Genomic DNA, 190095 nt, shown 5'->3' with positions numbered 1-190095 from the left:
TCCGCATTTCCTCATGCAACCGACAGACTCGTTACCAAGAATGCCGTTTCGGATGGAGATCATCTTTGCGTCTAGATGAGTAGCATTAGCTACACTGTAAGAAAGCGACTTCTTGTCGCACCATAAGTTTGATTATAGGAAGTAGACTTTTCAAGCTATTACCTTGTTATAAACGTTCGTAAAACTACATGTATTTTAAAGAACGTTCGTAAACTGTTTTCGAATTTAAACGAACGCTGAGAATAATAATTTTTTTATACAAACTAATCGTTCGTAAAGGTATTCTTTTGCGAACGATATATTAAATTCTATTACAAGACGTTAAAGTAATTATCATAGCAAATAAAATACATGTACGGACATATAAAAACGGATTAACCCCAACTCTACATGTAGAGTTGGGGTTAATCCACCCATTTCTGTTCCTGGATCAGCGTAGCCGTTTCTCACATCAAAAACGGCTACCTTTTTGGTGATCGATGCCAGATTTATACCCGAGATGATTGATTTTTAATCTACCCGATTCATACTTTATCTCCCGTAATAAATTCTTCGACTCGATCTCTTTTGGTGTACATGTCGTACCAAATGTCGGCGATTTTGTCTTGAACTCCCGAATTCGGCTGCATCCAGATTCCAATCGAAATGTGCCCTGCATAAATACCTTTGTCCTTTAATTCACTATTCAAATTGAAGATATAATTACGAAGACCGGAAACTGCAATTCCGACATTGCCCATCATTGGTACTGGATTGACTGCGGCTCCACCTGTCGTAAATAACAGAGCTCCACTTTGTTTATCCAACATATCCGGAAGCACTTCTCGAATGCTCGATATCGCACCTAAAACGTTGAATTGAAATTGGTATAGCGCATTTTCTTCTGTTACATCTAATGCGTTTGTTACTGTATCGATACTTGGAGTTGGACTGTATTCAACCACGTCAATAAATCCGTATTTCTCTTTGATCGTTGCGAAAGCTAAACTAATTTGGTCTTTATTTAATATATCAGCTTGAAATGATGCTGCTTCAATGCCTAATTGTTCTAGTTCAATAACCAGTTGATTCAACTTTTCTTCATTACGGGCTATAAGCGCTACACGAAATCCGTTTTTTCCGAACTTCTTCGCAATAGACATTCCTAATCCTGGTCCTGCCCCAACAATTACAATATTTTTCATAATATAATTCCCTCCATAACTTCTTAGCTAATTCTTTTTTCTAAGAGAGTTCATTTGTTACGATAGGTACTACTTTATTTATTAAGAACCAATCGCATTTTCAATCTTTTGGGTGTGATTCTGAATGATCACAACAATTTACTTGATCGAAAACCTTCCACAAAAACATGTGTTATTTAAGCAACGCGCGTTGTATAATTGATGATAAGATGAAAAAGAACTATTAACAACCACCAAAATGGCTAATATGTTGTTTACACAACACTTCTATTGAATTGTCGTTTTTAAACACCATTGTGTAGCCTAAAAAGGAGAAGAAAAAACTGATTATGCAAAAAAAAGATCCGAGAATACTTCGTACAAGACAATTGATTGTAGACTCTTTTATCTCGTTAGCTAGTGAAAAAGATTTCAACAATATAACGGTACGTGATATCACTGAAAAGGCTACTATTAACCGCGCTACATTTTATGCGCACTTTGACGATAAATTTGATTTATTACATTCCACTATCACGAATACTTTTACAGACAAATTGAAAAAAGGACTGAATGGTCACGAGGGATTCAATGAAGAAGTCATTGCAAATGTTTTTCTAGCCATGTGTGATCACCATAAAGAGTTAAGTGACTTATGTCCTAAAGGTTACAATTCTTTAGGAACTATTATAGAAAGTAAAATTAAAGAAGAGTTACAAAAGCTAATAGCTGATCTTGTGCTAAAAGGCACTAAAAATACTATTGTATTAGAGGACAAACAATTGGTAACGACCCTATCTACTATACTGAGTTGGAGTATATACGGAGCTACATACTCATGGAATAAGGATGGAAGACCTATTTCACCAGAAGAGCTAGTGACTAAGACCCTACCTATATTTAAAAATGGCATGAGTAAGTATTTCTTTTAATGAAACTTATGTTAAATATCAATTCTTTTTGGGGTTCAGTCTCCATATAGACTATATTTTACCGTACAAGCATATGAATAAAAGGTGCACTTTTTATACATTCTTTCACTAATCGCTTACTGAAAAAACGTTGGTCTATCAAGGATGTATAAAAAGCTGCATACTCCGGAAAAAGAACCCTCGGCGGAACCGTTCTGCGACAAGGGTTCTTTTTTGTGTTGTCTTCCGGAAATAGTGATTATGTTAACTAGAAATGTATAGAATATTCAAGTTTTCTAACTCAGTTTTGATATATAATTAAAAGAGAATAAACCTGTCATTTAGTCTATTTAGATGGCGAAATATAAAGCTTGTAAAGGGAAATGTAGAGATGATTGCAAATAATAAATGGTTTTTAGCTAAATATGAACCTGTATCCAACGTGGGGGCTTATAAGTGGGACTACAAATTTGATAATAACATTGAGGCAATGCGACTAATAAATAGATATCTAATTAACAAAAATAAGCTATTCTCGTTTTTGAATAATAAAGGTCACTATTTTTATATTTTGAAGCCTATTGAGGGCCACAGTAAAATACAAAAACTGTTATGCGAAAGAAACCTTCAAAAGAAGGGATTTAAAGAGTTAAACTATTCTTATGTGAAAGACGAAAAGGATTACACACCTTTTGTATCAGAAGAGATTCGAACTATTAAATACTTTTATAAAAACTTAACTAAGTATGATGAGGAACAATTCACTCTTGATCTATTTAACGAAAGTTCGGATACAGTTATTTTATTTTCTGAAGAAGATATTTCTAATAATTTAATGGTCAATTATTTAAAAAATGAGGAATTACAACTTTGGAGAAATAAAGAAGCAGATGGAATACTTAATTTTTTAAGCGAGAAAAGGATAGGCTTAGTATATAAACATGGCTATTTTTTTCATGAAGAAGCTACTGTACGACCAGAATTAGAAGAAATGGTATTTATATGTTACGTTCCTTGGAGGTTAACTTAATTAATAAAAGTAAAAGCTGAAAGACCAACTATTGGGCTCTTTCAGCTTTTTGGTTCCTGTAATATGGATTATGGTAACTAAAAATGCACGGTATATACACTAATAAATTACCTCTAAATACCTTTTATGGTAAAATTAATTAGAAAGGAAGAGAAATAATAAAGCAATATTATCTAGTTTATATAACTTCTAATGTTGTTTAGGAAAGAGGAAATAAACTTGTTTAAAAGCTTGTCATCTGTTACATACCTTTTTTTATTTATATTTTTTACATTTCTTTTTTTGCACGAATTTCTTTTTATGCCATTTATATTTAATTTTTCAATTTTAGAATATATACATCTAGAGTGGCTAGGGTTTTGGTCCATGTTTTTAGCGATAACTTTTCTTGGATTATTCCTACGAAAAGCTTACAACTTAAACACCAAAAAGACTTTGCTAATAATAGGAGGCTCAATTTTATTAGTATTTGTGATTCTTTTAATTTTACTGTTATCAGTAGCCGGACAGTTATAAAAAGTTGCTTACAACATTAAAAATATGTATAGAATACATGATTTCTAGATTAGTAATTATTTTAACTGGAATTTTATTTCCTGATGGAGGAGTGGATTAGTATGTCTGATAAAGAGAAAGAGGAATCGGAAATTGAAAAGCCTAGCCTAGATAGAGCAGGGATAAGATCTTATATGGGTAACCCAGAGAAATTCGAGTTCTCGCTTTATGGAGTCTTAATGGCCTGTGTGCCTTTAATTATAGTCGGAATTTTTATTTGGTATAACTGGTAAAGAGCTTGGATCAATTGATCCAAGCTCTTTATTGCTGCCCATAAAAAAACATTATGTAAACTGATTTTGTATATTCTATTCACTTTTCACATTGGAATTTATTAAAAAAAAAGAGAAAGAACAACATAACATTTTCTTCCTGTGATAGCATCAATTTAAGTGAATTCATAAATAAATTAGGGAGAGATCACAATGACAATTCGTTTAGTGAAAGGATCAGATTATTATATAATATCTCCGTTAATTAACGATTGGTGGAATGGAAGACAAATGTCTGACTTGTTGCCAAAGCTTTTTTTTGATCATTTTAAAAATACTAGCTTTATTGTTGAAGAAGAAGGTAAAATCATAGGTTTTTTAATTGGATTCTTATCTCAATCCTACTCGAATGAAGCATATATTCACTTTGTTGGAATCGATCCGGAGTACAGGGGAAAAGGTATTGGGAAACAATTATATAATCAATTTTTCGATGTAATTAAACAAAATGGCCGCAATATTGTTCGCTGTGTGACTTCTCCTGTGAATAAAGCTTCAATTGCTTATCATACTAAAATGGGTTTTGAAATTGAACAGGGGAATAAACCAAATCAAGATAAGATTCTATTTGTAAAGTACTTGAATTAATTCAAGTACTTTTTCTACGGATAACTGTGACTATGTAAACTAGCAATGCACATCATATATATGCTTTCTTTGCATTTTTTTATTAATAATATAGACTTATTTTAATAAATGAAGAAAAGTTGGGGAGTGTTTAAGTGAATCCACTGTTATTAGATTTCCCTACGAAGTTTTATACTGAAAGGCTCTTTATAAGACTGCCTCTTCCTGGGGATGGAAAAGTTGTATCTCAAGCAATAAATGAATCTATTGAAGAATTAAAACCATGGCTGCCTTTTGCTAAAAATAAGCAAACCGTAGAAGAAGCAGAAATAAGTATTCGAAAATCTCATACAGAGTTTTTACAAAGAGAAGACTTAAGGCTTTTAATTTTTCTCAAAGAGACGGGTGACTTCGTTGGATCTTCTGGTTTACATCGTATAAATTGGAATGTTCCTAAATTTGAAATTGGTTACTGGATTAATTCTCGCTTTAGTAAGAAAGGATACATGACTGAAGCTGTTGAAGGAATTATGAATTTTGCTCTAAAAGAATTAGGGGCCAAAAGGTTAGAAATTAAATGTGACTCAAGTAATATTAAAAGTCGTGCTATACCTGAAAGACTAGGGTTTAGGCTAGAAGGTATTTTAGAAAATGATGATGTATCAGCTACTGGGTTAGACTTGAGAGACACCTGTATTTATGCAAAGGTTCTAAAACCTAATCAGATTTAATGTATACAGTTTTAAAGGTAAGCTTAATAAGCCTCTACTTCTAGAAGAGGCTTTATTTTTATATTTAGATTTCCGATAAAATGTTTTATGTTAACAGTTATAAAATCAAAAAAGGGGTACCGTTAGTTCTTAAAAGAAAAGAGCCAATGGTATCCCGTTCTTAAGAACAGCATATCACGCTTATTTTTAGATTCTTTATAAAAGTTATCTTTTCATAAGTATTTCTTAAGAATTGTTAAGGTTTTTCCTCGTATCGTATTAAGATTTTAGCATTAAACTACTGTTTATAACCTATCACCTGAAGAAACGAGGAGAAATAGATGAATGCCATGCATTTCATTCAAGAATATATGAGACACCCGCGTGCAGTTGGAGCTATTATGCCGAGCTCTAAATCATTAGCTAAGAAAATGATGAAGCCTATACCATTTGAGGAAATAACGTGTATCATTGAATATGGTCCAGGAACAGGCGTATTTACAGAAGAAATTGTTCAAAATAAACGGAAAGACACCATTTTCTTAGCGATAGAAGCCAATGAAACATTCTATAACATATTAGAGAAGAAATATGGACATATCGAGAATGTGTACATTATTCATGACTCTGCTGAGAATATAAGTGACTATTTAAAACAATATGGCATTGAAAAAGTAGACTATATCGTATCTGGATTGCCTTTTACAAGCTTACCTGGAACTATTTCTACACAGATTTTAAATGAGACAGGATCTTTGCTGGGACCAGAAGGCAAGTTCATTACATTCCAGTATTCAAAAGTAAAACGCTCTTTCTTTGAATCCTTTTTTACTACGATTCAGTATGAAAAAGTGTATAGAAATGTTCCACCAGCTTATGTATTCGTATGTAATAACTAATCCTACTCCTTTTCTCTAGTTTATATTGAATTTAAGAATAGAAAGAGTGAAGAAACATGTCAGAAAGAACCATCCTTATTGTCGACGATGAAGCTGAAATTAGAAATATTATGTCCATTTATTTAAAAAATGAAGGATATCAAGTAGTAGATGTACCGGATGCTGCAACAGCTATGGATATGTTAAAAAAACAAAAAATTGACCTGATTATTCTAGATGTGATGATGCCAGGGATGAATGGGATAGATACTTGCTTGAAAATCAGAGAAGAATATACCATGCCCATTATTTTTTTATCAGCTAAATCAGAAGACATGGATAAAATTCATGGTCTGGCCAGTGGAGCAGAAGACTATGTTACAAAGCCCTTTAACCCATTAGAACTGATGGCGCGTGTAAAATCTCAACTTCGTCGATACTATATGCCCCCTGAAAGAGAGGTTTCTTCCAACTTCTTAGAAAAGGGAGACTTAAAAGTAGATGGAAGAACAAATGAAGTGTTTGTAAGAGATCGGGAGGTGCGTCTAACTCCTAAAGAATTTCAAATTCTCTCTTTGTTACTTCAGCATCAAGGACAAGTATTTAGTATTCAACAGATTTATGAAACTGTATGGAAAGAACCCTTTTATAAGTCGGATAATACGATTATGGTCCATATGACAAAAATCAGAGACAAGATAGAAGAGAATCCTAAAAAACCAATCTATATTCAGACAGTATGGGGCGTAGGCTATAAAGCATGAAAACAAAAAATAATGCAGATAAGATTGGACGCCCATCAGTCAATTTGAACACAAAGTTATTCCTTATCTTTATTCTCTCCTTGGTCATATCTATTTTTAGCTTTTTTCTTTTTATCTTTATCAATCCTCAATTTGGGGATATTCGTAACCAACAAATAGAGCAACAAAAAGAGGAAGAGACCATTAGAAAGCTCCTTGCCCAACTCACTCATTCCTTGGAAGAGAAGCGCATGAGCTTAGATGATATAGATAACATTGCTTCAATGCTAAATCCTATAACGGATGCTCATCCTAATTTAGGGTTCTTAGTAGCAAATGCCAAAGGAGACGTTCTTTTTCATTCAAATAACCAAAAGATAAAAAATACCAATATACAATATTTACTTAAGCAAAAGCTTGCAGATGAACCCACGGGCAATGAATCATTTAATACACATTATTCTTCTTTTATATCGCTCCTTTCCCTTCAAGGTGATATCGGATACCTCATTATTGAAGGGCCTTCTTTTGATCCTATTTTTAGTCCGAATAGATATATTTATCAAGTCTATATGGGACTTGGAGGTAGTGTGCTCATCTTCTTTGTCTTGTTTCTATTATGGACAAGGCCTATTACACGGTATATTAAGCAGATTGAAGAGGGAATCAACAGGATTGTGAACAAAGATTGGACGTATTCCATTCCCGTGAAAGGTAAAAATGAACTGTCATTCTTAGCTAAAAACATCAATTGGATGACTCAACAAATGCGGAAAAGGTTTGAAAAAGAACGTAAAGTTGAACAAGCAAAAAATGAATTAATTACGAATCTCTCGCATGATTTACGAACTCCATTGACCTCTATTATTGGATATCTAACACTCTTGAAAGATAAACAGTATAAAAATAGTGAGGAGCTGGAAAGATACATTCAGACTACCTACGGCATTTCATTCAAATTGAAAAATTTATTGGATGAACTATTCGAATATACAAAGTTGTCTTTACCTGACGTAGACATGCAATTTCAAGAAGTTGACTTAGGTGGAGTCCTATATCAGCTTGTAGGAGAGTATACCCCTATGTTTGAAAATCGTGGGCTTTCCGTAAAAGTAGAGATTCCTGATGAGGCTGTTTTTATCTCCATAGATATTGAGAAAATGATTCGCGTTTTCGATAATTTACTTTCGAATGCTGAAAAATACAGTCATGAAAGTGGAGATATTGAGATAGTCCTCTATACTAACGAAAAACAAGTCATTGCACGTATTTCTAATACAACTGATCAAATTGCTTCTGAGGAATTAAGCCATCTGTTTGATAAGTTTTATCGAATGGATAAAGCACGTTCTAGCGAAGTGGCAGGATCGGGCATTGGTCTTTCCATTGCCAAACGAATTGTTGAACTTCATCAAGGAGAAATATGGGCAGAAAGTGAGAAAGAAAAGATAACGATGTATGTTGCGTTGCCTTTTCCTCATGATAAAGAAAAGAAAGAGATTATTTATGAAGATTTATGAACTAATTAGATTAGCAGTAGAAATTATGTTTACACTAATTTCTGATGATGTTCTCATGCTAACTTTTTATGAAAAAACACCTTCAAGTGATTACCAGGTAATCACTCGAAGGTGTTTTCTATTATTTTATCAAAACCGTTGTATTCGCCGGAATCACAAGCTGATTTTTGACTTTCTTAGCACCTTTTTCACTAGCAAAAATCAATTTACCTTTCGCTGCTACAGATACTTTTACAGGTTGATTTGAAATATTGTGATACACACTAATGGAGTTGCCTTTATATGTGCGGCTATAAGCAACAACTTCTTTACTGTCTACTGAAATAGATTGAAGCGTTCCTTTTACTAACTCTTCATGCTGCTGGCGCACGCGAATCATTTCACGGTAATGATTTAACAAAGAGTCCTTTTGTTTGGTTTGTGCTTCTACAGACACACCGTTGCCGCCTTTATTGTATACAGGTGTTTCCCAGCTAGTTTGTCCAAGTCCGTTTCCTTCGTACCAGCGGAACGGTTCACGGATTAACTCATCAGGCTTTTCACCAGTCATGCCAATTTCTTCACCGTAATAAATATACGGATTTCCAGGAAGCGTAAGTAATATAGAAGCAGCTGATTTTGCTTTGTTCACATCGCCGCTCAGCTCACTCATGACGCGATTTTGGTCATGGTTGGTTAAGAAAATTCCGTCAATTTTATTTGGATTATATGATTTGAACAGCTCATCCGTTGCCGCTGCTGCAGTGGCGATTCCTTGATCATTCCCTGCTTTTACAGAGCTGACAATTTTTCCTGCTAAATCAAAGTTAAATAGGGAATCAAGCGATTGATAATAAGGAGCTACTACTTCCGGCTGATCCCATACTTCACCCGTTAGATATACGTTAGGGTTTTCTTTTTTCATTGCATCTCTAAACTCATTCCACCACAGGAGATTTTTCTTAGCGCCTTCAGGCGTTTGACCTTTAAAGATATGAAGGGCAGCATCTAAGCGGAAGCCGTCAACGCCTTGCTTTAGCCAAAAGTTTCCGACGTTAATCATTTCTTTTCTTACTTCAGGGTTATCGTAATTTAAGTCAGGCATTCCTTCCCAGAACGTTCCGTAAAAATACTCTCCGTTTGGAGCTTTATGCCATACTTGCTGTCCCCAAGATCCTTTTTCATTCAAATCGGTATTTTTATCAGCCCAAATATAGTAATCTCTGTACTTGCTGTTTTTATCTTTTAATGCAGCTTGAAACCAAGGGTGTTCGCTGCTCGTATGATTCACAACAAGGTCCATAATGACTTTTACGTCTCGTTTGTCTGCTTCTTTCATCAGCTTGCGAAAATCTTGCAGATTTCCGTACTGCGGATCAATGTTATAATAGTCCGTTACATCATATTTATGATAGCTAGGAGAAGGGTTAACTGGCATCATCCAAATCCCGTTTACTTGAAGATCATTCTTTGTATGAGAATTTCCGTCATTTAAATAGTCCAGCTTTTGTGTAAGACCTTTTAAATCACCATGTCCATCTTTATTTGCATCGTAAAAAGAGTTTACATACACCTCATAAAAGACACCGTTTTTATCTGCAGCTGGAGCTTTACCTTTATGTACGGTTTCGGCGTGAACGCCTGTTGATAAGCTAGCAGCCAGCGGCAGTGTTAGAGCTAAAGCTGTCCATTTTTTACCTTTCATCGTTTCATCCCCTTTTTTGCAATCGTTTGCATAAATTGACTACAATTGAAATATAGCACCTATTTGAAAACGATTACAACGAAAATTTCATTTTGATTATTTTGAACTAGTAATTTTTCTGACAACCTGTTTGTTTACTGCGTCTAATGACATTGAGCGGCTGCGTTATATTAAGGCAATAGATAGAAGATAGCAATAAAATAAGGGATTATTATCCAAGTGAAAATAATGACTATGTCAAATATTCTGACAATGTTGTTGTTCAATTCATCATCTCGTGCTAAAATCCAAATATAACTGAAAAACGGTACTGCGGTTCCGAAAAACGGAACTTAAAGTATTGATGCAGATAATAAAGCTTGAATTTTATTTACTATCTGCAAATGATTACGCTTACATTAAAGGGGTTAAGGGGGAAGAATGCATTGAGTAAAGTAGATTTAAACTGTGATTTAGGGGAAAGCTTTGGTGCTTATCGTATTGGCAATGATGAATCCATTTTAGAGCACGTGACGTCTGTGAACGTAGCCTGTGGATTTCATGCAGGGGATCCGAGCGTCATGAGAAAAACGGTAAAATTGGCCGCTGAAAAAAAAGTGCAAATTGGGGCTCATCCTGGTCTGCAGGACCTTATTGGTTTTGGTCGCAGAAACATGAATATTTCACCTCAGGAAGCCTACGATATTGTGGTCTATCAAATTGGGGCATTAAACGGTTTTTTGCAAGCAGAAGGGCTATCGATGCAGCATGTAAAACCTCACGGTGCACTATATAACATGGCTGCTAAAAACAAAGCGTTGTCTGAAGCAATAGCAAAAGCTGTTTACAACGTAAATCCTGAGCTGATTTTGTTTGGGTTATCTGGAAGTGAGCTGATTCAAGCAGGTAACAAAATTGGTTTAAAAACGGCTAACGAAGTATTTGCAGACCGTACCTATCAGTTAGACGGTTCTCTCACTGCTCGCACAGAACCAAATGCTTTAATTGAAAATGATGACGAAGCTGTTTCTCAAGTTATTACAATGGTGAAAGAAGGGAAGGTAAAATCTCAGCAGGGCAAGGATGTAGAATTGCAGGCAGATACGATTTGCATCCATGGAGACGGAGCTCACGCACTTGAATTTGCCCGTCATGTCAACCGTTCTTTACGAGCATCAGAAGTGGTAGTTAAGGCTATTTCAAAATAAAAACTACATATAATCAGGAGGAAGATGATATTGGAGCCAATTAAAAAATCAACACCTCAGCAAAAGCTTTCGGCTGCGCCTAAAGTAAACTGGACGTTAATGCTTGGAGCCGCTTTTTTAATGGCCACATCGGCTATTGGACCAGGATTTTTAACTCAAACTACCGTATTTACACAAAATTTAGCTGCAAGCTTCGGATTCGTTATTTTAATTTCAATTATTCTTGATATCTTTGCTCAAACCAACGTATGGAGAATTATTGCCGTTTCTGAAAAACGAGGACAAGAAATCGCCAACATGGTATTTCCGGGATTAGGGTACGTGCTCGCTATTTTAATTGTTATTGGCGGACTTGCTTTCAATATTGGAAATATTGCCGGTGCCGGGCTTGGATTAAATGCGATTACGGGTATTTCTCCAACAGCCGGAGCTGCAATTAGTGCAGTTATTGCCGTGCTAATCTTCGTTGTAAAAGAAGCGGGAAAAGCAATGGATCGCTTCACGCAAATTGCTGGTTTTGTCATGATTGGGCTGATGCTATATGTAGCTGCTACCACTTCACCTCCCGTTGGAGAAGCTGTAGTGAAAACTTTTGCTCCTGACAAAATTGACATTATTGCAATCGTTACGCTTGTTGGAGGAACAGTCGGTGGTTATATCACCTTTGCTGGTGGACATCGTCTTTTAGATGCCGGCGTAAAAGGTATCGATTCTTTACCTCAAGTAACCAAAAGTTCTGTAACAGGAATTCTCATCACTTCTGTTATGCGAATCGCTTTGTTTTTAGCTGTACTTGGCGTTGTGTCTAAAGGTTTACAAATTGATCCAGCCAATCCTCCGGCATCCGTGTTTCAGCTCGCAGCAGGAAACGTCGGTTATAAAATCTTTGGTATTGTTATGTGGTCTGCCGCTATTACGTCTGTAGTGGGAGCTGCTTATACATCTGTTTCGTTTATTCAAACGTTTAGTGAAAAACTTAATAAAAACTCAAACTGGATTATTATTGGATTTATTATTATTTCAACTCTGTCGTTTGTCTTAATTGGAAAACCTGTAAAAGTTCTTCTTTTAGTTGGAGCAATCAATGGATTAATTTTGCCAATCGCTCTAGGAACATTACTAATCGCTGCGTACAAAAAAAGCATTGTTGGCGAGTATAAACATCCTTTATGGCTTACCATTTCTGGTGTACTTGTCGTTATTGTAATGGCTTTAATGGGCGGCTATACGTTAATGGATCAACTTCCTCAATTATTTAAATAAAACAATGTGCCCGCACGTAAGTTGTGTGCGGGCAATGATGGGAGATGGAAACATGACAACCCTTTCACAACTAACTCCAGCTGAACTTCGTCAGCAAATCCGTAACAATCAGCTTATTCAACCAACAGCAGGCATGGCAAACGGCTATGCTCAAGCTAATTTAGCTATTTTACCAAAGCAACAAGCTTTTGACTTTCTATTGTTCTGTCAGCGTAACCCTAAATCGTGTCCTCTTTTAGATGTCACAGACGTTGGATCTCCGGTGCCAAAATTTGCGGCTCCATCTGGAGATATTCGTACAGACATTCCAAAGTATCGAATCTATGAAAATGGGGAACTAGTAAAAGAAGTAACTGATATTACAGACTATTGGACAGAGGATATGGTAGCTTTTCTTATCGGCTGCAGCTTTACATTTGAGTACGCGCTTTTAAACAACGATATACCTGTTCGTCACATTGAAGAAAATTGTAATGTTTCTATGTATAAAACAAATATTCCATGCGCTGAAGCAGGAATATTTCACGGCTCAACGGTGGTTAGTATGCGTCCAATTCCTCAGCAAGATGTAGTACGGGCAGCCCAAGTAACTTCACGTTTTCCAGCTGTGCACGGGGGGCCTGTTCACATTGGAGATCCGGCTGCAATAGGGATCCAAGACCTGCACTCTCCGGATTTTGGTGATGCTGTTTCGATTAAGGAAGGGGAAGTGCCCGTATTTTGGGCTTGTGGTGTAACTCCTCAAGCAGTAGCAATGGCAACAAAACCTTCTATTATGATTACACATGCTCCGGGGCATATGTTTATCACAGATATTCGAGATGAAAAACTAGGTGTTTTATAAAAGAAAGAGGTGTAGATATGAATCAAACCGTAACAAAAGCGTCGGCTGTTATTTCTCCGCTTGGCGACTCAGCGCTTGTTATAACGTTTGGAGATAGCATTCAGTACGACATTCATAAACAAATTAAAACGTGTAAAGATTCGATAGAATTAAATCCTTTCCCTGGATTTGTTGAATGCGTGCCGGCATTTACAAATCTTACAATTTTCTACAACCCTCTTGAAGTTGTAGCAGCCGTGGGAAAAAAGCAGAAGAAGGAATTTGTTTCTCCTTTTGAAGTAGTGTCTTCTATCATTCAAAGTAAACTAGAAAACGAACAGACAGAAAAAGAATTAGACCATCGTACGGTCTCCATTCCAGTTTGCTACGGAGGAGAGTATGGACCTGACCTTGAATATGTCGCTCGTCACCATAACTTAACACCTGAAGAGGTAATAAGTATTCATTCTGAAGGCGAATACTTAGCGTACATGATTGGATTTGCTCCTGGATTTCCATTTCTCGGAGGGTTATCTGAAAAGATTGCTACTCCTCGCCGGTCGTCTCCTCGCACCTCTATTCCTGCCGGCTCGGTTGGTATTGCGGGAATGCAAACAGGAGTGTACCCTATTTCCACTCCCGGAGGATGGCAGTTAATTGGTCAAACGCCCGTTAAATTGTTTTTGCCGGAGCAAAATCCTCCAAGTTTGCTGCAGGCTGGAGATATTGTGAAATTCGAACCTATCTCTAAAGAAGAGTATCAAGAAATGAAAGCAAAGGAGGAGGGGAAATGAGTATGCGAGTAAGTAAAGCCGGCTTATTAACGAGCATTCAAGATTTAGGAAGAAGAGGATTTCAGCAGCACGGTGTGATTGTAAGCGGAGCAATGGACTCTTATTCCCTCCGAATTGCTAATTTACTAGTTGGTAACGATGAAAAAGAAGCGGGACTTGAAGTTACGCTAATGGGGCCTACCCTTGAAATAGAAAGCGATTGTTTAGTAGCGATCACAGGGGGAGATTTAACTCCTTCGGTCAACGGAAAGCCAGTACCTATGTGGAAACCTTTATTTATTCCAAAAGGAAGCACTTTAGCATTTGGTCCTTGTAGAACCGGTTGTCGTTCCTATCTATCTGTAGCTGGAGGATTTTCTATTGATGAAGTGTTAAATAGTAAAAGCACGTATTTGAGAGGCGAAATTGGTGGCTATAAAGGAAGAGCATTACAAACAGAGGACGTTTTACCTCTATCTGTTCCTGCTGCTTCAAAGCCTGCTTTTCTTTCAAATGAACTGATAAACGGAGTATATACTTCTTCATGGTCCGTAAATTATAAAGAATTTGTTCATTTTACAAAGAAACCAAGTGTCCGTGTTATGAATGGCAGTCAATTTGATTTATTTACAGCGGAAAGCAAAAGTCATTTTATGAAAGAGCCCTTTAAAGTATCAAATCAATCAGATCGAATGGGCTATCGAATGGATGGACCTTCTCTTCAGCTTCAAGAAAAAAAAGAGCTATTGTCTGAAGCCGTCTCACAAGGTTCTGTTCAAGTCCCGCCAGATGGAAATCCCATTATCCTGTTAGCAGACCGTCAAACTACAGGAGGATATCCTAAAATCGCTCAAGTCATCACAGCAGATTTACCGCTTTTAGCTCAAGTAAAACCTGGAGAATCCATTTACTTTTCTCATATTTCGCTTCATGAAGCAGAAAAAATCTATTTAGAAAAAGAACAGCTGCTTCAAGAATTGAAGATTGCTATTAACCTTGCGTCAACTAAATAACACAAAACGGGAGTGACAAGAAATGATAAACGTACGTGAATTGCAAGAAGTTGTTTCATTAATGAATGAATCTGGTATTCAAAAGCTCCATATTGAACACGAAGGAACAAAAGTTGTCATTGATAAAGCAGGAATTCCTTTAGAAGACACAGCTGTTACAGAAGTAAAAACAGTGGAAGTAAAAGCCGCTGCCGCTGAGCAAGCGCCTCAAGATTCTATGTCTGTAAACGCAGCAGAGAATCTTGAAAAGCAAATTTTATCACCAATGGTTGGAACCTTTTACGCTAAGCCAGAAGCAGATGCCGATCCTTTTGTTCAAGTAGGACAAACAATTGAACGTAAAGATGTTGTATGTGTAATTGAAGCGATGAAGCTGTTTAACGAAGTAGATGCAGGAATGGAAGGAGAAGTGCTTGAAATTCTTGTGAAGGACGGAGATGTTGTTGAGTTTGGACAGCCTCTATTTACCGTAAAATCATACTAAAGTATACATACTGTCAGGAGGAGCCACTATGTTCAAAAAAGTGTTAATCGCAAACCGCGGTGAGATTGCAGTTCGGATCATTCGAGCTTGTAAAGAGATGGGTATTGCAACCGTGGCGGTTTATTCAGAAGCAGACAAAGATGCACTTCACGTGAAGCTAGCAGATGAGTCATTTTGTATTGGCAAAACGTCTTCTAAAGAAAGCTACTTAAACATTCGTAATTTGCTTACCGTAGCGCAAGTAACCAAGGCAGACGCTATTCATCCCGGCTATGGATTTTTAGCTGAAAATGCTGATTTTGCTGAGATGTGTGAATCCTATGATATTACCTTTATTGGTCCAAAAGCGGAAGCCATCCGTAAAATGGGAGCAAAAGCTGTAGCACGAGATACAATGAAACAAGCAGGCGTGCCTATTGTACCTGGAACAGAAGGGCTGATTAAAGATAGCAGCTCAGCTATTCCAGTAGCACGAGAAATAGGCTATCCAATCATTGTGAAAGCTACAGCGGGCGGGGGTGGAAAAGGAATGCGTTTAGCTCATAGCGAAGAAGAGCTAGAAAAAGCAATTCGTCAAGCTCAGCATGAAGCAGAAACAGCCTTTGGAAACGGCGGCGTATATCTTGAAAAGTACCTAGAAGAGCCAAAACACATCGAAATTCAAATCATTGCTGATGAAGAAGGGAGTGTGGTTCATTTAGGGGAACGAGATTGTTCGATTCAACGCCGTCATCAAAAATTGGTAGAAGAAGCTCCATCTCCTGCGGTAGACGAAAACCTTCGTGCTAAAATGGGCAAAGCGGCAGTCTCGGCAGCTAAAGCAGTTGATTATACAGGTGTCGGAACAGTTGAGTTTCTGTTAGACAAGCACGGGCATTTTTACTTTATGGAAATGAACACGCGAATTCAAGTTGAACACCCTGTTACAGAACTTGTAACAAACATTGACTTAATTAAAGAACAAATTTCAGTAGCGGCAGGCTACCCGCTATCATTTACTCAGCAGGATATTCACTTAAAGGGATGGGCAATTGAATGTCGGATCAATGCAGAAAATCCGGCTAAAAACTTTATGCCTTCTCCTGGAAAAGTCGAGATGTATTTACCTCCTGGCGGCTACGGAGTTCGTGTAGACAGCGCCGTTTACCCAGGCTATGAAATTTCCCCCTTTTATGATTCAATGGTGGCGAAATTAATTGTAACGGGGAAAGATCGAAATGAAGCGATTCAACGAATGAAACGCGCGCTCGAAGAATTTATTATTATAGGCATTCATACAACCATTCCTTTTCATTTAGAATTACTGAACCATCCTTCTTTTAAAGAAGGGGATTTTACAACCAAATTTCTAGAAAGTAACCCTATTTCAATTAAAGAACTAGAAACGGTGTAAGAAAGGAAAGTGCTCTTATAAGGGAGTGCTTTCCTTTTTTTCTTCATGTATAATAAAAAGAACATATGATTAGCTAGTAAGCTATACGTCTATCAAATACATGTATTCGCACAAATAAGGGAGAAGGTTTTATGCAAGCTAACAATAAAACAGTCGTTAAATCCATGCAGGTTCTCACGCTTTTTATCAAGCACCCTAAGCTTACCTTCACAGAAATGATGGAATATTCAGGCGTTCCAAAAACTTCTTTGCACCGGATGGTTGGTTCGCTTGAAGAAATGGGATTTTTAACAAAAGATGAGCAAGGATACTATTCGCTAGGACTTTTATTCTTGCAATTTGGTCAGCTAGTGGCTAATCGCTTAGATATTAGAAATATCGCAAAGCCTGTAATGGAAACGCTCCGAGACGAAGTAGAAGAAGCGGTTAATTTAATTGTACGAGATGGGAATGAAGCTATGTATATTGAAAAAGTAGATACGCTTCATCCAGTGCGCCTCTATACATCAATTGGAAGGCGTTCACCTCTTTATGCAGGAGCTTGTTCACGCATTATCTTGGCGCATTTACCCGAAAAAGAACAAGAGGAGTATATTACTCAAACGGAGCTAAATCCAATAGGTATTGGAACAATTACAGATCAAAAGAAACTAAGAAATGTATTAAAAGAAGCAAAAGAAAAAGGGTATACCATTAGCACCTCTGAATTAGAAAACTTTACAACATCCGTGAGCGCCCCGATTGTAAATCATCAAAATGAAGTAGTTGCAGGCATTAGCGTAGCGGGAATTGAAGCGAGATTTCAAGGGGACAGACTGCCGTTCATTATTCAAAAAGTAACAGAAGCGGCGAGCCTAATTTCTGAAAAACTCGGTTATCAAGGATCATTAAAGTAGCATACATAGAAAAATGGAGGTAGACCATTGAAACGATTAGAAGGTAAAACAGTCGCACTCGTAGGTCAGCGTAAAGTAGGAGAAATCAGCAAAATTGTTGAAAACCTTGGCGGGACCCCGCTTGTACGACCTGCACAAGGAACAATCTTTTTAGATGACACACACTTAGAAGCAGATATTAAAGAACTGGTAAAAGGAAATTATGATTGGTTTATTTTTACAACAGGCGTCGGGACGGAAATTTTATATAAAACAGCAGATAAGCTAGGACTGGCGGATGAATTTCTTTCTTCTTTACAAGCAGCCAATATTGCTGCGCGCGGGTATAAAACCGTAAATATGTTAAAAAAACTCGGTGTTACTCCAACCGTTCGAGATGATGATGGAAGTACAGCGGGACTAGTCAGGGCGCTTCATTCGTTTTCTTTTGAAGGAAAGCATGTAGCGCTTCAGCTTCACGGAGATCCTGCACCAAAATTGATTGATTTTCTTTCGAATCAAAAAGCCCAATTTAAAGAGATTTTACCGTATCAGCATATTCCTCCAAAAGCAGAAGTCATGGAACAGCTTATAAACGAATTAATAAGCGGGAAAGTTGATGCAGTTAATTTCACAAGTGCTCCCCAAGCCCGATTTTTATTTTCGTTTGCAAGAGAACACGGACAAGCCGATCATATTCGAGAACTCTTTAAAAGCTCTGTAGTAGCTGTATCCGTGGGAAAAGTAACCGCTGCTGCTTTAAAAGAAGAAGGAGTAGATCGTATTGTTATTCCTGATCAAGAAAGAATGGGAAGTGCAATTGTAGCTTTAGAACATTATTATCAGCAGCATGATTAACAAAAGACCTTCTCGCCTCACCGCGAGAAGGTCTTTTGTATGACTTCATCCAAACGTTGTCGAATATTGTTTGATAATTACCTATCACCCTTTTTTTAAACACGTGCAAACGACAGATAAACATAGATTTGTTACTATTTTAGAAAATCATTTTCAAATATTGTAAAAATAGTAGAAAAAGGTAAAAAACAGACGTGGATGTTAAAAAATTGTTACGTTCTTTTTAGCAATAACTTATATCCAACCATCTTAAAAAATCTTGATTGACTATTTTATCATGTTAAAAACAGTGCTGTGTAAAGCCCAGTGGATTATTTGTTTTAATAGGGATATAAAGGTATATTTTTGCAGGTGAAAGATGAATGTATACACAAGCGTTAAATGTTACATTACTGAAATACAATTGTAATATTGTTATTCTTTTTTTGAACGTTTATCGTGGTATAATTTTCGTAGATTTTCATTAGCATATTTAGCTATTTATCGACAAATACAGTGAACTTTACATAAATTGTCAGACTTTTATACATATTGATACATAATTAGAAATTACTAGTTTAACAGAGCGAGAAAGCGGAGGAATTCATATTGAAAAAGAAAATGCTTTTACTTAACACAACGGTTTTATTAGGCTTGGGAGGAGTTTTATCAACTCCAGCGTATGCCTCTACCATTCAGGATATGGAATCACAAAAATCTCAAATTCAAAATCAGCGTCAAGATGTGCAATCTAACATCAAAGCAGCTTCTGATGAATTAACACGCCTTCAAGCAGAGCAAGATCAAATGAAAGCACAGCTTGAGCGCTTAACAATAGCAGAAGAAGAAAACAATAAAAAAGCCCAAAAAACAGAAGCCGATATTAAAGAAACGTCTAAACAAGTAGAGCAGCTGGAAAAAGAAATTAAGCTGCTTCAAGAAAAACTTGAAAAGCGAAACGATATTTTAAAAGATCGTGCACGTTCTCTGCAAGAAAGCGGCGGTAACGTAGAGTATTTACAAGTTCTACTTGGTTCTTCAAGCTTCAGTGATTTTGTAGACCGCGCGTTAGCTGTTTCAACTATTGTAGATGCAGACCGTGGTATTTTAAAAGAAACTAAAAATATGCAAGACGAATTAAAAACAAAACAAGCTGATGTTAAATCTAAGCTTGCTAGCTTAGAAGACATGAAGGCAGAACTGGATGAAATGACTGTCCAGCTAGCAGCTCAAAAGAAACAAAAAGATGCACTGGCAAAAGAACTAAAAGATAAAGAAGCAAAAAATGAAGAACTAAAAGCTTCTCTACAAGCAAAAGACAGCTCTCTTGCAAATGAACAGTCTACGCTTGAACAAAATATTAAAGATCAAAAAGCTGCAGAAGAAGCAGCAAGAAAAGCAGCTGAACAAGCGGCTAAAGAGGCAGCTAAGAAAGCAGCCGAACAAGCTCAAAAAGCAGCGGCTGCGCCAGCTGAAAAAGCCGATTCATCTTCTGCTAAGGCAGAAGCACCAAAAGCAAGCAGCAATGATGTGGCACCTACAAGCGCTCCGGCTCCAAAAGCTAGCAATGTTGTAACAGTAGGAAACCGCTGGATTGGAAACTCTGCTTACGTATTTGGCGGAGGACGCAGCCAGTCTGATATTAGCCACGGTTTATTTGACTGCTCGTCATTTGTACACTGGGCATATTCTCAAGTAGGCGTTAACCTTGGACCTCTTGGATCTGTAAGTACAGAGACGTTAAAGCATGCTGGAACACAAGTGTCTTCTAGTCAAATGCAGCCTGGCGATCTTGTTTTCTTCGATACATATAAAAAAGACGGCCACGTTGGCATTTATGTAGGAGGCGGCAAGTTCATTGGTGCTCAAAGCTCAACAGGTGTTGCAATTGCAAACATGAGCAGCGGCTACTGGAAACAAAAATTCAACGGACGCGTAGTTCGTATTTAATAGGGTATAGTAAAAAGAAAACATCCAATTTGGATGTTTTCTTTTTACATTGTAAGGAGCGTATGACTATGAACTCTATTTTTGATCATATACAGCCCAACTTAGATATTTTATTTGTCGGTTTTAATCCAAGCATCCGTTCCGGTGAAACGGGTCATCATTTTGCTAATCCAACCAATCGTTTCTGGACGATTCTTCATAAAGCAGGTTTAACAGATCGTAAATACCATCCCGAGGAAGATCACTCGTTGTTACAGCTAGGATACGGTTTAACAAATATTGTAGAGCGTCCTACAAAGGCAGCTGATGAGATTACAAAAGAAGAATATGCGGAAGGCAGAGAAATCTTAAAGAAAAAAATCGCTACATACACGCCTAAAATCGTTTGTTTTGTTGGAAAAGGCGTTTATCAGCAGTACAGCAGACGCAAGCAAGTAAAGTGGGGCAAACAAGAGGAATCGATGGTATCAGGAATAATGGATTTTGTTGCCCCGTCTTCAAGCGGACTCGTTCGGATGAAAGTAGATGAAGTAGTGGCTATTTACGCAGAGCTTCCGAAGCTGCTGCGTACATTAAAATAGAGAAAGCCCTAGGGCTTTCTCTATTTTGCAAATGTAATATCAATTTGAATAATTTCTGATCGGCTTCCGATTCGAAGCGGAGGACCCCAAAAGCCAAATCCTGAAGAGACAATGGTATGCAGTTGATTAGTTTGCTTGTAGCCCCAATCAATTTCAAATAACCGCTTTGTGATCAAATGATTAGGTGCCATTTGTCCTCTGTGAGTATGACCGCATAGAAGTAAATCTACGCCCGCTTGTTCCGCTTCTTTTAAAGAAAGCGGCTGATGATCCATCGCGATGACCGGAAGAGAACGATCCGTTTCACTCGCTAAATCGAAAAAGCTATCTCGGTTTTTATCCGTCTTATCTTTTCTTCCGATTAAGTACAAGCTATCACCTATGTTTAAGACTTCATCCATTAAAATAGGAATGTTCATTTCTTTCATTCTTTCCACAAACTGAGGGATCTTCCCGCCGTAATACTCATGGTTTCCCAAAATTCCATATGTGCCTAAAGGCGCTTTGAGCTGCTTCATCATATAATCCATTTCTTTTTTAAAGAATACGTGGGGATCATCGTCAATAATATCTCCAGGAAGTAAAATAAGATCTGGCTGTATCTTTTGTACATGAGTAATTAACCTCTGCAAATGTTTTTTGCCGGACAATGTGCCAAAGTGCATATCAGATGCTACAGCAATGCGAAGGTTTTTCCGATTCGTCTTTTTAGCAAGCGAAATCGTGTATTTTCTTACCACAGGACTGTAAGCATTATACGTACCGTAAGCAAAAATGAATAAAAAAGCGGCAATTATGAAAAATCCAATTGAATCGATAGCTGTAGAAAGCGAAGCGCCTAGAAGAGTAAGGATATAGACGGCTAGATTACTTATAGGAAGCAAAAGAACCGAATATTGAATAAATCCTAACCAGTACGATCCCACAATTTTAAATATGCTCACTTGTTGAAACGCACGACTGATGATAAAGGAATAAGCAAAAAAGACAACGATCACCGTAAGAATCCATTTGTTTTCCACTTCAAACATTGTGTGAAGCCACATCCAAGCGTTCCATCCGATGTACAGAACGAATAAATTATATAAAATAACAACTAAAATAGATCTTACTAACACACTTACTTTCATAAGCTAACCTCTTTTCTTTCATCCGTAATTCCACTATAGCTCATTTTTATTGCTTCAACAAAATTTTATCTCTTCTTCTCATCAATAAAATTTTTGCTTGTCACACAAACGAAAAAACACACCTATAAAACAAGGTGTGTTTTTTGTATTAATGATGGTGATGCGCGTGGTGAAGGCTGCTAATCACAAATTCAGGCTCTGGAACGTGGAAATATTGAATCCATACGCCTTCTAAAAATTTCTCGCGTTTATCTAAAACGATATCGATATCTTTATCTGTTTTTATGATTTCATCATGTTCAGTCGGCGTATCGAATTTCCAATCATAATGCGCGTGATCACCGTGGTCGATAGTTACATATACACGAATCATTTTTCCTTGACCTTCTGGGCTAGCCAATGCATTTTTTAACACTTTTGCTGCGTTTCGATTAATTTTTACTTCCATTTCGAAAACTCCATTCTGTAACTTAGTATGTAAAGTATTTTCGCAAACTTAAACGAAAAAGAGAAATTTTTTGCCTCACGCTCCGTGTAAAGTTGCTTCATTCCACCGTAATACGCTAAACTACACCATATTGAATGAAAAAGGAGCGTATCATGAATGAAGATTGTTATTTTAGGTGATACTCATATTCCAAAAAGAGCGAAACATTTTCCAAAAAGACTCCTAGCCGAACTGAAAACAGCTGATGCTATTATTCATACGGGAGATTTTCAAACGATAGATGTCTACAATGACCTGGGTGCGTTTGCTCCTGTACACGCTGTAATTGGAAATGTAGACAGTGAAGAGCTTCAGGAAGTACTTCCATCTTCATTACTTCTTCCATTTGGCGATGTTACGATTGGCGTAGTCCACGGTCATGGCAAAGGAAAAACGACTGACAAACGTGCACTTTTGGCATTTGAACATGAACAAGTAGACGCAGTGATTTTTGGTCATTCTCACATTCCTCTTCATAAACAAATTGGTGATATTACGTTGTTTAATCCAGGTTCCGCTACTGACAAACGGAGGGAAAAGCAATTTTCGTTTGGACTTCTGTACATACAAAAAAACACGCTGCGTTTTGAACATGTTTTTTATGATTCTAAAGACTAAAACAAGAGAGGACTCTTGTTTTAGCATTTTTACGTTGTATGGTCTAAATGAGCAATATATTCGTGAAGCTTATTTTCTTCGTAATCATTTAAGTCATGCATCGGAATAACCTGCTGAGTTTGAGGATCCGTTCCTCTTACTTCCGCAATTTTTACTCCTTCTTTATAGATATTAAAAATATCTTTTTCTTCTCCGCGCTGAACCTTTTCTGTTTCAAACATTGAAAAAGATTTGCTGTTCTTACTTTCTTCCATTAAAATCACCTACTTTTTTTATCGTACTCTTATCTTTTCACTCCCATTGTTAATTATGTATACACTCGATGACTAAAGGAATATGAAGTCTTGCCGATAGAAAGAAAGTGCACGATCACTTTTAACTACGGGGAGAGAGGCTACATAGCATGGAGAGAGTAAGAAAAAAAAGGTCCCTTAATAACTTTAAGATAAAGCTGGGGCTAGCATTTGCAGCGATCTTATTAGTGCCATCTGTTACGATAGGTGTATCAGCTTACATAACAGCGAAACATGAAATTGAAAACCAAATTATTAACACAGCACAGCAAAATGTACAGTCCATTAATTCGGTGATTGACGATACCATTGGACCAAAAATTCATGATGTAGAGTTTTTTGCATCAGTGGTAAACAACGAGCGCTACAATGAAAAAGATATGGCTACTTTAAGCAAAGATTTTAACTTATATGCTCCGCTTCATCCAGAAGTCGTCAGCATTTTCACAGGAAATCAGCAGGGGAAGTTTATTCAAGCGCCTAAAAAAGTGATACAAGCAGGCTATGATCCTAGAAAACGAGACTGGTACAAGCTAGCCATGCAAAACAAAGGGAAAACAGTTGTCACTGAACCTTATCCATCAGCCTCTACAGGTCAGACCGTTATTACTGTAGCGAAAACAGCGGCGGATGGCACAGGGGTTATTGCTTTAAATTTAGATATAAGCCGCATCAATAAAGCTGTCAGCAAAGTAAAAATTGGAGAAAAAGGATATCCATTTCTTTTGGATGGAGAAAGAAAATATATTGTTCATCCTACGGAAAAAGCAGGTACAAAAGCGACAGATTCCCTTTTTGACAAGCTTTATGCAAAGAGCTCAGGGTCTTTTGAATATACCTTTAACGGGGATGAAAAAAAGATGGTCTTTACGACAAATAAAACAACAAAGTGGAAAGTTGCAGGCACTATGTATTCATCAGAAGTGAATGAAGCAGCACAGCCTATCTTTTACAAAACACTATTTATTATTGTATCTTGTCTGATAATCGGGAGTCTCACTATTTTTGTGGTGCTGCAATCAATTATTAAACCCCTCAAACAGCTTAAGAGTCAGGCTCTGAGCGTTAGTGAAGGAGATCTGACAACAGCGATTACCGTCAATTCAAAGGATGAAATCGGCGAGTTAGGGTATGCTTTTAGTCAGATGCAAAACAATCTTCGCACATTAATTCAAAATGTTGAAATGAGTGCAGAACAAGTGGCTGCTTCTTCAGAAGAGCTAACGGCCAGCTCACAGCAAACGAGCGCTGCGACTGAACAAGTATCGGTTGCGATACAAGAAGTGGCTTCTAGCGCGGAAAAACAAACGGCTGTTATTGACCAAAATGCAGCTTCTTTAGATGAGATTGTACAAGGAGTTTATACAATTGCTCAGCGTACAGAAACCGTTTCTCAGCTTTCAAATCACACGACGTCTGAAGCTGTAGAAGGCGGGAAGGCTGTAAAAGAAACGGTCGAACAAATGGAATCCATTTCTCGATCCGTCGAGCTATCTAATACAACGATTCGTACTTTGTTTCAACGTTCAAAAGAAGTTGGGACCATTTTAGAAGTAATCAGCGGCATTGCTGCTCAAACAAATTTACTAGCCTTAAATGCTGCAATCGAAGCGGCACGAGCCGGAGAACATGGAAAAGGGTTTTCCGTTGTAGCAGCGGAAGTGAGAAAGCTGGCAGAACAATCACAAGTATTCGCATCTCAAATTTCGGAGCTTATTCAAGCGATTCAACAAGATACTCAGGAGTCTGTCCATACAATGGAGCAAGTAACAAATAAAGTGGAAGAAGGACTAACGATTTCACAAACAGCTATTCAAAAGTTTGAACAAATTCTAAGCAGTATGAATGAAACGGCTCCGCAAGTAGAAGAAGTGGCTGCGACTGCTCAGCAAATTTCAGCAGCCGTTGAAGAAGTAGCGCGCGCAGCGGGTGAAATGGCGATACTTGCTAAAGGAAATGCAGCTACATCTGAAGAAGTGGCTGCATCTACTGAAGAACAGCTCGCTTCAATGGAAGAAATCGCTGTTTCTGCACAATCTTTGTCTCAAATGGCAGAACAATTAACAGCGCTCATCAGCAAATTTAATTTGTAAACTTTCGTCAAATCGTCATAGACCTCTTTTATATTGGAAAAAGTAGAACATACACACATGAAAGAGGTGACAGTATCTGATGGAGCAAACAAAAATGACCTTTGAGCCAGCTTCAATTAACGACGATATGCATGCGAAGCTTAAACAGTTAGAAGAGCAGTTTCAACAAACGTTAGGAAAAAGAGTGGCTTTAGTTGCATACGAAGCTGAAAAATAAAGAAACAAAAAAGAAAAGACCTGGTGTCTTTTCTTTTTTTTATTTCAATAAGGTTAACATACATTAAATTACAAGTTTTTTTCATATGCTTTCTCAAAATAACACTAATATAGTGTAAAATTACACTATATTAGTGTTATTTCACTTTTTGTATGGTATAATTTCACAGAAGTAAAGAAAGGAGCTTACAGTTTAGAATGAGGAAAAACGTGTTGTTAGGAACTTTTTTATCTTTTTATCTAGTAGGTTCATATGCCTCCTATCATATTTATAAACAGCAGCAAACCCGTCCTGTAACGGAGGATGTTGCACATCTTCTTCCTACAAAAGTTAAAGAAATAAAGCATGGGACCACTGAAAAACAGCTGAAAAATTGGGTGAAAACTGCTTCACAGCATCATGAAAAAATAGCGATTTCAGGGATGCAGCACAGCCAAGGAGGGCAGACGTACTATCCTAATGCTATTTTACTTGATATGAAGCAGTACAATAAAATTATAGATTACAAGCCCCGCCAAAAAGAAATTACAGTTCAAAGCGGGACAACATGGAATGACATTCAGCAATATATACATAAAGACTGTCTTGCTCTTCAGGTTATGCAGTCACAAAATATTTTTACCGTTGGAGGTTCTATTAGCGTGAACGTACACGGCAGAGATATTCGATACGGCTCTTTAATGGATACGGTCAAATCTATGCGTCTCCTGCAGGGGGACGGATCTATTATCGAAATTAGCCGGACAAAACACCCTGAGCTGTTTTCTTTAGTAAACGGAGGCTACGGGTTATTTGGGGTCATTTTAGATGTTACGCTTCGTTTAACGGACGATGAATGGTACGAAGATGAAATTATTCGCTTAGATTATAGACAGTATACAGCTTATTTTAAAAACTACGTACAGCATAACCCTGACGTTCGTATGCATATGGCGCGTATTTCTGTTTCTCCTAATCAATTGCTAACAGATATGTACGTCACAAACTATCGCTTATCTTCTCAAAATACTTCTACTGCAAACGAACCGCTCAAGACAGAAAAAATAGTGGCACTTCCTAAATTTATGCTAGGGCTGTCTCGGTATAGCGACTGGGGCAAAGATATGCTGTGGGAAACACAAAAGGCTTATTTCTTAAAACAAAATGGAAGGCTTGAAACAAGAAATAATGTTATGCGTTCTGAAAGTGATTTTATGGAATATGAAAGTGCTAGCCAGACGGAAATTTTACAAGAATACTTTGTTCCAGTTGATGAATTTGCTTCTTACATCGATGATTTACGTCAAGTGTTATCAACTGAGGAATTAAATTTATTGAACATTACTGTTCGCTATGTAGAGAAAGATAATAAAGCCGTCATGTCTTATGCAAAAGGCGATATGTTTGCTCTCGTTTTACTTATTAACCAAAAAAAGGATCACCAAGGCATCTCTGATACACAAAGAGTTGTCCGGAAAATGGTGGATGTGACGCTGCAGCATCAGGGAAGCTATTATTTGCCTTACTACGGCTACCCAAGCAAGAAGCAGTTAGAAGAGGCTTACCCTCATACAACCGCCTTTTTTAATTTGAAAAGAAAATATGATCGGAACGAAACGTTTGTTAATTTATTTTATAAGGAGTATGGAAAATGACGTACAAACAACTCTTACATTCACAAAGCCTTATGATTACCGCAAGCAGTATTGTGTTTCCTTTTTACCTTTTACTGCTTCGAAATCTTGGCGATAGCTATTCACAATTTGGCTTAGCTTACGGAATTTTTGCTTTAACCGCAGCTTTGAGTCATCCGTTGATCGGTTCATGGAGTGACAGAGTAGGAGAAAAGCGCTTGCTTCTTTTATATACGTTTGGGATGGCCGTTGTTATGCTTGTGATTCCCGTTTTAACAACGATCACGCAGGTGTATATCATTCAAATTATAATGGGTCTGCTTGGAGCTCTTCAAAAAACAGCAGAAAAAATAGCGTTATCTAGGCAGACAGATCGTGCTCACACAGGAAAACAAGTAGGACACTATCATTTATGGACCTCTATATGGGCAGCCTTGGCCGTTATTGCAACAGGGTATATCATTGATTTTCTGACAATCGGAAGTCTTTTTTACATCACTTCGTTTATGTACGTAGCAGCAGGGGTATTAATATGGCAAAAACCAAAAACAATCGAGCTTGAACGCCACCATTCGCTGTAAAGCATATATGGACAGGTCACCTGAATTTTTTAGTTCGTACAGTAAGATACTATAAAAAATTTATGTTCTCCCGATATAAGTACTGAAAGGAGAAACGTTTATGCAAGGTATAAGTATATCAGGGCAAGATGCATGGTCTTCTATTATAGTATCGTTCGCTATTTTCATCATTATATGGGGTCTGATTCCAGGCTTGACTATAAAGTATGTATGTAAAAGTCAAACACTAGGTATAGCAAGTTTTTTTGTTGGTATTGCCTATGGGGTTAAAGCAGGTCATTTCCTTATTTAAATACGAATTGGTGTAAGTAAGGAAGCTTGGACCACTATTAGCTAAGTGGTAATGCCTTTTGTTTCCTGTTATTTTTTTAGAGCAATTCTCCATAATAACAGTTAAAGAGGTGAATCCGATGACCGATAACAACGTTGGGTTTGGAGTTAGCGGAGGCGAAGAGACTAGAAAAAAATCTACTGTTTCTAGTGAAGCTCCTATATCTAGTGATGTACAACAAAACCAAAAACAAGATAACTACGAAAAGCTTAGCCATCAACTAAATTCATTATCTGATGATGAATTTAGAGCAGATCGTGATGAAGATTAAGGGTTACCTATCAAAAAAGACTATTTAAATTAAATAAAGTATTATGAAAGTAAACTAAGTGGATTCCATGACTTTAACGTGATAGCATTAACTACTGGTACAAACATACCACTTGACTATTTTGACATGCTATTTTGTCAAAGTTCTTAGTTATTTCTTTGATAACTGAGAATTCATTTGTAACCTTTGAGTAGAGATATAAAGGTAATCCTTCACTTTAATAAGTGGAGGATTTTTTTTATCATTTCGTAATGATTTTGCGATTGTTTGGATTAACGGGGATAAAACAGATACATTGTATACAATGTAAACGTCGTCATGTATAATGTAACTTATTCTTAGTTGAAAACTTGAATGAGCAGGATAGACATACTCGAGATAAGCGGAGGCATACACCAGTGTCTAAGAAAATACATGATTTTAATGATATTATCCGAAAGCTGCGCAAAAAACTTTTTGGAAAAGGTCCAGAACGAATTCATACTGTATTTGTTCAAAATATGGCTATTTCAACTTTGTACGGCAACTTAACGCCAGCTGAAAAATTTATCGCGAGAACAACCGAAGGTAAAGAGACGGTACATATGGCAAGAACAAAGCTTATTCAAAACCTTTATGCTTCATCTCCTCCAGAGGGGCTTGAAGACTTGTTAGGAGCTAAGCTGGAGTACTTATTTTCTGATATCAAAGTGGAAGAAGATATTGCTGTTTCTGTGTTTGTGTTTGAAACTAATATTCAGTAGAACAACGCAAAATACATAATTTAATTAAATGAAAGAGAAGTAGGATCTGCTTGTTTTTTATTTGATTTTATTATAAATAATGATGACTGATATACTGTAAAGAAAGTGCAGGATTATTAGGCAGCATTCAAAAACCTTGTGTAAAAGGTGTTTTTGAGTGCTGCCTTTTTTAATTAAGGAGGAGTTTTATGGCATTTCACAAGCCGGATAAAATGTTAAACATCGCTTTAGAATCGGGGGTTTCAAAGACGAAGTTATCCCTTTCTTCTATTCTTATGCTTGGGTTTCTAGGAGGCGCGTTTATTGCGCTTGGTTTTTTACTAGATGTGCGCGTCATTGGTAATTTACCAGCTGAATGGGGAAGTTTATCAAATCTTTTAGGAGGAGCCGTCTTTCCTGTAGGTCTTATGCTGGTCGTACTTGGGGGAGCAGAGCTCATTACGGGGAATATGATGTCTGTCTCCATTGCCCTGTATGCAAGAAAAGTTTCGCTTCGCCACTTGCTTCATAACTGGTTTTGGGTCACGCTTGCTAACTTTTTAGGAGCCGTATTTATTGCGTATTTCTTTGGACATATTGTCGGGTTAACAGAAACGGGGCCTTTTTTAGATAAAACGGTAGCAATTGCTCAAGCTAAAATTGATGACTCATTTTTTAAAACGCTTATTTCTGCTGTGGGCTGTAACTGGCTTGTATGTTTAGCTATTTGGCTTTCATACGGCGCTGATGACGTTACGGGTAAAATTCTTGGTATTTGGTTTCCGATTATGGCTTTTGTTGCGATTGGCTTTCAGCACGTTGTAGCGAATATGTTTATTATTCCCGCCGCTATTTTTGCAGGTCACTTTACATGGATTGATTTTATTGCAAATATTATCCCTACCTTTATTGGAAATATGATAGGAGGAGCTGTATTTGTAGGCCTTATTTATTTTTCTTCTTATCAACAGAAACAAAAAGAACAATTAAAAAAAGCTTCTTAAGCGGTTTTATCAGTTGTCATTAATAAAAGCAGTCTCTTAGTAAAGAGGCTGCTTTTTTGATAGCAAAAGGTGAAAAAATGTATTTTTAACAATTTATGTATGATAACATATAAAACAATTAGAATATGGTGCCATGAACATTTGAATTCGCACTATTATTTTCATAATAATATTATAGTTAACTAGATGTTGATTAATACATTCGGAAGGTAGAGAAAGAACTATTGAATATCTAGTATTACTTACTGGTTTATATGATCCGTATGCAAATCATATTTAATAACGTATTAAAGGAGAGTGAAGAAATTGAAGTTCGTGTTTGCTGTTTTATTGATTATATTTGGCAGCATTTTAGTTGGATTGACTAGTAACAGTCTAGGCGCGACAAGTAATAACATCATGCATTTAGCTGGAATTGGGTGCCTTATAGCCGCTATTTTTATAGTAAAAGGCAAAAAAGATACTAAACGCCGTACAAAAAGGGAATGCGATGTTTAATCACGCATTCTTTTTTGATGTAAGCAGTTCTAGGCCTTTGTCGTCCACTTTTTCTTACGATTATTATAAAATAGAAAGTAACAGCTATACATACAGCAGTAAGGTGGTATTTAACAATGAAACAATCTAACAAAACAATCGGTATTGCAGCGCATGTCGATGCAGGAAAGACAACGTTTTCCGAACAGCTTCTTTATCATACCAAAAGTATTAAACAACGAGGAAGAGTTGACCACAAAGATTCCTTTCTTGATACCCATACGATTGAAAAAGAACGAGGAATTACGGTATTTGCCGATCAAGGAACTTTTTCATATAACGGTTCTACTTACTATTTAATTGATACGCCGGGCCACGTCGATTTTTCACCTGAAATGGAACGTTCTATTCAAGTGATGGACTATGCCATTGTTATCTTAAGTGCAGTAGAAGGAGTCGAAGGCCATACAGAAACGGTTTGGCAGCTGCTTCAAAAACATCGTGTGCCCGTATTCTTTTTCATCAATAAAATCGATCGTGTAGGAGCAGATCCTGAACGTGTTATAAACGATATTAAACATAACTTAACCCCCGATGTTTTTGACATAACGTCAGAGCTTATAGATGGCTCGTTAAGTGAGGAACTTATTGAATTTATAGCTGAAAAAGATGAAGAGCTTTTAGATGCATTTATGGAAGGCAAGAATGATCAAGCCTATTGGAGAGCGGCTATGCAAAAGCTTATTCAAACCAATCAGCTTTTCCCGTGTGCTTGTGGCTCAGCTTTACAAGATATCGGCATTGAAAGTTTTTTAGAGAAGCTCGATTTGCTAACAGAAACTCGCTACTCGAAGGAAGAAGCATTTTCAGGTCGTGTATATAAAATTCGGCACGATGAAAACAGCATGCGCATCACGTTTATCAAAGCTCTAAGCGGGACAATGCAGGTGCGTGATGAAGTGGCTTATGAAAAAAACGGAGAGCTATATGAAGAAAAAATCACTCAAATTCGTGCTTATAACGGAAGTACATTTAAAAACGCAAATGAAGGTTCAGCCGGCGAACTTTTTGCGGTTACAGGGTTGTCTTCAGCATCGATTGGAGACGGTCTTGGAACATTAAAAGAAAGCCGCTCCTACGAACTTTTGCCTACGTTAAAATCAAAAGTTGTTTTTGAGCCTTCTGTTCATCCAAAAGAAGGAATTAAACTTTTTCAATTATTAGATGCTGAAGACCCTTCTTTACATGTGACGTGGGAAGAAAGGACTCAAGAGCTTCATATTCATGTGATGGGAGCAATTCAGCTAGAAGTCCTCGAAAAACTGATAAAAGAACGTTTTAATATAAACGTACAGTTTGAAGAACCAGAGATTTTGTACAAAGAATCCATTCAAAATATAGTGATGGGCTACGGGCATTTTGAACCGTTGAAACACTATGCAGAAGTTCATTTGAAAATAGAAGCAGCGGAACGAAACAGCGGAATTACTTTTGAAAATGCTTGTCACGCCGACGATTTATCCGTTGGGTATCAAAATCTAGTCCGTCAGCATATATTTGAAAAGCCGCATCATGGTTTGCTGACAGGTTCACCTATTACTGATATAAAAGTGACATTATGTACTGGACGAGCTCACAACAAGCATACAAGCGGAGGAGATTTTAGAGAAGCAACGTACCGTGCACTGCGACAAGGGTTAGAAAAAGCCAAAAATATTGTGCTAGAACCGTATTATGATTTCAAAATTAAAGTAGATATTGATCAAATGGGGCGGGTATTAGCTGATGTTCAAAGCGCACACGGCCGCTTTGATTCTCCTCAAACAACCGAAAACAAAGCGATTATTACAGGAAAAGTTCCTGTGGCTACTTTTATGAACTACGGTTCGACGCTAGCATCTTTTACGCACGGAAAAGGGGCGATGTCTCTATTATTCGGAGGGTATGAACACTGTCATAATGAAGAAGAAGTTATTGAACGAATCCGCTACAATAAAGAGGCAGATCCCGAATACAGCTCATCATCCGTCTTTTGTGCAAAAGGACAAGGCTATACGGTTTCTTGGAAAGAAGCAGAGCAAAAAATGCACTGTTTATAACAAGCACTGTAGCAATCGCTACAGTGCTTTCTTCATAGTAATCTTTCAACAGCTGTTTTCTCCATACATTTACAATAAAAACCACATTATAGTATAGTTTACTTATATTTCTATAAATGAGGTGATGGAAGCATGGATACTACTGTTAAAACAACTAAAAGCGGGATAATAGGTGGAATTCTCGGAGGAATTTCACTTTTATATGTCATTATTAATACTTTATTGATTCTTAACTTTTTTACAGGACTAATTTTTGCTGAAAAACTTCAAGGTCTGCCTATTGTAGCTCCTATCTTTTTAGTTCCGCTCATGATTGTTCCTGCAATTATTGGTTTTTTTATAAAAAAAGACAAGATCTGTCTATGGGCGATTATTTTAAATATCATCTTGTTTCTTGTACCAATTGGCTACCACGTCATCGGTACGTTAGTATTCGGCCCTTAATTAAAAAACGAACAAACTTCAATATAAAGTTTGTTCGTTTTTTTATATCACATAACCACTATTGAGCCGGAGCAGTAGCTGTACTGCTGTTTTCGTCTTTCACCATCATCCTTACGCCTTGTACAACCGCAATTCCTTCCCATTTATCAAGATCAGGTTCAAGAAATTCTAAAGCAAACGTGTGAGGACGTAATGACAGAAACGAAGAAAGTGTGCGGACTTGAATAATAGGGACACCGGAACGCAGAACGTCGAATTTGCGATCCGTTATATTACCCGTAATTTCATATGTATCGCCATCGTTTCTGATATAAAGGTACTTCTTTTTAAAAAAAGTAAATTTTCGTTGAATCATGCCAACTTCATTTCCATGGTGATCTGAAATGATCAGCTTTGGCATAAGGGCGAACATTTTAGATTTACCTGTAAATACGATCTCTTCATTTTTTAAAATCTCAAATTTATTAGCAATAGATAACTTATATGCGACATTTCCAATCACGTCTTGTGATTCATTATAAATAGGAGATTCGCCTAACTCGAAAAACTTGTCTTGTAAGATAATTCCTCGTTTCTCCATTTAAAAACCTCCTTTTACAATATATTACCATATTTTACACCTTTTTAGTTTGGTAAGACCATTTTCATGGGTATTATTAAATAAAGTTCGTCCTTACGTGCTACAAATAATGAAAAGAATGAAAATAGTCTTCAAAGCTCATAATGTGTAAAGGAGACCTTGCTTGTTATAACACCAGGTGAACGTAAAGCAGTTTGTTAGATATTCAAAGTGTACTATACATAAGGAGATGATACTTTATGCCTCAATGGCATCCGCATCGCGAACAAAAAAATTTACCTGATGAATTTCCTGTTAATCCGCTTTTTTCTCGACAAGGAGAAGTGACAATTCCAAGGCTGCGTATTGGTGATCAAGGTATGCTTCCCGAAACAGCTTATCAAATCATTCATGATGAAATTGCTTTAGACGGAAATGCCCGTTTAAATTTAGCTACGTTTGTTACTACTTGGATGGAGCCTGATGCAAAGCGTTTGTACGGAGAGTCTTTTGATAAAAATATGATTGATAAAGACGAGTATCCGCAGACAGCGGCTATTGAAGAGAGATGTGTACGTATTTTAGCGGACCTTTGGAATTCACCTAATCCTGATACAACGATGGGCGTTTCTACTACAGGTTCATCTGAAGCTTGTATGCTTGGTGGACTGGCGTTAAAAAGACGCTGGCAGAAACTGCGTAAAAGTAAAGGGCTATCAACAGACCGGCCGAACATTGTATTTAGTTCATCCGTTCAAGTGGTGTGGGAGAAGTTCGCAAACTATTGGGACGTAGAGCCTCGTTATGTGAACATTAATGCAGATCATCCTTATTTAGATCCAGAAGGCGTCATTAATGCGGTTGACGAAAATACAATTGGTGTCGTACCGATTCTTGGAGTGACGTATACAGGAGTTTACGAACCAATTGCTGCTATCGCAAAAGCATTGGATGAGTTACAGGAGAAAACAGGGTTAGATATTCCTATCCACGTAGACGCTGCTTCTGGAGGTTTTATCGCTCCGTTTCTTCAACCAGACCTTATCTGGGATTTCCGCTTGCCGCGAGTAAAGTCCATTAACGTATCGGGACACAAGTACGGTTTAGTCTATCCTGGCTTAGGATGGGTGATTTGGAGAGAAAAAGAAGACTTGCCTGAAGATCTTATTTTTCGCGTTTCTTATTTAGGAGGCAACATGCCAACTTTTGCGCTCAACTTCTCTAGACCAGGAGCACAAGTTCTTTTGCAGTATTACAATTTCTTGCGTTTAGGTAAAGATGGCTATTATGCCGTGCAAAAAACCTCACAAGAAAACGCGCTGTTTCTCAGCAAAGAAATTGGAGAAATGGAAGCATTCGAAATTATCGCCGATGGTTCAGATATCCCAGTGCTTGCTTGGAAGCTAGAAGAAGGATACACGCCAAACTGGACTCTTTATGACTTGTCTAGACAATTACGCACGTATGGATGGCAAGTGCCTGCTTATCCGCTCCCTGCAGACATGGAAGAAATCACAATCATGCGCATTGTTGTTAGAAATGGATTTTCAAGAGACCTTGCTCATTTATTTATGGTTAATTTCAAACAAGCCGTTGAATTTCTCAACTCGTTGGATAGACCTGTTCTTAAAGACACGAAATACGACAATGGATTTCATCATTAACATCGATTACGAAAACACAAAGCCGTGTTCTGAAAAAGGTATATGGCTTTGTGTTTTTTATGCATAAAAAGATAATCTTTTCAAAAAAATCCCATAAATTAAACAAGAAAATATTCTTATATTTTCTTAATTTTGGTATAATAACCCCTAAGGTTTTATAGTCCTTTAGAATTATATAAAACCTAAAAAAAGATAAAAAAAGGGGATAATAGTCTATGAAAATGTTGAAAGTTGCTTTTGGTATTCCATTATTAGCTATATTGCTAGCAGCCTGTAGTGAGGAGTCCAGTGAAACTGTATCGCAAAAAGAAGAGCCTACAGAGAAATCAACAGCGGTTCATACGAAAGAAAATGGTAATAAAACGGCTGTAAAAGAATCATCGCCGAATACATTACAAACAAAAGCATCCACAATTAAAAAAGCTGTTAATTCTAAAGAAGCTGATCGTGATTACTTATTAAACGTAATGAATGGTTATCAGTACATCCAAGTAGGTGACAATCAATATATTTACTATGGCATTAATCAAGAGCAAAATGTTTTTTGTATGATGGAAGTTAATTTTGACGCGAGTGGTGATTATGTAGAAAACATCAATTTTGTTGATAATGCTTCAGAAGAACAAATTGCTTTGCTTCAAAACCAAATACAAGAACAACAAAAGCAATTATCAGACCTTGAACAGCAGCAAATGGAAAAAGAATTAGATGATTACTATGCGAAGCTAGAAGAAGACCGACAAAAAGAAGAAGAGGCGCAGGCCAAGGCTGATGCAGAAGCTGAAGCTCAGGCAGAAGCAGATCGTAAAGCGGAAGAAGAACGTTTAGCAGAAGAAGAGAAGAAACAGAAGGAGGAAGAGGAAGCTCAGGCAAAAGCGGATGAGGAAGAAGCTGATGCTGATTCAGAAGATGAGGCCCAAACGGCGGAATTAGAATCAGAACCAGAGGAAGAAGAAGATACAGAAGCAACTGCAGAAGAGGAGCCAGCCGAACAAACAGTTTCCCAAGAGCAAGCTATCCAGCTAGTTCGTGATCAGCAAGGCATATCTGAAGATTCAATTCTTCTTGTAGAATACGATCACCTTGACGACTCAGGAAACTATATTATCCATGTTTATGAAAGCGTTGTGGATAATGAAGAAACAGGAGAAGGGCATACAGCTACACAGGGTTGGTATCAAGTAAGTCCTAGTGATGGGTCCATTACTGATGTTACGGTAGATGGTTACTAATACTGTAGTAGGTTTTTAGATGATAGATGAATACCTTTAAAATTAAATTACAAATGAGGGATAATTTATGAGTGAGTTAAAAAATATAGTAATCAAACCTTTACACGGAATTCCAAATGACCAAAATACGTATCATTTTATGCAAGAGACAATTACGATATTAGCTTCAGGAGAAGATACTAATGGTGCCTTTTCAGTTGTTCACCTTGTAGAACCTCCCAAAATGGGGCCTCCTTTGCATGTCCACGAAAATGAAGATGAAACTTTTTATATAAAAAAAGGGAGATTTATATTTTTTGTAGGTGATGAAATCCTTGAGGTAAATGAAAACGAGTACGTTTTTGCTCCTAAAGGAATTCCACATCGATTTGAGGCCGGAATTGACGGTGGAGAAATGATTGTCACAGCATCACCAGCTAAATTTGACAGCTTTGTAAAAGAATTAGGCTTACAAGTTCCAAAAGATTCTGGGCTACCAGATTTCCAAGGTCCAACTCCAGAGCAGATGCAACAATTAGTTAATGTTGCGGAAAAATATAATTATAAATTCATCTTAGAATAAGCTTATATGCAAGTGAATTTCAGTTGATTTTCCTTTATATAAAAAATAGATGCGAAGTCTAAAAACACCTGATCCAACCTATAAAGCAAACGAAACAAAGGTAGGTACGAACTTAAGTAGTTCGCTGCATTGAAGTCAATCATCCAATGAATAAGAAGGTGAGGAACTTGTTATGAAGATGAAACGCTTACTGGCACTTCCGTTTTTAACACTAGGATTTTTGGCAGGCTGTGGGGAAGGTGCACAAACATCTCAAGAAAATCAATCAAATACTGCAAAAAAAGAAATTACGTCATCGGACCAAACAGAGAGAGAGAAAGTTAAAAAAGAAGAAACAACCAACAATAAAACTAATTCAACTCATGTAGCGGAGCAGTCTCCAACGTATAAACAAGAGACACCTTCATCAAAAGAAGGAAACACTCCTGCAGGTAATGCCCGTGGGTCCGCAACAGAACACCCTAAAAGTAATTCAGTAGAAAAGGAACAATCAAAGGGCGATCATTCTTCTTCAGAATCCTCCCTACAAGGAGAAGACAAGACTGTTCCCTCTGAAGAAGAAGCACCATTGTGGGAAGATTCAGCAGCTATCGCGAAACATGCAGAAGAGGAGCAAGAACGAACTAGAAAAGCGGAAGAAAAAAGTGAACGTGATCGTGCCGAAGATGAAGAAAAGTCTATTGCCGAAGATGGGTTATTCATTAAAGTAACACCCGTCATGGTAGAAGAAGAAAAAGCAGCGGCTTATCTTATTCCAAAATTACCTACTGAAACACAGAAAAAAGTGGAAGAGGAAAAGAAGGAAAACCCTTCTGGATTTAGTAGAACTTTATGGAAGTGTTCACAAGTTCGGTACGCGCTAGATAATGGTATGCAGGAAGTGGATGATTCAGGTTTTTGCGGATTAACGAAATAATTAAAAATAGCACATGGTGTTCTGGTTACACCATGTGCTATTTTTCACTTAATGTTCAATCAGTTTGTATTCTTAATGAATCACCATTGTTTACTTACAAAAGAAATAAATTTGGGCAATTTGATAAAATTCATGACTACGATTAGGAAACATACCTTAGTGAGTGAAGCCTTGAAACTAGTAACTTGAAAAGTTTGTATGACAAGCGGATGGAGGGGAAGAAGTTGTTCTTTTTTTTCGCTTCTACATTAAATCAACTACTATCACACTGATTCATAGCTACTTTAAACTTGGGATGCAAAATTGTAAAGTTCTAGGATAAACCATAAGGCATTACTTAATTACATATAAAATGATACGTACTGGCGTATTCAGGCGATTGCGATTAAGTGAGCGGCCATTTTAACCATTTCTAAGATATAATCCATAGCTTGTACATAATTTAATTCATTTGACCTTAAGCGCGTCATTCAGTAGATTCTTAAGAGTTCTGTTTACAACCCGAAAATTAAAATCATTAGAGCGAAACCAACTGACTTGAAAGAGAACTTACACACTCTAAGGGAAAATCTAAGGGAAAAGCAAAAAATGATATGTATTCTAAGGATCTAAGAGCAAGGGAGACCTCAACGGTTTTATTTCTTTTTCTAGTTTACATAATATATATTCTAGGAACCAACAGGTAAAACACAAATTCTGTCTCATTATAAAAGTAAACTTATGATAGTGAGACAGAATTCAAAAATGAGATAAGGTTTATATTTATATCAATCGACTCACTAAACTAATTATCCATAAGATTTGTTCTAATTGAACAATTATAGATATAATTTTATGGAAATACATATGAATTTCACCAGTTTAGTTTTAGGATTGATCAGCTCGGTTTATGTTTAGATTATATTTAGAGATTTTGAAAAATGAATGAGTTTACTTATAGAAATTAAATTTTACACTCATTCATTTTTTCTCATCGTATTCTCAATGAACCCTTTGCAAAACGATGAAATCTGTTTGCGTTTAATATTTTAAGGATTTATTTGCTACTGAACGTATATTTTTCATTCAGTACATATGTTTGCATTAAATGGATTTTTATTCATTGATAAAAGTCAAAACCTCGCATTTTCTGTAATAAAATACATTGGTTAGTATTTTTATTCCGTAAGATTCTGTGTTAAAATCACAACAAACCCCTTTCTTATCAGCTTTTTAGTGATTTTAGTTGTAGTTTCCTTTTTCATCGGGTATAATATTAAACAAATAGATGACGGTATAAATTGGATGTCATTATCCAGTTTTAAAGGAGCGATACTCATGAACATTACAATTTATTATGGAAATCATGAAGATAAAACAATTCATACAATGGATTGTCACGTAGATATCGATTTAGATGATGAAGATATGGTAGCTTTAATAGAAGCTCGTTAATGAATATATAAAAGGCTGTGGATGCTTTTCATCTGCAGCCTTTTATTTTTTGCTCCCCCTCTTCTTTTCCATCTTTTAATGACCGCTACGTTTTAAGATCATTAGCTACTTTTATTATAAAATTTCAAATTCTCCGTTAACTTCTCTTTACTTTTCGACACATTTTTTGTATCATTGAATAAGAACGTATGTTCGTTTTATTTTTATCGTATTGATGATCACAAGGAGTGTTTTTGAATGACGGTACGAAAAAGAAAAAGAAAGAAGCTCCCTCCTACCCTATCCAACACTGGCTTTATTGGAGCAACGTTTGCTGATACAGATGAATTAGCGCGTAACGAATATCACTTCCCTCGTAAACAAATGAAAATCACCCATCATGTTTTAGATGCTTTGCTTCAAGGGGCAACGCACTTATTTCAACAGCATAAAGTTGAAGCCGCTATCTCATGCGTGTATCTTCCTAAGTACAAGAAGATTGGTTTAGTCCTTTCTAAACAGCCTTTTGGCCGCAATGAAGGCATTGGGTATTTTATTAATTACTTAAAGGAAATCGGACATATTGAGTGGGATGAAAAAACGAAAGACTACGAAATACATAATACGAGTTTTATCGGCGTGGTATTTGCAGACCTAGAAAAAATTGCTAAGTTCACTTTCGATTTTGAGCTGGAATTGCTGTCAAAGTTCGTCAAAGACTTAATTATTCCCGCTAAAGAGCTGTTCTTGCAGCATAATGTAAAAGCGTATCTCTCAGGCGTTGAAAATGAAGACCAGCATAAAGTAGGGTTTGTTTTATCCATCAAGCCTTATGATGAACGTAAGGAAGCAGACTTATATTTTGTGGAGTATTTAAAAGAACGTGGTTTATACGAAGAGGACGAGTCTGAAGAAGAGCTAGTACCTATTCATACAAAATGGAGCTTATTTAAATAACATACGTTATACCCGCTGTCTTAATAAGATAAGCGGGTCTTTTTTTGCTTTTTTACTAAAACCCAAAACAAATTAGTAGCAAGTACTAATAGTTAGTAATATAATAATAGTAATGATAAAAAATCATTGATATCTATAATATAAGGAGTCGTTTTTATGATTCAACTAAAAGATTTAGTTCCAGGTGAACATTACAACTTAACAGAGGAAATTGAAAAACATGCATCCGATCAGCTTGCGCTAAAGTGGCAGGACGCTGACGGTGTGCGTGAGGAAATTACATATAACGAGCTGTTAGCAAAAGCAAATAAGGTGGCAAACGGGTTAACAGAGCTAGGATTAACAAAAGGCGATCATGTTTTGGTTATTGCACCTCGCCTTATTGAATCGTATGCTATTTACTTAGCATGCTTAAAAGCAGGTATTATTGTAATTCCTTCTTCAGAACTATTACGCGCAAAAGATATCCTATATCGTTTACATCAGGCTGAAGCAAAAGCGATTATTTCTTACCATCCTTTCTGCAATGAGATCGATAAGATTGAAAACTTCCCTACTTCTCTACAACATAAAATTACGTTTGGTGCTGATGTTACGTCATGGACGCGCTTAGAGTCACTTACGGCGGATGCATCAGAACAGTTCCAAGCAGCTAAAACAACTAAAGATGATACGGCATTCCTTCCTTATACATCTGGTACAACAGGACAGCCAAAAGGCGTTGTTCATACTCATGGATGGGCTTATGCTCACCTTCGTATCGCTGCTGCTGAATGGTTAGATATTAAAAAAGGCGATACGGTCTGGGCAACAGCAGGTCCTGGTTGGCAAAAATGGATTTGGACTCCGTTTTTATCTGTACTTGGACAAGGTGCAACAGGCGTTATCTATAACGGACGTTTTGAACCTAAAAAGTTTTTAGAAATTTTACAGTATGAAAAAGTCAACGTACTGTGCTGCACGCCAACAGAGTATCGCTTTATGGCTAAAATTGATGAGCTTGAACGTTTTGACCTGTCTCACCTTCATAGTGCTGTATCTGCCGGCGAACCGCTAAATGAAGAAGTGATTAATGTGTTTAAAAAATATTTTAATATCCAAGTACGCGATGGATATGGTCAAACGGAGAATACTCTTTTAATCGGTACATTAAAAGGTGTAAAAACAAAGATTGGTTCAATGGGTAAACCGATGCTTGAAGGATTTGTAGAAATCATTGATGAAGACGGGGAACCTTGTGAGCCTGGAGAAGTTGGAGACATTGCCGTTCGTAGAGACCTCCCTTCCCTTTTCAAACATTATTATAAAGATATGGAGCGCACTGAGAAAACGTATAAAGGAAACTACTATTTAACAGGTGACCGCGCTTCTAAAGATGAAGAGAACTATTACTGGTTCCAAGGACGCGGAGATGATATTATTATCAGTTCTGGCTATACAATTGGGCCATTTGAAGTTGAAGATGCGTTAATTAAGCATCCAGCGGTGAAAGAATGTGCCGTTGTAGCTAGCCCAGATGCTGATCGCGGCCATGTTGTAAAAGCGTATGTTGTTCTTGTCGATCATGCAAAAACAACAGATGCAGGGTTTATTAAAGAGCTGCAAAATCACGTAAAGGCTCTAACTGCCCCTTACAAGTATCCTCGCGTAATTGAATTTATTGATGAATTGCCAAAAACTAATTCAGGTAAAATTCGACGTGTGGAACTTCGTGAACGCGAGCAACAAAAAGCATAATAAATGAAAAAAAGACGTATCTGTTTAGGATACGTCTTTTTTTATTAGATAGCACGCTGTGAAGTACGAACATCTACCGTTAAAACACCGGTATTTACGTTTGCATATGCTTTAATGATGACAGGGTAATCTTTGTTGTTTGTGAACTTAAAATCAGGTCCTCCCCACGATACGGTTGCATCTCTTCCTGCAGGTACATAACCTACATGTTTTGAATGGTGAGACCTAGCTGTCACTTGAAGACCAGCGCCGTCAATCGCATTAAATAGCGTAGAAGATGTTTGGCAGATCCCTCCGCCAATTCCCATCACCAGCTGTTTGTTGATAATTTCAGGAGCAGGCTGATAGCCTCTTTCTGCTGTGCGCTCCCCAACTGTTTGATTATAAGAAAATGAATCTCCTGGACCTAATACAACGTTATTAATTGCTTCTGCTGATAGCTGAACATTTCTGTTTCGACTTGTATCACTTGGACGAAAACGGGTAGAATACGAAGCTAGCGATACATCAGCGATCCCTTTAGCAGATGCTGCTGTGACGTTTGGAGCGGTTTCATAAATCGGAACCTTGACATCCAATTGTTTCGTATTTAAGTTCTGCAGATTTTCAACAAGCTCTGCTTCTTTTAAAATGATTTGTTTGGATCCGCCAGTTAACGCTCCATTTGCGTCCATCTTTATGTTTTGCATAGGCGTATCAATTCCTTTTGCCATCTCAGACGCTAACTGTTTAATTTCTTGATCATACACGTCTTTATCCTTGTAATGGACTGGTTTGAATTCTTTCATTACTTGTCCTGTGCGGGAATCTTTTAACTGATACGTCAGGTCTTCAACTTTAAGGACTGGCTTTTTCTTTTTCTCAGCCTTTTTTTCTGCTTTTTTAGCCGCTTGTTTTTGTTCTACTGCAGCTGTTTGCTTTGCAGAATGATTTGTATACACGCTGTACGCAATAAACGCACTAACAATTGTCGCGCCAAGTAAAAGCGCCCCTAAGACTTTCTTCATGTAATTGAATCCCCCCATATCTCGGCTTTACCTCAATATGTTTTTTCTATAAAAATATGTATACATTCATTTTATACAAACATCGTCCCAACGACGATATGTCAAAGTGAATAATCACCATTTTTTATATTTTTTTCTTTGTTCAACACATGAGGTAAAGCGGAATGATGTTCATAGACCCCATTTTTTCTTATGAACTCAATAGAAAACAAATGTTGTATGCGTTTCCTGTTATTACTATTCTTATATATAATAGCACGAAAACAAGGATTTTTTAACGAATTATGGTAATTATTTTAAAATTTTTCTGACAATTTTCGCGGTGTTGTTCATTTTTCTATGGGCATTATACATGGTATAATGGTAAAAATGGAATTTGTTTTATGAGGAGGATTTACGCTTGACTGAACGTTATAGCAAAGAAGAGATTAGTCATCAGCTAGAAAGTATAGATCATGTAAAAGAAGCTCTTTTAAAATATAAAAACACCGTAATCGGTGAGAAATATGATTTGCTTCCCTACCATTTAACTTCAACAAAAGAGGCAATCTTAAAGACCATTCACGATAAAAAAAGCTGTATTGTTAGCGATATCACAAAAGTACTTGGGCTCTCACCTGGTGCTATCACCATTGTATTAAATCAATTAGAAGATGATGAGCTTGTGAATCGTATATATAAAAAGCAAAACCGCCGAAGCGTGTGGGTAGAGTTGACGGAAAAAGGCGAAAAAGTTGTCGAAATATTGCAAGCTACTCGTGTCGATTTTTGGTCAGATTTACTTTCACACTTATCAGAAGAAGAAAGAGATCAATACTTTCACATTATGAAAAAAATATCTCAAAAATTACAGCAATAAATATAAAAAAAGCGGCTATAAAGGCCGCTTTTTTTATTATGCGTGTGCTAAGGCTTGTTTTTTCACTTCGTTTTTCAACACTTTTCCTACGCTGTTTTTAGGAAGTGATGAAACAAATACAACAGTTGGCACTTTATATGGTGCTAATCGTTCTTTACAGAAGTTCACTACATCTTCTTCAGTTAAAGCAGATGCTTGTTGTTTAACAACAAATGCATATGGAACTTCGCCGTACACATCATCAGGCATGCCGACAACTGTCGCTTCTAACACACCATCTGCTGCTAGGACAACTTCTTCTACTTGATCTGGGTAGATGTTGTCTCCTCCATATACAATTACATCTTTATAGCGTCCTTCAATGTAAAGAAATCCGTCTTCATCTAATCGACCTGCATCGCCCATCGCTAACCAGCCATCTTGTAAGACAGCGTTTGTTGCTTCTTCGTTTTGCCAGTAGCCTTTAAACAGATAAGGGCTTCGTACAAGTACTTCACCTTTTTCTCCAGTTGAAACTTCTTGACGTGTTTCGGGGTCTACAATTTTAACTTCCACATGTGGAGCAGGTTTTCCAGCAGAGCTTACTTTCTTCCATCCCATTTGAGGATGCCATGAACTGATAATCCAAGCTTCTGTGCTTCCATACCCTTGAGCTAAAATCATTCCGTTACGATCATATTGTTCAATTAAAGACTCTGATACTTTTGTTCCGCCTGACACAGCAAGTTTTAGAGGAAAATCATAGTGATCTCCTTTTTCAAGCTCTTCTACAATGTACTTTAATGCCGGTGGTAGTGCAAACAGCATTTTAATGTTTTCTTTTTCAATTACCTCAATTACTTTAGCTGGATCTGTTTCTTCAGAACATACCATTGTGTTTCCTGTGTTAATGCACATAAATAAAATGCTCATCGAACTCATGTGAAAGAATGGATGAACAAACAAATAACGCATGCTTTTATCAATATTTGCACGTTCTTCCTGTCCGCCAGAATTTAAAAAGGCACTTACTGATCCGTGTGCAATCATACATCCTTTTGACTTACCTGTTGTACCTGATGTGAACATCATCAATGCTAGATCTTCAGGAAGTACTTCAGGAAGTACTTCTGGTGTGTTTGTGTTATACGCTGAGAATTGAGTTGTAAATTCTTTTGCATCCTCAATTTTTAACGTAAAGCTAAGTTCATCCGTTTGTTCCGCTTTTTCTAATACAGACGTAAATTCATTGTGGTGGATAATCGCTTTTAACTGTCCGCTCGTAATAATGCTATCAAGCTCATAAGGTGTCATGCTTTTACTTAATGGAACAACGACTGCTCCCACTTGTAAAATCCCCATTGTAACGACTGGGTAAGCAATGCTTGTATGAGCTAAAATACCAATACGATCTCCTTTTTGAATTCCTTTCTCTAAGAAGTAATGAGACAATTGATTTACTTTTTCATGAAATTCATTAAATGTATAACGTTCATTATGTTCAACTAGTGCTTCATGTTGAGGAGAAATCTCTGCACGTTCTGCGACTAAGTATTGTAATGTGTTCATTTTATCCTCTCCTTTGTCCGCTCGGACTAAATATTTCGTTCATGAATATTTTAATGACTAAAACATAATAACAAAAAATTTTTCCGAAGTAAAAGTTTAAAATTATCAAAATGTGTTTATATAGGTTGTATCGGGAAATGTTAAAAGAGATACTGTTTTTAAGAAGTGTTGTATTACCAAGGGTTTGAGAAAATTTTACAAAATTTAAATAGTTCAGACACTGGGTTTAATGAACTATTTTTTTCCTTTTTTTGTTTTTAAATTAGTTTTTATTTCTTGTTTTTCATTTTTTTAATATATTTTCTTACTTTCCCCTTATTCACCGGATTTTGAGCTCATTTATTGAATGGAAACGGTGAATATGAAACAATAATATATAAGCATTTGGATTTGAAAGGAGCAAATTTAGACATGAAAGTTCTCGTAATTGGTGCGAATGGTCAAGTAGGCAAACATATTGTAAACATTTTGAATGAAAGTGATGTGCACACTGTACGTGCGATGGTTCGTAAAGAAGAACAAGCAAAAGAACTTGAGGCAAGAGGTATCGAAACGGCTTTTGCAAGCTTAGAAGGCACTGTACATGAAATTAAGGAAGTGATGAAAGGCTGTGACGCCGTTATCTTTAGCGCAGGATCAGGCGGGAATACAGGCCATGATAAGACACTTTTAATTGATTTAGATGGTGCGGTAAAAGCGATGGAAGCCGCAGAAGATTTAGGTATTAAACGATTTGTGATGGTAAGCGCACTTCAAGCACATCACCGTGAAAACTGGAATACTTCACTAATTCCTTACTATGTAGCCAAACATTATGCAGATAAAATCTTAGAAGCAAGCGGATTAACATATACAATTGTTCGACCAGGCGGATTGTTAAATGAACCAGGAACAGGACGTGTAGATGCTGGAGAGAACAAAGAGCGCGGATCAATTCCTCGTGAAGATGTAGCGCGTGTTGTAGTAGAAACATTAAGTGAAGATCATACATTCGGACGTTCTTTTGATTTAGTTTCAGGCGATACGCCTATCACAGAAGCTATTCAATCTATTTAATATAAAAAAAGCAGCGAATACGTATTCGCTGCTTTTTATTTATCATTTAATACATGTACTAAATGATAAATCACTTTTGCTGTCAGTCCCCATATGACTCGATCTTCATAGTAATAAAAATGTTCTTCCATCTCTCTTGTTTGCCAATTATAATTTTCACCACCAATAATCGCGTCATAAGGAAAATTATGTTCGGGTTCTACTCTGAAATGGATATTGTGTATATCAGGTTCGGTACGCTGAAAAAAAGAAAGAGGCACGGTAAATACTTCTGCTACTTCCGAAGGATTCGGTCGAAGTTCAAGCGACTCATCAATAAAACCTACATAAGGATAAATGATTGTTCCGAATTGAGAAACAATATAATCTAAAGCTTGTACGTGCTGAATAGATTGGGGCGTAATACCTAACTCCTCGGATGTTTCACGGATAGCCGTTTCTTTTTCGTCTGCATCCGTCTTCTCGACACGCCCTCCTGGAAAACAAATTTCTCCGGGCTGTCTTCGTAAATCGAGCGCTCTTACCTCAAATAAAACATGTAGTTCCCCTTGTTTTTCAATAAGCGGAACAAGAATGCCGAAGCGGGAGAACTGCTCCATCCCAAGGATTGTCGGCATCCGGTTTTTTAACTTAGCTATAATGCGGGATGCATCCATACGTCCACTTCCTTTCACAAAATGAATTATCAAAAGAATAGCGAGTTATAAGCTGCGATGTCAACTAACCTGCAAAAGAAAGCTGTTATCTTTATTATATGAAGAGATGTATCGAATTGACACTACAATTGATAAAAATATATAGCATGAATATAAATAAAAACAGATAGCACCGGCTACCTGTCTTTTTGTCTTGTTTTTAACAACCCATAAATAAGTAAAAAGAATGCCACCACACTGATGAGCAATCCTCCTACTTGCTTATCAGTGAGTCCAAAACGAAGCTGAAGCCAAAAGATAACCAAGCAAATCAAAATGACGCTGGTAGCTAAATAAAAGTAAATGCTGTAGAAAAACGGATTCGTTCTTTTCCGTTTGTAGACAAGTAGTGAGATGCCTATATACGTACCCAATAGTGTGAGTAATACAACAACTTCCGTTAATGTTCTCACCGCATTCTCCCCTCTCCCTTTTTTCTTCTATACCCCGTTTCTTCTTTTATCAAAAGGTAAAAAGGTATTCATAAAAAACCGCTCTTACGACATACGGAGGTTTTCTCGCTACGCTTTATCCTGAATTATTTGCTTTTTTACATTGGTCGTTTTCATCTTGCTAACATCAGCTGTTTTTTTTACAAAGGCGTTTGTACTATACATCAAGAGCAAAGGTAATGACCGCTTCACATGCTAACTCGCTGTCTACAAATGCTTTGCCTTTTCCTCTTACAATCTTTCCGCGCTGCTTGAGAATCTCAAATTCTAAGCGAAGTGTATCTCCTGGCCTTACTTGACGCTTAAAACGGCATTCATCTATCCCTGCCAAAAAAGCAAGTCTTCCTTTTTGTTGATCATCCGCAGCCATAGCAAATCCACCAAGCTGAGCAAGAGCCTCGACAATAAGTACCCCTGGCATCACCATATAGTCCGGAAAGTGACCTTGGAAAAAAGGTTCATTTGCTGTTACTTGTTTAATTCCTATCGCAAGCTTTCCTTCTTCTTGCTCTAAGATGCGATCAACAAGTAAAAAAGGATAGCGGTGTTGAATGGTATGTTTTATTTGTTTTATATCTTTCATATGTATCGCTCCTTTTTCTTATAATAAGGGGTCCTTGCCGTCAAATGCAGGAAACGTATCTGGATGAAGAAGCGGCGCGAGTTTTTTTAATCCTAACAGCAACCGAGGTGAAGGCCGACAATACAGCCATTCTTCTAGTACATATACACGATGTTCTTTTATGGCAGACATGTCAGACCAGTTCGGTCTCTTGTGTAAAATCGTTGGATTCACTTTGTTTGTCTGTACGCCCACCCAAGCCAAACACACATGAAGTGGATTTCGTTTGAGCACTTCTTCCCAATCACTCTGTACATTTGCTTCTTTATGATCAGCAAATATATTTTCTCCTCCCGCTAACTCACTAATTTCAGTCAGCCAATTTGCTTTGCCAGGAGTAAAGACAGGTTTTGGCCACCATTCCCAGTATACAGTGGCTTTTTCGTCAATTTGATTTGCAATCCCTTTATATGTAGAAAGAAACTGATCATAACGCTTTAACAGTTCAGCTGCTTTTGTTTCAATGTTTAATCGCTGACCTAAATCCTGTAGATTTTGACGGATATCTTCTAGCGAATTAGGATTATATACGACATAAGGAAGCTTTCGCTTTTTTAGTTCTTCAATATTTCGCTCCATTCCAGGAACGCTTAGTGATGCTAGGACTAAATCGGGTTTAGCTTCTTCCACCGCATCCATATTAATAGATAAATCGGGACCTAAACGCGGCAGACCTCCAATAGACTGCGGCCAATCGGAATAATCATCTATTGCTACGAGCAAATGCTCACATTTTAAATACGCTATTAGTTCTGTATTGCTTGGACAAAGCGAAACAATTCGCATAGTTCCCCTCCTGCATTCATTTCTTTTTTTCTATTATACAATAGATCCAAATATAAAAAGCAGAGACTTTCACTGAAGTCCCTGCTTGTGGCGCTCTCTCTTATCCGCCCATCGCGTGATAAAAGAAGTAAAAGAAACCCAAACAGCCAAGTGAACTAATGCTTGTAGTTAAAATGCCGATTGAAAGCAACACCTGTCCGTCTTTTTTTTGTTTGTATCGCAGCATATAATAAAAAGCTAAACAAGTGCCAAGAAGTAAATAAATAGCCCATATGTAAGGTAGATTCTTTAGCTGAAAGATGTATCCTTGATTAAATAATAAACAGTAAATAAAAAAAAGATTTACGATAAAAAATATAGGAAGTACACTTTTCTTCATCTATTAAACCCTCTTCTATTCTTTATTTTCTGCTATAGTTGCCCTGTTTTGATTTCTCAGCTCATCACGTATTTCACGTAAATATTGATTTCTCTCTTTCATTTGCTTTAACACTATAACGATAACAGCTATAATTCCAGCAATGATTCCTATATAAAGAACTCCAAACACTAAGATAGGTACTATACCCCAAAGCTCCATCTCATTCCTCCTATTTTTTGGTTATTACATTATTTTACCGTATTTTGTAAGGATGTCACGTCTTTTATCCATGAAAAAGGGAGTTTGAATATACATTCAAACTCCCTAAAGAGATAATAAAAAATAATATTTATTATAGCGCTTTGCTTTTGACACTCGCTCCCGTTCCGAAGAACTTATCAAAAATTTGATAAAGAGCAGACAGGCCAACTAACCAATAAATCGTTGTTACTAACCAATCCCAAGAGCCAAATAGCTCTTCTACTACATTCACGCCTAATGCTACAGCTAACCAATTTAAACCGCCTAAAATCACAAGAAGAGTCGTTAAACCTGAAAGAAATTTCACGTTGTCACCTCCTTGCGAACTGCATTAGGAAAAGCAGCTCATGTTACATCTTATGCGCTGTATAGATTAGTATATGCATAGGCGCTATGTAAAATAGTTATAAAGAATATGTGATTTATTCTTTTTTATTTCCTTATTGTGCAGCTGCTGCTTTCCCAATTTGCTTAATCGTTTCTACATGCATCGCTTCGTGATAGAAACTGAATAAAAACGTTTCGCCAACTGTTGTAAAGTTGATACCCGCTTTATTTGTAAAAGGTGTGATTAACTGCTTATCAAACTGCCCCGGCATGAACTCTTTAATACGATGTGCTTGGTCTTTCAACACATTCGCAATTTCTTCAAGAGATGGAGCAGCCTCGTTCCAATCAGCAGGTTTTGTTCCGGCACCAAAAAAGCTTTCATAACTCTCTGGCGTTTGCATCGGTTCACCAGCTAAGCCAAACACAAGCTTTTCTTGAATAAAAGCAATGTGTCCAAGATTCCAGCGGATATTGTTATTGAATCCTTTTGGTGTGATGTCCGCTGCCTCTTCTGTTGTTTTTTCGAGGATATTGATCGTAATTCCTCTTACAACGTCCATATGTTTTAAAATCATGTTTTCCATCGTCTAATCTCTCCTTACGTTGTCGTATTAGATAAACTATTCAATGTCTATTGTGCACAAATTACCCCTTAAATGCCACTCATAACATTTAAAGCGTAAAATAAAAGAAAATCCAAAAGAAAATCCCCCTATATAAAAACTAGGGGGATGTTTTAAGCAGAAGACTTTAAATTTGAGACAGGTCCTTTGTTTGGCTTCGGTTTTAGCTGACCAAGCTTATTTTTCAGATAATCTTTTAATGCGCCGCGTTTTCTCTTGCGTCTTTTATCACGATTTTTAATAGTAATCTCCTCCTTTCCTTTTAGTTTTAAGACCTGCGTATTAAATGGATTCTTCTTTTATACATAAAATCCTTTTGAATTCTCAAATTTACCTTCATGTAATTCTTTCCTTTTTACAAAAAAAGACCAAAGTACCAAAACTTTGATCATTCAAGCTACATACGTAATCGATCCAATAGTGGAAATAATAGCGCTGTTTCTGTCGTACCAAACAACAGGTTCGTATCTAACCGCAAAATAACTGAGGTGAGCGGTGTGAAGCCTAACAATTTCATCTGACAGGTAAGCTGATTGCTTTGCGTCGTCTTTTCTCTTTAAATTTAACACTTCAATAATTCTTTCCCGCGTCGTAATTCCAATTCCATGACCAAAATATAGAGTTTCATCTAATACAATGGTGTTTTCACCTTTCCACTGGGGAGTATCAGGGTTATAATCAGGGTTTTTAAAATACGCACAGTCTCCGGGCAAGTAGTCAGATCCTTTATAACCATGGAGCTCAAGATCTTCATCGTATTGCCAATCGTGTAAGTAAAGATCAGCAAAAAGTCTGTTAAAGTTTGCTTTTCCAATATTATTTAATACAGCTTTGTAAAAGATGATGATAACAGCCGTCGCGCACTCAAATGCGTATTCGTGTCCGTTGTAAAAAATATCATCGATGGCCTGATGAGGAGAAACGGTAGGCAGTAGCTGAAACCCTCCGTTATCGGTTCGTTTCCAATACTTTTCGTTGCACCTAGAACGTGCAAATGTAGCAAACCTAGCGCCGCTTTTGCGCAGCAACACAGACGATTCAATAATTTGTAATTTAACAGATACATCAAAATCAAGCTTGTCAAATGTAGCATACTCATACACTTCCCTATAGGCATCCATTTGTTTTAAAATGTCTGCTTTTTCTTTTGTTAACGAACTATTATTTAAATCGCTTATTTTCACAATTTGTTGGTTAACTTTAATCATAGACGTTCTCTCCTTTACAGAAAATGATATCAATCACCTTCTCTAACAGGATATTGATAAAAAATTATTTTGTGTATCTTCATTTATTTAAAATCATGAAGATTAGGAAAAACGATGAAAAAAGTAAGTTAACCGCTAATTTTTTCATTTGTTCCTTTTTGTCCTTTTGTCACCTTTTTAAATATAAAGCGAGCAACTAACAAGTACAGTGGTAACACAATAATGACGGCAATAACATTTAAAATCCAAGGTATTGTCCCCATAAAAACGTTTGAAGATGCTTTATCATACCAGCTCACAATAATTATTAAAAAGACAACACTGGATATAAAAGTACTTATATATCCCTTCTTATAGTTTGTACTTCTCACAGCAACAACAAAGCCAATTACCAATGAAATGCCTGCTGCCATTAAGACAAAAATCAAAAATAAGTTTGCTACCTTTTGAACGTCCATTACTTCCCTCTTTCTTATAAAATTTTCACTCCAGAATCTTCGTTACGTCACTTATAAAAAAAGTAAATTTAAGTACTTTAAACTCCCTAAAACAATTAACGGCTTTTTCTAGATATAATTCCTGCAGTATTTTGATTAGCCGCTTCATTTTGTTTTTGATTGAAAGTTACTATTAAATTGTATATGAAAATCAACAAACCACATCCGACTATAACCCAGCGCATAATTCCTTGGAACGCAGAATTAAAAACGTTTGCTAAAGCTATTACAAGTCCTATTGACATGTTAAGATAATTCCAAAACAAGTAAATCGCTCCTCCTTAACCATTGCTTCTTCTTTTCTTAGTCCTTAATATAAATTCGTAGATGAACCAATAAATTAGAGGAAACAAAACAATAACGAGAAATCCGTTTTCAGCTGGTACATATTTGTAGATTAATAGCATAATAATTGCAAACACAAGGTAAGCTATCCAAAACCCTTTATCTCTTTTACGCACAATTAACACCTTCCTCTGAACGAGCACCTCGCATAACGTCTAACGTATTTTCTATATACACAACCGAATTCTTTCTTAAAAGTATATTATTAGCGGATGCCATACCAAGATAAGCCTAATTTTTAAGTCTAGGCTTATCTTGGTACTACCTATTTAGCAAGAAATACTTCTTCATTCACATTTTCAAAAAACGACTTTAACCTAGAAAAGTCTTCCTTGTTTCCCCGTGTAGAGAAAACTTCTTGCTCACTATGAACAACAACCATCGTAAGAGTTGATTTGAAAATTGTAAGGATTTGCTTTCCTGTTTTTATTTCTCTAATTTTATTAAATGGGATATGTAATACAATAGGTAGCTTAGAGAAAACTTCTCCGTAAAAAAGTAGGCTTTTTTCTGTATAAGCTAAAACACCTCGAATAGGTACAGAATTCCCATTTGGTACACCTACAAGTCCCGAAAACCCACTTTCACATTCATAGCAAGTTAAAATAGATTCTCTAATTTCTTCGTCGCTATCTATCTTTTCTTTAAACTCTTTAGTTGCTCTCTCTTTTAAACTCATACTATCCCCCCTATAGAAATTACTTCTTTTTAACCTACACCTAACTGAATTTTATAATAATTACACTTTTTTGTAAATTTCAGGTATCTGCCACCTAATTAATCTTTCTAGTTAAAAATAATTCATACAAAAAGGTGCTTGGATATTTAAATATCTAAGCACCTTTTTGTTAATCCCCCCAAACTCCAAAAACTTTATAGGAAGGATACGTTTTTGGAGATACAGGAGGTTTACTAAACGCGTAATCTTCTTCAATTTTTATATTAACAAATTATCATATTTTTATTTTACTTTTTTTCTAAATATGTTTTAATTATACACTAGTAACATCTTAATTTGATGCGTAAGAACTCTATCAGTTAAACCTGGTTATTTGTGTAACTACGCTCTTATAATTAAGAGAAAGGAAAATGCTAATGGCTTTCGTTAAAAAAATAAACATCTCGTCCGAAGCTAAATCAATGGGTATAGACTTCTATGTACCTTTTTTAATTATTTTAATTGCAATACTTTATACGTGCTTTTCCCCTGATCTAGAAAGTCTTCAATATATATCAAGAATAATAGAATTTGTTGTATGTCCTATAGCCGCTTGGTGGTCTGTATACTTATTTTTAGATCACTCTGGTGATAAAGATAAAACAGCTGAGTTAACACCTAACTCCTCGAGACCTATTTTGTCTTACGGCCTTATTAGAGTGACATCTTTCTTTCTTATTTTTCTTGCTGCATTTTTTGTATTGCTACTTGTTATTACATTAAGGTACCCGTATCCTTACATATCATTATTTAATTTAACTATTATTTATGTCCCTCAAACTGTGTTGTACTGTTACTTAGGATTTTTCCTTATGGTATTATCACGAAACATCGTTATTCCGCTATTGATTTTATTAACATATATAGCGGTCAAGTACTGGACTACAGGAGAGATTCCGCTATATAACGTAATGTCATTCTCTATAGATATGCAGTTGTATCCAAGGATTATCCCATTAGCTGTAAAGAATATTGCATTAGCTCTTGCTTTAGCGATTGCAGGACATTTCATTTTGGTCAGACGAAAGAAGATATAAATATTAGTATATACTAAAAAAGCTGAGCTCCTATTTACACTAGGTCTCAGCTTTTTTATTTCTTTTTGGGCTTCTTCTTGTTTTGTATTTTTGGTAATTGATTCTTTTGAGGTACATCCCATTAAACTAAAAGCAACAGTTAGAACAGCTGCTCCTGCTGCTATCTTCCTTGAATTCTTCATTGTGAAGCTCCATTTCTTTGTTGTTTAACTTTTACATACTGAACAACTATATCACATAAATGGATTATTTTAACTATTTATATTAAGATTAAAATTAAAGAAATTAATAAAATGGGGGTTTGTATGAAAAAGTTATATTCTGCATTACTCGCGCCTCTACTGTCAGCCAGTATACTAACGGGTTGTTCAGAAATGAACGTAGACGGCAAAAAAGACGGAGAATTTTATTCGAGTGAAGATGAAGCTTTTGAAAATGCAAAAAAAGAGTCTACAGGAATACAAGATATTATCGGTGAAAGTAAATATGTAGATAACGAAAAGATTGTTATCTATACAATTAAAGAAAAATCAAATGTAGGTGTAGGAACAGCTACATTAACTCAAAAGGATCAAAAAATCCGTTGGTATTTTAATGGGAATCCAGCTATTATCAAACAATCAAAGGGAAATACAGATATCACTAGTGAAATAACGACTCCAAAAGGTGTAAAGTACGATTTTTATGCCGGTACCCCAACAAAATCAAATATGACAATTGAAACCCGTACCGATACTGAAGTAGTCCCTCATATTGATAAAGAATATGATATTTATTATTACCTCTCCCCTGTTCCAAGAAATTAAGCAGCAATTTTTTTTTTACTAGTCGCAACTAAGGGGGACATTATATATGAAAGTGTGTATAAAATTATCTCTATTTACGTTTATTATCGTTGGATTACTAGGGTGTATAGGCGAGGAATATGACTTCTCTCCCCCTACGGTTACATTATCGGCCAATGATGTTGTGGATGTTGAACTGAAAGAAACTAATGTAGATTGGCGCGGCGAAGAAGGAAAACAGTACAGAAAGGAAACAAATACAAGGAATGGTATAAATAGAGCTAAAAAGCAGCAACAGCTAGCTGTTGCCCCTGAAACACCAGGAAATTTAAGGTTTGACAGCAAAGATTTTCTTGTTAATGACATTAGTTCTTATATAATCAGCACTAGTAATGCGAAGCAAGATATTAGAATAAACGAACAAGATAGAACTTTTACGTTCCCAAGGAAAAAAGGGAATTATGTTTATGTGCTAGAACTTCAAACTGATAGAGGCTACGCACAATATGTAGGGAACGTTGTTGTTAAATAAATAACATAGAAATTAATAAACCCCAACCTCTACAAAGAGATTGGGGTTTATTAATATTATAGTATTCTACTATATTTACATGAGAGGTCACTTATTATCATTAGTAAGCTCTATAGAAAGATCTTGTCCAGATATTTTTCGACTTACGTATGAGAATAAAAAAGTGCTAACTACAAGCATTGATACTACTACAGAAAGAATTGTTTTATAATCTATAACAAACTTCCCTGGATCCATTAATAGCAGAATTAATGTCACTAGAAGTCCCATTACAATTCCACATATTACTCCAATCGTAATATATAAATTCACCTGTGAAAGAATGACTTTACGAATAGATTTTGGCGTCATGCCCATCGCGCGTAAAACAGCAAATTCTTTTCGTTTTGAATAAATATTATTTGCCAATGAATTAAATACTCCTACCATGGTAGAAACAACCAATGTGGCAATAACAACTATAAAAATTCCCCAGCGCTGATAAAACATTTCGTTTGCTTCTTTAACAGATTGATCATAGCTGCTTACCTTTAATTCGGGATACTGGCTTTTTAAACCTTCAATTTCTTTTACAGCGGCCTTTACATCCGTAGCATCTATGTATAGGCGGTAAAAATCCACATCTTTAAACTTGTTGTTTTTCCAATCTAAAAATGCTTCATTATTGTCAAGAAGATGATTAGGTATAGCTGTTACGACATAATCTCCTTTAGGTATTATATGCCCCTCTATAATTGATCCATCTTGATTTTTAGCATACATACCTAAATGGAGTACCTGACCTACTTTTAAATTATGAATTTCAGCAAATTTTTCAGACACTATTATACTATTCTCTTTATTACTTCCTTTTACATACGAGAAGTGCTCTAGAAGTCCTTGCTTCTGCAATCTTTTCAAGTCAACAACATTATAACGAATATCCGCAACCTTTTTTGACTTTAAAATCTCTCCTAAGCCCTGATTACTCATGTTACTAACGCTTTTTACGTTAGGTAATTGTTCAGCCTTTCTAGTTAGTTCTTCTACATCTATTTTTGAATCATCAAGGCGAGTTTCCACAATAATGGGCATTACATATTCTTTTTTTAAGTAGGTTAGTCCATTAATTTGTATGGTTCTAAATGTAATTGATCCAAATACAGTAATGATCATTAATCCGCATATTATTAAGATAATCATTGTGTTTTTTTTAACTTGGGGAATTAGGTTTTTTATCGCAATATAAAATTCTTTGCCAAATATTTTTTGTCCATATGGTAAAAACCATTTTAATACTTTAGTCACTATGACAGGAAAGATTAGTATAAAGGCAAGCAAAACTAAAATAACTGTAATTAGCAACATCCCAGGTCCGTATGTGCCTCTTGTAGGAAATACCTGGCTTCCTATAACTAAAAATAAGGACAGTGCTAATAGTACCTTAAAAACTACTATTCTTGTCTTGGAAAAACCATAGTTAATTTTCTCGTTCTTCTGCATTGTTTTTAGCGGCAATACTTTTGTACTTCGATAAGCTGGAACGAGTAAAAAGAGTTGAATAATAACAAACATTACAACTGTAAGGATAATGGCAGTACCTACGTTAAAGTCAGTTGGAAAGAAAGATATTTTCGACACTTTTCCTAACCAGCTATATAAGTACCTTTGACTGCAAAAGGTTAGCAAAAATCCTACACCTGTACCTAGGGTGTTTATAACGGTGCTTTGAAGTATGATAATCTTGCTAATCTGTTTAGCACTGGCTCCTATTGAACGCATAATGGCGAACTGATTCCTCATCTTGTAAAGCAAAAGCTCAAAGTTTGAAATAAGAATAAGAGACGTGATAATTAACACCAATGCCGATAAAACAATAATAAATGTATGTAAGGATTGTAAATTATTTTGCACGCCTACATCTTGTTCAGCTATATCAATACGTAAGTCCTTGTTATATGATTTGATATGATTGGCCAACTTTAAGGCGCTCTCGTTTTTGTGTGCCTTTATTAATAAATAAGTCGCTTCTGCGCTGCTTTTTTCTTTTGCTTGAATATAGCGTTTTACATTCTTTTGATTAAGTATCAGCATATCCGGTGCTACTCCATTAGCGGATAAATCCTTTACCGTTTCCGCTAATGTGTATGTTCTGTTTTCAATAAGGACTTTATCTCCAATTTTTATATTTAAATCTTGGGCTAAGCTCTTATTCATTGCCACAGAGCTACTATTTAGAGGTTTGGAAAAGTGGTATCGACTTTTAGCTAAGTAATCATTTTCAACACCTACTGTATAGATAGAGACATGTAGTTGATTTAGGTTTAAATGAGCAATAGATACTTTTGATACCTTATCTACCATTTTATCCTGGTGAATTTCTTCAACTAAATCTGATGTCAAAATTTTGCCTTGATTCATCTCAAACCCTACGGACAAATCCATCTCACCGTAAGTTTGTTTTAATTGACTTTTTAATGTGTCCTGCGCATTAAAAGAGAATAAAACCATACTAAGTACAAGCATCGTAGAAATAGCTATACTTACAATAGACGAAAACACTATAAATTTATTGGACTTAAATAAACGAAAAGCTAAACCTCGTAGTGTTTTCATATCTTAGGACTCTCGGCTTTTGTAATCAGCTTAAACTTCTCTAGTATATGATCCAAATCACTATTTCCACTACAGATATACGTATCGACAATAGAGCCATCATGAAAGAATAGAACGCGATCTGCATAAGTAGCTACATTAGGGTCGTGAGTAACAAGAAGTATGCTTTGGCTAAGTTCGTTTTTTGTGGTTACCAGTGTGTCTAGTATGCCTTCGGAAGTATTAAAATCAAGGTTACCTGTAGGTTCATCTGCCAGAATAATAGGTGGGTCAGTTATAATAGCCCTTCCTATAGCTACGCGCTGCTGTTGTCCACCTGACAGTTGTACAGGGCGGTGTTTTTTCCAAGCTGTTAAGCCCAAGAGCTCAACAACGTTATTTACTTTTAAATCAATTACGTCCGATGTAAGTCCCTTTAAAACTAGCGGAAGAGCTATGTTTTCTTCTACAGATAAATCTTTTAATAAGTGGAATGATTGAAAGATAAATCCAATGTTATCTCGTCTGTACGCTGAAGCTTGAGGTTCTTGGAACATATCTTTTGAAAGCATTCCGTTTAATTTAATCGTTCCACTAGTTGGCTCATCAAGTGCTCCTAAAATGTTCAGCAGTGTGCTTTTTCCTGAACCACTTGTTCCCATAACAGCAACCATTTCACCTACCCCTAACTGAAAGGATATATCATTTAGTGCAGTAACTTCATAGCCCTCTCCTTTATAAACTTTAGTTAAATTCTTCACTTCTAAAATATGTTGATTCTTCACGTCTTCACCTCGAAGTAAGTTTCTTTTTTTGTAGTAGCAAAGGTAGTTCACGCTTTTATTACATCTACCTCGTAAATCCCCACTATATCTAGTACGTTTCAAAACAGGAATAGTTTTACATTTTGTGAAAAAAAAGAAAAATTTTTAGTTATTTATAAGAAACACAAAAAAAGAGAAGTTTATGAGATAAGCTGCTACATTCAAACAAAAACAGTGTTGTATTTGACTCTGTTTTCTTGCTTAAATTCACTTGAACTCACATAAAACATTTCCACTTTTACCCTTATGTCTTGTAGTCCCACACGTAAACAATTATACTTATTTTAGTAAATATTCATAAAAAAGGAAGGGAAGAAACATCATGCCGCCAAATCCATCACACCATCCTATTATTCTATTTGATGGTGTTTGCAATCTTTGCAACGGATGGGTACAGTTTGTTATCAAACGAGATTCACGTGCTCTATTTCGTTTTGCGTCGCTTCAATCTGATACTGCGGGAACCTTGCTGCGTAAGCATAACTATGAGCACCCACCACTTCACTCGGTCATTCTTCTTATGAACGGGAATCTTTACACAGAGTCTACGGCTATCCTACATATTGTCCGCCAGCTTCGAGGACCCATTCAACTAATGGCGTGTTTCCAAGTGGTTCCCGCGTTCATTCGAAACCTGTTCTATCGTTTCATTGCACGTAATCGGTATAAGTGGTTTGGAAAACAAACGTCATGTATGTTGCCAACCCCTGAAGCCAAAATGCGATTTTTGGACTAAGCATACAAATGGAGGAAAACAATGCGTTTATCAACAAAAGAGAAATTTCGTTTAAGTATTCTTGCGACCCTAAGGTGGACCATGGCTATTACGTTTCTTATTTATGGAATGGCCAAAATCTACCCAGGACAATTTATAACAGGCGATTTCGTGTTTGATTCAACAAAAGATTCTGCGATGAAACTGGCGTGGTATTTCTTTGGGTATTCTGACTTCTACAACTATTTTATTGCTGCTGGCGAATTATTAGCTGCGTTGTTATTGGTGATTCCGCGTACCGCGACACTAGGGAACATTATTTTTCTCCCCATTATTGCCAACATCACCGTCCTTAACTATTGTTTCAACATTCCTGCCAAAGTGGTGTGTGTTCCGCTTCTTGCGATGAGTTTGCTATTAGTATTGATGGAATACTCAAAGTTAAAAGGCATCTTCTTTGTCAACACTGCTACCCCAACGCAGAAAGTAGACGTTCAATCATCCGAAAGGAAGGTGACCGTTAAATGATTGTCTTTCTTTTGCCGCCCATTATCTTCGGTTTGGCGTGTACTTATTATTTTGGTCTTCACAAAGAAGACTGAACACAGACAACTCCTTTTTTGTTCTGACTAGTATTTACGGAAACCAGGGAAGTTCGCGATAAGATACTAAAAAGAACTGCTGCAGGTAAACCCATAAAAGTGCAAATTGATGCCGCTGCATGTTGGCATTAAATTTCTTTATGCCACTTTTCAAAAACAATAAAAAAGGCAGCAGCTCAACTTATGAGCTGCTGCCTTTTATTTATAGAAACACAGAAATAACCTTTTAACGATACCAAATTGTTTTATCTTGATACGGAATACGTTTTGATGAAGCTTCTTTATTAGGATGTCCGACGTAAATTAAGCCTAGGAGCTTATCGCCGTCTTCTAGAGATAAAAAGTCATTCAGTTCTGACTGATAGACAATATCACCCGTTCTCCAAATTGTAGCCAAACCTTGTTCTTCCGCTACTAATAGCATATTTTGTATGCTTGCCGCTACGGCAGAGATTTCTTCAATTTCAGGCACTTTTCCTGAAGGACTTACTGCTACAGCAATAATGACAGGAGCGCGAAGCGGTCCTTTTTTTGCTTTTGTTGTTTTTTTCAACGCTTCTTCTTCACTTAAGTGAGCAGTTTTTTGCTTCATAATACGTTCCATTTCGTCTCCTAAACGAACGCGTGAATCCCCCGTAAACACTCGGAATTTCCAAGGCTCTGTCTTTTTATGGTTAGGAGCCCAAGTGCCTGCTTCTAACATAAGGTTGATAGCATCTTCTGATACGTCTTTGTCTTGCATAGCCCCAATCGTTCTTCTAGCTTTAATAATATCTAATACGCTCATGCTTTCTGTCTCCTTTTCTACATTCAATTTATTAGTATAGGTATGTATATATCTTATATATAGAATAATTGAAAATCATTCTCACTGTCAATTGTTTTGCCATCATTCGGGTTGCGATAAATAAATATGCCAATTTTTTAAGCATGTTTGTTTTTTTTAGCAGTTTTTCTTTTAATTATTTGGCAGTTCCGGCAAATAAAAAACGATTTGGAACATGTAGTCCAAATCGTTTTTTTATCTTATACCCAGCCGCGGAAACGAGAAGCTTCAGCTGATTTTTTGATTCCTGCCATGTAAGCAGCAAGTCTCATGTCTACGTCATTTTCTTGAGCGATTTGATAAATCGTTTCAAATGAATCCACCATTACCTTGCGTAATTTGTAAGCTACTTCCTCTTCAGACCAGTAGTAGCCTTGATTATTTTGCACCCATTCGAAGTATGAAACCGTTACGCCTCCAGCACTTGCTAAAATATCTGGCACTAAAAGCACGCCTTTTTCATCTAAAATGCGCGTGGCTTCAAGCGTAGTCGGTCCGTTCGCCGCTTCGACTACAATAGAGGCTTTAATGCGATGAGCGTTACGAACCGTAATTTGATTAGAAATGGCTGCGGGTACTAAAATATCACATTCTTTTTCTAATAGTTCTTCGTTTGTCATCACATTGGTAAATAAATTCGTTACGGTACCAAAACTGTCGCGTCGATCAAGGAGGTAATCAATATCAAGACCAAGCGGATCATAAAGAGCGCCGTATGCGTCTGAAATGCCAATTACTTTTGCACCTGCATCATGCATGAACTTGGCAAGAAAACTGCCGGCGTTTCCGAAGCCTTGAATAATAATCCGCGCTTCTTGCAAGTTAAGGTTTTTCTTTTTAACGGCTTCTTCAATACAAATGGTTACGCCTTTAGCCGTTGCAGTTTCACGTCCTTGAGATCCTCCGAGTACGATAGGTTTTCCAGTAATAAAACCAGGAGAATCGAACTCGCGCAGTCGACTATATTCATCCATCATCCACGCCATAATTTGAGAGTTTGTATAGACATCCGGTGCAGGAATATCTTTAGTAGGTCCAACTATTTGACTGATGGCTCTTACATAGCCGCGGCTTAGGCGCTCTAGTTCACCAAACGACATATTTCTTGGATCACATACAATTCCGCCTTTACCGCCGCCGTACGGAAGGTCGACAATTCCGCATTTTAAACTCATCCAAATAGATAATGCTTTTACTTCTTCTTCATTCACTTCAGGATGAAAACGCACGCCTCCTTTAGTAGGTCCGACAGCATCATTATGCTGAGAGCGGTAGCCGGTAAATACTTTTACCGCTCCATTATCCATTTTAACTGGAATACGAACCGTCATCATGCGCAGCGGTTCTTTCAGCAAATGATACATTTCTTCACCATAGCCTAGCTTTTGAAGCGCTTCTTGAATAACGGTTTGAGTAGATAAAAATAAATTAAGTGATTCCTGTTCTTGCTGCTGTTCTTTTTTTAATTCACTAGCTGTTTTTGTAATGGACATTCTGTTCACCCCATATTAATCATTGAAATTTCTCAATGATTTAATATGCAATTCCTGTGCCAATTTCGGCGGTTTTACAACGCTTTTATTTTATAAATAATCTGCATTAGCACGCCTTATATTCCCTGCATAGGCTGATATTAGTATATACTTAAAGAAATAAGACAAACTATTTATACTGAAAAGGAGGAAAGTGCTATGTTACATGAAAGAAAAGAACAAGAGCGAAACAATCACTATATAGAATGCTGTTCCATCTGTGGAGAAAGGCTAACATCTTTTCAAGAAAAAGAAATCTTCACATGCGACAGCTGTTTTGAACAAAAAGTCAACGATGTGCTTTCTGAGCTGTAATCAGCTACTCTATTTTTTAGAAACAGGTGTCACAATATTAAAGTTTGGATCAATAGAATCCTGACAAGACAAAAAGAAATCCCATTTTGATTTATCTCCTTGAACAAATATGACCGAGCTATAAGAGTGATCATTTGTAGTTGTTAGCCGGTATAAGGTATCTTGCCACATCGTTACCATCACCTCAGCTTTCTTTCGCGTATCTCCAAGATACCTAAAGATTCCATGCTTAAGTTCTGTGAGAGCTACTTCATTACGATCGGGTATCACAAACAATATACGATAGTTACATGCGCCCGCCTTTAATCCAGCTACGCGAATGCTAAATAGTTCTAAAATATTTTTCAAAGGAAGTGTATCCCATACTTCTTTTGTAATAATGTTGACTGGCAGCGGTATATTACCTAAACGAAGTTCTTTGGCTCCTGTTAAATATTCATTTCGCCAAGGACCAGATTCAGCTATATACCCTAATTGTTCAAGCGCGTCTGCGCATAAAAGTTTTGCCTTCACATGGTGAGGATTAGCGTAAATTACTTGTTTGGTCACTTCAGCTACCCATTGATAGTCGCCTTGCTGAAAACAGCGCTGTGCTTTTTTGACAATGTTGTCCGCTCCGCCCATATACTCTACATATTTCTTAGCTGACTCTTCAGGAAACAGTTTATTTAAATCTACAGGATTGCTGTTATACCAGCCCATATAGCGCTGATAAACCGCTTTTGCGTTATGGTTAACCGTTCCATAAAAGCCGTTTGTATACCACTCGTGAGATAGGGTTTCCGGTAGCTTCATCATTCGTCCGACGTGGTCGATGGTATAGCCTTTATTCATCAGCCTTAATGTTTGATCATGAATATATTGATAAACATCTCGTTGATTTTCGATATATGTGATGCACGATTCGTTTCCGAACCTTGGCCAATTATGTACCCCAAATACAGTTGTTAGTTCTTGGCCAAATAAACTGATTGCTTGCTGCAAGTATTTTGCCCACGCTGCTGCGTCTCTTACTTTTGCTCCTCTAAGGGTATAGAGGTTGTGCTGAGTGGCCGTACAGTTTTCTGCAATACAAAGAGCCTTTTCACTAGGAATATAGATGTTCATTTCAGCAGGCGCCTCCGTCCCTGGCGTAAGCTGAAACTGAAATGAGACGCCGTCAATTTTCTTACTTACATAAGAATGATGTTCGGAAGGATGAATTTCTTCTATTCCTTTAATAAGCGTGATTGTTCCAAATGAAATTTCTTTTCCGATGCCGTTGTCAATTAAGCCTTTTTCATCGCGTCGCAGTCGAATACCGTACATGTATTGACTTCTTCGTGTCATTGCTGTTGCCGCCGTGACGTTTTCATCAATAACCGCATCCATAAATCCAGCAGGAGCATAAACTTTACTAGTTTTATTTTGTGTTGAGTTAGGTAATATCCCTAGAACTCCGCCGTAATGATCTATATGCGAATGAGAGAAGATAACAGCTCTAACAGGACGCTTCCCGCACTGCTGGTTTACTAGTTCAAGCGCTTTTTCTGCCGTTTCTTTGGATGTTAAGCAATCAATAACAATCCACCCCGTTTTCCCTTTAACAAATGTAATATTAGCCATATCAAAGCCTCTTACCTGAAAGATGTTTTCAGTTACTTGATATAAACCGGCTTGTACATTTAATTTTCCTTGTTCCCACAGTTTAGGGTGGACAGTAGCAGGTGTAGATTGTTCAAATAAAAAAGCGTACTTTCTTAAATCCCATACAGGATACAGCTGATTTTTTTTGAAAATCAGCGGAAAAGGTACGCGTACAAGGGCTTGGTCATCCGCAAGATTTTGTTCTGATTTCACTTGTTCCCAGTCTATTTTTTTATAAGTCTCAGCATTAGTGACTGCAGTCTTTTGAGTAGCATCTTTTCGGTCAATCGTTAACTCCCGTTCATAATCAAACAGCATAACCCCCTCCTTTTTATTATTTTATGCGTAAAAATAAGACGAAGTACAAAAGAGAGAGAAAATAGAGTCAACAAAAAAGAAGATGCGCTTAGCACGCATCTTCTTTTTTATACTGAATGTTATGTTTGAATAGAATAGTCGAGTATTCTGTCTGAATTAGACAGCCTAGCACTTAGTATAACGATTGTTTACCAATGTTCCTTTTGTAATTAAAGCAAATCTTCCTTCTAAGGTGCTCAATACGTTTCTTGAAGTCGCTGTAAAACAATGCATGTGTACAGTCTCTCCTTTCCTGTATTGGCCTTACATAGAATATATACCCGGGGAAAAATAATTAAAACTTGATTTGGGTATTTTTTCAAAAATAATAATAAATCCATTCCGGTGTTTTTTTAAGAGAACGTTCCCATTTAGGGATTTCATCTATTACTGTTTTGGTTAATCTGCGGCTGTTTGTTTTATCTTCATTAATTTCTCGTTCTATGTGTGCAATCATCTCGCGATCATAAATAAGACAGCTCGCTTCATCATTTAAATAAAAACTTCGGGGATCCCAGTTGGCTGTGCTAATATTGGCAATCGTATGATCGATGACCATTACTTTGCCGTGAAAAAACCCCTTTTTATATAAGAAAATTCGAATACCTTTGTTTAATAGTTGCTCTGTTTTAGGGTAACTAGGCGGTTTAGTGAACCACGCATCGGTATTGTCCGGAAGTATAATATCGATTAAAACGCCTTTTTCTTTTGCTGAAATAAGTGCATTCATTAAATGTTCACTTGGAATAAAATAAGGGGTAGCAATGGTAAGCTTTACTTTGGCACGGTTGATTAGATCAATCATCTTTTGCTCAAGTTCTTCTCCAGTTGAAAACAATAGCTGATAGTTTGCTCCGTGAGAGCGAGCGATAGGAACTCGCTGAGGAGATATATGTTGTCCCGTGTCTTCTTCCCAATCTTTCAAAAATTGCTTTTCAATTTCAAAAATACCTTCTCCTTTAATTCGCAAGTGGTAATCACGCCAATAGCCCAATTTTTTATGCTTCCCTAAGTATTCTTCTCCTATATTAAAACCTCCGAGATAGGCTTCGTGGCCATCTACTACGACAAACTTTCGATGATTTCGATGATTAATGCTATAAAAAAAGTGCTGCCTGCTTGCTTTTCGACTAAAGGTAAACTCAACTCCATTTTTCTTAAGATCATCTATGAGTGTTCGGGAGAGATCGTTTCCTCCAAAACGATCTACAGAAAGTTTAACCTTTACCCCTTCAGCTGCTTTCTCTTTCAATAGCTCAAATAGCTTCATGCTGATGTTGTCCGCTCGAATAATAAAAAATTGAATGTACACGTACTTTTTTGCTTTTTTAATATCCTCAAATAAAGTAGGATATAAATTACTTCCTTGTGCATACAGCGCTATCTTGCCTTGGTAAACAGGCGTTTCGATAAGCGGATGTACGCGAACATAAGCGTTATAGCCTTTTTTTACGTCCCATTGAAAAAACAAACACAAACAAAGCCCGCATACTAAAATAAACAGCATTTTTTTAACCATACTGTACTCCTGATTCGTCTAATATGTATATATAGGCTTTGAAGGTTTGTTTTATTTTATATGAGGAAATGTATGGGAATATAAAACGTGTAACACGAAAAGCTTAATCATTTTTTGATTAAGCCTTTGTGTACTTCGCTAGCATTTAGTAAATATAGTCCTTATACAAGTCAGACTGAATAACCTTTTTATAAGCGAGACCGTGTTTCTTAGTAAGAGCTTTTACCTCATCTACACAGCTTTGAGCGCTTCTTGGCGATACGTAAATATCGTTGATAAGCTGATGTAAATTACATGTAAGGAGGTTGCCATGCTCGTGAGAAAACTCATACGATCTTTTTTCGAGGATATCCATTCGTTTTTGCCATTGATTTGCGGAAATACCTTGAATTTCGAATAGCTTTTGCAGCTTCCAAGCGTGTATACGACTTGCTACAATAACAAGCCTCAATTCATTTTCATGCTGATAGGATTTGCGCTTGTAAAATAACGTGTCATATACAGAGTGACTGATCATTTCTTTTTGGAAGTCTATGTACTGCACTTTTCCAGAGAAGATTTTATAGCGTAAATCTTTAATACTGCACAATAAATTTTCATAGGTGGTTTTAATAGCTACGCCATCATTCCCTTTTAAATATAGATCCCACATTCCAGCGGCTTCGTAATCATTGATATGCCAGGATGAAACAGCAGAAAATTCATGGATTTTTCTTATATAGGTTCTAGAGGTACGGTTATGACGTTCGCCTTTTTTTCTTAACTCTTCTATGTTCCACATCGAAGAGCATCCTTCAAGGGGATCCGAAAATGCATCAGGTTTTGCGAAAAAAAGCGCATTGGTTTCTAGTAAATCTTGAAAATCAGCCAGCGGCATAAATCGCCATACCGTCGGATTATTGTGCACCTTATAGCGTTCATCATAATCGTCATAGCTAGATTCAAATCTTTTGGCATATTCGTACGCTTTCTCTCTATAAGCTAAATCCATTGGTTTTCCTCCTCTGAATGCATATTCACACTTGAATTATAGCACTTAATTGTTGTAATTTTCAAAATTATCCACCTGCATTAAGTTCTATTATCAGAAAAGAAGACACACCTCAACATCTACAGCGTGTCTTCTTATTTAATGAAATGAATGTTTTGCTTAACACTTTCACTTTCTGGCTGATTTAATTCCAATAAATAAATTTCATCCGCTCGAAAATCTGTCTTCTTCATTTCTTTTTTTAAGGTACGAATAAAGGCAGCTGAACTTTTTCCATAGGCTTCAAAATAATGAAACGTGTGTACAACAAATAAAATGGATGCGCCACTATAATCTTTTTTGCTCTTTTTTTGGATGTTTTCTAGCACTTTTTCTATATACTCTTCTACAGAACCTTCCGTCTGGATACGGGGTAGAGCAAAATTTCCTGAATTGACCCTCTGTGCATCTTCAAATTCTAGTTTCCCATCTTTGTAGGAAGTAATTTCAATTCGTTTTTCAGTACCATCCGGCTGGAGAATCAATCCATCGTATCCTTGACTTCCAATAATAAGCTTCAATTTTGAATTCCTCGGACAATAAGAAGATTGGCTGAAGCAATAAAGCGGATAAAACTCTTCAAAAAACTTTTTGAAACGCCCTTTTTTAAGTCGGGCTAATTTTATATATTCTCTGTTTTGATGAATCATTTGCTGCGTATGTTCAAAATACTGCTTCATTTCTTCTTGCGTTCTGTACACATCAAGATCTTTAAATAATTCATCCATCTTTTTCACCTTCAATCCTACCAACTAAAAAAGTCTTCTTACTTAGTAGATACATATTCATAAATGTGTGTGACAATTTTCTTTTTTTAAGATATAGCCTTTTTTAAAACAAAACGTGCACACTTTTCATTTTTTTTGCATATCCTGTTATTCGTGCGTTCAATTATGAGCGTACGTTTCAGCCTTTAGTTGTAAAAGATGAAGCGCAAAGTTACAGCTGATGGCGGATGATATGCGTTTGATTATTTCATAAACTATAACAAACAGGAAACTTAACAATAATTGAGGTGTTGGAAATGTTTGATAATGATTACGTAGTTAAAACCATTCACGATTTATATGTAAAACGTACAGAAAGCAAATTAAAAGTCTTCTTAACTTATTTTTATCATAAAAGATAACATGTATTTATAGACGGTAATATATAGTCAGTTGTTACTTGGAGTTTTTTATAGGAAGAAGAGTTTGATACAAAAAAAGGAATAGTTGGTAATCCACTATTCCTTTTTACTATACTTGCAATTCCCGAATAAGTTCAGCAAGAATTTTAATACGTCTATCGATATCTGATAAAGCGGCATAGGCGTAAGAAAGCCGAAGATAACTGCCGGTTTCTTGTGCATAGATACTTCCGGAATTAAGCAATATCCCTCTTTTTAAAGCACGAGAGTACAAAGATTTCATTGAAATAGAAGGTTTAATATGCACCCATATAAAAAAGCCTCCTTCAGGATTCGTCCATGTTGCTATATCTCCTGCGTATGTTTCCAAAGCATTCAGCATCACTTTTCTTCTCGTTCGCAATTCGGTTCGTACCGTTTCCATATGCTGTTGATATAAGCCATTTTTAAACCATTCGGCTGCCACTCTTTGAGATAATGAGCTAGATCCATAATCCGTTTGCATTTTAATATCCGCCAAACGCTCAATGACTGGTTCTGGGCCGACTATCCATCCGATACGTAATCCCGGGCTTAATGTTTTAGAAAGACTGCTAATATATAACACGTGTCCATTTTTATCTAAAGCTTTTAATGGAAACGGAGGCTGTTTATCTAGCCATAATTCGCGGTATAAATCATCTTCAATAATAGGAAGCTGATGTTCCTCACATTCTTTCAACAAATCGTAACGCCTTTTTTGGGACATTAATGTTCCCGTCGGGTTATGGAAACATGGATTTGTATATAAAATAGCTTGCCCTTCTTGAGGGTCGGCGCGTTTTATAGCTGTTACTTTTATTCCTTCCTCATCCATAGCAAGACCTTTAAGTTTCATTCCGGCTGATTGGAATACATGTAAGGAGTATAGATAAGAAGGTTTTTCTAACAAAACCGAAGAGTTCCTTTGCAGCAGTCCAATTGAAATAAGCTGAAGAGCTTGAAGAGCGCCGGAAACAATTAAAATAGAATCTGGAGAAGATTCAATCCCCATTGTTTTCATATACGCACTTAACTCTTTTCGTAAAGGAAAATACCCCTTTGGTTCTTCGTATCCCAGAACCTCCATGTTTTCTGCTACTTTTTCCATAGCATATTTCATTTTATCTTTAGGAAATATGTCGGGTGAAAGCTCTCCTTTGCTTAATTGAATAAGGTTTGAGTTAAATTCAGATTCATTGATATCTTGTACCATTGCTTGACTCGGGTGATGCATACCTGATTTCACATGAACATTCCAATCGGGCGGAGTCGTAGCCAAAAGTGTCCACGTATTATTTATAACGATGGTTCCCTTTCCCATCTTACCTTCAATTAAACCATCGGCTGTTAATTCCTCTAATGCCGTGATGACCGTACTTCGATTAACATCGAACATAGCAGCAAGCTTTCGCTGACTAGGAATTTTACTTCCAATCGGCCATTCTCCACGGGCAATTTTCTCTTTCATAAAATCAATGATTTGCTTGTATTTTGGATAACTCGAACTGTTCTCTTGATTCATACATTTACTCCTGTTTTTAAAGTGGTTGGGTTAATTTCTTTTAAACTGGTTGAAGACATTTTATCAAATGTTTATTAACATAGGAACCACAATTGATACTGGTTGGATTCAAAATAAAAAATGGAGATGAATAGGCATGAAATTAACGTTTAGTCTTGTGTTTTTACATATACTGATGATTAGCTTATGGGCTTCAGCATTTCCAGTTATTCAAATAGGGCTAGAATCGTTTTCTCCTCAGCACCTCGCTTTTGTTCGGTTAAGTATTGCTTCTGTAGTGCTGTTAGTTATTGCAATAGCCACACGCATGCGCTTGCCTGATATAAAAGATATTCCACTTCTTTTAGCGCTCGGTTTTTTAGGCTTTACTGTCTATCACACAGCATTAAACATTGGAGAAAAAACGGTAAGTGCGGGTATTGCGAGTTTACTGGTCTCGACGACTCCTATTTTTTCCGCGTTTTTAGCTATTTTCTTTTTTCATGAAGCGTTTGGAAAAAGAAAATGGATTGGATCTGCAGTAAGCTTTGCAGGTATTGCGCTTTTAACTTTCAGCAAAGAGAATTTTGTACACTCGGTTAATGGAATCTTACTAATTCTGCTAGCTGCCCTTGCAGAAAGCATCTATATGGTATGTCAAAAAAATTTATTAAAAAAGTATGGTTTTCTTTCTTTTGTAACGTACAGTATCTGGGGAGCTGCCATTTCTATGCTTGTTTTTTTACCAGGGTTAGAAACAGAGCTTGCGCATATCTCTGTCAGATCAGCGATAAGCGTGATATATTTAGGATTATTCCCAACCGTTATTCCGTATATGATACTCGCTTATCTGACATCGCGTATAGGTTCTGCTGAGGCTGCCATCTCTCTTTACTTAACTCCTGCGCTGTCCTTTTTCTTAGCGTGGCTGCTTTTAAAAGATATCCCGAGTGCAGCTTCCATTGTTGGAAGCATCATTACGTTATGCGGCGTGTTGCTTACACATAGTAAAAGAAAAGCAGTGATAAAAGAGACAAAGTTCACAATGCAAAGGTAATGTGTATGGTTTAAGAAATTCTCTTAGAGGCTATGTTTTTTATTTATATGTTTTATTTAGAACATACTTTAATTTCTTCTCTTTGCAGTTTAATTAATAATTAATATAAAAAAGCGCCTTTCTTTAAATTTCAAACATTAAAGAAAGGCGCTTTTTTATGTAGTTTCTAATTCTGCTTTTATTTTCCCAGCCACTGTGTGAGTCAGCTGCTGAAGATCGTAAATCTCTTCTCCTGAAAGTACTACGTGTCCGTTTAAAACGTGGTTATGTTTATATGCCCGATACGTCACTTCAATACTTTTTATCGCACGCTCTACTTCGTCATTCACCATAATGCTTTCATAGTGATAGGATAGTGTTTCAATTCGAATCTGCGTATTTTTCATATTCATTCACCCTCCATGAGCTGTTGACTAAAAATATGACTGCTACAGGTGAACTATACATAGAATCTTTTTGGTTACCACCTAATTTGTTATTTAGAACATATTTTAATTACTTAATTGATGTCTGCTATTCTTTTTTTATAAAATCCCAAAACAAAACCCTGCTCTTCCGAGCGGGGTTTTATTGCTTGTAGTACCAGCCTTTTTTATCTAAAAACTGCTTAACTTTTACAGAATCCAGTCCAGCTGCTGTGAGTTCAGCTGACGGATTACCTATTGCATGTACGTTTAATTCACTGTCAATTCCTTCATTTTTTAAGAAAGCACGAAACTCTATTTCCATGTCTTTACTTAATCCGCCTGTTTTAATTGTAACTGGGATAGGTTCTACGTCTTTCATTTGCACAAATCCGCCTGGAACAGCCCATGCTGCATTCATATAGCCATATACGCTAAATACCGTGCCTTTTTTTATAGTTCTGAAATTTTCTGTTACATTCGCATATTTGTAGACTCCAATATCCTTCTTAGCTTTTACTTGAAAAGAATACTTATCTCCGAATGAAGTAACCTTTGGTAATGATTCTTCGACAGGATTGCTTACACCCTTAAGCAATTCCATCATTTTAGCTAATGTTTTCTCATCAGCTTTTCCAGTTGACGTTAATCCATACTTTTCTTGAAGAGCTTTAACAGCTGCAACAGTTTCACTGCCATATTGACCATCAGTTCCTTGCTGAGAAAGCTCAAATCCTAATCTAATTAAGTTTTGCTGCAGTTCTTTTACAGCTAGTCCGCTATCACCTTGCTGCAATTGTGCTGATGGATTATTATTATCCACCACCGTAACGCCTGTATTAATACTATTAAAGAAGTCCAGATCTATTTCATTGATATCAACATTGCCGGTAATTCCTTTTACTTTTCCTTGATCTGTATATTGGAACATAGCCCATCTATCCCAAATCCCCGTATCACCTGGGTTAGCAAATCCCTTAGAACGGTTACTTCCATTGTAACGAGCTACCCATAGCGGATATCTTGCCACGGCGCTTGTAAAATTGGATTTAATAAAACTATAACCCGTGTAAAGAATAGGCGTAATGCTTGTTTTCCTTTCAATATACTCCATCCATCTGACTGCAAAGGCTGTGACCTGCGCTTTTGTTTTCCCTTTATTTTCTTCCAAATCTAAGCAATGAGGCAAATCAACCTTCATGCTGCCTAATTTATTTAAAAAGAAATTAACTTCTGCAATGGGATCATTATCAGCATGAGCAAAGTGATAAAAGCCTACACGTAGACCTGAATTTTTTGCTCCTATATAATTATCATATGATTTTTTATCCAAGAAGGTTGTACCTTCTGTTAATTTAATATACGCGCCTTTTACACCATCCGACGCCACTTTTGCCCAATCAATTGTTCCGTTGTGATGAGAAACATCAATGACTTTAATATTTTGATTATTACGGTTTTGCATTGCTATCACTCCTTCATACAAACTATGAATAAAAAAGGAAATGGCAACTGATACAGGCCTATTAAATAGATATTAGGCTTTATAAAAAACCGTACAATAAGAAGGGCTTTTGGTAGCCTTCCCTTATTATAAGAAATGAATTTGTGCAATTTTATAAAGTGAGAAGAGCTATATTCGTTTATACTAATAATATGAAGATATACTGAATAAAAAGTGGAGGAATATGATGTCTTTAATAAAAGAAGCACGTAGATATGCAGAACACGCTCATAGCGGCCAAATGCGCAAGCTGTCCGATAAACCTTATATTGTTCACCCTATTAACGTCGGTAATATTTTAGAAAAAGCGGGTTTTAGTGAAAAAGTAATTGCAGCAGCTTATCTGCATGATGCTGTAGAAGATACAAGTGTAACACTTGAAGAAATTGTACAAAGATTTGGTTTAGAGGTAGCGGAGATTGTTGAAGCTCATACAGAAAACAAATCAAAAAGCTGGGAAGAACGTAAACAGCATACAATTCAAATTGTGAAAAATGGTTCTCTTGAAGTGAAATCTTTAATTGTAGCAGATAAATTAGATAATTTACGGTCTTTAAAAGAAAGCTACGATCAGCAAGGAGATACGATTTGGAATAGCTTTAAAAGAGGATTCGAAAAGCAGAAATGGTACTACGAATCCATCAGCAAATACGCTGCAAAAGGATTGGAACCAAGCCAAATTCCAAGTTTTTTTTATACGTACAAACAAGAAGTAAATGATTTTTTTAGAAGTTAATATTCATATGAAGAAATTAGAAAACACTGAAAATAACTATTGCGAACGCGCGGCATACGTATTAAAATATAGTAGAGTCAACACGCAATAAAGACTCTACATAATCGGGACTGTAGTTCAGTGGGAGAATACTTGTCTGGCAGACAAGGGGTCGTGGGTTCGAATCCCATCAGTTCCATAAAACCAGTCGTATCAAGAGTTTAAAATACTTTAAAACTCTGTAGGATGGAATGGTTGCAATACTATTTCATCTGACCTCTTCATGATTTCCATGAAGAGGTTTTTTATTTTCTTTTTACGATTGTTCCTCATGGTTTTTATGGTTATTCTTTTTACTGCTCCTGCTTACAATTTCTCTCAGTTCGCCCTCGTCGCCTTTTGCATTGATGATTTCAAAAAGCTGATTCAGCCCTTCACTTGTTTCATCGTTTTGTTCTTTACTCATTCTATCCCCTCCTTTTGCTTCTAGGATGCCCATTTTTTTCACATTGTTTCATGTGAAAAGCAATTCATCAATATTGATAGGCCGTAAAAGTATACCTTTACGACCCTTGTACAATTACTGGTTATACAGATATACTAAATCAATTCTTTAAATTTTGCAGGGTTTCTAATACTCATCTATAATGAAATGATCATCACAAACTTCGTTAAAATTGTTCTCTTCGTGGAGATCTACTTCTTTATCTTTAGATATCTCGGTTTCTTGTGTAAATAGTTTAAAAAGCTTGGGTGGCTTAGTTTTATGTATTATTATTTTAACCCTTGAGTCATCAACATTCTTAAATACTATTCAAATCGCTTGTGTAGTTGGAATTATCCTTTTGCTTGCTTTGTTTTTCTTTGGTAATATCCACAACGCAAGTTATAAAAAAGAACTTTGTATGCTGCTGCAAAGTTCTTTTCATAAACACTTACTGTTTGTTAAGAACTGTATTAAATATGAAATAGCTCATACAATCGCTAAGACCTATTCAGTTAACAGTCCTTCTTGCGTTTTTTCTCGAACCATCCATATGCAATTTCAGCTTTAATTTCTTTATTATCTGGAAAAACTAGGAAAATAACGTATGAACCGTTGTTTGGAAAGATAAATTTGCCGTCTTCATCACTTACTAATGTCCTCGTCGGCTGCTGGTATATAAACGGATTGTTTTGTAATTTTATATTCCAATGCTTTTTTAATATTTCTACTATCACTTCTTAAAGTAGTAATCACCTATTCTTTTGTAGTCATAAAATGAAGAATCCTCACCTTTTTTTCGCAATATTCAACAATTTCATAACAGGCTGTGAGGGTATCATGTCTAGACAGTTCTATTTCATCAAATACAAACTTTGAAAGCTGCTTCTGCAGAACCTCCAGCTTTTTGCTGTCTTCTTCATCGATCCATAGCCCTTCCGTAATACACACATCTGCTAGTTTGTTAATAGATTGAGCCGTCCAGTTTAAGCCGGCTGAAGAAACAGTTTTTGTAAGTAAATCGTTTTTTATAGCTAGAATAACTTGACACACATGGGTATAGGCATCAACTTTCTTTTGGATAAATGCTTTGCGAAGCTCTTGCTTGTATTGCTCTTTCGACATCACTATAGCTACGACAGACGTAATGAATGTTCCTGCCAGTGCGATGAGCGAGCCTATCATAATTCCGATCAGTTCTCCTGACAAAACGTTCACCTCTTTAAAGGTATTTCTATATGCTATGGGAATGAAGGAAATGATATGAAGATAAACACTATGTAAAAACAGCCCTAACTTTTCTAAGTTAGGGCTGAAACACTAAAATATGAGGGTAACCAAATTAGATAATACGACTTGTAATAATTCCTTCAATTTGACCAATTTTTTCTTCTAGCTCAGGCACAATCTCGTCACTTACTTGATTGTCAATATCGATCATTGTATACGCATATTCACCGCGGCTTCTGTTCACCATATCTGCGATGTTTAAATTGTAGTTTGAGAATACTTGCGTAAGTTGTCCTACCATATTCGGTACGTTGTGATGGAAAGCAGCTACGCGTTTTTTCCCAGTGTAAGGAAGAGATGCATTCGGGAAGTTCACTGAATTTTTAACGTTTCCTGTTTCTAAGAAATTTTTCACTTGACGTGCTGCCATTACCGCACAGTTTTCTTCTGATTCTTGAGTTGATGCCCCTAAATGAGGAATTGGCACAACATTTTTCATGTTCAAGACATTTTGATTTGGGAAATCTGTAATATATCGACCAACTTTTCCACTTTCAAGAGCAGCTTTCATATCTTCTTCGTTTACAAGCTCACCGCGTGAGAAGTTCAAAATATGAACATCTGGTTTCATGATGCTAAACGTTTCTTTATTGAAAACACCTTTTGTATCGTCCGTTAATGGAACGTGAACCGTAATATAGTCAGATGCTGCAAATAGTTCTTCTAGAGACATTGCACGCTGTACGTTGCGAGACAAATTCCAAGCTGTATTAACAGAAATGAATGGATCAAAACCAATTACGTCCATATCTAAATCAAGCGCATCGTTTGCTACAAGAGCACCAATTGCACCTAAACCAATAACGCCTAATGTTTTACCTTTGATTTCTTTTCCAACAAACTGTTTTTTACCTGCTTCAACTAACTTAGGAATTTGATCACCTTGGCCGTCTAATCCTTTTGTCCATTCAACTCCAGCAAATAAGTTACGAGAAGAAGCCATAATTGTAGTTAAAACCATTTCTTTTACTGCATTTGCATTAGCTCCTGGCGTATTAAATACAACGATACCTTGCTCTGTGCAAGCGTCCACCGGTATATTATTAACCCCTGCTCCAGCTCGTGCAATAGCTTTTAAATTTTGGTCAAATGCCATGCTGTGCATGTTAAAGCTACGCACGACAATCGCATCTGGATTTTCGCTGTCGTTGTCAATTTGATAACCTTCTTGATTAAAAACATTTAGACCTTTTTGTGCAATGTTGTTTAATGTTTTGATTGTTTGTACTTTTTCTAATGTTAATGTGCTCATTTTGTACTCTCCTCTGATTATCATCGTAGTTTTACATGTTTTTACCCTTGGATAAAGGAACTTCATTTTTAATTTTTTTAAAAGTCTGGTTTTTCAGCCTACATGTTTGGTAACTTCTATATCCTCTCCCCCTAAACAGAAAGAGGTAAGAGATATGTATTAATCCCTTACCTCTGCCCAGGCGAACGGCTACGTCACTATATGCTTCCTCACGGTTATCCGCGTTTCGCCAGTCACATATAGTCTTTGAAATTAAGTATATTCTAGCAAACTCTTTCAGAACGTTCAACCTTTTTTTAAAAGTTTGCTTTTTTCAGTCTAATTTTTAATCTCTTTAGTGAATCTCCTAATATATTGACAAATACCCTAATACATGTTAAATAAGAAGAGTGATTAGCACTCTATCCACTCAAGTGCTAATTGTTTTATAAGCCCTATTTGGAAAGGAGAACTTCTTATGTCAAAAAAAGAATTCAAAGCCGAATCAAAGCGATTATTAGAGATGATGATTAATTCCATCTATTCTCAAAAAGAAGTATTTTTGAGAGAACTTCTGTCAAATTCAAGCGATGCAATCGATAAAATTTATTACAAAGCTTTAACAGACGACTCCTTGCGTTTTAACAAAGAGAGCTATTACATAAAAGTAACACCAGATAAAACTAACCGTACCTTAACCATTACGGATACTGGAATTGGCATGACGCAAGAAGAGCTTGAAAGCAGCTTGGGCACAATTGCGAGAAGCGGTTCTCTTGCGTTTAAAAACGAAAATGAAACAAAGGACGGGCACACGATTATCGGCCAATTCGGCGTTGGTTTTTACGCAGCGTTTATGGTGGCAGATGTCGTAACAGTGATTAGTAAAGCGTTAGGCAGCGATGAAGCATATAAATGGGAATCTACTGGTGCTGATGGCTATATAATCCAACCTTGCGAAAAAGAAGCGGTCGGAACTCAAATCATTTTAAAAATTAAAGAAAATACAGAAGATGAAACATATGATGAGTATCTAGAAGAGTATCGTTTAAAAGAGATCATTAAAAAGTATTCAGACTTTATCCGCTACCCGATTAAAATGGACATAACGGAAAAACGTCCTAAAGAAGGTTCTGATAACGAGCTAGAAGATTATACCGAAGAGCAAGTTATCAACAGTATGGTACCGATCTGGAAGAAAAATAAAAATGAATTGACTTCAGAAGACTATGAGCAGTTTTATTCAGAAAAGCGCTACGGATTTGATAAACCGCTCACTCACCTCCATATTAATGTGGATGGAACGATTCGCTACAATGCCATTTTATTTATTCCAGAAAATAGTCCGTTTGATTACTACTCAAAAGAATTTGAAAAAGGGCTTGAACTGTATTCAAACGGCGTCTTAATTATGAATAAATGTGCAGATCTTCTTCCAGATTACTTTAGCTTTGTAAAAGGTATGGTAGATTCTGAAGATTTATCTCTTAATATTTCACGTGAAATTTTGCAGCAAGACCGCCAGCTTCAGCTGATTGCCAAAAACATCGGCAAGAAAATCAAAAATGAATTAAAAAGCTTGCTTAAAAACGAACGTGAAAAGTACGAGAAGTTTTATGAATCATTTGGCCGCCAGCTGAAGTACGGCGTTTACAGTGACTTTGGCAGCAACAAAGACGTATTAAAAGACCTGCTTTTATTCTATTCTTCTACAGAGAAAAAGCTCGTAACACTAGATGAGTATGTATCGCGCATGCCTGAGGATCAAAAGTATATCTATTATGCATCAGGTGAATCGTATGACCGAATTGAAAAGCTTCCTCAAGCAGAATTGGTTGCAGATAAAGGGTACGAAATTCTATATTTTACAGAAGATATCGATGAATTTGCGATTAAAATGTTAATGACGTACGAAGAAAAAGAATTTAAATCTGTTTCAAGCAGTGACTTAGGGATTGAAGCAGAAGCAGAACAGCTCAATGAGTCTGAGGAAAAAGAAAATAAAGAGCTATTTGACTATATGAAAAAAGCTTTGGCGGGAAAAGTAGGAGATGTGCGCGCGTCTAAACGTTTAAAAACACATCCCGTTTGCTTATCAGCTGATGGTGAAGTAACGATTGAAATGGAGAAAATTTTAAGTGCTATGCCTGACAATCAGCATGTAAAAGCAGAAAAAGTGTTAGAAATTAACGTAAATCATGATGTATTCGCTTCTTTAAAAGGTGCATTTGAAAATGATAAAGGGAAATTAGACCTTTATACAAATTTATTATATAACCAAGCTCTTCTAATTGAAGGCTTATCTATTAGTGATCCCGTTGAATTCACAAATGATATTTGTAAAATCATGATATAAAAACCAGGCGCAGAATGATTCTGCGCCTGATTATATGTATGGCATAATAAAAGTAGTTATATAGTAAGAAGCGATAAAAATGGGTACGGGCAGTTCTTCTGTTACTCTTATTGAGTGTTTGCCTTCTTTAAAATGAAAAAGGTCTGATTTAAACTCTGCGACTTTTTCTCTTTTTCCATTAAAAATACACGCTTCCTCTATGGCTTCATGACTGCTTAACATGTAGACGTTATTTCCCCATCTAATTTCTTGTGCTCCTTCGTTTTTAATTATTCCTTTACCTAATAGATTCCCCACTGTTTTTCCATTTTCTTTTATCACCCACCGGTGTTTTTTTACGTGATCAATAAACACCGTTCTTCCTTCCCATTGAACTCGTAAATGTACCCTTAAGCCGCAGGAAAAGATAGGAAACCAAGAAATAGAATCTAACACTGGAAGTCCATCACGAGTTAAAAAATCAATACTTTTCGTCCACATATTTTTATGCATTCTTTTAAGCTGTCCGACGTTTTCTCCATTTTCATTTGTAACTGCTACGGTCTTCCCCGCTGATTTAAAATAGGGAAGATAAAAAATGTATTCTTGCATATAAGCCTCCAAAGATTCTGTACCTTATATTAACAGCATGCACATAGTAATGTTTCTATCTTTCATATATTTCGTTTGTTTCTTTGGATTTCTTCCTTTGTTTAAATTGGCTTTGATTTTCTTTTAAATGCTTTAGTAAAGCAACAATCAAGAAACTAACAATCACAAGAAGAAGCCAAGAGCTAATTTTACTTATATGAACCATTGTCCACTGCTGCTGTTGATCTGGATACTGCCATGCTCCGAAAAATGTTGCGATATTTTCAGCGATCCAAATGAAAAAGCCAATCAGTACAAAAGACAATACTAAAGGCATGCGATATGTACGTTTGTTAACCGTAAAATATACAAAAGTTCGATAAAAAATAAGTAAAGTAAAAAGTTTTAAAAACCAGCGGAAATCGTAAATAAAATGATGCGTGAAAAAGTTAAGGTAAATAGCCATACTTAGTATACTGACAGTCCACGTAGAAGGCCAATTCGCAAGCTTTAATTCAAGCCTTCTCCACACTTGACACATGTAGCTTGCTACACTAGCATACATAAATCCGCTGTACAGCGGAACTCCCCATACTTTAGTGAAAGCTTTTTCCGGATAGCTCCATGAGCCCATATGAACTTTGTAGAGTTCTAACGCTAGTCCAATTAAATGAAATATTGCGATGACTTTTACTTCATCAAGCGTTTCTCGTTTAAACATCACCATTAAAACTTGAGTTCCTAGACAGACTAATAAAATAAGGTCATATCTAGAAATAAACGGTACTTCAATTATTTTTGTCATAGCCAATGTAAGAAAAATAATAACAGGAAAAACACAAGATTTTGCTTGTTCTAAACCAAAATAGATTAATTGCTTCATTGTAACATCCTATCTTTATAGTATTCCTTAGTGCGTTCACGAAAATGATTCCCTGAAAATTATTGCAGATTTTTCAAATTTATTCAATAAGCATCTCCGCTGTTTTTGTAACTAAACTATCATACCCAGCGGAGATTAGTTTTCTCCATTAACTTTTCAAAAAATCGGTGACTCTCTGTACATAGCGCTCTTTATCGTAAGATAAGTACAGATAACTGGTTAACTGTACAGGCTCTCCAAAGAAAAAACGTTCATACAGCGTTTCTCTTGTGCCAAACGGACTCATCGTTAAATCCCATGCTAGTCGAAAAAGCTTAATTCGATCTTCTGCTCCTCTCAATTTAGCTTGCAAATAACGCGTAATATCTTCTTTAACAAATGAGCAGCACGTGTTTTCAGTCGGTATTGCCATGAGTCCGCTTGCACCTAAAAGCTGGATAATCTCTGTAAAGGTAGGATATGTTTTTGAAAATATATTTGCGGCAATACGAAGTGTAGTTTCATTCGGACGCATGTATCCCCACGTATCAATCTCCGCTTCTTCTTCTGCTTTCATCACGAGAGCTTTCATCGTTTCTAACGCAATAATAAGCTCCGTGGCTTTTTCTCGCACATGCGGATAGTCTGTAATGTTAATGGTTTCAATCAGAGATTGTACAATACCTAATACAAATTCTGTTTTGACAATTCTCCTTGAAGTTACTTGATGCAGAGCAAAAGGTGAGAAGGAACTAGAAGAAAGAAATGTATTTGATACGTCTACATTTTCATAGAAAAACACGCGGTTCCACGGTACTAATACTTGGTCAAAGACAACAATTGTATCCATTTCTTCAAATCTAGAACTTAATGGATAATCAAACGTCGAATCTTTTCCTGCAAATGATTCTCTACAAATAAATTTAATTCCTTTTGTATTACTTGGAATCGAAAAAGCAAATCCTTTTTCTTTTCCTTGAATGCCCGCTGAAGACAGTACGAGTAGTTCATCCGTCATTCCACCCTGTGTAGCAAGCAGTTTCGCGCCTTGGATAACGATTCCCTCATTGTTTTTATCAACTATTTTTGCTGCTATCGGTTCATCGTTTTGCTCGTAATAAAATTGGATTCGATTGACTTGAGGATCGATGAACGTATGAGTGAGCGATAAATCGTGCTCTCTCACATATTCATAATAAGAAATGATGTTTTCAGGAAAGCAATTTTCTTCTCCTCTCAGGAGTTCTGCAGAGGATGCAAAAGCCATCAATACGGTATTCATATAATCTGGACTTCTCCCCATCATACCGTGAGTTAAGCGAGCCCACTGCTGAGTCATCTCTCGCCTCTTTTTTAACTCTTCTTTTGTTTTAGGCTGTAAATAAGATGTACCGAAAAATTCCTTAGAAGCCGGAGATTGGTATGTCATGATATCTTTGATTTTTTTATCATGCTGAAGATCATAAAGCTTAGCTTGACTGTTAATGGCTCCTTTAAAAGCCGGATGTTCTGATATATTGCCTGTTACGAGCTTGCCATCAACCCATACATTTGCTTTTAATTGATTGATTCTCTCTACGTATTGCTTCCCATTAATTGCTGACATACTCCCACTCCCAGACTTTCGATAAATATTTTCACCTATTGCATTTTTATCATATTACGATGTCTTTTCCATGTTTCCTTCATACATCACAGCTTTGAGCATAAAAAAAGAAGGTCACAGTAACCTTCTTTTTTTATGATTTATTTATATTGAATATCATTTCTTAGGGATTCAACTTTACTTAATGCTTGGTCAATATCAGGCTCTTCAACATTAAAGTGAGCAAGTGCATCGTGAAGATGCTTAGCAATTGCATTAAAATGTTCGGGTTGAATATTCATATTTGCATGCGCTTTGGCCATCGACTTTCCTGAATATTGATTCGGTCCACCTAAGGCAAAGCTTATAAACTTGGCTTGATGTCGACGTTGTTTATCCATATCCGTGTGCTCGAAAAAGTGACTAACTGTTTCGTCTTTTAAAACAAGCTCAGAATAAAAATAGTCTACTACTTTTTCAATCGCTTCTTGTCCGCCCACTTTTTCATACAATGTTTGTTCCAAAACAATTCCTCCTTTTGTACCTTTACCCATTATTACCTAATACAAGTATTCATATTCTTTGAAAGGCTCCTTTATGGAAATTCGTTATCGTCATGTTTTATTCCTCTTCCTCATAATGAATAAAATGTAAAGGTAATGAACGCAGTGCAAAGGAGTTGTAGAAACTACATTTAATATCTATCGTTACTGGGCTGAATCATTACATTTTGATAAGTGCTGGTCTAATATACGTAAGTATAAGCCGGTACGCCTTTTACTCCTACTCGGCATGAAAAAAGAGAGCCGGCAGCTTCTTCGTATTTTTCTTCTTCCTTAGCTGTGGTGATAAATAAAGTTTGTAAATCGTCTCCTCCAAATGTACAGCAGGTTACATTGGAAACAGGAAGATGAATAGATTCTATAATTTCTCCTTTCTCTGGATCTACACAAATAACTTTCGAACCTCCCCAAAGCGCTACCCATAATCGGTCGTGTTCATCAATTGTCATTCCATCAGGAAACCCGTCCATATCTGAAAGGTCAATCACCACTTTTTCATCTTCGAGCCTTGTTGTTTCTTTCGAAAATGAATAAGACATAATTTTATTTTTCGGTGAATCAACCAGAAAGAATTTGTCTCCTGTTCGATTCCAAGCTAGCCCGTTTGACACGCTTAATCCTTCTTTAGCGCTCTTAATGACACCTTTTTCATCTACTACGTACAGCTGGGCTTTTCCTTCTTCATCTTCTTCACTCATCGTTCCAATCCAAAAGCGGTTATATGGATCACATTTACCGTCATTAAAACGCATGGTTTTTTCAAGAGTATCTAAACGGATATACTCTTCATGATTCTTTTTGTTTTTATCAACTAAAAGCAGCTGATTACGGGTGGAGACAATCAATTTTGAATGATTGGTTTTAGAAACACTTGTAACGACTGAAGGAAGAGCAATACCTTCTAAGGTTGTCGTTTTTGGATCGTACGTAAGAAGCTTTTTATCTAAAATGTCTACTAGCACTAATTTTTGATTTTCTTCATCCCATAGGGGTCCTTCAAGCAAACGGCCATCGTACTTTTTTTCGATTTTTGCTTCCATTTTCAAGCTCCTTTTTCGTTTTTATGTACAATCATTTTTTTATAATCGCTTTCTTAAAAAAATATTCTTTTTAAAAAATAAAAAAGCTAGGAATATCTTACCTTTTTCATAAATACCCGTTGTATGACATTCTTTAAACACCAGGTTCTAAGAGAATCTTTTCATAAAAAAAGCAGCACGCTTTGTATAGCGTGCTGCTTTTTTTATTATAAAGTTACGTGTTCTTTTTCTAATTCTTTAACACGTGCTGCAAACTCTTCTTCTGTTAAACCGTGTTCTTTTACATAGCGGTTACGAGGGCTCACTCGGCATTCATGTGAACAAGCGCGTAAATATTTGTGTTCATTTTCTTCAGAAGCTAAGATTTTCTTATTGCATTCTGGGTTTGAGCAGTTAACATAGCGTTCACAAGGCTCGCCGGTAAAGTGGTCTTTTCCGACAATCACATGCTCTTTTTGGTTAACTGGTACACTGATGCGCTCATCAAATACATAGCACTGACCATCCCAAAGTTCACCTTGTACTTCCGGATCTTTTCCGTATGTTACAATGCCTCCGTGAAGTTGGCTTACATCTTCAAAACCTTCTTCAAGAAGCCATCCAGAGAATTTTTCACAGCGAATACCGCCTGTGCAGTACGTTAAGATTTTTTTATCTTCAAACTGCTCTTTGTTGTCGCGAATCCATTCAGGAAGCTCACGGAAGTTTTGAATATCCGGACGAACAGCTCCTCGGAAATGACCTAAATCGTATTCATAATCGTTTCGTGCATCAATTACGACCGTATTCTCATCTTGCATCGCTTGATAAAATTCTTTTGGGCTTAAGTAATTACCCGTTACGCGAAGAGGATTCACATCTTCTTCTAATCGAAGAGTTACTAATTCTTTGCGGTGACGCACGTGCATTTTTTTGAACGCATGTTCATCTGCTTCGTCTATTTTAAATACAATATCTTCAAAACGAGGATCATTTTTCATCGTTTCCATGTATTTATCTGTTTGTTCAACTGTTCCTGATACCGTTCCATTGATCCCTTCAGCCGCAATTAAAATACGTCCTTTTAATTCAAGCTCTTTACAAAATGCCAAGTGCTGAGCTGTGAACTCTTCAGGATTTTCAATTGGAGTGTACAAATAATATAGTAGTACTTGATATGGTTTTCTTTCAGTCATGTTGCTTCTTCCACCTATCTGTTTATATTTGCAAGATATAATGCATGTAGGTCGGTTATTGTGAACCGAATTGATGGTAACAATTCATTACTTAAAGGTACATTATGACAAAAACAACATCCTTTTTATGAGGATGCTTCTATCTAAAAAGTATTACAGTGAATGATTGTTTCAAAAACATACAGTATTTAAGCCTGTAATAGTATAACATATCAAAGCGTTCACTTCTAGGATTTGTTCTTCAATAAAAATTTTATTGACGCGATACGTTCTACATGAATGGGTCCGCGCATACATGATGAGATATAAATCTTTGAGATGGGGGGCAAAAATGATGCCTTTTTATACATTAAAGGACGGTGCAACTTTGTACTATGAACAACAAGGGGAAGGAACACCTATTATTTTCATTCACGGAGTTTGGATGAGCAGTCGTTTTTTTCACAACCAGCTTGCTTTTTTTTCAAAACAGTATCAAACTATTCTTTTGGATTTAAGAGGACATGGAAATTCAAGTCATACTCCATACGGCCATACAGTTTCCACTTATGCTCGTGACATGCATGAGTTTACAACCACTCATCAATTAAAAGACGTCATATTAGTAGGCTGGTCGATGGGTGCTTTTGTTGTATGGGAATATTTGAAACAATTTGGTCAAGAAAATGTAAAAGGGAATATTATTGTAGATGAAATGGCTTCAGACTTTAAATGGCCAGACTTTCCAATCGGTGCATTTGATTTACCTGCCCTTATTTCGCTTATGCAAGGTATTCAGCTTGATCGAACAAGTACATTAGAAAGTTTTATTCCGCTTATGTTTAAGGATGAATTAACTGAAAAAGATAAACATTGGATTATGAAAGAAGTAACGAAAATGCCCGAGTCGATAGCTAGTGCTATTTTGTTTGATCAATCCATTGTGGACTATCGAGAATTCCTCCCGTTTATTACAATTCCTACTTTACTGTGCTTTGGAAAAGAAGAAAAGCTCATTCCTGTAGCGGCTGGAAGGCATATTCAAAAGCTGGTTTCAGGTTCTGTACTTGAAGTTTTTGAGAACAGCTGCCACTGCCCTTTTCTCGAAGAAAGCGATCGGTTTAACAAAGTTGTGAGTGATTTTATCGAGCGTATCTAATTTACAATAAAAAAAGAATTGCCTTGTTTCTAACGGATTCGGTTGATAGAAAGAAGCATAAGTTAGAACTACAAATCAGCAATATAAATGATAAGTAAAAGCGCTCAAAAAAATCCGAGCGCTTTTACACTTAATGTTCTCCGCCCTCATTGAACTTAACTCTTTTACAGTTTGAGGTGATAACTTATAAGAATATCTTTTGGTTCAAAACCAACTTTCATATATACTCGATTTACTTGACTATTTGCTTTATCAACAGTTAGTTTAATTTCATCAATTTGTGGAAATAAAAACATCTCTGTTAAAACTTCTTTTAACAACATCGTTCCCAGACCTTGACTCTGAGCATTCCTCGAAATACAAATATATTCCAATGAGGCCTCTCCCATCTCAGTATCGACTTCAAAGTACGCATAACCTTGCAACTCGTTAGAAATATTTTTAAGTATCTTTAACATATTTCTATCGTTAAGTCTCTCAATAATTGTTTTTCCATTGTAATAAGTATTTTGAAACATTGCATTATGCAGCGTTTCAAATGCTTGAAAATCACTATGTTTAAATGACTCACTTTTCATTTCAGTAACTTTATCAAAATTTTGTTCTTTAATTTCTAAGATGGAGTGTTCACCAGTCTTTTTTGCTTTTATTTCATTCATAAATACTTGTTGCAGCTCATTTTCTTTATTGATAAAAAAATGAAATTTTTGAATCAAAGGGTTTTCATTAACTAACTGTTTCCATAATTGATATTGCAAATAAATAGAAGATGTTTTATTAAAAGGTCCCCACACTTCTGCTACCGTTTCTTCGATATCAAATCCAATAGCCGCTAAAATTTCCCCTGTCTTATCTCTGGCGATTAGAAACTTGATACCTCCATCACTACTAATAAACTCTTCTTTTAATGTCTGGTGGATTTCTTCTTTTTTTCTACCACAATAACCAATGTGTGATGTTTTCTTTCTATTTATTTCTGATAGAAATCGAGATAATTCACCAATGTTAGTTGCTTTTTCTATAATACTCTCCATAACACTATCCCCTCTTTAAATCCAATTTAGTGTCATGTTCGTTCCTACTGCAAGATATTCCTGCATCCCAACCTCTTCTGCCTCGTTAGTTTGGAATTATTCTTCAAAATCCTTTCTGTGCATCACTATACTTAAGGTAATAAAATCTCGCGTCCGTCATAGGCAAAGCTTACGTTTTTATCTGAGAGCATCTCGGCGTGCTTTCGGATATCGATATCATGTGATAAATGAGTAAACACCATGGTTTTTGCCTGTAGCTTCGCTTTGATCTCCATTGCCTCTGTCACATCATATACGGATCTTTTTTCTTTTTGAAGATATTCTTTCCAAAAAGATGTACCGAATATCAGTAAATCTAAGTGGTAAAAGGGCTGCCACTGTTCTTTTGTCACATTAAAAGAATCGGATACATACGCCCAGCGTTCCCCTTGTTTTTGATGAACCACAATGCCGTAGGAATGACCGTTAAATCCGTGATTCACTTTATGAAACGTGATGGTCGTTTCTCCGTTTTCCCATTTTAACGTGCCATTAAAGATAAGCCCTTTTCTTTTTGTGAGATAAGGAAATCTTTCGGTTAACTCGCTGATGACTTCAGGCGCTCCTACGACTTCTGTATTTACATTATTCCAATAGCATAAGTCAGCTAAATCCCCTAAACCAGCAACATGATCATTGTGAGGATGAGTAATAAACACGGTAGAAGGGATTTTTTTGTTATTGTATAAATGAAATTGATGTTTAAAATCAGGTGATACATCAATCAAACACACGTTACCGTCCAGTGTGAACTGTGCACTAGGTCTTGTGCGCTGATTTAATGGATCTTTTTGTGTACATACTTTACAGTCACATAATAATCGAGGCACTCCTTGAGCATCGCTCGTTCCGTAAAATAAAAGCTTGTTCATTACTCTGTTTCCCCCTTTTTTTCTTCTAAAGGTCTATCTTTTTATTTTAAGAAATGCCCTATGGTGTTCTGCATCTTTCTTTTATTTGTCCTTCTAGAATAAAACCAGCTTTTATGTAAAACAGCCAGTCTTTTTAACGACTGGCTTTGCTATATTCCTTATAAAAAACGTTTTTATGCTTTTTCTATTGATTTCTTTCTTCGTCTCTTTCAACAATATGCTGAAGAATAGATAATTTGTTTGTCCAAAATTGTTCGTAGTAAGAAAGCCAATCTTGTACTTTTTTTAAAGGCTCTGGCTGAAGATGATACACTTTTTCTCTGCCTTTTTTTTGTCCATGGACTAGGTCTGCTTCTGAAAGTATATGAAGATGCTTCACAATAGCGGTACGGCTTATTGAAAAATGAGACGTTATTTCTGAAATAGGCAATTCTTTTTCAGAAAGCAGCTCAAGTACTTTTCTTCGAGTAGGATCAGCAATGGCTTGAAAGATATCATGCTTGGCAGCTGATGAAGTCATTTAGTTTTCAACAACCTTTCGAAGTTTTTCATTCACGAGACGAATCCACCCGTAGCTCATTCTATCTCGTACCACTGAACTCTTTTCGTTTGCTTTTTCAAGAAGTGTTTCAGCTTCTTTCCACCCGCTATGAATAAGCGTAAATTCAGTTTGATTACCCATTTCTTTTAAGGTAAACGAAACGATCCATCCATCCGTATCCCAAGAGAAAGAAAGATAGTTTGGTGCATCTATTTCTAATACTTTACACGGAGATGGTCCAAAAGGCGATTGTAAATGAAATTCATATCCTACCTGAGGCTGAAAATCATTAGGCATGAACCATTGTTGGAGCCCTTCTGCGGTTGCTACTTTATCCCAAACTTTTTGAATCGGCGCGTTAAATATTATCTTCTGTTTTACATCTTCTACTACACTTTTATCATTCATTGTTATCTTCATTCTCCTTTTTAAAAAATAACACCAAAAGGTTTTATATAAAAATAATATAACACCTTTTGGTTTCATGTCAATTCTTCTTTTGAAAAATGAAATCCTTCAATACATTTCCGTTCTTTGATAAAGAGATTTGTTATAATGCTGAATGAGTGCATTTTGTTATATTTCAAATATATCTTTTAAACGATGCTTCGTCCGCTTTGTGCCAATGCATAATGAATGCCGTGCTGCAATGTTTGAAAACAATCATATTTTGATAAATCAATATGGGTCTTTGATATAACTAAACCTAAGTCAGCAGAAATTCCTACTAAAATTGTTTTCGTACCAATCAAGGACGCTGCTGCACCTAATTTTTCAATAAGACTTGCCGTATATTCAGTAAGTTCTTTATCCAATCCGGTTAAATCCAGCACAAGATAATTAGCCTGATGTTTTGGGAGGTTATTTAATGTATTGACAATCAAATCTTCCGTTCGATCCTCGTCGTATTTGCCAATCAAAGGAACGACGACTATGCCTTCCAAAACCGGAATAATAGGAGAAGAAAGCTTTTTAATAAGATCTTTTAACTCAGCTGTTTTTTCTGCTACAATGTTTTGCAAATGTTCTATTTTCTGCGCTTCTTTTCTTCTGGCTAATTGATGAATATTTTGAGTGATATCAATGTTGGAAGGGAAGTATTCTACTGTGGTGCATTCATGCCCTTCTATTTGATGTTGAATCACCTTGTACCAAATATTTGTTCCGAATAGTCCTGTAAAAATCCCTGCATAATGGGCCGGAAGAAAATTTCCTCCCTTTGTTTTCTTTTGCGCCACGTTAATTTTATGTTCCCAACTGTCTTTTAATTCAGCAGATAAAGTTTTACTTTCAGGATTTAAATATTTGATAGCGGTTTTTCCCCATCCAGCCGAAGCGTATGTATTTGTAATTAACTCAGCCGCTTCAAAAACCGTTACGCCTTTCATATTTTGAAAGTACTCTCCTACTACTAATCCCTGTCGGAAGCCAGTGGTTTCCAGTACTACAGAAGCTGCCTCTTCTCCAGATATTTCTTCGATTGTGTCAAACAATGTTTTCATGGCAGAAGAAATCCAAAAAAGGATCGCATCTTCTCCTTCAAAGCTAAATTGTCCTTTTTCTAAATCCCAAGCAAAACTAAGACCACCTATATCAATATTCTTTTTTTCACCCATGGCGGAATCTCCTTTTTATAAAGTTCTTACCTTCTTTATATTTTATCTTATGTTGAAGAAGCTGGTAATAAAAATTGTTGCATATTTTCTATTGCTTGTCTAACCATTACCCATGTTTTCAATTAATAGAAAAGAAAGGTGAATGCTATAGAACTTTGAATTCGCCAACTTTTCTTTCTTTTGTATCAAACATACATGATAAAAAGGAAGAAAAGCAAATTGTAATATAACATCACATTACGTTATAATATAATTATATTCAAAAGAAAGTATTTAGGAAAGAGGAGGAAAAAGATGAAGCTAAATACTCATAGCTCTACGCCTTTATATATGCAGTTAAAACAGGCTATTACAGAAGATATTAATAAAGGAGTTTATACTCGGGGTGAAAAACTTCCAATTGAAACGGATTTGTGCGATATATACGGAGTAAGTCGGATTACGGTAAGAAAAGCCGTATTAGATTTAGTAGAAGAAGGCCTTCTGATACGTCAGCAAGGAAAAGGAACCTTTGTTCAATATCCAAAAGCTAAGAGAGAGCTGTTTGCCGTTAATGGGCATACAGAGTATATGTCGGAATTAGGGAAAGTACCGCAGACTAAAATTTTGTCTTTTGGTATAAAACCTGTAAAAGCTCATGTGGCAAAGATGTTATCAATCCCTCCAGAAAGTGAAGTCCTTGAACTGCAGCGCATCCTGTATTATGACGACCAGCCTCTTACCTTAGAAATTTCTCATTACTCCTTAGAATTGTTACCACACTTAGATCAGCACGTCCATAATTCAGTTTCAATGTACGATACTATAAAAAACAAGTACAATATTGCTCCGGTTCATAATAAAAAATTATTGAACATGGTATTTGCAAATGTGGATGAAGCAAAACATTTAGAATGTGAAGTCGGAGAGCCGCTGTTTAAAGTGGAAAAAGTGGCGTATGATGCACAAAAAAGACCGATTCATTCATCTTTTCTACACTACCCTGCGAATCGCGTTACGTTCACTATAGACAGTTCTAATTCTTAATAAAATAGCGCCTTGCTTCAAAAGCAAAGGCGCTATTTTATTCATTTTAAAACCATTTCACAGTCTGTATGATATTCTTTCCCATATCCAAAAGCTCCGTAATTCTGACAAGTTTGTGATGCCACCAATGCTCCATTATGGAGGGCTTTGGCTGTGTTTTTTTCTGGTAGATAAGAAGAAAGAAAACCAGCTATAAAAGAATCTCCAGCCCCAAGCGTATCCACTACATTTGTAGGAATTATAGGCTGTTTAAATAATTGGTTTTCGACTGATAATAAAGCTCCCTCTTCTCCTCTTGTCACGCATACGACACTGGTTCCTAACAAGTGTACTCGCTTTATTAAATTCATACACTCTTCTTCTGGCAGGCTGCTTCCTGAGAAAAATGCATAGCTGATATATGGACATACTTGCTGTAAATATTCCTCATCGTATCTCGTAGAAAAATCAAAGGAAATATCAATGATTTTATGTAGCAACGGAAGGTCAGATTCTAAATGACTAAAAACGCTCGTATGAAGAAGATCGTGCTGACGAATATAGGTTAAATCCGATTCATTCAGCATTAGTTTTAATCTAGATTGAACGCCCCCTTTATTTGATCCTACAAAAATTCGATCACCTTGTTCATCAAGTGTTACAACCGCCATTCCATTCTCTCCTACAGCTCTTCTTACTCTGCTAATATCCATCTTTTCTTGCTGCAGAGTATTTACTACATGCTCTGCCGATTCGTCATTCCCCACGATTCCCATATAGGAAGACTGATGATTGCTCAATCTATTATAAAATACGGCCACATTTAGCGCGTTACCTCCTGGATAGATCTTTCCTTGGTCTTTATAGTAATCTACTACATTATCCCCTACTCCAATTAGTTTCATCTGCTTATCCTCCTATTATTTAACACTCCCGTTAGCAATGCCACGGATAAAATATTTTTGCATAAATAAAAACAACATAACAATCGGTGCTGCTGAAATGGTCAGTCCAGCTAGTAATACTCCCCAATCTGTTTGCAAAGCGTCTCTAAATTGCATTAATCCTGCTGGGATTGTACGCAAACTGTCGTCGTCGATAAAGATAATGGCAAACATAAATTCATTCCATGTGTAGTAAGCTGTCAAAATTGTCGTTGTTAATAAAATGGGCGTGCTCATTGGAATAAAAATCCGAAATAAAATCCCCAAGCTTGTACATCCATCTAACCGAGCTGCTTCCTCCAGTTCTTTTGGAATCGAAAGAAAATAAGCTCGAATTAACAAGATGGTTAAAGGAATTCGATAAGCAACATAAGGCAGAATCAATGCCAAGTGTGTATTATAGATTCCAAGTTTTTGAATAATGCTATACAAAGGAATTAAACTTACCTGAGGAGAAAGCATAAGCCCTCCGAGACATATAATGAGGACAAAAGCTTTTCCTTGAAACTCAAAGCGTGATAGTCCATAAGCTCCTAACGCACTGACCAGGACCGTCAAAAAACAAGACACGCCCGTGACGATCACACTGTTTAAAAAGTAAGAAGATATTCCGCTTTTCCACGCTGTCACATAATTTTCAATGAGCCAAGTATGCGGCATAGACCAGCTGTGAGTAAAGATTTCATCCGTGCTTTTAAAAGAACTTATAATCATCCAAAGCAAGGGATACGCAATGACAATAAGATAGACGATCAACCCGACATATACTATCGTTACACCTGTGTACCTCTTCTTTTTTCTTTCTTTAGTGGCTGTATTGACAACATTAGGTAAGGTGACATTTGTTTTAGGCATCTGCATCAAGCGTCTTCCTTTCCTGTTTTAAATGCTTTCATTTGAACAATAGAAATCAATAGCGTAATAATTAAAATGACAGTAGCAATTGAAGAAGCGTAGCCCATCATATCTTTCGAAAAGGCTGTTTTGTATAAATACGTACTTAGGACTTCAGATGATGTACCCGGTCCGCCTCCAGTTAAAATATAAGGTTCATTAAATACTGTAAAAGCACCAGTGAGTGTTAAAATAACAGCTACAAATGTCATTTCTTTTGTTTGCGGTACAGTAATATGAAAGAACATTTTAAATTTATTAGCGCCGTCTATTTCAGCTGCTTCATACAATTCAGGTGAGATTTTTTGTATCGCTACAATATACAGCATGGCGATGTAGCCGATAGACTGCCACTGAGATACAGCAATAACTGCATAAATAGCCGTATCACCGTCTCCTAGCCAAGGTTTTGCCAATGAATCTAATCCGATCATTTTGAGCATTTGATTTAAAAGCCCTACTTCAGGATTGTAAAAAAAAGTAAACAACAAGGCGATAACGGTCATCGAAACGACTACTGGTAAAAAATAAACCGTTCGAAAAAAAGGAGAAAATCTTCGAATAAGTTTATCTTCTAAAACGGCAGCCACAATTAGACCGCCACCTACTTGAAAAATAATTGAAATGACCGCATAAAGAATATTATTTTTGAGTGCCTGATAAAAGACAGGGTCTTTAAATAAGTGCACATAATTATCTATTCCTACAAAAACTTTGTCTGGTGTAAATGTGCTCCACTCATAAAGACTATCCAAAATATTCTGAAAAATAGGGATGTACACAAGTAGTAAAAAAGCAAAAGCAGGAAGAAGATATAAATAAGGGATTAGCTTATTACGTTTTAACATCGCTTTTTCACTTCCTTACTTTTTAGATTCAGCACGAACACTCGCTGCCGCTTTTTGCACATCTTTCATTACTTCTTTAGGTGTTTTATCACCATTTAGCATAAGCTGAGCGCCTGTTAAATAAGCATCTGCAATTCGAGCATCGATTGCCATATCAAACCATGGAGCCATTTCTTTGGCTTGTAAAATATTGTCTACTGCTTCTAATTGCTCCGGGGTTGAATTACTGCTGTTAGCTGTATCATTTACTGCACTGTATTTCCCTACTTCTTTTACTAGCTTTTCACCCATTTGTTTTGATGTTAAAAATTCAAGAAATTCCATCGCTTCTTTTGAATGTTTTGTTTTAGAAGAAATCATAAACCCTTCAGGTGATCCAGTTAAATTAGTAGCATTTCCTTTTCCATCCTCCACTTTAGGAAAATTAAACATGCCAATCTTAAATTTCGTTGGACCGAAAAGCTTAATTTCAGCGGTTTCAGCATAAAACATAGCTGCTTTTCCATTTGAAAATTGTTGTCTTGCATATTCATGATCAATCGAATTTGTATTTTTATTAAAGTAAGGAACTAATTCTTCTAATTTTTCTAGAGCTTTTACATAGCCTTTATCCGTGAATGTGCCAGTTTTTGAATTATAGTCTTTTGAAAGAACGTCACGTTTTACCATGCGCTGATTTAAGGTTCCTACGTAGTGAGAAATGGTCCATGTATCCTGGCTTCCAAATTCTAAAGCTGTATAATGCTTCTTTTTTAACACGCTTAAAACATTTAGTAGCTCGTTCCAGTTTGTAGGCGCTTTTAATCCTAATTTATCGAAGATATCTTTGTTGTAAAAAAACATTTTCCCATCCATTGTGACAGGAACACCGTAAATTTTCTTATTAACGGTATATGGTTTAATTTGAGATTGAACAAGCTTGGAAGACCACGCTGAATCCTTCTTATAATAAGAGGTTAAATCTAAGGCTTTGTTTCCTCTGACAAATTGTCTAGCAAACTCATCGCTCCAAGAAAAGTACACATCAGGAGGGGTATTAGTGCCTGTCATAACTTTAATTTTGTCTTTATACGAATCGTTTAAGACCGCTTCTGTTTTAATATCAATATCAGGGTGCTGTTTTTCAAATTCTTTTACAACTTCTTCAAAGTAGCTTTTTTCAGGTTCTTTTGGCCATCTGTGAAAGAATGTTAATGTTATCTTTCCTGTGTCTGAGTCTGAAGACGTTTGTTTTCCAGCACACCCCCCGAGCATTAAAGAACAACTTAAAAGTGAGGCTAAGATTAAATTTGTCTTTTTCATATAGAAACCCCCTTATTGTAAGTGCTTTCATATATAAGTTATACTATAATGTTTTATAACATTATAGTATAACTCGTAGAGAAAATATACAGATTTCTATCTTTATTAGGAGATTATTAATATTCTACTTTCCACATGTAGCGTCTTTTACTTAAAGGATGATTGCGTGCTTCAGCTAATTCTTCGGCATACTGACGCAGTACACGGTTTAATACAAGAGGAGCAATATACCCTTGCACATCTTTATCAATCCCTTCGAAATCATATGCTTTTGCATCTAGAACAGTTAATTTCTTTCCATATCTTTTAGAGAATGATAAGGCGCGTTCTTCTAAAGGTCTCGTTTCATCTAGTCCAGCTAGGATGATAAACGGTACGTTTTCATCAATAATTTCGAATGGACCGTGGAAATACTCTCCGGCGTGAATAGCGTGAGAATGAATCCACTGCATTTCCATCAAGATACAGATGCTGAATGAATATGCTGCTCCATAGTTCGAACCGCTAGCCATTGTATAAATAACCGGTTCAGACTTATGTGATTCAGCAAATTTTCTTGCGTTGCTCGCTTCGTGTTCTAGAGCTTTTTCATAAACAGACTGTAGATTTTCTAAGCTGGTAACTAACTTTGCAAATTTATCATTTTTTTCCGCTACGTATAAGAGACCAAATACAAGCTGATATAAAACGCCTAAGTTTGTTTCAAAAGCATCGATATCATTGCCCCACTCATACTTAATAAAAATATCTGCGCTGTGTGCTAAAGGTGAAGTAGGTTCATTTGTTAAGGCTACAGCATAAGCGCCTTTGCTTTTAGCGAACTTAGCTGCTTCTGTAGTCTCAGGAGTTGTTCCTGACATGGAACATAAAATAACTAAGGAGTCTTTTCCTAGCTGCTGCGGATTGCGGTGGATAAATTCGTTCGAGCTATACAAATCGGATGTAATATGTTGAGCTTCTCGATCTAGTACATACTTAGCTGGATACATGATCGCAGAAGATCCTCCACATGCGACGAAAAACACATTACGAATTTGCTTGCTTTTTAATTCGTTTAATACGGCTTGCACATCATTTTTTACATTCACTACCGTTTTGCTCATTTTCCCCACTCCTCAAATAAAATATGATATACAACATTATGTAATGTTATATATTGTTATATTAAACCGCGAGCGTTAACTAGTCAATACATTTATCAGAATATTTAACTTTTTTATCTATATTTGTAGAAATGCGCTCTTCTGTTTCTCCATCAAAGAAATGCACGTAGGTTAAATTCAACGAAAAAGCGCTTTTGTCCCCTGCTTCAAACTCACATAGAAGAGGCACTCGAGCCACAAACGTTTGCTTTTCTAAACTAGCATATAAAATTGTTTCAGCACCTAGTACCTCTATCATATCTAGTGTCGTAGTGAAGCAAAACTCATTGTTCAACTCTCTCTTACTATCCTTTTTATGATATACAATGTGTTCAGGACGCGCACCCATTATGACCTCTTTCTCATTATAACCTTGAGAATGTAAAGCGTGTATTAGAAAATCAGGAAGCTGTATTTTAGTTTTTCCCATTATAAAATAAGGGCCTTGGAGATATCCCCGAAAAACATTCATTGCGGGCGATCCAATAAAACTGCCTACAAATACATTCCTAGGATATCTATAAATATCTTGAGGAGTTCCGATCTGTTGAATAATCCCGTCTTTCATAACAACTAGGCGAGTAGCCATTGTCATAGCTTCCACTTGATCATGCGTCACATAGATTGTTGTTGTTTGCAGTCTTTGATGCAGTTTAATAATCTCAGCACGCATCTGTACTCGCAGCTTCGCATCCAAATTAGATAATGGTTCATCCATTAAGAAAACTTTTGCTTCCCGAACAATAGCACGACCTAAAGCAACTCGCTGACGCTGCCCTCCGGATAAAGCTTTTGGCTTTCTATTTAAATATGTTTCTAGACCTAATGTTTTGGCTGCTTCATTTACACGTCTATCAATTTCATCTTTCTTTATTTTTTTTAACTTCAAACCAAATGCCATATTTTCTCGAACAGTCATATGAGGGTAAAGAGCATAATTTTGAAAGACCATAGCAATGTCACGATCTTTTGGAGCTACTTCGTTCATATGATCTCCATCAATGTAAAAATCACCTTTTGAAATTATTTCTAGACCAGCGATCATTCGCAGCGTAGTAGATTTACCACAGCCTGAAGGTCCAACAAATACAATGAACTCTTTATCTTTAATCTGAAGGTTAAAATCATTTACGGCGATATTTTTTTTATCATATATTTTATATACTTTATCTAAATATAACGTTGCCATCTAGCATCAGCTCCTCATATTTAATATTCGAAATACAGTATTGCAAGCTACGAGTCTCTTTTTCCTTCATCCTTTCCTCCTTTTTATTTACATTGCTAACTTGAGACATTAAAGTAACTTAATAACTATACTAATCGAATCTAGTTAGACAAAAAATAAATATGTAAAGATTGCTAACACAAAACATACAAGCAACCGTTCACCTTCAAAAAAATAAAAACCTTCTCTAAAATAAGAAGGTTTCAGATCATAATCTGCATAGAGACTGCCTTTGCCTTACTTCTGAAGATTTTATTACATATCTTCTTTGCCTTGACAGCTCGGACACTCATAAACATGCACAAAATAAAGTCCAATATGGTGGAATCGTTTCCCTAAGCAATCTGGACATGTTCCTGCTTCGCGCATTTGTTCCCGTCGTTTGTCTCGCTGATTAGCGAAGAAATTTACAAATTTCATAAAAGAACCTCCCTCATGTTTTTGACTATAGGTTTTCCTGATGAGAGGTCTTTTATTCGACTAGGTGTATTTATAAAAGCACCTGCTTGATTGTGCTTTTAAACTATACTCACGTTTTCCAATAATACAAAAAGGATAGATAGAGCATTCTTATGACGCCCATCTATCCTTCATTTTTATCCTATATAATTATAATGTTTAACGCTATACAGGCGTCTATCACTATTTCCTAACAAATATCTGATTTTTGACACAGCTATCAAGTTATTCATCTACTTTGTATTTTTCTTTTTTTCGAAGAAATGGCCACCAGTTTCCTTCTCCAAGCGTTACGACAACCGCTGGCATAAGAAGCGGAAGAATGACAAGGCCATAAAGTAAAAGACCAATAATAACAACCGTTGCTACATGAACAAGTGTTAATACACCTGATGGTATCATAGCCCCAAACGTTCCGGCTAAGATAATAGCAGCAGTGATAATAACCGATCCCATCTTACTCATAGACGTAACCATCCCTTCTGCTACGCCGCTTTTTACTTCTTCGTTAAAACGGTCTAACAAGAAAATAGAATAGTCAATTCCAAGGGCAACTAAAATAACAAAACTAAAGAATGGCACAGCCCAGCTGATTCCGTCATTCCCCATTATATCCACGAATAGAAGCTCTGATATTCCCATTGCAGTATAATACGTAAGCAGCAGTGAAGCAATCATGTATACAGGCATGATCATTGAACGGAATAAAATGGTCAGCACAATAAACAGTCCAATCATCATAATAACCATTGTGCGTGAAAGATCCGTTGTGGATAAATCTTTTAAATCCGCATTTGAGCTCGATACACCTCCGTACACAATTTCTGTATGCTCAAACGGCGTATCAACGACTTCGCTTGCCACCGCTTTTTCAATATTTTTTACGGTTGAAATGGCTTCTTCAGAATATGGATTTTGATCGAGCACTACGCTGAGCTTAACTCCTTTTCCATCTGCAAAAGAATAGTTATCGATGGATTGTTTAAACCCTTTATCTTTGATCACTTCTGCTGGAAGATAAATACCCGTATCTCTAACTGTTGAGCTCTCACTCATGTTATCAAGCATATCTGTTGCTTTTGTTAAGCCATCTGAGATTTTCGTTAGCCCATCATTTGCACTGTCAACACCTTCTGCTAATTGATTGATACTGTCTGATAGGGTTCCAACTTGACCTTGCTGAGCTGAAAGATTCTCATTTGCTTGTTGGAGACCGGTTTGAATGGCAGTAAGCTGTTTACTGATTGCAACAAGCTGAGGAACCGCTTGCTGCACATTTCCTGTTGTAGAAAGCTGAGTGCTGACAAGCTGCAGCTGTTGATTAATTTGAGCTAATCCGTCTGCGGCAGGTGCAAGTGACCCGCCAGATTCTTTAGAAGCGGAACCGGTTTGGTCAGCTATTTGATTTAGCCCTTTTTCAATATCACTTAATCCTTTTTGTACATCTCCGATTCCTTTAACAGCCTCTTTGATTCCGTCTGATACAGAACCCAGCTGTGAATTAACATATAAATCATCAATCTTTTCTCCAGTAGGCTGTGTGATCGTCATGACAGAGTCCACGTGATCCACTTTTTCAATTGCTTTGCTTATATTTCCTAAATAAGGAATAACATCCGCCTTTGTTAACTCTTTATCTCCTTTAATAACAACATTGACAGGAAACGCTTTTCCTTCTCCCAGTGCGTCACTGATGGCGTTTAGTCCTTTTATAGATTTATAATCACTGCTGATTTCAGCAGTAGAATCAAACGATACTTTTGAGTCATACGTTACAATAAAAGGCACGGTAATAATCGCTGTAATGACTAAAAACACGAACGGTCGCGCCACTGCCTTTTTTCCTAAAAAGCCCCACAGCTTATTATCGCTATGAGAAGCCACTTTTTTAGACGGCCAAAATAATTTTTCTCCAAGCGTAACCATAAAAAGTGGAAGCAGAGTAAATAAAATGACTAGCAGTACACCTACGCCCACTGCTACCCCGACAGCCGACTGAAAAATAGCAAACTTGGCAAATCCAATGGCTGCAAACCCAATAAATACGGCAATTCCGCTGATAAATAGCGTTCTTCCTGCTGTACGATAAGCCGTGATTGTGGCCTCTACTTTATCATGTCCGTTTGCCAATTCTTCACGGAAACGATTAAGTAAAAGAATGCAGTAATCCGTACCAATTCCAAACAAAATAGCTACTAAGAACGTTTGCGTGAACGTTGAGATTGGAAAATCGACATTTTTAACTAAAATACCTAGTAACGATTGACTGATTAAGTATGTGATTCCCACAATTAAAATAGGAATAAACGGCGTCACGACTGAACGGAAAACAAGTAGAAGCAAACCTAAAATCAAGAAGATGGTAATAAACTCGGTTTTCTTTAACCCTTCTTCTGAACTGTGTGCAAAATCTTGATTAATAAGAGATGCACCTGTTACATATGCCGTAACGTTCTTTGGCACGTTATCATAAATCTGATTCGCTATTTTTTCAACTTTTTCATCCGATCCACTGACAGTAACCGGAACTAAAACGGTTTTTTTGTCTTTAGACATTAATTGATTACGAACATCTTGATCGTCTGTTAAAGGCGTTGTGACATCTTTTACACCTTTAATTCTCTCTGTCTTATCAATGATTTTCTGTATTTGTTTCTCACTATTTTTATCTAATGCTTTATCTAGCTTAATCACCATACTGATGGTATTACTATCTTCCCCGGCATCTTTTAAAATTTGGCTGGCTCTAGATGAAACGGCATCATCAGGAAGCTGAGACTGACCTTTTTCACTTGCAAGCTTTGTTAAATTGGGTGCCGTTAGCATCAATATAACTGTTAAAGCTAAAATAAAGGCCGCAATCATCCATTTAAATTTCACAATAAATTTCATTTTTTGCTTTCCCCTTTTATAGTTAACTTTTCTTTTGCCATTGTAAGAATTTCAATAAATGTATCTATTTTTTCTTCTTCTACATCATCAAACAAATTCTCAATGATACTAAAACACGCGGCATTTCCGTCATGTATTACCTTTTCTCCTTCAGTCGTAATCTTAATAAGCTTAGAACGTTTATCGCTCTCTAGTTCATTAGTGTCCCACTCCACAAGCCCTTTTTCGAGCAGTTTTTTGATTCGATTCGAAATGGCACTTTTATGAACACCTTGCAAGACAGCAAGACTGCCAGGTGAAGATGGACCTTTAATCATTAAACTATTTAACAAATCAAACTGCTGCCTTGAGACATGTTCGAAGAGGTTATGGCTCAGCTCTCTGTGAATGACTTCTGTTCCTACAAACAGCACTTCTTCAAAAAGTTCTACAGCTTGATATAACTTGCTTTTCGTCACTTCTTTCCCTCCTTTGCTCATTTAGTTTATAGGTATAAACTATTCAACTTTAAAAATAGTTTATAGGACTAAACTTTATTCTGTCAATAAATTTATGTCTGACTGTCTTCATATATGATAAAGATAAACGGAATTCTAAAAGATACCGCTTACATCAGCTTTTTTGGTTGTCAAAGCTCCATCACTTAAGTATTATTAGTAATTGACTTCTTTTCAAGGAGATATAAATTTTATACACAGAAAGGGTGATCACACATGAATACAATGCATGCTAATGAGCAGGTCAGTAAGAAAGATTCCTTTCCAATTGCTCTCATCTCGTTGACTCTTGGAGCTTTTGCTATTGGAATGACGGAATTCGTTATTATGGGGATACTGCCTAACGTTGCAGAAGACCTTCATGTTAGCATTTCGACTGCTGGTCAGCTAATTACGAGCTATGCTTTAGGAGTAGCGATTGGCGCGCCAATTTTAACCATTTTCACTCATCGACTTCCTCAAAAGCTTCTGCTTTGTTTACTCATGCTTTTATTTATTCTCGGAAATGCGATTGCTATTATTGCACCTAACTATGGAATTTTGATGGGAGCTCGTTTAGTTACGGCATTATGTCATGGTACTTTCTTTGGAGTAGGCGCTGTTATTGCTTCACGGCTCGTACAACCGCATAAGCGAGCAAGTGCTGTCGCAACGATGATGGCAGGTTTAACCATTGCAAATATCATCGGCGTTCCTGTAGGAACATTTATTGGCCAACACTTAGGTTGGAGAGCTTCGTTTGGGGCTATTACCATTATGGGAATCATTGCATTTATCGGTATTATTCTATTTATCCCAAAGCTTGGTCAAGAAAAATTAACGGGTCTAAAACAGCAGTTTGCTGCTTTTAGCCAACCAAAACTTCTTGTGATGCTTCTTTTAAGCGCAATAGGGTGCGGTAGTTTATTTACTGTATTTACGTACATTACACCACTTCTTGAAGACGTTACGGGAGTAAGTGAACACAGTGTTACGTGGATACTTGTATTGTACGGATGCGGCGTTACGCTTGGAAATGTTGTTGGAGGAAAGCTTGCAGACTGGAAGTTAATGCCTTCGGTTGTAGGTATCTTTGCTTTTCTTTGTATTGTGCTGACTATTTTTACGTTTACTGTCAAAAGCCCAACAGCAGCGATTATCACGCTGTTTTTCTGGGGAGCAGCAGCATTTGCTGTAATGCCTGGTATTCAAGTGAAAATTATGAACTTAGCACAGGAAGCACCTGCTTTAGCTTCTACTTCGAATCACTCATTTGCTAACTTAGGAAATGCTTTTGGCGCCTTTTTCGGAGGCGTAATTATTAACCATATGGGACTTACTTCACTTCCTTGGGTTGGCGCCATTTTTGTAGGAACGGCTTTTGTTATTAGCACTTGTCTGTTTATTGTGGAAACACGCAAAAAACATAGTGAACAATCGTCCTAACTGTCTAACAACTGAACAAAAAGCAAAAAAAAGAGCCTTTCTTGGATGAAAGGCTCTTTTTTGCTTCTAACTCGCTTTTTTCATTTCTTTACTTGTTAATCGACTGTGTTTACGAGAATAACCTATATACACAAATATACCAAGCACAATCCATATGCTAAAATATAGCCATGTTGTTTTAGGAAGATTAATCATTAAAAATAAACAAGATAATACAGATAAAATTGGTAAAACCGGGACAAACGGCATTGTAAATCCACGTTTTAAAGTTGGGTGCGTTTTGCGTAAGATGATAATGCTGACGCCCACCATACCGAAAGTTAAAAGAGCTCCGATATTTGCTAAATTCGCAAGTTCTTTTAGATCGATAAATCCTGAAATTAACGCTCCGATAATTCCTACTAGCCAAGTGGAGAGAGTCGGAACTCCTGTTTTCTCATTTGTTTTAGCAAATGCTTTTGGCAGCAAGCCGTCGCGGCTCATTGAGAATAAAATGCGTGTTGCTGCATAAATGTAGGCGAAAATAACAGCCATAATTCCAATGACAGCTCCTGCAGCAATAACTCCTGCCACTGCATTTTGTCCTACTGAGTGGAGAACATAAGCCATTGCTTCTGGAACATTCAGTTCTTTGTACGAAACAACTCCAGTCATAACAAGGCATACCGCTACATAAATAATTGTGCAGATCACGAGTGAGCTAATGATTCCAATTGGCAAATTGCGCTGCGGATTCTTTACTTCTTCTGCTGATGTAGACAAGGCATCAAAACCTAAAAAAGCAAAAAATACGGCCGCTCCCCCTGTCACAACACCTTCAATTCCATAAGGCATAAAAGGAGTCCAATTAGACGGTTTCACATAAAAAGCCCCTACAATAATAAAGAGAAGGATAATAAATAATTTAACAAGCACCATAAAGTTATTCACTTTTTTACTTTCTTTTGTTCCTCTTGAAAGCAGCCATGTAATAAGTAGTGTAATACAAATAGCAGGAAGGTTCACTAGGCCTCCGTTTGCAGGAATCGTAATCAATTCTTTTGGCAGCGAAAAACCAAAGCCTTCTAAAAAGTTATTAAAATAAGAAGACCATCCATTTGCTACTGCTGACATCGTTAATAAATAGACGGAAAGCAACGTCCATCCCATTAAGTGCGCTACCACTTCACCGATGGTTGCGTATGTATAGGTGTAAACGCTACCAGATACAGGTATAGTTGAAGCAAATTCCGCATAGCACAGCGCTGCAAATCCGCATACAATAGAAGCCAATATAAAAGAAAAAATAACGGCTGGCCCCGCATCGTTAGCAGCTACTAAGCCTGTTAATACTAAAACCCCCGTTCCGATTACGGCTCCAATACCAAGAAGAGTCAAATCGAATGCTCCTAATGTTTTGACTAGAGATTTGTTTTGACTTTGTTCTAATAATTGCTCGATTGACTTCTTTTTAAATAGTTTTCCCATTGCACTCTCTCCTCTCTGTTGCCACTCATCCATTAAAAAACTTGAAAATGACGTCTTTTCCCATTTGGCTGCGCGTTTTCACTTCAGATACAGAAGTAATTATATAGAAATAATTACTAACTTGTCTATTAGTATACTAATATCATTATATATATTTCAAGAGTTTTTGTAAGCGATTTCTTAGTATTGCTCTATTTTGGATTTATAAACTAAATAAAGAGATTATCATTGTGCTTACGTATAATAAGTTTGAATAAAAATAATATTCTAAAAAATAATTTTATATGTTTTTAGATAACTTTTTTACTAGCTATCTTCAAATATAAATTCCTGACATAGGGATTATTTACAGAATGATGAATGTTTTACCTTAACGGGTGTTATAATGATGAAAACTGAAGTGTATGAAGGGCGGAGAAAGATGTTTAACTTACTTATTGGCTGTATTTTACTAGCATTAGGAGTATACTTTATGTTTAAATTTCTTTTTTACTCTCCTTCTAAAAAGAAGCGAGAGCAGCAAAACATGAACAAACCATCAGGTGAGGCTTCAGCTTCATCTCGTACAAACGATTCGAATAGAATAAGATAAATTTTTTTATAAAATACCGGCGTTTGTCTAAGGCAAAAGTTATACTGCTGATATATATTATCTTATACCCTTCTAGTTCAATATTCCCTTCATTTTGGTGTGAGACAAAATGAAGGGAATCACTATCCGACTTAAAAAATCGGATTTTTCTATTTAGTAAGGTAAATAGCTTCAATAAACTCTGTTTAAATTCTTTTCTTTATTCAAGTGTACAGCTGCCTCTTCCACACTTACTGTTCCTATATTTTTCTTCCCGTGCTTTCGCATAGCAAGCGATTCATTTTCCACTTCTTTATCTCCTATCACAGCCATATAAGGAACTTTCAGCATTTCTGCTTCTCGAATTTTCAGCCCTATTTTTTCAATGCGATCATCTACTTCAACACGATACCCTTTTAACTCCAGCTCGTGTTTCACTTTATATGCATATTCCATATGCGGCGGTGCAATAGGCAATAGTTTGAGTTGAACAGGAGCTAACCAAAGAGGAAATTGACCTTCGTAATGTTCAATCAAGATGGCCATAAATCGTTCAACGGAACCGTATATAGCGCGGTGAATCATTACGGGACGATGCGGTTTATTGTCTTCTCCAATATACATACAGTCAAACTTCTCCGGCATTAGGAAATCAAGCTGAACTGTGCCGCACTGCCAGCTGCGACCTAAGGAATCTAAAATATGAAAATCGATTTTCGGCCCATAAAAAGCTCCGTCTCCTTCATTTACCTGATAGTCTAAGCCTTTTTCACTTAACACAGATTGAAGCGACTTTTCTGCTTGGTTCCATGTTTCAATATCTCCCATGAATTTTTCAGGTCGTGTGGATAGCTCCACTTTGTAATCGAAGCCAAAATGTGAGTAAAAGTCATGGATAAACGCTAGAATGCGGCTAATCTCAGCTTCAATCTGACTAAGTTCTACGAATAAATGAGCGTCGTCCTGTGTAAATGAACGGACTCTTAGCAATCCGTTTAAAGAGCCAGAAAGCTCGTGACGATGAACTAATCCAAGCTCTGCGTATCGAATCGGAAGTTCTCGGTAGCTTCTTCGCTTGCTGTTAAACAATAAAATGGCTCCCGGACAATTCATCGGTTTGATCGCATAGTTTTGTTTGTCAACATTTGAAAAATACATATTCTCATGATAGTGCTCCCAGTGTCCTGATTGTTCCCAGAGCTCCTGTTTCATCATGATGGGTGTTTTTATTTCTTGATAGCCTGCTTTATAATGCTTTTGTTTCCAGTAGTTTTCTAACTCATTTCGAATAATCATTCCGTTAGGTAAGAAAAACGGCATACCAGGAGCTTCTTCCATCGACATAAACAGCTCCAGTTCTTGACCTAACTTTTGATGATTTCGCTTTTCTGCTTCCACTTGTTTTGACATGTTCATTCCTCCAATATGTTTTTATTCAACAAAAAAGCCGCACTCATCCCTAGTAAAGGGACGAATGCGGCCGTGGTACCACCCTAATTCCGTAAAATACCCATACGTATTTTACGCTTAAAAAGATAACGGTTTTACCGGTTGCGGTTTCAGTGTATACACATTCCCCGCCGCAGCTCCAAGGTGGTAAATTCATTTCGTTTTCTAAGGGTTCTCAGCCAGTGACCCTACTCTCTGTAAAGAAAATCCAAAAATGATTCATGTCCTTTTCATTGCTTGTATATTCATTTTTTCTACATAAAAAGCCGCACTCATCCCTAGTGAAGGGACGAATGCGGCCGTGGTACCACCCTAATTCCGTGAGATACTTATACGTATTTCACGCTCAAAAAAGATAACGGTTTTACCGATTGCAGTTTCAGTTATGCACGTTCTCTGCAATAGCTCTAAGGTGGTAAATTAGATGATTTCTTAAGGGCTCTCAGCCAGTGACCCTATTCTCTGCGAAGAAAACAGCATCTAATTCGTGTCCTTTTCATTGCCAAATACTGTTTATTAGTTGTTAAAAGCGATTATAGTGTATAAATTTAACAAAAGTCAAGAAGTAATTTTTTATTTTTTAATGGTATAGAATTATTTTACGCTTAAATTTTTGAAAAGTTACTTAAGAATATACGGACTTAAAAAGTTTTTTATTATACTATTAATGACTACATTTCATTCTTATTTTCATAACAATAAAGGCGAAAAAGAAAGATGCTATAAGTCCTTATTTGTTTTATCTAAGCAGAATTAACGAAGTGAAACCAATACTATCCCAAACCAGAACAATTAACACATCACAAGCGTCATCAGGTTTTTTTATTTATATACTAAAATATTAAATACACCTTTTTATGCTTACCCAAATGTTTGACTTCAATCCGTAGAAACTATTTTTTATCTATCTTTAGACGGAAGCTCATCATGCATGCTTCCACTTTGCGGAAAAATCCGTTTTTTCCTGACTTGTTCTTTAAGAATAACATTAAGCTGGCGCTGAATTTCCCTTGTTTTATTTGTCGAAAAATACGGGTGAGCCAGATTTACTGTTTCTAACGGATCCTTGGTCAAATTGTACATTTCAATTTGATCAGGAACACGGGTTGTTTTAAGGGTAGTAAAACTTACAGGATAACCTTCATATTGCTCTCCGTGAATGAATTCATCTTTTTCGTCAGCTGCTGACCAAAATTGCAGATTATCATGATAGCGAGCGTATTTCCAAACTTCCTTTCCTGCCGCTGACGAAAACTCGACAATGACCGCTTGAATGTGATTAGGCTGAACAACTGACGGGTAGCTTTCTCCTAAAAAATTTGTTTGGTGAAGTCCTTTTGTCGGGTCATCATCCGTCATGAAGAAAATCGCTGTTTCCTCTTGCTCAGCACACGTTTCTCCTCGAAGTATACCTGACAGGTCTCGCCCAACAAATGGATGTACTTCCGTATGACTTTTTTGTAGTTGCTTTTGAATAGCGGAAGCATCTATATTAGCTAAACTAAGCATTGTCGGGATCAAGTCAACGTGACTAGTCAACAGGTCTGTACGTTGATAGCTAGGAAACAAATGCTTGTTGTGAATGAGAAACGGCACATGAATAGATTCTTCATACATGTTGTACCATTTTTGATGTAGTCCTCCGTGAGCCCCAAGCAAATCACCGTGATCAGACGTAAAAATAATAATGGTATTTTCATAGAACGAAGATTGTTCGATGGTCCGAAGAACTTTTAAAATTTGTTTATCAACATTTTTTTGAAGCTGATAATATAAGCGCCGGTAGAAGCTAGAATTTGGCGTCGGCTGCAGCGCTTTTGGGTAGATGTATTTATAGCTGCTTTGAGCGCTAGGCTTTGTTTGTAAAGATTCTCTAATGGTAGGTGGCGGCTCGATGTCCGGAGTTGTCTCGTCAATAGAAAACTGAAACATAGGAAGGTGTTTGGTAATCGCTCCGAACAGCGCAATGTCATGCGGGTTCACAAACGAAGCTACCATGAGCCAAGGCTGCGCAGTCTTTTGATATTCTAATCGTTGGATAAGCTCTATGATTTCCTCTGCATATATTTCGTCTCGTCCGCTCACTCCAATGGCCGCAGATGAACCAGAATTGTGCGGATTTCTCCCTTCCGGCTCTGGACCAATCCACTCTGAAAAACCAAACTTTTCAAGCTTATTAGCCCGTTGATAGAGACGCTCTTTTTCTGGATCCGGTATTCCTGTTTGCATCTGATAGCTAGAAAAAACGTTATGTGTTCCTGGAATTAAGATGTTCTCATCAGAAATATGCCATTTTCCTTTATAAAAGGTTTGGTACCCAGCCTGCTTAAAATAATCTCCCATCGTTGGGACGGTATTAGGCTGCAGCCAAAACATATCAGGATCTTGTGACTTCTTTGCGATACCTTGCGTTTGCGAAACTCCGTGCAAGGAAGGGTATTGTCCTGTAAACAATGTAGCTCGACTTGGTGAACAGGCTGTAGAACCGACGTAGTGACGAGTAAACTCCATTCCATGCTGTTTTAAAAATTCATGTGCTTTTAAATGTTTTTTTCTCCACTTTTTTAGTTCTTTACTTTCATATAAGGGTGGAAATCGCTCCTCGTCCACGATAATTAACAAAAAATTAGGCTGTTTCTGCATGTTTACTCCTCCGCGTGTTTATCAAATTTTCTGTATTGATAAACTATGTAAAAAGCACTTTTTTTAGAAGAACGGAGTACGGTTCATGTCTTTTTATAACCAAACAAAAAAAGACTTGGAGGATTTCTCTAAGTCTTTCATAGCTCGTTTCAATACGATATTCCTTATTTTTTGTATGCTTTTAGCTGCTGATTTCGTTTATAGGTGCCAATGATACTAGGTATACCTACAATTATACTTATCGTAAAACTTCACATCATGTAGCGCCAATCCCCTGTAAAAAGCGCTACTCCCATAAAAAAAACGAGCTGACCGACAAGAGCTCACCATGAAGCTATCCAAGCAAACATCATATTCTCTTTCACGTTATCACCTCATATTTTTAATTATGAATGACTTCTTATATTTTACCATGAAATTCTAATTTTAAAGGTTGTTCTACTGTGTATTTTATGTACATAACTAAAAAAGCTAATGACAGCGCGTAGCTAGGCATTAGCTTTTTTATTATTTTGCAAATACATGATTTCCTATTTTAATTGTTTCCTGCTTTTGGCGCAGCCATTGATCTCCCGTTTTATCAGGATTAAAGAAGAATAATGAACCTTTTCCTTGACCTTGGAAGTTAATTGCTTCTTCTACAGCTTTTTTTGAATCTTTGTCTGCAGGTTTATTAATTTGACCGTTGTTGACCGGACTATACTGACCTTTTTGATAAATAACGCCTTTTACAGTGTCTGGGAATTTGCTGCTGTCGACTCTATTTAATACAACTGTCGCCACGGCTACTTTGCCTGCATAAGGCTCTCCTTTGGCTTCGGCTGATACGAGACGGGCTAATAATTCTTTATCATTTTTATTTACTTGAACGTGCTGTTCATGAGCGGGCGCTGCAGCAAATGCTGAGTAACCTGCACCAAAACTTGGGATAAGCATCGCTATAGCGATTACTAGTTTCTTTATCATAAAAATAAAAAGCCTCCTTGCTATTTCTTGACGTGGTTCATATGCTAGCAGAAATATAGGAGTCTTTCATTGCAAAAAATTATCCAATTCCAAAAGAAATTGGATGTTATTGTCTTCTTTAAACAATCTTTAGCTTATAAAGAATCCTTTATGATTACGTATGAGTTGCACCTCTAAACCTTAAAGAAATTATATTTTTTCTGTTTGAAATATAAAGTTTGAACTGTATATTTCCTTAACTACTGAAGAAAGAATATCAATTCCTTTCTTTAACTCCTCATCTGTAGCAGTAAGACTTATACGAATACACTCCCGGTTGTGAGAAGAAGATTGGCTGCTGTGAAAGAATGATCCGCCTGGTACTACAATCAAGTTTTCTGCTTTTAATTTATTGTATAGATCGCTATCACTGAAAGGCAAACCTTCTAACCAAAGCCAACCAAATAACGAACCTTCCGCTTTGTGCAAATACCAAGGAATATCATCCGGCATACGTGTAGTTAAAAGATTTTTTAAATAGTCATGTTTTTGTTTATAATGAGTTCTTATATAGTTAGCTGAAATTTCGGCTAACTGCCCGCTCTTTAAGGTGTTAACCACCATTCGCTGACCTAGCCTAGAAGAGTGAATTAAAATATTTGATTGAAATGCTTCCATTACTTTTATGAAGTCACTTTTTCCTATAGCAATTCCTATTCTCTCTCCAGGCAATCCGGCTTTAGAAAGACTCATGCAGTGAATGATATTATCCTGTATGATTGGATCCATTTCAATAAAATTAATAGCAGGAAAAGGCGGTGCGTAAGCTGAATCAATTAGCAATGGAATGTGATAGTCCTTGCAAACTTGGGATATAAACTGTACGGCTTCTTCGGAAAGGATGTTGCCGCTTGGGTTATTAGGTCTTGATAATACAATAGCTCCGATGTCTGGGTCCTGAGCTATTTTATCTTTAAATGCCTGTTTGTTAAATTCATAACGAAACGTATGACGATCAATCTTTGAAAGGATAGGAGGAATTCCTTCTATTACACCTTCCTCGAGCGTGACTCCACTATATCCAGCGTAATCTGGCAGCATAGGTATTAATGCTTTTTTTACTCTTCCTTCTTTACTTGTACCGCAAAACGAATTTAAAGCTAAAAAAAAGAGATTTTGACTTCCCGACGTGATCAAGACTTGTTCTCTGTCCAGTTTAATACGATAATTCGTAAAGAAGTATTCTCTTATGCAATCAATTAATTCATGCGTACCATAACTAGAACCATATTGGCTAATCAAATTTTTTAATTGTTTGTCGTTCACAATATCTCTTAAAGCTTCTTCCCACATTTCATAAACTTGAGGGAGGATGGCAGGGTTGCCAGCACTTAAATTCACATATTGATTGAGATTGGAATTGAGCACTTCTTGGATGTCATGCATAATAGCGCGAACGCCTACTTTATTAGTCATTTTGTTTCCTATTTTACTTAAATGCAAAGCAGTCACTAGTGCACCTTCTCCTTAAAGATTATGGTCATTGAATAGTAAGTATGGAACTTCAATCTTTTTATTTTGATGATTAATAAAGTAATTGTCCGGGATAACAAATTTATCACCGTTCTCACTAGGCAATAAGTATTTTCGAACATAATGTTCAGCTTCTGCTTTATAGTCAAGGTCATTTTGAATCGTTTCAAGTTCTTCAATTTCTTTTACTAAAAGATCCAGTTCTTTTAAGCATATGTCTAAATCTAAATAAGCATGGTCTCCTTTTCGGGATATTGAACGCCCATGTGCAACTAACCAGCTAAAAAGAAAAAATCCTGTTCCAGAATCAAAGTTTCGGGGTGCATTATGCTGACTAGGATATCTCAAAAGTCGTTCAAAGAGAACAAATTCCGTTATCTCTTCCCAAAAAGGATATTTTCTTTTATGAAGAGTCAGCACCGTCTGGCAATCTACTTTAACTTCTTCTAGTACGCCTGCAAAAAAATTCATTTTTCCCTGTATATGTTGATCAAAAGGTTTATTTCCGCAGTGATGGTAATAATCATGCAGATATCCCCAGATTACCCTTGCCTCATAGGTGTCTTGTCTATTCATAGTATGAGATTTAAAGTTAAAATCAGGAAAGATAGAATACGCTCTTTTTAATGTATCCTCATTGTATATGCTGTGAAATTTATTAAAGAAAAATATCGCGAAGTTTTGAGTTGTTACCTTTTCTTTTGTTTTTACATTCTCAGGGAAAAATACAATACACTTCCCTTCCATAAATCCTTGAGTGCCAGCCAACAGCTTTAAAGATTCACATCCATTTTTAGGATGAGGAAGGTCTGCTTCGATGGATTTCATGATTTCAGGTTCATCGCGAACGGCGATAAAGGCTTCTAAATAAAACCCTCTTTTTGTAGGGCCATTAGGCGTTACAATCGGTCCTAAAAAGAACGTTGCTTCCCCGTTTACAGGCGGGCTATAAGCAATTAACGTTTGATCAAAGTAAGGAGACTGATCGAGTCCTCTTTCAATCCAATCACATACGTCATTTTTTAATGCATCCCACACTTCAGGTAAATTTAAAGAGTTATATATTGTTTCAGTTTCAGCGACTACTTTTAATAAGAGCTCTCTAGCTTTTTCGTAATTTCTTTTGACCTCTCCATTTGGGCCCTGATATTTTCTTATCTCATATAGAGCAGGTACTATTTTATCGTTTAATAACTCCACTAAACTTTGGGTATGATTTTTTGTTAACATGATTAAAACCCTCCTTTTTTAGAACAGCTACTTAGCAGAAATATTTTTAGATGATTTAAGAGTAGAGCTATTTGTGTTTTTCTCTATTTGCTTTTTCAAGTTAATAAATATAACTCCTGCTATTACAAATGCTGTACCTATATAGACCTGTTTGTTTAATGCTTCACCTAAAAAGACAAACCCTACATATAAGGCGATAACCGGTGAAATAAATAAATGTGCCGTTGCTTTTGATATATGCCATTTTTTTAATAAATAAATATTAATAGAAAACCCCAAGACCGACCCTATAATGGCTAAGTATAATAATGAGATAAGGCTAATCCCAGAGAAAGTACGGTTTCCGTTTTCCACAAATAAACTAACAATCAGTAAACAAGCGCCTCCACTTAGCATCGAAAAAGAATTAAAGGTCATAATAGGCAAGGATTTTATGCGAGATTGAACTTGAACAGTTATAAAAGCAGAACCTAGCATAGCCATTAAAATGACAATCATGGCTACTATTTGAATCACATTTCCCTGTATAAACAGCTGATTTCCAAATACAACGCTCATACCAATTAAGCACATGACTACACCTATCTTTTGTCCTTTTGTAGCTGGTGTTCCTTTAAATAAGCGATTAAATAAAAGAGCAAACACTGAAATGCTGGCAGCTAAAACGGAAACAAGTCCGCTTGGCAAATAGACGGATGCCCAATAAACAGAACCAAACGGTAGAGCAAAGTACAAAATTCCGTTTAATGCTGAAATAATTACTACTTCTTTTGAAACGGCCATTTTTTTTGTGAGTAAGAGGTAGAGGGCAATTATTAAACTAGCAATTAAAAACCTCATACCTGCTGACCATAGAGGCAAGCTATCTTTTAATCCAGTCTTTTGAAAAGCCCATGTCGTTCCCCCGATGACGGCTAATAGACAAAACAAAAGATGTACATGAATACGGGTTAATTTAGAAATCACTGTTTCACCTTATTTCTTTTTTTAAGTTGTGCCTATTTTCTTCCGTGGAGCGTAAAACACATCGGCACTTCTCCAAAATCTTTTACAACTATTAACCCCTGCTCGTTAGCGGCTTTACTCGTTGTAATACATGCGTCCACCTTTCCTTCTAAGCAATCAATCGCCGCTTGAGCGTTACTATTTACTAACTGAACATTAGGACTGATGGAATGAGCTAAATCAACAGGGGCAGGATGTGAAGCAATTAACAGGTTATTGTTTGTTATCACCTCTTCTTTTGAGGCAAGCACCATGTTATACGTTGGCATAATAAAGCTATCTACTAGCTCTAAACTAGTTAAATTTTTGAACACAATATCATGTAAGTAAGGATATACCGCGCAGCCTAGAAGAGCAGAACTCTCTGTTTCTTTCACATGAACTAAAGCTTCTTCCAACGTTTGGTGTAAAAAGACCTGACCTTGTATGCTTTGGCGTTCGAACCACAGATAGCCTGCTTTTTCACAATTTGTTCCTTCAGGCCCTAAGGTATGGATAATGCTAATTTTTTGAAGCTGCTTATTTTTCTTACTAGACGACTCTGCAACTATCATAGCCTTTGATACCCCCTATGCGTTTACTTTATTTTGATAAACGATTTTTACTTTGTTATCTAAATACCTGTAATACTGCTCACAGTCGGAATAAGAGTCATGAGTGGTTAAAATAAATCCAGGGTAACCTGAAAAGTGCGGATATGGTAAAATGTCTGTCCCTTTAGTTATAAATTGAATAACCCTTTTTACTTCAGTATCTCTACGCACGTCTTCTAAGCCTCGAATTTCTTTAAAAATCCCATAGCCTTGCACAGGGATAATGTAGTTGCCCACCACTTTCTTTCGTTTTCTTTCATTTTTCAATGCAGGAGGTTTTAATCCTAATACATAGTAAAAAACTAGCTCCATATAGTTAATACCTGTACTTTCCTTTACGATGTAGTGAGAAATCCCAGATCCTCCAATGCGCGCTCCTATTTCAATTACATAAGGTTTTCCCGCTGGATCCAGGCGTAATTCAATATGAGCCGGTCCATCCTCAATCCCTAAAGCATTTGCTGCTCTAGCTGCTTCTTGTGCAATAGATTGCCAAACGTTTTCTTCTAGCTGAGCTGGAGCTATATAAACACCTTCTTCAAAGAAAGGTCCTTTGGAATTTCCTTTATAACCTATAGAAAGTACATAAACTTCCCCTTCTACAGAGAACGTTTCAATAGCAAACTCTGGCCCGTCTATAAATTGTTCAATTACCATGCTCGTTTTATTTTTTGTGAATTTACTTAGGTCTTCTTCATTTACGCGTCTCACTTTTTCTATGCTGTCAATCAGTTCTTTTTTATTATTCGCTCGTGATACACCTTGACTGGAAAATCCGTTAGAAGGTTTTACTACGACAGGATAAGGCAGTGAAAGATTCTTGAATTCCTCCGTATTTTCAATCTCTTTAAAATACGGAGTGTTAAGATCATTATCTTTTAAAACCTCTCTCATTTTCTGTTTGTTGCGACAGTTACTAATCACAAACGGTGATAAGCCCGGTAAGTTTAATTCTTCTGTCAGCTGAGCTACAAACTCTAACGCAGGCTCATATAATGTCATAATGCCGTCAAAAGGATTTTTGTGATGCTCTGCTTTAATAATCTCAAGAGCTTTGTCTGGGGTGTGAAATAAATCAATGGGTATGAAATTTTGTACGTTTTTAAGATGCTTAGGTTCTACTTCTTCTTGGTTATAAAAAAACGTCACTTTAATTCCGAGAGCTTCTGCTTCTTCAAAAATAAACGGTAAATATGTATTTTGTAACACAACTGCTAGATGCTTATTTTGTAACGGCATTTACTTCCCCCCTACTTTTAAACAGCTCCTCACTGTTCGATGACTAAATTCTAATGACCGCTTCATATATTTGTCAATTTAATTTTATATAACATTAGGAATATATAGAATATTTGATATATTAGTAAAAGGTAAAGAAAAGAATGATTTATAGGGTTAATACTAAAGCGAAATTAAAAGCAGGAATTTTGCTATTTGATTATAAAGATATTGTTAGAAAAATTTAATGAGAATTTTTCTATAAAAAAGAAAGGTCGACATAGATTCAACCTTTCTTTTTTATATTTTTTATTAAAATAGATATTTATCATTTATAAAGTTACATCTTTTTCAGCCATCTCATTTAGTATTCTTTTTAATGCAATGTTGGGGTTTAATGCGGGATCCTTTATATGCTGAACTAAGCCTTCCGCACTTTCACTAATCTCTTTTTCGGTAGCTACAACCGAATTGTATTGAACAAAGTGAGTAAGAAACTTCATGCCTGTTAAGTTAGCCGTTTGTTGCAGCGGTTTTGTTAACTCACTGATCGTATAGTTGTTATAACCTCCTGCTCTGTATGACTTTTGCGAACCCCCCACTGAAATTGCCAACACAAATTCTTTTCCGTGCAGTCGAGTACCATTCGTACCGTAGGCCCAGCCGAAAGTTAATACATCGTCCAACCATTTCTTCATTAACGGAGGTGTGCTATACCAGTAAAAAGGAAATTGAAAAACGATGCGGTCATGCTTTAATAAAAGCTCTTGTTCTTTTTCTACATCAATTTCCCAATTTGGATAGCTCTCATAGATATGATTAACTGTGACATCTTCCTTCTCTAATCGCTTCATCCACGCTTTATTAACGTTAGATTCTGTTAAATTAGGGTGAAATATATTTACTAATACTTTCATTATGATCTCTCCTCTACTGTGTATGATCTTTATAGTACGGAGATGATTTTCACTTAAACATCTCCTCTTAAATCGCTTTACACGTTTATTTTAGGAGATATTCAAGTCGTTTTCTTGTACAAAATTCGGTTATTTTTGTACAAAATTTTGTTTCCACTTAAGCGGGGAGATTCCGGTTATTTTCTTAAAATGCCTTGAGAAATGGCTTTGATCTGTAAAGCCTAATTCATAAGCAATTTCACTGAGCGGCAAACTAGATCTTTGCAATTTTTCTTTTGCTCTTTCGATCCGAATCTTAAGCAAGTATTGATGAGGCGTTACGCCTAGCGTTTGTTTAAAGCTGTTAATGAAATGAGACGGACTTAAATTAGACAAACGAGTTAACTTATCTAATGTAATTGATTCAGCATAGTGGTCTTGCATGTATTCCATCGCTATTTTTAAATGCTCAAGTCCCGGATCCTTACCAAGGAAATTGGACTGACTATCGTTATGCTGTTTTAAAATGTGATAAATAATTAAATTTGTAACTGAGTCAATGTACAGTTTTCCTTGGGGATTCCCCTGTTCAACTTCTTCGCTAAGCCATAAAAGCAGCTGCTGCATTTTATAATCTTGATTTCTAAGGTAATAGCTTAAATCAAGCCTAGAAGATAAGTTTTCTTTATCAGCTATTTCTTTAACGATTTGAGGATCTAACTCGACACGCAAAAAAGATAGCGGTTCTTTCCATTCGCAAGTGCTGTCAGCTCCAGCAGGAATAAAGTTAATATCATTTTTAAAAGCTACTCCTCCATGAAAGCTATCTGCTACTGTTTCTTGAATCGCAACAGGCTTAGCGGTACGGTGAAGAAGGAGCAAATGTTTATCCAACGTTTCACGTGCTTGTTGAGGCTGCACGTTTTCTGCTTTTATAATTTGAACATTTTCTTGTTTTTGACTCAAAATGTCCTTTGAGTTAAACTTCACTTCTTTCATATTGCGCTCCTTTTTCATAGATATATCCATTTTTCACTTTCTTGTTTGAATTTATGTGAACCCTTTTTGTTTACTATAACGAAAGAGAAAATAAAAAGAAAAGAAGTGAACTTATAGGTTCACTTCTTTTTTTGACGTAGCATTTATTTCATAGTCTGCAAATGATTATTAGCTTTTTGTTTTGCATCACGCTGAACGAAAAAAATGATGCAAAGCGCCAAAAGATATAAACATGCAAAAGCTGTTATGTACCAAAGCGCTGAGGTAATTCCGCTTACATCCATAGTAAAGCCAATAAGTGCAGGGAAAACAGCTCCTCCAAGCCCTGAAAAACCAGTAATTAAACTTGTTACAATACGAGCAGATCCAGTAAACGTATGGTTAGCATATACCATCGTTATCGAATAGATACCTGACATTGCAAGCCCTAAAAACCCTAATAAAATATAGCCTGCTACTGCTTCTTTTAACACAATAAATAGCACTAAACTCACAATTGTTCCTCCAATGCTGCCAAAAAGATAACGTTCGTATGTAACGATTTGAATAATCCATCCAGTAGCCACTCGGCCTATTAGCATAGCCACCCAAAAAACGCTTATGCTCAAAGTAGCCTGTGACGGAATTACATCTAGATACGCGATAAAAATAGACGAAAGAAAATTATTCATACTGCTTTCTACTCCGGCATACATAAAAATCATCACACTAAAAAGAGCAAGTATTTTCCATCTTTGATTTTTAGCAAGCACAGGCGCAGGTTCTGAGTTGGCGTCTGAAGCATCGCTTTCTGAAGTTGAAACAGTCTCTTTTTTAAAAGGAATTATTTTACAGACCACAACCATTAATAAAGCTAGTACACTCGTTATAAAAAATGAAAACCTCCAGCTGTTCTGTGAAATCAATAAGCTAGCTACTAACGGCATCAACAGCGCACCTAGACCGAATGATACTTCTAAATAACTCATAACAATAGCTCTTCTACCGATAAATACTTCCATCATTAAAGTAGCTACAACTACTTCCAATGCGGCTACACCAATACCGTTTAAAAAATTGAATGCAATAATCCACTCAAATGGAGGCAATAAAAGCATGCCTATTTGTGATAGCGCTATCATTATTGCAGAAACTGTAAGTAAATTCATTTCTCTAAAGCGTCCTAATAGAAAAGAGGATAGCGGAACTCCTATCAAAAATCCTAAAGAACCTAATAATACAAGCTGTCCGCCAACTGTATAGGACACATGATAATGTGTTAACAATTGCGGTAAGACGGACCCTACGGCTGTAATGACTAATCCACCCAGCAAATAAAGCGCATATGAAGCTAGCGCAAACTTTTTCATCTTCCCACTCCCTTAAATTCTCTAAAACTTTCTTTCTGTACTTAATTATAAAGCTTTTCCTTTAGTTGTTAACTGAAATTTGAGAAAAAAACCATTCTTCCTCCTCTACTTAATTTCCAGTCATTTATAGGATAAAACAAAAAGAAGAAGACAGATGTCGTCTCCTTCTTTTTTGCTTTTCACTTTACAGTGACGCTTTTAAAATAGCTAAAATATCATCTTTATTTAGTTTTTTAAAGTTACCGAAACCTCCGTGCTCCATTTCACGAGCAGCAATTCCAGCAATTTCGTCTAGTCGCTCTTCGCCGATATCGTAATCTGCTAAGCGAGAAGGTGCACCAAGGCTTGACCAAAAAGCGCTTAGCTTATCGATTCCTTCTAACGCAATTTCTTTGTCACTTTTACCTGCAGTTTCAATATCAAACATGCTTGTCATTACACGCTTCATACGAGTTACATCTTGATCTACAACGTGTCGCATCCAATTTGGGAATAGGATTGCTAAACCGCCTGCATGAGGAATGTCATATACCGCTGATACCGCGTGTTCAATTGTATGTGAGGCCCAATCGCCAAAGTAGCCCATTTGAAGTGTTCCGTTTAATGCGATTGTTCCGGAATATAAAATCGTTTCGCGGTGCTCGTAGCTTTGTAGATCTTCTAGTAATTTTGGTGCTGTTTCAATTACTGTTTGTAATACGGAATAGCACATACGATCTTGTAAAGGCGTGTTTTTCACGTTATGGAAATATTGTTCAAACACATGGCTCATCATGTCTACCATGCCGTAGATAGTTTGATCTCTAGGAACAGACATCGTGTTCACAGGATCTAATATAGAAAATACAGGATGCGTAACGGCGCTTCCCCAAACGTATTTTTCATTTGTTTCCCAATTTGTAATAACAGAATCAGGATTCATTTCAGAACCTGTTGCTGCCAACGTTAATACCGTTCCGAACGGCAGTGCTTTTGTAGCCGTTACTTTTTTGTTAATAATATCCCAGACGTCTCCTTCATACTCAGCTCCGGCAGCGATTGCTTTTGTGCAGTCAATAACGCTTCCTCCGCCGACTGCTAACATGAAGTCAATGTTTTCATTTCGGCAAATTTCAATTCCTTTTCGTACCGTAGATAGTCGAGGATTGGGCTCTACGCCCGCTAACTCATGTATATTTACGTTTAACTCTTTTAACAGCGTAAGAACTTGATCGTATAAACCGTTTTTCTTAATGCTTCCTCCGCCGTAAACAAGCAAAATATTTTTTCCGTATTTCGGGAGCTCTTCTGATAATGCTTGAAGCTGATCTTTTCCGAAGATTAATTTTGTGGGATTATGATAAATAAAATTTTCCATACTATCTGTATACCTCCTAGTTGAATACAAAGCAATTTGTCGCATTACGCGAACAAGAATGTAAGTATAAATGTAAAACAAAAATTTTTCAAGAGTTAAGTTCTCAAATCGCGTACTTTATTTTATTGAGTAATTGAAATGAAGAAAATGGCTTCTTAGATATAAAAAAGAGAGCAAGTAAATGCTCTCTTTAAAGTTCTTTATAAGCCATTTTTCTATACGCAACAAATCCTTCTTTTTCGTAAAAGCTCTCGGCAATCGTATTGTCACTCCAGTAATCTAACTCAATTGTAGTGATCTCTTTTTCACGAGCAATGCTATAAATTTCTTTCATTAAACTTGAACCAAACCCTTTGTTTTTGTAAGGTTCTGCAATATTTATTTGATGAACATAAATTGATTCATAGGCTTTTTTAAACACTGTCTCTGAATACTGCTTTATTTCCAGCCAAGCGAATCCCACATGCTGTCCTTCGTCTTCTCCTAAAAGAAAGATAAATCTATCGTCTTTCATCACTTTCTTAAAAAATTCATGTATCTTCTGAAAATCATATGTTTGAAAGCGCTCGGGGTATAATTCTACATGCAGTTGATGAACAGACTGATTAAGCTTGGCAATTGTATCAGCATCGAAAGTAAGGCTAATCTTCAATTTTTTCTCTCCCATATATCTCGTATTTAGGAATGGTCGTTATGAATTTATTTCGTTTAATATAGCCGGTGCGTTTGAGGTAAATAACAGATAGTTTTTATTGGTCGTTTTTATAAAGATGCGGTCAGTCGTTCCGTACGGAGGGCCAATTCGAATGGCGTTTGCTTCTTTACCTCCATACGTGTCATCTTCCATTACTTCAAGAATGTCTTCTAACGGAATCGTAAAGTGTGAAAGCTGCCATTTTATAATGAGATTATCATTTATTTTTCGGACACTGATAGTTGGTGTAAACATTTTATACATCCCCTTTGATTAACATGTCTTTTCATCATTATAGAATAATTTTCTTTATTTGTAAGTTAATTAACATTTTATCTTTCTTTTTTATATACCCTTCTCTTCTTTATTGTTAAGATTGACATAAATTTTTTTGTAACTTCTACTCAAAAAAATGAACCTTGTTGTCCAAGGTTCACCTTTTTACTTATCGTTAGCCGTATAGCTTTTTTATTTCTTATCTTCTCTTTGGATACACGCATGCAAAGGCACAACCTTGGTTTTCTTTGCTATTTTATATCCCCACCACGTCGCTAAAAAGAGAGGCAGGCCAATGTAGGAGACCGTCAAGCCGTACCAATCAATTTTGTCAGAAAGTACCGCTTGATAATTCTGTCCTAGAATAACAATGAGACACATTCCAAATGCAAGAACAGGACCTAGAGGAAACCATTTTGCTTTATACGCCAGTTCATTTATATCCCGTCCTGAAGCAACATATGCTTTTCGGAAACGATAGTGGCTGATGGCAATACCAATCCACGCAATAAATCCGCTCATGCCTGAAGCGTTTAAAAGCCACATATACATTTGATCACCAAAAATTGATGTTAAAAAGGCAAGACCGCCAATGATAGTGGTTAAAACAAGCGCGTTTACCGGAATTCCTCGACGATTAATTTTTCGAAGCGCTTTAGGCGCTTGTCCTTCATTGGCCATGGACCATAACATTCGCGTAGAAGCATATAAGCCAGAAGTTCCGGCTGATAAAACCGAGGTAAGAATAACAGCATTCATAACTGAAGCAGCTGCAGCAATTCCTGCTTTTTCAAAAACAAGCGTAAATGGACTAACTGCAATGTTATCCACATCTCCTCCTAGAAGAGATGGACTGGTGTAAGGAATGATAAGCCCGATTACAGCAATGGCTGCAATATAAAATAGAAGAATGCGCCAAAAGACTTGGCGAATGGCTTTTGGGATATTTTTTTGAGGGTTTTCACTTTCCCCCGCCGCAATACCGACTAGCTCTGTACCTTGAAAAGAAAATCCCGCGATAAAGAAAATGCTTAGTACGGACAGAAATCCGCCGTTGACCGGCGCTTCTTCTAACGTAAAGTTTTTAAAACCGATATATTCACCGCCGAAAATGCCAAAGATGGTCAGAAGGCCCACTCCGATAAATACAATGATGGTTACTACTTTTACGAGAGCAAACCAATATTCAGATTCTCCATAGCTTTTTACAGATAGGAAATTAAGTAAAAAAATTAAGCCTAAAAACAAAGCACTCCAGATAATACTTGGCACATCAGGGAACCAAAACTTCATGATAATAGCAGAAGCAGCTATTTCTACAGCGAGCGTAACAGCCCAGTTAAACCAGTAGTTCCAGCCGAGCGCAAAGCCGAGAGCTGGGTCTACATAATGACTGGCGTACGTAGAAAAAGAACCTGATACCGGCATAAACGTAGCCATCTCTCCAAGACTAGTCATGAGAAAGTAAACCATAATTCCAATAGCCCCGTAAGCAATCAGCGCTCCTCCAGGTCCAGCAGTTTGGATGGAAGATCCCGTGGCTAGAAATAAGCCAGTTCCGATTGACCCTCCAATGGCAATCATGGTCATATGACGCGCTTTTAAGTGGCGTTTTACATGCTTATCGTCCTGCTTCTTTTCTTCTTCATTACGATTTATATCGACCGCTTCCATACTTATCCCACCTTTATAAATGAACTATGCGAACATGTTTAACGTAAAGCGTATAAGAATATCCATCTCCCACAAAAAGCAGGAGATGGACCCTTCATTGCTTACTTTGAAAAATCAAAGTAGTTTCGTTTTAATAGACGAGGCAGGTTCATAAGCTGTTCGTACGTTACACTTTTTTCTAAGGCAGAGGTGTTGATTAAAAACAGTTGATCTTCAATGTGTCCAACCGTTTTATCTGTTTGATACGTAATTCCACATTCTGAACATGTAATGGAAGGCGTCTCTTTAATTTCTATAGCTTTTGTGCCGTCAGGAAGCTCCCAATAAACCGTTGCATCCGTCTCTTTCGCTTCATAGGATTCGCACCATTGACATTTCAATATTATTCCTCCTTCGCTCCCGCCGTTTCGTATTTTTTCATTTGCGTTTCAAATTTTTTCTCTTTTAATTGATCGCGCTTTTCACGCTTGTCTTTTAAAGAGCTATGCTCTGGATTTTGGTCGTACGTTTTCCTGCGGTCAAGACGGTTTAGACCTTCCGGCGTTAAGTTGAACTTTGTATCATCAATAATCGAAAGAACACCGTTGCTTTCAAATTTTTCAAACACTTCAGGATATACTTTTTTATAAAATTCTTCTGCGCTTCCACTTTGGTAATTTTGCGGCTCTGGATAAGATGTAATAACACCTTCAAAGTTTCGAAGCACCACTTTATTGGAGCTTTGAGAAATAATATAGTTTGGCTGCAGCGGAATTTTACCGCCTCCTCCAGGAGCATCCACGATAAACGTAGGAACTGCATAGCCGGACGTATGGCCGCGAAGTCCTTCCATAATTTCTAGCCCTTTACTGATCGGCGCACGGAAATGGCCGATTCCTTCTGATAAATCACATTGATAAATATAATAAGGACGAACGCGGATTTTCACTAAATCATGCATAAGCTGCTTCATGATTGGCACGCTGTCGTTAATTCCGGCTAAAATAACCGCTTGGTTCCCAACTGGAACTCCTACGTTCGCAAGCATTTCACAAGCACGCTTTGATTCTTCTGTAATTTCAATTGATGTGTTAAAGTGCGTATTTAGCCAAACCGGATGATATTTCTTTAAGATATTGCACAGGTTTTCTGTAATGCGCTGAGGGAACACCACGGGTGCTCTTGTGCCGATACGAATAATTTCTACGTGCGGAATATCGCGCAAATTTTTCAAAATATATTCTAAAATATTGTCATTGATTAATAGGCCGTCTCCTCCGGAAATTAATACATCACGGATTTGAGGATTGGCTGCAATGTAATTAATAGCTGTATCCAGCTGTTTTTTTGGAACGCCCATGCCAATTTGTCCTGAAAAACGTCTTCTTGTACAGTAGCGGCAGTACATAGAGCATTGATTTGTAACTAAAAACAGCACGCGGTCGGGATAACGATGCGTTAAGCCAGGAACCGGTGAATCTTCATCTTCATGAAGCGGATCTTCTAAATCATACCTTGTTTTATGCAGTTCTTCTGAAATAGGAACGGACTGCATTCTGATTGGACATTTCGGATCGTTCTCATCCATTAACCATGCGTAATAAGGAGTGATGTTTAACGGAATCGTTTTGGTTGCAATTTTTACGCCTTCTTCTTCTTGAGGTGTTAAATTGATCACTTTCTTTAAATCTTCCAATGTTTTGATCGTGTTTGTCAGCTGCCAAACCCAGTCGTTCCACTGCTCGTCCGTTACATCTTTCCAAAGCTCGATTTCTTTCCAGTGTCTGCTTGCTTTATATAATGTATTATTCATTTTATATTCCCTCCAAAGTTCATTTTTTGAATAGATGTTCTATTAAGAAATTGACCGCACCATATAATAACGATCTTCTCCTTCGCCAAACTCTCCTTCTCGCGTTTCTTTAATGGTAAAGCCCATTTTTTTATACAGCTTCACAGCCCCTTCATTTTGTACATTCACAGTCAAACAAACGCTTTCAAAACTATCTTTTTGTAGAATCGAAAATATTTCTTCTAAAAACAGCTGTCCAACTCCGCTTCCTTGTTTATCAGAGCGGACGTAGAACCCAAAGATATAAGCTTTTGTGATATCTTTATAATCTCGAAGCAGCTCGCAAATAGCAATTGGCCTTGCGTCATTTTCCTGGAAATATTGAATAAGCTTGCCATACCGGGCTAAAGGTACAAGCGTCTGTTCATCAACGGCTCCCATGCCCGGAAACGCATCTTTTTCAAGTTCAATCATCATCTTTTGCTGTTCAGGATTTAACGACTCTGGGACTTCGATATAGTACTGCTCTTTTAATGCATCCATTTTTCTTTCCTCCTTTTTTCACTTTCATATTTGACATCTTGCAGCGGCCATATTGGATTTGGAATGTGCTGATACTTAAAGTTCGTTAAGCGATTTGATGCTACGCCTGGAGCATCCACATAGATGATAGATCCTACAAGCGGTTCAAAAGCGGCCCTAAAATGATTTTTAGCTTTTAAACCAATGATTTTTTTCCTTGCTGGCTCGATACCGATATGGCGAAAAAGTTCAGGATCGTTTGCTGATACCGGCCTTCCAATCAGTAAAATATCCAATTCTCCTACTCGAATATGAGCTGCGCCTTTTACATTTACTTTTAAATGCTGATTAAACGGTCCCGAATTGTAAAACTCACCTTCTGATAAGCCAATGACCTTTGCTTCAACTTCAACGGGCTTTCCAAACTCTGGAGAAACTTTTCCTCCTAAGGAAAGAGAGACGTAACTTCCAACTCCTGATTGCCCGCATTTTTTAATAGATTCAGGGTCATAAAGGCCTCCAAATAGTGTCCCCGGCATATTTAGCTTCAGCATGTATTCTAAAAGCTCTGTTGTATCGCCGCTTCCGCAGCTTAAAGGATTGTCCGCTATATCAGCGAGCACAATTGGCTGTTCGTTTAATCGTTTTAACGCTGTTTGCAGACCTTCTTCAACGGTAGGCAAATCCACGATAAAATCCTCTTTTATACTCCAAAACTGAGAAGCTAGTCTCTTTGCTGTTTTTTCTGCTGCTTCAGAATTCAAAGCTGTTACGAGCACGCTTGCTCCCGCAATTGGAATATCAGAATACGGAAAGCCTCCAAAAATGGAAACATTGTATATGTCTTCTTCTTGCTCGGCTTGCTTAGCAAGATCAATCATTTTTTTCATCGGCCCTTCTGCTGTTCGCATATTAATCGACGGCAAAAGCATAGGCAATTTCTTTAAAGATGCATAATAGATAGCGCTTTCTTTTACTTGTGTTAAAAGCGCTCGCGCAGCGTTCACTCCTTGTTCATACATGTCAACATGGGGATATGTTTTAAAACCAAAATGAAGCGGCGTGTGCGTAAGCATATCTTCACTGATATTCGCGTGCATATCGAGCGTAGTAGCAACGGGAACGTCGCTTCCTATACAGCTTCTTATCTGATTTAATAAATGAGCTTCAGGATCGAAAAGATGCTCTACTACCATTGCGCCGTGCAAGGCGATTAACAAACCATCTAGCGACCCCGCATGAGTAAGTGAGTGCAACATTTGCTTTTCAATTGTGTGATAAGCTTCAGAAGATACAATCCCAGATGGAACCGCAGCTGCACAAACAAGGGGAACGATTTCTACTTGTTTTTCTTGCTTTAATACATCTAAAAATCCCCCTACTTCTGTTTTGGTTCCTGAGTATGCTTTATATATTTCTGCTCCAACAAAATAGCCTTCTTGTACAAACTGTTCTATTTCTGTTTTTAATGGACTAAAGCTGTGAGATTCATGATAAAAAAAGGCAATGCCAATGCGATATGAAGACATGTGCTCCTCCTTTTCGCTAAGGTGCGAGATTAATAGTTGGTGTAGACAGACTTCCATTCTGTCATCACATCAAATGCATGATGAGAAACTTCCCTGTGGCCGTTGCCAGACATTTTCATTCCTCCGAACGCTACCCCCATTTCAGCATTAGATGTTCCGTTATTGATATAGACTAATCCGCTAACAGCGTCTTTTGCAGCTCGGCTTGCATAGTGCAAGCTGCTTGTATAAATAGAAGTGGAAAGCCCATACATTGTTCCATTATTGACGCTCATTGCTTCTTCATAGCCATCTACTTCAATAAAAGCAAGCACGGGACCAAAAATTTCTTCTTGAGCAATCGTGTGGTTCGAACTGACGTTATCAATAATTGTAGGCATGTAATAACAAGTTCCTAACTCTGATAAAGCATGACCTCCAAGCGCAATATTTCCGCCTTCTTCCACCGCTTTTTGTACGTAATTGTCTACTAAACGGCACTGCTGTTCATTAACAAGCGGTCCTATCACAACTCCTTGTTCAAGACCATTTCCAATCTTCATTTCTTTTGTAAGAGCTATTACTTTTTTCAAAAGCTCTTCTTTTACTGAACGCTCCACGATGACTCTGCTAGCTGCGGTACAGCGCTGCCCTGTGGTCGTAAATGCTGATTTAACAATTCCTTCTGCTGCTTTATCCAAATCCGCATCCTTTAACACAATAACAGCGTTTTTTCCTCCTAGCTCTAAAGAAATTCGTTTTAAGGTTTTACTGCTCATTTCTGCTAATTGCTGACCAACTTCCGTAGAACCTGTAAATGAGATGATTTTCACTTCAGAGTGCGTAGCAAGCTTTTGTCCAACGATTCTGCCCGATCCTGTAAGCAAATTAATTGTTCCTTTTGGAAGCCCCGCAGCGTGCAATACTTCCATAAAAATCTTCGCTGAGAGCGCCACTTCTGAAGCCGGCTTCCAAACAACGGTATTACCAGCGATTAAAGCGGCAAACATTTTATAAGAAGCGAGAGAAACAGGAAAGTTCCAAGGTGTAATAGATGCCACAACTCCAAGCGGTTCGCGAACCATTTTTATATCTCGGTCAGGAAAGCCAGCGGGCACTATTTCGCCAAACAAACGTCTTCCTTCTCCCGCCATATACTGAGCTGTTGCAATGACGACACCAACTTCCCCTATGGATTCTGTCAGCGGTTTTCCCATCTCTTTTGTCATCACTTGAGCGAGCTCTTCTTTTCTGTCTTCAAAAAGCTCAGCTGCTTTTGTTAAAAATGCTGCACGTTCAGGAATAGATGTATTTTTCCAGTGGCTGTAGGCTGTACTAGCCGCTCTTACCGCATTATCGACTTGACTAGCCGTAGCGGCTGCGCACGTTCCGACGAGCTCTTGTGTTGCAGGGTTTATACTTTCAAAATAGGTTTGCTCCTCTTCACTTACCCACTCGCCGTTAATATATAAATTTCCTTGTAACAGTTCGGTTTTAGTCTGACTCATATTGTTACCCTCCTTTTCATTTAAAAAATCTAATTAATTGAAACTGCTTCTGTGATGGCTTCTTCTAGTAAAGACAGCCCTTGATCCAGCACGTCTTTATCAATATTTAGCGGCAGCATTAAACGAATGGTTTGCCCTTTGACTCCACAGTTCATAATTAGCAGTCTTTTTTCCAACGCTTTTGATTTAATAACAGGGACGTAAGCAGCTGCCGTTTCAACATGAAATTCAATACCAATCATCATACCAATTCCTCTAACCTCTTTAATAGCCGGTAAATGTCCGATAGAATGCTGAAGGCGTTTAACAATATCAGCGCCTACTTTTTCACTGCGCTCTACAAGCTTTTCTTCTTCAATGATTGAAATATTAGCTAAAGCCGCTGCGCATGATACTGGATTTCCGCCAAAAGTAGAACCATGTCCAGCTGTTGGCCATTTCTCATGCAGCTCTCGGCTTGCTACAATGGCTCCTAAAGGCATACCACCGGAAAGAGCTTTTGCTAAAACTAAAATATCTGGTGTGACTCCAGCATGTTCTGCGGCAAACATTTTTCCAGTGCGACCAAATCCCGTTTGCACTTCATCAAAAACAAGCAGAATGCCATAATCATTCGCTATGTCTCTCAGTGCGCGTAAAAAGCTAGAAGGAGCAGGGTAATAGCCTCCTTCGCCCATGACTGGCTCAATTACAATCGCTGCTACGCGTGAAGGATCCACTCGCAGTTCAAACAGCTTTTGCAGTTGATTTAAGCAATATGCTTCTGCATCTTCCTCGTCAATATTAGGAAGCTGACTTGGATACGGATAAGGAACATGATACACTTCTCCTAAAATCGGCTCGTAGTAGCTGCGGTATTTTGAGCTTGAAGCCGTAATAGCTGTAGCTCCTAGTGTACGACCGTGAAAAGAACCTTCAAAAGCAATAATCGCTGGCCTGCCAGTGGCCGCTTTTGCTAATTTGAGCGCACCATCAATGGCTTCTGCGCCTGAGTTTGAAAAAAACACCGTGTCTAAGTTTCCAGGCGTAATTTGCGCAAGTTTTTCTGCCAAATTCACTGCTGTTTCGTAATAGCCGTAGTTTAAGCCTAGGTGAAGCAGCTGATCTGCTTGTTTTTTAATCGCTTCTACCATCTTTTCATGCGTATGACCCACTGCATTGACAGCTACTCCTGATACAAAATCAATATATTCCTTGCCATCAGCTGTCCAAAATTTCGCACCGTGCGCTTTTTCAATAACAAGCTCTGTTACTCTTGTCATCACCGGTGATAAATGTTTTTTTCCTTTGATTTGAAGCTCTTCTGTTTTATTTTGCACTTTCATATGACTCATCCTTTCTTATGTGCTGATGAAAAATAGAAAACGCATGATCTAGCAATCTCACTATTTCATCAACTTCTGATTTCGTTATATTTAAAGGAGGACTGATAATGATATGTTCTCCTTTATGTCCATCTATAGATCCGGATCCTGGATAAAAGACGCCTCCAAGCTCCATACAAATTTCATTGAGCTTTTCGCTGGCTGCTTCACGTGGCTCGAAAAATATCTGTTGATTGGCGTCTTTCATTAGTTCTAATCCAATTAAAAGTCCGCGGCCGCGAATATCTGAAATATAAGGATGCTTGCGCTGCAGCGCTACTAAACATTCCATTAAATACGCGCCTTGAGTTTCAACGTTTTGAAGGATATTCCTTTCTTCATACATATCCAAAGCAGCAAGGCCTGCCGCTATTGAAACAGGATGTCCACTGTACGTATAGCCATGAAGAAATTTCCCGCTGCTATTTTCTAACAGGCCTTGAATCAGACGGTCATGGACAATCATTCCTCCTAAAGGAGCGTACCCAGCTGAAACTCCTTTACCAAACGTTAGGATATCCGGTTCGATTCCGAATTGTTCCACTGCAAAATCAGTTCCTGTTCTCCCGAAGCCTGTCATCACTTCATCAACAATCAAAAGAATGTCATAGCGGCTGCAAAGCTCACGTACTTTTTTGAAATAGTCAAGCGGAGGTACAACAGCTCCTTGCTGACTTCCTACGATGGGCTCTGCGATAAAAGCTGAAATATTTTCTGGACCAAGCTCTAAAATGGTTCGTTCAATATCGGTGATGCAGCTCCAGTTTTGATTTGCCACGCAGTCTTCTTGATTGCGATTATACGGACAGCGATGACAATACGGCGAATAGACGTGCGCAAAATGTAAAAGATTAGGTGTATAAGGATATCGTCTTTTTACATCTCCTCCAGCTGATAGTGCCCCTATCGTATTTCCGTGATAGGACTGCCACCTTCCAATTACGATGTGTTTTTGCATCTTTCCGGCATCTCTGTGATATTGCCTTGCTAATTTTAATGCACTTTCATTGGCTTCTGATCCTCCTGATGTAAAATAGACTTTGTTTAAATGAAGTGGCGCCATTTCTCCAATTTTGCCTGCAAGTTTATGCAAAACATCCGTTTCAAAACGCAATGTATGAACAAACGCCGCTTTTTTTGCTTGCTCAGCCATCGCCTCGGCTATTTTTACAATGCCGTGTCCTAAATTTGCCGCCACGGCCCCGGAGCAGCCGTCTAAATACTTTTTTCCTTGTTCATCTATTAAGTAGCTTCCTTCACCGTGTGTAATCATTGGGTACTTTTTTGTTAAATCTCTATGAAACACATAATCTCTTTTTATTTCGTCCATCTTTCCACCACCATCGCCATTCCTAATCCTCCTGCAACGCAAATAGTTGCGAGGCCGTATCGTCTTTTTTGCTTGTGAAGCTCATGACACAGAGTTGTTATAATTCTTGCCCCGGAGCATCCTAAAGGGTGTCCAAGCGCAATTGCTCCTCCGTTTACATTCACTTTTTCTGATGTGATGTCCCATTCTCTTAAGCAAGCAATACTTTGAGCGGCAAATGCTTCGTTTAATTCTATCAAGTCCATATCACCTAAACTTAAACCGACTTTATTTAAAGCAATTTGTGAAGCAGAAACGGGGCCAATTCCCATTTCCTTTGGAGAGACGCCCGCTGCGGCAAACGACACAATCTTTGCCATAGGCGTTAATCCGAGTTGCTCAGCTTTTTCTTCCGACATCAGCAACATCATCGAAGCGCCATCGTTTCTGCCGGATGAATTGCCAGCTGTCACCGTTCCATTCCTTTGAAAAACGGGTTTAAGCGTACCAAGCTTTTCTTTACTAGTAAGACGAGGAAATTCATCTGTTGCAAAATGCCCCATTCCTTTTTTTCCTTCTTTTACAGGCACGGGGATAATTTCTTCTTCAAACAAATCAAGCTCTATAGCCCGCCTAGCTTTTTCCTGACTATAAAAAGAAAACTCATCTTGTTCCGCGCGGCTAATACTATACTTTTCAGCGAGCCACTCCGCCGTCTGTCCCATTGTAAACGTTCCGTATAAAGTTTCAGGCTGTGATTTTGGCTGACTTTCTGTATTAGAATCATAGAGTGTTAAATCACCAACGTGAAAACCGAAACGAGTGCCTACCGTATAGTGCGGTGCTTGAGACATGCTTTCCACTCCTCCGGCTAATACCACTTCAGCTTGACCCGACAAAATGGACATAGCTCCATTCATCACAGCTTGCATACCTGAACCGCACTGGCGGTGAACGGTATAAGCTGGAATACGTTCAGAGAATTGAGCTTTCAGCCCGGCTACTCTTGCTATATTAGGAGCATGAGCGCTTTGTTTCGTTTGTCCGACGATAATTTCATCGACAATCTCTGACGTGTATCCGGCTGAAGACAAATTGTTTTTCATCACGAGAGAGACTAGTTCTTCCGGAAGCGTATCTGCAAGCGAACCGCCAAACTTTCCAATAGGCGTTCGAAATGCATTTACAATCACCGCCATTATGCCGTCACCTCATTATTTTTATTAAATAATTTAGAAACGTGAAAAGAAGCCTCTGTTTTTTGTTGTACTTCCTCTAAAGAAACACCCGGAGCTGTTTCAAGAAGTTCAAGACCAAGATCCGTTACCGAAAAGACAGCTAATTCCGTAATAATCATATCAACTCGTCGCTCTGAAGTAAGCGGGTAAGTTAACTTCCCAACTAGCTTTGACTCTCCTTGACTATTCGTATGAAGAGTCGTAACAATCACTTTTTTTGAGCCTTCTAATAAATCCATTGCTCCTCCTACGCCAAGAACGCTTTTCCCAGGAACAGCCCAGTTCGCAATTCGCCCTGCTTCATCTACTTGAAGCACTCCAAGAATGGATACATTCACATGGCCTCCGCGTATCATGGCAAAAGAATCAGCGCTGTTAAAAAATGAGGCACCTCCCAAAACTGTGACGGGCAGCTTTCCAGCATTCACAAGTTCTGGATCTATATAATCTTCTTCAGGAGTAGGTCCAACGCCGAGAATCCCGTTTTCTGAATGTAAAAACACGTGAACATCGGGTGAGATATAATTAGCAACCAAAGTAGGAATCCCTATCCCTAAGTTCACTACATCTCCGTGACAAAGCTCTTTTGCAGCGCGCGCAGCAACATATTTTTTGACGTTCATCTTATTTTTCTCCTTTCACTACGATATAAGTAACGTATAAATGAGGAGTTACAATTTCTTCAGGAGAAATTTGTCCAACTTCAACAACTTCTTCTACTTCCGCAATCACGATATCAGCGGCCGTTGCCATCATTGGATTAAAGTTTCTTGCTGATTTGCTGTAAATAAGATTTCCGAGTCGATCTGCTTTTTTAGCTTTTATAAGAGCTACATCTGCGTGCAGCGATTCTTGCAAAATATATTTCTTTCCTTTTAACACTCGTTCTTCTTTTCCTTCAGCGAGCTGAGTCCCTACGCTCACAGGCGTGTAAAACCCGCCTATGCCTGCTCCTCCTGCTCGAATCGCCTCGGACATTGTTCCTTGCGGGATGAGCTCCACTTGAAGTTCTTGTTGTTGATAAGCGTGTACAACTTCAGGGTTGGAAGTAAAATAAGACCCTATGGCTTTTTTTACTTGTTTTTTTTGAACTAATACACCTAATCCTTTTCCAGGTTCACCGAGGTTATTACTAATAATCTCTAAATCTTTAAGGTTTGATTTGGCAATCGCTTCAATCAGACTAAGCGGGCTTCCAACAAGACCAAATCCACCTACCATAATGCGTGCGCCATCTGTTATTTTTTCTATTGCTTCTTCGCGCGTGATGATTTTGTTCATTTTGTTTCCTCCTTTTCTTTTTATATTTCACAGCGCTTTACACGAAAAAAAACCAAGCAGGACACAATGACTCCCCAAAGAAAAAGGGATGTCCCCCACTCTTTGTAAAGTGTGTGTGTCTGCTTGGTTTTAATAAGACCATGAAAAGAGGTTGTCTTCTCACTTTATTCTAACCAAACGCTATGTAATTTTTTGATTCACATTATCCCAGTAACGTTGGATTGCAGCCTGAAGCGCTACGATAATCGCCTGTTGAGATGGAGCAAAATAATAATTTTGAATACGTTCAATAAGAGGTTCAATTCCATCTGCAAGGCAGTAACCAATAAGCAGCTTCCGGAAAAAATTTTGCGTCAGCTCCGTAATAAACGTAAACTCAGCATTTACAATTTTATGCTCTGTCAGATCCACTTCTAGTACAATTCCCGCATGCTTATACATTTCATACATGGAAGTTCCCTGTGGAGCTTTTGCATATCCTGTCACAATGACTGTATTCAGTATTTGCATGCCCCTTAATCTCCTTTTAAAAACTATTTAATTACTCCGCACTTTTACACTAATAATTCTGAAAGGTCAAATGAGACTAACTCATATGCTTTTAGTTATGTAAGTGCTTTCATTTTTAAAAAGATATGTTCTTACACAACTAATATTTCGCCTTTTCTAGACAAAATCCTTCTTTTCTTTTAAAAAAACTTTCTATTTTTTTATTTATTCGGCTTTATTGAAATTTATTCGAGTCTCCATCAAACTTTTCATCTGCTATCCGGATAGATTCTGTTGGACAGCCTTCAAACGCATCCATTAAATCATCTTCTAGCTCTTGGGGCACTTCAGCCGTGCCTTGATTATCATCAAGTATAACGAACGCAATTCCTTCATCATCATAGTCATAAATATCAGGTGCCGCAGCTCCACATGCACCGCACGCAATACACGTTTCTTTATCGACTATCGTATATTTCCCCATGATCATTCTCCTAACTAAGTTTAAAAGTTATTACTCATTACCAGCCGCGTTCTTGCATACGATTTTCTGGTAATAATGATGAAATTTCAATTCCTTTCATTGCACTTCCTAATCCCTTTGATAAGCTTGCAATCAGTTCATAGTCTTGATAATGCGTTGTTGCCTCCACGATTGCTCGCGCAAATTTTTCAGGGTTGTCTGATTTGAAGATTCCTGATCCAACAAATACACCGTCTGCTCCAAGCTGCATCATTAACGCTGCGTCCGCGGGTGTTGCTACGCCGCCTGCTGCAAAGTTTACAACCGGTAAGCGGCCTTCGCGTTTAATTTGCAGTAATAGCTCATAAGGCGCACCTAATAGTTTTGCTTCTGTCATTAACTCGTCTTCATCCATGCCTACAACTTTACGTACTTGAGCGTTTACTTGGCGCATATGACGCACTGCTTCGACGATGTTTCCTGTTCCTGGCTCGCCTTTTGTACGAAGCATCGAGGCACCTTCACCAATTCGTCTTGCTGCTTCCCCTAAATCACGGCATCCGCATACAAATGGAACCGTAAATGTACTTTTGTTAAGGTGATATTCCTCATCAGCTGGAGTGAGTACTTCACTTTCGTCAATGTAGTCTACACCCATTGCTTCTAGCACGCGTGCTTCAACAATATGGCCAATACGAGCTTTCGCCATAACTGGAATGGATACAGCGTTCATCACTTCTTCAACAATTGTTGGGTCTGCCATACGAGACACGCCGCCTGCTGCACGAATATCAGCTGGAACACGCTCTAACGCCATAACAGCAACAGCCCCTGCTGCCTCTGCAATTTTTGCCTGTTCTGCATTGATCACGTCCATGATAACGCCGCCTTTTTGCATTTCCGCCATTCCCCGCTTCACGCGGTCCGTTCCATTTCTCACCATATTCAATTCCTCCTTTATATGTTCAAACACTTATTATGCAACTTCCATGCCAGTGTTAAAATATAGAAGAAATTAGTAAAAAGTATTGATTTTTATGCCAAATTATTAAGCGGTTTTTAAAAATTTGGCAGGTGGAAGCCAATTTTTTAAACCAAAACAGCTCCCATCCCTATTAGAGACGGAAGCTGTTTTGTTAAGGAACTAGCACTAATTTTCCGGTCGTTTTTCTTCCTTGAAGCAGACGATGTACATCTGCCGCTTCATCAAGTGAAAACGTGCCGCCCAGCATTAATTTTAACTGACCGGAATTCACGTAGTTTAATAACTCATGCAGACTTTGCTGATAAATCGCTGGTTTTGCCATCATTTGAGGTAAGAAAAAGCCGAGAACCGATTGGTTTTTTTCCATCAGGCGGGCAGGGTTAAATTTTACAGGTTTTCCACTAGCCATTCCGTAAAAAACGAGGCGCCCAAATGGTGCAAGACATTGAAGAGATTCATAGAATATATGCCCTCCTACCATTTCTAAAATAATATCGGCTCCTTTTCCTTCCGTTACTTCTAAAATTTGTTTTTCCCAGCCTGTTTCTGTATAGTTAATCACTTCGTCAGCTCCGAGATTTTTTGCAAGCTCAAGCTTTTCTTTGGAGCTCGCTGTAGCAATAACTTTTCCAGCTCCAAAAATTTTGGCAAGCTGGACAGCTAAGGTTCCAACACCGCCTGCTGCTGCATGAACGATGACGGTTTCTCCTTTTTCAAGGCGACCCATTGTTTTTAAAATATGATAAGCCGTGAGTCCTTGAAGAGGCAAAGCAACCGCTTGTGTTAAATCCACATTCTCCGGCAACGGAATAAGGCCTCTTGAGTCAGCCAGCGTGTACTCAGCGTATCCTGTTGCTCGATTAGATCCCAGCAGCGTCACGACTTTTGTACCTACTTTTATACCTTTTACATCCTCGCCTACTTCAACCACTTCGCCCGCCACTTCAGAACCAGGAATAAAAGGCAGGGGTGTTTCGACTACGTATGCTCCTTCACGCCGTGCAGCGTCGGCATAATTAACGCCAATTGCCGCAACTTTAATGAGCACATCTTTCTTTTTTGGTACAGGACGTGCAATATCGATAACTTGAAGAACATCAGGTCCTCCGTACTGCGTGAATTGAATAGCTTTCATCTTATATCCCCCTTTTATTTCCCTTGAAATAGCGGCTTTCTTTTTTCTTTAAACGCAGATATTCCTTCTTGATGATCTCTTGTTTCTACCATAAGAACTTGCGTTAGCCTTTCTTGTTCAAGGACTTGTTGTAACGTTAAATGGAATGAATCGTTGACAATTTTTTTCATTTTCCCATACGCTTTCGTTGGTCCTTGTGATAAGCGGCTTGCAAAGGACGTAACTTCATCTTTCAGCTGATTTAACGGCACTACATGGTTTAAAAAACCGGCTTTATAAGCTGTTTCGGCATCCATAGGCTCTCCTAAAAATAACAGTTCCTTCGCTTTGTGGGGACCAACGACCTTTGTAAGGAAGTAAAGGCCTCCTCCGTCTGAAATCAATCCAACTTGAGAAAAGCTTAATACGAACCGACTTTCTTCTGACGCAATGATAAAGTCAGAAGCGAGAGCTAAATTAAAAGCCGCTCCTGCTGCAAACCCATGAACTGCTGAAATAATTGGCTTCTCTAGATTTTGCATCGCTAAAATACATTCATTTAAACGGCCGATATGTTCATAAACATCAGCTCCCGATGCTTGGCCCATCGTTTTTACATCGCCTCCGGCAGAAAACGAGCGCCCCGCTCCATTTAATATAACCACTTTAATAGACTCATCGCTTTGTGCCTGTTTTATTTCAGCTGTTAACTTTTCAATCATTTCCTCACTGAATGCATTTAAACGATCCGGTCGATTTAACGTTAAAGATAAAATAGTCCCCTGCTTTTCTACTACTAAATCACTCATAATTTCGACTTCCTCCTCTTTGCTTTGCATCAAACGATAAGCCACCCGCCGTCTACTAATAAATCACTTCCCGTCATATACGATGCCTCTTTAGACGCTGCAAAAGCAATAACGTTTGCAATTTCATCTGGTTTACCTACACGTTTTAAAGCCGTATTTTTTTCGATTGCCTTAGTGAAGCGCTCGTTTTCAAGTCCAGGCTGTGTTAAAGGTGTTTCTACGAATCCAGGAGACACAGAGTTTACTCTGATTCCGTGAGGTGCTAATTCAAATGCCATTGCTTTTGTAAAGTTGATTAAAGCAGCTTTAGCAGCGCTGTAGTGGGGAATTTGTGCACCTGCTTTATGTCCTGAAAGAGAAGCGACGTTAACAATAGATCGATTTTCTGCTATTTCTTCAGTTAACAAAGGAATCAACTGTTTTGTTACAAGAAATACGCTTGTTAAATTGACGTCCTGCACGTGTTTCCACTGTTCAAGCGTTGTTTCTTTGATTGTTGAATTAACTGATCCGCCTGCGTTATTAATTAATAAATGAATTTGTCCGTACTTTTCTTTTATAAACTCAGCAAGCTCTTTGACGTCTTCTTCTTTCGTTACATCAGCTGGGAAAATATCCGTACATTTTCGTTCACACCGTGTGTCAATAGCGGATGCAGCCTGTATTAGTTTTTCTTTCGTTCGCCCGACAAGAATGACGCGAGCGCCTTCTTTCGCCATTCTCTGAGCGGTCGCTTCTCCGATGCCGCTTCCAGCTCCTGTAATAACAGCTATTTGCCCTTCAAAACGCATAATATCCCTCCTTATACAACATATCGCCCGCTGTCGATAAATTCACGGGCAATGCCTCGATTGCGCGTGAACTCTCCTTCACTTTGCAAATCATTCATCCATTTTCCAAGAATTGTGCGGTACTGTCGGTGTTTTTCACCCGTTAACATCCCGTTTATTAATTGCCGAGCCTGCTTTTCAATTTCAAATAGCGTTTCACTGACAACGGTTGCTGTCAGCTTGCTTTTTAACGTTTCTTTTTCTTTTCCATTTCTGGTTACGGCTTTTTCCGCGCGCAGCACAGATGACTCCATAGCGAATAGTCCAATAGCAATTTCTGCTAGTTTTATAAGCGTTTCTTGTTCTTGTGCTAGATTGGCTTGAAACGTTTGGAATGCTGTTCCTAACAAAGCAAGAAATAAATGTCTTGTTGTAATAACAGCCTGCTTTTCTCGTGCTAGAAGTTCATTTGAAGATATTTCCCACTGACCGCTCGTCAATTCACTAACGGCATGTTCTACTTGTTTGCTCAGCTCTATTTCTCCTTTGCCTGCTTTTTTTAGAAGCTGAGTTGGAAGCAAAAGGCGGTTGATTTCATTTGTACCTTCAAAAATACGATTGATGCGTGAGTCACGATATACTTGTTCTATTTTATATTCTTGAATAAACCCTGCGCCGCCATGAAGCTGCAGCGATTCATCGGCAATTAAATCAAGAGTTTCCGATCCATACACTTTACAAACTGAACATTCCATTGCAAATTCAGCCAGCTGTTTAGCTACTAACTTATGATTTTCACTTTCATATAGGCCGCCAAGCGCCTCTTCTAGTAAACCAGCTGTACGGTACTGAATAGATTCAGATGCAAAAATACGAGCTGCCATTTTTGCTATTTTTTCTTTTGAAGCATTAAATTCCGCAATAGCTGTTTTAAACTGTTTGCGTTCTTTTGTATAAGCTAAAGCAAGTTCAAACGCATATTTCCCTGCGCCCATACATGCAGAACCTAAGTTAAAACGTCCAAGGTTTAAGACGTTCAACGCAATCAAGTGACCTTTTCCTACTTGTCCAAGTACGTTTTCTACGGGTACTAAACAATCTTCATAAATAACCGGGCGAGTAGACGACCCTTTGATTCCCATTTTCTTTTCCTCTGGCCCCAGAGACAGTCCTTCAAAATCTTTTTCTACAATAAAAGCGGTAAAATATTCTCCGTCTATTTTTGCATATGTGATGAACGTATCTGAAAAGGCAGCATTGGTAATGTACTGCTTCGTTCCATTTAATACATAATGCGTTTTTTCAGGGTTTAATACGGCTTTTGTTTGGGCTGCAAGAGCATCAGAACCAGCTTCTGGCTCTGTCAAACAGTAGGCGCCAATATATTCACCGCTTGCCAATTTAGGCAAGTATTTTTCTTTTTGCTTCTTGGTGCCAAAATACGTAATAGGAAGTGTCGCAATGCATGTATGATTAGAATGAGCGACTCCATATCCACTTGTCCGGCCAATGATTTCACCGACGAGTCCTTTGCTTACTTTATCAAGACCTAGTCCTCCATATGTTTCTGGAATACTGTGAGCAAGAAGTCCAAGCTCGCCTGCTTTATGCATCAATTCTACTACCTTATTAAAATCCTGCTGCTCAATGTCATTATGGTAAGGGTCTACTTCTTTTTCAATAAACTGCTTTGCTGTCTGAGCAATCATACGATGCTCATCCGTTAAGTCTTCGGGTGTATAAACGTGATGCGCAGATGTTTTTTTTAGTAAAAATGATCCGCCTTTTGCTTCGGTTTTCATTTCAGACATATCGTTTCCTCCCCGTTTACTAGCTTTTTTTTCACTACCTTAGGAACTACGGAATAGACGTTTTTTCGGCTTACAAAGCCAATTTCGTCTAGAAAGCCATACTGAGTGAGCATTTCTCCTACGGCTGAGCGCTTCAATATTTCAACAGGTGAATGCTCATAAGCCTCATATAAAAGCAGTGCGGCTTTTGCAGCATCCGTCAAATGAAATGTTTTTAGTTGCAGAAGACAGCTTATAAAATACCCCGCTCCATACAAATCTTCTAGACAGAAGCGATCGGATGAACCTGAACAAACTAATAAAACAGTTTCATCTTGACTTGGTTGACAAACAGCTCTGGCAACCGCTTCTCCATTTAAAAGTGAAGCAGCATACACCTGTTTTGCTTTTTCAGCGTTATGAATGGCCACCGTTCCATTAGTGGTGGATAAAATAACTATTTTATTTTGAACATGCTTTAATGTGCTGGGGCTTGGATCAAAAAAGCCTTCAATCGTTTCCCCTCTATATTCGCCTACAAGCGCAATTTCGTCAGGCTTATACGTTTTTGCTTTATTACGCGCTTCTTCTTCGTTTTTTACGGGAATAACCTCTATTGCTCCTTGCTGTAAAGCAGCCGCAATTGTTGACGTAGCCAATAAGACGTCAAATATGACAACCGTTTTTCCTTCTAGCTTTTTGGCAAGAAGCTCTTCTTTTTTAAGTATTACGTGAACTTTTCCTTTCATATATGTCCTCGTTCTGTGTGCAGAGCATGAATAATTAGCGTTTTTACATAATCTCCAAATTGTGAAAATCGTTCATCATTTGTTTGGCCTTTTTTATAACGGTAATAAATTTGCTGACAAATGACAGCAAGTTTGAAGTACGCAAATTTCAGGTAAAAGTCAATGTGTGAAACATCCCGTCCGCTTTTTTTAGCGTATTCTTCTACAAAATCTCGACGGGAATAAAAGCTTTTTTGCACAGTAACAGGTGGATTTCCGAGTCCTCTTTTCAAAAGTTCAGGATCGCTGTCTTCCATCCAGTAGCTCAGCGCCACTCCCAAATCAGCAAGCGGATCTCCAATGGTTGTCATTTCCCAATCAAATAATCCTACAATTTTATTTCCATCCGGTGAAAATAACGTATTGTTAAGCTTATAATCATAGTGAATAATGGTCGAATGCTGTGTAGTCGGGATGTGTGTAGTCAACCATTTTTTTAGAGCTTCTACTTCCGGTATGTCACTTGTTTTTGATTTTTCATAACGATGAATCCAGCCGTGTACTTGACGTTCTAAAAATCCTTCGGGCTTGCTGATTTTTTCAAGAAGCGTGCCTTTATAAGGAACATCATGAAGCTGAGCAAGGACATCCACCATTTGTTCTGAAATACGACGGCAAAGTTCGCTAGTTCCTTTCACGTCTTCTGGAAACGCTGTGTCGATGAGAACACCGTGCTTTCTCTCCATTAAAAAAAAGGGTTTCCCGACCACCGTCTCGTCTTCACAAAACACATACGGCCTAGGAGCAAGAGGGAAAGACTTCGATAAAACAGATAAAATCTTGTATTCTCTTTGCATGTCATGCGCTTTTGGCGCAACTGGTCCAAAGGGAGGGCGCCTCAACACCGCCTCCCACTCTCCGGCTGAAAGAGCGTAGGTTAAATTGGACGCACCTGATCCAAATTGCTTAATTAAAAGAGGCTCTTTAGGTAAATCAGGAATCGAAACACGGAGAAACTGATGCAGTTTTTCCGTGTTTAATTCCTCTCCTTTTCGTACAGGAATGATTAGTGACATTCTTTTACCACCTGCTTTTTTATAGTTAAACAGCTACTTTATAATTCATCAAAAACTGCTTAATGTCCGCTGGAATAGAAACGCTTTTTTGTGCATCAAAATCAAAGTACACGATGATAGCTTCTCCTTTAGCAATCAGCGATCCCGTCTTGCTGTCGGTAATTTCATGGCCAATTGTAAAGCTTTTATTGCCGACATTAGATACAAAGGTTTTAATCATTAGCACTTGATTAAAATAACCTTGCGAAACAAAATCACATTTAGTAGACGCTAAAATATACTCCCACTTTTTTGTATGCATGGATGCTCCCATTTCTTCAAAGAAAGCAATGCGGGCCTCTTCTAAATAAATGAAATAGCTCGTATTATTAATGTGACCGAGTGCGTCTGTTTCGCAAAAACGCACTTTGACCTGTGTTTCATACATGGTTTTCTCCTCCTTTACTTATGTGAAAAAACAGCGGGACGCTTTTCAATAAATGCTGATACTCCTTCTTTAATATCTTCTGTTTGAAAGACTTCTTCAAACAGCTCTGCCTCAAGTTCAAGACCTTCAGATAATGTACGGTTCATTCCTTCATTTACCGCTGTCTTAATTCGAGAAAGTGACGGAAGAGAGTGGCGGTTAAATTTCTTAGCCAGCTCTTTTGCTTTTTCGATCCCTTTTCCTTTAGGCGTGACATGATTGGCAAAGCCTGCATGAAGCGCTTCTTCTGCAGAAACAGGACTGCCGGCAAACATCCATTCTTTAGCTTTAGAAACGCCGATTACGCGCGGAAGACGCTGAGTTCCGCCGCCTCCAGGAAACAATCCGAGCTTCACTTCCGGAAGACCAATTTGAGCATGTTCTTCGGCAATGCGTATATCAGCAGTTAATGAAAGTTCGCATCCCCCTCCAAACGTTAAACCGTTTAGCACGACAATTGTTGGTTTTTCAATGTTTTCAAGTTTTTGCAAAACGCGATGGGTTTTCATAAACTCTTCTTTAATGCCGCTTTGCCCCATTAATTGAGGAAACTCTTTAATATCAGCTCCAGCCATAAACGCCCGGTCGCCCGCTCCCGTTAAAATGATTGTAATGACATCAGGATCTTTACTAAGCTCTTCATACGTTTCTTCAAGCTGCTGCACAACAGCCTGGCTCATTACATTTAAAGGCGGGTTATCAATGGTTACAATTGCCGTTTTCTCTTCTTTTTCAATACGTACAAATTTTTTCATCATTGCTTCACTCCCTGTGTGTGGTATGTGTAAAAGCCTTTTCCTGTTTTACGTCCAAGCTCGCCTGTTTGAACTTTTTCTTCAATGCACGCAGCTGGCTTGTCCTCTGGATCCCCCGTTTCGCTATAGCGCTGCTGCATCACAAAATATCCGACGTCAATTCCCGAGAGATCCATCAATTCAAAAGGACCGATCGGGTGATTGAGCGCTTTTTTGCAAATCGTATCAATGTCTTCAAAATCTGCGTATCCATTTTCATAAAGAAAAACGGCTTCTTTTTGCAGCGCTCCTAAAATTCGATTGGCAATAAAACCTGAGATTTCTTTTTTCAGAAGGACTGCTGTGCGATTAATTTGCTTGCAAACTTCCATTGTCGTTTGAGCTGTTTTTTCACTTGTCTTTTCACTCATCACAACTTCTACGCAGTCCATTACAAGAGGAGGAAAAAAGAAATGCATGTTAACGATTTGCTCTGGACGGTTTGTTGCACTTGCAATAAGCGAGTTAACAATTGTTGAACTATTTGATGCTAAAATGGCGTGACTTGGTGCGTACTCATCTATTTCTTTAAAAACGCTTTGTTTTACATCTAACTTTTCTACCACAGCTTCAATCACAAAATCAGCATTTGAAACCGCTTCCTTTAATGTGTTTGTAAAAGACAACCTTTGAAATGCGGCTTCTTTAGCATCCGGGGAGATTTTGCCCTTATGAACCCACTTGTCTATAATCGCTTCCAGCTTATTTTCCGCCTCAATGAGTGATTGTTCATTCATGTCTTGAATAATCGTTTCATATCCTCCAAGTGCACAAAGCATACCGATTTGATGTCCCATTTGTCCTGCGCCAATGACAGCAATACGCTGTATATCTTTACTATCCATGTTATATCCTCCTTTTAATATAAAAGGAGAGAAAGAGCTTATACTTTCCCGCCTTTTACGAGCACTGTCTAGCCCAGCAGCTACTATGACTGAATACCTTTCATCAGCATCTTATAAAAAATAGCCGCAACTTCTCGATCTGTCTTTTCACCATCCGGCTGAAACCAAAAATAGCTCCAATTTGTCATTCCTAATATGCCTAGCGTGACGATATCTGAAGGCAAATCTGAACGGAACTGCCCTACTTCCATGCCTTTTTCAATGATCTCTTGTATGTTTTCTTTAAAACGATCGCGCTTTGGAATGATTTGTTCTAAGTGTTCTTCACTCAAATGACGCATCTCTCGAAAAAACACTTTAGCTCGAAGACCTTCTTTCTCAATATCATGAACAAGTTTAAAAATAATGCTGTGCAGCTTTTCTGGATAAGATGTTGTCTTATCTGCAAGAATCGTCTCTTGGTTTTCTATTAATCTTTCAATATATTGAAGGTGAATATCCATTAAAAGCTCTTGTTTGCTTTTAAAATAATAATAAAACGTTCCTTTTGTGACGTTTAATTCATTTACAATATCTTGAATCGACGTTTCTTTGAAACCTTTTTGAGCAAAAAGCTGAATGCTTCGTTCCATCATCAAATCTTTCATCGTCAAACCCTCTCTGTCTTTTCTCATTTTCACAAATTATACCATGGCTTAGAGGGAGCTTTTGAAAAAGTTTGTTTATGTTCAGCTTATTTACGTCGTTTCTTTCACCACTTCTTCTCGCAGTGCCCGTCGCAAAATTTTTCCTACATTGGTCTTAGGAAGCTCGGCGCGAAATTCAAAGATTCGCGGAATTTTGTAAGCTGCAAGGTGCTGTCGACAATAAGAAGTAAGCTCTTCTTCAGAAAGAGATTTCCCTTCTTTCACTACTAAAATCGCTTTAATGGTTTCTCCTCTGTAAGGATGCGGCACGCCAATTACAACGGCTTCTTTAATGTGGCTGTGTTCGTATAAAACTTCTTCAATATCTCGAGGGTACACATTAAAACCACTCGCAATAATCATATCTTTTTTGCGATCAACAATGGATAAATACCCGTCTTCATCTATCTGTCCAATATCTCCTGTGTACAGCCAGCCGTTTCTAAGCGCGTGAGCCGTCTCTTCAGGCTGATTCCAATAGCCCTTCATAACTTGAGGGCCTTTAATTACTATTTCTCCAAGCTCTCCTCTTGGCAGTTCTTTTGTTCCTGTAGCCACATCAACAATTTTATAAGCAGTTTGCGGAACCCCAAGTCCGACTGTACCTGGCTTTCGTTCACAAAACGGCAGGTTGCAATGCGTCACGGGGGATGCTTCTGATAAGCCGTACCCTTCTAACACTTTAGCGCCCGTTTTTCGTTCGAACTCTTTCATCAGCTCAACAGGCATCGGCGCACTGCCGCTGTTGCAGATGCGAATACTTTCGATGTTGTATTCTTCTGCCTGCGGATGATTTGTAATAGCAACATACATAGTTGGCACGCCAGGAAAAATACTAGGCTGCTCTTTTTTTATTGTATTTAGTACTTCTTCCAAATCAAAACGCGGCAATAGCAATATTTCATTTCCGCAAAGAATCGATAAATGCATACAGGAAGTCATGCCAAATACGTGAAACAATGGAATAACGGTTAAGCATTTTTCTTTTCCTAATTCAATATCATGTTTAAATATTTCGTATGATTGAACTGCGTTTGTGTAAATATTTGTATGTGTAAGCATCGCACCTTTAGATGGTCCGGTCGTTCCTCCCGTATACTGAAGAACAGCAATATCGTGTGCTGGATGGATAACCGGCTGATGAAATTCATGTTTTATGGTTAAAAAATCTAGGAAGGAAAGGTCTGGTGATGTAGGAACAAAAGGTTTTTGCAAGCTGACAGTTATCGCTTCTTCTATATCAACACGGTTTCTTATCTCTTGAAGTCTCGTATAAAAATCATCGAGTAGAATTATTTTTTTTGCCCCGGAATCGTGTAAAATATGTTCTAGCTCTTGCTCGACAAGCATAGGGTTGACCTGAGTAACAATGCCGCCCGCCGCTACAATGCCGAAATAGCTTATTATATATTGCGGACAGTTTGGCAGCATAATTGCTACACGATCTCCTTTTTTAATTCCTTTTTTCTGCAGTGCTCCTGCAAATACGCGAACTGAGTGGTACAGCTCTTGGTACGTTAACGTATGCTGATACATGCGCGTGGCTGTGTGAGCAGGATAACGTTCGGCTGTTTCTTTCAGCATATCAAATAGTGAAATATCTTCGATGTGAATGTCATGAGTGTAGGCTTCTGGATAAGGTGTAAACCATTTTTTAACGTCTTCCATCAAGTTACTCCTTTCTTATTCACATAGCATGAACTCCACCGTCTACTGTCAGAATATCGCCCGTAATATAATTAGACGCTGCAGAAGCAAGAAAAACAGCCGCTCCTTTTAAATCAGCTTCGGAGCCAAAGCGTTTTAAAGGGGTTTGACTTAGAAAATAATCTTTTCCTTGTTCCATAATCGCACCTGACATTTTAGTAGGAAAAAATCCCGGCGCAATCGCATTAACTTGAATATTATGCTGTCCCCATTTGACAGCTAAATCTTTCGTGAACGTAATGACCGCTCCTTTACTGGTGTTGTACCCGATTGTATCCATGTACTGTGGATCCGTTCCTCCAAGACCTGCAATTGAAGCAATGTTAATAATCTTACCAGCTTTTTGTTTAATCATTTCTTTTCCAGCTTCTTGGGACATTAAAAACGTGCCCGTCACATTAATATTTATCACTTTTTCCCATGCTTCAAGAGGCATTTCTTCAACTGGAGCACCCCACGTAGCTCCACTGTTATTAATTAAAATATCAATACGTCCAAATGTTTTAATTGTTTCATGCACGACATTTTTAATATCTTCAGGCTGACTGATGTCGCATGCTAAAGCGAGAGTTTTTACGCCCATGGTGGCCAATCGATCAGCCACTTGCTGACAAGCTTCTTTTTTTCTTGAACATAGAACAATATTTGCCCCTGCCTCTGCAAGCCCTTCTGCCATTTGTTCTCCTAATCCTCTGCCTCCTCCGGTAATAATAGCTGTTTTTCCAGTTAAATCAAACAAATCCTTTATGTGCATAGGTTGCCTCCTGTTCTTGATAGGATTTTAGCTCAAGTCTTGCAAGCTGTGCTTTGTGCACTTCGTCTGGACCATCAGCAAGGCGCAAAGTGCGGGCATTTGCCCAAAGTGCCGCAAGCGGCGTGTCTTCTGAAACCCCTGCTGCTCCAAATGCTTGAATGGCGCGATCAATGACTTTTAAAGCCATAACAGGAGCCATTACTTTAATCATGGCAATTTCTTTCCGCGCTTTTTTATTTCCAACTGTGTCCATCATATAAGCAGCTTTTAATGTTAATAAGCGCGCTTGCTCAATTTCAATACGCGATTCTGCCACCCATTCTTGAATAACCCCTTGCTGGGAAAGCAACTTATTAAACGTAGAACGGATTTGAATACGCTTACATAATTCTTCAAGCGCTCTTTCTGCTGCTCCTATTAGACGCATGCAGTGATGAATACGTCCAGGCCCTAATCTGCCTTGAGCAATAGCAAACCCTTTTCCTTCGCCTAAAAGCATATTAGATGCTGGCACACGCACATTGTCATAATGAATTTCAGCATGTCCATGAGGAGCGTGGTCGTATCCAAAGACTGGCAGCATGCGTTCAATTTTAACTCCTGGAGTATTTAATGGAACTAGAATCATAGACTGCTGTTCATATTTAGATGCGGTAAAATCGCTTTTCCCCATGACAATAGCAACTTTGCAGCGAGGATCTCCCGCACCTGAAGACCACCATTTTCTTCCGTTGATTACATATTCATCGCCTTCTCTTACAATACTGCACTGAATATTTGTGGCATCAGAAGAACCTACATCTGGTTCTGTCATAGAAAAGCAGGAGCGAATGTCTCCATTTAACAGCGGCTTTAGCCATTTTTCTTTCTGTTCGGGCGTTCCGTATCGAACCAGTACTTCCATATTGCCGGTGTCAGGAGCTCCGCAGTTAAAAGCTTCTGGTCCAATAATAGAACGGCCCATAATTTCGCAAAGGGGGGCATATTCGACATTTGTTAGACCCGCTCCGTATTCGCTTTCTGGCAAAAATAAGTTCCATAATCCAGCTTGCTTTGCTTTTTCTTTTAACTCTTCCATAATCGGAGGAACAGCTGACCATCTAGACGGCTGTTCATTCAGCTGTTGTTCGTATAGCCGTTCGTTTGGGTAAATATGCTCTTCCATAAAAGAGGTCAATTCTTTTTGCAGCTTCACTACTTTGTCAGAGTAAGAAAAATACACGGTAGTCCCTCGCTTTCATTTACTTACTAACCGGTTGGTATGTTACATATTCATCATAAATGAAGGGAAATAATTCAGCAAGATATTTTTAGAAAAATTCTAAATATTATATTATTTAAAATAAAAAAAGAGAGGTTTTAACCTCTCTTTTTACGCGGATGTCATTTCCTCAAATACGGCTGATACCTTTTCAAACTCCTCGTCATCTTCAATTGAAGACCATTCACCATCATCTTCAATTTTCAAAAAGAAAACATCAATTTCTTCTTCTGTTTCAATTAAAACTTCTTCCACAAACGCAACGGCAATATAATCATGCCCTTCAATCGTCATTTTTCCAAGCACTTCAATATCTTGCTCTTGATCATTTTCATCTAAAATTGTAAAAATCTCTCCCGTTTCAATGCGTTCCATCTTATTCCCTCCTATTTTAACCTCATTATTCGTTCACTAACATGTATTCCCCTTTAGAAAAGGTTTCATGCTTATAAAAGTAGAATCTACTTTTTAAAAGGCAAAAGAATGTCTACAGTAGTTCCTTTTCCAAGTTCACTTACAAAGTTAATTTCTCCTCTATGTTCTCGAATGATCTTATAGCACACCATCAGTCCAAGCCCCGTTCCTTTCTCTTTGGTACTATAAAAAGGTTTTCCTAAATGCTGCATTCTTTCCTGCGTGATGCCTGGCCCCTCGTCGCTAAACCGGACAACAAGGTTCTCCTGATCAAATCTTTTTAGTTGAATCGTTACGGTTCCTCCACTTGGCATAGATTCGACTGCATTTTTAAATATATTGCTAAACACCTGTTTCAACTGATTTTCTTCGCATAATACGAGAGGAAGATGAAGATCAATTTCTTTTTTTACGTGAATTTTCTCTGTAATCCCCTGCACCTCAGCTAGCTTTAACGTATTCTCTAAGATATCTTGGACGTGTTTGTCCCTGTAGGTTTTCGCCTGAGGCTTTGCAAGACTCAAGAACTCATCGGTAATCAATTCAATTCTATCTAACTCATGATTTATCATTTCTACATAGTAAGGCTGACCGCTCGTTTCTTTTAATAACTGCATAAATCCTTTTACCGCCGTCAGAGGGTTTCGAATTTCGTGAGCTATACCAGCCGCTAACTGTCCGACTAAGGAAAGCTGAGCGGATTCACGCAGCAATTTTTCAGTTTTTTTACGTTCTGTAATATCACGAAACAAAACTTGAATGGCCTGCTTTCCCATATAGGGAATAGGGAAAGCAATGGTTTCGGCATCAATCGTATGACCGTCTTTATGAATAAACTTTTCTTCTTGTAGGTCTACAGATTTATTTTCTGTTTTCATTCGATAAATTCGCTGTTTTACAACATCATAGTAATCATGGTGAACAAACTGATAAACACAAGCTCCTAATACGTCTTGAGGACTTTTGTATCCCAGCGCTTTGGCTCCTGCAGGGTTGATGTAATCAATTTTCCCTTCACTATGAACGATAATCGCTTCTGGTGATAACTCAATCAAACTTCGGTAGCGTTCTTCGCTTTCTTTTAAAGCCGTTTCGGCCTGCTTGCGTGATGTTATATCTCGATAGACAAAAGCAATGCATAGCGGCCAATCGTTCATATTTTCAACGCGGAATAGTGTGACGCTTACATTAATTAAATGACCGTCTTTATGCTGTCTGACTGTCTCAAATTCCGTTTTCGATTCCCCTGATTGAATGGTCTTATGAAGTTCGCACACTGGCTCCTTTAAAAACGAAGGTATAATCGGAAGAGGCTTTTGATAAATTTCTTCAAACGTCCAGCCAAATGTATTCTCAAACGCAGGGTTCACTTGAAGCGTTTTACCTTCTAAGTCAACGACAGCAACAGCATCTGCGTTATGATAGATAAAAGGCTGAATCTGTTCTTTTTTCTCCTGATAACTAGTTATATTCACGCAATGTCCCATGATTTCAGGCTTTTCTGTGTAAGATAAAGGGGTTAAGTTTACTACATAGCGTTTATCATTTATTTGAAGCTCGTACATAAGCTTTTTCTTTTTATTTAGTGCTTCGAAAAAATGCTCATACGAGACCCATTCTTCTAGAGGTATTTTTTGCTCATGAACACTCTCACCTTGATACATACTGTAAACAAGATGGTCATCTTTTTGTTTGTAAGCAAATATGATTCCTAGCGCCTCAGCTGAATGATTTTCTGCATGTAATCGGACTATTTTTTTATTTTCGTTCATCGTTCATATTTACCTACCCCTCACTAGCATCTTTCCTACTCGTTCTCATTCTCTTAATTTTACATGAGGATTTTAGAATTTACTAGATAAAGAAGCGGATATTTTCCATTCATTCACATAAAAAAAACGCCTGTAAAGGCGCTTTTTTATGTGAATATGAATTACTTTGAATGATGCATTTTATGACAGTGTCGCTTCGGCACAAAACCATTTTTCTCCATATGCTGATAGCGATTTTCCATATGTGAAGAAATGTTTTGACTCTCCGTTTTGCTTAGCACGCCGTACTCGACATATTTTGAAAGTATTTCTTTCTTTTTTGCTAGCATTTCTTTGTATAGCACGGACAATTCCTTCTTTTGCTGAGACGTCAGCTGCACGTCTTTTGTTTCTGGCTGAGGATTGTTTTCTGCTAATACAGGCGTCGCGCTCATAAATAAAAAAGCTGCTGCTGCACTTATCATAATCTTTCGCAAACAATCTACTTCCTTTCATCATATAGTAGTTATAGTTTGCGAACTTCTATTTGTTTTCATTCATTCTGTTTGCTTAAGACTCGATAGCTCCTCTTACATCATAGTCGCTGAGATCAATTTCCATTTCCATTTCAAGTGCTAATTTAGCAAGCTCTGAACCAAGATAAGGACCCGACGTTAAGCCTGAAGCTCCGAGACCATTCGCCACTAGTATTCCTTCGTAAGCCGGAAGAGCCCCGATGACTGGCAAGAAGCCTGGAGTAAATGGTCGAAACCCTACCCTTGTTTCTAAGACTGTGCTTTCTGTTAAGCCAGGAGCAATTGATAAGGCCTTTGAAAAAATTTCATGAAGCCCCCCAGCAGTTACTCTCAAGTCATAACCCGTATCGTTTTCATGTGTTGCTCCAATAACAATTTGCCCTTGTTCAAATGAAAGAATATATTGGTCGCTTGGAGGCATCACAACGGGCCAGTCTTTTGTATCTAAATCAGGGAGATGCAAGTGGACAATTTGCGCTTTTTGAAAGCTTGCTAAAAATTTCACTCCAAGAGGCTCTAGTAATTGATTTGCCCACGCTCCTGCTGTCACGATTGTTGTACTTGCTAGAAGGGTTTGTCCATTTACAGCAACGCCCGTTACTTGATTATTTTCATAAAGTAGTTCTGCGTTTCCTTCTATTATTTTTGCACCGTTTTTCTTCGCTGCATTCACAAGTGCGTTTCGAAGAGCTCTTCCGTTGACGCGAGCGGCTCCACTAATATGAACTGAACTGTATTCTTCCGAAAGAGCCGGAAACAAAGCCTGTGTTTCTTTAGCGGATAAACGTGTAATCTCGCCTATTTCGGGCGCTTCTTCCCGACGCTTATATGCTCGCTCTTCCATTTTTTTAAGCTTTTGTTCATCAGTATGTAAGCTAATTGCTCCTACTCGCTTATATCCCGTATCCGTTTCTCCATCTTCTTCTAATTGCTGAATTAATGTTTGATAGTACTTGGCGCCGCCTTTTGCTAAGCGGTACCATGCTTTATTTCGACGCTGCGAAAGCCATGGACAAACAATTCCTGCTGCTGCATCAGTAGCTTGACCAGCATCCTGGCGATCTATCAATGTCACATCTGCTCCTGCTTTTGCTAAATGATATGCTGTAGAAGCTCCAAGTATCCCAGCTCCAACTACGATGTATGTTTTCATACCAAAACACCCTTTTCTTTCTTCTAGTATTCTCATGCTATATGTATGCAATTTTAGCATAGCAAAAAAAGAAGTCCCATACTAGGCGAAGCTATTTTGAGCTTACTTTTACGTCTTGCTGACTTTGACATATAGCTCCTTTCATCTTGTAAACAAAAGTGTTAGAAGTTCTTTTACGGAGATTATAGCAGGGTGAAGACAGTCATAAATAGTGGTAGTATGTCTTTACCGCTGCTGCTTACGGCTTTTCTATTATAGTTTCTGAATAAAAGCGGAGAGAATAAAATTTCTATAATATGTAAATAAAAAGAAATAACCATTATTTTAAGGAGAGCGTATGCAATCTTCATTTGTATTATTTTTCATCATTCTTGGTTTACTATTTGGCAAGTGGCGAAGGTATCAAGAATACTATCCTACTTTGCTGTTTTGGGTCACGGGGAATTTGCTTTATGAAGTGCTGCTGTTTCATCACCGCGTATGGGTATTTCACCCTGTTGGTATTGATCACCTTTTTCTACCCGATCACCTAATGGTTTCCCTTGGAATAACCTTAATTATTTATCCGTTTGTTATACCGGTTTTTTTAGGAAGGCTGCCGCTGCATGTAAGCGGCCGGCTGTGGTGGATTCTTTTGTGGGCGCTTTTATTTACTGTGATTGAGTTCATTGCTTATGTTAATCACAGTATCACTCATCATTATGGATGGTCGCTGCTGTGTTCTTTTCTCTTCAATATTGTCACGTTCTCACTTTTAGTCATTCATCAGAAGACAGCACTGGCTGCTTGGATTCTATCTGGAAGCTTCATAGCTTTCTTATTTATTTTTTTTGATATTCCTATGCCTTAACTTTTCGTTGACTAGACAGCGGAAAAAGAAATATAATAGGAATTACATTTAAATATAATTTTCCTCTCTGAGAATAGAGGTGCATGAAATCAAGAGTCACTTATTGGAGACTAATGGAGTCTGTGAAGATAAGTAAAAGGGATTTCGTGCCGAAGTATATAAACATCCATTGTGTTCATATACTGGTTCAGTATTGAATAAATGCTGAGCTGTCACAAACCATTTGGTTTGTGGAGAGCTATTGAAGAGATGTTGATGCCTAGAATGTAATAATACTTTATTATTATGAAACCAAGACGCGTGAACATCACTTCACGGGTCTTTTTTGTGTTTTTCTACTGACCATCAAAGTTCAAAGTTATAGTTGAATGATTTAAATGGAGGGATACGGATTATGTACTTACATGGAACGAGTAAAATTAACAGCAGCAATCATTTAGAAATTGGGCAGTGCGATACGGTCGAACTGAAAAAACAATACGGCACTCCTCTATACATCTACGATCAAGAATTAATTGAGACGAAATGCAAGGCCTTCCATTCAGCCTTTCAAAGAAGCGGATTTTCATATCAAATCGCCTATGCAGGGAAAGCGTTTCTTTGTATGGAAATGGCTAGCCTTTTAACGAAGCTTGATATGTCATTAGATGTGGTCTCAGGAGGCGAATTATTTACAGCTCTTGAAGCTGGATATCCAGCTGAACGCATTCATTTTCATGGAAATAACAAAACGATTGAAGAAATTGAAATGGCTCTTGATGCGAATATTGGCTGTTTTGTTGTTGATAACTTTACCGAACTTGAAGTTTTGCATGCCTTAGCAGCTGAGCGCAAACAGAAAGCATCTATTCTTCTGCGTGTTACTCCAGGGATTGAAGCCCACACACATGAGTATATTATGACCGGACAGGAAGACTCCAAGTTTGGATTTGGTCTTTCCAATGACCAGGCTATGAAAGCGGTAAGTTCTGCGTTAGAAAAACCTTACTACGATCTTTTAGGCATTCATTGTCATATTGGTTCGCAAATTTTTGAAGTAGATGGTTTTTCTCGCGCCATTGATATTTTAACTGATTTCTTATTCAGTATTCGTGATAAAATGGAGTTTGAAGTAAAAGTTTTAAACGTAGGTGGTGGTTTTGGTATTCGTTATACCGAAAGCGACTCTCCTCTTCCAGTTGAGTATTATGTAGATGCACTGACAGAAAAGCTAAGCCGTACGTTAACTGAACAGAATTATACCCTTCCAGAAGTCTGGATTGAGCCTGGAAGAAGCATCGTAGGAGAAGCGGGTACAACGCTTTATACAATTGGCTCAACGAAGGAGATTCCGGGTGTACGCAAATACGTAGGAATTGACGGCGGTATGACCGATAATATCCGCCCTGCCCTTTATGATGCAAAACATGAAGCTGTCTTGGCTAATAGAGTGACGGATAAAAAAGATGAAACAGTATCAATTGCGGGGAAATGCTGTGAATCAGGAGATATGCTTATTTGGGATATCGATTTACCGCGCGTTAATCAAGGAGATTTATTAGCAGTGTCCTCTACAGGTGCCTACAACTATTCAATGGCTAGCAATTACAACCGTATTCCGCGCCCTGCTGTTGTATTTGTGAAAAATGGAGAAGCTCGTCTTGCTGTAGAGCGAGAAACATACGAAGATTTGGTGCGTAAAGATGTAAAGCCAGTCGTTACTACGTATGCAATGAGCAAATGATAGCCGTTCTTGCGTAGTAAAGAAGCTATTGTTGTTTGGAGGAAATCTAACTATGGTTTTAAGTGTATTTAAAACGTACAGATCATCGCTTATTCTGCTTCTCGCTATTTTAATTGGCGGGATAGCAGGATATGCTATCGGGCCCGATGTGGCAGTCGTAAAGCCCTTTGGTGATTTGTTTCTTAATTTAATGTTCATGATTATCGTTCCCCTTGTCTTTTTTAGTGTGGCTTCGGCAATTGCAAACATGAACGAAATGAAACGTCTTGGTAAAATTATGCTAGGTATCGCCGTTGTGTTTGTCGCCACTGCTGCTGTTTCAGCCGTTTTAGGCTTTTTAGGCGCATCACTTTACAATCCGCTACATAATGTAGATACTTCTGCCATTAAAGAATTGATGGGTGACAGTGAAAATACAGCTGAAAAAATGACGCTTTTAACTCAGCTTGTTGGTACATTTACTGTACCTGATTTTGTTCAGTTATTTTCGAAAGAGCATATTTTACAATTAATTGTCTTTGCCGTTATTTTCGGTATTGCTACAACAATGGCTGGTGAAAAAGGACAGCCTATGGCGAAATTTCTGACTTCGGGTCAAGAAGTATCGATGAAGGTTGTTAAAATTGTGATGTACTATGCCCCCATTGGTTTAGGATGCTATTTTGCTACTGTAGTAGGAGAACTTGGACCAAAGATCTTACAAGGGTACGCTAGAGCATTTATTCTTTATTTATTAATTGCAATCGTTTACTATTTCGGTTTCTTTACGTTATACGCATGGATTGCTGGCGGTAAAGCAGGAATTAAGCTGTTTTGGAAAAATGCAGCTGCTCCTTCTATCACCGCTATTGCTACCTGTTCTTCTGCTGCATCTATTCCAGTCAATTTAGATGCAACAAAGAAAATGGGTGTGCCGCTGGATATTGCTGAAACGGTGATTCCACTAGGAGCAAACACCCATAAAGATGGTTCTGTTATCGGTGGTATTCTAAAAATTGTTTTCTTATTCAGTTTGTTTGGCAAAGATATGACGTCTGCTATGAGTATTTTGAGCATATTAGGCGTAGCCTTTTTAGTTGGAGCCGTAATGGGAGCAATTCCTGGAGGCGGTATGATTGGCGAAATGTTAATCATTACAATTTATGGATTTTCCCCAGAAGTTCTGCCCATAATTGCGGTCATTTCCACAATTATTGACGCCCCTGCTACGCTTTTAAACAGTACGGGAAATACAGTAACAGCGATGCTTGTTACAAGGTTTACAGAAGGAAAAGACTGGATTAACAAAATTATCACCACCGATAAAGTCGCCTAGCAAAAAAGCAAAGGGAACAGTCTTAGTGACTCTCCCTTTGCTTTTTTCGTGTGCAGTAATATCGGTAGCGGTGTATAAAGTCTGTAAATACGCACATTCTATAGGTATGTTTCATAACCGGACTGGAGGTGTCGTCTAATGAGTAACGCTGCAGGAGGTTCAAAGAAAAATCAACCGAATGATGCGAATCACGTAAGCGCAGAAACAAAGGCTCATCAAAAACGTCTTACTGAGCAAAACAAACAAGAGCATCAAGCTGAAGAACGAAAATAAAATGACGTTAAAGAGCGCAGCGCCTGCGTTCTTTAACGTCATTTTATTTTCAGAGAGAACTTCATACCCCCGCTCGTTATGGGGCTATCGTACAACCTCCTTTCGAACTTTTACATATTCTATTAATAGGTTTGTAAAAGGAGGAATGATATGATGTTTTCTTGGCTAGAGATTACAGCCGCAGCCTTTGGACTTTCAGTTATTTTAATAAGTTTTGCATTTTTGCCCGAACGTACAGGCAAAAATCTTTATATTCCTCATCAGCTAGTAGCGAAATCCATGTTTCTCTACAAAAAGATTATTCGTTTTATAAATCAATTTCGACAGAAACTTTAGTTCATTTCCTTTCCCTGTTTTTATTCATTGGATATATCCTCCCCCTTTTTAATCAGCGCATTTACAGTAAATAATTTAATGGTTAAAATAAAGAGTAAAGAAAAAGGATAAGCAGTTTGCAGAAATGGAGTTTCACATGGAAATCAGAGACTTAGAATACTTTATAGAGGTAGCGAACCATAAAAATTTTACAAAGGCAGCGCTGCAAGTTCATTTGTCACAAACGGCTTTAAGTAAAGCCGTCAAAAAAGTAGAAAATGAACTAGGATTTGAGCTTCTTGATCGCTCAACAAGAGAATTAAAGCTAACTGATGCAGGAGAAGTCGTGTATCATCAGGCAACTAAAGCTCTGTCGGTGTTAAAAGACATGCCTCACTTGTTGGGAGATTTAATGAACTTGCAAACAGGGCAAATCAAGATGGGCGTCCCTCCGCTCATCGGGACCTTGTTTTTCCCGAAGATTGCAAAAGCATTTAATGAACGATACCCTAAAGTATCTCTAGAGCTTATTGAATTTGGAGCAAAAAAAATTGAAGCACTTGTGGAAGAGGCTGGTGTAGATATAGGGATTGTTATGCTTCCTCTCACAAGCGGTCATGATGAACATTTTCACGTATACCCGTTCGTTAAGGAGAGATTCCTTTTATACGCGCATAAAAACCATCCTTTAGCGAAACGTTCTTCCGTCTGGATGAAAGAATTGGAGCATGAAAAATTCATTATGTTTAGTGAAGAATTTACGCTGCACGACCGGTTAATTCAAGATGCTTTAAAATCAGGCTTTGTGCCTTCTATAGCGTATAAAAGTTCTCAATGGGATTTAATTATTGAATTAACAGCGGCAGAACTAGGTATTGCTATCTTACCCGAATCGCTTTATGCCAAAGTGAAAGATTCCAATATTATTACGGTACCTATTGCAGATCCTGAAATGATGTGGGAACTTGGAATTATTCTGTTAAAAGAACGCTACAGTTCATTCGCTGTACGAGAATTGATTAATTTTTTAACCAAAAAACAAATGACAGATAAATTGGGGCCCATTTAAAAAGAGTCTGGAACAAAAGTATGTTAGTTGAAGGACAATCCGAACGAGTTTGGTTGAGAATCCAACTCGTTCGGATTTTTTCGTGGGGACGCTGAACGTAGGTTTCATGTATGTAGGTGCTTCTAGCTGTTGATTGGAAGGCAAAGCGGAGACTCCTGCTGGAAAAGCAGAATAGGAGAGCCTCCCCGAAAGCGTAGTCTTACATGGCAATCAACAGCGCTGTGACAAGTAGTCCAGCTCATGGATCCCATTTGTTCATCTTTAGATTGGATGGATTTAGGTATGTCTCCGTCTCTTTTTATGTGTAATACAAATTTTATCATTCAACAATCCCTACAATGAATCCATCATAGCCTTTGCTTCCAACGGTTTGTATAGCCGTGGCGCTGATTCGTTTTTCTTGAGCCAGAGCATTCATAAATTGTCGAATTCCCTTTACATTTTCATCTTCACTTTCTGAGTTCACCACATGCCCTTGACGAACAACATTATCACAAATAATCGTACTTCCTCTTTTCGATAATTCTAGAGCACACTTTAAGTAATTTGGGTTATTCGGCTTGTCAGCATCAATAAAGATAAGATCAAACGGCTCTGTTCCCTTATCCTTTAATACAGCTAATGTATCAAGCCCGGGGCCGACAATGACTTCTACTAAGTGGCTTACTCCCGCTCTTTTTAAATTAGCTCTTGCTACTTCTGCATGCTGAGCGTTTAATTCGAGCGTAATCAGCTGTCCGTCTTTCGGAAGAGCTCTGGCTAGCCAAATCGTGCTGTACCCTCCAAGAGTACCAATTTCCAAAATACGTTTAGCTCCTTTTAAAGAAGCTAACAAATGCAGAAACTTTCCTTGACTAGGCGATACGTCGATGGCAGGTAATCCAGCCTCTTGATTTGCCTTCAATACCTCATCAAGAATAGGGTCAGGTTCTATAAGCTTATCATTCATATAAAGATCCACTTCATTCCAAATTTCATATATAGACATTTTCATACTCCTCCACATAAGTGATAAAAGCTTTATTATTATTTCAAAGATAAGAATATGTTTTTCTCATATTCAGCTTGTTGCCGTAATCGTTCGTATTATGAATGTGTTCTAGCTCTCTAATAAACTATCCTGCTCGCTCTTAAAAAGAATTGTTATATGTCCATAAAAAAAGACCTTCAGAGAGGTCTTTTTTATCTTTAAATAATCGTAGCTCAATCAGTAGAAAATAGCCGGTACCTTTCTACCGGCTATTTTCTAGAAGACATCTTATTATCCGTTATGACTGGACTTAAATACTATCGGTGTACGTTCTGTTTCTATTTTCCAAATCATGTGATGATACCCTTTGCTCCAGTAATCTTTTACTAAATAATGTGGTTCGCCAAATGTTTTTTTCCATACTTTCTGAGCATTCTTGTATCCGCTATCCAAACAGATTTTTTTAATTTCTCTGCTTTGAAGCGTAAGCAGCATAATATGTACAAGCAGTGTTCCTACCCCTTTTCTTTGGTACTTTGGATGAACAAAAACTGTGCCGATTTCAATCCATCCTTGTAGCTCCCCTTTTGTACACGCCATAATTAATTCACTAACAGGGCCATATTCAATACAGCCAATAATTTTATTGGTACACGTATCTATTCCGAGCCAAAAGAATCGATGTTTTCCATCGCTATCAAGGTCACTTTTTAAATATTGTTCTTTACTTTCAATTTCTATTTGTATATCGTTCACCATGTCAGATAGACCCTCTTTCTGAAAGGTATCTGTGATTACTTCATTAAAAAGCTCGTGAAGTTCTGCGCGGTCCTCTATTTTTGGTCTTCTTATTTCAATATGATGCAATGTTCATTCCTCCTTGTTATTTCACGGCAGAATATGAAGCTTTACCATTATTATTTATCCATATATGTTGATAATCCTTTTCTCTTTCTACAGTTTTTCCAATAAAAAAGCACGAGAAACTTTGAGTTCTCGTACTCTTTTATAACATGGATTCTACTTTTCTATTGGGAACTGTTAATACGGATTCACAAAGCTCTGTATTTTACATACGAATTCAGAAAGATTTTCCTTTATTTCTTTATCCTCTGTTTTCTCTACTTGCTCCTGTATGGCATCAATCATTAAACGTGCTTTTTTAGGATCTATAGACGCCTGTTGGCTGCTATTATTTGATAAACTCTTCAAAATTTGATTAGTCATTTTGTTTTTATCATGAATATAAAATAACATTTGAGGAACTTGATTAATTAACAAATTTACGTATCTACGAAACTCCTCTATCTCATATAATTCTCTTGAATTACCTTTAAAGCCATCAACCGAAAGCATAAGACTTTGATAGCCTTTGTCACTGCGTTGATTAAGTGCTTTAATCACTTTCAAAAATCGATCGAACTTTAGATAGCGTATTTCGTCTTTCCTTAATTCTAAAAATTCAATTTCTCCTTTTTCCAAAAAGGGATCCTTGATAAGACTATTATCATTCATATACATTCTCTCCCTACTAATTTATTAGTTGCAGAGCTTGTTTTGAATTCATTTGTCTATCGTTTTAGTAATTGTTTACCTCTTTTAGGGCCATTTTAAAACCTTTATTTGTAAAACGCTTACATAAATGTTCTCAATTGCCTATCGCGTTGAGGTCACCCTGCTTATTATCTGATAAATAACGAATGAAAAAGAGCTCCTTTACAGAAGCTCTTTTTAAAAAAATTATAGGGATACTGATAACTTTATATCTTATTTGTCTCTTTTAATATCGCTAATAAGTATTCCCATGTCTTAATAGTAGACGGAATGCTCAGGTGCTCATCAGGCGTATGAACGTCGTACATATCGGGTCCGAGCGAAATGGCGTCTAATCCAGGGATTTTTTCTAGGAAAATACCGCATTCAATTCCAGCATGGATAGCGATGATCTCCGCCTCTTCTCCATACTTTTCTTTGTAAACCTTTTTACATAATTCACGAATTTTTGAATCTCCATTGTACGCCCATTCAGGATAATTACCTTTTGTTTCAACTGTTCCTCCGACTACCTGAGCAAGTATGCGCACTTGGCTTACTATTTTTTCTTTTAAGCTTTTTACTGAGCTGCGAATTTCATTTTGAAAAACAACCTCAGATTCTGTTGTCGTGATCACACCTAAGTTGGTAGAAGATTCTACCAATCCTTCAATATTCATACTCATGCTTTGAACGCCGTTTGGTGTTAGCATAATAGCTTGTACAATTCGTTCTGTCGTTTCCTTTGTAAAACATTTCTCAACAGAAGAAGATTTGTTTATTTTTACATATACGCTCGGATCAGCCGCTTGTAATTCATTTTTTACTATTTCGTTCCACTCACGAACCTTATTTTCTAGCTTTCCTACCTCAGAAGGCTCAACTGATAGAATTGCTTCTGATTCACGGGGAATCGCATTTGATTTTAATCCGCCGCTAATGCTGCTTAAAGAATAGGGAAGTTCTTGTTGTAAATCATATAAAACTCTCCCTAGCAGTTTATTAGCATTTCCTCTTTCTTTATCAATTTCCATTCCAGAATGTCCGCCACGCAACCCACTGATGCTTAAGCTATATGTTTCTGAGTTATTGGAAGACGATTCCCAATTTACAGGAATGCGAAGCACGCCTTTTACCCCGCCCGCGCTGCTGACGAGCAGCTTTCCGTCCTCTTCTGTATCAAGGTTAATGAAGATTTCCCCTTCAAAATAAGCTGGATTTACAGCAATGGCTCCACCCATAGTCGTTTCTTCCTCAGTAGTAATGACTACTTCAAGAGAGGGGTGAGCTATATCATGAGCATCTAATAAAGCTAGTGCATATGCAACCGCAATCCCGTTGTCAGCTCCTAGCGTAGTACCATTTGCGTAAAGCATCTCTTCCACAATTCGCAGTTGAAGCGGATCTTTTTCGAAATCATGGACAGTTCCTTTATTTAACTCGCATACCATGTCCATATGTCCTTGCAAAATGATAGCTGGAGCATCTTCATATCCTTTAGTTGCCGGCTTTTTAATAATTACATTTAAAGCCTCGTCTTGTATAACTTCAAGGCTTCTTTCTTTTGCAAAAGAAACTAAATAGTCACTAATTTTCTTTTCATTTCCAGATTCTCTAGGAATAGCTGAAATTTCGTTAAAAAAATAAAAAACCGGATGTTTAATTAATTCATTTACTGTTTGCACCATATGTATCATCCTTTCTAATCTGTAGGCTTTTTTTATGTATAGCCTAGTTATATATATTTTAACGTTGATTAACTCGATAGAATAGATATAACATAAAAAAGCATAAATGAGCTCATTAGACTCCTTTATGCTTTTAATGACTTATTCTATTTTTTATTGAGCTGTATATCCGCCGTCCATTACTACCGCTTGACCAGTTACACCTTTTGCTTTATCACTCGCTAAGAAAATAGCATAGTCAGCAATTTCGCTCACGTCTAGTAATCTTTTTTGAGGGACTAAAGGATAAATAACTTCTTCAAGCACACTCTCTAATGGTACATTTCTTGTTTTAGCTAAACCATCTAACTGACCTCTCACTAGTGGTGTATCCACATAGCCAGGACAAAGTGCATTCACCGTAATACCGTGTGCTGCGCCTTCAAGAGCAGCTACTTTTGTTAGCCCAATTACACCGTGTTTAGCACTGTTATAAGCTGCTTTGCCCGCAAAACCGATTAAACCGTTGATAGAAGAAACGTTAATAATACGTCCGAACCCTTGTTTTTTCATAATCGGAAACGCGTGCTTAATCGCCATAAATGGAGCTGTTAGCATAATTTTGATCATTAACTCATATTTTTCAGTTGGAAACTCTTCGATTGGAGAAACATGCTGCAAGCCAGCGTTATTAATGAACGTATGAACCGCTCCAAAATGCGCGTTTGCTGTTTCAATTAAATGTTTGATTTCTTCTTCTTTTGTTACATCGGCTTTGACACCAAGCGCTTCAAATCCAGCTTCACGAAGATTTTGTGCTGCAGCTTCTACAGCAGCTTGATCAATGTCGGATAACACAATTTTTCCGCCGTTTTCTGCGAATCGTTTACCTATTTCAAACCCAATTCCTCTTGCTGCTCCTGTGATTACAATTACTTGATTTTCAACCATCTGTATTCTCCTCCTGTTTTTAAATAATACCGGCTGCCGCTAATGCGACTCCTGCAAATAAAGCGATTGTTGGAATGATAAATGCAACAACAAATACGTCTTTATAGGTTTCTTTATGCCGAAGACCAGTTACGGCTAACAGCGTTAACAACGCACCGTTATGCGGTAAAATAGATGCACCTGACGCAACGCTTGCAATACGGTGCAGAGCGTCAGCACTTAAATTCGTCGTTTGAGACAAGTGATACCACGTATCTCCTAATGCTTGAAGCGCAATACCCATACCGCCGGATGCTGAACCCGTGATCATCGCTAGCACTTGAACACTTAACGCTTCTGAAACGAGCGGATTACTCGAAACATTTAGCAACACATGCGTGACATCTTTAAAATCTGGAACTGCTGTAATAACCGAGCCAAAACCTACTGCTGCACTCGTATTAATAACAGCCATCACGGATCCTTTTGCTCCTTCATTTATAGAAGAAATAAACTTCTTATAATGTTTAAAATTAATAAGTAAAATAGAAAAAATACCAATTAATAACGAAACGATAGGCTCCCATTTTAAAACGTTTAATGCCACGACAACGACAATCAGCGGTAAAATAGCTAATATTACATTCATCGGGTCCTGCTCTTCACTCGCTGCGACTGATGATTCATTAGGCTCGGTAAACCCTTGATTTTTAGCTTTTAATTTTTTATCGCGATAAGCTAACCATAAATATCCTCCCACCGCCATAATAAGACCTGAGACCATTCCAATAATCGAACCGGACATTGCATTGGTTTTAAATGTAGCAGTCGGGATCAGATTTTGAATTTGAGGCGTACCTGGAATCGCTGTCATTGTAAACGTAAATGCTCCGAGTGCAATGGTTGCTGGCAGTAAATTTCGCGATACATCAGCTTCTCGAAATAGCGCGATTGCTAAAGGATAAATCGCAAAGACAACAACGAATAGACTCACTCCGCCGTATGTCAAAATGGCTGAAGCAATTAGCACCCCTAAAATGGCTCTTTTACTTCCAAACAATTTAGCAATACGCTGCGCCAACGATTTAGCTGCGCCTGTATCTTCCATTAGCTTTCCAAAGACGGCTCCTAATAAAAAGATGGGGAACCATTTTGCAGCAAAATCTACAAACCCTCCCATATACACATCTGTATAAGTAGGAAGTACTTTTAAACCGCTAAAATAAGCAACGAACGTAGCTACAACAGGTGCTACCCAGATAATAGACCATCCTAGATAAGCAAAAAACATCAACAATAACAATCCTACAATAATAATCACACAGTAACCTCCTTTCCTTTTAATGCATATACATAATGGATTATTTCACAACACAACAAGTTTACACCAGCTATTTTTATAAGTAAAATGAATAAAAGGAATCAAAACTATGAATAAAAGTCGTAGTTTATTTAAAAATTCACCCTCAATTATTTTTTTCCTATAATTTTACTCTGAGTAGAAGCTATAAAATACACTTCCTTCCTTTTTCCTTGTACAAGCTAATTTTTTTCTGTCCCATCCCGCTTTCTTCCTTTATTTTCTTTTCTTTTATAAGTTTTTCCGAACATATAGATGGGTATTTGAATGTTATGACACAGAAAAAGAGGCGATCTTATGCTACACTTCATAACAGACTTACTGAAACAATTTGGAATTTGGGGACTTTTAAGCGGACTGGCCATCGAGGCTTCCTCCCTGCCATTTCCTGGTTCTCTTCTCACCCTTACCTACGGATACTTATTAAACATGCACATAGTGAAATTATTATTAATCGCTCTTGCAGGAAGCGCCGTTTATACAGCTTTTAGCTTTATACCGTATGGGATAGGCTATAAATTAGAAGATAAGGTAAAGAAAAAATTATCAAAGAAGAAAAAAGCGTTTGAGAAATCACAAAAATGGTTTAAAAAATGCGGATTATGGAGTATTGCCATTGCTCGTCCTTTAGGTCTCGGCAACTACATTTCCTACCTTTCAGGGCTATCTAAAGTGAAACCTATGCCGTTTGCTCTGCTCACATTCCTTGGTATCTTTCCTTTGAATATCGCCATGCTTTGGCTAGGACAAATCGGAAACTTTAAGTCCATTCAATCTTTTATCTCAGATGCACAAACGTATATTCTAATTGCAGCGGTAGTGGCTGTATGCGGATTTTTAATTTATAAGTTTTATTTTAAAAAGAGCAGCTGCAGCGAACAGTCTAGTTCAACGTAAGAGTATTAAAAAAGACCCTTCGGGGTCTTTTTTTATCAGATAGAAATAACACCTAAAATTAATGCAGCTATTGTCATCACTGCCGTAGTTCCTAGCGCCCACTTAATTAAAAAGCGTTGCAAATCACTAAATTCAATTCCTACCATTCCAATTAATAAGTGAGCTGCTGCTACCAAGGGACTTATCACGTGAACAGGTTGTCCTAAGATAGCAGCTCTTCCAATTTCAGCTGCGCTAATGCCATAACTTTCAGCAGCTTGAGCAATAATTGGCAATACGCCAAAATAAAAGGCATTATTAGACATAAAAAATGTAAAAGGAGCACTTAAAAATGCTACTACAACTGGCAAAAAAGGACCCATTGCATCTGGGATTATTCCTACAAGTGTATTTGCCATAGCATCAATCATCTTTGTTCCAGACATAATTCCTGTAAAAATACCTGCTGCAATAACAATTGAAACGACGGCTACCGCATTATTTGCATGAGATGAAATTCGCTGCTGTTGATCTTTGATGTTTGGATAATTTATTAATAATGCAATAGCAAACGCTACCATGAACAAAAGCATCAACGACATAAAGTCCATAATTAAGCACACCATAAGACTAACGGTAAGGAGAAAATTAAACCATACTAACTTAGGACGTCGATAGTCTAAATGTTGCGCTGTTCCCTCTAATTCATCTGCGTGTGCGATTTCATTTGCAGAATGTTTAATATTGATAACTCCTAACCTTTTTCTTTCCCTTCTTCCAAGGACAACAGAAACAAATAGCACCCATAGAAGTCCAAAACCCATTACAGGTATTAAAGGCAAAAACAACTGAGACGAATCTAAATTTAATGAACTCATAGCCATAGCAGAAGCACCTCCCCACGGAGTCATATTCATAACTCCCATAGATAGCATCGCAATTCCTGCTAGGATAAGCGGATTCATTTCTAGCCGTTTATATAATGGAAGCAAAGAAGAGACCGTTATCATATAGGTAGTAGTTCCATCGCCATCTAAAGCAACCATCATTGAAAGAACAGCAGTTCCGACGACGATTTTTAGAGGATCTCCTTTTACAACCTTTAAAATGAATGAAACGAGAGGGTCAAACAATCCTGAATCAATCATTAATCCAAAATATAAAATAGCAAATAAAATCATAATAGCTGTAGGAGCAATATCTTTTACACCCTCTAGCATCATAGGTCCCATTCCGCTAGCAAAACCCCCTATTAAACCAAATATAATTGGAATAATGATAAGAGCAACCATTGGGGTAAGTCGCTTTGACATAATTAAATACATGAATACTGCAACCATTAAAAATCCTAATAAAGAAAGCACAGATATTTTTCCTCCTTTTTGATAACGGTTTCATTTTTGTTTGCTACACGTTACTAAAAAGGTATCACTTGTTAAAGCAGGTTCATAGATAACCAACATAAGTTTAATATCTTTTATAAAAGTAATTTTTTTCATTTTTTTCATGCATCATTTCTACATAAAAACGAGATAGCGGACAAAGAACCGCTATCCCGTTTTTATGTAGAATTAGTTACTCGGTATTTCCGCTCAGGCCTCCCTACACTTCCATACACTATTTCCACCTGCATTTCTTTACAAGATACTAAATACTCTAAATATCTTCTCATTGTTGAATAACTGATACCTACTAGTTGAGCAAACTCATCTACATTCAAGCTCTGCTGAACTTCGCGAACTTTATCTCTTACTAAACGAAGAGTATGTTTATCAATCCCCTTAGGAAGTTCTGTTACTGCAGCTGCTGATTGAGTGTGGCGGTTATGACGTGTTCTAAATAAATGGTCTATTTTATCTTGGTTAATCATTTTATTTTCGGTTAATTCTATTCTCGTAGACTGATAATGTTTTAAAGTAGATAAAAATTTATCAATAATTACAGGTTTCACCAAATAACCAAATGCTCCTCCTCTTATTGCTTCCCCTACTGTTTCAACATCATTGGCTGCCGTTATTAAAATAATATCGATTCCTCGATACTTCTTTCTGATTTCCCATAGCAGCTCCACTCCGTTGATATCTGGTAAAAAGACGTCTAATAAAATTAATTGCGGCGTAAATATTGTTAGCAGTTCTAAAGCCTGTTCTCCAGATCCTGCTGTCGCAACAACAGTGAAATGCTCTAGTTTCTTAGTAAACTGTTCATAAATTTGTGCAGCTGTAGAATCATCTTCTATAATCATGACATTAATTTGATTTTCAGTCATATCGATTCTTCCTTTTCATTATTTAATAGCTTTGGGATAACTAATGTGAATCTTGCTCCTTGTAACATACTTTTGCTTATGTATAGTTCACCTTTAAGCAGCTCTACAGATCTTTTAACAATAGTCAATCCAATTCCGTGATTTTCACCTTTTTTCGTTGTGTAACCATCTATAAAAATCATATTTTCTACTTCTTTTGATATCCCTGGTCCATTATCTTCAACTTCAAAAATCAGGTCATTTCCTACATCTGTAAAAGATACCAGCACGTTCCCTTTATGTTCTCGCACAGCCTCGAGCGCATTATCGATTAAATTCCCCAAGATAGAAACAACGTTTTTTGCGTCTTCGATATCTAAAGTACTTGTTAAGTTACTATCTTGGTCAATTTCTAAAGTAACGTCTAATTCTTTCGAACGATTGATCTTTCCAAGTAAGCATGCCGCAATCAAAGGATCCTTTACAGAAGACATTAAAAAAGAAATAATATCTTGGCGTTCCTTTACCTCTGATGAAATCATTTGCATGACATGCTCATACTTCTTTAACTTTAACAATCCATAAATGACGTTCAGCTTATTTAAAAATTCGTGATTTTGAGCACGTAAATTATCAGAAAACATTTTAATTTTAGAAATCTCTTCTGTCAACTCTTCAATTTGAGATAAAGTTCTTATAGTAAGGACGATACCCTGCACTTCTTTTTTTCTTATAATAGGAGATAAATCTAAAATATACTGCTGACCATCTAGTACAAGGGACTGGTTAGAATACACTCGCTGCTTTTCTACCGCTTGATCAATTAGCTGTCCTAAACGGGCGTTCTTTATCTCTCCTCCTATTTGAAGATGACCAAATAGTTCTCTGGCCCTTCTGTTCATCGACGTTACATATTTTTTGACATTTACAGTAACAGTAGCATCTTGAATAGATTCAAGGGTAGCCTCTTTTTCTTTAAAAAGAAAGGAAATCTCCTCCGGTTCCAGTCCAAATATTAGTCTTTTTACCCGCCTTGCAATGAAAAAAGCTCCAAATGCTCCAATAAGAAAAGGAATACAGGACAATTTAATAATTTTTATTCTATAATCATTAATCTGTTTTTCTATATTGCTTACAAGAAACCCTACTGACGAAACGCCTATTACGTTTCCTCGGCTATCCCATATGGGAGTCTTGGCTTTAATTGCAAATCCTGAAATTCCTTTTCCTTTATAAATAATGGATTGATGCTCCTTTAAAGAAGCTTCGTTGCTTGTTTTGGTATGTTTTCCAATATAGCTACTATTGGGATGAGAATAGCGGATTCCTTTATCATTAGCGATGGTGACGTAATCTGCTCCAGTGGTTTTTCTTATTTTTTCTGCAATAGGTTGGATGTGCTCAGAAGGATTTTTATTCCTAAAAGCTTTTACAATCGTTTTGTCTTCAGAAGCTAATTTTGCTACTGTCATAGCTTGCTTACCTACATATTTTTCAACAATTTCATCTATCATTGCAGAAAATAAAATGCATACAAGGACGGTACTCACAAGAATAACTACCGTAATAAGTAATGTAATTTGGGCAAGTAAGCTAGATCTTATATTCGCATTGGGAAAACGCATACATTCCTCCTTTTAATGAAATGAAATTTCGGCTGTTGTTTCAAGTGTAGCATAAAAGAAAAAAAGTTTAGCACCCAACTTCAAATGTTTATAAATAGACGTCTAAAGGGAAAAATAAATCGAATAAACGCTTGACTTAAAGTATACTTTAACAATTATAATCAATTGGAAAACATCGAAAACGGAGGAATCAACATGAAATATACAGTAATCACTGGCGCAAGTTCAGGAATTGGATATGAAACAGCTTTAGCTTTCGCAACGCGCGGAAAAAACCTTATATTAGCTGCACGTAGAGAGGACAAGCTGGATGAATTAAAAGGAAAGATTGAAGAACTGAACCAAGATGTAAATGTTATTGTCCAGTCGGTTGATTTATCCGTGGCAGAAAATGCTCATACGTTTTATGAGTCACTCAAAGAGTATGAATTAGAAACTTGGATTAACAATGCTGGATTCGGAAACTTTGCTTCTGTCGGTGAACAAAAATTAACTAAAATTGAAACAATGCTTCATTTAAATATCGAAGCCTTAACCATTCTTTCTTCTCTATTTGTAAGAGATTATGAAAACGTTGAAGGTACACAGCTTATTAATGTCTCTTCTGGAGGCGGCTACACCATTGTTGCTGATGCAGTCACTTATTGCGCAACAAAATTCTACGTAAGTGCATTTACAGAAGGTCTTTCTCAAGAATTAAAAGGAAGAGGAGCAAAAATGCAGGCTAAAGTTCTAGCTCCGGCGGCTACTGAAACAGAATTTGCACAGCGTTCGATGGATATGAGTGATTTTGAATACGAAGGACGAGTACCTAAGTTTCATACGTCAAAAGAAATGGCTGCTTTTATGCTGGACCTTTATGATAGCAATAAAACGGTAGGACTTGTAGATGGAGTGACTTACGAATTTCACTTAAAAGATCCTATCTATCCATACGCAGACAGAGCGACAAGCTCAGATTCTTAAACAAAAAACACCCTTCCAAGGGTGTTTTTTTATGGCCGTTTAAATGAGTAACTATCTTGTTTATGTAATGAAGATGCTTAAAGATAATCTTTTCATATTCATCTTTCCACTCTTTACTTCCTAATTTTTGTTTTGCTTTTTGTACATACTAACCGAACGGAGGTGACGAAAATGGGTACAAAAAAATCTGCTAACCGTGGTCAAGTGGCTCCTGGAGTTAACCCTCAAGGACACGGAAAAGATGTTGAATTTTCAACAGAACCAAAAAGTGAACTTGAAAACAAAGCGAAAAAATCAAATACAAAAATTTAATTAAAAAGGAGAAGATCACTCTTCTCCTCTCTTCCTTCTCTTAATTACTTTTTCGAAAAAGAAACTCCACAGATTGTTTACTCCTTTCTGCTTCTTATAAAACTGCATTAATAGTATAAAAAAGTATACTATACAACAAAAATGTGCGTACTTGTTAGGATGATTTATATGATTTATGATAAATTTGCAAACGGGTTTTATGACAAATTGTATGTTAACTAACTGTTAACTGTAAGTTATTCAGGGTATAGATTACTCTGAACAGTTCATCACTAAATATTTTTACAGAAAGGTTGTTTACACATGAACAATACAGATAAAAAACAAGAAATTTTAGACGCATTTAACTTTCGTCATGCTACAAAAGAGTTTGATCCAACAAAGAAAATTTCCGATGAAGATTTCCAATTCATTTTAGAAACAGGGCGCTTATCTCCAAGCTCAGTAGGTTATGAGCCGTGGAAGTTTTTAGTCGTTGAAAATAAAGATTTAAAAGAAAAATTAAAAGCTGTTTCTTGGGGAGCACAAGGTCAAATTCCTACAGCAAGTCATTTTGTTATTATTCTTTCTCGTACAGACGCAAGATATGACTCTGAATATGTGTTGAATCTTCAAAAAAACGTAAAAGAAATGCCGGATGATGTATTAGAGACATTAATGCCTCGTTATAAAGATTTCCAAGAAAATGATTTTCACTTGTTCGAAAGCAAGCGAGCGCTATTTGATTGGGCTAGCAAACAATCTTATATTGCACTAGCTAATATGATGACATCAGCTGCTCAAATTGGCATTGATTCTTGCCCAATTGAAGGGTTTAACTATGACCAAGTACATGAAATTCTAAAAGAAGAAGGATTACTAGAAGACGGCAAGTTTGATGTTTCCGTTATGGTTGCATTCGGCTACCGAATTCATGAACCTAAGCGCGGCAAGACAAGAAGAAGTATGGATCAAGTTGTACAGTGGATAAAATAATAACAAAAAAGAAGGGATGACAGCAATGTTATCCCTTCTTTTTTATATCTTTATATGCTGCTATAAAATCAGCAGGATCGGTGTGTATGGTATAAGCGAACATCCCTTGATTTGTATGTAAGTATAAAAAGCCGCTTTCTTTTGAGACGCATTTGTAAGAGATATCAAACACGCTGTTAACGTGGAAGCAATTTTTCTCTGTTTGAATACTATCAGCGTATAAGCATATGTCTTTTGAATGCTGAATCGTCACCTTTTGTGTTCGTTTCACTTTTCTTTCAATGTATGTATAAGGAATCATCGAAATAATGCTCATAGCGCAGCTCACCTTCCCCATGGATATTTGTCTTTGAAAAATCCAACATCTTATTAACAAAACTCTATCACTTACCAAAAAACAATTCCAGAAAGAGTATTTCTGGAATTGTTTTCAAGATTGTTGCTCTTTATTTTCTTCATCTTTGCAAAAGTCGATATTACTGTTTGTCATAGAGGCAATAGCAGGAGAACCATTTCCAAACGAAAAACAAGCTCCTACCGATTTTGTATTTGCTGTGTGGCTATTTTGTACAACACAGCCTACGCTTACATTCGAATTGTCTTTTAACCCGTTAGTCACGATATTCTCAATGTTAATAATACAGCCCATTTTAACACCTCTTTCGTTTCTATTAACGTATGTCATCTCTGTGTATATGTATAGGATGTTCGCCTATTAATGATAAGTTGTTTTCTGCAAAATAGAAAAAAGAATCTTCGTGTACTCTTTAAGCAGAGAAGACACTAAAATGATGTCTTCTCCTTAAGTCAATTTAACTTTTTACGGCTTTTTCCCAGTCTGATGCAAATTTTTCAATTCCTTGCTCTGTTAACGGGTGTTTTACTAATTGTTCAATTACGGCATACGGAATGGTCGCAATATGAGCCCCAGCAAGAGCTACTCGTGTGACGTGATCTGGGTGTCTGACTGACGCTGCTATAATTTGTGAGTCAATGTGTTGAATTCGAAATAGCTCTGCAATTCGAGATACCAGATAAACCCCGTCTTCTGAAATATCGTCTAAGCGTCCTAAAAATGGCGATACGTATGTGGCACCGGCACGAGCTGCTAGAAGCGCTTGATTCACTGTGAAAATTAACGTTACGTTTGTTTTTACGCCTTTTTTAGCTAGATAACGGGTTGCTTCCAATCCAGCAATGGTCATAGGAAGTTTAATCGTTATATTTTTGTCTCCTCCGTTAATTTTGATAAGCTCTTCTGCTTGAGCAATCATGTCATCTGCTGTTACTGTGTCGGGCGTGACTTCTGCTGAAACGGATTCTACTTCCGGGACGGTTTTTAAAATTTCTTCGATGCGATCTTCAAACTTTACGCCTTCTTTAGCTACTAGCGAAGGGTTTGTAGTAACACCTGATAATACCCCAATTTTATATGCTTTTTTAATATCTTCCAGATTAGCTGTATCAATAAAAAATTTCATCATGTATTCCTCCACTCGTTATGGTAAAAACAGCTTTTCAGGGGCGTTTTTGCATGACCTTATGTTCAAATAGAATTGCCCTCTTCATATTGTCTTCATAAAATAAAATTTATTTCCTTTCAAATGCTGTATGTTTTTCTCCAAGTTTTCCCTTCCTTAAATTCATTGGAATAACTTTTATTTGCATGTATCATACTAATGATGTTGAAAAACCCCTCATATACTCCACTAAAAAACCTTCAGCACTTATGCTGAAGGTTGAGATTCATTCTATTCTTAATTTTTTAGTCCTCTATAGCGAGCTGTTTTTAGTTCTTGAACGTAAGGTTCAAAGTCCGGCATCTCTACAGATCTCGCCAATTCGATTGCCTTTTCAATATCGTATGGAATACGCACGAATTGAATAGAAAATGCTGAAGGGCTTTCGTCTTGATCCTTTCCTTCCAAGATAAGATAGGAAGCTTGTGGTAAATCAAGCGGGTTTCCTACACTTCCTACATTACATAGCGTTTTCCCTTTAATATGTTGAATAAATGCATTATGTACATCTCCGTAACAGATGACATCTGGCTCTCTTAATCCTTTTATATTTTCCGTATATTCCGTATTAGCAAATAGACTAAGGCGCTTTTCAAGTGAATCCCAGGGTTGAATTCGGTCATAAAGACTTCTAGGTGAAGCGTGAAACATTCTAATTAATTTTCCGCTCATCATAAACTCAACAGAAAAAGGAAGTTCCTTTAAGTATGCCTCTTGAGCTGAACTTAACTTCTTCTGATGCCATTTTAGCGCTTCAAATTCCGCAGGCTTTGTAATGAAGTCATCCCAGTTTCCCATTACTGTTACTTCGCACTTTTCTTTTATGATATCAATCGCTTTACTTGAATCCGGTCCTTTTCCTACTAAATCACCTAGACAAATGATGCGATGGATATCTCGTTGTTGTATGTCAGCTAAAACTGCTTCTAATGCAGGAAGATTTCCGTGGATATCTGAAATAACAGCAATTTTATCCATTGATTCCTCCACTCCTTTTTCATATGTATGTATTCAATTCTTTTCTTTATTATAACATTTTATAATAAGACCGTTTACTAAAACGGGTCCTCTTCATTTAACAAACAACGGTATAATTCGAATGGATATAAAAGGGAGGAATAAGAAGCGGATTTTATAGATTAATAAGAAATCTGTCTTCCTTATTTATTAACATAAAATAAAGGAGTACTGTAATATATTTATACGAGTACTCCTTTATTGGTAGTAAGGTAGTATAGAGAGTCGTAAGATACCTCATTTATCTTGCGACTTTTGGTTTATAACTTATTGAACACCAACTGCGTCAAATGACTTGCCTACTGAAATTACTTCTTGAGATCCTGAACCGTATAGATCAGCAGCAGCTTGTACTAAACCTGCACGCGCTTGGCTAAACGTTGTAGATTGAGTGAAGTATAGCGTATTAGCACGGTAATAAATTTTTCCTAGCTTATCGCCGCCGATGCCTGTTACAGTAACGCCATAATGCGTTCCACCGTTAGCTAGCAAGTAAGCAGCTTTGTTGATGATACCACTGTTTGTATGAACTCCGCCGTTGTCACTAGAACCTGTATAGCGCTTTGAATAATGATCCGGATCTCCGTATTTCGCTGGGTTGCTCATTGAACGAAGTGCATCACCGCTTGTTCCAGGCGTATAAATATCTTCTCCAATTTCCCAATCTGGATTGCGGTTGTCATAGTATTCTACCAACGTTCCGAAAATATCTGAAATCGCTTCGTTTAATGCACCTGATTCGTATTGATAGATTAAATTAGAGCTTCTTTCTGTGACCGCATGCGTCAATTCATGTCCGATCACATCTAATCCTCCTGATAGCGGAACAAAAGTAGTTCCATCTCCATCTCCGTATACCATTTGAGAGCCATTCCAAAATGCATTGTTGTAGCCGCTGCTATAATGAACAGTCGATTTTAGCGGAGCTCCTGCATTGTCATAGGAGTTGCGGTTAAATTTGTTTTTATAATAATCATATGTCACGCCTGCATAATAGTGAGCATCTACTGCAGCTGCATCGCGGGTTGCATTGTACGTATTATCCGTGTCTGCCCATAGTGTACCTGGCAGAGATGTACGATTTTTTGCATCATAAGTATAGATTGTCGCCCCTCTTGTATTATCTTGTAAGTAGTAAGTAGAACTAGATAACGTTGTCTTTAAGGATTTAGTATCTCCAAGCACTCCTTTACCTGAGCCAATAGCATTTGTGCCTGTTACAGGTTTCGCTGCCGGCTTTGCCGCTTGCTTCACATCGGCTTTTGGACCAGCTACGGAATCAATTGTATTGTACTTATCCAGTACTTTACCGCTAGTAGCATCAACAAAGTAATAATAGTTGCCTGGTTCAGGATTTAAGAAATTTAGATTTACTACATAAGCATATGTAGTGTCTGAACCATTTTGATAAATATACAGTTCAGATGAAGGAGATTTTTCATAAGTCGGCTTAAATCCTAAGTCTTTTTCAGCTACTTGAATCGCCTTTTTGCCATCAATTTGTTTCTGGCCTTTTAGCTTTTCTTTTTTGTCTAAATCAGGAGCGACTGTACCTGATACCACTTTTAAAGTTCCATCTTTCGCTACGTGTGCTAATTGAGTAGATCCCCAAACAGGAATGTTATTATATACCTGCTGCAAGCGTACAACGGTTGCTTGTTCAACGGGATCTTTCACTACTTCTGTCACTTTAAATGAGTTTTGAGCATTTTCGTTTCCTAATTTATATTTGTCTTTATTTGTATTCATATAATGAAATACGACGTCTTGAGCTTTCTGGGATGATGGGCCTGAAAGCTTGCCAGAAATAAACTCAGGAGATTTAATTTCTTTGTTATACTTTTCGGTTGAAAGTACATTATTTGGCGCGGCACTGCTCGTATGTGCAAAAGCAAATGATGAAGAAAGGATACCAACTGATAATAATACCTTTAAAGCCTGTTTTTTCTTTTTCATAGTTTTTTCTCCCTATCCCTAGTAAATTTAACTATCACAATTTTTCTGTCAATTGCGATAATTATCAACATTATAGCAACTAAAAATTACTACGTCTATATATTATTTTAATATTCCTATTATTATGAAAATTAAAAATAAATACTCTGAAATAAGTCTTTTTTACCTATTTAAACTATATGAAAATCATTTATGTTGATTTTCATACAAGTAAAATAATTCTTCTAGTCAGCTGATAAAAACTAGCGGCCTAGGTAGTGTTATTCGGTCTTACTATCAGTTCTATGAAGCATTTTACAAAAATTACTTATAAGGAAAATTATAAATTTCAGACCCTTTTTGCAGCTTAAATCTACTCTTTCTCTTCATTTTTTTATTTTTTTAATCTATTAATTAAATTTTTTATATGTTTTTTATGCACGTGCACAACATTATTTTATTATAGTACTGCCCTTCTTATGAACATAAAAAAGCACGAATCTACTAAAATCTTTGCAGATTCGTGCTTTTTTTTATTTGAAACATGTACAACCAACGATAACTAATAAAACAAATAGTACAACGATTAATGCAAAACCGCCACCGTAATTACCGTAGCCGCCGTAACCGCCGTAGCCATAACCACCGCCGTAACCCCAGTTACAAAATCCCATTTCACTTCACCTCCGTAGCCTGTTTACTCTATAGCATATGTACAGGCTAGGAAAAATGCTCGCCCATTTATCGCCCTTTTATGACGATAAAAAAGAGATTGAGACATAACGAAATTACTCCAATTAACCGCTAGAAGCAACCAGCTAAATTAAACCCATGTTCCCCATAACAAAAAAGATCCGAACGATGAATCGTTCGGATCTCCCTTCCACTAAAATACTTTTGTCCCAGCCTCTTTTAAGATAACAAATATTAACTTATTTACTTTTAGAAGCTTGTTCTTTAAAGCGAAGTATGTAATACGGAACAATACAGATAACCGCCAAAACGAGAGCCGTTAAACTGACTATGCGGGGATTATTAAGCCCAAAAGAATAGTCTCCAAAAGATGCTCCAATCGCAATAATAGCAAAAATAATATACAGAATACGAAATATGTTAATCCACTTTTTCTGTTTAATCGTAACCACTCCTTTGCTTATTTTACTCCAACATAGAATATTATAACTTTACTAAACAACTTGTTGCAAAATTTCTTCTTCCTTTAACTGATTACCTTTTATTATAACGGTAAACAAATTTCCACATTCGTCCCTTTGTTTACTTCACTTTCAATACTAAGAGTTCCTTTATGCTGCTGGATAATATTAAAGCAGATCATCAACCCTAACCCAATGCCGTCTTCTTTAATACTGTAAAATGGTTCACCTAAATATTTGATGCGATCTTTTGAAATTCCTACACCTTCATCAATAATTTGAATATGAAGGTGATTGTTGTCTTTTTGTCTCAGCTCAACTTTAATTTCTCCTCCGGAAGGCATTGCTTCAATCGCATTTTTAAGAATATTTATAAACACCTGTTTCATTTGATTGCTTTCACAATATACAAGAGGCATTTCTCCATATGAGTGAAGTTTAATAAAGATGTTTTTCATGGTTGCTTGAGGTTGCAGCAATAAAATCACTTGTTGAATTAACAGCTGCAAATCAATCGACTGAAATGTTACGACCTGTGGTTTTGCCACAGACATGAATTCATCTGTAATCATTTCAATACGCTCAATTTCAGAGGATATAATGTTCATATAGGTTAACTCTTCTTTACTCGCTTTTTCAGTTAATAGCTGCATAAACCCTTTGATGGCCGTTAAAGGATTTCTAATTTCATGAGCAATAGCTGTAGCAAGCTGACCGACCGCTGCTAATTTCTCAGATTTCTGCAGCAGCTCTTCTGTTTCTAGGTATTCTGTCCTGTCTCTTGAAACAATAAGAAGCACTTTTTTGTTTTCTATATTGAACAATTTCCCACTATATTCTAGTTTTTTTACTTCTCCAGACTTAAATGTAAACTGTGATTGCAGCGTAAAAGAAAGATTTCCTTGGCGAATTTCTTCAACCGTTTTTCGAACAATGTCAGAATCTCTAGGTATAATATCTTGGCATGGCATGGATAAAAGCTCTTCTCTCGTATATCCAAAGCGCTTACATCCAGCTTCATTTACTTCGATAAAACGAGAAGGAAAATGATTAGAACCTATTTCAAGGAAATAAATTGCGTCGTTTGCATATTCAAATAACGTTCGATATTTCAACTCACTTTCCTTAAGCTTACGATGTAACAAGTCAAGCTCTTTTCTCGCTTTTTTAGCCTCAGATATATCCACACATACTCCAGACAAACCTATTAACTCATCTTTCCCATTAAAAATTGGCGAAATGGTGATGCGAAGGTCTACTAAACTTCCATCTTTACGAGCTCTTACAACTTCTACCCGATTGATTGCCTCTTTTTCAGCAACAGTCTTTTTTATATTCTCATGTACATCCTTACTAAAAGCTCCTGCTATATCGTAATATTTTTTCCCGATGACTTCATGAGATTTCCAGCCATATACTTTTTCATAGGCTTCATTAACTCGCAAGATTTGGCCTTCTAAATCAGTTATAATAACCGCATCCATGTGATGATTAATAAAAGACTCCAGCTGTTCTTTCGTATATTCTAGTTCTTTTTTCATTATTCTGACAAAAAAAGAATCTTCGTCATCCTTACATGAATCTGATCCAGTATAAGCAGCTTCTTCTGCTACAGCGTAAAATTTACGATAAAATTCTATCGTCGCTACGGCTACTCCCAGTCCGAGAATCCCGAACACTAAATATTCTATTTCGCTATAAAACGGCGACTGAATAGGTGTATTCCAGAAGTAATTTGTCAGTAAGACATGAACGATAAAATGAATAAAGAAACAAAGAAGAGATTGTTTTAATAAAGAAAACTGCTTTCTATATCGAATAAGAGGAAGGGAAAACAAAAAGGTAAAGATTAAAATTAAGATAGTCAGTAACCAATGACTTTCTAAATAGATACTACACACAGCCATAGTGATACCTGCAACTGCACCGGCTCTATAACCAAAGTATAGAACGGTCAAAATAAGAGGAAGAAAACGTAAATCATATGTAATCTGTTGATACGTAACGCTATATACCATAAGAATAGCAGAAACAATACTTGCATAAATACCACTCATCCATTTGTATTTATGGGCTAGACGCTGTAACAAAAATATTCGTATCGCAATCATAATACTGACAAAAAAAGAAAAAATACATAAGTTAACAAATAATCCGCTACTAATCACTCCTTCTATTCCTCCTTTACTTGTAAATATGCGTAAAATAATTCCCTTATATAGAGAGTGTAACATGAATAAGCGCTGCTATTTATAAAATTAATAAAAAAACTAGTCTCGCCCGAGGCAAGACTAGTTTTTTTATTATCTATGCTGATCTTGATACATAGGTCCTTCTGAAATCATATTGCTTTCAGAAACGTACGTAGGATCTGAATGAGCATCTTTATTTAGACTGGCATTTACCTGCTGTTTTTTAGATAAACTTGAAAGTTTGACTTTGGCACTTCGAACAAGTCCTTTTACTTTTCGTCGTTTCGCAGCATCGCTTAATATATAAGACGTAATGCCGACTCCTACAGTTGATAGGGTAATACCTGATATCAATGCTTTTTGTTTTCGTTTTCTCATAATAGCTCCTTCCTTGTACCTTTTTGAATCTTACAGTAACTTTTCCCCCTCAGGTAATCTCTCAAACCAGATTATTCAGATTATTCACTTTTTTAACAAGACGCGGCAGTGTGTCCGCTCCTGCTATCCCATCTGAAAAAAGACCATATCGATTCTGGAATTTTTTCACTGCAGCGATTAATTCATCTCCATAGAAACCGTCTGCTCCAAACTTCGGAAGAGAAAAACCTAGCGCAAGTAAGTTTTGCTGAATTTGTTTGACTCCTAACCCTCTATCGCCTTTGGAATAGACAAAGGGTCCTTTTGTATTATTTGTCATAGAGAGATTTGTTGTGACTTCTTTAAAAAATGAGTAGTCCATTTCATTTATATCCACATTTGTAGAAATTCCTTTTACTCTGCCAGAATCCGTATACTGAAACATTGTCCATCGCTGCCACTGACTTAGCTCGCCAGGGTGCTGCATACCGCCCTGTCTGTTGGCTGCACTATATCTTGCTACCCACAAAGGATACTTACTTATTTCGTTTGTAAAAAAAGTTTTAGCAAAATGATAGTTCGTATATACGATAGGCTTAATCCCTGTTGTTTTGTGAACATGCTCGAGCCAGCTTACGGCAAAGCGAGAAACAAATTCTTTGGATTTTTTCTTATCTTCTTCTAGATCCAAACACGGCGGAAGATCTAGTTTCATTTGTCCAAGCTGAGCAATAAAAAAAGCAGCTTCTTTCTCCGGACTATTTGTACAGTGAGCATAATGATAAAACCCTACTCTCAAGCCCGCATTTTTGGCACCTATATAATTTTCATAGGATCTAGGGTCTACAAAAGTTCCGCCTTCTGTTAACTTTATATACACCCCTTTTACTGAGGTGTTTTTTATTTCTTTCCAATTAATGATTCCTTGATGATGAGAAACGTCGAGAATAATAGGATTATTTGAATGTCGCCTTTGCATAGTTTTCACCTCTTTTGCTAGCTTCCTTATGTATACGACGAATCTCTCAAAACCCCTGTTTTTCCGGATCTTGATATTCTTTTATAACGATGTGTAAAACGTTGCTCATTTGAATAGCTAAATAAGCTTCGTGTTTTTTGTCATAATAACGATACCATCCTTGCGTATGAATAATAGATTCCTCAAGCTCTTTTACATTTTCTGATTCAACCAATGTACTGATTGATTTTTCATTTCCAAAATAAAACTTCACTTCGTACGTCACTTGAATCCCTCCTTTATAAAAATGTAAATACCCTAATCGTATGTACTTGAATCTAGTATAAGGTAGTGTAAAATTTCTTTTAATCCGCAATTTCTTTTTAAATGTTTATTTAGAACAATGTTTATTTTATTAAAAACAAGAAGCCAAGCAGCTCAGAATGCTTGGCTTCTTGTTTTATTTTGATGGATGAATCATATTAGCAGGATTTACCCATTGTTCAAATTGTTCTTCTGTCAGAAGACCTGTTTTTACCGCTGCTTCTTTTAATGTCGTTCCTTCCTGATGAGCCATCTTGGCAATTTTAGCCGCATTTTCATACCCTATGTGCGGATTTAACGCTGTTACAAGCATAAGAGAATTTTCTAGATTATGCTGAATCTTTTCTTTGTTGGGTTCAATTCCTACTGCGCATTTATCGTTAAAAGCCTGCATGGAATCTGTCAGCAATCTGACTGATTGTAAAAAATTATAAATAATAACCGGCTTAAATACATTCAATTCAAAGTTTCCTTGACTAGCCGCAATGCCAATCGTCACGTCATTCCCAAGCACTTGTGCAGAAACCATTGTTAGAGCTTCACTTTGAGTTGGATTTACTTTCCCAGGCATAATAGAACTTCCTGGTTCGTTAGCAGGAATCGTAATTTCGCCTAGTCCGCTCCGAGGACCGCTTGCCAGCCAGCGTACGTCATTGGCGATTTTCATTAAGTCAGCTGCTAAGGCTTTGAGTGCACCGTGGGCATAAACCACTTGATCGTGACTTGTTAATGCATGAAATTTATTAGGTGCTGAGATAAATGTTTTTCCAAGCGTGCTGCTGATTTCTTTCGCTACTTCATCGCCGAAGTCGGGATGTGCATTTATCCCCGTCCCAACAGCTGTACCGCCAATAGCTAGCTCCTTCATATACTCTACGCTTTGTTTAATCATTTCTTCATTCTTTTCGAGCATATGATGCCATCCGCTAATTTCTTGTCCTAGTGTTAGCGGTGTAGCATCTTGTAAATGGGTTCTGCCTATTTTAATAATATCTTTAAACTGCTCTTGCTTCGCAGCGAATGTTTCTTTTAATGTTTTTAGAGCAGGCAATAATTGATCTTCGACTTCTAGTACAGCTGCAATATGAAGAGCTGTAGGAAAAGTATCGTTAGAGCTTTGTGACATATTGACATCATCATTTGGATGGAGCGTTTCGTCGCCATTTATTAGCTGGTTTCCCCGGTGGGAAATCACTTCATTTACATTCATGTTTGATTGCGTTCCGCTTCCTGTCTGCCATACCACTAAAGGAAAATGTTCATTCCATTTCCCTTCAATAATTTCGTTAGCAGCTTGTACGATGGCTTCCGATTTCCCTGCTGATAGTTTGCCTAGTTTATGATTACTAATAGCTGCACTTTTCTTCAAAACCGCAAAAGCGCGTATTACTTCAATCGGCATTTTTTCAATCCCGATTGGAAAATTTTCTTTACTTCTTTGCGTTTGCGCTCCCCATAGTTTATCTTCTGCCACTTTGATTTCTCCAATTGAATCTCTTTCGATACGATAGCTCATAGTTAGAACTCCTTTTCAATATTTTCTTTACCTATTAGTATTGATTATATGGATGAATTTCATGACATAATAACAATTATTCACTGTTGAAAATTCCCTTTATTTTTTTTTTTAAACGGCATTAAATCCTTTGATTATTTAGCTCATAGTTTATTTTGATTTTCTAACATAAAAAAAGATCCGAAGAATACGCTCTTCAGATCTTTTTTGAATACGTCTAATTTTACTTATGAATCCATACAGCACCAGCTGAATTGTCTTTTGCTTCACCAATTACGTCTAATTTTAATCCGTTTTGAGGAAGCAAGCGGCCTGCATCTTTAATTCTTTCATCTAAATACGATTTTTTGTCGTTGAAGCTTGTAACTCCATTTGATTCTTCAGATGAAATAGTTCCCCACGTTTTATGGGAATATGACCAAGCAGGTGATTTATCAAATGAGAACGCCGCGTCTGCAATTTGATATCGGCTTGAATTTGCTGTTGTGCTAATCCCATTCACATTAAAGTAAAGAACTTTATGAGCATGGGAATCAACTACGCCAAGGAATCCTTCACCTGGGTGCTGTCCTACCCAGTTATCAAGGTAGCTTTCATCTGCGTACCAAAGCAGCATGCCTGTATTATATTTTGCACCTCGCGCGAATTGAAGTGCTTTATCGCTGCCCGCATAGTTTCTCCACTCAAGGTAATAATAGTTGTCTTTATAGCTGATGCCGTTTGTCTTTTCAAATCCATCTAACGTTACTTTTGGCGCTCCTTCAGCATCGTCCGTAAATACCGTTTTTCCATCTACTACTAAACTGGCATTATCAAGTGCAAATCCTTGAAGAGCAAGTCCTCCGTCCGTTACGTATTCGAATTGAAGCTTGATTTTTTTACCTTTAAACTGCGTTAAGTCATAGCTTTTATCTTCCCATTTTCCGTTAGATGTTTCAGCAGAACCATCTGCATTGTTCGCTTTATCACCAATTGTATCTAACAGAACTTTTGAGCCGTCAGGAAGAATTGCATTTACATATAAGTAATCGTATTCTGCCTCTACTTCATAGAACGCTTTGTAATTGAATTTAGCTGTTTGAGCTGCTGTTAAATCAAACTCTGGCGTCGTCATTGTCGTATGCAGATCGTCTCCGCGTTTACTGTAGTAGTAGTTGCTTCCAAACTCTGGCTTAATGCCTTGAACAGCTTTTTTAGGTAAATTAATCTTTACAATACCCGGTCGTTTAGATTTTGTCACGCTTTGATCAACCACGCTCACAGAGCCCGATTTTGTAATGTTTTTGCTGTCGATTTGTTGAATATTTGCCCAGTTTCCACCCATATTTGCTTGGAAAAACTCTTTATTTTGCGGGGAGAAACTTGTCGGTTCTGTTCCAGCTACTTCACCAGCCCAGCTCCCTCCACTCATAATTGACCAAACGCCTACCGGCTCACCTTGACCCGTATACTGTGTATCATACTCATCGGGCAAACCTAAATCATGGCCAAATTCATGAGCAAAAACGCCAACTGCTCCGTCTTCTGGTTCAATTGTATAATCATAAGCAGCCATGTTTGTTCCAGGAACTTTATACACTTGTCCCAAAGTAGAGCGATGAGACCAAATAGCATCGTTTCCTAGTTTACCTCCACCTGCTTCTTGCCCAGTTCCAGCATGAATGACCATTAAGTGGTCCACTATGCCGTCAGGCTCATTGCGGTTGCCGTCTCCATCGATATCATATTGATCGAACTGGTCATAATCTGAAAGGTTAATGCCGCTTTTTGCAGCTGCAGCAAGTGCTTCTTTTACGAGATTACGAGGCCCTTTAGATCCAGGCGCATTATCGTTTCCTCCCGCTGGATTGTCTGCTCCGTATTCCTTTGCGTTTCCAGGTACAGTTAACCAGTCAGAAACCGTTCCATCTACTGTGTAACTACCTCCAGACTGTTCTTCATAATATTGTTTAAACGTTTTAATTTTCTTACCATTAAATAACGTAAAGTCTTTCTTTCCAAACATTAATTGCTGATAGTGATTTCGATTAAAATCTTTTGCATACATGTAACCAGATTCTTGAACGACATTGTTGTGCTTAAAGTCTGCGTATTCGACTAAAAGAACAAGAACTTTATCTTTTCTCACTTGTCCGTTATATTTGGCCTGAGCTGCAGGTTTAACGTTTACCCCGTTGCCCGAATTGTTTCCTTGAGACTTAATATTAGCAAATTCGCCTCGTTGAAACTTTTCTTTTTGTTTTGTTTGCATTTCTTTCGCTTTCAAATCAATTTTGCTAGCTTTATGTCCCTTCATGCTCTCTTTATGTGCATCTTTTTTGTTTATGTAAGAAGTAACGGCTTTCTTCACTTCTTGCGGTGTTGCACTTTGAGAAATAACTCCTTGGTTTTTCAGTGCGTTAGCCAATCTTTCTTCCGGTACTGTATTCATATCAATTGGTGAACTCGGAAGTTCCTCCGATTGTGCGGTTTTAGCTGAAGCCGTACTTCCATTCATAAGTACTGGCCCCACTCCGCTTAATGTAACAGTTGTGGCAAGAAAAGATGTCCCCAAAATCTTTTTCCAGCTTTTCAAGTAAACCCCTCCATTTTAGAATTTTCAAACTATTAGCAAGATTTATTTTATATTCTAAAACTAGGAAGGTCAACTACATTTTACTATATTATTAAAATTTTTTGATTCTAGTAGATAATGTAAAATAGTTTTATAGCATGTAACTAGTTTTCTTTTCCTGACAATTAAAATGTCTGATAAACCCTTCTTACATATGCAAATTCCATGCCAAACCGACAACCAAAACTGAAAATATATGAAGCGTATTTTTTTAGGGAATTAGAACTATCTTTTCCGTATTACTATTATATAAAAACAAAAAATTCCCCATTATGGATACAGAAAGATAAAAAAAATCACTTCTCAATAGCCGAGAAGTGATAATCTCTGTATGCAAGTAAATTTAAGAATGTTCTTTTTGACGCTGCAGCAAGATATGATAGAGCGACATGCTCCAAATAGACATATTACGCGCTGCGATTTCATAAGGTTTTTCATCAATTTTAAACAAGAAATCCCCTTCATAACTCACGGATTTCCCTTGCTTTTCCAGTTCTTGTTTAACGGCTTCAATCCATTCTACTGCATTCGTATAATGTTTGTTCAAACGAACTTTAATAGTTTGATTCCTGTAATGAATAAAAGATGTAACTCCCCAAAAAATTAAGACAAGAAAAAGTACCATATACAGCAATTGCATGATAACGATCCCCTTCTTCCTTCATTTCATTATTTTCAATGAAGACTTAATTTAGATGAGTAAATATTACTATTCTCCTTTGCTATCGTCATCTCCTTTAAAAAAGTAAATTCCTTTTCCACGCAGGCGTATAAAATAAATCCATGTACGTGCTCCCTCATCTTTTTCACTAACGTTTTCTGTTAAAAAATGATAAGCTAATAGAATGACAAATAGAAGGGGAGGGAGACGAGTTGTCAACTGAACAAGTGAAATTAGCAGCCGTTTTAGATGTTGAAACAACGGGATTAAGTGCTCAAACATGCGATATTATCGAACTAGCAATTGCTGTTGTTTCTTACGATTCTTCTACCGGAGAAATAATCGACATTGTAGAAGAATATGAAGAATTTAATATGCCTTCAACTCCCATTTTCCCGTATATTACAAACTTAACGGGAATTACAAATGAGATGGTCAAAAATAAAACATTAGACGATAAAAAAGTGGAATCGCTGTTAACTAGCGTTTCGGCTATCATCGCTCATAATGCTTCTTTCGATCGCAGTTTTCTTTTAAAACGGTATCCATCTTTATTTAACCAAAAATGGCACTGCTCTATGCGTGCTGTCAAATGGAAAGAGTACGGCTTTCCTAATAAAAAACTAACAACGCTTCTTGACCATCATGATATTGAGAGAGAGCACGCTCACAGAGCTATGGATGACGTGAAAGGAACCATTGACTTGCTAAGACAGCAAAATCCTAGCGGAGAGCCCTATTTTTCTGAAGTATTAAAAAAAGCAATGAACAAACCTAAAAAAACAGCGGCCTCCACTCGTTTTTAACTCAACAAAAAAAGCGCAGAAGCTGCGCTTTTTTTGTTTTTATTCGCCTATTTCTTAAGTGTTGAGTTATATGTTTGAGGAGTATGTTTGGAAACAGCGAGGCTGTAAACGCACCGGAAGAAAAAGAAAAGTGCCTGCTTTCAAGCAAAAAGCCGCGGAGGAACAACCTGAACAGCTGGTGCTTACACATATATACCAAGTCAGCTGAATTTCTAATAATCTGGAAGATTTTAATTATATTTCTCTTACCTTTTGGTTTTGAAGATCGTGATGCGTTTGTTCTAGTTCACTTAAATTCAATTCGTACAAATGTCTCCCGTCTTCTGCTTTAAAATAACCTGATTCAATAATTTGATTCATTAAAAGATCTTTCTTTTGCTCAAATGCTTTTTCAGATGTCATGTTATCATCTCCTTTTTTAGGTAAATATCTTTCATAGAAAAGACGTACACCGCTTGTGGCATACGTCTTGTTGCTTTTTACACTCGTTACCTATGTTTAAAAACAACGCAATCGTTACATTTTATCGAGAAGGCTGCTTATATCTTGCAGCCATATTGAACATTTTGGTGATGCACTACTTTTATACCCTTCATGTTGTTCTTAAAACGCAATTGGAAAAAGATTTTCACAAAATTTGTTTTCCATCTACCGCCCCGCTTTCAAAATGCGGCTGTGCGGCGATTTTTTTCGTTGCTAAACTGACCACCATTAATACCACTAAATTAATAAATAAAGAAATAACGCCGACATTTGTATCTTTAATGATTTGTGGCAACGCAGGAAACAACGTGCCAAGCGTTGTTTCAGTAATTGTTATATACATCACAGACGCAATGCCGGCAACAATACCTGCACATGCCCCGTATTTAGTCACGATATTATTTTTCATTAAACTAAAAATAAAAGCAGGAAACAGCTGCGTCACAATACTGTAGCCCATTAGTAAAAGCGTTACAATCGTATTCCCTCCATGAAGGGTAAAATAGACTGAAACAAGCGCAATAACCGGTACGAAGCATTTAGCCAGTATCGAAATTTGTTTGCCCGTCGCTGAGGGAACAAGAACGCCATAAACGTTTTTAGATAGTGACGTAGAAGCTGCCATCAAAAGCATCGATCCAGGCACAAGCGCTGTTAATAAACCAGCTGCGCCAATAAAGCCGACAATCCACGGGTCAAATGTTTGAATGGAAAGACGAAGCAGTGACAAGTCCGCTTCTGCGCCTTGTAGTCCAGGTACCTGCATAAGAGCAGTAAACCCTACAAAAAAGACAAAAAGTAGCATTAACGTATAAATAGGACTTATAATAGAATTCTTTCGAAATACATTCTCGTTTTCAGCTGAATACGTTGCATTAAACGTATGCGGCCACATGTAAAATCCTAATACGGTCAGCATGACTGTAGAAATAAACCACGAAATACTTAGACCTGTCTTGGGAAGAGTAAGAAACGTTGGATTTGCTTGATGCACAGCCTCAAACATCGGCTGTAAGCCTCCGTAGTAATGAAACGGCATATATATTCCTAAAAATAAGACGACAATAAAAATCATAATATCTTTAACAATAGCCGTCCACGCGGAACCATGTATGCCTGATATCATTAAGTAAACCGTTAGTGATATGGCTCCAATCCAAATAGCTGCAGTTGAAGAGATAGAGCCATAAGAAGCTTCAGATACAATAATACCTAGGCCTTTGAACTGTAAAATAATATAAGGAACAATTGCCAGCACCCCTGCACATGAAACAACGATGCCAAGAAACGGACTTTTGTATTTTGAAACAAAAAAATCCGGCTGAGACATGAGCTTATGCTGCTTCGCATATCGCCATATTTGCGGGCCAATCCAATACCCTAACACGTACGCTAAAGAAATATAGGCTAAAATATAAAACGCTGGCCCTCCTTTTCCATATGCCCAAGCGCTTCCTCCTAGAAACGTAAAAGTAGTATAGATTTCACCCGCCATCAAAAAGAAGACAAAAACAGTTCCAAAACCTCTGCCGCCTACGCTCCACTGTTCTAAATCCATTTGTTTGCCTCGCGTAGCTCGAATTCCAAGATAAATAGCTAAAAGTAAAAAACCAAAAATAATAATCAGAGCGGTATTCATTATTTATCTCCTCCTTTAACAGCAGGATCGAGCTTGTACACAATGCCCATAATAAAAGACGTAAGGATTACCCACATAACAATCCAAAAGAGAAAAAAAGGCATCCCTAAAATAAACGGCGTTACTTTGTTAACAAAAGGCAATAAACCTAATATTCCTACAAACGGAAGCAGGCAAAGAAGATAAATTATTTTCATAGAACTCCTCCTTAATCACACGGCTTATCAGTACTTATCTAAGGCTTTAACTATCTCATTATGTACTTCTCTTATTCTTCTCTTTACACCTCCATTTTTGAGTTAAACGAGACGTTTGGCATAGAAAACCGCCGTTTGTTTGCTTCTTAGTATCTTCCATTTGTCCCCATATGAAAAGAAGTTTGTAAGGCATGCTTACAAGATTTTGAATACAGCAGAATATAGAAAAACAAAAGGAAACGGAACTCAGAGTAAAGGTCTCAGTTCCGTTTCGATTTAGCATTTCTATACTTCATTCTTCTTTTTTCTTTACACCAAGCGAAGAGAGAGCTTGTTTTAAATGTCCAAACGTTTCAATTTTATTAAAACTAATTCCTACATTAACAGCCGTCTGAGCCATGTCAGGACTCACTCCTGACATAATCGCATGGATGCCTAGCAGCTGCAAAATGTTAATCAAATCAAAAAATTTGTGAGCGACATACGTATCTACATAATTTACACCCGATAAGTCAATGACTAGATGCCTTATATGTTTTTCTGCACACTTTTTTGGAACAACCTCGATAATAGAATCGCCTTTGATTTCATCAATAAGCCCTACCAAAGGCAAGACCGCGATGTGATCTACAATTGGAATAACAGGAAAACTCGTTTCGTCGATTAGCTCTTGCTGAAGACTTATTTTTTGCCTCGTGATTTTATAATACTGTTCGGAGAATTCATTAATGAGTTTATCAAATGTTGTATGATAAACTTCACTCCAAGACAGTATCTCTTCTTTTGTAATAGATGAATGTATCAGACTATATGTTTTGACGTACGTCCAAATAATTTTTCTTGTTTTACTTAGCGCTTCTACTACCTCGTAAATCGGCGTATCAAATTTAATTCTGCTGTTTACTACTTCCGTCGTCCATTTCATCATACGTTGTTTAAAAATCTCTTGATCGTCAAGAAAGCCGCTCGCAATTGTTTCGATCGTATAACGATGCTGCTCGCGCAGCTTTTTCTCAACTGAAGCGTCTGCGTCCTTTGAGTAAATCGATCCTTTAATATTACTTCTTTGGCGCAGCCATTCTTCACT

The 190095-nt window shown here is 37.3% G+C and carries 190 protein-coding genes, 1 tRNA gene, 1 pseudogene, 2 riboswitches and 2 other annotated features (1 of these 196 running past the window's edge); of the genes and pseudogenes, 63 read left to right on the top strand and 129 right to left on the bottom strand.

Going from position 1 to position 190095, the window contains the following annotated elements:
- Window positions 1-524: 524 nt before the first annotated feature.
- Complete coding sequence (locus tag MMB68_RS13325; protein WP_221780054.1) at window positions 525-1184, bottom strand: SDR family NAD(P)-dependent oxidoreductase; 660 nt, start codon at window positions 1182-1184, stop codon at window positions 525-527.
- A 329-nt stretch (window positions 1185-1513) separates the two neighbouring features.
- Here MMB68_RS13325 and MMB68_RS13320 point away from each other — a divergent pair, with 329 nt between their 5' ends.
- The 8 genes from MMB68_RS13320 (at window position 1514) to MMB68_RS13285 (ending at window position 8349) form a co-directional block, all read left to right on the top strand.
- Entirely contained in the window at window positions 1514-2095 is a 582-nt protein-coding gene (locus MMB68_RS13320) for a TetR/AcrR family transcriptional regulator (RefSeq protein WP_221780053.1), read from the top strand.
- A 370-nt stretch (window positions 2096-2465) separates the two neighbouring features.
- Window positions 2466-3104 carry a hypothetical protein gene (locus tag MMB68_RS13315; protein WP_221812808.1) on the top strand — a complete coding sequence of 213 codons (639 nt, stop codon included), beginning with the start codon at window positions 2466-2468 and terminating at the stop codon, window positions 3102-3104.
- Window positions 3105-3721: 617 nt separating this feature from the next.
- Window positions 3722-3892, top strand: coding sequence for a hypothetical protein (locus MMB68_RS13310; RefSeq protein WP_157862161.1), 171 nt, complete (start codon window positions 3722-3724; stop codon window positions 3890-3892).
- Window positions 3893-4084: 192 nt separating this feature from the next.
- Entirely contained in the window at window positions 4085-4519 is a 435-nt protein-coding gene (locus MMB68_RS13305) for a GNAT family N-acetyltransferase (protein ID WP_221783396.1), read from the top strand.
- A 134-nt stretch (window positions 4520-4653) separates the two neighbouring features.
- A complete protein-coding gene (locus tag MMB68_RS13300; protein WP_221783394.1) occupies window positions 4654-5229 on the top strand; it encodes a GNAT family N-acetyltransferase in 576 nt (191 codons plus the stop codon).
- Between the two features lie 320 nt (window positions 5230-5549).
- Complete coding sequence (locus MMB68_RS13295; RefSeq protein WP_221783392.1) at window positions 5550-6107, top strand: class I SAM-dependent methyltransferase; 558 nt, start codon at window positions 5550-5552, stop codon at window positions 6105-6107.
- A gap of 56 nt (window positions 6108-6163) precedes the next feature.
- Complete coding sequence (locus MMB68_RS13290; RefSeq protein ID WP_277548967.1) at window positions 6164-6850, top strand: response regulator transcription factor; 687 nt, start codon at window positions 6164-6166, stop codon at window positions 6848-6850.
- Window positions 6847-8349, top strand: a complete 1503-nt coding sequence (locus tag MMB68_RS13285) for an ATP-binding protein (protein ID WP_277548965.1) — start codon at window positions 6847-6849, stop codon at window positions 8347-8349. Before MMB68_RS13290 ends, MMB68_RS13285 begins: the two co-directional genes overlap by 4 nt.
- Window positions 8350-8470: 121 nt before the next feature.
- On the opposite strand, the gene MMB68_RS13280 is transcribed toward MMB68_RS13285, so the two are convergent.
- Window positions 8471-10033, bottom strand: coding sequence for an alpha-amylase family glycosyl hydrolase (locus tag MMB68_RS13280; protein WP_277548963.1), 1563 nt, complete (start codon window positions 10031-10033; stop codon window positions 8471-8473).
- A 425-nt stretch (window positions 10034-10458) separates the two neighbouring features.
- On the opposite strand from MMB68_RS13280, the gene pxpA reads away from it, so the two are divergent.
- The 11 genes from pxpA to mug all read left to right on the top strand — a co-directional run bounded on the left by pxpA (window position 10459) and on the right by mug (window position 21212).
- On the top strand, window positions 10459-11220 hold the full coding sequence (gene pxpA, locus MMB68_RS13275; protein ID WP_277447791.1) for a 5-oxoprolinase subunit PxpA: 762 nt from the start codon (window positions 10459-10461) through the stop codon (window positions 11218-11220).
- A 24-nt stretch (window positions 11221-11244) separates the two neighbouring features.
- Complete coding sequence (locus tag MMB68_RS13270; protein WP_042992114.1) at window positions 11245-12483, top strand: NRAMP family divalent metal transporter; 1239 nt, start codon at window positions 11245-11247, stop codon at window positions 12481-12483.
- Window positions 12484-12535: 52 nt separating this feature from the next.
- Window positions 12536-13327: a putative hydro-lyase gene (locus MMB68_RS13265; protein WP_221783383.1), complete on the top strand. Its 792-nt coding sequence runs from the start codon at window positions 12536-12538 to the stop codon at window positions 13325-13327.
- A 17-nt stretch (window positions 13328-13344) separates the two neighbouring features.
- A complete protein-coding gene (gene pxpB, locus MMB68_RS13260; RefSeq protein WP_221783381.1) occupies window positions 13345-14100 on the top strand; it encodes a 5-oxoprolinase subunit PxpB in 756 nt (251 codons plus the stop codon).
- Window positions 14097-15092, top strand: coding sequence for a 5-oxoprolinase subunit C family protein (locus MMB68_RS13255; protein ID WP_221783379.1), 996 nt, complete (start codon window positions 14097-14099; stop codon window positions 15090-15092). Before pxpB ends, MMB68_RS13255 begins: the two co-directional genes overlap by 4 nt.
- A 22-nt stretch (window positions 15093-15114) precedes the next feature.
- Complete coding sequence (accB, locus tag MMB68_RS13250) at window positions 15115-15576, top strand: acetyl-CoA carboxylase biotin carboxyl carrier protein (protein ID WP_221783377.1); 462 nt, start codon at window positions 15115-15117, stop codon at window positions 15574-15576.
- A gap of 28 nt (window positions 15577-15604) precedes the next feature.
- A complete protein-coding gene (gene accC, locus MMB68_RS13245; RefSeq protein ID WP_221783375.1) occupies window positions 15605-16969 on the top strand; it encodes an acetyl-CoA carboxylase biotin carboxylase subunit in 1365 nt (454 codons plus the stop codon).
- A gap of 131 nt (window positions 16970-17100) precedes the next feature.
- Window positions 17101-17865: an IclR family transcriptional regulator gene (locus MMB68_RS13240; RefSeq protein WP_221783374.1), complete on the top strand. Its 765-nt coding sequence runs from the start codon at window positions 17101-17103 to the stop codon at window positions 17863-17865.
- 27 nt (window positions 17866-17892) lie between these two features.
- On the top strand, window positions 17893-18702 hold the full coding sequence (locus MMB68_RS13235) for a uroporphyrinogen-III synthase (RefSeq protein ID WP_221783373.1): 810 nt from the start codon (window positions 17893-17895) through the stop codon (window positions 18700-18702).
- Window positions 18703-19290: 588 nt separating this feature from the next.
- Complete coding sequence (locus MMB68_RS13230; RefSeq protein WP_277447797.1) at window positions 19291-20631, top strand: coiled-coil domain-containing protein; 1341 nt, start codon at window positions 19291-19293, stop codon at window positions 20629-20631.
- 68 nt (window positions 20632-20699) lie between these two features.
- A complete protein-coding gene (gene mug, locus MMB68_RS13225) occupies window positions 20700-21212 on the top strand; it encodes a G/U mismatch-specific DNA glycosylase (RefSeq protein WP_251393571.1) in 513 nt (170 codons plus the stop codon).
- A 20-nt stretch (window positions 21213-21232) separates the two neighbouring features.
- Here mug and MMB68_RS13220 read toward each other — a convergent pair whose 3' ends face one another.
- Both MMB68_RS13220 and MMB68_RS13215 read right to left on the bottom strand, forming a co-directional pair.
- Window positions 21233-22342 (bottom strand): metallophosphoesterase, encoded by a 1110-nt coding sequence (locus MMB68_RS13220; RefSeq protein ID WP_221783369.1) that lies wholly within the window; start codon window positions 22340-22342, stop codon window positions 21233-21235.
- Between the two features lie 148 nt (window positions 22343-22490).
- Window positions 22491-22790, bottom strand: coding sequence for an iron-sulfur cluster assembly accessory protein (locus MMB68_RS13215; RefSeq protein WP_277447798.1), 300 nt, complete (start codon window positions 22788-22790; stop codon window positions 22491-22493).
- 156 nt (window positions 22791-22946) lie between these two features.
- Here MMB68_RS13215 and MMB68_RS13210 point away from each other — a divergent pair, with 156 nt between their 5' ends.
- Complete coding sequence (locus tag MMB68_RS13210) at window positions 22947-23447, top strand: metallophosphoesterase family protein (RefSeq protein WP_277447799.1); 501 nt, start codon at window positions 22947-22949, stop codon at window positions 23445-23447.
- Between the two features lie 29 nt (window positions 23448-23476).
- Here MMB68_RS13210 and MMB68_RS13205 read toward each other — a convergent pair whose 3' ends face one another.
- Window positions 23477-23701, bottom strand: coding sequence for a hypothetical protein (locus MMB68_RS13205; protein WP_014459961.1), 225 nt, complete (start codon window positions 23699-23701; stop codon window positions 23477-23479).
- A gap of 149 nt (window positions 23702-23850) precedes the next feature.
- Here MMB68_RS13205 and MMB68_RS13200 point away from each other — a divergent pair, with 149 nt between their 5' ends.
- From MMB68_RS13200 to MMB68_RS13150, 11 genes are all read left to right on the top strand, one after another.
- Window positions 23851-25833, top strand: a complete 1983-nt coding sequence (locus MMB68_RS13200; protein WP_277548962.1) for a methyl-accepting chemotaxis protein — start codon at window positions 23851-23853, stop codon at window positions 25831-25833.
- Between the two features lie 79 nt (window positions 25834-25912).
- On the top strand, window positions 25913-26050 hold the full coding sequence (locus MMB68_RS13195; RefSeq protein ID WP_014459963.1) for a hypothetical protein: 138 nt from the start codon (window positions 25913-25915) through the stop codon (window positions 26048-26050).
- Window positions 26051-26247: 197 nt separating this feature from the next.
- Window positions 26248-27684 carry an FAD-binding oxidoreductase gene (locus MMB68_RS13190; RefSeq protein WP_277447801.1) on the top strand — a complete coding sequence of 479 codons (1437 nt, stop codon included), beginning with the start codon at window positions 26248-26250 and terminating at the stop codon, window positions 27682-27684.
- Window positions 27681-28244 carry an MFS transporter gene (locus tag MMB68_RS13185; RefSeq protein WP_014459965.1) on the top strand — a complete coding sequence of 188 codons (564 nt, stop codon included), beginning with the start codon at window positions 27681-27683 and terminating at the stop codon, window positions 28242-28244. The genes MMB68_RS13190 and MMB68_RS13185 overlap by 4 nt, the downstream gene beginning before the upstream one ends.
- A gap of 100 nt (window positions 28245-28344) precedes the next feature.
- Entirely contained in the window at window positions 28345-28536 is a 192-nt protein-coding gene (locus MMB68_RS13180) for a hypothetical protein (RefSeq protein ID WP_025751820.1), read from the top strand.
- Between the two features lie 118 nt (window positions 28537-28654).
- Complete coding sequence (locus MMB68_RS13175) at window positions 28655-28846, top strand: hypothetical protein (RefSeq protein WP_014459966.1); 192 nt, start codon at window positions 28655-28657, stop codon at window positions 28844-28846.
- A gap of 398 nt (window positions 28847-29244) precedes the next feature.
- A complete protein-coding gene (locus MMB68_RS13170; protein ID WP_182420546.1) occupies window positions 29245-29589 on the top strand; it encodes a Na-translocating system protein MpsC family protein in 345 nt (114 codons plus the stop codon).
- 188 nt (window positions 29590-29777) lie between these two features.
- Window positions 29778-30572 carry a formate/nitrite transporter family protein gene (locus MMB68_RS13165; protein WP_115654002.1) on the top strand — a complete coding sequence of 265 codons (795 nt, stop codon included), beginning with the start codon at window positions 29778-29780 and terminating at the stop codon, window positions 30570-30572.
- A gap of 315 nt (window positions 30573-30887) precedes the next feature.
- Window positions 30888-31070, top strand: a complete 183-nt coding sequence (locus tag MMB68_RS13160) for a hypothetical protein (RefSeq protein WP_264409247.1) — start codon at window positions 30888-30890, stop codon at window positions 31068-31070.
- Between the two features lie 116 nt (window positions 31071-31186).
- Window positions 31187-33148, top strand: a complete 1962-nt coding sequence (locus MMB68_RS13155) for a GTP-binding protein (RefSeq protein ID WP_277548959.1) — start codon at window positions 31187-31189, stop codon at window positions 33146-33148.
- Window positions 33149-33280: 132 nt separating this feature from the next.
- On the top strand, window positions 33281-33592 hold the full coding sequence (locus MMB68_RS13150) for a hypothetical protein (protein WP_264409205.1): 312 nt from the start codon (window positions 33281-33283) through the stop codon (window positions 33590-33592).
- Window positions 33593-33650: 58 nt separating this feature from the next.
- On the opposite strand, the gene MMB68_RS13145 is transcribed toward MMB68_RS13150, so the two are convergent.
- Entirely contained in the window at window positions 33651-34172 is a 522-nt protein-coding gene (locus tag MMB68_RS13145; RefSeq protein WP_221783350.1) for an LURP-one-related family protein, read from the bottom strand.
- Window positions 34173-34411: 239 nt separating this feature from the next.
- On the opposite strand from MMB68_RS13145, the gene gad reads away from it, so the two are divergent.
- The 6 genes from gad to mbcS all read left to right on the top strand — a co-directional run bounded on the left by gad (window position 34412) and on the right by mbcS (window position 42632).
- Window positions 34412-35815, top strand: a complete 1404-nt coding sequence (gene gad / locus MMB68_RS13140) for a glutamate decarboxylase (protein WP_221783348.1) — start codon at window positions 34412-34414, stop codon at window positions 35813-35815.
- Between the two features lie 215 nt (window positions 35816-36030).
- A complete protein-coding gene (locus MMB68_RS13135; RefSeq protein WP_277548958.1) occupies window positions 36031-37047 on the top strand; it encodes a hypothetical protein in 1017 nt (338 codons plus the stop codon).
- A gap of 67 nt (window positions 37048-37114) precedes the next feature.
- Entirely contained in the window at window positions 37115-37609 is a 495-nt protein-coding gene (locus tag MMB68_RS13130; RefSeq protein ID WP_255901010.1) for a cupin domain-containing protein, read from the top strand.
- A 172-nt stretch (window positions 37610-37781) separates the two neighbouring features.
- The gene (locus tag MMB68_RS13125; protein ID WP_277548955.1) at window positions 37782-38525 is read left to right on the top strand and encodes a hypothetical protein; all 744 of its coding nucleotides are present in this window, start codon (window positions 37782-37784) and stop codon (window positions 38523-38525) included.
- A gap of 1671 nt (window positions 38526-40196) precedes the next feature.
- On the top strand, window positions 40197-40895 hold the full coding sequence (locus tag MMB68_RS13120) for a hypothetical protein (RefSeq protein WP_025751830.1): 699 nt from the start codon (window positions 40197-40199) through the stop codon (window positions 40893-40895).
- A gap of 156 nt (window positions 40896-41051) precedes the next feature.
- Window positions 41052-42632 (top strand): acyl-CoA synthetase MbcS, encoded by a 1581-nt coding sequence (gene mbcS / locus MMB68_RS13115; protein WP_277548953.1) that lies wholly within the window; start codon window positions 41052-41054, stop codon window positions 42630-42632.
- A 44-nt stretch (window positions 42633-42676) separates the two neighbouring features.
- Here mbcS and MMB68_RS13110 read toward each other — a convergent pair whose 3' ends face one another.
- Window positions 42677-43639 (bottom strand): VanW family protein, encoded by a 963-nt coding sequence (locus MMB68_RS13110; RefSeq protein WP_221783332.1) that lies wholly within the window; start codon window positions 43637-43639, stop codon window positions 42677-42679.
- A gap of 400 nt (window positions 43640-44039) precedes the next feature.
- On the opposite strand from MMB68_RS13110, the gene MMB68_RS13105 reads away from it, so the two are divergent.
- Window positions 44040-44498, top strand: coding sequence for a MarR family winged helix-turn-helix transcriptional regulator (locus tag MMB68_RS13105; protein WP_013057155.1), 459 nt, complete (start codon window positions 44040-44042; stop codon window positions 44496-44498).
- A 36-nt stretch (window positions 44499-44534) separates the two neighbouring features.
- Here the strand turns inward: MMB68_RS13105 and MMB68_RS13100 are convergent, their stop codons facing one another.
- Window positions 44535-46046, bottom strand: coding sequence for a class I adenylate-forming enzyme family protein (locus tag MMB68_RS13100; protein WP_221783330.1), 1512 nt, complete (start codon window positions 46044-46046; stop codon window positions 44535-44537).
- A gap of 411 nt (window positions 46047-46457) precedes the next feature.
- Here MMB68_RS13100 and MMB68_RS13095 point away from each other — a divergent pair, with 411 nt between their 5' ends.
- The gene (locus MMB68_RS13095; RefSeq protein ID WP_014459986.1) at window positions 46458-47102 is read left to right on the top strand and encodes an SDR family oxidoreductase; all 645 of its coding nucleotides are present in this window, start codon (window positions 46458-46460) and stop codon (window positions 47100-47102) included.
- Window positions 47103-47137: 35 nt separating this feature from the next.
- On the opposite strand, the gene MMB68_RS13090 is transcribed toward MMB68_RS13095, so the two are convergent.
- From MMB68_RS13090 to MMB68_RS13030, 13 genes are all read right to left on the bottom strand, one after another.
- Entirely contained in the window at window positions 47138-47758 is a 621-nt protein-coding gene (locus MMB68_RS13090) for an NUDIX hydrolase (RefSeq protein ID WP_277447813.1), read from the bottom strand.
- A 176-nt stretch (window positions 47759-47934) separates the two neighbouring features.
- Window positions 47935-48210: a hypothetical protein gene (locus MMB68_RS13085; protein WP_014459988.1), complete on the bottom strand. Its 276-nt coding sequence runs from the start codon at window positions 48208-48210 to the stop codon at window positions 47935-47937.
- A 196-nt stretch (window positions 48211-48406) separates the two neighbouring features.
- Entirely contained in the window at window positions 48407-48832 is a 426-nt protein-coding gene (gene fabZ, locus MMB68_RS13080) for a 3-hydroxyacyl-ACP dehydratase FabZ (RefSeq protein ID WP_277447814.1), read from the bottom strand.
- A gap of 18 nt (window positions 48833-48850) precedes the next feature.
- Window positions 48851-49657: a cobalamin-binding protein gene (locus tag MMB68_RS13075; protein WP_115653987.1), complete on the bottom strand. Its 807-nt coding sequence runs from the start codon at window positions 49655-49657 to the stop codon at window positions 48851-48853.
- 100 nt (window positions 49658-49757) lie between these two features.
- A complete protein-coding gene (locus MMB68_RS13070) occupies window positions 49758-50036 on the bottom strand; it encodes a hypothetical protein (RefSeq protein WP_013083263.1) in 279 nt (92 codons plus the stop codon).
- Between the two features lie 15 nt (window positions 50037-50051).
- On the bottom strand, window positions 50052-50237 hold the full coding sequence (locus tag MMB68_RS13065) for a hypothetical protein (protein ID WP_277447816.1): 186 nt from the start codon (window positions 50235-50237) through the stop codon (window positions 50052-50054).
- 133 nt (window positions 50238-50370) lie between these two features.
- Entirely contained in the window at window positions 50371-50586 is a 216-nt protein-coding gene (locus MMB68_RS13060; RefSeq protein WP_013057146.1) for a DUF378 domain-containing protein, read from the bottom strand.
- A 133-nt stretch (window positions 50587-50719) separates the two neighbouring features.
- The gene (locus MMB68_RS13055; RefSeq protein ID WP_277447817.1) at window positions 50720-51193 is read right to left on the bottom strand and encodes a DinB family protein; all 474 of its coding nucleotides are present in this window, start codon (window positions 51191-51193) and stop codon (window positions 50720-50722) included.
- Window positions 51194-51624: 431 nt separating this feature from the next.
- Window positions 51625-52440, bottom strand: coding sequence for a protein-glutamine gamma-glutamyltransferase (locus MMB68_RS13050; protein ID WP_277548950.1), 816 nt, complete (start codon window positions 52438-52440; stop codon window positions 51625-51627).
- Between the two features lie 128 nt (window positions 52441-52568).
- Complete coding sequence (locus MMB68_RS13045) at window positions 52569-52898, bottom strand: hypothetical protein (protein WP_221783316.1); 330 nt, start codon at window positions 52896-52898, stop codon at window positions 52569-52571.
- A gap of 95 nt (window positions 52899-52993) precedes the next feature.
- Entirely contained in the window at window positions 52994-53203 is a 210-nt protein-coding gene (locus MMB68_RS13040) for a hypothetical protein (protein WP_221783314.1), read from the bottom strand.
- A 344-nt stretch (window positions 53204-53547) separates the two neighbouring features.
- Window positions 53548-53961, bottom strand: coding sequence for a hypothetical protein (locus tag MMB68_RS13035; protein WP_221783312.1), 414 nt, complete (start codon window positions 53959-53961; stop codon window positions 53548-53550).
- 832 nt (window positions 53962-54793) lie between these two features.
- Window positions 54794-55219 carry a hypothetical protein gene (locus tag MMB68_RS13030; protein WP_221783433.1) on the bottom strand — a complete coding sequence of 142 codons (426 nt, stop codon included), beginning with the start codon at window positions 55217-55219 and terminating at the stop codon, window positions 54794-54796.
- Between the two features lie 123 nt (window positions 55220-55342).
- Between MMB68_RS13030 and MMB68_RS13025 the strand changes: the two genes are divergently transcribed.
- Window positions 55343-55843 carry a hypothetical protein gene (locus MMB68_RS13025; protein WP_221783310.1) on the top strand — a complete coding sequence of 167 codons (501 nt, stop codon included), beginning with the start codon at window positions 55343-55345 and terminating at the stop codon, window positions 55841-55843.
- A gap of 46 nt (window positions 55844-55889) precedes the next feature.
- Window positions 55890-56354 carry a hypothetical protein gene (locus tag MMB68_RS13020; RefSeq protein WP_277447820.1) on the top strand — a complete coding sequence of 155 codons (465 nt, stop codon included), beginning with the start codon at window positions 55890-55892 and terminating at the stop codon, window positions 56352-56354.
- An 87-nt stretch (window positions 56355-56441) separates the two neighbouring features.
- Here MMB68_RS13020 and MMB68_RS13015 read toward each other — a convergent pair whose 3' ends face one another.
- Both MMB68_RS13015 and MMB68_RS13010 read right to left on the bottom strand, forming a co-directional pair.
- On the bottom strand, window positions 56442-58949 hold the full coding sequence (locus MMB68_RS13015) for an ABC transporter permease (protein ID WP_277548948.1): 2508 nt from the start codon (window positions 58947-58949) through the stop codon (window positions 56442-56444).
- Window positions 58946-59713, bottom strand: a complete 768-nt coding sequence (locus MMB68_RS13010; RefSeq protein WP_277548946.1) for an ABC transporter ATP-binding protein — start codon at window positions 59711-59713, stop codon at window positions 58946-58948. The genes MMB68_RS13015 and MMB68_RS13010 overlap by 4 nt, the downstream gene beginning before the upstream one ends.
- 361 nt (window positions 59714-60074) lie before the next feature.
- Here MMB68_RS13010 and MMB68_RS13005 point away from each other — a divergent pair, with 361 nt between their 5' ends.
- Together MMB68_RS13005 and MMB68_RS13000 are read left to right on the top strand one after the other, a co-directional pair.
- Window positions 60075-60488, top strand: coding sequence for a thiol-disulfide oxidoreductase DCC family protein (locus MMB68_RS13005; RefSeq protein WP_033579032.1), 414 nt, complete (start codon window positions 60075-60077; stop codon window positions 60486-60488).
- A gap of 21 nt (window positions 60489-60509) precedes the next feature.
- On the top strand, window positions 60510-60995 hold the full coding sequence (locus MMB68_RS13000) for a hypothetical protein (RefSeq protein ID WP_277548943.1): 486 nt from the start codon (window positions 60510-60512) through the stop codon (window positions 60993-60995).
- Window positions 60996-61295: 300 nt separating this feature from the next.
- Here MMB68_RS13000 and MMB68_RS12995 read toward each other — a convergent pair whose 3' ends face one another.
- Together MMB68_RS12995 and MMB68_RS12990 are read right to left on the bottom strand one after the other, a co-directional pair.
- Window positions 61296-61856, bottom strand: coding sequence for a nitroreductase family protein (locus tag MMB68_RS12995; protein WP_048020840.1), 561 nt, complete (start codon window positions 61854-61856; stop codon window positions 61296-61298).
- A gap of 239 nt (window positions 61857-62095) precedes the next feature.
- On the bottom strand, window positions 62096-63388 hold the full coding sequence (locus MMB68_RS12990) for a Glu/Leu/Phe/Val family dehydrogenase (RefSeq protein WP_221783299.1): 1293 nt from the start codon (window positions 63386-63388) through the stop codon (window positions 62096-62098).
- A gap of 198 nt (window positions 63389-63586) precedes the next feature.
- On the opposite strand from MMB68_RS12990, the gene MMB68_RS12985 reads away from it, so the two are divergent.
- A complete protein-coding gene (locus MMB68_RS12985) occupies window positions 63587-63742 on the top strand; it encodes a hypothetical protein (protein ID WP_162871471.1) in 156 nt (51 codons plus the stop codon).
- A 9-nt stretch (window positions 63743-63751) separates the two neighbouring features.
- Here MMB68_RS12985 and MMB68_RS12980 read toward each other — a convergent pair whose 3' ends face one another.
- From MMB68_RS12980 to pdxR, 5 genes are all read right to left on the bottom strand, one after another.
- The gene (locus MMB68_RS12980) at window positions 63752-65686 is read right to left on the bottom strand and encodes an alkyl/aryl-sulfatase (protein ID WP_277548941.1); all 1935 of its coding nucleotides are present in this window, start codon (window positions 65684-65686) and stop codon (window positions 63752-63754) included.
- 358 nt (window positions 65687-66044) lie between these two features.
- Window positions 66045-67244 (bottom strand): phospholipase D-like domain-containing protein, encoded by a 1200-nt coding sequence (locus tag MMB68_RS12975; RefSeq protein WP_277548940.1) that lies wholly within the window; start codon window positions 67242-67244, stop codon window positions 66045-66047.
- 145 nt (window positions 67245-67389) lie between these two features.
- Window positions 67390-68235, bottom strand: coding sequence for a DUF2971 domain-containing protein (locus tag MMB68_RS12970; protein ID WP_028413295.1), 846 nt, complete (start codon window positions 68233-68235; stop codon window positions 67390-67392).
- A gap of 134 nt (window positions 68236-68369) precedes the next feature.
- Complete coding sequence (locus MMB68_RS12965; RefSeq protein ID WP_277548937.1) at window positions 68370-69002, bottom strand: hypothetical protein; 633 nt, start codon at window positions 69000-69002, stop codon at window positions 68370-68372.
- A gap of 510 nt (window positions 69003-69512) precedes the next feature.
- On the bottom strand, window positions 69513-70946 hold the full coding sequence (gene pdxR, locus MMB68_RS12960) for a MocR-like pyridoxine biosynthesis transcription factor PdxR (protein WP_277548935.1): 1434 nt from the start codon (window positions 70944-70946) through the stop codon (window positions 69513-69515).
- A gap of 136 nt (window positions 70947-71082) precedes the next feature.
- Here pdxR and MMB68_RS12955 point away from each other — a divergent pair, with 136 nt between their 5' ends.
- Window positions 71083-71982, top strand: coding sequence for a DMT family transporter (locus MMB68_RS12955; protein WP_277548934.1), 900 nt, complete (start codon window positions 71083-71085; stop codon window positions 71980-71982).
- A 155-nt stretch (window positions 71983-72137) separates the two neighbouring features.
- Here MMB68_RS12955 and MMB68_RS12950 read toward each other — a convergent pair whose 3' ends face one another.
- Window positions 72138-72368, bottom strand: coding sequence for a hypothetical protein (locus MMB68_RS12950; protein ID WP_260506611.1), 231 nt, complete (start codon window positions 72366-72368; stop codon window positions 72138-72140).
- 181 nt (window positions 72369-72549) lie between these two features.
- Window positions 72550-73851: a GH25 family lysozyme gene (locus MMB68_RS12945; RefSeq protein WP_277548933.1), complete on the bottom strand. Its 1302-nt coding sequence runs from the start codon at window positions 73849-73851 to the stop codon at window positions 72550-72552.
- Between the two features lie 226 nt (window positions 73852-74077).
- On the opposite strand from MMB68_RS12945, the gene MMB68_RS12940 reads away from it, so the two are divergent.
- Together MMB68_RS12940 and MMB68_RS12935 are read left to right on the top strand one after the other, a co-directional pair.
- Window positions 74078-74626 carry an HD domain-containing protein gene (locus tag MMB68_RS12940; protein ID WP_221783285.1) on the top strand — a complete coding sequence of 183 codons (549 nt, stop codon included), beginning with the start codon at window positions 74078-74080 and terminating at the stop codon, window positions 74624-74626.
- A gap of 106 nt (window positions 74627-74732) precedes the next feature.
- Window positions 74733-74804: transfer RNA gene (locus tag MMB68_RS12935), tRNA-Ala, on the top strand.
- A gap of 117 nt (window positions 74805-74921) precedes the next feature.
- On the opposite strand, the gene MMB68_RS12930 is transcribed toward MMB68_RS12935, so the two are convergent.
- From MMB68_RS12930 to MMB68_RS12915, 4 genes are all read right to left on the bottom strand, one after another.
- On the bottom strand, window positions 74922-75071 hold the full coding sequence (locus MMB68_RS12930) for a hypothetical protein (RefSeq protein ID WP_221783284.1): 150 nt from the start codon (window positions 75069-75071) through the stop codon (window positions 74922-74924).
- A gap of 533 nt (window positions 75072-75604) precedes the next feature.
- Window positions 75605-75826: a DUF6143 family protein gene (locus MMB68_RS12925; RefSeq protein WP_264409190.1), complete on the bottom strand. Its 222-nt coding sequence runs from the start codon at window positions 75824-75826 to the stop codon at window positions 75605-75607.
- Window positions 75827-75845: 19 nt separating this feature from the next.
- Window positions 75846-76307 (bottom strand): hypothetical protein, encoded by a 462-nt coding sequence (locus MMB68_RS12920; protein WP_264409189.1) that lies wholly within the window; start codon window positions 76305-76307, stop codon window positions 75846-75848.
- A gap of 124 nt (window positions 76308-76431) precedes the next feature.
- A complete protein-coding gene (locus tag MMB68_RS12915; protein ID WP_013057119.1) occupies window positions 76432-77631 on the bottom strand; it encodes a phosphoglycerate dehydrogenase in 1200 nt (399 codons plus the stop codon).
- A gap of 168 nt (window positions 77632-77799) precedes the next feature.
- Window positions 77800-77878, bottom strand: a riboswitch (ZMP/ZTP riboswitch).
- 210 nt (window positions 77879-78088) lie between these two features.
- On the opposite strand from MMB68_RS12915, the gene htpG reads away from it, so the two are divergent.
- Complete coding sequence (gene htpG / locus MMB68_RS12910; RefSeq protein WP_277447828.1) at window positions 78089-79966, top strand: molecular chaperone HtpG; 1878 nt, start codon at window positions 78089-78091, stop codon at window positions 79964-79966.
- 30 nt (window positions 79967-79996) lie between these two features.
- On the opposite strand, the gene MMB68_RS12905 is transcribed toward htpG, so the two are convergent.
- The 6 genes from MMB68_RS12905 to trhO form a co-directional block, all read right to left on the bottom strand.
- Window positions 79997-80557, bottom strand: coding sequence for a tubby C-terminal domain-like protein (locus MMB68_RS12905; protein ID WP_264409188.1), 561 nt, complete (start codon window positions 80555-80557; stop codon window positions 79997-79999).
- A gap of 55 nt (window positions 80558-80612) precedes the next feature.
- Window positions 80613-81419, bottom strand: coding sequence for a DUF817 domain-containing protein (locus tag MMB68_RS12900; protein ID WP_221783276.1), 807 nt, complete (start codon window positions 81417-81419; stop codon window positions 80613-80615).
- Window positions 81420-81567: 148 nt separating this feature from the next.
- A complete protein-coding gene (gene hpaB, locus MMB68_RS12895; RefSeq protein ID WP_221783274.1) occupies window positions 81568-83004 on the bottom strand; it encodes a 4-hydroxyphenylacetate 3-monooxygenase, oxygenase component in 1437 nt (478 codons plus the stop codon).
- A gap of 140 nt (window positions 83005-83144) precedes the next feature.
- Entirely contained in the window at window positions 83145-83507 is a 363-nt protein-coding gene (locus MMB68_RS12890; RefSeq protein WP_025751868.1) for a group I truncated hemoglobin, read from the bottom strand.
- A 221-nt stretch (window positions 83508-83728) separates the two neighbouring features.
- A complete protein-coding gene (locus MMB68_RS12885) occupies window positions 83729-84586 on the bottom strand; it encodes an SMP-30/gluconolactonase/LRE family protein (RefSeq protein ID WP_221783272.1) in 858 nt (285 codons plus the stop codon).
- 206 nt (window positions 84587-84792) lie between these two features.
- Window positions 84793-85761, bottom strand: coding sequence for an oxygen-dependent tRNA uridine(34) hydroxylase TrhO (gene trhO / locus MMB68_RS12880; protein WP_221783270.1), 969 nt, complete (start codon window positions 85759-85761; stop codon window positions 84793-84795).
- Window positions 85762-86095: 334 nt separating this feature from the next.
- Between trhO and MMB68_RS12875 the strand changes: the two genes are divergently transcribed.
- Window positions 86096-86899 (top strand): alpha/beta fold hydrolase, encoded by an 804-nt coding sequence (locus MMB68_RS12875; RefSeq protein ID WP_481861941.1) that lies wholly within the window; start codon window positions 86096-86098, stop codon window positions 86897-86899.
- 164 nt (window positions 86900-87063) lie between these two features.
- On the opposite strand, the gene MMB68_RS12870 is transcribed toward MMB68_RS12875, so the two are convergent.
- From MMB68_RS12870 to MMB68_RS12850, 5 genes are all read right to left on the bottom strand, one after another.
- Window positions 87064-87933: a GNAT family N-acetyltransferase gene (locus MMB68_RS12870; RefSeq protein ID WP_277548931.1), complete on the bottom strand. Its 870-nt coding sequence runs from the start codon at window positions 87931-87933 to the stop codon at window positions 87064-87066.
- A gap of 131 nt (window positions 87934-88064) precedes the next feature.
- A complete protein-coding gene (locus MMB68_RS12865) occupies window positions 88065-88844 on the bottom strand; it encodes an MBL fold metallo-hydrolase (RefSeq protein ID WP_221783264.1) in 780 nt (259 codons plus the stop codon).
- Between the two features lie 184 nt (window positions 88845-89028).
- Window positions 89029-89364: an ArsR/SmtB family transcription factor gene (locus MMB68_RS12860; RefSeq protein ID WP_221783262.1), complete on the bottom strand. Its 336-nt coding sequence runs from the start codon at window positions 89362-89364 to the stop codon at window positions 89029-89031.
- Window positions 89365-89793, bottom strand: a complete 429-nt coding sequence (locus MMB68_RS12855; RefSeq protein WP_264409185.1) for an SRPBCC family protein — start codon at window positions 89791-89793, stop codon at window positions 89365-89367. It abuts the gene before it with no gap.
- A gap of 188 nt (window positions 89794-89981) precedes the next feature.
- Window positions 89982-91001 carry an STAS domain-containing protein gene (locus MMB68_RS12850; protein WP_221783258.1) on the bottom strand — a complete coding sequence of 340 codons (1020 nt, stop codon included), beginning with the start codon at window positions 90999-91001 and terminating at the stop codon, window positions 89982-89984.
- A gap of 294 nt (window positions 91002-91295) precedes the next feature.
- On the opposite strand from MMB68_RS12850, the gene MMB68_RS12845 reads away from it, so the two are divergent.
- Window positions 91296-92027, top strand: coding sequence for a GntR family transcriptional regulator (locus tag MMB68_RS12845; RefSeq protein ID WP_221783256.1), 732 nt, complete (start codon window positions 91296-91298; stop codon window positions 92025-92027).
- A gap of 41 nt (window positions 92028-92068) precedes the next feature.
- Here MMB68_RS12845 and MMB68_RS12840 read toward each other — a convergent pair whose 3' ends face one another.
- The 9 genes from MMB68_RS12840 to MMB68_RS12800 form a co-directional block, all read right to left on the bottom strand.
- On the bottom strand, window positions 92069-92911 hold the full coding sequence (locus tag MMB68_RS12840) for a fructoselysine 6-kinase (RefSeq protein ID WP_221783254.1): 843 nt from the start codon (window positions 92909-92911) through the stop codon (window positions 92069-92071).
- Between the two features lie 15 nt (window positions 92912-92926).
- A complete protein-coding gene (locus tag MMB68_RS12835) occupies window positions 92927-93811 on the bottom strand; it encodes a carbohydrate ABC transporter permease (protein ID WP_221783252.1) in 885 nt (294 codons plus the stop codon).
- Window positions 93811-94692 carry a carbohydrate ABC transporter permease gene (locus MMB68_RS12830; protein WP_221783250.1) on the bottom strand — a complete coding sequence of 294 codons (882 nt, stop codon included), beginning with the start codon at window positions 94690-94692 and terminating at the stop codon, window positions 93811-93813. The genes MMB68_RS12835 and MMB68_RS12830 overlap by 1 nt, the downstream gene beginning before the upstream one ends.
- A gap of 15 nt (window positions 94693-94707) precedes the next feature.
- Window positions 94708-95994, bottom strand: coding sequence for an ABC transporter substrate-binding protein (locus MMB68_RS12825; RefSeq protein ID WP_264409184.1), 1287 nt, complete (start codon window positions 95992-95994; stop codon window positions 94708-94710).
- A 116-nt stretch (window positions 95995-96110) separates the two neighbouring features.
- Window positions 96111-97097 (bottom strand): SIS domain-containing protein, encoded by a 987-nt coding sequence (locus tag MMB68_RS12820; RefSeq protein ID WP_221783246.1) that lies wholly within the window; start codon window positions 97095-97097, stop codon window positions 96111-96113.
- Between the two features lie 79 nt (window positions 97098-97176).
- The gene (locus tag MMB68_RS12815) at window positions 97177-98325 is read right to left on the bottom strand and encodes an ABC transporter ATP-binding protein (protein WP_221783244.1); all 1149 of its coding nucleotides are present in this window, start codon (window positions 98323-98325) and stop codon (window positions 97177-97179) included.
- A 294-nt stretch (window positions 98326-98619) separates the two neighbouring features.
- On the bottom strand, window positions 98620-98784 hold the full coding sequence (locus MMB68_RS12810; protein ID WP_013057098.1) for a hypothetical protein: 165 nt from the start codon (window positions 98782-98784) through the stop codon (window positions 98620-98622).
- A 264-nt stretch (window positions 98785-99048) separates the two neighbouring features.
- Window positions 99049-101715 carry an MMPL family transporter gene (locus tag MMB68_RS12805; RefSeq protein WP_277548930.1) on the bottom strand — a complete coding sequence of 889 codons (2667 nt, stop codon included), beginning with the start codon at window positions 101713-101715 and terminating at the stop codon, window positions 99049-99051.
- Window positions 101712-102173, bottom strand: a complete 462-nt coding sequence (locus tag MMB68_RS12800) for a MarR family winged helix-turn-helix transcriptional regulator (RefSeq protein ID WP_277548928.1) — start codon at window positions 102171-102173, stop codon at window positions 101712-101714. Before MMB68_RS12800 ends, MMB68_RS12805 begins: the two co-directional genes overlap by 4 nt.
- A 255-nt stretch (window positions 102174-102428) precedes the next feature.
- On the opposite strand from MMB68_RS12800, the gene MMB68_RS12795 reads away from it, so the two are divergent.
- Entirely contained in the window at window positions 102429-103637 is a 1209-nt protein-coding gene (locus MMB68_RS12795; RefSeq protein ID WP_116741123.1) for an MFS transporter, read from the top strand.
- A 66-nt stretch (window positions 103638-103703) separates the two neighbouring features.
- Here MMB68_RS12795 and MMB68_RS12790 read toward each other — a convergent pair whose 3' ends face one another.
- Window positions 103704-105104, bottom strand: a complete 1401-nt coding sequence (locus MMB68_RS12790; protein WP_048020877.1) for an amino acid permease — start codon at window positions 105102-105104, stop codon at window positions 103704-103706.
- Between the two features lie 385 nt (window positions 105105-105489).
- On the opposite strand from MMB68_RS12790, the gene MMB68_RS12785 reads away from it, so the two are divergent.
- Complete coding sequence (locus MMB68_RS12785) at window positions 105490-105696, top strand: hypothetical protein (protein WP_221783237.1); 207 nt, start codon at window positions 105490-105492, stop codon at window positions 105694-105696.
- A 171-nt stretch (window positions 105697-105867) separates the two neighbouring features.
- Here MMB68_RS12785 and thrS read toward each other — a convergent pair whose 3' ends face one another.
- The 45 genes from thrS to MMB68_RS12560 form a co-directional block, all read right to left on the bottom strand.
- Window positions 105868-107085, bottom strand: coding sequence for a threonine--tRNA ligase (thrS, locus tag MMB68_RS12780; RefSeq protein WP_277548926.1), 1218 nt, complete (start codon window positions 107083-107085; stop codon window positions 105868-105870).
- A gap of 53 nt (window positions 107086-107138) precedes the next feature.
- Window positions 107139-107367, bottom strand: a binding site (T-box leader).
- Between the two features lie 39 nt (window positions 107368-107406).
- Window positions 107407-107633: a binding site (T-box leader), on the bottom strand.
- Window positions 107634-108024: 391 nt separating this feature from the next.
- Window positions 108025-109767 (bottom strand): sulfatase family protein, encoded by a 1743-nt coding sequence (locus MMB68_RS12775; RefSeq protein ID WP_221783234.1) that lies wholly within the window; start codon window positions 109765-109767, stop codon window positions 108025-108027.
- Window positions 109768-110274: 507 nt separating this feature from the next.
- A complete protein-coding gene (locus MMB68_RS12770) occupies window positions 110275-110733 on the bottom strand; it encodes a cell wall hydrolase (protein WP_221783232.1) in 459 nt (152 codons plus the stop codon).
- Between the two features lie 189 nt (window positions 110734-110922).
- On the bottom strand, window positions 110923-112224 hold the full coding sequence (locus MMB68_RS12765) for a valine--pyruvate transaminase (protein ID WP_221783230.1): 1302 nt from the start codon (window positions 112222-112224) through the stop codon (window positions 110923-110925).
- Between the two features lie 15 nt (window positions 112225-112239).
- Window positions 112240-113475 (bottom strand): DUF6421 family protein, encoded by a 1236-nt coding sequence (locus MMB68_RS12760; protein ID WP_221783228.1) that lies wholly within the window; start codon window positions 113473-113475, stop codon window positions 112240-112242.
- Between the two features lie 27 nt (window positions 113476-113502).
- The gene (locus MMB68_RS12755) at window positions 113503-114441 is read right to left on the bottom strand and encodes a DMT family transporter (RefSeq protein ID WP_221783227.1); all 939 of its coding nucleotides are present in this window, start codon (window positions 114439-114441) and stop codon (window positions 113503-113505) included.
- A gap of 32 nt (window positions 114442-114473) precedes the next feature.
- Window positions 114474-115034 (bottom strand): hypothetical protein, encoded by a 561-nt coding sequence (locus tag MMB68_RS12750; RefSeq protein WP_221783225.1) that lies wholly within the window; start codon window positions 115032-115034, stop codon window positions 114474-114476.
- 15 nt (window positions 115035-115049) lie between these two features.
- Window positions 115050-116312 (bottom strand): ATP-grasp domain-containing protein, encoded by a 1263-nt coding sequence (locus MMB68_RS12745; protein WP_277548923.1) that lies wholly within the window; start codon window positions 116310-116312, stop codon window positions 115050-115052.
- Window positions 116313-116623: 311 nt separating this feature from the next.
- Complete coding sequence (locus MMB68_RS12740) at window positions 116624-117208, bottom strand: NAD(P)H-dependent oxidoreductase (protein ID WP_269870667.1); 585 nt, start codon at window positions 117206-117208, stop codon at window positions 116624-116626.
- A gap of 129 nt (window positions 117209-117337) precedes the next feature.
- Window positions 117338-118186 (bottom strand): helix-turn-helix domain-containing protein, encoded by an 849-nt coding sequence (locus tag MMB68_RS12735; protein ID WP_277548920.1) that lies wholly within the window; start codon window positions 118184-118186, stop codon window positions 117338-117340.
- Window positions 118187-118329: 143 nt separating this feature from the next.
- Window positions 118330-119535, bottom strand: a complete 1206-nt coding sequence (locus MMB68_RS12730; RefSeq protein ID WP_277548919.1) for an MFS transporter — start codon at window positions 119533-119535, stop codon at window positions 118330-118332.
- A 184-nt stretch (window positions 119536-119719) separates the two neighbouring features.
- Window positions 119720-120892: an iron-containing alcohol dehydrogenase gene (locus tag MMB68_RS12725; protein ID WP_214987975.1), complete on the bottom strand. Its 1173-nt coding sequence runs from the start codon at window positions 120890-120892 to the stop codon at window positions 119720-119722.
- 190 nt (window positions 120893-121082) lie between these two features.
- The gene (locus tag MMB68_RS12720; RefSeq protein WP_221812819.1) at window positions 121083-121544 is read right to left on the bottom strand and encodes a GNAT family N-acetyltransferase; all 462 of its coding nucleotides are present in this window, start codon (window positions 121542-121544) and stop codon (window positions 121083-121085) included.
- A gap of 39 nt (window positions 121545-121583) precedes the next feature.
- Window positions 121584-121841, bottom strand: a complete 258-nt coding sequence (locus tag MMB68_RS12715; protein WP_013083185.1) for a SunI/YnzG family protein — start codon at window positions 121839-121841, stop codon at window positions 121584-121586.
- A gap of 213 nt (window positions 121842-122054) precedes the next feature.
- Window positions 122055-123536 (bottom strand): amino acid permease, encoded by a 1482-nt coding sequence (locus MMB68_RS12710; RefSeq protein WP_195693905.1) that lies wholly within the window; start codon window positions 123534-123536, stop codon window positions 122055-122057.
- Between the two features lie 101 nt (window positions 123537-123637).
- Complete coding sequence (locus MMB68_RS12705; protein WP_221783211.1) at window positions 123638-123916, bottom strand: YokU family protein; 279 nt, start codon at window positions 123914-123916, stop codon at window positions 123638-123640.
- A gap of 2 nt (window positions 123917-123918) precedes the next feature.
- Window positions 123919-125328 (bottom strand): lysine 2,3-aminomutase, encoded by a 1410-nt coding sequence (kamA, locus tag MMB68_RS12700; protein WP_221783209.1) that lies wholly within the window; start codon window positions 125326-125328, stop codon window positions 123919-123921.
- A gap of 42 nt (window positions 125329-125370) precedes the next feature.
- Entirely contained in the window at window positions 125371-125850 is a 480-nt protein-coding gene (locus MMB68_RS12695; protein WP_221783206.1) for a GNAT family N-acetyltransferase, read from the bottom strand.
- On the bottom strand, window positions 125838-127358 hold the full coding sequence (locus MMB68_RS12690; protein WP_221783204.1) for a M81 family metallopeptidase: 1521 nt from the start codon (window positions 127356-127358) through the stop codon (window positions 125838-125840). Before MMB68_RS12690 ends, MMB68_RS12695 begins: the two co-directional genes overlap by 13 nt.
- Window positions 127359-127387: 29 nt before the next feature.
- On the bottom strand, window positions 127388-128845 hold the full coding sequence (locus MMB68_RS12685; RefSeq protein WP_277447843.1) for an aldehyde dehydrogenase family protein: 1458 nt from the start codon (window positions 128843-128845) through the stop codon (window positions 127388-127390).
- A 29-nt stretch (window positions 128846-128874) separates the two neighbouring features.
- Entirely contained in the window at window positions 128875-130170 is a 1296-nt protein-coding gene (locus tag MMB68_RS12680; protein ID WP_269870660.1) for an aminotransferase class III-fold pyridoxal phosphate-dependent enzyme, read from the bottom strand.
- The gene (locus tag MMB68_RS12675; RefSeq protein ID WP_277447845.1) at window positions 130154-131539 is read right to left on the bottom strand and encodes an aminotransferase family protein; all 1386 of its coding nucleotides are present in this window, start codon (window positions 131537-131539) and stop codon (window positions 130154-130156) included. Before MMB68_RS12675 ends, MMB68_RS12680 begins: the two co-directional genes overlap by 17 nt.
- Entirely contained in the window at window positions 131527-132717 is a 1191-nt protein-coding gene (locus MMB68_RS12670; protein WP_221783197.1) for a thiolase family protein, read from the bottom strand. The genes MMB68_RS12675 and MMB68_RS12670 overlap by 13 nt, the downstream gene beginning before the upstream one ends.
- A complete protein-coding gene (locus MMB68_RS12665) occupies window positions 132717-133379 on the bottom strand; it encodes a 3-oxoacid CoA-transferase subunit B (RefSeq protein ID WP_264409172.1) in 663 nt (220 codons plus the stop codon). Before MMB68_RS12665 ends, MMB68_RS12670 begins: the two co-directional genes overlap by 1 nt.
- Window position 133380: 1 nt before the next feature.
- Window positions 133381-134037 (bottom strand): CoA transferase subunit A, encoded by a 657-nt coding sequence (locus MMB68_RS12660; RefSeq protein WP_269870657.1) that lies wholly within the window; start codon window positions 134035-134037, stop codon window positions 133381-133383.
- A 180-nt stretch (window positions 134038-134217) separates the two neighbouring features.
- A complete protein-coding gene (locus MMB68_RS12655) occupies window positions 134218-134547 on the bottom strand; it encodes a DUF3870 domain-containing protein (protein ID WP_013057066.1) in 330 nt (109 codons plus the stop codon).
- A gap of 214 nt (window positions 134548-134761) precedes the next feature.
- Window positions 134762-135010 carry a ferredoxin gene (locus tag MMB68_RS12650; RefSeq protein WP_264409170.1) on the bottom strand — a complete coding sequence of 83 codons (249 nt, stop codon included), beginning with the start codon at window positions 135008-135010 and terminating at the stop codon, window positions 134762-134764.
- Between the two features lie 37 nt (window positions 135011-135047).
- A complete protein-coding gene (pdxS, locus tag MMB68_RS12645; protein ID WP_014460089.1) occupies window positions 135048-135932 on the bottom strand; it encodes a pyridoxal 5'-phosphate synthase lyase subunit PdxS in 885 nt (294 codons plus the stop codon).
- A gap of 193 nt (window positions 135933-136125) precedes the next feature.
- Window positions 136126-137109 (bottom strand): quinone oxidoreductase family protein, encoded by a 984-nt coding sequence (locus MMB68_RS12640; protein WP_221783191.1) that lies wholly within the window; start codon window positions 137107-137109, stop codon window positions 136126-136128.
- Between the two features lie 14 nt (window positions 137110-137123).
- Window positions 137124-137897, bottom strand: a complete 774-nt coding sequence (locus tag MMB68_RS12635; RefSeq protein WP_319641384.1) for an enoyl-CoA hydratase/isomerase family protein — start codon at window positions 137895-137897, stop codon at window positions 137124-137126.
- Between the two features lie 29 nt (window positions 137898-137926).
- A complete protein-coding gene (locus tag MMB68_RS12630) occupies window positions 137927-138688 on the bottom strand; it encodes an SDR family NAD(P)-dependent oxidoreductase (RefSeq protein WP_221783188.1) in 762 nt (253 codons plus the stop codon).
- A gap of 11 nt (window positions 138689-138699) precedes the next feature.
- On the bottom strand, window positions 138700-140478 hold the full coding sequence (locus MMB68_RS12625; RefSeq protein ID WP_269870656.1) for an acyl-CoA dehydrogenase family protein: 1779 nt from the start codon (window positions 140476-140478) through the stop codon (window positions 138700-138702).
- Window positions 140466-141206, bottom strand: a complete 741-nt coding sequence (locus tag MMB68_RS12620; protein WP_221783184.1) for a 2-phosphosulfolactate phosphatase — start codon at window positions 141204-141206, stop codon at window positions 140466-140468. Before MMB68_RS12620 ends, MMB68_RS12625 begins: the two co-directional genes overlap by 13 nt.
- The gene (locus MMB68_RS12615; RefSeq protein ID WP_221783183.1) at window positions 141203-142261 is read right to left on the bottom strand and encodes a phosphotransferase family protein; all 1059 of its coding nucleotides are present in this window, start codon (window positions 142259-142261) and stop codon (window positions 141203-141205) included. Before MMB68_RS12615 ends, MMB68_RS12620 begins: the two co-directional genes overlap by 4 nt.
- 25 nt (window positions 142262-142286) lie before the next feature.
- Window positions 142287-142688, bottom strand: coding sequence for an acyl-CoA thioesterase (locus MMB68_RS12610; RefSeq protein WP_269870655.1), 402 nt, complete (start codon window positions 142686-142688; stop codon window positions 142287-142289).
- Window positions 142689-142702: 14 nt separating this feature from the next.
- On the bottom strand, window positions 142703-143485 hold the full coding sequence (locus MMB68_RS12605) for an enoyl-CoA hydratase (RefSeq protein ID WP_264409166.1): 783 nt from the start codon (window positions 143483-143485) through the stop codon (window positions 142703-142705).
- Window positions 143482-144366 carry a 3-hydroxyacyl-CoA dehydrogenase family protein gene (locus MMB68_RS12600; protein WP_277447850.1) on the bottom strand — a complete coding sequence of 295 codons (885 nt, stop codon included), beginning with the start codon at window positions 144364-144366 and terminating at the stop codon, window positions 143482-143484. The genes MMB68_RS12605 and MMB68_RS12600 overlap by 4 nt, the downstream gene beginning before the upstream one ends.
- Before the next feature lie 83 nt (window positions 144367-144449).
- Window positions 144450-145013 (bottom strand): TetR/AcrR family transcriptional regulator, encoded by a 564-nt coding sequence (locus MMB68_RS12595; protein WP_221783175.1) that lies wholly within the window; start codon window positions 145011-145013, stop codon window positions 144450-144452.
- Between the two features lie 90 nt (window positions 145014-145103).
- Window positions 145104-146720, bottom strand: a complete 1617-nt coding sequence (locus MMB68_RS12590; RefSeq protein ID WP_221783173.1) for a long-chain-fatty-acid--CoA ligase — start codon at window positions 146718-146720, stop codon at window positions 145104-145106.
- 19 nt (window positions 146721-146739) lie between these two features.
- Window positions 146740-147513, bottom strand: coding sequence for an SDR family oxidoreductase (locus tag MMB68_RS12585; RefSeq protein ID WP_221783171.1), 774 nt, complete (start codon window positions 147511-147513; stop codon window positions 146740-146742).
- Window positions 147491-148735 carry an acyl-CoA dehydrogenase gene (locus MMB68_RS12580; RefSeq protein WP_277447852.1) on the bottom strand — a complete coding sequence of 415 codons (1245 nt, stop codon included), beginning with the start codon at window positions 148733-148735 and terminating at the stop codon, window positions 147491-147493. The genes MMB68_RS12585 and MMB68_RS12580 overlap by 23 nt, the downstream gene beginning before the upstream one ends.
- Window positions 148736-148885: 150 nt before the next feature.
- Window positions 148886-149149, bottom strand: a complete 264-nt coding sequence (locus tag MMB68_RS12575; protein ID WP_028408533.1) for a DUF1292 domain-containing protein — start codon at window positions 149147-149149, stop codon at window positions 148886-148888.
- A gap of 86 nt (window positions 149150-149235) precedes the next feature.
- Window positions 149236-150960, bottom strand: a complete 1725-nt coding sequence (locus MMB68_RS12570; protein WP_277548912.1) for a PAS domain-containing sensor histidine kinase — start codon at window positions 150958-150960, stop codon at window positions 149236-149238.
- A gap of 161 nt (window positions 150961-151121) precedes the next feature.
- The gene (locus MMB68_RS12565) at window positions 151122-151436 is read right to left on the bottom strand and encodes a YckD family protein (protein ID WP_221783166.1); all 315 of its coding nucleotides are present in this window, start codon (window positions 151434-151436) and stop codon (window positions 151122-151124) included.
- Window positions 151437-151509: 73 nt separating this feature from the next.
- Entirely contained in the window at window positions 151510-152628 is a 1119-nt protein-coding gene (locus tag MMB68_RS12560; RefSeq protein WP_269870652.1) for an NAD(P)/FAD-dependent oxidoreductase, read from the bottom strand.
- 337 nt (window positions 152629-152965) lie between these two features.
- Here MMB68_RS12560 and MMB68_RS12555 point away from each other — a divergent pair, with 337 nt between their 5' ends.
- The 6 genes from MMB68_RS12555 (at window position 152966) to MMB68_RS12530 (ending at window position 158173) form a co-directional block, all read left to right on the top strand.
- The gene (locus MMB68_RS12555; protein WP_025751926.1) at window positions 152966-153478 is read left to right on the top strand and encodes a CBO0543 family protein; all 513 of its coding nucleotides are present in this window, start codon (window positions 152966-152968) and stop codon (window positions 153476-153478) included.
- 66 nt (window positions 153479-153544) lie between these two features.
- A riboswitch (Lysine riboswitch) is annotated at window positions 153545-153727 on the top strand.
- Window positions 153728-153872: 145 nt separating this feature from the next.
- Entirely contained in the window at window positions 153873-155201 is a 1329-nt protein-coding gene (gene lysA / locus MMB68_RS12550; RefSeq protein ID WP_014460106.1) for a diaminopimelate decarboxylase, read from the top strand.
- Between the two features lie 52 nt (window positions 155202-155253).
- The gene (locus MMB68_RS12545) at window positions 155254-156516 is read left to right on the top strand and encodes a dicarboxylate/amino acid:cation symporter (RefSeq protein ID WP_221783162.1); all 1263 of its coding nucleotides are present in this window, start codon (window positions 155254-155256) and stop codon (window positions 156514-156516) included.
- Between the two features lie 138 nt (window positions 156517-156654).
- On the top strand, window positions 156655-156789 hold the full coding sequence (locus MMB68_RS12540) for a hypothetical protein (RefSeq protein WP_013057043.1): 135 nt from the start codon (window positions 156655-156657) through the stop codon (window positions 156787-156789).
- A 150-nt stretch (window positions 156790-156939) separates the two neighbouring features.
- Entirely contained in the window at window positions 156940-157125 is a 186-nt protein-coding gene (locus MMB68_RS12535; RefSeq protein WP_221783159.1) for a hypothetical protein, read from the top strand.
- A 136-nt stretch (window positions 157126-157261) separates the two neighbouring features.
- The gene (locus tag MMB68_RS12530) at window positions 157262-158173 is read left to right on the top strand and encodes a LysR family transcriptional regulator (protein WP_277548910.1); all 912 of its coding nucleotides are present in this window, start codon (window positions 157262-157264) and stop codon (window positions 158171-158173) included.
- Window positions 158174-158492: 319 nt separating this feature from the next.
- Here MMB68_RS12530 and MMB68_RS12525 read toward each other — a convergent pair whose 3' ends face one another.
- From MMB68_RS12525 to MMB68_RS12500, 6 genes are all read right to left on the bottom strand, one after another.
- Window positions 158493-159179 (bottom strand): O-methyltransferase, encoded by a 687-nt coding sequence (locus MMB68_RS12525; RefSeq protein WP_277548909.1) that lies wholly within the window; start codon window positions 159177-159179, stop codon window positions 158493-158495.
- Between the two features lie 255 nt (window positions 159180-159434).
- On the bottom strand, window positions 159435-160010 hold the full coding sequence (locus tag MMB68_RS12520) for a GNAT family N-acetyltransferase (RefSeq protein WP_277548908.1): 576 nt from the start codon (window positions 160008-160010) through the stop codon (window positions 159435-159437).
- 174 nt (window positions 160011-160184) lie between these two features.
- The gene (locus MMB68_RS12515) at window positions 160185-160658 is read right to left on the bottom strand and encodes a hypothetical protein (protein ID WP_221783150.1); all 474 of its coding nucleotides are present in this window, start codon (window positions 160656-160658) and stop codon (window positions 160185-160187) included.
- A gap of 245 nt (window positions 160659-160903) precedes the next feature.
- Entirely contained in the window at window positions 160904-162364 is a 1461-nt protein-coding gene (locus tag MMB68_RS12510; protein WP_221783148.1) for an aminoacyl-histidine dipeptidase, read from the bottom strand.
- Window positions 162365-162517: 153 nt separating this feature from the next.
- A complete protein-coding gene (locus MMB68_RS12505; RefSeq protein WP_013057034.1) occupies window positions 162518-163294 on the bottom strand; it encodes a 3-hydroxybutyrate dehydrogenase in 777 nt (258 codons plus the stop codon).
- Between the two features lie 19 nt (window positions 163295-163313).
- Window positions 163314-164594, bottom strand: a complete 1281-nt coding sequence (locus MMB68_RS12500; protein WP_277548907.1) for a GntP family permease — start codon at window positions 164592-164594, stop codon at window positions 163314-163316.
- A 336-nt stretch (window positions 164595-164930) separates the two neighbouring features.
- On the opposite strand from MMB68_RS12500, the gene MMB68_RS12495 reads away from it, so the two are divergent.
- Complete coding sequence (locus MMB68_RS12495; protein ID WP_014460120.1) at window positions 164931-165530, top strand: DedA family protein; 600 nt, start codon at window positions 164931-164933, stop codon at window positions 165528-165530.
- Between the two features lie 35 nt (window positions 165531-165565).
- Here MMB68_RS12495 and MMB68_RS12490 read toward each other — a convergent pair whose 3' ends face one another.
- The 3 genes from MMB68_RS12490 to MMB68_RS12480 form a co-directional block, all read right to left on the bottom strand.
- Window positions 165566-166873: a CitMHS family transporter gene (locus tag MMB68_RS12490; RefSeq protein ID WP_221812841.1), complete on the bottom strand. Its 1308-nt coding sequence runs from the start codon at window positions 166871-166873 to the stop codon at window positions 165566-165568.
- A gap of 197 nt (window positions 166874-167070) precedes the next feature.
- Window positions 167071-167778, bottom strand: coding sequence for a response regulator (locus MMB68_RS12485; protein ID WP_075419930.1), 708 nt, complete (start codon window positions 167776-167778; stop codon window positions 167071-167073).
- Window positions 167775-169382: an ATP-binding protein gene (locus MMB68_RS12480; protein ID WP_277548906.1), complete on the bottom strand. Its 1608-nt coding sequence runs from the start codon at window positions 169380-169382 to the stop codon at window positions 167775-167777. The genes MMB68_RS12485 and MMB68_RS12480 overlap by 4 nt, the downstream gene beginning before the upstream one ends.
- A gap of 195 nt (window positions 169383-169577) precedes the next feature.
- Between MMB68_RS12480 and MMB68_RS12475 the strand changes: the two genes are divergently transcribed.
- The 3 genes from MMB68_RS12475 (at window position 169578) to MMB68_RS12465 (ending at window position 171635) form a co-directional block, all read left to right on the top strand.
- Window positions 169578-170348, top strand: coding sequence for an SDR family NAD(P)-dependent oxidoreductase (locus MMB68_RS12475; RefSeq protein ID WP_264409159.1), 771 nt, complete (start codon window positions 169578-169580; stop codon window positions 170346-170348).
- A 171-nt stretch (window positions 170349-170519) separates the two neighbouring features.
- Window positions 170520-170660 (top strand): small, acid-soluble spore protein L, encoded by a 141-nt coding sequence (gene sspL, locus MMB68_RS12470; RefSeq protein ID WP_013057030.1) that lies wholly within the window; start codon window positions 170520-170522, stop codon window positions 170658-170660.
- A 303-nt stretch (window positions 170661-170963) separates the two neighbouring features.
- Window positions 170964-171635: an NAD(P)H-dependent oxidoreductase gene (locus MMB68_RS12465; protein WP_045295331.1), complete on the top strand. Its 672-nt coding sequence runs from the start codon at window positions 170964-170966 to the stop codon at window positions 171633-171635.
- A 28-nt stretch (window positions 171636-171663) separates the two neighbouring features.
- On the opposite strand, the gene MMB68_RS12460 is transcribed toward MMB68_RS12465, so the two are convergent.
- The 14 genes and pseudogenes from MMB68_RS12460 to MMB68_RS12395 all read right to left on the bottom strand — a co-directional run bounded on the left by MMB68_RS12460 (window position 171664) and on the right by MMB68_RS12395 (window position 185862).
- On the bottom strand, window positions 171664-171951 hold the full coding sequence (locus MMB68_RS12460; protein WP_099330992.1) for a 3-isopropylmalate dehydratase: 288 nt from the start codon (window positions 171949-171951) through the stop codon (window positions 171664-171666).
- Between the two features lie 114 nt (window positions 171952-172065).
- The gene (locus MMB68_RS12455; RefSeq protein WP_028413367.1) at window positions 172066-172284 is read right to left on the bottom strand and encodes a spore germination protein; all 219 of its coding nucleotides are present in this window, start codon (window positions 172282-172284) and stop codon (window positions 172066-172068) included.
- A 163-nt stretch (window positions 172285-172447) separates the two neighbouring features.
- Complete coding sequence (gene fsa, locus MMB68_RS12450) at window positions 172448-173116, bottom strand: fructose-6-phosphate aldolase (RefSeq protein WP_013057026.1); 669 nt, start codon at window positions 173114-173116, stop codon at window positions 172448-172450.
- A gap of 276 nt (window positions 173117-173392) precedes the next feature.
- Window positions 173393-174133, bottom strand: coding sequence for a metallophosphoesterase family protein (locus tag MMB68_RS12445; protein WP_264409157.1), 741 nt, complete (start codon window positions 174131-174133; stop codon window positions 173393-173395).
- 306 nt (window positions 174134-174439) lie between these two features.
- A pseudogene (locus tag MMB68_RS12440) lies at window positions 174440-176038 on the bottom strand (M4 family metallopeptidase); the annotation flags it as partial.
- 602 nt (window positions 176039-176640) lie between these two features.
- A complete protein-coding gene (locus tag MMB68_RS12435) occupies window positions 176641-176781 on the bottom strand; it encodes a YjcZ family sporulation protein (protein ID WP_013057023.1) in 141 nt (46 codons plus the stop codon).
- 258 nt (window positions 176782-177039) lie between these two features.
- The gene (locus MMB68_RS12430) at window positions 177040-177252 is read right to left on the bottom strand and encodes a hypothetical protein (protein ID WP_013083131.1); all 213 of its coding nucleotides are present in this window, start codon (window positions 177250-177252) and stop codon (window positions 177040-177042) included.
- Window positions 177253-177344: 92 nt separating this feature from the next.
- Window positions 177345-179429: a PAS domain S-box protein gene (locus tag MMB68_RS12425; RefSeq protein ID WP_277548904.1), complete on the bottom strand. Its 2085-nt coding sequence runs from the start codon at window positions 179427-179429 to the stop codon at window positions 177345-177347.
- A gap of 135 nt (window positions 179430-179564) precedes the next feature.
- Entirely contained in the window at window positions 179565-179831 is a 267-nt protein-coding gene (locus MMB68_RS12420) for a hypothetical protein (protein ID WP_014460133.1), read from the bottom strand.
- Between the two features lie 61 nt (window positions 179832-179892).
- Complete coding sequence (locus MMB68_RS12415) at window positions 179893-180789, bottom strand: GH25 family lysozyme (RefSeq protein ID WP_277548902.1); 897 nt, start codon at window positions 180787-180789, stop codon at window positions 179893-179895.
- Window positions 180790-180835: 46 nt separating this feature from the next.
- Window positions 180836-181054 (bottom strand): hypothetical protein, encoded by a 219-nt coding sequence (locus MMB68_RS12410; protein ID WP_108674720.1) that lies wholly within the window; start codon window positions 181052-181054, stop codon window positions 180836-180838.
- A 174-nt stretch (window positions 181055-181228) separates the two neighbouring features.
- On the bottom strand, window positions 181229-182608 hold the full coding sequence (gene fumC / locus MMB68_RS12405; RefSeq protein WP_277548901.1) for a class II fumarate hydratase: 1380 nt from the start codon (window positions 182606-182608) through the stop codon (window positions 181229-181231).
- Between the two features lie 223 nt (window positions 182609-182831).
- Window positions 182832-185183: an immune inhibitor A domain-containing protein gene (locus tag MMB68_RS12400; RefSeq protein WP_277548899.1), complete on the bottom strand. Its 2352-nt coding sequence runs from the start codon at window positions 185181-185183 to the stop codon at window positions 182832-182834.
- Between the two features lie 382 nt (window positions 185184-185565).
- The gene (locus tag MMB68_RS12395; RefSeq protein WP_264409155.1) at window positions 185566-185862 is read right to left on the bottom strand and encodes a hypothetical protein; all 297 of its coding nucleotides are present in this window, start codon (window positions 185860-185862) and stop codon (window positions 185566-185568) included.
- Between the two features lie 233 nt (window positions 185863-186095).
- On the opposite strand from MMB68_RS12395, the gene MMB68_RS12390 reads away from it, so the two are divergent.
- Window positions 186096-186689: an exonuclease domain-containing protein gene (locus MMB68_RS12390; protein WP_221783125.1), complete on the top strand. Its 594-nt coding sequence runs from the start codon at window positions 186096-186098 to the stop codon at window positions 186687-186689.
- Window positions 186690-186923: 234 nt separating this feature from the next.
- On the opposite strand, the gene MMB68_RS12385 is transcribed toward MMB68_RS12390, so the two are convergent.
- The 4 genes from MMB68_RS12385 to MMB68_RS12370 all read right to left on the bottom strand — a co-directional run.
- Window positions 186924-187091, bottom strand: coding sequence for a Fur-regulated basic protein FbpA (locus MMB68_RS12385; protein ID WP_081085234.1), 168 nt, complete (start codon window positions 187089-187091; stop codon window positions 186924-186926).
- A gap of 226 nt (window positions 187092-187317) precedes the next feature.
- On the bottom strand, window positions 187318-188811 hold the full coding sequence (locus tag MMB68_RS12380; RefSeq protein WP_277548897.1) for a sodium:solute symporter family protein: 1494 nt from the start codon (window positions 188809-188811) through the stop codon (window positions 187318-187320).
- Window positions 188811-189008 carry a DUF3311 domain-containing protein gene (locus MMB68_RS12375; RefSeq protein WP_013083119.1) on the bottom strand — a complete coding sequence of 66 codons (198 nt, stop codon included), beginning with the start codon at window positions 189006-189008 and terminating at the stop codon, window positions 188811-188813. The genes MMB68_RS12380 and MMB68_RS12375 overlap by 1 nt, the downstream gene beginning before the upstream one ends.
- A gap of 292 nt (window positions 189009-189300) precedes the next feature.
- Window positions 189301-190095: the 3' portion of an STAS domain-containing protein gene (locus MMB68_RS12370; RefSeq protein WP_264409153.1), read on the bottom strand. 57 nt of this gene lie beyond the right edge of the window; 795 of the gene's 852 nt are visible here — the last part of the coding sequence; its start codon lies beyond the right edge, outside the window — the gene reads right to left on this strand; it ends in the stop codon at window positions 189301-189303.

The organism is Priestia sp. Y58 (assembly GCF_029522095.1).
GTDB classification, from domain to species: Bacteria; Bacillota; Bacilli; order Bacillales; family Bacillaceae_H; genus Priestia; species Priestia megaterium_E.
This window is presented reverse-complemented; position numbering and strand designations above follow the sequence as displayed.

Coding starts and splice junctions, on each gene's coding strand:
- MMB68_RS13325 (WP_221780054.1), bottom strand. CDS start 1,184: ATGAAAAATATTGTAATTGTTGGGGCAGGACCAGGATTAGGAATGTCT.
- MMB68_RS13320 (WP_221780053.1), top strand. CDS start 1,514: ATGCAAAAAAAAGATCCGAGAATACTTCGTACAAGACAATTGATTGTA.
- MMB68_RS13315 (WP_221812808.1), top strand. CDS start 2,466: ATGATTGCAAATAATAAATGGTTTTTAGCTAAATATGAACCTGTATCC.
- MMB68_RS13310 (WP_157862161.1), top strand. CDS start 3,722: ATGTCTGATAAAGAGAAAGAGGAATCGGAAATTGAAAAGCCTAGCCTA.
- MMB68_RS13305 (WP_221783396.1), top strand. CDS start 4,085: ATGACAATTCGTTTAGTGAAAGGATCAGATTATTATATAATATCTCCG.
- MMB68_RS13295 (WP_221783392.1), top strand. CDS start 5,550: ATGAATGCCATGCATTTCATTCAAGAATATATGAGACACCCGCGTGCA.
- MMB68_RS13290 (WP_277548967.1), top strand. CDS start 6,164: ATGTCAGAAAGAACCATCCTTATTGTCGACGATGAAGCTGAAATTAGA.
- MMB68_RS13285 (WP_277548965.1), top strand. CDS start 6,847: ATGAAAACAAAAAATAATGCAGATAAGATTGGACGCCCATCAGTCAAT.
- MMB68_RS13280 (WP_277548963.1), bottom strand. CDS start 10,033: ATGAAAGGTAAAAAATGGACAGCTTTAGCTCTAACACTGCCGCTGGCT.
- MMB68_RS13270 (WP_042992114.1), top strand. CDS start 11,245: ATGATATTGGAGCCAATTAAAAAATCAACACCTCAGCAAAAGCTTTCG.
- MMB68_RS13265 (WP_221783383.1), top strand. CDS start 12,536: ATGACAACCCTTTCACAACTAACTCCAGCTGAACTTCGTCAGCAAATC.
- pxpB (WP_221783381.1), top strand. CDS start 13,345: ATGAATCAAACCGTAACAAAAGCGTCGGCTGTTATTTCTCCGCTTGGC.
- MMB68_RS13255 (WP_221783379.1), top strand. CDS start 14,097: ATGAGTATGCGAGTAAGTAAAGCCGGCTTATTAACGAGCATTCAAGAT.
- accB (WP_221783377.1), top strand. CDS start 15,115: ATGATAAACGTACGTGAATTGCAAGAAGTTGTTTCATTAATGAATGAA.
- accC (WP_221783375.1), top strand. CDS start 15,605: ATGTTCAAAAAAGTGTTAATCGCAAACCGCGGTGAGATTGCAGTTCGG.
- MMB68_RS13240 (WP_221783374.1), top strand. CDS start 17,101: ATGCAAGCTAACAATAAAACAGTCGTTAAATCCATGCAGGTTCTCACG.
- mug (WP_251393571.1), top strand. CDS start 20,700: ATGAACTCTATTTTTGATCATATACAGCCCAACTTAGATATTTTATTT.
- MMB68_RS13220 (WP_221783369.1), bottom strand. CDS start 22,342: ATGAAAGTAAGTGTGTTAGTAAGATCTATTTTAGTTGTTATTTTATAT.
- MMB68_RS13215 (WP_277447798.1), bottom strand. CDS start 22,790: ATGGAAGTAAAAATTAATCGAAACGCAGCAAAAGTGTTAAAAAATGCA.
- MMB68_RS13210 (WP_277447799.1), top strand. CDS start 22,947: ATGAAGATTGTTATTTTAGGTGATACTCATATTCCAAAAAGAGCGAAA.
- MMB68_RS13205 (WP_014459961.1), bottom strand. CDS start 23,701: ATGGAAGAAAGTAAGAACAGCAAATCTTTTTCAATGTTTGAAACAGAA.
- MMB68_RS13200 (WP_277548962.1), top strand. CDS start 23,851: ATGGAGAGAGTAAGAAAAAAAAGGTCCCTTAATAACTTTAAGATAAAG.
- MMB68_RS13195 (WP_014459963.1), top strand. CDS start 25,913: ATGGAGCAAACAAAAATGACCTTTGAGCCAGCTTCAATTAACGACGAT.
- MMB68_RS13190 (WP_277447801.1), top strand. CDS start 26,248: ATGAGGAAAAACGTGTTGTTAGGAACTTTTTTATCTTTTTATCTAGTA.
- MMB68_RS13185 (WP_014459965.1), top strand. CDS start 27,681: ATGACGTACAAACAACTCTTACATTCACAAAGCCTTATGATTACCGCA.
- MMB68_RS13180 (WP_025751820.1), top strand. CDS start 28,345: ATGCAAGGTATAAGTATATCAGGGCAAGATGCATGGTCTTCTATTATA.
- MMB68_RS13175 (WP_014459966.1), top strand. CDS start 28,655: ATGACCGATAACAACGTTGGGTTTGGAGTTAGCGGAGGCGAAGAGACT.
- MMB68_RS13165 (WP_115654002.1), top strand. CDS start 29,778: ATGGCATTTCACAAGCCGGATAAAATGTTAAACATCGCTTTAGAATCG.
- MMB68_RS13155 (WP_277548959.1), top strand. CDS start 31,187: ATGAAACAATCTAACAAAACAATCGGTATTGCAGCGCATGTCGATGCA.
- MMB68_RS13150 (WP_264409205.1), top strand. CDS start 33,281: ATGGATACTACTGTTAAAACAACTAAAAGCGGGATAATAGGTGGAATT.
- MMB68_RS13145 (WP_221783350.1), bottom strand. CDS start 34,172: ATGGAGAAACGAGGAATTATCTTACAAGACAAGTTTTTCGAGTTAGGC.
- gad (WP_221783348.1), top strand. CDS start 34,412: ATGCCTCAATGGCATCCGCATCGCGAACAAAAAAATTTACCTGATGAA.
- MMB68_RS13135 (WP_277548958.1), top strand. CDS start 36,031: ATGAAAATGTTGAAAGTTGCTTTTGGTATTCCATTATTAGCTATATTG.
- MMB68_RS13130 (WP_255901010.1), top strand. CDS start 37,115: ATGAGTGAGTTAAAAAATATAGTAATCAAACCTTTACACGGAATTCCA.
- MMB68_RS13125 (WP_277548955.1), top strand. CDS start 37,782: ATGAAGATGAAACGCTTACTGGCACTTCCGTTTTTAACACTAGGATTT.
- MMB68_RS13120 (WP_025751830.1), top strand. CDS start 40,197: ATGACGGTACGAAAAAGAAAAAGAAAGAAGCTCCCTCCTACCCTATCC.
- mbcS (WP_277548953.1), top strand. CDS start 41,052: ATGATTCAACTAAAAGATTTAGTTCCAGGTGAACATTACAACTTAACA.
- MMB68_RS13110 (WP_221783332.1), bottom strand. CDS start 43,639: ATGAAGAAAGTCTTAGGGGCGCTTTTACTTGGCGCGACAATTGTTAGT.
- MMB68_RS13100 (WP_221783330.1), bottom strand. CDS start 46,046: ATGAACACATTACAATACTTAGTCGCAGAACGTGCAGAGATTTCTCCT.
- MMB68_RS13095 (WP_014459986.1), top strand. CDS start 46,458: ATGAAAGTTCTCGTAATTGGTGCGAATGGTCAAGTAGGCAAACATATT.
- MMB68_RS13090 (WP_277447813.1), bottom strand. CDS start 47,758: ATGGATGCATCCCGCATTATAGCTAAGTTAAAAAACCGGATGCCGACA.
- fabZ (WP_277447814.1), bottom strand. CDS start 48,832: ATGAAAGATATAAAACAAATAAAACATACCATTCAACACCGCTATCCT.
- MMB68_RS13075 (WP_115653987.1), bottom strand. CDS start 49,657: ATGCGAATTGTTTCGCTTTGTCCAAGCAATACAGAACTAATAGCGTAT.
- MMB68_RS13070 (WP_013083263.1), bottom strand. CDS start 50,036: ATGAAGAAAAGTGTACTTCCTATATTTTTTATCGTAAATCTTTTTTTT.
- MMB68_RS13065 (WP_277447816.1), bottom strand. CDS start 50,237: ATGGAGCTTTGGGGTATAGTACCTATCTTAGTGTTTGGAGTTCTTTAT.
- MMB68_RS13055 (WP_277447817.1), bottom strand. CDS start 51,193: ATGGAAAACATGATTTTAAAACATATGGACGTTGTAAGAGGAATTACG.
- MMB68_RS13050 (WP_277548950.1), bottom strand. CDS start 52,440: ATGATTAAAGTTAACCAACAAATTGTGAAAATAAGCGATTTAAATAAT.
- MMB68_RS13045 (WP_221783316.1), bottom strand. CDS start 52,898: ATGGACGTTCAAAAGGTAGCAAACTTATTTTTGATTTTTGTCTTAATG.
- MMB68_RS13035 (WP_221783312.1), bottom strand. CDS start 53,961: ATGAGTTTAAAAGAGAGAGCAACTAAAGAGTTTAAAGAAAAGATAGAT.
- MMB68_RS13030 (WP_221783433.1), bottom strand. CDS start 55,219: ATGAAGAATTCAAGGAAGATAGCAGCAGGAGCAGCTGTTCTAACTGTT.
- MMB68_RS13025 (WP_221783310.1), top strand. CDS start 55,343: ATGAAAAAGTTATATTCTGCATTACTCGCGCCTCTACTGTCAGCCAGT.
- MMB68_RS13020 (WP_277447820.1), top strand. CDS start 55,890: ATGAAAGTGTGTATAAAATTATCTCTATTTACGTTTATTATCGTTGGA.
- MMB68_RS13015 (WP_277548948.1), bottom strand. CDS start 58,949: ATGAAAACACTACGAGGTTTAGCTTTTCGTTTATTTAAGTCCAATAAA.
- MMB68_RS13005 (WP_033579032.1), top strand. CDS start 60,075: ATGCCGCCAAATCCATCACACCATCCTATTATTCTATTTGATGGTGTT.
- MMB68_RS13000 (WP_277548943.1), top strand. CDS start 60,510: ATGCGTTTATCAACAAAAGAGAAATTTCGTTTAAGTATTCTTGCGACC.
- MMB68_RS12995 (WP_048020840.1), bottom strand. CDS start 61,856: ATGAGCGTATTAGATATTATTAAAGCTAGAAGAACGATTGGGGCTATG.
- MMB68_RS12990 (WP_221783299.1), bottom strand. CDS start 63,388: ATGTCCATTACAAAAACAGCTAGTGAATTAAAAAAAGAACAGCAGCAA.
- MMB68_RS12985 (WP_162871471.1), top strand. CDS start 63,587: ATGTTACATGAAAGAAAAGAACAAGAGCGAAACAATCACTATATAGAA.
- MMB68_RS12980 (WP_277548941.1), bottom strand. CDS start 65,686: ATGCTGTTTGATTATGAACGGGAGTTAACGATTGACCGAAAAGATGCT.
- MMB68_RS12975 (WP_277548940.1), bottom strand. CDS start 67,244: ATGGTTAAAAAAATGCTGTTTATTTTAGTATGCGGGCTTTGTTTGTGT.
- MMB68_RS12970 (WP_028413295.1), bottom strand. CDS start 68,235: ATGGATTTAGCTTATAGAGAGAAAGCGTACGAATATGCCAAAAGATTT.
- MMB68_RS12965 (WP_277548937.1), bottom strand. CDS start 69,002: ATGGATGAATTATTTAAAGATCTTGATGTGTACAGAACGCAAGAAGAA.
- pdxR (WP_277548935.1), bottom strand. CDS start 70,946: ATGAATCAAGAGAACAGTTCGAGTTATCCAAAATACAAGCAAATCATT.
- MMB68_RS12955 (WP_277548934.1), top strand. CDS start 71,083: ATGAAATTAACGTTTAGTCTTGTGTTTTTACATATACTGATGATTAGC.
- MMB68_RS12950 (WP_260506611.1), bottom strand. CDS start 72,368: ATGAAAAATACGCAGATTCGAATTGAAACACTATCCTATCACTATGAA.
- MMB68_RS12945 (WP_277548933.1), bottom strand. CDS start 73,851: ATGCAAAACCGTAATAATCAAAATATTAAAGTCATTGATGTTTCTCAT.
- MMB68_RS12940 (WP_221783285.1), top strand. CDS start 74,078: ATGTCTTTAATAAAAGAAGCACGTAGATATGCAGAACACGCTCATAGC.
- MMB68_RS12930 (WP_221783284.1), bottom strand. CDS start 75,071: ATGAGTAAAGAACAAAACGATGAAACAAGTGAAGGGCTGAATCAGCTT.
- MMB68_RS12915 (WP_013057119.1), bottom strand. CDS start 77,631: ATGAGCACATTAACATTAGAAAAAGTACAAACAATCAAAACATTAAAC.
- htpG (WP_277447828.1), top strand. CDS start 78,089: ATGTCAAAAAAAGAATTCAAAGCCGAATCAAAGCGATTATTAGAGATG.
- MMB68_RS12905 (WP_264409188.1), bottom strand. CDS start 80,557: ATGCAAGAATACATTTTTTATCTTCCCTATTTTAAATCAGCGGGGAAG.
- MMB68_RS12900 (WP_221783276.1), bottom strand. CDS start 81,419: ATGAAGCAATTAATCTATTTTGGTTTAGAACAAGCAAAATCTTGTGTT.
- hpaB (WP_221783274.1), bottom strand. CDS start 83,004: ATGTCAGCAATTAATGGGAAGCAATACGTAGAGAGAATCAATCAATTA.
- MMB68_RS12885 (WP_221783272.1), bottom strand. CDS start 84,586: ATGGAAGCAAAAATCGAAAAAAAGTACGATGGCCGTTTGCTTGAAGGA.
- trhO (WP_221783270.1), bottom strand. CDS start 85,761: ATGACTGAAAGAAAACCATATCAAGTACTACTATATTATTTGTACACT.
- MMB68_RS12875 (WP_481861941.1), top strand. CDS start 86,096: ATGCCTTTTTATACATTAAAGGACGGTGCAACTTTGTACTATGAACAA.
- MMB68_RS12870 (WP_277548931.1), bottom strand. CDS start 87,933: ATGGAGAGTATTATAGAAAAAGCAACTAACATTGGTGAATTATCTCGA.
- MMB68_RS12865 (WP_221783264.1), bottom strand. CDS start 88,844: ATGAACAAGCTTTTATTTTACGGAACGAGCGATGCTCAAGGAGTGCCT.
- MMB68_RS12860 (WP_221783262.1), bottom strand. CDS start 89,364: ATGACTTCATCAGCTGCCAAGCATGATATCTTTCAAGCCATTGCTGAT.
- MMB68_RS12855 (WP_264409185.1), bottom strand. CDS start 89,793: ATGAATGATAAAAGTGTAGTAGAAGATGTAAAACAGAAGATAATATTT.
- MMB68_RS12850 (WP_221783258.1), bottom strand. CDS start 91,001: ATGGGTGAAAAAAAGAATATTGATATAGGTGGTCTTAGTTTTGCTTGG.
- MMB68_RS12845 (WP_221783256.1), top strand. CDS start 91,296: ATGAAGCTAAATACTCATAGCTCTACGCCTTTATATATGCAGTTAAAA.
- MMB68_RS12840 (WP_221783254.1), bottom strand. CDS start 92,911: ATGAAACTAATTGGAGTAGGGGATAATGTAGTAGATTACTATAAAGAC.
- MMB68_RS12835 (WP_221783252.1), bottom strand. CDS start 93,811: ATGCAGATGCCTAAAACAAATGTCACCTTACCTAATGTTGTCAATACA.
- MMB68_RS12830 (WP_221783250.1), bottom strand. CDS start 94,692: ATGTTAAAACGTAATAAGCTAATCCCTTATTTATATCTTCTTCCTGCT.
- MMB68_RS12825 (WP_264409184.1), bottom strand. CDS start 95,994: ATGAAAAAGACAAATTTAATCTTAGCCTCACTTTTAAGTTGTTCTTTA.
- MMB68_RS12820 (WP_221783246.1), bottom strand. CDS start 97,097: ATGAGCAAAACGGTAGTGAATGTAAAAAATGATGTGCAAGCCGTATTA.
- MMB68_RS12815 (WP_221783244.1), bottom strand. CDS start 98,325: ATGGCAACGTTATATTTAGATAAAGTATATAAAATATATGATAAAAAA.
- MMB68_RS12810 (WP_013057098.1), bottom strand. CDS start 98,784: ATGAAATTTGTAAATTTCTTCGCTAATCAGCGAGACAAACGACGGGAA.
- MMB68_RS12805 (WP_277548930.1), bottom strand. CDS start 101,715: ATGAAATTTATTGTGAAATTTAAATGGATGATTGCGGCCTTTATTTTA.
- MMB68_RS12795 (WP_116741123.1), top strand. CDS start 102,429: ATGAATACAATGCATGCTAATGAGCAGGTCAGTAAGAAAGATTCCTTT.
- MMB68_RS12790 (WP_048020877.1), bottom strand. CDS start 105,104: ATGGGAAAACTATTTAAAAAGAAGTCAATCGAGCAATTATTAGAACAA.
- MMB68_RS12785 (WP_221783237.1), top strand. CDS start 105,490: ATGATGAAAACTGAAGTGTATGAAGGGCGGAGAAAGATGTTTAACTTA.
- thrS (WP_277548926.1), bottom strand. CDS start 107,085: ATGTCAAAACAAGTGGAAGCAGAAAAGCGAAATCATCAAAAGTTAGGT.
- MMB68_RS12775 (WP_221783234.1), bottom strand. CDS start 109,767: ATGCAGAAACAGCCTAATTTTTTGTTAATTATCGTGGACGAGGAGCGA.
- MMB68_RS12770 (WP_221783232.1), bottom strand. CDS start 110,733: ATGATAAAGAAACTAGTAATCGCTATAGCGATGCTTATCCCAAGTTTT.
- MMB68_RS12760 (WP_221783228.1), bottom strand. CDS start 113,475: ATGTTAACAAAAAATCATACCCAAAGTTTAGTGGAGTTATTAAACGAT.
- MMB68_RS12750 (WP_221783225.1), bottom strand. CDS start 115,034: ATGATAGTTGCAGAGTCGTCTAGTAAGAAAAATAAGCAGCTTCAAAAA.
- MMB68_RS12745 (WP_277548923.1), bottom strand. CDS start 116,312: ATGCCGTTACAAAATAAGCATCTAGCAGTTGTGTTACAAAATACATAT.
- MMB68_RS12740 (WP_269870667.1), bottom strand. CDS start 117,208: ATGAAAGTATTAGTAAATATATTTCACCCTAATTTAACAGAATCTAAC.
- MMB68_RS12735 (WP_277548920.1), bottom strand. CDS start 118,186: ATGAAAGAAGTGAAGTTTAACTCAAAGGACATTTTGAGTCAAAAACAA.
- MMB68_RS12730 (WP_277548919.1), bottom strand. CDS start 119,535: ATGAAAAAGTTTGCGCTAGCTTCATATGCGCTTTATTTGCTGGGTGGA.
- MMB68_RS12725 (WP_214987975.1), bottom strand. CDS start 120,892: ATGGAAAATTTTATTTATCATAATCCCACAAAATTAATCTTCGGAAAA.
- MMB68_RS12715 (WP_013083185.1), bottom strand. CDS start 121,841: ATGTTTACACCAACTATCAGTGTCCGAAAAATAAATGATAATCTCATT.
- MMB68_RS12710 (WP_195693905.1), bottom strand. CDS start 123,536: ATGGAAGCGGTCGATATAAATCGTAATGAAGAAGAAAAGAAGCAGGAC.
- kamA (WP_221783209.1), bottom strand. CDS start 125,328: ATGAATAATACATTATATAAAGCAAGCAGACACTGGAAAGAAATCGAG.
- MMB68_RS12695 (WP_221783206.1), bottom strand. CDS start 125,850: ATGGATGCATTAAAAGAGCAGTACTATATCGAAGTCCCAGAGTCGTTA.
- MMB68_RS12690 (WP_221783204.1), bottom strand. CDS start 127,358: ATGTCTTCATATCGCATTGGCATTGCCTTTTTTTATCATGAATCTCAC.
- MMB68_RS12685 (WP_277447843.1), bottom strand. CDS start 128,845: ATGAGTCAGACTAAAACCGAACTGTTACAAGGAAATTTATATATTAAC.
- MMB68_RS12680 (WP_269870660.1), bottom strand. CDS start 130,170: ATGAAAGTGCAAAATAAAACAGAAGAGCTTCAAATCAAAGGAAAAAAA.
- MMB68_RS12675 (WP_277447845.1), bottom strand. CDS start 131,539: ATGGACGAAATAAAAAGAGATTATGTGTTTCATAGAGATTTAACAAAA.
- MMB68_RS12670 (WP_221783197.1), bottom strand. CDS start 132,717: ATGGCGGTGATTGTAAATGCATTTCGAACGCCTATTGGAAAGTTTGGC.
- MMB68_RS12665 (WP_264409172.1), bottom strand. CDS start 133,379: ATGAACGTCAAAAAATATGTTGCTGCGCGCGCTGCAAAAGAGCTTTGT.
- MMB68_RS12660 (WP_269870657.1), bottom strand. CDS start 134,037: ATGAACAAAATCATCACGCGCGAAGAAGCAATAGAAAAAATAACAGAT.
- MMB68_RS12655 (WP_013057066.1), bottom strand. CDS start 134,547: ATGCAAATACTGAATACAGTCATTGTGACAGGATATGCAAAAGCTCCA.
- MMB68_RS12650 (WP_264409170.1), bottom strand. CDS start 135,010: ATGGGGAAATATACGATAGTCGATAAAGAAACGTGTATTGCGTGCGGT.
- pdxS (WP_014460089.1), bottom strand. CDS start 135,932: ATGGTGAGAAATGGAACGGACCGCGTGAAGCGGGGAATGGCGGAAATG.
- MMB68_RS12640 (WP_221783191.1), bottom strand. CDS start 137,109: ATGAAAGCTATTCAATTCACGCAGTACGGAGGACCTGATGTTCTTCAA.
- MMB68_RS12635 (WP_319641384.1), bottom strand. CDS start 137,897: ATGAGTGATTTAGTAGTAGAAAAGCAGGGGACTATTTTATCTTTAACG.
- MMB68_RS12630 (WP_221783188.1), bottom strand. CDS start 138,688: ATGCGTTTTGAAGGGCAAATAGCTGTTATTACAGGAGCTGGAAGCGGC.
- MMB68_RS12625 (WP_269870656.1), bottom strand. CDS start 140,478: ATGTCTGAAATGAAAACCGAAGCAAAAGGCGGATCATTTTTACTAAAA.
- MMB68_RS12620 (WP_221783184.1), bottom strand. CDS start 141,206: ATGAAAGGAAAAGTTCACGTAATACTTAAAAAAGAAGAGCTTCTTGCC.
- MMB68_RS12615 (WP_221783183.1), bottom strand. CDS start 142,261: ATGTCACTAATCATTCCTGTACGAAAAGGAGAGGAATTAAACACGGAA.
- MMB68_RS12610 (WP_269870655.1), bottom strand. CDS start 142,688: ATGTATGAAACACAGGTCAAAGTGCGTTTTTGCGAAACAGACGCACTC.
- MMB68_RS12605 (WP_264409166.1), bottom strand. CDS start 143,485: ATGATGAAAAAATTTGTACGTATTGAAAAAGAAGAGAAAACGGCAATT.
- MMB68_RS12600 (WP_277447850.1), bottom strand. CDS start 144,366: ATGGATAGTAAAGATATACAGCGTATTGCTGTCATTGGCGCAGGACAA.
- MMB68_RS12595 (WP_221783175.1), bottom strand. CDS start 145,013: ATGAAAGATTTGATGATGGAACGAAGCATTCAGCTTTTTGCTCAAAAA.
- MMB68_RS12590 (WP_221783173.1), bottom strand. CDS start 146,720: ATGGAAGACGTTAAAAAATGGTTTACACCTTATCCAGAAGCCTACACT.
- MMB68_RS12585 (WP_221783171.1), bottom strand. CDS start 147,513: ATGCACATAAAGGATTTGTTTGATTTAACTGGAAAAACAGCTATTATT.
- MMB68_RS12575 (WP_028408533.1), bottom strand. CDS start 149,149: ATGGAACGCATTGAAACGGGAGAGATTTTTACAATTTTAGATGAAAAT.
- MMB68_RS12570 (WP_277548912.1), bottom strand. CDS start 150,960: ATGAACGAAAATAAAAAAATAGTCCGATTACATGCAGAAAATCATTCA.
- MMB68_RS12560 (WP_269870652.1), bottom strand. CDS start 152,628: ATGAAAACATACATCGTAGTTGGAGCTGGGATACTTGGAGCTTCTACA.
- MMB68_RS12555 (WP_025751926.1), top strand. CDS start 152,966: ATGCAATCTTCATTTGTATTATTTTTCATCATTCTTGGTTTACTATTT.
- lysA (WP_014460106.1), top strand. CDS start 153,873: ATGTACTTACATGGAACGAGTAAAATTAACAGCAGCAATCATTTAGAA.
- MMB68_RS12545 (WP_221783162.1), top strand. CDS start 155,254: ATGGTTTTAAGTGTATTTAAAACGTACAGATCATCGCTTATTCTGCTT.
- MMB68_RS12540 (WP_013057043.1), top strand. CDS start 156,655: ATGAGTAACGCTGCAGGAGGTTCAAAGAAAAATCAACCGAATGATGCG.
- MMB68_RS12535 (WP_221783159.1), top strand. CDS start 156,940: ATGATGTTTTCTTGGCTAGAGATTACAGCCGCAGCCTTTGGACTTTCA.
- MMB68_RS12530 (WP_277548910.1), top strand. CDS start 157,262: ATGGAAATCAGAGACTTAGAATACTTTATAGAGGTAGCGAACCATAAA.
- MMB68_RS12525 (WP_277548909.1), bottom strand. CDS start 159,179: ATGTGGAGGAGTATGAAAATGTCTATATATGAAATTTGGAATGAAGTG.
- MMB68_RS12515 (WP_221783150.1), bottom strand. CDS start 160,658: ATGAATGATAATAGTCTTATCAAGGATCCCTTTTTGGAAAAAGGAGAA.
- MMB68_RS12510 (WP_221783148.1), bottom strand. CDS start 162,364: ATGGTGCAAACAGTAAATGAATTAATTAAACATCCGGTTTTTTATTTT.
- MMB68_RS12505 (WP_013057034.1), bottom strand. CDS start 163,294: ATGGTTGAAAATCAAGTAATTGTAATCACAGGAGCAGCAAGAGGAATT.
- MMB68_RS12495 (WP_014460120.1), top strand. CDS start 164,931: ATGCTACACTTCATAACAGACTTACTGAAACAATTTGGAATTTGGGGA.
- MMB68_RS12485 (WP_075419930.1), bottom strand. CDS start 167,778: ATGACTGAAAATCAAATTAATGTCATGATTATAGAAGATGATTCTACA.
- MMB68_RS12480 (WP_277548906.1), bottom strand. CDS start 169,382: ATGCGTTTTCCCAATGCGAATATAAGATCTAGCTTACTTGCCCAAATT.
- MMB68_RS12475 (WP_264409159.1), top strand. CDS start 169,578: ATGAAATATACAGTAATCACTGGCGCAAGTTCAGGAATTGGATATGAA.
- sspL (WP_013057030.1), top strand. CDS start 170,520: ATGGGTACAAAAAAATCTGCTAACCGTGGTCAAGTGGCTCCTGGAGTT.
- MMB68_RS12465 (WP_045295331.1), top strand. CDS start 170,964: ATGAACAATACAGATAAAAAACAAGAAATTTTAGACGCATTTAACTTT.
- MMB68_RS12460 (WP_099330992.1), bottom strand. CDS start 171,951: ATGAGCATTATTTCGATGATTCCTTATACATACATTGAAAGAAAAGTG.
- MMB68_RS12455 (WP_028413367.1), bottom strand. CDS start 172,284: ATGGGCTGTATTATTAACATTGAGAATATCGTGACTAACGGGTTAAAA.
- fsa (WP_013057026.1), bottom strand. CDS start 173,116: ATGAAATTTTTTATTGATACAGCTAATCTGGAAGATATTAAAAAAGCA.
- MMB68_RS12445 (WP_264409157.1), bottom strand. CDS start 174,133: ATGGATAAAATTGCTGTTATTTCAGATATCCACGGAAATCTTCCTGCA.
- MMB68_RS12435 (WP_013057023.1), bottom strand. CDS start 176,781: ATGGGATTTTGTAACTGGGGTTACGGCGGTGGTTATGGCTACGGCGGT.
- MMB68_RS12420 (WP_014460133.1), bottom strand. CDS start 179,831: ATGAGAAAACGAAAACAAAAAGCATTGATATCAGGTATTACCCTATCA.
- MMB68_RS12415 (WP_277548902.1), bottom strand. CDS start 180,789: ATGCAAAGGCGACATTCAAATAATCCTATTATTCTCGACGTTTCTCAT.
- fumC (WP_277548901.1), bottom strand. CDS start 182,608: ATGAGCTATCGTATCGAAAGAGATTCAATTGGAGAAATCAAAGTGGCA.
- MMB68_RS12395 (WP_264409155.1), bottom strand. CDS start 185,862: ATGCAATTGCTGTATATGGTACTTTTTCTTGTCTTAATTTTTTGGGGA.
- MMB68_RS12385 (WP_081085234.1), bottom strand. CDS start 187,091: ATGACATCTGAAAAAGCATTTGAGCAAAAGAAAGATCTTTTAATGAAT.
- MMB68_RS12380 (WP_277548897.1), bottom strand. CDS start 188,811: ATGAATACCGCTCTGATTATTATTTTTGGTTTTTTACTTTTAGCTATT.
- MMB68_RS12375 (WP_013083119.1), bottom strand. CDS start 189,008: ATGAAAATAATTTATCTTCTTTGCCTGCTTCCGTTTGTAGGAATATTA.